We start from the raw sequence: 227664 nt of genomic DNA on the forward strand, positions 1-227664 counted from the left end.
TTTCCTATCCCGTTATTTACTGTTGGCATCAGATCTTCGCTTTCGCTCGATCTGATTTCCGTTCTGAATATTTCTCTTAGAAATTTTCAGGGTCGTTGTCTATTGTTCAGTTATCAAGGTTCTTTTTGTTTTTGCTGTCTCTCGCGAGTCAGCTTGTCTATAATAGCATTTTGTTTTCATGTTGTCAAGAACTTTTTTCAAGTTTTTTGACTTCATTTTTTCAAAAAAAGACAAACGCTATTATAAACGGAGAAGGAGGGATTTGAACCCTCGCGCCGCTATTAACGACCTACTCCCTTTCCAGGGGAGCCCCTTCGGCCAGCTTGGGTACTTCTCCAAATTGCCCTTTCATAAATCCCAGACTTTCATCTGTTCAATATGAAGCGGAGAGGGTGGGATTCGAACCCACGCGCCCTTTCGGACAAACGGTTTTCAAGACCGCCTCGTTATGACCACTTCGATACCTCTCCACGATAGTTTGTTTTCATGCCGCTTTCTCAGCGACATTGGTTATTTTATCACACGGGAATTCCTGAGTCAATACAAAATTTTAAGTTTTTTGGTTTTTCCTGTCAAAGCTCCGGGAAACACCTTCTTACAAAGACTTTTGCGATCTCCAGGTCTTCCGGAGTTGTGATCTTTATGTTTTCAAAGCTTCCTTCTGTCATATGGACAGGGATGTGCAGTTCGTTTTCCACTGCCATGGCATCGTCTGTGGCCTGTATCGTATCGCGGGACATCATCCTGGCATATGCTTCTGTAATAATAGAAGCATCAAAGACCTGGGGGGTCTGGATAATCCACACAAACTTCCGATCAGGCGTTTCCCTGGAAAAGGCCTTCTCATCCACAAGTTTGACTGTATCTTTGCTGGGGACCCCCACCACACAGGCGCTGTGCGCCTCAACATCGTTGTAAGCCCTCTGGATGATCTCCTCTGTCAAAAATGGTCTGGCGCTGTCATGGATAAAAATGTACCGCTCTTCCAGACCACCTTCAGCCTGGACTTCCTTCAGGCCTTCCCAGACAGAATGATACCGTTCTCTGCCCCCCTCTACAATGCAGGTCACCTTGGTAAAATGATATTTTTCCACAAATTCTTTTCTGACATACTCCACCTGACCGGCTCCAACCACCAGGATCACATCGTCGATCACTTCTGACTTTTCAAACGTATAGAGCGAGTAAAAGAGAACCGGACGGTTCTGGATCAGAAGATACTGCTTCTGTATCTTAGCTCCCATCCTGGTCCCCTGCCCTCCCGCCAACAGAATAGCGGTGCATCTTTTCTTTTCCGGTTTCTTACACATCTTCATTTTACCTCTCACCCAGCCTCAGATTGGGAACCGCGTTAAGATCCCACCCATGCCGGGTACCATTGATATACTCATAGTAAGCAGCCACGCCGATCATGGCCGCATTGTCTGTGCAGTAGATAGGAGAGGGATAATAGAATTTTATTCCTCTTTCTTCACACGCCTGGGCCATTGCCTGGCGAAGGGCGCTGTTAGCTGCCACGCCTCCGGCAATGGCAAATTTATCCACACCAAATTCTTCCACTGCATGCATGGCATTTCCCACAAGCACATCTGTCACTGCCTTCTGGAAAGAGGCAGCCACATCTGCCTGTCTGAAACTTTCCCCTTTCATCTTGCATCCATTAATATAGTTGAGAACTGCTGACTTCACACCGCTGAAGCTGAAATCATAGGGGGCGTCCTCCACGTGAGCCCTTGGGAACTGGACAGCATCCGGATTCCCTTCTTTTGCCACCTTATCAATCTTCGGTCCTCCCGGGTATCCAAGTCCAATAGCCCGGGCCACCTTGTCAAAGGCCTCCCCCGCCGCATCGTCTCTTGTCCTCCCAAGAATATCAAATTTTCCGTAATCTCTTACACGCACAAGATGGGTGTGGCCCCCGGAAACAACCAGGCAGAGAAAAGGCGGTTCCAATTCCCTGTGCTCAATAAAATTGGCCGCAATATGCCCCTCAATATGATGCACTCCCACCAGAGGTTTGCCGGCCGCATAGGCAATAGCCTTGGCTTCCGCCACTCCCACGAGAAGAGCACCTACAAGGCCGGGCCCGTAGGTTACACCTACTGCGTCTATGTCTTGCAGGGAGACACCGGCTTCTGCCAGCGCCTTCTCTATCACCTGATTGATCTTTTCAATGTGTTTCCTGGACGCGATCTCGGGCACGACACCGCCGTACAGTGTGTGGAGATCGATCTGAGAATAAATAATATTCGAAAGAATCTCCCTGCCGTTTCTGACAACAGCCGCCGCCGTCTCATCGCAGGAACTCTCTATCGCAAGAATAAGAATATCTTTCTTTTCGTTCATTTTGCCGCCTCTGCCTTCTTATTTATCATCTGAAAATACCAGTTCCATCGTTCTGCCGTCCCTGGCTGTCACCGTGTTGGGAAAGATCTCTCTCACATCTCCCAGAAACTCCTCCGGATGATTCAGAGATGGGCTGTAATGTGTCAACCACATCTCTTTCACCTCCGCCTCTCTTGCAAGACGGGCCGCCTCGTAGAACGTCATATGCTTGTACTCTTTGGCTTTTTTCTGTTTGTCTTTCTCTCCGTACATCCCCTCACAGATAAAGAGGTCTGCATGTCTGGCATTGTTTCTTATGGAGTCTGTGGGCCGGGTGTCGGTGCAATAGGTAACTTTCAATCCCTTTCTAGGAGGCCCAAGCACCATATCCGGTGTCAGCGTCCGCCCCTCATACTCCACCGTCTCGCCCTTCTGGAGCAATCCCCAGCAACGCTGAGGGATACCGGCAGCTTCTGCCCGGGCCACATCAAATTTTCCCGCCCGGTCCACTTCCAGGGTATACCCGTAGCAGAGAACATTGTGATTGACACGGAAAGCCTTCAGGCGGTACCCGTTCATCTCAAATGTCTGCTCCGGCTCCGTGATCTCCATAAACTGGATCTTAAAAGGAAGCTCGGGGGCAATGACGCGCAGAGCGTTTACCACACGCTCCAGGCCTTTGGGGCCGATCAGCGTGAGGGGCTCGGTTCTGTCTGCATTCCCCATAGTGAGCAAAAGTCCGGGAAGTCCGCTGATGTGATCTCCGTGATAATGCGTAAAACAGATCACGTCAATAGGCTTAAAGCTCCATCCCTTCTCCTTGATAGCGATCTGGGTGCCTTCCCCGCAGTCGATGAGAAGGCTGCTTCCATTATAGCGGACCATCAGAGCGGTCAGCCAGCGATAAGGGAGGGGCATCATCCCTCCCGTTCCAACTAAACATACGTCTAACATTCTATTCTCCTACTGGAATAACAAATGTGGCCACAAAGGCGTCGTAGCACTCTTCGCAGAGATCAAAAGAATCCACCTGGTTGTCTTTCTCCGAAAAATACCCCCACCTCTTCTCCACTGAGAGGAAGTCCGCTCTTGGCTCTCCCTTTTCTGTGGGGATTTCCTTTCCACATTTATTACAGATTATTTTTTTAACTTTTTTATGAGTCTCTTTTGTTTCTATCACTTCATACTGGCGCATACATTTCCTCCTAAATGGTATTTTGCAGGATTGTTCTTCTGTTACGCCTACATTATATATGGCTGAGCCGCCCTGTCATAGTGGGAACTGTTTCCTTCTCTTACAGCTATTTCCCCAGGTCCCGGCTCATCAGCACTCCATCCTCCACCGGATCGGTATAGTATCGTCTCCGAATGCCATCCTGTACAAAACCATAGTCTGTATAGAAGGAAATAGCAGGGACATTACTCTCCCGCACATCCAGGAGAAGGCGCGTGATGCCGCCTACCTCGCAGAGATTTTCCAGTTCCAGCAGAAGCCGGCCCCCTACCCCCTGCCTTCTCTTCTGAGGGATCACCGCGATCCGGGCGATCTCCCCGTCTTCCAGGGCATAGTACATGATCAGATAGCCGATCAACTGGCGGTCTTCATATGCCGCCAGAAGCAGCGTCTGCTTTTGTCTGTAGCTGTCCATCAAGGCCTGCTCGCTCCATGGATCCGGAAAGATCTCCGCCTCAAGCCTGGCCACAGCAGGGATATCCATCTCTTTCATTTTCCTGATCACAAGCATTTTCCTACTCCTTCTTCTCTCGCTGCGCCCGTTCCCGTTCAGCCTGAGACATGCGCAGATAGTCCGGCGCATGCTGTGCGGCCGTCTCTGTTCTTCCCTGTTTGAAATACTCTATCCCCAGCGCACCCACGGAAGCTGCCCGCTGTCTGTTCATGTGAGCCGGAGCGTATGTGTGGGGCACAGACAAGGCCTCATCCAGCACATCCCTGTATACCGGAACACCATCTCCCAGGAAGATCACTGCCTGTCCCAGCTCATTCAGCCTGTCTGCCAGCTCCACCACAGGTACGGCGCACTGATCCACAACTGTGGAAAATCCGCCCTGAAAAGAATAGACTCCTGTGTACACCTGCTTCCTCCTGGCATCCATGAGAGGGCAGACCATCTCTGACACGCCGTACAGATTATAGGCAAGTCCCTCCAGCGTGGGAATGTGGATCAGCGGAATGTCCAGAGCAAGTCCCAGTCCTTTCGCTGTGGCCGACCCGATCCGAAGCCCGGTGAAGGAGCCGGGACCAGCTGCCACCGCAATGGCATCCAGCGTTCCAAGGTCCAACTCGATCATCCCAGCTATCTCATCCACCATGGGAAGGAGGGTCTGGGAGTGCGTCTTCTTATAGTTGACTGTATATTCTGCTATTGTCTGATCTTCCTCCACGACTGCGGCTGAAGCCACAAGTCCGGAGCTGTCCAGTGCTAATATCCTCATCGGTCCATCTTCCTTATCTGTATGATTATTGATCACGGCCTTTTTCTTCCACAGTAATCCTGCGGAAATCAAATCCCCGGCCCGGGTCTTTTTCTATCTTTATTTCCACATAATGTTCCGGCAGGATCTCCTCTATCAGATCCGCCCACTCTATCAGGCTTACACCTTCTCCGTAAATACAATCCTCGTACCCGATCTCATCCATTTCCTCCACATCGCCGATCCGGTACACGTCAAAATGATAGAGAGGCATGCGGCCCTCCTCATAGATCTGCACGATAGTAAAGGTGGGACTGCTGACAGGTTCCTCTATGCCAAGCCCTTTTGCCAGGCCTTTTGTGAACACGGTCTTGCCCACTCCCAGATCTCCCACCAGAGTATAGACATCCCCCGGTCTGGCCTTCTCGCCGATCTGGAAGCCCAGATCAAAGGTATTCTTTTCACTGTTCGACTCAAACACCATCTGTTTTATCTCCTGTCCTGTCTTTTTCTGATGTGCACTCCCGCCGGCGGTATATGTGCCGAGATCATGTCCACTACTGCTTCGTACTCCTCTCCAAGCTGTGCGACAGGCAGTACCATAGCATGCTTTTTGTCATCATAGAGAATGAGTATATGCTTTCTCGAGACTGCTTTTCGCATATTCTCCCATGCCACTGTCTTTTCTTTGTCAGCAGCCACTGTCTGTATGCCTTTCTGATCAAAAATATATTCCACAGGTTTTATGAATTTCTTCTTCCCCTGAAGGGTAGATACTCTGTTTTTGATCACAGCCGGAAATCCGAGCAGAAGAAGCAGGGCAAAGACAGCAAAGATTACGGTCATAAGCCATTGCCCCCGCACTGCAAAAGCAACTGTCAGCCCCGCATTGAGCGCCCCCAGCACCAGCACAGCCACACCCGGAACTCCTGTGTAAATCTGATAGAGCATAAACTCTGATATAGCATCCGCATCAAGCGTGATACGGACCTTGATCTCCTTCTTTTCCTCTTTCATTTCCCTTCTCCTTTACACCTATGTGGAATATTATAGCATATCTTTTTTTCTTCGGCTACACATGATATACTTATTTAAAGACTGCCGCAGGCAAAAAAGCCAGGCGAAAAGGAGGAATTTTAAATTGAATTTTTCATTTTATCACAACAATATCAACGTATATGATCTGGAAAAATCTCTGGATTTTTACGAGAAAGCCCTGGGACTTACTGTAACCCGGGAGACAACAGCCGAGGACGGAAGCTTCAAGCTCGTCTACCTTGGAGACGGCGTCACCCCGCATCTTCTGGAGCTCACCTGGCTTCGGGATATGGACCGCCCCTACAATCTGGGCGACAACGAATTCCACCTGGCTTTCCACACAGATAACTTCGAAAAGGCACATGAACTGCACAAGGAAATGGGCTGCATCTGCTTCGAGAACGAGGCTATGGGCATCTACTTCATCTCTGATCCGGACGGATACTGGCTGGAGATCTGTCCATAGGTATTTCATGCGTCTATACATCACAAAGGTCCGGACCGCCCCAAAAGGCAGTCCGGACCTTTTTCTGTTTCCCTAATGGTTCATATGGAACACCGGGCTGATCTTCTTGTAGATAAGAAATACGATCAGCGACACCAGGACTCCCTTGAGAATGTTAAACGGAGCCACGGCAAAGGCAACAAATGTAAACAGATCTGTAATGCTTCCGTTAACAGCCGTTCCCATGGCTACCAGGCTGTCTATAGGGAGCTGGAAAGCCGCCGCATAAGTCGGAAGAAGCACGTACGCATTGAGCACACATCCCAGCAGAGTCATAAAGACTGTTCCTGCAGCCATGCCGATGATGGCTCCTTTTCTGGTACGTTTTCTGCGGTAAATGATCCCCGCCGGCACTACAAGGGCACATCCAATGAGGAAGTTGGCAACCTCCCCCACACCCGCTGTTGTGGTGCCATTGATAAAGAAGTTCAGAAGAATCTTGACAAGTTCAATGGCTGCGCCTGCCAGAGGTCCCATGGCAAAAGTTCCGATCATCACCGGCACCTCGCTGAAATCGATCTCGTAAAACGAAGGCGCAAAGGGCAGGGGGATCTCAAAAAGCATCAGGACCACCGCAATGGCCGCCAGCATACCTACCTGGACGATGGTGCGGATCTTTGTTCCCGCTTTTACATTTGTGTTGTTCATAACCTGTGTACTCATTTTCTTTCTCTCCTTTGATGAATAAGATATTGTGCAGGAAAGAAAATCTTCCTGGAATTATGCAACAAAAAAAGCTCCGATATAAATGATATCGGAGCCATGAAAATCAATCATCTCAATCCTATTGCATAGTTCTTCTCTCATCCAGACTTTACTGTCGGTTTTGGAATTTCACCAAATCAGCCGTTTACACAACTTCATGCTCTGCAGCGCACCTGTGTGCTCACGGGTCGCGGACTATACCGCCGGTTGGGACTTTCACCCGACCCCGAAGACTTTATTCCTTTTACAGAAAATACTATACCTCTTTCTCATACAGATTGCAAGCATCTAAAAAAGATTTACTGTTTTTTCTCTTATGCGGCGAATTCCGGATACAAAAAACCAGTGCATCTGCACTGGTCTCAAAATCGGGGTAACAGGATTCGAACCTGCGACCTCGCGGCCCCCAGCCGCGCGCTCTAACCAAACTGAGCCATACCCCGGTCACAGATAGTATTATACTCGAAGTCTGTCGCAAATTGCAAGTGTTTTTTTAATAAATCGTGAAATTCATAACATTTTTCTATTTTGCCATCTACTTCACCCTGAAATCTGCCTGCATTCTATAAATACTATTCCCTGTTTTCAGACAAATATGCTAAAATATCTATAAAATCTTATGCGAAAGGAGCCCCGGATTATGAAATTAATTGTAACAGGACCCAGGGGAAAAATGGGCAGGCTTATTACACAGGCCGCCGCAAAGCACTCTGACATCGAGCTGATCGCCGGAGTAGGGCCTTCAGGAAGGGATTATATCGGAAAGGATCTGGGCGATGTGGCCATGACAGGCCGGCAGCTGGGAGTGTCCGTAGTGGATAACCTGGAGTCCGTCATAGACAGCTGTGATGTGATCATTGACTTCTCCACAAAAGAAATGGGGATGCAGGTGCTTGAAAGCGCTGTCCGCCACAAAAAGGCACTTGTGTGCGGCACTACCGGATTTTCACCGGAGGAAATGGCAAAATTCAGGGAAGCCGCGTCTTCCATCCCCATGCTCTACGCAGCCAACACTTCCAAATTAGTAAACATTATGAATAAGCTGCTGGAGATCGTGACCACCGCAGTGGGAGATGAGGCAGATATTGAGATCCTGGAAATGCATGATCAGTGGAAAAAAGATGCCCCCAGCGGTACCTCCAAAGAGATGGGAGAGATCATGGCACATGCCATGGGAAAAGAGCTGGATGACATTGCAGTCTACGGGCGCCACGGCGCATCTCCCCGGGAAAAAGGGACTATTGGCTACCATTCTCTCAGAGCCGGAAACATTCCAAGCAGCCACACGGTGTATTTTGGTTTCATGGGAGAGCGCCTTGAGATCACCCATCACTCCTACAACTGGGAATGCTTTGCCAGAGGAGCCGTGGACTGCGGCGTATTTCTGGCAGATAAGGCTCCCGGCTGGTACACCATCCAGGATGTACTGCATCTGTCTTAACTTAAGCACCACGCCGTCTTTTCAGTCGGGAATATTGGAGAAAAAGGGGAGGACCGGAGGAGCAGAGAGAAGATTTCCCCAGTCTGCCTGCCGGAATCCCCCCGGATCCAGACGGCAAACTCTTATTTACGCCAGTCTCCAGTTCTGGCTTTCTGTCTGCAATTTCACCATGCGGGCGTAAAGACCGTTTTTCTCCTTCAATTCTTCTGGCGCGCCTTCCTCCGCCACAACACCTTCCGAGAGTACCACAATTTTGTCTGCGCCTGCCACCGTGCGCATCCTGTGAGCAATCACCAGTACAGTCTTATCTTCAATCAGTCTGGAAAGTGCTGTCTGAATCAATGTTTCATTTTCTACATCCAGTGAAGCGGTGGCCTCGTCCAAAAGAATAATCGGAGCATTTTTCAAAAAGGCCCGGGCAATGGAAATACGCTGCCGTTCCCCTCCGGAAAGCTCACAGCCGTTCTCCCCGATATTGGTATTCCACCCATCAGGCAGTTTTTCTGCAAATTCGTCCACATTGGCCAGTCTTGCCGCCGCCATCACCTGCTCGTCGGTAGCTTCCTTATTTCCAATCCGTATATTTTCCAAAATAGTATTGTCGAATAAAGTCACGTCTTGAAATACTATGGAAAACAGGGACAACAGTGTTTCCGGATCTGTTTTGGAAATATCCATACCTCCCACAGTAATTCTGCCCCGGCTCACATCCCAGAACCTTGCTGCCAGTCGGGAAACCGTCGTTTTCCCGCCGCCGGATGGCCCTACCAGAGCTGTAACCTCACCCTGCTTCGCAGTAAAAGAAACATCTTTCAGAACCGTTTCTCCAGTGTTATAGGCAAAGCTCACATGGTCAAAGACTATATCAAAACCTTTGTTGGAAAGCCGGGTATCTCCCTGCTGAATGGGATGATCAAGGATTTCATTCATACGGGCAATATTGGTACGTGTGCTGATTACCGCCGCCAGATTTTGAAGCGCGCCTTGCAACGGATCATAAAGCCGTGATACGACCAGTAAAAACAGGAAAAAAGTGATCACATCCAGACTGCCTTGAATCAACAGCACAGAACCAGCCAGCGCAACCGTGGCAATCCCTGTTTTCAATACTAATGATGCAGAAACCACAAAGGCGGCAAGTCCGAATTCGTTTAGGATAGAGCGGCGTTCCACTGCACGGATTTTCTTTCCCAGTCCCTTCATGTATTCCGCCTCGGCATTATTGGCTTTCAAGTCCCGCACTGTCTCGATACACTCCTGAATCCCATCAGCACAGGTAATCCTGACGTCCATGGCTTTTTGATTGAGTTTTTCCTGCACTTTCGCAGAAAAACCTACGATAGCAAAAGCCACGGGCGTGACCCAGAGCGCTGCCAGTGCCATGCGCCAGTCAAAAATGAACAGACTGATGGAAATGAGAATTGTGGAGATGATGGAGCCTGCCAATTCGGGAATGAAGTGAGAAAAACTCTGCTCCAGAAAAGTGCAGTCCGCCATAATTGTGCTGGTGAGATCAGCCAGATCCTTTTTACCAAAAAAGGACAGCGGGATCTTCCGCAGCTGTTCTGCCAGCGTAATACGCCGCACACCGCTCTCTGTATAAGTAGCAAAGTAGGTGGCATTATACTGAATGTAAGTGGTAAACAAAATCAAACCGATACACGCCACACATCCAATCACGTAAAATGCAATTTTTTCTCCGGGAACGCCGCCGTTTAGCAGATCCCTCACAAAATAGAACAGCAATCCCACCGGGAACATAAAGGAAAGATTCTGCATAACGCAGGCCAGACAGCCTTTTACCAGATCCTTTGCTCCCTGCTCGGAGAGCGCATATCGTTTTTGTAATCGTTTTATCATCTGGTTATACCTCCTTTGCAACCTTCCAATGAACGGAAGTCTGATAGTTCTGCCACATCCGGCTGAAGATACCATTCTGCGCCAGCAGATCACGGCTGGTGCCACTCTCGGCAATCCGCCCGTCACAAATCACATAGATTTTATCCGCACCCACTACAGTGGAGAGCCGGTGTGCAATCATAATAACCGTCTTTCCTTCAGAAAGCTTTGAAAAAGCAGCCTGTACCCGCGTTTCATTATCCGGATCAGCAAAAGCCGTTGCTTCATCTAAAATAATGATCGGCGCGTTTTTCAGCATGGTACGGGCGATGGCAATTCGTTGCTGCTCGCCGCCAGAGAGATAGACACCCCTTGTACCAATTACTGTGTCCACTCCTTGAGGCAGTTTTTCAAGAATATCATCACACTGAGCATTGTGAAGCGCAGCGAGGATTTCTTCCCGGGTTGCATCGCGTCTGCCCATACGTACATTTTCCAGAATGGAGGCTTTGATAAGACGGCTGTTCTGAAACACAAAGGAAACAGTGTCCATCAGTTCCTCTTTTCCAATCTCTTTCACATCGACTCCGCCAATCTTTATACTGCCGCTCTGCGGATCAAAGAAACGCGGGATCAGATTGGCAAGCGTAGTTTTACCGCCGCCGGATGGTCCGACAAAGGCTACGGTCTGCCCCTGGGGAATGGTAATGGAAACGCCTTTCAACACCTCTGTTTTTCCATCATAGCTGAAATGGATATCTCGCAGTTCCACGGAAGCATCTTCCGGGTGTCCGGGGTGCTCTGCTTCCTCTAATGGCTTCAGATTTAAAACGCTGTCGATTCTCTGTAACGCATCGTTTACAATCATGGCATTTTCGCTTTGGAACATAATGCGTGTCAGTGTGACAGAGATAACTGGCGTAATGATAATATAGAAAATCAAGTCCAGCAGGAATTCTGTCGTTACTCCGTTTTGTGTAAACAGCAGACCACCCGCGATCAGCATGGCAAAAACCCCGTTAATGGCTGCTGTATAAAGCATCATAGGCATTCGTAGCTGTTTAGTATAGGCGATCACCCATATTTTGTAACGCTCAATCGATTCCTTGAATTTTTTGAAGGAGAAAATTGTCTGGCCAAAGGTTTTAACTACCGGAATACCCCGGACATATTCCACCGCCTCGTTGGACATATCATCCAGCGCATTCTGGTACTCTTTCATTTTTTCCTGCATCTGCTGCCCGGTCATTGCCATCATAATCAAAAACCCCAGAACCACCGGGACAAGGCTCAGGAGACCGAGACGCCAGTCGAACACCAGCAGCAATACCAGAAGTCCACAGGGCGTCGCAGTCGCATTGGCCCGGTCGGGAAGCTGATGGGCAAGATAGGTTTCTGTAGCAGCGCTGGATTCATTGACAATTTTGCGTAGTTTACCACTGCCAAAGCTTTCTGCAAACCCAGGCGGCAGCTTGATAATATGTTCCATGGTCTGTAGCCGCAGGTTAGTGGCAATGCGAAATGCACCCTTATGGGAGCACATCAGTCCCGCTATGTAGATAAGCACGGAAATGACCGAAAACAGCACTGCCATCCAGCCATTATGAGTCAGATTCTGCGCCCGGCTGAAGTCCGGAGCGACCTCCAGCACGTCCCGGATCACTTTCCAGATATAATAAAAGGGTACCAGCGCAATGAAGGCACTAATGGCTGACAGTGCCCACGAAGCATAGATCAGGTATTTGTGGTTACCTGCGATTTGGAGCAGGCGAGACAGATTGGATTGCTTTTTCAAAAAAATCCCTCCTTTTTATTGATTTATGATACAGAGAACACATACTGTGTTCTTCTTATATCCGCATTGGTTAGTTATAGCTAACTATTGACCAAAAATTACAGGGCGTTACTGCCCCATAATTTTCATCCATCCGGCTGTATAAAAAGCGCGCATCTCCTTTACATAGTTTTCTGCGTCATCCAGCCGCATTTCATGAATTACCAGCTCAAAAAAAGTATGAAACATACCAGTGATCAGAATATGCTCTAATGCAGGGTCGATCTTAGGTGAAGGACGTCCAAGTTCCTCCAGAACCTTCTGATAGGAATGTGTTGCTTCCACTTCAATTTCCACCATTTCATCAATCAGACCGGAAAATTTTGTCCCTTCTGAACAGCAAAGGATAAGTTTACATTCTTCCAGATGTGCATAGGCATAGTGAAGCATCTCAAACATGCACATCCCGGAAATATCGCCCATAACTTCTGGCTGCTGTTCTTGTGGAAGCCCGGCAAATTCCTGCTGTGCCTTCCTGAAGCAGGTAAGAATATATTTGTAATGTTTACCTACCAGCGCTTCAAACAGTTCTGCTTTACTTTTGTAATACCCATAAAAGGCCCCGGTAGTCATGCCTACCGACTTGACAATGTTTCGCAGGGAAGCATCTTTATAACCTTTTTCCAAAAACTCTGCTTTTGCCGCCTGATGAATGCGTTCCAAAGTTGTCAAGTTTCCGTCTATTGTATTCGCCCTCCTTATAACGATGTTATATATCGCTGTTATATTGTAATCTATAAAAAAGACATTGTCAAGAAGAAAACTCTATGCAGATGGCCAAAACCATTGACATAGAGTTTTTTATTTCTTACCACAAATTACAAAGTCTCCGAATCAAGAATGATCGTGAAAGGTCCGTCATTCGTAAGACTTACCTTCATATCCGCCCCGAAACTTCCTTTCTGCACTACCGACACCGTCTCTTTACACTTCGCGATAATATACTCATACATCTCCTCCGCCATGTCAGGCGCCCCTGCCTCTATAAAGCTGGGTCGGTTTCCCTTTTTGCAGTTGGCGTACAAAGTAAACTGGGATATGAGCAGAAGGCTGCCTCCCACTGTATCCAGAGACAGGTTGGTCTTTCCATTCTCATCCTCAAAAATGCGCAGGCCGAGCATTTTCTTTACCATCTTATCCGCAATTTCCTTTGTGTCGCTGTCTGACACGCCGATCAGCACCATAAAACCTTTTCCAATCTCACCGATCGTCTGACCATCCACCTTCACATCCGCATTTGTGACTCTCTGTATAACAAAACGCATAATATTTCCTCCTTTTCGTTATCTTCTATCATCCACGAACAGGAGGAAAATGTCAATACAATCTTTATTTCTGTTCTTCCCGCTTCTTCCGTATATAAGACTCCACCTCATTTTTTTCTATCCCCAGCGAAACAGCAAGCTCTCCAAAAAGATTTTCCTGGGCAGCGTGAAGACAGCGCTCATCACCTGCGGTCACTTTTTTCCCCTGGGCCAGCCTCTTCTCCTTGCGGACATTAATTGTTTTGATCACCCGCACCCACTGTCTCGTGTCACAGGTTTTCAGCGCTCTTTTCAAAGTTTCTTCCCTCTGCCGCTCATTATCGATCTGGATCATATCCATCCCGTCAATCTCACCGATCAGCTGTTCTGCTTCATGCCGGGAGATCACATACCGCATAATGATCTTTTCACTGTCTGCCGGCACATAGATCACGCCTCCCTTTGAATACAGGGGGGACAGTGTATAGTAATCCTTCCCGGCAGACGCTTCCTCCAGGCGGATAGGACCTATACTTTCCACTCTGCACACACCGTGCTGTCCGCAGACAATATACGCTCCTGTCTCAAACATTCCCATTCTCCTTTCTTCCATATTAGAGAGTATTCCCCAAAATACCATTACATAAAAATCCGCCTATCCACAGATGTGGTAGACGGATTTTTATCTCTGTCTTTCTTTTATTTTATCAGACAAATCCATTTTAGGTAAGTCTTTTCCAGAAAATATTTTATTTTCGGCATTTTTGCGAGTGTTACAGAGCTGCCGTTTGTCTATTTTTACTCTGTTTTTCAGGAATCTGTGCCAGTACGATAGCCGCAAACATCAAGATGCAGCCAACTCCTTCTCTCACTGACAGCTGTTCTCCAAGGATCGCCCACCCGGCCAGGACAGAAATGCAGGACTCCAGGCTCAGGATCAGTGAAGCCACTGTAGGATTCATATTCTTCTGTCCGATGATCTGCAGTGTATAGGCCACACCGCAGGATAGAACACCCGCGTACAGAAGCGGCCCCCAGCTGCGCATGATCCCCTCCACCGTAGTGGTTTCAAAAGCCGCCATTGGAAACATGGACAGGATGCCAGCCACAAAGAACTGGATACAGGACATCTTCACCCCGTCTGTCCTGGGAGCAAAATAGTCAATGACCAGAATATGGACAGTAAACAGAAGCGCTCCTATGAATACGTAGATATCCCCTCTTCCCACACTGAAGGACTCTGTGATACAGAGAAAGTACAGTCCCGCAAGCGCAAGCGCCACCGCAAGCCATATCTTCCACCCTGTCTTCTTTCCCAAAAATATGCCAAACACCGGCACAAGGACAATGTAGAACGCTGTGATGAATCCTGCTTTTCCCGCCGTAGTGTACTGAATGCCGATCTGCTGCATACTGCTGGCAGCAAACAGTGCCAGTCCGCAGCAGATTCCTCCAGCCGCCAGTGTTTTCACGTCACCCTTCTCGTTGGAATTTTTATTAATCTTTCCCAGAATATAAATACAGGGGAGCAGGGCCACGCCGCCGATAAGAGAACGGATTCCGTTAAATCCGAAAGGTCCCAGATAGTCCATCCCCACACTCTGGGCGACAAAGGCAGTTCCCCATATAAACGCTGTCAGAAACAGCATAAATGCATTTTTTCTCCTCATATATTCTCCTTTAGTTCTTCCTTTATCAAAAATTTCCTTAACTACAACAACTCGTTCAGTATAGCATATTCATGATTTTTTTCAAATGGTGTATACTAAAGAAAATATGCGGGTGTACATGACAGATGGAAAGCAGGAGGATTTTATGCTGAAGTTCAGACGTTTTTTCTTGGCAAGCGGTATATTGATGCTGGCATCAGAGCTGTGGAAGCAGTACACGCTGACTTTCCTCCTTGGCGGTGGGAATTACAACTGGTGGTATTTTCCCTTTCAACTCTGCAGCATCCCCATGTACGTGTGTCTCCTTCTGCCCTGGGTCCGCAGCAGGTGCGTGCAGCAGGTGCTCACAGCTTTTCTGGTGGATTTCGGCATGCTGGGCGGCATCTTTGCCTTCTTTGACACAAGCGGCATGCACTACGACTATTTTCCTCTCACCGTCCACTCCTTTGCATGGCACATCCTGCTCATCATACTGGGACTGGCCGCAGCCCGCTCTGACCAGGCTGCTTCCAGCTGGAGTGACTACGCCGGAGCCGCCGCTCTGTATCTTACCTGCTGCCTTACAGCCACAGGTCTTAACCTGACCCTGGACCATCTGGGAACTATCAATATGTTCTATATCAACCCGGACTACCCTATGACCCAGAAAATATTCTCAGACATTGCCGCTGTCCTGGGGGATACTGCAGGCATCTTCATCTATATAGGTGCCACCTTGACGGGAGCCGCCATCTTTCACTTTCTCTGGCGTTTTTCTACTTCACGGGCACTTTGATCTTCACCACATAATCCTCCTCCCCGGCTCCCGCAAGATAGCTGAGCATGTCGTACACATAGCAGTCGCCGACAATGGCAAGATGTTCTTTTCTGGTAAATTCCATCAGCTTTTCCAGGCTGTCCCGCACAGAACCGTAGGGTCCTTTATGCATAATGACAACAAAATCCCCCTCCGGCTTCTCGTATAGATCTTCCTCCTTGAAGAACCCTTCCTCATATATACTTTCCGGTATTTTTGTAAACAGAAAGCTTTCCTTTTCTTCCTCCGCTTCCATCATTTCCTTTAAAATGATGGAGCCTACAGAAGCGTGGTTCCGGATGCCGTGGTTTTCACATTTTCGTATGTGCTCTCCCAACAGCCTGGCAGAAGCGTTGATACTGTCCCCCTCCGCGCAGGCAAAATCCGTTACCAGCAGATATTCTTTTTCACCATGCTCAATTCTGGGGACATCGTACCTGGCATCCAGGGCTTCTTCCGTCATCTGTATCATTTCTTCCATAAATACAGAAAGCTCTTCCAGTTCCTTTTGTTTCTCCCGGATCTGGCACTGCTTTTCCCGGAAAATTTCCAGAAAATAGCCTGTATCAAAATTCTGAAAGCATTTCCGTATATCTTCCAGGGAACTGCCTGTATATTTCATGGTCTGGATCAGGTCAAAATCATAAAACTGAACAGCCGTGTAATACCGGTAGCCATTTTCTCCCACATAAGCCGGTTTCAGAATGCCCGTCCTGTCATAGTGGAAGAGAGTCTCCTTTGTCGTACCGCACAATTTTGCAAACTGCCCTGTCGTAATATAAGGTTCTTTGTTCATCCTGCCTCTGTTCTCCTCATTTTCCCCTTGACTATTGTGTTACCCTATAGTTTACCATTCTCTACGAAGGAGAACAATACAAGTATGAATACAATCATTACAGACACTGACACAACACAAAATCATTCATCAGAACTCACGGAAACACCTGGCGGACACAACCGGATGTTTGAAGAAATGCCTCCCACCCGGCTCTTTTTCCGCTGTGCCATCCCCAATATGATCAGCATGGCCGTGGTTTCTCTCTATACCATAGCTGACGGGATCTTCGTGGGATATTACATCGGCGCCCAGGCCCTGGCCGCCATCAATCTGGTCATGCCCCTGATCATGATCAGCTTCGCCTTTTCAGATATGGTGGCGGTTGGCTCTTCTGTGCAGATTGCCATCTGGCTGGGCCGGAAGGATGAGAAAATGGCCAGCCGGATTTTTTCCACTGCCTGTCTTCTCATCCTGCTTTCCGCCCTTGTCATGGGAACGCTGGCCTACGCCTTCTCCTATCCCCTTGTGCAGCTTCTTGGTGCCACAGGGGAGGTAGCGGATCTGGCTGTTCGTTACATGCGGGTTTACGCTGTCTTCTCCGTACTGATCATGCACTTTTTTGCAGTGGATAATTACCTGCGCATCTGCGGACGGGTCCACTACAGCATGGCCATGAATGTAGGCATGTCCCTGGCAAACATCCTTCTGGACTGGCTCTTTATCGGCGCCTTTGGATGGGGCATCGAAGCCGCTGCCCTGGCCTCCTGCCTGAGCCTCATGTGCGGAAATATCATCTGCTTCCTTCCTTTTTTTGCAGGGAAAATGCCGCTTGGATTTACAAGGAAGTGGATCAGGCCACGGCTCATTGGAAACATCATCGCCAACGGAAGTTCGGAGTTTTTCAACAACATTTCCGGCTCTGTATGTATGATCATTTTCAACGCTGCCCTTCTGTCTGTGGGCGGATATATGGCAGTGGCGGCCTTCAGTATCATTATGTATGTGGACAGCGTGGTAAAGGCTTTGCTTTTTGGTATGGGCGATGCCCTTCAGCCCTCCATCAGCTACAACTACGGCGCAGGAAACCCGTCTCGGATCCGTGCCATCGAAGGGCGGGTTCTGGCGGCAGGACTGCTTCTTTCCCTGGCAGTGCTGCTCTTCATGCAAACCGGAGGGGAGGGACTTCTTTCCCTTTTTGCAAAAGGAGACAGTGAACTGATTGCCATGAGCGTACATGGGATGCGGCTGTTTTCCCTGTCTTACCTGTTTACCTGGTGCGCTATTTTATCCGGTTCCTTTTTTACTGCACTGAACCGCCCCGTCTTCTCCCTTGTAACGGCCGCCGGACAGACTCTGGTGTTTCCTGTTCTGTTCCTTTTCATCCTTCCCCGTTTTCTGGGACTGGACGGCATCTGGCTGTCCCCTGTGTGCGCGGGAGGGGTATCCTCCCTTGTCTGCCTTCTGTTCCAGGCCGACACAAATCGCCGTCTCCGGAAAAGCTTTCATAGCCGGAACGCCGCGTGACGACTTTTGTCATGCCGGATTTTTTGACCTTTTCCTCAAAAAGCGGTATAATACATTGCGTAACAGACAGGAATTCTATTCTGCCATATGCAATTATGTGATCCAAGGAGGTAAACAGTCATGAAAAAGAATAACAGAATATCACATACAGGTCAGGCACCCAGATCCATCGTTACGACAAAAGACACAACCAAGGCAATTGAAACAAGAGCCGGTGTCCTGCAGGATCCGCCAAAGAGCGCCGCAGAGCTGAAGACAGAAGTATACCTTCAGTATCTTGGAACAGAGTGCAGTACTGACGATATTATTGCAAAAGTAAAAAATATCTGGACAAAGGATATGGGCAAAAAGGCAGAGGATATGAAAAATATCCGCATTTACCTCAAACCGGAAGAGATGACAGCCTACTATGTGATCAACGAGGAAACCACTGGAAAGATCGCCCTGTAAAACTCCTGCATGAAAAAGACTCCCGACAAACATCTGAAAACGCAGACGTCTGCCGGGAGTTTTATACTTCCACCCCTGCCAGCCGAATCATCCGGTCATATGTAAAATGATTGAACACAGCAATCGTCCTCCCGACGCCAATCACAGCCAGCACCGTTCCCACGCCGATCCCCACCAGATGCCCGGCAAAGATAAGACTCACTGTGATTGTGACAGTGATGTTCACAAGGTCAAAGCAATTCTTTGTAAATCCCACACTTCTGTAGATACAATCCGCTATAGCCTGTACGATCCCGTCTCCCGGATTCGGGATAATACGCATATTCAGCGACATGGCAGCCCCGATCCCTGTCAGTATGACGGCAAGGACAAGAACCATCACACGCAGCGCCATCTGGCCGACCGTCACCTTTCCCTCTCCGCAAAGGTCCGGGATCACTGCCGAAAACACATTCAGAAATCTTGTAAACACAAGGCTCAGCGGTATCTGTAGTACATCCATGAGAAGTACAAGCCTGCTGTCTGTTTTGTTTGCATGGGCGAGTGCCTCCCCTTCCTTTCTGGCCGCTCTCCTGCTGCGGACCAGATGAAGTATCATCTCGATCAGAACAAAAATGCAGTACAGACCAAGCGTCACGTTGCCGAAGTTATGATCGAAAATGGTGGATACACTGTAGGCCACAGAGATGATGGGGGATACGCCAAGTCCGGTCTTGGTGTTCAGCGTAAGTCCCAGTGCCAGAACGAGAAGTCCCAGAAGGTAAAAGAATACACGGAACAGAATACTTCTGTTGTCTTTTTTCAAATAAATCCCTCCTACTTTTTGTTCCGGTATATTATTTTACGGATTCTGACAGGATCTGTCAAATTCTCTGCCGACCTCCTGCACCTCCACCTCGTACAGATCCTCAAAATCGATCTTCGTATCCACGATCTTCAGTATCCTTGCCGTTCCGTCTATACGGGACACCATCCCCGTCAGCTTCACATACTCCCCCTCCTGGAAATACACGGCCGTCACCATATCATTCCTCCGGATCTGTCTGAGGATCCGATCCAGCTCCTCCTGCCGTTCCGGACAGAGCTGGGCCTTTGGCACTGTGACCTTTTCTTTTTTCCTCAGCGCGTCCTCATATCCTTTCAGAGCGGCAAAAGGCATAAACTGCTTTGCTCTTTCCTGGCGGCTCATACCGCCTCTTCCATCTGTACATTTCACCCCGGTTTCCCCCTTTTCTACACGCCGCTTTTATGTCCTCCGATCTGGCAGTTTCTCTCCATGGTAGTGGCGCCCTCCTGCAGATCCATACCTCTTACAACTGCATTTTTCCCGTACTTTTCCTTGATCGCAAGCAGCGCTTTCTGCATCCTGTGCTCCCTGTCCAGCTCTGCCGGGTCCGTAAAGAGATCATACTGCCGCCAGGCTTCATCCACCACATGGTTAAAAGTGACGCTGATCCTGCGCACCGGCGTGTGGCGATCCACGATCCGGTCATAAAGACGCCCGGTACAGGCCATAAGCTGCCGGGAAGAGCTTGTCGTCAGTGTCATGTTCTCGGTCCCATGGGCGGATTTTTTCTCTATTCTCCTGCAGTATCCCACATGAAGGGTAACCGAGTCCGTGACCAGCCCCTTCTCCACCAGTTCCAGACTGAGAAGGTCTGCCATCTCTCTGGCCACCAGCCTCCCTTCCTCAAAACTGTAGTCCCTGGGCAGCACCTGTCCGTTGGAAACGGAACTGGATTTCGGCCTGTAGGTTTTGATATCTTCCATGGTCGTACTCTCTCTGCCCCAGGCATGGTCAATGAGCAGCTCCGCATCAACACCGAACATACGGTAGAGCATCCCTTCATCTGCATGGGCCACCTCCTCCATGGTGGTGAGACCACACTGGGACAGCCTCCTCTCAATCCCCTTTCCGATCCGCCAGAAATCTGTCAGAGGCCTGTGTCTCCAAAGCTGCATCCTGTAGCTTTCTTCATCCAGCTCCCCCACATGCCCTTCTGAATGCTTGGCTGTGATATCCATGGCAATCTTGGCCAGATAGAGATTGGTCCCCACCCCCACCGAGGCAGTAATCCCCGTCGTTTCATACACATCTTCCATGATCTTTACACCCAGTTCCTTACCGCTCATCTGATACATATCCAGATACCGTGTCACATCCATAAACACCTCGTCGATGCTGTAGACATGGATATCCTCCTTTGAAATGTACTTCAAATAAATGCCATATACCCGGGCAGACCAGTCGATGTAAAGCTGCATCCTCGGCGGCGCCATGATATATCTGATCCCTTTTGGGATCTCAAACACCCGGCATCTTCCGGGCACTCCCAGCGCTTTCATGGCAGGGGAAACAGCCAGGCAGATGGTCTGGTCCGTCCTTTCCGGATCTGCCACCACAAGATTTGCAGTCATGGGATCCAGGCCTCTCTCCCGGCATTCCACGGAAGCATAAAAAGATTTCAGATCGATACACACATATGTCTTTTGTCTTTCCGTCCGGACAGATCTTTCCATCATGGCTCTCCCTCCCTGGATTTCTATTCAATCGAACATTTGTTCTGTTTTGATTATAGCAGGGATGCCCAGGGTTTTCAACTGGTGATTTCTGACAAATGGTGATTTCTGACAAATTCCCACCCCAAAAATTCCCACCCGACACAAAAATCTGTACAGACACGTAAAAAGAGAGTGATGCTCCGTCTGTTACTTCTGCATCACTCCCTTGATCTGATCACGCTACTTTTTCTGATTTTTTGCCCGGGTCCACTCTGCCCAGCTATCCTCCTCGGTCTGCTCCATCTTTGTCTTAAGAAAATCATATATGTTCCCGACATGGTTCAGATCCTCTTCCAGGATATCTGCTATTTCCTCCGCCTCACAGCCTTTCAGCATTTTCCTTCGGATCATCCGGAACAGCTGATACTCCTGGCCTTCCGCGCGGCCTATCGCCTGGCCTTCTTCCATCCCCTCCTCCCGGGCCCGCCTCTGCTCGATGACCTTCTCTTCCCACTCCTGCATATATTTCACTCCAATCTCTTCGCTTGATTTAATCATGGCTATCCTGCACTGCAGCTCCCGGATCTTTCCGCTCCTGCAGGAACTGCTGACCTCCTCTGTGGTGTGCTCTATGTACCGGAGCAGTTCGATCAGCTCTTCCTTTTCTGCCTGGGGAGGATACTTAAGAAGAATATCCTTTCCAAGGATGATCTCCAGGATGGTCTGCATGATAACAGGATCTTCCATTGCCTCCGCAAACAGAAAGCGGTCCAGCAGATTCAGGTCTTTCAGTGCTTTGTGAAACGCCATTCGTATTCTCCTTTCATTATAAGCGGCAATGTACAAGTTGACAATAAAAACATGAAAAAGCAAAATTTTCCTGCCAGACCTGTACGTCAGAAAGTGATGTGAGGGGTATTGACACGTCGGAAGACACTCCTCGAAATAAAAAGATTTTATAAGATAGTGTAAGAAAGAATCCCCGTCCGGAGATTTTTACATAATGAAGTATATAAAGATTAACAGATGGATATAAAAATGTCAACCAGAAACAGATCGGGCAGGAGAAGATTCCTTCCCCTGCCCGGTACAGAATTTTCATTTTACTATTCCATTCTCAGTCTTTCCACCACACTGTGCTTCTCCAGGTTCCGGAAACACAGATAGGGGATCACTACTGCCAGGACAAGGATCAGCGGTGTGCATATGCCAAGGGGCAGCAATGTAAAATGGAAGGTGGCAAAGTCGTCCGCCGCCGTCACTGCCCGCACGCCGATGCCTACTGCCAGCGCACTGACCGCCCATGAGACAAGAAGGGTCAGCCCGGCGTAGTACAATCCCTCGTACACCAGCATCCGGCAGAGCTGCCGTTTCGTCATGCCTACGCTCTGGATCATGGCGAACTCCCTTCTGCGGGATACAATGGCCGTGATCATGGAGTTGGCAAAGTTCAGCACTCCTACCAGGGCGATGATAATACTGATGGCATTTCCCATGACAGCCGAGGACCTTGTCTCCTCCTGGTACTGCTGTGCCATGGACTGACGGGAGGTCACAGGAAGAGTCCTGTCCACGGAGGCTGTGTAGGTATCCAGCATCTCCTGCATGGCGTCCACCTGGCCATCTTCCACATTGGCGTAGAGTTTCCGCAGGGTGTTGTCCGGATACAGCTCTCTGAACGTACCGGACGGGATCACATACTGCAGGTCAATGCAGGTCAAGGCCTGCGTCCTCCCCGGCCTCCATAGCGCCGTCCACAATGGATGTGCCCGGCAGGACAACGGCCATCACCTGGTAGCTTTTTCCATCCAGCTCCACCGTATCGCCCACAGGGGAGGCAGGCAGGACATCCAGGCTTTCCGCCTCTTCCCTGGAGATGGCGGCGGACGTGACAGCCAGCACGTAATCTCCCGTGGCAAATGCCTCAGGATCAAATGTACCTGCCAGCACATTGTCCTCCTCCGTCATCTCATCAAGGGGAATACCGTCCAGGCCGAACATGGAAACTGTGGCTTTCTTCTCTGCCAGAGAGTTTCTGGCATCCTCTGCCCCCTGTTCATCGTAGCTCTCCCAGTCAGCCAGAACCTCCTCATTGTAGTAGGAAGCAAGGCCTGCGGCTGTCGGATCATCCATCTGCCAGACAAACTGGTGGGAGTAAGCATGTCCTGTGTCCTCCACGCCATCGGCGTTTTCTACCTGTCTCACCAGATCCTGCCCCAGCGTTGTACCCTGGGGATCGTAGTTTCCCGTATAGTCCTCACTGGAAGCGTCGGAGAGTTCAAAGTCGGCAATGGTCAGCCCGGAGAGGTATTTCTCCATGTCAAAAGACGCATTTTTCGCATAGAAACAGCTCAGAAGCACCAGTCCCAGGGACAGGGAGCAGATGACAAGAGCCGTCCGCCTTTTGTTCCTGCCCAGATTGGCCCAGGCCATCCCGCCAAGGGACGCACTGCCCCGCCTTTTTGTTGTCTTCTTCATCCTGTCCGGCGCATCGCTGGCCCGCAGGGCCTCAATGGGAGACACTTTTCCTGCAAGCCGGGCCGGGCGCAGGCAGGAGATGAGAACCGTGATCCAGGCAAACAGGGCCGAACCCACAAAAATCACCGGACTGGCAGATACCACGCTCTCCCCTTCCATCATGCCAAGCAGAACCGGAACCAGAAGGAACCCAAGTCCCCAGCCAAGAACCAGCCCCAGGGGGATGCCAATAAGGCAAAGGCGGTCTGCCTGTCCGTAGATCAGCTTCTTAAGCTGCTTTTTTGTCATGCCCAGTGTCTTCAGTTTTCCGTAGAACTGCACATCGGCAGTGACACTGATCTGGAAAATATTGTAGATGATCAGATACCCGGCCACAAAGACAAGGATCATCCCCAGATACATGGGAAGGCTTTCCGAGAAAGCGGAAGCGTTCATCTCCAGCGAGTAAGCCAGGTTCACACCGTACTCCAGGCCGGTCAGATCTGTGTCAGCCAGGATGCCGTCCATGGTTTCTTCAATATTTCTGTCACTGTAAAGATTGACCTGAGCCATGTGCGTGCCAAGGATCTGTCCCTCCGAAACCGGGCCGTCCACACCCCCGGTCATCTGGTCGACGAAAGACCGGGAGACCCAGGCCATGCTGGCATAACTGGACTCATTTCCCTCCCAGAAACCGCAGAGGGTAAAGGTGGAGGAAACCGTCTCCTGGCTGGTGAGATCCGGCCGCCATTCCAGTGTCACCTGCTGCCCCAGCTTGTGGGGAATGCCTAGGTAATCAAGAACAGTGGTATCCACTGCCAGCTCATCCGCCCCTTCCGGCATCCGCCCCGCAGAGGGCCAGGCAAAGGAGTGGGAGGCGTAAGCCTCATCCGCCCAGCGGATCTCTGTCTGGTGCCCTGCAAGATCACTGTTTTCCGCCACTCCCAGGACAATACTCTCGCCCGTCTCCTCCACATCCGGGTGGGCGTCGATAAGGGCCACTTCCTCGTCTGTAATGCTCTTAAAAGAGGCCTGGGCATCGTAGCCTGTCTGACGGAAGGTCATCTCGATCATGTTCCGGCTCATGCTCTGGGCCAGGGTAAAAAGGGTGGTGAACATGAGCGTTGTCATCAGAATAGCCAGCACAGCCACCATATTCCGGCCTTTATTTTTCTTAAACAGCCGGCTGTTCAGCGTTTTGATCGGTTTAAATATTTCTCTCACAGCAAAGCACCCCCTTTACTGTGACACGATGCGGCCGTCTTCTATACGGATCACACGGTCCGCCATGCTGGCAATCTCCGGGTTGTGGGTGATCATGACAATGGTCTGGTAGAACTTCTGGCTGGTCATCCGAAGAAGTCCGATCACATCGTCGCTTGTTCTTGTGTCCAGATTTCCGGTGGGTTCGTCCGCCAGCACAATGGCCGGGCGTGTAATGAGAGCCCTTGCAATGGCCGCCTGCTGCCTCTGTCCCCCGGACAGTTCCCCCAGGAGAGCCGAAAGTCTGTCTGAAAGCCCCAGTGTCTCCACCAGCTCCTCAAAAAAGGCCCGGTCCGGTTTATCATTTCCCATATCCAGGGGAAACAGAATATTTTCCTCCACCGTCAGCATGGGAATAAGATTAAAATTCTGATAGATAAATCCCACCTTGTTTCTCCGGTACACGGCGAGCTGCGGCTCTTTCAGCGTGTCGATCCTGGCCCCGCCTGGCTGTCAGCGAGCCGAAATCCAGACTTAAGAAACCGTCTGCCCACAGGTCTTTTGGGGACTGCTCTTTTCCCCCTGCATGGCGCAGAGCTGCCTCCACTCTTTTGAGAAGGATCTTCATACTGAAAGGCTTGGTCACATAGTCGTCTGCCCCCAGGTCAAATCCTGCCACCACATCCTCCTCCAGATCATTGGCCGTAAGAAAAATGACCGGCAGCTGTGGGCATTCTTCCTTCAGCTCCCGGCACAGATCCATTCCATTTCCGTCCGGCAGATTGACATCCAGCAGTACCAGGTCAAATTCTTCCGTCGCCACAAGCTGTCTGGCCTTCCCCGTATTGTAAGCTGCCACAGTCAGGTAGCCGTTCATATCCAGCTCAAAACAAAGGCCCGCACTCAGGGCCAGATCGTCTTCCACCACCATGATTTTTCCCGCACTCATCGTTCATTCATTCTCCTTGTCCTTATCATCCTGCCGCCGGCTCTTCAGACGCCGGCATTACCTTTATATTTCACCGGTCTCCAAAGGACAAGAGTCTCCTTTTTCCCTCTTGCAATCGCCTGTATATATTGTAAAATAGCTGTGAAGGCTTATTGCGGGGAGGATCATAGGATGCAAAGCACATGGGAAAAGCGCAGAAAGAGAGTTTTCGAGATCATAGAGGTAGGGACAGAGTACGACTATATCAGCCGCATCTATGACTTTTTTAATGCTTTCTGCATCATTCTTAATCTGATAGTCAGCATGGTCTACACATTTGAAGAGTACCGGACCGCTTACGGCAGTCTGCTGATGACCATAGAGCAGGCCACTGTGGCTCTTTTTATGGTGGATTATTTTCTCCGCATATGGACGGCAAAATATCTGTACCCGGGCAGCACTCAGCCCAGGGCTATTTTGAAATATATGACTTCCTTTACAGGCATTGTGGACCTTCTGTCCTTTCTGCCCCAGTATCTCCCCTTCTTTTTCCCGGCGGGAGCCATCGCCTTCCGCATGTTCCGGATCATACGGATCTTCCGCCTGTTCCGCATCAATGCCTACTACGACTCTCTGAATGTGATCACGGAAGTCATTGTGAGCAAAAAGCAACAGCTTTTTTCTTCCGTTTTCATCATCCTCATGCTGATGCTGGCCTCCAGCCTGTGCATGTACAGCCTGGAGCACGAGGCCCAGCCGGAAGTGTTCTCCAACGCTTTCTCGGGGATCTGGTGGGCTGCCTCCACCCTGCTCACTGTAGGCTACGGCGACATTTACCCCATCACTGTCCTTGGGAAAATGTTCGGCATCTTTATCGCCTTCCTGGGCGTGGGTATTGTGGCCATCCCCACCGGTATCATTTCCGCGGGATTCGTGGATCAGTATTCCCGCATCAAGAGGATGAGTGAGTACGGCCAGGAGGCGGACATCCATTTCATTCAGATCCATCTGACCGACCAGGACAAGTGGGCAGGAAAGACCATCTCCCAGCTCCACCTCCCTGCCCGGGTCATTGTGGCTGCCATCCAGCGGGATCACAAGATCATCGTCCCCCGGGGAAACATGGTGGTGAAAGCCGGGGACGCCATGGTATTGGGAGCTGAGTCCTTCCACAACAACAAGGGGGAGCGCATTCAGCTCAAGGAAATGGTGCTCCAGAAAAATCATCCCTGGATCGGTCAGCGCATCCAGGAGCTGGATATCTCCAGAAGATCCATCATCGTCCTTGTCAAGAGAAACGGCCGCACGCTGATCCCCAACGGCAACATGCTCCTTCGGGAACAGGATATGGTCATCTTCTACTCTCAGATCCACATGGCAGGGGCCACGGAGATAGATGTGTAAGCCTGCGGGAATTGATGGAATTTTCGTAAGAATTTTTTCAATTTCGGATTGACAAGACATGTAAGAATATGATATAAATATCAAGTGACCGATTTAGGTCAGAAAATGATGCAGGGGATTGGTCAAATGGTATGACAGGAGTCTCCAAAACTCTTAGCGGGAGTTCGATTCTCTCATCCCCTGTTATGAAAGAGCTGGAAATGCTTGAAAAATAAGCGTTTCCAGCTCTTTTGTTTTATTCGGAAAATCAAAGGGTATCAAACAGGGTATCAAAATATTAAATCACGAAAATGAAAGAGCCTTTTCGGGGTTGTATGCCAACCGACCGAAAGGGCTCTTTCCATTTCTTTGCTCTTACATCCGATACTCTGCAAGCGCCTCCGAAACGCTTCTAAAATCCATATTCCTCCCAGTTGTCCAGCACCTTCTGCTGCAGCTCTTCCGGATAGCCGCGGAAGGATGCTTCTACTGGTCTGCGCTCTTCAGGCCAGCTGTGGAACGGAGTCAGACAGTTGTAGATCACACGCGTGGAGACAGCGCTTTTCTTCTCCTCCGGACTCAGGTACGCTACCAGCGGGAATATATACTGTTCCGGAATCGTCACTCTCCTGTCCGGGTGATGCCGGGTGGCAATAGCCCATGTGAGCTGGCTGATATCGCTTGGATCAATGTCGTCGTCCACTACGATCACCTTTGGAATATAAGATCCCCCTTTTGAAGAAAATACAGCTCTTCCGATTTCAGATGCCAGCTTGTCGTCATCCTCGCAGGAACGGTTCCTGTCCACAGAGACGACAAACCAATGAGCCGCGGATTCCATGGGAATGAAACATTCTTTTATCGGGAATCCCTGCCTGCGCAGTACATTCTGGATACTGGCGGCAATGCTGATGCCCCAGTTGGTATGATTCTCCTCTGTAGGCACACCGGCCACGCAGAGAGGCATAATGGGATCATCCCGGTGTGTCATGGCTGTGACCTTAAAGCAGGGTACCTGCTGGCTTCTCCCTGACCACACATACCCGCCGTATTCGCCCATCGGTCCCTCCGGCACCTTTTCATCCAGTGACGCCAGCCCTTCGATGACAATCTCTGTAGATGCCGGCACAAGAAGATCATTTGTCTCACACTTCACCACATCCACCGGCTCTTTATACCAGCCGCCCATCATCTCTCCCTCACTTACACCGGAAGGCAGAGGATAGCCGGCGATCATGGCAATAGCCGGATCAACACCCAGGCAGAGAGCAAAGGGCATTTCCTTTCCTATCTCTTTCCACCGCGCATAGATTTTTCCAAAATCCTGGGTCGGGATCACAACGCCCGCGATCGTCCGGGGTCCGTCCAGCATAGCACGGGAGATGGCCCAGTTTACCCATTTCCCGTCCGGGGTGGCTGCGATAAAGATCCCATATGTATTGATATAGCGTCCCCCATCCCCATGGTGGATCCAGGGAACCGGAAGTTTTGTCAGATCGATCTCATCCCCAAACAGCTTATTTTCCTTGCATGGACCGCTCTCCACTTCCCTTGGCGGTATGGGCTTCACATCCGGGAGCCGCGACCACTCCGCCACCAGCCCCGGGGCACTCGTATCCACCGGAAGCCCCAGAGACAGAGCAACCCTCAAAAATGGATGGCTCCGGTCCGGGCTCAACCCTACCGGCGCCCCCAGCACCCGAAATCCCGGAGTACACCCTTTGATATTCTGGAAAAGAGGTGCCGGTGCCGGGAGATCATAGGCACGCCTTGTAATAGCACTCATCTCCAGGTTCCAGTCCACCTCCTTCTCAACAGTCACAATCTCACCACATTCTTTCAGTTTTTCCACATACTCTCGAAAACTTTTGATCATCATGTTTTCCCTCCTCGTGACATATCCTGTTCAGGTACCAATACCCTGATGATTTCGATTATAGTAAAGAAATTTTTCCATGTCAAACAGGCGGATCTCCTGTATTTTTATCAGCGGTCTCCCCGTCATACCCGCCCCTCTCCCCTCATATAATAGAGAGACAACTGCAAGATGAAGGATACCACCCTATGTTCCGCAAAATGAGATCTCTTCCTTTTCTCCGGGTCACTCTTATACTGGCCGCTGCCTTTCTCCTTGGACGCACAGCCGCCCAGGTGACCTCCTTTGTCACCGCATCCCACTCTGATCAGATCCATTCTTCAGCCGAGGGAAACTGGGGCCTTGGCTTCCAGGAGGAGGGCCAGCCTCCCGTGGGAAATGCCACTGTGGATGAACTGGCACAGTACAACGCCTTCTACCTGGGCGATACAGATCAGAAACGGATCTACCTGACCTTTGATGCAGGTTATGAGAATGGCAATACCGAGCCCATTCTGGACGCTCTGAAAAAGCATAAAGCTCCCGCTGCATTTTTTGTAGTGGGAAACTTCATCTCTGAGAACCCGGATCTGATCCGCCGGATGGTGGAAGAGGGACACACGGTAGCCAACCACACCTCCACTCACCCCGATATGTCCCGGATTTCCACCCTGGAAGCCTTCCGGGAAGAGCTGGAGGGTGTGGAAAATTGCTATAAGGAGATCACAGGAAAGGAGATGACAAAATTTTACCGTCCTCCCCAGGGGAAGTACAATGTGGAAAACCTGAAAATGGCAAAGGGACTTGGCTACCACACCTTCTTCTGGAGCCTCGCCTACGTAGACTGGTACCAGGACGATCAGCCCACAAAGGAAGAGGCCTTTGACAAACTGCTGGGCCGCATTCATCCGGGCGCTGTCGTCCTCCTCCACAGCACCTCCTCCACCAACGGAGAGATCATGGATGAACTTCTGGGGAAGTGGGAGGACATGGGATACTCTTTTGGGTCACTTGAAGAACTTGCAGCAGACACAAAACAAGAAAAATGACAGACAAAAGGCGGGCCTGCATCCAGGTGCCGTTCCCGGCACTTCTCTTCAGCAGGTCCGCCTCTCATCCCGTCTTTTATTTTCCGCCCGCCGATTTAAAGAATATCAATGTACTCTCCTGCCAGGGCCTTGTTCATGCTGCGCACGGCACAGAATTTACCGCACATGCTGCATGTGTCGCTGTGGTCATCCTCCGGGCTTCTGCTGTCCCGGATGGCTTTTGCAGTCTCCGGATCCAGTGCGCATTCAAACTGTGCATCCCAGTCCAGCTTCTGTCTTGCCTCCGCCATGCGGTCATCGATATCTCTTGCTCCCGGGATGCCCTTGGCAATGTCCGCCGCATGAGCTGCGATCTTGGAGGCAATGATCCCCTGCTTCACATCATCCACATTGGGCAGGGCCAGATGCTCTGCCGGTGTTACATAGCAGAGGAAAGCCGCTCCGCTCATAGCTGCTACAGCGCCGCCGATGGCTGCTGTGATATGATCGTACCCCGGTGCAATGTCTGTGACAAGAGGCCCCAGCACATAGAAAGGCGCTCCCATGCAGATACTCTTCTGCACCTCCATATTGGCCGCCACCTGGTCAAGCGGCACATGCCCCGGTCCTTCTACCATAACCTGTACATTGTGATCCCAGGCCCGTTTTGTCAGTTCGCCAAGGCGCACCAGCTCCTCGATCTGGCAGACATCTGTAGCGTCAGCCAGACAGCCGGGACGGCAGGCGTCTCCCAGGGAGATGGTCACGTCGTACTCCTCACAGATATCCAGGATCTCATCAAAGTACTCGTAAAACGGGTTCTCCTCCCCTGTCATGCTCATCCAGGCAAATACCAGGCTTCCTCCCCGGCTCACAATGTTCATTTTTCTCTTGTGTTTCCGGATCTGCTCAATGGTCTTGCGGGTAATACCGCAGTGAAGAGTCACAAAATCCACCCCGTCCTCTGCGTGCAGACGGATCACATCAACAAAATCCTTTGCCGTGAGAGTCGCCAGATCTCTCTGATAGTGGATCACACTGTCGTACACCGGCACAGTCCCGATCATAACCGGGCACTCGCTTGTCAGCTTCTGCCGGAAAGGCTGGGTATTGCCGTGACTGGAGAGATCCATGATGGCCTCCGCTCCCAGATTCACGGCGCTCATCACCTTCTGCATCTCGATATCATAGTCCTTGCAGTCCCTGGATACACCCAGGTTTACATTAATCTTTGTGCGAAGCATACTGCCCACTCCCTCCGGATCCAGGCAGGTGTGGCGTTTGTTGGCGCAGATCGCCACCTTTCCCTCTGCCACAAGCTGCATCAGCTTTTCCACCGGCATGTTTTCCTTCTCTGCCACCCTCTTGATCTGGGGTGTCACGATGCCCTTGCGGGCTGCATCCATCTGTGTTGTGTAAGTTTCCATTCGTCCTACCTCCATTTGCGTTTTTCCTTCTTTTTCTGACGCCGGCCATGGAAACAGCGGGGAGAAGAGGGATCCTTTCCCCTTCTCTCCATCCGGATGCCGACGCCTTCACCTCTGTATAACACGGTGATCATCATGGCTGTATTTCCTCCTTTTTTTGTACAACCAGATTTTTCTATAGCGACACAAAGTGGTGTCCCCAGTCTGCCGCTTTTTCAGAGGGCAAGCCCTCCGATCTGCATATTTACCCAGCTGCCCGCAGCTGGTTCATGACGCCGCCCTTCTCTAACACTGTGATCAGGATAAATGCCAGTATACTTCCTGCCACGGTGGACACGAGAAACGGGACAACGTACACAAAAAGTCCCGCAGGCTCCATCCCCATCAGTAGTTTGGCTGCAGGATAGGCGCAAAGTCCGCCCAGGATGCCTGTCCCAAGTGCCTCAGCCACACAGGTGGGCGCCAGCTTTTTCCAGCCTGCATAGACCAGTCCGCAGCAGAGGGCTCCCACCATACTGCCAGGAAAGGCCAGAAGACTTCCGATCCCCAGGATATTGCGCAGAAGACTTGCCGTAAAAGCGATTCCTACGCCCCATCCGGGTCCCAGCGTCACTGCGGCCAGAATGTTGACCATGTGCTGCACCGGAGCGCACTTGCTGCCCGCTATGGGAAAACTGATCAGACTCCCCACGACGGCCAGAGCTGTGAGAACTCCTGCAAGCACCAGTTTCTTCGTTGCTGTATTTTGTCTCATCAATACACAGCTCCTTTCTCTATTTGATCAGATGCACGGAACAAAAAAGAGATGCACGAGGGCATCTCCTATTAACACACGAATACACATCCCTACGTTGGCATTATCCAAATCAGGTTGCGGGTCGAGACGATAACAGCCTCCTCTCAGCCGGCTAACGGCCAGCTCCCCGTGACACGCTTATCCAATTGTATCTGATCCATAATCATTATAGACCTGAGGAAACCTATTTGCAAGGATTTTCGCCAAAGAGCCGGCCTGTTTTCATCCTTTTCCTATTCGTTTTCCAGACTGATCCTGGGCAGATTCCACCGGTAGTGTGAGGCAAGGCACCTGATCACCAGCACCAGCATCACCCCTGCAAACATGGCGGCCGTCATGCCGGTCACGCTGTAGAGCGCCGTACACGCCACGGCGCCTGCTATGGAGGCGCAGGCATAGATGTGGCGGACAAATATGTAGGGCGGAACGCCTGCCATAACATCTCTGAGAAGTCCGCCCCCCACACCGGTCACTGTCCCGGTGAAGATCAGAAGGAAGGCGTTATCCCCGTATCCCTGCTGGAGGCCTGCGTTTACCCCTACCACTGTAAAAATTCCCAGTCCCACAGCGTCCATCAGCATCATAGCCCCGTCATACAATTTTCCCAGCCTTTCGCTGGACAGGGACTGCCGGAAATACATCACCCCGAAGACAAGGCAGGAAACCAGGACAGCCACCGTCGCATAGACCGGATTTCGGAACACGTTGGGCGGTATGATCCCCACTACAATGTCCCGGACAGCCCCTCCGCCCACGGCGGTGATCACTCCCAGCACGCACACGCCAAATATATCCATGGATTTTTGAATCCCCACCAGTGCTCCGGAGACAGCAAAGGCCACTGTGCCAATGACCTCCAATATAAAAACAACATTATCTTGAACACTCATTTTCTTCTTCCTCTCACACGCATCATTGTCTGACAGGGCTGCCGCAAACCGGCTGCCTGCCATCTGTATAACCTGTATTTATTTTTTCTTCAGCGTCCTGATATGATGGCTGCCGTAGAGCACAAGGGACAAAAGCATCATAACCATGCAGATCCCGATCAGTACCTGTGACACCTGTGCCGGGATATTGTACCAGAACAGATGGAGAACCATCATGGCGTAGAGAAGCCAGGTGGTGACTTTCCCGTGCCAGTCTGCCCCGAATACGCTGCCCGTCTTCCGGATTACCAGAAGTCCGGTAATGCCCATGAATATTTCTTTTACAACCATGATCCCAAGGGGAAGCACCATGAGAGGAAATCTTGTCAGAAGACAGGCCAGCATGGCCGCCTGGGTCAGTTTGTCTGCCACTGGATCCAGCACCTTTCCCAGATCGCTTGTCATGTGGAACCGTCTCGCTATCAGACCATCCGCCGTATCCGTCACACCAGATATGATCAGCACGATCCCGGTCCATATATAGTTCTTCTCCACACAGTAAAGCCAGGCGAACACCGGGATCAGACAGAGCCGGAAAAAGGACAGGATGTTGGGAATGGTCAGTATTTTATGTTTTGAAGTTTCTTCTCGTATCATCTTGATGCTCCTTCTTTATTTTTTATGCGGATCATCCGGTTCCGGCCGGACGTATACAATAAAGTATATACCAACGCCCGCGGACAGACAAGGTGTTACGGGGCAAAAAAGACGTGCCGGGCAGAAGTGTCTTCCGCACAGCACGTCGAAGCTGCAGATATACGATTCTATACCACAGAAACCTAGTCGTGGATCTTGTAGTTGGCAAGCAGCATTTCCGCCACACCCGGCGCCTCCGGATCGTGGTGTCCCTTTCCCGTATCCAGGGCACGGATCTCTTCCATCTCGCTGTCCTCCAGCTCAAAATCAAAAATGTCTATATTGCCCGCAATCCGCTCCGGGTTGGTAGATTTCGGCAGGACGATCAGTCCCTCCTGTATTTCAGACCTGAGAATGATCTGCCCTGGGTTCTTTCCATATTTTTCTGCCAGTTTTACGATAACCGGATGACTAAGAAGAGCCCCATCACCGTGTCCTAACGGCTGGTACGCCTCGATCTTCACATCCGCCTCGTCCAGAAGCGCCCTGAGTTCTCTCTGCTGGAAGAAAGGATTGCACTCCACCTGGTTCACAGCCGGCATGGTGTCAAACTGAGGAACAAATTCCTTCCAGATCGTTGGAGTCATATTGCTGACGCCGATGGATTTTATCCTGCCTTCCTTCTTTGCCTCCTCCAGCGCTTTCCACGCGCCGGCCACATCGCCGTATGGCTGGTGCAGCAGATACAGATCCACATAGTCCAGACCAAGCTTTTCCAGGGATGTCTCCAGTCCTTTTCTGGCCGCCTCGTAACCGTAGTCCTGGAGCCAAAGCTTGCTTGTGATAAAGATCTCCTCCCGCGGGATCCCGCTGACTTTCACCGCTTTTCCTACGTCAGATTCGTTAAAATAAGCTGCTGCTGTATCGATATGGCGGTAACCTGCCTTCAGCGCCTGGGATACGGCCTCGTATGCAGGCCCGTCATTGGGCACAAGAAATACGCCAAATCCCACTGCCGGGATTTTATTACCATCGTTCAATGTGATCATTTCCATGACTCTTCCTCCTTTTAAACCTATGCATTACAGGAAACCACTTTTGTTTTCCCTGTTTACATTTTAGTACACAGTTTCAAAAAAGTACAATGCCAATGGAGTATTATAGTATAACTAATCTGCATACTCTTGCCGTTCAAAACGCCTCTTTGGCTTTTAATCCTGCAGGATTTCTGTGCTTTCTCCCTGCACAAATACGGCCTGGTCGTCCGTGAGCACTTTCAGCTCAAGCTCCTGTCCATATTTTCTGATTTACAATATACTTTCCATAATTTTGTCTATTCTGCCATATTGCCAGATTGCTTTATGTCAGTTATAATAAAAGCCACTCAACGGGAAAATCTTTTCCCTCATGTCATTGTCAAATGACATTCTTTTATTCAACCGGCGGTTTCCGCCTTTTGTTCCCTTTTATATGAGCTCTTAAAAGGTTGCAGCTTTCTGTTTTTATGTCTATAATGGAGGTGTAACATTTGAAATCAAACTTCATAAATACTGATGAATATCCCGAGGCAGACAGGCAGTACAAGGACCGGCTCTTCCGTTTTGTCTTTCAGAAACCGGAAGACCTTCTCTCCCTCTACAACGCCGTCAACGGCACAGACTACAAAGATCCCGATGCTCTGGAGATCAATACCCTGGGAAACGTCCTGTACCTGTCCATGAAAAATGACATTTCCTTCCTCGTCAGCGGCACCCTCAACCTGTACGAGCACCAGAGTACCTGCAATCCCAACATGCCCATGCGGGGACTCTTCTACTTCTCAAGGCTGTACGAGAAGTACATTGCCGTCCAGGACATCAACATCTACAGCAGCGCCGCCAAGACCTTCCCTTTCCCCAGACATGTTGTCTTCTACAACGGGACAGCGGAAGAACCGGACAGGAAAGTCCTGCGACTCAGCGATCTATACGAGATAGTCCCAGGGGACAGCCATCCCTCCTTGGAGTGTGAGACGCTGATGCTGAACATCAATTACGGACACAACAGGTCTCTCATGGAAAAATGCAGGAGACTGGAGGAGTACGCCATCTTCGTCCACACCGTCCGGGAGAATCTGGAAAGACAGATGACCCTTGACCAGGCAGTCACAGAGGCAGTGGACACCTGCATCCGGGACGGGGTTCTGAAGGATATTCTGACAGAGCAGAAATCGGAGGTGATCCAGATGGTTCTGGAGACGTTTGACCAGGAGAAATATGAAAAGGCTATGCACCAAGAGGGCTATGACGACGGTTATTCTGACGGCAAAAAGGACGGCTATTCCGATGGCAAAGCAGACATGTTTCTGGAGCTGATCCGCAAGAAACTGGCAAAAGGCAGCTCTCTGGAAAAGATTGCACGGGAACTGGAGACAGATCTGGAAACGGTACAGAAGCTGGCTGATCAGATATAAATATAAGCACAAGTCAAAAAGTCTTTCCATAGAAAACAGGAGGGCAGATCCTTCTCTGTCCTCCTGCCATTTTCACTTATGATATTTCTGCTTTTCTCTACCAGGCGTCAAACAGTGAGAGCTGGTTGCTCTCCGGCAGATCTCCGAAAAGTCCCAGATCGTTCATCAGATCAATAACTGTCTTGCTGACTTTGGTCCTCTGGCGGAAATCATCCCTGCTCAGGTAGGGTCCCTGCTCGGAAGCGGCCTCCACAGCCTCGGCAGCCTTGTCTCCCATTCCGTCGATACTGGAAAGGGGCGGCATCAGCTTACCGTCCACGATCTGGAACCTGGACGCCTTTGCCTTGTAGATATCAATGGGCACAAACTCGAAGCCCCGGGCGTACATTTCCTGGACGATCCTCATGTCTTTCAGTGTATCCTGCTCCTTCTTGCTGAGGGAGTCCTTGCGTCTTTCATAGTCCTTAATGTAGAAATTGAGCTGTTCCTTCCCCTGGCACATAAGCTCGTAGGAGAAGGCGTCCGCACGGATACCGAAGTAAGCCGCATAGTAGGCCAGCGGGTAGTTGATCTTGCAGTAGGCGATGCGGTAGGCCATCATAACGTAGGCTGCCGCGTGGGCCTTGGGGAACATGTACTTGATCTTCTCACAGGACCAGATGTACCAGTCCGGCACACCGTGCTCTGTCATATCTTTCTTAAAGTCCGGCCACTCTTTACATTTTCCCTTGGCCACAGCTCCTTTACGCACCCTCTCCATGATGGTAAAGGACTCCTCGCTGTCCATCCCCTTGTTGATAAGATAGGTCATAATATCGTCACGGGTACAGATGGCCGTGGAAATGGTGGCCTTTCCGCTTAAGATCAGTTCCTGGGCGTTGTTCAGCCACACGTCCGTCCCATGGGACAGACCAGAGATACGGATCAGGTCAGAGAGCGTCTTTGGCTTTGTATCCACCACCATCTGGATAACGAAATCTGTGCCAAACTCCGGAATACCCAGACATCCCACCGGACAGCCTCCGATGTCGGAAGGCTTGATGCCCAGAACTTCCGTACCCTGGAAAAGGCTCATAACGCCGGGATCATCCAGAGGGATCTTTGTTGCGTCAAACCGGTTGTCCGTCTCGTTGTATTCGTTATCCATGGCCGGGGAGCTGATATACTCCTCCAACGTCTTGATCATGGTAGGATCATCGTGTCCCAGGATATCCAGCTTCAGTAGGTTGTGGTCAATAGAATGGTAGTCAAAGTGGGTGGTCACGATATCCGTATGCATATCATTAGCCGGGTGCTGTACCGGAGTAAAAGAGTTGATATCCTCTCCCAGCGGCAGAACGATGATTCCACCAGGGTGCTGGCCGGTGCTCCTGCGGATACCGGTACATCCCTGTACGATCCTGTCAATCTCGCAGGTACGCTTTCTCTGTCCCCGCTCCTCAAAATAATTTTTCACAAATCCAAAGGCCGTCTTATCCGCCAGAGTACCAATGGTGCCGGCCCGATATGTCTGACCGTCACCAAAGATAACCTCTGTATACTTGTGCGCATTGCTCTGGTAGTCTCCAGAAAAGTTCAGGTCAATATCCGGCTCCTTGTTTCCCTTAAACCCAAGGAATGTCTCAAAGGGGATATCAAACCCGTCTTTTACAAGTTTTTCTCCGCACACCGGGCAATTCTTGTCCGGCATATCCATGCCGCAGCCTCCGGCGTATTTTCGCACTTCATCTGAGGTAAAATCGCTGTAATGACACTTGGGACAGTAGTAGTGGGGACTTAATGGATTGACCTCCGTGATCCCGGCCATGGTAGCCACAAAAGAGGACCCTACCGATCCACGGGATCCTACCAGATAGCCGTCCTCCACCGACTTCCATACCAGCTTCTGGGCAATGATGTACATAACGGCAAACCCGTTGGAGATAATGGAGTTCAGCTCCCTCTCAAGACGCTCCACCACCACTTCCGGCAGATCCTCGCCGTACATCTCATGGGCTTTGTTGTAACAGATATCCCTCAGCATCTGATCCGAGTTGGGAATCACAGGAGGGCATTTATCCGGCCGCACTGGCGAGATCTTCTCCACCCAGTCCGCGATCATGTTGGGATTATCGATGACCACTTCTTTTGCCTTAGCTGAACCCAGGTAGTCAAATTCTGCCAGCATCTCCTCTGTCGTCCGCAGGTAAAGGGGCGCCTGGTTGTCCGCATCCCCAAAGCCTTTTCCCGCCATGATGATCCGGCGGTAGACTTCATCCTCCGGATCCAGGAAATGGACGTCACAGGTGGCCACTACAGGCTTGTTGAACTTCTCCCCCAGCCGGATGATCTTTCGGTTGATCTCTTTTAAATCTTCCTCCGAATGGACATTGGATACTCTGTCACTGTCGATCATAAAGGCATTGTTTCCCAGGGGCTGGATCTCCAGATAGTCATAGTAATCCACAATACGGGCAATCCTCTCCTCGGACTTGTCATCCAGGATGGCCTGGTAAAGCTCGCCCGCCTCGCAGGCGCTCCCCAGGATCAGGCCTTCCCTGTATTTGGAAAATTCACTCTTGGGTATCCGGGGATGCCTTGCAAAGTAATCCAGGTGGGACTTAGAGATCAGTGTGTAAAGGTTTGTCCTTCCAATATCGTTCCTGGCCAGGATAATGGCGTGGTAAGAGGGCATCTTCCTTACAGAGTCCGCATTGTTCTTCACCCCGAACCGGTTCAGTTCCTTCAGTGTATGGATGTCCCGCTCTGCCAGCATCTCCACAAATTTCTCAAAGATCTCCGCCGTGGCTCCCGCATCATCCACTGCCCGGTGGTGATTTTCCAGGGAAATATTCAGAGCCTTTGCCACAATGTTCAGCTTAAACCTGGACAGGGTGGGCAGGAGAACTCTGGCCATGGCCACCGTGTCCACGGAAGTAAAATCCGGCTGGATATCCTGGTAGCGGCAGTTCTGCTCAATAAAGCTGACATCAAAGGATGCGTTGTGAGCCACCAGCACACCGTCCCCGATAAACTCCAGAAACTGCGGCAGCACTTCCTCGATGGGAGGGGCGTCCATGACCATGGCGTCGGTAATGCTGGTGAGCTGGGTGATCTTAAACGGAATCGGGATCTGCGGGTTCACAAAAGTGCTGAACTTATCTGTGATCTTTCCCTTCTCCACCTTCACGGCCCCGATCTCGATGATCTTGTCCTTGATGGGGCTGAAACCTGTGGTCTCCAGGTCAAAGACAATGAATGTGCCCATCAGATCCTGACCTTTTTCGTTGATGGCCACATCCGACAGGTCATCCACCAGGTAGGCCTCCACCCCGTAAATAACCTTAAAGGAATCGTCCTTGTCCAGTGTCTCTATGAAATGATTGGCGTCTGTAAACGCCTGCACCACGCCGTGATCCGTGATGGCGATGGCTTTGTGCCCCCAGTCGTGGGCGCGCTTCACAATGTCCTTCACCTCGGAGACGCCGTCCATATCGCTCATCTTCGTATGGCAGTGCAGTTCCACCCGCTTCTCCGGAGCCGTATCCTTTCTGGTCACGGTAAAGTCCGAGATCTTCCGGATGCCTGTGACAGAACCGATGGTCAGCTCCCCGTCGAACTTGTCGATCGTCGTGACGCCCTTGATCTTCAGGAACGCACCCATCTTAATATCCTGGAGCATATCCGGAAGCTGCTCGTTGCGGACAAACATTTTCACCATAATGGTGTCCGTAAAATCCGTCACCGCATACATGATGATGGTCTTTTCATTCCGGATCTCCCTGGTATCAAAGCTGATGACCTTGCCCCGGATGGTGATCTCTCCCATCTCGCTGACCACTTCTTTCAGCTCAATGGCCGCATCATCAAAATCACGCCCGTAAATGACATTGGGATCGTCTGATTTCCGGTAAGAAGAGAATTCTCTCTTCCGAAAACCGCCGTTTCCCTTTGAAAATCCATCCTTGAAGCCGCCTTTGGAGCCACTTTTCCCCGCCTGTCCTTCTTCCGGCTTTTTGGCGGGAGCAGATTTGTCCTCTTTCTTCCCTTCAGAGGCTGCGCCCTCTTTCTCCTCCTCCGCAGCTTTTTCCCGCAGAAGCCTTTCCTTGCGCAGAACCTGGTTTTTCTCTACAATGGCGTCTACTTCCTGCTGCAGCTTCAGGTCATTGTACTTCAGGCTGCTCTCCTTGGGCTTCTCATAGACCACACGCACTTCCAAAGGCACATGGAATCGGTCGTTGAACACAGAAGTAAGAAGCTGCACCACGGAGTCCTTCTTTCCCTGGGCGATCACCGTATCCTGAAGGGTCAGGCACATGATATTGCCGTCCTCAAAAGAATAACTGGAAGTCTGGAGCATATTCCGCTCAACCACACTTTTCTGTTCTGCTTCCAGGAGAATACTGTCGTAGTACTCCCGCATCAGATTTTCCGGCGTATACTGGGCAGACAGCTGATAGTCCTCCCTGACCTCGATGCGGATGGGAGCCCTGCCGAAAAGCTGCTCCTTGATCATCTTCTCCAGCTCATAGATCCGCCGTTTCTTGATCAGATGCCGGCTGAAAATATGCACACGTATAAAATCTCTTGCGGAGTTGGAGGCCACTTTTGTGACCTCCACCTCCGCAAGGAGCATCTTCATCTCTTCACTTACCTTTAAAGTTGGAAACACTTCAAAAAACAATTTACTCATTCCAGTGTTCAAGCTCCCATCTCAGTGTGTCCAGAAGTTCCTCTTCCTTTACTTTCTTGACGATCTCTCCCTTTTTGATAAGCAGGCCCTCGCCGATGCCGCCGGCAATTCCGATGTCAGCCTCCTTCGCCTCCCCGGGACCGTTAACCACGCAGCCCATGACGGCCACCTTGATGTCAAGGGGAATGTCCGCCACCATCTGCTCCACCTTATTTGCCAGGCCAATGAGATCGATCTTGGTCCGCCCGCAGGTGGGACAGGAGACTACCTCGATACCGCCTTTTCGCAGCCCCAGCGTCCGCAGGATCAGCTTGGCACTTTTGATCTCCTCCACCGGATCTCCCGTCAGAGATACGCGGATGGTATCTCCTATCCCCTGGTTCAGAATAAGGGCAAGGCCAATGGATGATTTGATATTTCCAGACATGAGCGTGCCCGACTCAGTGATTCCCACATGGAGAGGGTAAGGGCACTCTCTGGCGATCAGTTCATGGGCCTTCACGCACATCAATACATCAGACGATTTGATGCTGACCACCAGATTGTCATACCCCATCTCCTCGATCATATGTACCTTGTCCAGTGCGCTCTCCACGATCCCTTCTGCCGTGACACCTCCGTATTTTTCCACCAGATCTTTTTCCAGAGACCCGCTGTTGACACCTACACGGATAGGGATATTCTTCTCTTTCGCCTTCTCCACCACCATGCGGACCCGATCCTTAGAGCCGATATTCCCCGGATTGATGCGTATCTTGTCCGCCCCGTTCTCAATGGCCGCAATAGCCAGCCGGTAATCAAAATGGATATCCGCTACAAGTGGAATGTGAATACTCTTCTTAATCTCTCTCAGCGCCAGAGCCGCTTCTTCCGTAGGCACTGCGCAGCGAATGATCTCACACCCTGCCTTCTCCAGACGAAGGATCTGCGCTACGGTAGCTTCCACATCCTCGGTCTTTGTGTTGGTCATAGACTGGATGGCAATGGGATGTCCACCGCCGATCCACACATCGCCTATTCTGATCTGTTTTGTCTCATTTCTGGTCATATCCCTTCTCCTTCTGTATACATATAACTTTCCTATAAGGTCCAATGGAACAAAAAGAGTCCCTCTCCCTGGTCTTCGTCTCAGCTTTGGACCTTTAAAGAGGAACCCTGTTTTGTCTGTATCCTCAGCACCTACTGCCTGTCAAATATCATCTGCTCCCCGTACTCTCTCTCTGTGAGGGTCAGCTGTCCCTGGTCCACACTGTAGGAGAAAGTTGTGGTGAGGTTCGTCAGAGCACTGCGCAGGTTCTCTTCCGTGTACTGGCCTCCGGATTTATCCGCCTGATCAGCCAGCGCGCCTGGGATTTCCTTGAAAGTAACAATTTTTCCATCCCTGTCCAGGCTGTACTGCAGCTCCACTTCAACGGCCTGCTGTTCCACCACATCCGGCAGCGTGACTGTCACTCTTTCATTGTCTTTTATATCCAGTGTAAGCTCACTGCCCTCACTCATCCAGGCACCTTCCAGCGGATTGGAAGTGAACATGCGGACAAGGAAAAACACGGCAATGGCCACGATCACAACGGAGCTGACCGTGATCACGATCCTCCAAAGTTTACTTCTTTCAGCTTCATTATTTTTTGCAATCAGCATAAATATCGTCCTCTCATATGTCTCCTCCCCGGAGACTTTTTCCTTTTTTAAATTATAGGTGGTTTTAGCGGCAGTGTCAACGACATATCCTCCCGCGTCATTTTGCGCCGCTTCGCATCATTTACCGCAACATTTTGTTGAGTATCGACACTATTTCCCCGTCCACGGCTTTAAGCTGGTAAAATATGGTATCAATACAAAGGAGGAAGAGGCATGTCATTTCCACAGAGACTGAAAACACTTCGCGCGGAACACAATATGACGCAGCTCCAACTTGGCCAGCGCATGAACCTTTCCCGCAGTACGATCACAGGCTATGAAACGAAGCACCGTCAGCCTTCTCACGAGAAGCTGGCAGACATGGCCGAGATCTTCGGCGTCTCTGTAGACTATCTCATCGACGGGGACGAAACACTGACTCCGCTTTCCCGGACACAGCATGAGCGCATCATAGACGAGAAATTTTTCCGTCTCTACTCTCAGCTCTCCGTCACCTCAAAAGAACATGCCCTCGACTATCTTGAACTTCTAAAGCTCAGAGATGAAAAACAGGCGCAGGAACGGCCCTAGAGGAAAGTTCCTGACGCCTGTATTTATTTCACAAAACGCTCGTAAATATACCTGTTGGCCTCCAGCTCCTGGCTGTCGTCCAGTGCCTCCAGCTCGCTAAAGCCGTATTTCCGCTCCAGAGCCCTGGCAATGAGCCAGTCGCAGACCTGAGGATTTTTCGGAAGCAGCGGACCGTGGAGGTACGTGCCGATGACATTTTTGTACACCACTCCCTCGCAGCCGCTGTTCTCTTCATTTCCGTATCCGTGGAGCACTTTCCCAAAAGGCCTGTTCTGCCCTATAAAAGTCCTGCCGCCGTGATTTTCAAATCCCACTACCGGTGTCTCAAAAAGCTCGCTCTGAAGGACGATATTTCCGATGAGGCGTCCCTCTCCCTGTTCTGTGTACAGATCCACCAAATCCAGGCCTTCGATCAGGCCCTCCTCTGTCCGGTAATATTTTCCGAGAAGCTGGTAACCGCCGCACACGGCAATGACCACTCCGTTATCCTCTACATAGTTCTTAAAATCCTCCTGGATGTCTTTCAGCTTCTGGCAGACGATCATCTGCTCCCTGTCAGAGCCGCCGCCCAAAAGCACAATGTCCAGTTTTGAGAAATCAATCTGGTCGTTCAGCTCAAACTCAACCGTCTCGGCCTCGATCCCCCTCCAGATGCAGCGTTGCATCAGGCAGGCAATATTTCCCCGGTCTCCATACAGATTGAGAAGATCCGGATAGAGGTGGCCGATGGTGATCTTTCTTGTCTCTTTTCTCTCACTGCTCTCCATGCTCCGCATCCCTCCTTATTTCTGTTCCTCAAGTTTTTTCAGCACATTCCTTGTGCCAAAAAGAGCGGTATAGTTCACCAGGACATACAGATTGCCGCAACCGTTATCCACCCGCTCGCAGATCGCTTTCTCCACATCCGCCTCCAGCTGGGAGGGAATGTCCACATACTTGAGCCGGAGCCGCATATCCTGGCAACGGATGCCGCTGACTGTAATAGAGTTTACATTGGCCTCTTTAAATCTGTCAAAATCCACATCCCACAGCCAGGACACATCAATACCGTCCTGGGCGTTATCATTGATGACAATAATGATATCTTTCAGTGTATCGTCCTGCATGACTGCCGAGATATTTTGATTAAATCCTGCCGGATTCTTTGCCAGGTTCAGAGTGATCTCAGTCTCCTTAACCCGGAACCGCTCCATCCGCCCGTTCTCCGGGTTAAATGCTGCCAGCATGTCATTAAAGTGGGGCAGTTCCACCCCTGCCGCACGGGCTGCCGTGTAAGCCGCCAGAATATTGTACACATTGTAAAAGCCCCGGTAGTTGGCCGTGATCCTGCGTCCCTCCACCGTGAAGGCGAGGCGGTCTCCCACCTCAATATCTGAGGCATTGTACCGGATGTCCGGCCGCCTGAAATCACAGCTTGTACACTGGTAGACTCCCAACTGGCTGTAATGGTAAAAATCATAGTGGAGGGGCGCGCCGCATTTCTTACAGAAACGGCCCTCCCGGATCTCGTGGGCACTGCTGTCATCCGTCACTTTCTCATTTATCCCGTACGTAATGTATGGATTCCCCGCATCCATGGCCAGGAAAGCGCTGAGGGCGTCATCCCCGTTTACCACCACTTTCATATCCGGGGCACTCTGCATCACTTCTTTTAGAATATTCATCGTGATATCGATCTCACCATACCGGTCCAGCTGATCCCGGAACAGGTTGGTCAGGACCATGTAGTCTGGCTTGAAATAAGGAAAAACTCTTCTTGTGGACGCCTCATCGATCTCAATACAGGCACAGTCCGCATCCAGCCTGCCGGACCATCCGGCCGCCAGCACAAAAGCCGCCGCCACACCATTCAGCATGTTGGAGCCTGTATGGTTGCAGACTACCTTCTTTCCCTCTGCCTCCAGCGCAGCACAAAGCATATTGTTGGTCGTTGTCTTCCCGTTGGTCCCGCAGACGATAAAAATGTCTCCCCGCACCTGGGAAGCCAGCTCTCTCAGTATATCCGGGCAGATGCGAAGGGCAATCTTACCGGCCCAGGTAACGCCCTGCCTGTGGAAAATGTGTACGCTTGCCGCCTGAGCTGCTTTTGCCGCCCAGACTGCTGCCATTCTTCGTAACTTCATTGCTTTTTTCCTTTTAAAAAATATATTATATATGTACTTATACAAACAGACACAGTCCTGTGCCCGCCTTCATATACTGTATTATTTTACCTTCTGGCCTGTCACAAGTCAACCGCCATTCCCTGACTGCTTCTTTCCATTTGTCCTCTCTTTTCTCTCTTCCTGTTTTGTTATAATTTTCACAATTTTCCCTCTTTTTTTCTTAAATCTTTGTATCTTATTTATATTTACTATTGTATCCCCCCGTGTTATGATACAGACATAAACAGCTAGATATTTTTTTAACGATCAGGCGTCCCAGGTACGCACGCTTTCCGGCTGAACTGCCAGGAACATCCGGAAAGCAAATAAACCTTTTTTTCATACAATAGAATCCTTTAAAACGGAAAAACAGCTCCGGGCTTTTAGGCGCCAGGGGCTGTTTTTCTGTTCTCTGCTATCCTTCTATAAGACGCTAGGCCTTCTTTTCCATCATTCCCATAAGGATCTTCTCCGGCGTGATGGGAAGCTCCCTGTGCCATACGCCGGTGGCGTTGAAGATGGCGTGGGCAATAGCCGGAGAGGGGGTGTTGATGACCACCTCTCCAATGGACTTAGCTCCAAAGGGGCCGGTCTCTTCATAGCTGCTCTCAAATTCCACCCGCAGTTTTCCCACGTCCAGGCGGCTGGGGATCTTATACTGCATGAAGGAATTCTCCAGTATTCTTCCTTTTTTACTGTAAGTGATATCCTCATAGAGAGCCATGCCAATGCCCTGGGCCAGGCCGCCCTCTGTCTGGATCCTTGTAAGATTCGGATTCATGGGCGTACCGCAGTCCACCACGGCCATATAGTCCAAAAGCTCCACAGCTCCTGTCTCTTTGTCCACTTCCAGCTCTGCCATGCCCACCATAAGGGGCGGAGGCGATGTAGGAGAAGAGTGGGTCACTGTCACCTGTACCGGCTCCCGGTTTCCGCACATGGATTTTGTGGCAATATCCTTAAGAAGCACTTCCTTTGTCCCGTCAGCCCGGCGCACCCGGTCAGCGGCAAACTCTACTTCTGCTTCTTCGCACTCCATCATGCCGGCTGCAATGGCACAGATGTGGCCTTTCAGTTCTACAGCCGCCTTCTCCACAGCTTTTCCCGTCACGTACATGGTACTGGAGGCGTAAGATCCGGAGTCATAGGGAGAGGAATCTGTGTCCGCGCCGTAGACAATGATATTGTCCAGGTCACACTCCAGGCACTCTGCCGCCACCTGAGCCAGCGTGGTATCACATCCGGTTCCCATGTCCGCCGCTCCGATAGACAGGATATAAAATCCTTCGTCATTTAACTTCAGTGTGGCTGATCCTACATCCACACCGGAAATGCCGGAGCCCTGCATGGCCATAGCCACTCCCTTGGCACGGATCTTTCCATTTCCCATATCTCTGGCCAGTGGCTTCTCATCCCAGTGGAACATCTCTTTGGCCCTTGCCATACAGCGGTCCAGCGCGCAGGCTGTCATCTTTTCATTGTAATAAGCCATGGCTGTCTGGCCCTGGCGGACCATATTTTTCTCCCGGATCTCCACCGGATCCATATGCAGCTTGTCTGCCAGCTCGCTGACGATACTCTCCACTGCAAAGATACCCTGTGTGGCGCCGTAGCCCCTGTAGGCGCCGGCTGCCTGCACATTAGTATACACTACGTCATAATTGAAGCGGTAGGCCTCCATATTTCCATTGTAGAGAGGAATGGACTTGTGCCCGCTCAGACCCACGGTTGTGGGGCCGTGTTCTCCGTAAGCCCCGGTGTTGGATAAGGTGTACACGTCCAGCGCACGGATGGTTCCATCGTTCATGGCTCCCACCTTCACCCGGACCTCCATCTCATGACGGGGTGATCCTGCGATCTGGCTCTCCTGCCTTGTGTAGATCAGCTTGGCAGCCTTCCCCGTCTTCCATGTGACAAAGGCCGGAAAAACTTCTGTCACGCAGGACTGCTTTGCCCCAAATCCGCCGCCGATGCGGGGCTTGGTCACCCGCACTTTTGACTTGGGGATATCCAGCGCATTGGCCACGATCCTGCGGACGTGGAAGACGATCTGGGTGGAACTGATAATGTGCAGACGCCCGTAGAGATCCATGCAGGTGTAAGTCCGGAAAGTCTCCATCATGGCCTGGCTGTCCGGCTTTGTATGGTAGGTGTGCTCCAGCACAATGTCGCAGTCCTCCATGACAGCATCCACATCTCCCTTGCTGTCCTTTGCTGACGCGCACAGATTTCGCTGATTGTCAGCACCCACCGGGCAGAGTGCCTGCCAGTTCTCCTCCGGATGCACAAGGATCTTATTGTCTTTTGCCGTGTGCATATCCAGTACCGGCTCCAGCACTTCGTATTTCACTTTGATAAGCTTTAAAGCCTTGTCCACAGCCTTTTCATTTTCTCCCGCCACAATGGCCACAGCATCTCCCACAAACCGCAGTCTCTGGTCCAGGATCAGCCTGTCGTACGGGCTGGCCTCAGGATACGTCTGTCCAGCCATCGTAAAACGCCTGTCCGGCACATCTTTGTAGGTATAGATGGCCTCAATACCGGGCACCTTCATGGCAATGTCCGTATTGATCTCCTGCACGAGCGCATGGGCGTGAGGGCTGTGGAGCACCTTCACCACCAGACAGTCAGAAGGCGTGATATCATCCATGTACACCGGCTTTCCGGTGACAAGGGCCATGGCATCTTTCTTCCTCACAGATCGGTTCACATATCGATAATTACTTCCTGGTATCTGGTCCGGCATCAGATCTTCCCTCCTTCCGCCTGGCTTTTCTTATAGTTAATGTAGGCCCGGATCCCCCGCAGCTGCCCTTCATATCCGGAACAGCGGCACAGGTTTCCTGCCAGGTATTCTTTGATCTCCTCGTCAGTGGGATCTGGATTTTCCCGGAACATGGCAATTCCGTTCATCATCAGTCCCGGATTACAGAATCCGCACTGCTCTGCTCCCTCATCCGCGATATAGGCGCCAAAACCTTCCGCCTCCTCCTGGAGTCCTTCCAGTGTGATCACTCTGTGTCCGTCCGCCCTGGCTGCCAGAAGGCTGCAGGACAGGACCGGCTTATCATCCACAAACACCGTACACAGGCCGCAGTTGGAAGTATCGCATCCCCGCTTTACACTGTTACATCCCTGCTCCCGCAAAAAGTCAATGAGAAGCATGTCCGGGGCAATCTGGGCGGTTACTTTCTTTTCATTTAAAAGGATCTGTATCTGCATCAGTTTCTCCCCTCCTGCTCTTTTTCTTTTTTCTCTCCTTCTCCTGCGATCTGCAGAAGGGCTCTCTTCGCCAGCACGCCCGCAATGATCTTCCGGTACTGGGCGCTTCCTCTCAGGTTGCTGCTTGTCTCCACGGTCTCTGACACGTACGCGCCGAATTTCTCCGCGCTCTCCTCTGTGATCCCCTCTACCAGCAGCCCCTTCTCATCTCTGAGACAGACTGCCTTCATGGGCCTGGCCCCAACAACGCAGCGGATTTCCCTTTCAATCTCAGTCACACAGCAGGCCAGAACCGGGAAGTCCGTCTTTGTATTTCTCTGGGAGAGATAGGCTGCCCGCACAGGTCTCTTGGGCACGATCACGTATGTCAGGATATCATTGTCATAGGGAAGATATGCAAACTCTTCCACAGACAGTCTTCCTCTCTTGTAGAGTTCCACTTCCGCTCCTGCTGCCATCAGAAAGGTCAGCACATCGGAAAATCCATACCTGCCGAACACACTGCCTCCCACAGTAGCCATGTTCCGGAACTGGACGCCTACAATGTGGCGCACGCTCTCCCTGGCCGCCCCCTGTGTCAGGTCGTTCAGCCCCTTATGGAGCTCCATCTGGCGAAGCGTCACCATAGCGCCGATGCGGAACTCGCTCTCCGTCTCCTCAATAGTGTCCAGCCCCAGGCCGGACAGATCAATGGCTGTCCCTACGTTTCTCTTCTGCATCTTCAGCCAGAGCATGCCTCCCAGAACCACATTGCTCCTCTTCTGGTTCAGCTCGTATGCCTCCTCCAGGCTGGATGCCTTCACATACTGATTAATCGTAAGCACGTCTTCTCTCCTTTTCTCTTTGTTAAAATCTTTTGGATCATTTCCCCGATAAATCCCGTCACATATCTATAAAGCCGATATATTATAGCATATTTCTCCTCTGTTCGGAAGAGAAAAGCGCTCTTTTCCGGATTTTCCCGCTTTTTGATTTACAGATCTTCCGAAGAAGAAGGACGGAAAGAGATCTCCGTCAGAATCTCTCCCCGTCCTTCTCCAGGATATGCCACAGGAGCGCCTCGCAGCCCTCCTTTATATCATTGTAAGTCACATCAAAATTCCCGGTGTACCAGGGATCCGCGATATCTCTTGGCCGGTCCGAGAAATCCAGAAGCCGGTGCACCTTGTGATCCGGGTCCGAACCGATGATCCTATTCATATTCCGGATATTCCAGCTCTCCATACCGATCAGGTAATCGTAGTTCTCATAGTCTTTCTTTGTCATCTGCACAGCATACTTTCCTTTGGTGCTGATGCCAAACTCCCGCAGCTTCCGGGTTGTCCCCGGATGGACCGGGTTGCCGATCTCCTCCCGACTGGTGGCCGCCGAAGCGACGTGAAACCGGTCGCCCAGCCCCTGCTTTTGTACCATGTCGCGGAAGACGAACTCCGCCATGGGGGAACGGCAGATGTTGCCGTGGCAGACAAATAGTATTTTTATCATGTTCGCATTTCTCCTTATATGTTGGTTTTCCTCTGAAAAGTTGTAAAGTAGGTTGTAACACTTCCCCCATTTTACAACTTTTCAACTTACCTAGCTACATATCTTTTTGTATATCATCAAAGTCTACCTGCATATAAGTATTCAATGTCACATCGAGTTTTTTCTGCCAGCTTGCAGAGTTTCTCCTCCCACTGTAATTTGACACTTTGGAACCAACTTTTGACACTTTGAAAATTATTTTACTTAATATGGAATTCTAAAATAATCCAAATACGCTTTATATCGATCCTGTGCAGTCAGGCATGTATCTGTCAGATAGCCTTTTTCATTGTTCCATTCTTTCAATCCTCGATAATAGAATATTTTCATGCTATCTTCGATAATAAATGGGACAATATTATATTTCAGACATTCCTTGAACATAATCAGCCTGCCCACACGACCGTTACCGTCCTGAAACGGATGAATTCGCTCAAACTTTACGTGGAAGTCCAGAATATCTTCAAATGTCTTTTCTTCTTTTGCGTTATAAGCTGTCAGCAATGCTTTCATCTTACCGGCAACTTCTTCGGGTAGAACAGTATCCATCCCCCCTACTTCATTAGGCAATTTCTTATAATCCCCCACTGCAAACCAGTCTTTTCTGGAATCGCTGGTTCCGCTTTTCAAAGTCAGATGAAGCTCCTTAATAAACTTCTCAGTCAAAGCAGCTTTTGCATGATCAATGATCATATCAATGCATCGAAAATGATTTGACGTTTCAATCACATCATCTACGTTGATAACTTCATTTTCCACGCCAATGGTATTGGTTTCAAAAATATATCTGGTCTGATCATGGGTCAGACGACTTCCCTCAATATGGTTTGAGTTATACGTTAAATCAATTTGTGTTTTATGGTAAATACCGCCGGAATATTTACTTGCCTTTTGTTCCTGCAAGATATCCAGCAATGTGAGTGGTGGTTCTTTCTTTTTGTTGGAACGCTCTGGTTTTTCGGCATTCTCCGGAATATTCCAGGTCTTTCCGGTAAGAAAAGCCCCCTGCACACGCCCATGAGCACAATAGTTTCTCACACTGCGCTCCGATATATTCCATTTTTTTGCTATTTCAGTAACCGAACGGTATCGCATCTGCTTTCCTCCGTTATCAATCAAATAAAATACTACCTGCATCTATATTATAGTATATCATATTATCGGCAATAATTCCATCTGCCTTCTGTATTTCGCAATATGTTTTTGCCGTTTCCGGAAGTTTCAATTATCAAAACATATCATGGCTTGTTTTGCCAGCGTCCTATTATTCACCAATTTTCGATTATTAAAAATCACGCACACTTCATTCGTTTTTGTGTTCATATTTTATTAAGGTTATAGTGAATAGCTCTAATAAAAGTGGCGAAGTGCTTATCGTAACACTTCGCCGAAAGCCTAATCGGTTTGAGCATAATATGCTTGATTAGGTCTGCTTTAATATTTTATGCGCTTTAACTGAATTTAAACACTCAAATGTGATTTCCAATCTGTCGGCATATTCATTGCTGTAAAACTGAGCACACCACCATTATTCTGAAGCAGCTTATCCAATTCATTAACAAATAACATCCATTCTTCATCTGACGATCTCAGATATTTCATTGCCAGCAAAATCTGATATAACCCGTTATGTGCTGGTGCAGGTGTTACTTTATCAGCATTCAGAATTTCCGGTGTGGTATGTATTGTTCGATTATATATTCTAGAATTATGAGCACACATATTTCTCAACACAGAAACAGCTTGTACCCATGAAGAAAACATTTTCTTTGATGGAGTCACCAAATTTCCTTTTTTAGAGGTATACTGATAATTAGATGCCAAAATCGAATATGTACTGCCTGTCCCTGTTTTCAAATTTTTAATTATCTTTGATAATGTTCCAAAGGAAAGAACTTCCACAACTGCCCATACTGGCACCTCACCTTCATGATTATCAAAATTATGTTTGATGAACACATCGTTAGAACGTGCAATCTCTGATGCTATTGTGGACATATTCTGCCAGTACATTTTTTTCTCTTTAAAAATTGATGAATCCTGTAAGATTAAAGGATCTCCATGTATCAGTAATGCTTCTACTAATCGGACTCTCAATGCTATTTCAATTTTGGAAATCATTGAGAAAATCAGAGCCGATAATTCCTGATCAAATTGATACAATTTTAAAATATCTTCAAACTTTGTTCCCGGAAAATACTTCTTTGTAGCATTATCATATAAGTGGAACGAGTATCCACGCAAACGATAAAATCCAACTGATTTTAACGCCTTTTCTACGTCCTCACGAGAAGCAATTACCATTCCTGCATCAATATATGATTGTACCTGCTGTGCTATTGTTAATATTTGTTTTGGATATTGATACATAAAACACCCCATAAACAAAAAAGTCCCACCGGGTTGCGCATGAAAAAATCAGAGGCGTGGTGGGTTCTGTTACTATCAGTATACAACTTTTATTGCGGCTGTCAATATTCCTTTTCGAAAAAGAATACAAGCTCCCATTATTTTTTGCAGTACATACCCCATATTTCCTAATACGTCGTTCTTCTTCCAGCAGATCCAAATCTGGAATGTAGTAGTCTCCAACCAGAACATAATCAATCTCATTTTCTCTGATTCTATCCTTCCGCGGATTATCTCGGAATGCTATAGGCATCCAATTCTTTATTGAGCCCCTCCCGAAAATTTCAGTCAAAAACTGGCGGAAAATCACGGCTTCTGCACCGCCATTCCCCGCCGGCATATTTATTTACATGCATCTAAAATTCATACCTGAGCACAGCACAGTTTTCCACACCGAAAGCCGCGTACTCTGCATTGGTCATATCAAAGAAATACGACTGGACAACTCTGGCAATCCCGTTGTGGGCCACCAGGATATAGGTTTTCTCATCCGCCTCTTCCCGGATCTCATCCAGGAGATTGTAGACTCTCTGAGCCAGCTGCAGCATGGACTCACCGCTGCCATTGCGGCAGCAGAACTCTTCTTTTGCCTTCTTAAATTCTGCCCCATGACGGGAAGTGGACTCCCACTTTCCAAAGTTCTGCTCCTTCAGCCGAGGCTCCATCCTGGCCGGGATTCCGGTGATCTCCGAGATATGCCGGGCCGTCTCCGCCGCGCGGACAAGAGGCGAATACAAGATTTCATCTGCCCGGATTCCCTCTGCCACTATCTTTTTTCCGGTCTCAACAGCCTGCTGATGCCCCAGCTCCGTCAGCTCGATATCTGTGGCGCCGCAGATCTTGTCCTCCACGTTCCACACTGTCTGCCCATGCCGGACAAAATACACGCATCCCATACGACTCTATTTTACCTCCACCAGCTCAATCTGGAAATTCAGCTCTTTGCCTGCCATCTCATGGTTTGCGTCAAAAGTGATCGTTGTTTCTTCTTTTGCCGTCACCTTAACCGGAAAAGGCTGTCCGTACGGGTTGGTCAGGTACACCTGCTGCCCTACAACCAGGTCCTCGGAGCCCGGCATCTGTGCTATCTCAACAGTAAAGACAGCATTGGGATCCGGCATGCCGTAGGCCTCCTCCGGCATCAGGTGAACGTCCACTACCTGTCCCACTTCCATGTCAGCCACTGCCTGGTCAAATCCGCGGATCATCTGGCCTGCGCCGCAGACAAATTCCAGCGGTTCTCCGCGGTCATAGGATGAGTCAAACTGCGTTCCGTCATTGAAAGTACCCTTGTAGTGCGTGCGGCATGTCTTCCCCACATTGCGTCCGGTAATAGCTGGCCAAGAACCGCATCCGCCTCCACAGCTTTCTCCGCAGCCTCCGCCGCAGGAATGCCCTTCTTCATGGTCGCCGCAGCTGTGCTCCTCTCCGTGATGATGGTCACAGTTTGCTCCTGTGGAGACAAGCTCACCTTTTAAATAGGCTTCCACCACCTGATCTGTATTGCCTTCTGCGCCGGCGCACAGCTCCACGCCCGCCTCTTTCAGGGCTGCCTGCGCACCCTCGCCAATGCCTCCGCAGATCAGCACGTCTACAGACTGCTCTGCCAGAACGCCCGCCAGAGCGCCATGTCCTACGCCATTAGAGCTGATCACCTCGCTGGAGACCACTTTGCCGTCCTCTGTCTCGTATACTTTAAAAAACTCTGTCCTTCCAAAATGCTGAAATACATTTCCGTCATCGTAAGTTACTGCAATTTTCATTTTTCATCCCCATCTTTCTTCTTGATTTCACTGGTCGTGTATGTATTAGTATAGATTATCCGGAAAAAATCTTCAATACAGGCCGGCTTTTTCTACCGGATATTTCTCTGCACTTTTTACGGCAGTACTGCCGCCGGATGAAAATGCAGGTAATCTCCCGACACCAGCATGTACCGGACCCCCTGGAAATCTCCCCGGATACTGTCCCCGAAGCGGCTCTCCCCGTGACAGTGAGAGTACACAACCGCTGTTACACTGTACTCCTGTGCAATCTCTGTAAATGGCGAGGTTTGCTCCAGTATGTTGGTGGGCGGGTAATGCAGAAACATGATAAATTTCTTGTACCCGGCCTCTCGGGCCTGTGAAAAAGAACTTCGCAGGCGGGCCATCTCTCTTTCCACCAGTTTTCTTGCCTGCTCTTCCTTTTGTTCATCCCACCCCACAATTCGTCCCTGATGATCCAGGTAGAAGGGGCCCTCAAATGTATAGCCTTTTGTTCCCACCAGCGCGTAATCCTGATACACAGCAAAATTATTCTGGAGGAAAAACAGTTTCCCCCTGTATTCTTCATTCAGACGCTCTGTCTTTTTGGCGTCCCAGAACATATCATGGTTGCCCCGCAGGAGTATCTTACGGCCCGGGAACCTTTCAATAAACGCCAGATCCTCCCGGCAATCCGCCAGTTTTCTGCCCCAGGAATGATCGCCAGTGAGCACGAGTGTATCCTCCGGCTTCACGATCTGCCGGACATATTTCTCGATCTTTCGATCGTGATGTCTCCACACTTTCCCGAATTTATCCATTGATTTATCGCTTTGAAAGCTCAGATGCAGATCTCCCAATGCGTAAAGCGCCATGCAATCATGCCTCCTTTGCCTCTGCTTCCTGTCTCCTACAGGCCATTTCTGTAGACATCATTCATCACTGCCTGTGCCTGCTCCATCTCCTTCTTCTGCATGATCTGCTGCCTGTCGCTCAGGATAGCCAGCATCTCATCCACCAGATCCTCGATCCTGGGATTGCTGACCCGGTACAGATATGCCAGCATTCTGCCGGCAGTATAATCTGTGTTCATATGTTTATATGCGATTTCTGCGCAGAACTCTTTCGGATATCCCTTTTCCATCAGGATCCTGTACAGTTCTTTTGTTTTCTCTGACGCCATCGTCTCACACCTCCAGTTTTTCAAACCGGTATGTCTGTTTTACATCCGGATATTTTTCCCGGTCCACCCTGCTCATGAACATGCCATAAGGCCGGGCGCAGATCTTAAACGGTGCATACAGCGCCTGATAGATCACCAGACGCTCTCCGGTCTCCGTGTGCTGCGCAAAGGCCAGCACCTTATACAGATACTCGGAGGTCTCATCAGACACCCACTCTCTCTTGAAGTGGCGCACAATATCGCCCACCTGGATATCACGTTCTTCCCCTTTCTCCTCGGTCGGTTCCGGCTCTGTGTCCAGCTCCATATATTCATCCTTATCCAGAGAAACCGGGATCCCCGATTTCCCTATAATATGCACACCCCCGTACCAGGTACCGGAAATCTCAAAGATGTCGCCAATCTCATACTCTGCATTGTATGCATCATTCTTCCTGATCACTCTGATCCTTGCCATAGCATCCTCCCTTATGTAAAATTTCTTTATTCAGCTGCACGCTGCCCGCACGCAAATACCAGGATCCGCTCCCGCACATCTCCGCCCGGAAACAGGTCCCTGCAATCAATCTCGTCCAGGAAGTCCAGTTCATCCACTGTCATCAGATAGGACACATATTCATCTGACGGGTAGTAGAAAAACAGCAGGATTTCCCTTGGTGCCTCATACCAGGACTTCCGTATGCGGCCCATGACTTTGCGCAGGATTTCCAGTGAAAAAGGATTGAAAAAATAAATCCGATCCACTTTATCCGGCACGGCAAAATGCTCTGCATCTGCCAGTACAAACTCTGTCCTGTCCGACTGGACCGCCGTCTCCTGATTAGTCACAGCTTTTTCCAGCATCCTCCTGTCATACTCAACGCCAATGCTCCTGCACCTTGTCTGCCAGGACAGGAAAAAATCCGCCCTGCCTTTGCCGCACCCATAATCCAGCACGGTGTTCCCCTTTCGGATATAACCCGCATTTGCCAGCCTCTCCAGCACGGAGTAGGGAGTTGGCTCGTAAGGATACCGGTATTGGTCCGCCTGGGAGTCATCCCGCCCTGTTGTCCGGATATGTAAAAATCTGTCCCATTTGTCTTCTTCCATGCCCATACTCTACAACTCCTGGTAGACAACTTTCCCGTTTTTCATCTCTGACTTCATAAGAGACACGCTCTCTACAGTCATCTCCGCCCTGGGGAGATGGACCTGGTAAGGCTTTTTAGCAGAAACTTTCCGGATCAGGGTAATGTGCGGGACAAATTTGTCATTTTCAAAAGGTACGCCGTTCTCCCTGAGCGCATCCCGCAGCTCTTTTACATACGTCTTCAGCTTTTGGTTTCCTTTTACTCCCGCCCACAGGATATTTCCAAAATTCCCCTTTTCCGAAAGCGCCAGCCGGAAGCTGGGAAGGGGCACCTTACTGATGACTTCCTTCACTTTTCCCGGGTCATCATACTCCCCGATGAAAGCCAGGGTCATATGCAGGTTCCGGGCAGGGACATAATTCCCCTCCACCCCCCGCTTTTTGAGATCATGCATACAGGCAACAAGGGATTTCTGCATACCATCTGAGAGGCGGATAGCGATAAACAGTCTCATAAAATGCACTTCCTTTCTGTCTGTGTTTTTTCTATGGTGCAGCCACTTTGCCTCCCCAGCTCCCAGAAAGCCACTGCGCTGGCCGCCGCCACATTCAGGGAATCCACGCCATGACTCATGGGGATCTTGATGGTGTAATCGGAGGCTGCTATGGTCGCGTCCTGCAGCCCTTCACCTTCTGTCCCCAGGATGACCGCCAGCTTGTCTTCTGACCGCAGAGCAGGCGCGTCAATGTCCACGGACTCGTCATGGAGCGCCATAGAGGCCGTAGCAAATCCAAGGCTCTTCAGATAGGCCATGCCCTCCTCCGGCCATCTCCCCGCCTCTTCTTCACTGAGGAATGTCCAGGGGATCTGAAAGACGGTGCCCATACTGACCCGGATGGCTCTGCGGTAGAGCGGGTTGCTGCATCCGGGAGTAAGAAGGACTGCATCCATGTGGAGGGCAGCGGCTGAACGGATGATGGCGCCCACATTGGTGGGATTCATAACATTTTCCAGAACAGCGATGCGCTTTGCCTCCCGGCACAGCTCTTCCACTCGGGGCAGAGGTCTCCGGTGCATGGCACAGAGGAGGCCCCGGGTCAGCTTGTACCCGGTGAGCCGGGTCAGCACCTCGAAGGGAGCCGTGTACACCGGTATGCCCGAACACCTGTCGATCACTTCCGCTGCTTCACCCTTTATATTCCTGTCTTCCGTCAGAATGGACACAGGTTCATACCCTGCATCCAGTGCCCGCATAACTACTTTGGGGCTCTCTGCAATAAAGAGCCCTTCTTCCGGCTTGTCTTTATTCAAAAGCTGAGCCTCTGTCAGTCTGGCATAGACATCCAGCGCCTCTGCATTAAAATCTGTGATTTCTATCAAATTCCCCATATTTGTATATCTCCTTGCTGTCCTTGTTTTCACTTGCCTTTCTGAACGCTCTAAAAAAAGAACAAAATGGCTGCCTGGGACACCAAAAGTATCGGAATCACTCGGAACAAGGGCTTCCTTGTCTTGTGATGAAACAGATACATGCCTGCCAGCGCACCAGCCGAGCCGCCGATAAGAGCCAGTCCCAGCAAAGTCGCTTCCGAAATCCGGTATTTGTTCCTGACAGCTCTCCTTTTATCCACTCCAAATGCTACAAATGTAACAAAATTGACCAGGACGAGATAACAGACTGTCCAGTTAAAATCCTGCATAGTTTCTTCCCTTTCTGTATAAGCGAAAGGCCCGGAAATGCACGGACATTCCGGACCATTTTGTTTTTCTTATTTTGTTGGTCATCATCCCAGCAGGTCACGCACCATGGAGGCGTCAAATGTCACAGACTTTACATGATCCACTTCGATCTGATACAGCGCATTGGCGGCAATGTGCTCAGCAGCCTGCTCCAGATCACGGATCCCGCTGGTGTTTCTGTGCAGGTCAATGACAGCCTCCAGTCCGTCCGGTGTCAGGCTGCATTCACTTTTCTCCATTCCGATCCTGCGCAGGACTTTCGGGAGCGCGTACTCCGAGAAAATGACTTTCTTCTCCTCCGGAGTATAGTCCGGTATCTCAATAACGGCAAACCTGGACATGAGAGGTGCGCTGATCTGATCTTTCTCATTGGCAGTGGCAATAGGATACACGCCCACTGTCGGGATCATACACTCAATATAGTTATCCGTAAATCCCAGATTATCCAGCAGCGTCAAAAGTACATCTGCAGGATTTCCATTTCCCTTTCCTGCTGCCGCCTTATCCAGTTCGTTTATAATGAAGACCAGATTGGACTCGCCAGCCATGGAAAAGGCATCCATAATAATTCCCGGCTTTGCATTGGCATAGATCCTGGAACTTCCGGTGAGCTGCTCCGGATCGTTGATCGAACTCATATCCAAGGTCGTCCATGGCAGTTTTAAGATCCGCGCTACAGCGTAGGCGATCTGGGATTTTCCGGTTCCTGCGGGCCCGATCAGCAGAAGGCCGTAAGCTGGCAGTGTGTGGGTCCGGTTGATCTGGATAATCGTCTCAATGATCCGCTGTTTCACCTGCTCCATGCCGTAGAGCTCCTCGTCCAGGATCCGGCGGGCCTCCACGGGATCGATAGACTCAAAATAGTTTCCCTTCCACTGGATGTTCATCATAATAGAGAGCGCTCTCTGGGCGTGCCGCCGCTCCTCTGCAGACACTTCATTGGACCGCGCGACAGCCAGGTTTCTCCTGGCCCAGAGGCGGATATTATCCGGCAGTGTCCGGCCTGCGCAGTTCATAAAATCCGTAATGCTCTGGATGCTGGTCAGCTTCATGCTGTCACCTGCCTCCTCCTCGTCCTCTCCGGGTTCTTCTTCTGAGGGAGCGTCGCTGGAGAGCAGCCGCTCGATCATAAACTGCAGAAAACCATCTTCTGCTGAGAGTTTGGAGCCTCCCCCAAACGCGATCTCACGGATCTTGTACACCGCATAAGTGTCCTCCTTGATCACACCGGAGAGACGCACGTTAATATGATTTTCTCCCAGCCATTTCAGCAGGCTCACAAAGCGGGCATCGATCCGCAGGATGTCTGCGCTGACTGTGCCTTCCTCCGTCTTAAACTCAAAGGCGGTCTTTCTCACCGGGTTTGTAAAAGCCCCATTTGAGTGGTGCTTCAGCTGTCCGGCTCTGTTGTCCAGCACGAGCACGGGGTGATCCGGTCCTGCCTGAGAGTGACTGGAATAAAAAACTGTATAAGTACACTGGGGAGCTTTTGACTCCTCCGGCGTGTTATTAAAATCAAATACTGGCATAGTGTCCCCCTGTCTTTTCTGTTGATTTTCTTACAGTTTACCATATCGAACTGCAGAGCACAATCTGACATTGTCAATAAAAAGCATCTGTATTTTAGCTTTCTATTTTGCCGGCGCAGCGCCTTCCGAGATCCATTCCTGGACAAGGCTGACACTCTCTTTAAGCGCCCTTGCAATCTGTTCCACCGGCATCCCCATCTCAGCCAGAGAACATGCACTTTCGTGCTTCGCCTCCATTTTCCCCTCTATCCTTCCTTCTTCTCTTCCGCGCTGCTCAATTCTGTCTGTAATATCACACATAAGCTCCAATCCTCCTTCTTCACATTTCAGATATCTGACCCGCCTGGACAGATCGCCCTGGCTGTCATCCTCTGGATCTCCACGGCATACAGATTGCCTTCCAGATCCTCCGCAAACACATCAGGTCTGGCCCCTCTTGAGACAGCTCTGGAAATGCTGTACTGGGTCTTCACCTGGCACAGACAAAGCTTTTGTCTCCCTGTCAGTATCCTGAGCACATGCTGGCAGGCTGGTATGTCCTTCAATACCACAGAGGCAAAGACATCACTCAGGAGCGTAAAGCTCTGAATTTCCTGCAGATGCCTTTCACGGCCAGCGAGCCTGTTCTTTTCACTCTCTGCTGTGTAACTGGAAATAAAAGCATTGAGATTTCTTTTAGATCTTCTTAGAGATATCAGATACGGCGGAAAATGCCGGGAGAAAAGCTTCCAGAAATGTAATGCTTTATGTATCTACCCTAACACAAAACCGGAAAAGTTTCCATAACATTCCGGCATTTTTTACTGTCACTCCCTCTCAGAAGCCCCGACACTTCTGTTCCACAAGCCCCTCGGGGATTGACTTGCCCCTGTCGGTGTGCTATTCTTGGGTAAGTAAATCAAATACACGCAGGTGCCCTGTCCTCTTGCAATAACAAAAAGGCAGGGATAATAGGGAAACAGGTGAAAATCCTGTACGGTCCCGCCGCTGTAAGGAGGGAGTAGCCTTTATCAGCCACTGTGTCCGCGAATGCCAGGTACATGGGAAGGCAAAGGCTGTATAGATCTCCGAGTCAGAAGACCTGCCTGCTTGTAGGAACTGCCGTCTGTCACGGAGTATGATGTGAGGTATGGAAGCGAAAGACAGATTCCATGGATCTGCCTGTGTGTTTTTAGTGCCCCTGTCGTGATCCCGGCAGGGGCATTTATCTGATGCAGGCGTACAGCGCCATAGTATCACACCATACATTTGAAGGAGGATCCATATATTATGACTCGCACATCTATGACTCACCGGGAAAAGCTGCTGGTAGCTCTGTCCGGCATATTCGCCTTGTCCTTTGCGGCGGCGCCCCAGGCAAAGGCCATGCACATTATGGAGGGATATCTGCCGGGCGGTTTCTGCATCGCCTGGGGCCTCTTGTGTCTTCCCTTTTTACTGGCAGGCTTTTTCTCCATCCGAAAAACCATACAGGAAAACCGCAAGGCGCTGATCCTGCTGGCCATGTCCGGAGCTTTTATCTTCGTGATCTCCTCACTGAAGATTCCCTCTGTCACCGGAAGCTGCTCCCACATGACAGGAACCGGGCTGGGCGCTATCCTCTTCAGTCCCTCCTGCGTCAGCATACTGGGTATCATCGTCCTTCTGTTCCAGGCCATTCTGCTGGCCCACGGGGGACTGACCACTCTGGGTGCAAACACCTTCTCCATGGCCATCGCAGGCCCTTTTCTCGCCTGGGGACTGTACGCTCTTCTGAAGAGGCTGAAAGTCAACCGGAGAGTGTCCATTTTCCTGGCGGCAGCCCTCGGCGACCTCTTCACCTACTGTGTCACCAGTCTGCAGCTTGCCCTGGCCTACCCTTCTCAGGAGGGAGGGATCGCCGCCTCTGCCGTAAAATTCCTGGGCGTCTTTGCTCCCACCCAGCTCCCGCTGGCCATCATCGAGGGAATCCTCACCGTGGTCATTGTCATCGCACTGGAATCCTACGCAGAGCCGGAACTGAAACTGATCGGTTATTACAAGGAGGCAAAATAAGATGAAAAAAAGGCACATGAGCAAAAATACAAAAACTGTACTTATTCTCCTTGTCATCGCCGCTCTCATAGCCATCGTTCCTCTCTTTGCAAGAAAGGGAGCATCCTTTGGTGGATCTGACGACGCAGGCAGCGTCATGGTAGAAGAAGTCAGAGGGGAGGAATATGAGCCCTGGTTCACACCTGTCCTCGAAGATCTTCTGGGCGGAGAACTGCCGGGTGAGGTGGAAAGCCTGCTCTTCTGCATCCAGACCGGCATCGGCGTGGGGATCATCGCCTTCTTCATGGGACGCCTTGTAGAGCGAAAAAAATGGATGAACAAGTACAAAGAAGAGGAGCAGGATAAAAAGGAGAATACAGACTATGCTGGAGATTGATAAACTCTGCTATACATCCAGACTGCGATACGTAAATGCCGGGGAAAAGTGTTTCTTTTCCCTGGCTTCTGTCATACTCTGCATTGTCAGCCGTTCCATACCAGCCGCCCTTCTCCTCCTTCTGGCCTCCACATACCTGACAGTCCAAAGAGGAGGCATTTTTCTTGGCAGATGGCTGAAATATCTGACCCTGCCCCTGTTTTTTCTCCTCCTTAGCACAGGCGCCATCCTGATCAATATTTCCCAGGTTCCCCTGGATGCCTTCGCCCTGCCGGTGGGCTCACTCTATCTGACAGGGAGCCGGGAAGGTGTGTTTCAGGCCGTGCAGCTGATCCTGACTGCCCTGGCCTGTGTGTCCGCCCTTTTCTTCCTGTCTTTCAACACACCCATGACAGACATCCTGGCCGTGCTGGAGTCCTGCCGCCTGCCCCGCCTTCTCATCGAGCTTATGATGCTCACCTACCGGTTCATTTTCCTCCTTCTGGAAAACGCCTCCTCCATGCTTCTTTCCCAGAACGCCAGGCTTGGAAATAAAGATCTGCGCACAAGCCTTAAATCCCGTGGGCTCCTGGCCTCCATGCTCTTCATCCGCGCCATGAGGCAGGCCGGCTCTCTCTACGACGCCATGGAGTCCCGCTGCTACGACGGTCAGATCCGGGTACTGCGCGAACATCAGCCTCCCCGCCGGGGAGAGATCCTCTGTATCGCAGCCTTTGAACTGCTGCTCCTCCTTCTGGCCCTGCTGCCCTCCGCAGCCCCAGCCGGTTGGATCATGTAGAAAGGAAGTTTATGAGCGATTTTATTCTTGAAGCGAGACATGTATCTTACTCTTATGGAAGCGGGGAAGAGCCTTCCCTGAAAGACCTGTCCCTGTCCATCCGGCGGGGCAGCCGCACGGCAGTCATGGGGTCCAACGGCTCCGGGAAATCCACCTTCTTCCTATGCTGCAACGGCATCCTGCGTCCGGATGAGGGACAGATATACTATGACGGCCAGCCTGTCACTTACCGGAAGAAGGAACTGCTGGACCTGCGCAAAAAGGTGGGGATCGTATTCCAGAACCCGGACATGCAGCTCTTTTCTGCCAGCGTGTACCAGGAGATCTCCTTTGGCCCTCTCAATCTGGGACTTTCTGAGACGGAAGCCAAAAGAGAGGTGGAGGAGGTCATCCAGAAGTTGGGCATCGCCCCCTTCCGCCATCGTCCCGCCCACGCCCTGAGCGGAGGACAGAAAAAGCAGGTGGCCCTGGCGGACATCCTGGTCATGCACCCGGAGCTTCTCATCCTTGACGAGCCCTTTGCCGCCCTGGACCCAAGCCACGTCCGAATCATCCGGGATATGATCCAGTCCCTGGGCGAGGACCGGTCCATGACAGTCGTCACCGCCACCCACGACACGGGCTTCGCCCTCTCTTGGGCCGACGAAGTCATCCTCTTCAGGGAGGGACAGGTGCTGGCCCAGGGGACGCCCGCCCGAATTCTGACAGATAGGGAACTGCTGTCTAAGACCAGCCTGGAGGTACCCGCCGTCATACAGGTCTTCGAAAACCTGCAGGCCGCAGGGATTCTTTCGAAGGGTCTGCCCTCCCCGAAAAGTTTTGAACAGCTTAACATGTATATAAAAAGAACTGCACATAAGGAGAATACACATGGAACATAAAGGACTTCTTGTAGTCAGCTTCGGCACCAGCTACCCGGAGACAAGAAAAAAGAATATCGAACATCTGGAAACACTGCTTGCGGAGGCATTTCCGGACCGCACCTTCTACCGCGCCTACACAAGCGGCATGATCCGCAAGAAACTGTGGGAGCGGGACCAGATCCTGATCCCCAGCGTAAAGGAAGCTGCCCAGGCAGCGCTGGAAGATGGGATCACAGACCTTCTTGTCCAGCCCACACACATCATGAACGGCATTGAAAACGACCAGATGAAGGAGGATATCTTAAGTCTGGAGAGCCATTTTGATAAGATCTCTTTCGGCGATCCTCTCATTTCCAGCACAGAGGATCAATTTGCAGTCATTGAGGCTCTAATGGAAGAGCTGCCCTGCCTCTCAGACCAGGAGGCCCTCGTCTTTATGGGCCACGGCAGCACGCACCACGCCAACACTCTCTACGCCGCCCTGGACTACGCTTTCAAGCAGGCAGGCTACCCGGGCGTATATGTGGGCACTGTGGAGGCTTACCCGGATGTGCAGGCTGTGCTGGCGCAGCTGAGAGAAAAGGACATCCGCCGGGTCTACCTGACGCCTTTCATGCTGGTGGCAGGCGACCATGCCAGCAACGACCTGGCAGGTGAGGAGACGGACTCCTGGAACAGTCTTTTCAGGGCAGAGGGGTACGAGACTTCCTGCATTTTAAAAGGCCTGGGCGAGTATGACGGCATCTGTGATCTCTATGTCCGCCACGCCCGCCAGGCCCTTCTTTGATGTCAAACCTGTTGGCAAAACTATCTTTGCTCTATTTCTTTTTTATTCCACGCCATCCCGTGCCATGTACAGGATGGCATTGCAGATAGCGGCGGCAATATTGCTGCCGCCTTTTCTTCCCCTTGCCACAATGGATGGCACGTCTTTTTCCAGGAGCATCTCTTTTGCAGCCACCACATTGACAAACCCAACCGGCACGCCGATCACCAGGGCCGGATCGATCTTTCCCTGATCCAGCAGGGCGCAGATCTCCACCAGGGCTGTGGGGGCATTGCCTACTGCCAGGATGAGGGGCCGGTCTGTCTCTTCTGCCAGAGCTGCCGCCTTTTTCATGCTGGCCACAGCCCGGGTCGTCCCCTCTTCTTTGGCAGCCTTTGCCACGTCCGGGTCCGCCATGAAGCAGACCGCCTCCCCGCCAAAGGAGGCGAGGACCTTCTTGTTGACCCCTGCTTTTCCCATGTTGGTGTCTGTAACGATGAGAGCGCCGGACCGGACCGCCTCCAGGGCTCTCCTCACAGCTCCGGGTGAGAAGACAAGGGTATCCGCATAGTCAAAATCCGCACTGGTGTGGATACACCTCTTTATGACAGGCTCCTCCAGAGGATCAAAAGACCTCTCTCCCAGCTCCTGGCTGATGATCTCAAAGCTTCTCTTTTCTATATTTTCCGGCAGCACCTGCTCCAGTTTCTCTGTCATAGTTTTCCCGTCTCCTTCCCTCTGTGTGCACTCTACAGCCCCTCCCCGATGATGCGGTACACCGCCTCCATATCCAGGGAGGCCCGAAGTCCCTCCGCCAGCAGGCGGTACTGGTCCTCCTTGTATGTTTTAAAATCCATTCCTTCTCCCAGGTCCTCCAGGGCAATGCCCTTTGCCGCAGCCAGTTTCTCCAGGATAGCGCCGGAGATCTCCCGGCTGTCAAAGATCCCGTGGATGTACGTTCCGGCCGCATGTCCCCGGCATATGCCCAGGATACGGTCCTCCTTCCGGGCCAGGATCTGCACATACCCCCGGTCTGTGTCAACTTCCGTGTCGCCCATGTGGATCTCATACCCCTCGTATGTCCGGCCGGACAGGGCTGCCCAGGGCCCTGTCAGCTCTTCCATCCTGCCCTTGGCCTGCGTAGTCACTTTGGACCGCCCGAAAATCGTCCGCACCGGGAGCAGCCCCATGCCCCTCATAGAGCCGCCGGCTTCCACACCGTGGGGGTCTGCGATCTCCTCTCCCATCATCTGGTAGCCGCCGCAGATACCAAAGACAGGCACCCCTTTTTCTGCCAGCTTCAAGATGGAAGCCTCCAGCCCTGACATCCGCAGCCACCGCAGATCTTCCATCGTATTTTTGCTTCCAGGCAGAAGGATCAGATCCGGCTCCTTCAGCTGCCGCACGCCGGAGACGTAGCGGACCGAGACACCGGCGCGGCTCTCCAGCGGAGCCAGATCTGTGTAGTTGGAAATCTTGGGGAGCCGGATGACAGCAATGTCCAAAAGCCCGGGCTTTCCCTTTTCTCCGCCATCCCGCAGTCTCTCCGAGATGCTGTCCTCCTCCTCTATGTCCACCTGCATCATGGGCACCACGCCTACCACAGGGATGCGGGTCTTCTCCTCTAACATGGCAATACCCGGGTCCAGAATGGTCTTGTCTCCCCGGAATTTATTGATGATGAGCCCTTTGATCCGGGATCTCTCCTCCTCTTCTAAAAGGGCTGCTGTGCCGTAGAGCTGGGCAAAGACGCCCCCTCTGTCAATATCTCCCGCCAGCAGTACAGGCGCATCCAGCATCCGGGCCAGCCCCATGTTGACAATGTCGTTTTCCTTCAGATTGATCTCCGCCGGGCTGCCGGCTCCCTCCACCACGATGACATCGTACTGGTCCGCCAGCTTCCGGTAAGATTCCAGGATCACCGGGACAAGCTCCTTTTTGTAGGAAAAATACTCTCTGGCGCTCATATTGCCAAGCACCTTCCCGTTCACAATGACCTGGGAGCCTGTGTCCGTGGTAGGTTTCAAAAGGACCGGATTCATAAGGACAGAAGGCTCGGTCCCGGCCGCCTCTGCCTGAACCACCTGGGCCCTTCCCATCTCCAGCCCCTCCGCTGTGATGTAGGAATTGAGGGCCATGTTCTGGGATTTGAAGGGAGCTGCCCGCAGCCCGTCCTCCTTCAGGATCCGGCACAGCCCTGCCACAAGGAGGCTCTTTCCCGCCCCGGACATGGTCCCCTGTATCATGATCACTTTTGCCATCTGTCTGTCTCCTTCTCTTTCATGGTCTTCCCGAGGACTTCCAAAAGGACCTGGTTCTCCTTGCGCGTCCGCACACCGATCCGCCAGGTCCCTGCCCTAAGACCGGGGAAGCTTGCTCCGTCCCGTATATAGATCCCCTCCGCCAGACATGCTTCCTGGAGATCTTCCGGCCCTTCAAATAAAAGAAATGTGGTGTCGGAGGGCCACACATGAAATCCCAGCGCACTAAGCTTACAGGACAGACACTCCCGCTCTCGCAGGAGATACTCCCCTGACTTCCGGGCAAATTCCTCTTCCTTCAGTGCAGCGCACCCGGCCATCTGGGCCGGCCAGGACACGTTCCAGGGAGGCAGCATCTGCCGGACCTTCTCCGCCTTCTCCCTGCTGCCTGCCGCCAGCCAGCCCAGCCGCAGCCCCGGCATGGCATACATCTTCGTAAAGGCCCGCAGCACCAGAAGCTCCGGACAGTCCCGCTGCAGGGGCAGGGCAGAGGCCGCCTCCCCCTCCCGGGTCAGGTCCAGGAAACACTCGTCCACCACCAGCGTGATCTGCCTATCATGGCAGGCGCGGGCCAGCTCCTTCAAAATATCCGCGGGGACCAGCCTGCCGGTAGGATTGTTTGGATGGCACAGAAAGACCATCTCCAGTCCCGGTTCTTCCCACACCCTGCGGACCAGCTCCCGGGATACCAGCCAGTCATCCTCCTCTCTTAGAAAGAAGCGCTGCACCTGACATCCCCGGGCGGCAAGGGCCCGCTCATACTCCCCGAAGGAGGGGGCGCAGACAAGCGCTTTTTTCGGCTGCAGAGCCGCCGTGATCCCCCAGATCAGCTCCGCCGCCCCGCTGCCTGCCACGATCTGATCGAGCGGTATGAGGAAGGCGGAAGCGATTGCCTGCCGAAGCTTTCTCTGCTCTGGGTCCGGGTAGCGGAAAGACTCCTCCACCCCCCGGGCAGCCGCCTCCCTGACCGCCGCCGGCATGCCAAAGGGATTGACATTGACTGAGAAGTCGATCCGTATATCTTTGTCGTAAATATTTCCTCCGTGTTCTTCCATCGCATCCTACCTCAATCTTCTACAGTATCCAGATGACCGCCGCCTTCAAAGCTCCCAGCACGAGGAGCTGCAGGAGGGCAGTGACATATTCCAGGCGGCAGGCCCTGGCGATATCCTGTCTCTCTACAGGCCGGATGTCATCTCCGATAAAGGGCTTTTTAAAGAGCTTCCCAAAGTACCAGGCGTCCCCCGCCAGGCGCACGTTCAGGGCCCCGGCCATGACCGCCTCGGTGTGGGCCGCGTTGGGGCTCTTGTGCTTCTTCCGATCCCGCTTGAAGATCCGCCAGGCATTCTTCCCGTCGTACCCGGCAAGGAAAGCAGCGGCGATCATAAAATGAGCGCTCAGACGGGCGGGGATAAAGTTTGCCGCATCGTCCAGCCGGGCAGCGCAGGTGCCGAAATACTGGTATGTTTCATTCTTATATCCCACCATGGAGTCCATGGTGTTCACCGCCTTGTAGGCGATTCCTCCCAGGGGGCCTGCCAGGATCATATAGAAGAGCGGCGCTGTGACGCCGTCGGATGTGTTCTCCGCCACCGTCTCCACTGCCGCCTTTATGACCCCCTCTTCTGTCAGATCCCGGGTGTCCCTGCCCACGATCATGGAGACGGCCCGGCGGCCCGCCTCAAGCCCTTCTTGTTCCAGTGCCTCCTGGACTTTCATGCTCTCCACCCGCAGAGATTTTGCCGCCAGCATCTGCCAGCAGAATATGCAGGAGAGCAAAAAAGAAAGAAGGGGGTGAATAAAGGAAAGAAGAAGAAGGAGCAAAGCCGGCAGCCCCACCGAGATAAGAAGAGTCAGGATGACCAGAAGGCCACCCGCCCATCTCTCCCCTGTCTTACCCGACGGAAAAATCCGCCGGAGAATTCTCTCCAGCCTGCTGATGACCCAGCCCATCCCCTGTACCGGGTGCCAGAGCCCTCTTGGGTCCCCCAGGATAAAATCAAGTATAGATCCGATGATCAATGCCGCAAGTGACTGTACCATCCAGCTGTCCTTCCTTCCATTTCGTCTCGTCGATCTCCAGTATGTAGCCCTCTCCGTTCTCCACGTTCCAGCCATAGTAGCTGCTGCCCTCTATGACCTGAGAGAGGACTGCCATGATAACGCCCCCGTGGACGCAGCATACAATGGAGCGGTAGCCTCTCTGTCTGCTTGTCTCCACTGTTTCCCGCAGTGTCTCCAGACACCGGGCATTAAAAGCAGGGATGCTCTCCCCTCCGGGAAAGGTATCCGCCCCTTCCGTTCCGATAAAGGCATCGTAAGCCGGATCTCCCAGCAGCTCCTCATGGGTCTTCCCTTCCAGTATACCAAAATCACACTCCCGGAATCCTTCCGCCAGTTCCGGCCTGCATCCCCCAAAAATGGTCTCCGCCGTCTGGATGCAGCGCAGCATGGGGCTGGAGAAAACATGGTCCGGCCGGGGATAGGTCCGCCCTCTCAGCGCCTCTAACCCCTCCCGGGACACAGGCTCATCCGTCCTGCCCCCGATAAACTTATGTACTTTGTTTCCCTCTGTCTGTCCGTGACGGACCAGTATGATCTTCATCTTCTCTATCCTGTCACCGCCATGGCCAGCAGGATGGCCAGCTCACAGAGCTGGACAAAATAGCCTGCCAGATCCCCGGTGATCCCTCCGAATTGTTTTCTGCTCATGTGATAGTACCAGCCAAAGACTGCCGCCGCCGCTGCCGCTGTCACCCCGCCTCTCCAGCCGCCGAGGCACAAAAGAAGCGCGCCCTCCAGGGTAAGGAGAAGAGCAAGGAAAAGGACGGCCCGCCGCTTTCTGGCTTTTTCGGCAAACATTGTCACATAGGAACCGCTCTTCTTTGCCTTGGGGAAGCAGAGCACCGACAGACCGCTCAACGTCCGGCTCACCATGTATCCCAGGCAGACGCAGACAAGCCCCCTTCCCGGCTCCAGAGCACACCAGGCGCCAAAGGAGAGGACCAGATACAGACCGCACCCCATGACCGCAAAGGCGCCTGTGTGGCTGTCCTTTAAGATGTCCAGTTTTTTCTCCCTGTCTCCGCAGGAAGCCAGGGCATCCTTTGTGTCCATGTACCCGTCCATGTGGATGCCGCCGGAGATCCAAAGGGGCAGGGCCGTCAGGATGGCCGCCAGCAAAAAGGCGGACAGCCCAAGGACATGCCCTCCCTGGCAGCAGGCCCAGGCAAGCCCCCCCATGACCGTTCCCACAAAGGGAAAATAGCACATGACGTAATCCATGGAAGAATGCTCCCAGTCCGGCTGGGGCACCGGGATGCGGGAGTACATGCTGAAGGCAATGAGAAAGCTGTTGACCTGTTTCATCGGCTCTCCACCTCACTTAAGATCTCCCCGCCCTTGAGCACCAGGGGCAGGCCGAACTTCACTTCCACCACCACGTCCGCCTCCTTAGCCAGCATCTGGTTCACCCGGCCGGAGGCCTTTACATACCTGCGCATCTCCGGGTCCATGGGCACCTCCGAGAAGGCATCCTGGGCAATAACGATAAGGTCTTCCGCCTGTTCTTTCAGGTGCCGGATGCCCTCCATGATATAGGCCGGTATATCCTCCGCCTGTTTCGCCTCGGGGCTGTACATCTCATTGGCCAACAGGTTGGTCATGCACTCCAGAAGCACAAGCCGCTCCCCGGATATATCCAGGCTCTCCAGGGCCAGCCCCTGCTCCACAGTGCGGAAATTCTTTCCCTCCCGCATTTTCCTGTGATCCCGGATCCTCTGTTCCATCTCCGCGTCAATATCTGTCAGAGTAGCCAGGTAAACCTTCTCCCCCGGGCACAGCTTCACAGCCAGGTCTTCCGCATAGGCGGATTTTCCACTGCCGCTCCCTCCAAAAATCATGTACAGCATTTTTCTGTCTCCTCTCTCTTCCTATGCTTCTCCTCCCAGGGGCGTGTACGCCTCGATCTGGATGCCGTCAAAATCCGGCATCTTGCGGTAGACCTCCAGTGTCATGTCCAGAAGGGGCATCAGGGCCACAGCCCCGGTTCCTTCTCCCAGCTTCATGTGACATCCAATGAAGGCCTCCTTCCCCAGCTCCTTCAAGATCCGCTCCATGCCCGGCTCCCCGGACATGTGGGAGGGAAGGATATAATCCCTGACTCCCGGCGCGATCCGGCAGGCCAGGAGCGCTGCCGCCGCCGAGATAAATCCGTCCATCACCACCGGGAGATGCTCCATGGCTCCGCCCAGGAACACGCCTGCCAGACCTCCGATGTCAAATCCTCCCACCTTGGAGAGCACATCGATGGGGTCTGCCGGATCCGGCCGGTGCAGACTGATGGCCCGGCGGATCACTTCCCGCTTTCTTTGAAGTCCTGCATCGGACAGACCTGCTCCCCTTCCGGAGAGCCCTTCCGGGTCCTCCTGCAAAAGGGCAGCGGCCACTGCGCTGCTGGTGGTGGTGTTGCCGATTCCCATCTCGCCTGTCAGGAGGATCTGGTATCCCTCCCTCTTCAGTCTCTTTGCCGCCCGGATGCCGGCACAGATAGAGTTGATGGCTTCCTCCCTGGTCATGGCAGGCTCTTTTGCCATGTTTTTTGTTCCATATGCCACCTTATCTGTGTACACCATGGTGTCCGCTGCCACGCCAACGTCGACAGGGAACACATCCACCCCGACTGCCCGGCTCATCAAGCAGGCAGAGGTGAGTCCCCTGGCAAAATTGTCCGTGACCACGGCTGTGACGCTGCTGTCTGTCTGGGAGATACCCTCCTCCACCACGCCGTTGTCCGCGCACATGACGATGAGGCCTTTTTTGTCAATGGAGACATCCGCCGTTCCGGTGATGCCTGCCATCTGTATGACAGCGTCCTCCAGAGTTCCCAGGCCAAAGAGAGGCTTGGCGATGGAGAGCCATCTCTTCCGGCACTTTTCCCTGGCCGTCTCGTCGGGAGAGGGGATCTCGCTCTCTCCCGGTATTTTGATCTCACTGTCTCTTTCTTCCATATTCTTCCGCCTTTCTGACAAATCTCCCGGCCGCCTCCACGCAGGAGTAAAAATACAGATGTGGAAAACCGGCATAGAAGATGTCTGATGTATGTCCGCATGTCCAGACCCTGTCTGTGACCGGTTTTCTGGCCAGGAGGTCCTCCCCGTTGCCGTTCGTGTCCATATAGTGGAACTCATGACCCCGGATGCTCTCCTCCGGCTTTAGAAGATCCCCGCCGCCTTCCGGCGTCAGAGTGATGTAGCCAAACCTGGATAATTTCCCCGTATAATGGCTTCTCCCCTCCAGGACCCCGGCCATCTGATACGGTTTTCCCTTCCTGTCTTCCAGCTCTTCCAGAAGATAGAGAAAGCCCCCGCACTCCGCTATGCAGGGCATGCCTTCACCAAGCCTGTCCCGGATGGACCGCCGCATAGAGACATTGTCCTCCAGCTCGCCGCCGTGGAGCTCGGGGTAGCCGCCCCCCAGGAGAAGGGCGTCCGCCTCCTCAGGGATTCTGCTGTCTTTCATCGGGGAAAAGGGGATAAGGACAGCGCCCAGCTTTTCAAGAAGGCGCAGATTATCTTTGTAATAGAAGGTAAAGGCCGGATCCCGGGCCACTGCGATCACCGGCTGACCGGCAGAAACCCTCCCGGGAATCCACGCCTCCGCCGCCTCCATCTGGGGCACCTCCGCTCCGATCTTCTCCAGCAGGTCCAGATCCAGCGTCTCCAGGCAGGTCTGCCCCAGCCGCTCCATCTGCTCTTTCATGTCCCGGATCTCGCCGGGCATGACAAGCCCCAGATGCCGGCTTTCCATGTGGATTTCCTCCATCCTGGGCAGATAACCGCAGACAGCGATGCCTAGCTGTTCCTCTGTCATGGCCTTCAGGGCCGGGTAGCGCATGGGGGAGACTCTGTTGAAGATCACACCCCGGACACGCCTGTCCTCCATAAAATCTGCAAAGCCCTTGATCAGGGCCAGCACAGACACGCTGGACTTTGCCCCGTCCACCACAAGAATGACCGGCGCTTCCAGCGTCCGGGCCACATCCCAGGTGCTGGCCTGGGTGGTACATCCTCCCAGCCCGTCGTATAGTCCCATCACCCCCTCCACAATGGAGAGGTCCGCCTGAGCCGCATCCTCCAGGAAGAGCTGACGGGTCAGCTCCTGCCCGGCAAAGAAGGTGTCCAGATTCTTGGAGGGCGTCCCCAGAACCGTCTCATGGAACATGGGATCAATGTAGTCCGGGCCGCACTTGAAGGCCGCCGCCCGGCGCCCCGCCTTTTTCATGGCTGCCAGTATCCCGCAGGTCACCAGCGTCTTGCCGCTTCCGCTGGCGGGAGCCGCAATGACCAGTCTCGGCACGTTCCGTCTCATTCCGCTTCTTCTCCTTCAAATGTGATAATATAGACCGGATTCTGTCCCTCCATCATCTGGTAGGATCCCGCCTTCTTTCCTCTGGCCACCTGCACCTGCAGGATCTGGGCCGGATGTTCTGCAAATGCCTGCATGCAGGCCATGCACTCTGCCACTGTGTTGATCGTGATAGCTGAGATCACAACTCTGGCCCGGGGATTTTTCCCCCAGACTGTCTCCAGGATCTGGCGCAGATTCCCGCCGCTGCCGCCGATAAATGCCAGATCCGGCGCAGGCAGATCCCGCAGCGCCTCCGGCGCCTCCCCGTGGACGGGCCGGATGTTGGACACGTGAAAGCGGATCTTGTTTTTGTGGATCAGGGCAAGGCCCTCTGCATTTTTCTCCACAGCGTACACCATGCCATCTATGGCCTTTTTAGCCAGCTGGACAGACACGGATCCAGTGCCTGCCCCCACATCGTAGATAACTGCGTCCCTCGGAGGCGCCATCTTGGAAAGAATAACGCTGCGCACCTCACTCTTGGTCATGGGCACCTTTCCGCGGACAAAATCCTCGTCCTTCCCGTCGGAGGCTTCCGGATGCCGGGTGGCAGGCAGCTCGATGTAGACCACACTCAGCCCCTCCCACTGCATCTCCTTCCTGGCCAGCCTCTCGGCAGATCCCTGGATGATCCTCTCCTTGGGATAGGAGAGGCGGCTGCCTACACACACTCGGGCTTTTTTCCAGCCATACTTGCAGAGCCTGACCAGCACAGACTGGATCTCTTTCCCGGTGCTCACCAGCAGGAAGACGCGCCTGTACTCCCGCAGATAATCCAGATAATTGCAGCTTCTCCCATGGATACTCAGAAGGGGCACGCCTTCCATGCCCACACCGATGCGGGCCGCCATGCAGGAGACCGAGGAGATGCCTGGCAGCACCGTCACATCGTACTCCTTCAGCTCCTCTTTCAGCCCGGCAGCACCGCTGTAAAATCCTGTGTCCCCGGACAGGAGGATGGCGATCCTGCGGTATCTGGAATTCATCTGTATGAACTCGCGGATCTTCTCCGCCCGGTACTCCTCATAATGCTCCACCGGGATGTTCTCCGCCACTTTCAGCATCCGCTCCGCCCCGATCAGCACATCCGCACTCTCCATAGCCTCACGGGCCTCCCCGGTGAGACATTTCTCCCCGCCCGGCCCCACACCGATGAGGGTGATCTTCCTCGGATCCCTGAAACCATATTTCTCCGCAAGCATGAGAAAGACTTCCTTCAGGGGAAGCCCTCTCTCCTGGGGTCTGCCGATGACCACAGGAACGGCTCCGGCCTTTCTGGCCGCCTCCATCTTCTCCTGAAAACCGCCGATCTTACCGGAGTCCTTTGTCACCAGATAGCGCGCTTTCACGTGGGACAGAAGCTGCTCGTTCATGCCCTCCGAAAAAGGCCCCTGCATGGCAATGAGGTGCTTGCCCTCAAATCCTTTCTCCACCGCGTGCTCCACCGCCTCTTTTGTGGAGAGCACCCGCAGGAAACATCTTCTCCTGTAATCCGGGATCTGGGTGTAGGGGTCCAGCTCTTTGCTGCCTGTGGTGATCAGGATATTGCCCTTCTTGTCCGCCAGATAGGCAGCGGCCTCCCGGATATTCTTCACCCACACGGCATTCTCGCCGCCGGCGGCTCCTTCCCGCAGCACCCGCACACAGGGAATGTCCGCCTTCTCACACATAGTCCGGATGTTCTTGGACACCTCCATGGCAAATGGGTGGGTGGCGTCAATGACAAGCTCCGCCTGGCATCCTCTTGCCAGCTCGCCCATGCCTGCCACATCCAGCCGGCCGGCCAGGACATGGATATTTTCCCCATCCTCCACAAGTTCTTTGCCATACTCAGTGGCCGTACACACATACACCTCCGGCGCATGTCCCCGGAGGTATTCCGCGATCTTTCTCCCCTCAGTCGTACCTGCAAAAATTAAAATACTAGCCATTTTCATACCCTCTTGGTGTTATCATGTGTCCTTTGAGTTCTCTTGTCTGTGAGTTGCCGATGAACACTGTTGTAAACATATCCGTCCGGGCATCTTCCAGCTCCCTCAGGGTACAGATATGGTACGTCTCCCCCTCGCGGCCTATGTTGGCCGCATAACCGCAGACCGTATCGCCGCTCTGATACTCCTCTATGATCCGGCAGGCTTTTTTCAGGTAGTCCGCCCTCTTCCTGCTGGATGGATTGTAAAGGCAGATCACAAAATCCGCCTGGGCCGCACAGCGCAGCCGCTTCTCGATCTTCTCCCAGGGCGTCAGAAGATCACTCAGGCTGATGAGGACAAAGTCGTGGATCAGTGGCGCGCCCAGAAGGGCCGCCCCGGACAGAGCTGCCGTCACACCGGGGATCACTTCCACCTCCACCTGGGGGTAGTCCTTCCCCATGGAGAAGATCAGCCCCGCCATACCGTAGACTCCGGCATCTCCGCTGCACACCATGGCTGTGGTCTTTCCTGCAGACGCTGTCTCCAGAGCCAGCCGGCAGCGCTCCTCCTCCTTCGTCATGGGTGTCGTGAGAAATTCTTTATCTGGATAATAGTCTCTGATCAGGTCCACATACACGGTGTAGCCTGCGATTACATCACAGGAAGCAAGGGCCTTTGCCGCCCGCATTGTCATATCTTCATAGCTGCCCGGCCCCAGGCCGATCACATACAGTTTTGTCAAAATCCACACTCCAATCTTCCGCAGCCAGGGCAAGTGTCATGCCCTGCTCTGCCGTCTTTTCCAGCACGAGCCGTCCCCCGCCGCTGCCAAGGATGGCGGCTCTCTCGCACACATTTCCAACGCCCACAGTTTCCTTCACAAAGGCGGACTCGCTTGTGACCGTTCCCACCGCCGCAAGCTGGTCAGCTGTCCAGGTCTCAAATGGGATCTGCCAGGTTTCCGCCAGAGCCTTAAGACCCTCTTCCTCCGCCTTCCTGTCAATGCTGGCAAGGCGCTTCACCTGACCGGGATAAAAACCCAGCTCTGTCAGTTTCTGTCGAAGAAATGCCTCCAGCTGCCTGCGGGGAACGCCCCTTTTGCAGCCCACCCCGGCGGTCAGGTTCCGGGGCAAAAGGCAGAGGACTTGCTCCCCGGTCTCCCCCTTCTTTCTCTCCTCCACCGCAATGGACATCGGAAACAGTCCCAGCTGCTGCCGGCTCTCCACCTGTACCAGCTCCTCCGGCACCCCGCCAAGGACCGGGAATTCACTGTAGAATCCCACCTTCTCCCCCTTCAGGATGCGGGCGGAAATGTCTTTTGCCTTCGCCCGGTCTGTCAGCACAAGGCCGCATTTTTTTGCAAACACATCCACCGCGAAGCGGCCGTTTACATCTGTGGCTGTTGTGATCACAGCCTCCGCCCCTGTCGCCTCTGCCAGAAACAGGGCCAGATCATTGGCTCCCCCCACATGCCCGGAGAGGAGAGGGATGACAAACTTCCCCTTCTCATCCAGGACCAGCACAGCGGGGTCTGTAAACTTGTCCCGGATAAAAGGGGCACAGAGACGGACGGCAATGCCTGCTGCACCGACAAAAATGATCTCCTGCACCTGGCGCCAGTACTCCCCGAGGAAGTCGCCTCCTCTGGGCCGCTCCAGTCCAAAGACCGTGCGCCCGCTATCCTCAAGCAGGCTGCGGATCTCTTCCATCTTCTTTTTTCCCTGGTCTGTGTAGCTTACGAGAAGCGTTTTATTTTCCATCCTCTGCCTGCCCATTTCCTTTCCGGAATTCTGTGGTAAAAGCGGGATCATACAGGCAGGAGCGCTGGTACGCCTCTCCTGAGAGCACCTTACCCACAATGATGAGGGCGGTCTTTTTGATCCCCTCCCGCTCTGCCGTCTCCGCCAGATCCGACACCTGGCAAAGTACTTTTTTCTCATCCGGCCATGTGGCCTTGTACACAATGGCTGCCGGCGTGTCCGGCGGGTAGCCCCCCTCCACCAGCGCCTGGGACAGTTTCCCGAGAAGTCCTGTGCTCAAGAAGAGGACCATGGTAGACTGGTGGGCCGCAAAGGACTGGATCTTCTCCTTTTCCGGCACAGGCGTGCGCCCCTCCATGCGTGTGATAACCACGCTCTGTGAGATGCCCGGCAGGGTGTACTCCAGCCCCAGGGCGGCTGCCGCCCCGGAGAAAGCGCTGACGCCGGGGCACACCTGGTAGGGGATAGACAGCTCATCCAGCCGGTCCATCTGCTCCTTTATAGCCCCGTAGAGGCTGGGGTCTCCTGTGTGAAGTCTCACTACATCCTGTCCTGCCTCATGGCACGCCTCCATGACCCGTATCACTTCCTCCAGGGTCATCCGGGCGCTGTCGTAGATCCTGCATCCCTCAGGGCAGAAGGAAAGAAGCGCCGGGTTTACCAGAGATCCCGCATATATCACGGTCTGCGCGTGTTCAAGAAGTCTTTTTCCTTTTACTGTGATCAGGTCCGGATCGCCGGGACCGGCCCCCACAAAATGTACCATCTGCTATTCACCTGCCTCTTTTGCCACTATAATAGAATAATAACTCAGATCATCGGGAATTTCATCAAGGGAGTGGAAAATCCGCTCTCCCTCCATGCCGCATCTCTCCACAGCCCAGCCCTGTGCTCCCTGCAGGATCAGCTCATCCCGCACCTGGGCAGCCGCCTTGCCCGCCTTCATCAGAACCCTGGTGCCGGGAAGTGCCATGCCCTCTTCTGCCGGGTAGGAGGCAGGGATCACATGGAGCATCTGGGAATTTTCCACAAGGCCATCTCCCACTGCCGCAGCAACAGCGATGAAAGAGGGAATGCCGCTGATGATCTCTGCCTGGTATCCGGCCGCCTGCACTTTTCTGTGGACATAGAGGTACGTAGAATAGATGCAGGGATCCCCCAGGGTGAGAAAGGCTGCCTTCTTCCCTTTTTCCAGCTCCGCATTGATCCTGTCTACAGCCTCCTGATGGGCTCTCTGAAGTATATCCGGGTCCTTGGTCATGGGCATGTGGATCCCCACAGCCTCCTTTTCCGCCAGCTCCGGCACAGCTCCCGCCGCAATCTTCCAGGCCACTGTCTCCTTCGGCTCCCTGCCCGGCGCCAGGATCACGTCACTTGCACGTATGACGCGCACTGCCTGCAGTGTCATAAGTTCTGGGTCGCCGGGGCCCACCCCGACGCCGTACAAAATTCCTGCCATAACTGCTCCTCTCTATGTCTCTTTATCATTTCTCCCGGCCTCTGGCCAGAAGCTCCTCCCCGTACCGGGTCATACCCAGCACGCCGTACACATTGGAAAACAGGACGGCTCCCGTCTTCATATCCCTCTGCGCGCTGCTCTGGGCGCGGATATTCAGATGGGTGTGGATCTTCTCAAGGAGACAGTCCAGCACCTTCCTGCGCTCTTTCTCTGTCAGGATCTGAAGGGCATCCTCCGTGGTATTGCAGCAAAGCAGAGCCGCCGCTCTCTCCCCGGAGAGCCCGGCCCGGAGGGCTGACGATGCCAGAAGCTCCATCCGGCAGTCTCCCCACCGGGAGTGGGTGTTCATGATCCCTCCGGCGATCTTCACCAGCTTGCCTATATGTCCCACAAAGAGCAGCCCCTCTGCCCCATGCTCTGCGGCCAGATCTATGGTCTCACCGATATAGTTGCTGCACTTAACTGTATCCCGCGCCAGAATCCCCCACCTGTCCCGGAGAAAGTCCAGGCCGTAGTTGCCAGGCGCGGCGATGAGGCACCGCCTTCCTTCCGCCAGCTTCACTTTGATCTCCACCTCTATGGTGTCGATGAGGGCCTTCTCGCTCATAGGTTCCACAATGCCGCTGGTGCCCAGGACCGAGAGGCCGCCCACAATGCCGATCCTTGGATTAAACGTCCGCTGCGCCAGCTGCTCTCCGCCGGGGATCTCCACAAGGACCTGAAAGCCCCCTTCCCATCCTGCCGCCTCTTTCAGGCGGACCAGTTCTTTTTGGATCATCTGCCTTGGGACAGGGTTAATAGCCGCGCTGCCCACAGGCTGGGCAAGCCCCGGCTTTGTCACTCTCCCGACCCCCTGCCCGCCGTCGATCTCGATCCTGTCCTCTGAAAAAAAGGAGACCGTGGCGCAGACCGTGACGCCGTCTGTCACATCCGGGTCATCTCCGCTGTCCTTCTTCACCTTGCAGGTCACAGCCAGGGGACGTCCCTGGCTGTCTCTCTTCTCTATTTTGCCGGACTGTACCGGCAGGGTGAAGGGCTGTCCATTCGGCAGGTGGACCGTAACCGTCCAGTCTGCCCCTTCCCGGGGAAGGCTTCCGGCAAGAAGCGCCTGGGCCGCAGCCGCGGCCGCAGCCTGGGCGCAGGTCCCGGTGGTCCATCCTCTTCGGAGACCGGCTTTATTTTTCTCCATCCGGCTGCCTCTGTCCTTCTCCATCTTCTCTCTCCTTTGCCGCCATCTTCACGGCCAGATCCACCAGATCCCGGAGGGTGGCCCGGGCAGCTGTAAAAGTCTGCATTCCTGCCCGCTCTGCCTCCCCTGCGGTCATCTCACCGATACAAAGAGCCGTCACTTTTGACAGGTCCATGTCTCCGGCGCTCTTTACAAATCCCCGCACTGTGGAAGCGCTTGTAAACATAGCCCAGCAATTTTTGGAGGCAAACTCTCTGTCATACTCCACCCAGGGGAAGGACTCGTACTCTGTATCGTAGACAGGCAGGTCTGTCACCTGGGCTCCCGCCTCCTCCAGTCTTCTTACCAGTGTCTGATTGCCTATCCTGGCCCGGGGGATGAGCACTTTCTCCCCGGCTTTCACGCAGCCAGCCAGCGCTTCTCCCAGGTGATCGCCATCATACTGCTCCGGCACCAGGTCCGGGTAAAGTCCCCAATTTTCCAGCTCCCCGGCTGTCCCCTCGCCTATGACTGCAATCTTAAGATGAGCCAGGCTGCGCACATCCTGCCTCCTCTTTCTCAGTTCCTCTCGAAAAATCCGCACACCGGAGGGGCTGGTAAAGACGATCCAGGAAAAGGCTCCGATCCCGTCCAGCGCCCGGGACAGGCCTTCCCCGTCCTCCACCGGCGCAATGCGGATTGTGGGAAGCTCCAGCACCTCCGCCCCCTCCTCACGGAGCAGGGCGGCAAGGCGCAGACTGCGCTCCCTGGGTCTTGTCACCAGGATCTTTTTCCCCGCCAACGGACGATTTCCATACCAGTCCATGTCCTGAAAAGCAGCCACATGCCCCACCAGGATGATGGCCGGGGACTGCACCTGCTCCCGGACGGCTTTTTTGGCTATATCTCCCACTGTTCCGACGATCTTTCTCTGGGCAGAGGTAGTCCCTCTCTCCAGCACAGCGGCGGGCATATCCGGGGACATTCCCTCCTCCAGCAGCCCTGCCATGACATTTCCTATGGTGCTCACTCCCATAAGAAACACGATCGTGCCGCCCCCCTCAGCCAGGGACCGGTAGTGGATATCCGGCAGACTTCCATCCTTTTTGTGGGCTGTCACAATGTGCACGGAGGACGCCATATCCCGGTGTGTTACAGGAATCCCCAGATAGGAGGGCACCCCGATAGCAGAGGTGATGCCGGGCACGATCTCAAAGGGGATACCAGCCTTTTTCAAAGCCGCAGCCTCCTCGCCTCCTCGCCCAAACACAAGGGGATCCCCCCCCTTCAGACGGACCACCTTCTGCCCTTTCCGGGCTTCTCTCACCAGGATCTGGTTGATCTCCTCCTGGGGAATGGGGTGATGGCCGGACCGCTTGCCCACATCGATATACCGGGCATGTCTGCTGCCCCACATGAGGATGCCGTTTCCCACCAGCCTGTCGTACACGATCACTTCCGCCTCCTCAAGAAGGCGTTTCCCCTTTACTGTGATCAGCTCCACATCTGAGGGGCCGGCCCCCACAAGGTACACTTTTCCCGTCTTATCGCTTTTCTGTGTATCTGTCTCTAAGCTCATGTGCAAGCTCCCTTCCCATCCTCGCCCCCTGGGCCGGATCATTTTCTTCTATATAAAAGGTCTTTTCCCCGATACTGTATCCGCCGGATCCCTCGTCATAGTAGAGCCCCCGCAGGCGGCATGTATCCCCCTCCACCTGGGCAAAGGCAGCCACAGGCGAGGAACATCCCCCCTCCAGCTCCCGGACAAAAGCTCGCTCTGCCCCGGCCGCCAGGGCTGCCTCCCTATCGTTCACACAGGCTGTGACCTCTCTCATGGACGGACTTCCCTGTACAGCCATAATGCCCTGTCCTGCCGATGGAAGGATCTCCTCCACGCTGAAAAAACGGCTGATCCGCTCTTCCAGGCCCAGCCTGATCAGCCCGGCAGCTGCCAGGACCAGGGCGTCATACTCTCCCGCGTCCAGCTTTTCCAACCGGGTCAGTACATTACCGCGGATATTCCTGATCTCTGCTTCCGGGTACAGGGAGCCAAGCTGCAATTTTCTCCGGAGACTGGAGCAGCCGATGACGCTGTCCTTTTCCAGACGCTCCAGGCCTTTTCGCAGCACCAGCACGTCCCTCGGATCCTCCCTCCTGGTACAGGCCAGGACAGGGAAGTCCTCCGGCACCTCCATAGGCATATCCTTCAGACTGTGGACAGCCAGATCGATCCGCCCCTCCTGCAGAGCCAGATCCAGCTCCTTGATAAAAAGGCCTTTCCCCCCGATCTGATCCAGTGTCTTGTGAAGGATGCGGTCTCCTGTCGTCTTCATGGTGACCAGACTGACCTCTGCCTCCGGGTGATATTTTTCTAATTCTTCCATGACGATCTGCGCCTGCCGCACAGCCAGGCGGCTCTGTCTGCTTCCCACTGTGATCCTCATGCTCTGTCTCCTTTGTCCTTTTTTGTCTCCTCAGACCGGGCCAGGCACCTGCGGATCAGAGCCGCTGCTCTGGCTGTCTTCCCGTGGTCTGTCCCGTCCCCGGCGATACCCACCGCAAGGTCCTCCCCGGTCACCACGGCCGGAAAATAGAAGTCGCTCATCTTCCGATCCGAAGCGATATTCACCGGAATGTCCAGCTCCCGGCACCTCTCCCAGGCCATGCGGTCCGCCTCCGGGTCGTCTGCGGCGCAGACCACAAAGAGGTAGTTTTGCGTGATATCTGCCTTTTCAAGACATTTTCGGACCAGACGGACTTTTCCCGTCTCCAGAAATTCTTCCATCTCCTGCCTCTGTTCTTCAGACACCTCTCTTGCCACCACCGTGATGTCCGCTCCGAACAGAAGAAGGGTGCGGATCCGGCGTACCGCCACATACCCGGCTCCCACCACCAGTATAGATTTATCTTCTATATCAAGAAATACCGGAAAACGAAGTCCCATTGTTCCCTCCATCCAAAGCAAAATCTTCCCAATTAAACAAATGAGACTGCGCTTGACGCGCAATCTCCCGCACTCCTGGAACCTGCCATCCGGCGTTTTACCGGATATCAGGCATCACAAAGCAGGCCCGCCCCGGGCCATGCCATCACCATGGTGCGATCTTAAATCCTCACCGAAAGATCACGTTCCTGTATATACAGGTATCCTGGCTCGGAACTAAAACCTACTCCCCTGCCTTCCCACCCGGCAGCCGGCAAATCTTCTCCGCCGGCCCGGGCAGTGGCATATGTCGGGTTTCGTCATTCCTCACAGTAGAGTGAGCTGCTGCGGATTTTCACCGCATTCCCTGTCTTATCTGTAAATAACATTCTATATTCTATACTGTTTGGAGCTGTCCGTCAACCGCCTTTCCCGGCTCCCCCTCTCCCTGGCTCTCTCCTGGATATCAAACTCCTGGTCAAAGCACAAAGGAAAGCAAGATCCCCAGGGCCGCAAGCCCCAGCCCGGTCCATACAAAGACCCATCCCACAATAGAGCCTTTGACCGGAAGCTTTTCCACGTAGGCCCGCTGGGGCTTCTCCGGGTCATACCACACTGGGATGGATGATCCCAAAGGGTACAGCCTCTCGGCCATAGCCCTCAGATTCAGGGCAGCCCCGCCCCGGATATGGACCACATCGTTCTCGCTGATATAGCAGCTCTGATTCTCCCCTGTCAGATCCTTCGGAGAAATCCCGGTGCGCACTTCCACCACGCCCCGGAACCTGCGTTTTTTCTCATAGGAGACGCCGCCCACTGTGTAGGACGCCACAGGGCTCGGCGTTCCATTAACAAAACTGTATCGGACCACAGTACCTGTTGTCATAGCTGTGCAGCGGCTCTTTTTCCTGTTTTCCAGCGTAAGGATCAAAATCCCCGCCAGCATGAATGCCAGCCCAGGAGCCGCCAGTGTAAGAAACACCACCAGTCCCACGTTTACTCCCTTGTCCATCGGGCAGCCTCCTTTATCTTTCTTCTATGCCGTATATTTTCCGGCGATCTCAAGCAGTTTTTCTCTGTTTTCCTTCTCCCATGAAGCGTAGGAAAGTCCTGATGCCGCCACTTCTCTTCCCACTTCCACAAGGAAGGCAGGAATGTCGTCCTGCAGCATGGTCCCTGCACTCTGACCCAGGCGTTCCTCCCCCTGCCTGTCGCAGCCAAAGAAGCACACTTCAAAAGCCGGACAGGCTGTCTTATCGATCATCCTCACACCGCCCCGGAAGCCGATCTGCCCGATCTGATGCGTGCCGCAGGATGAGGGACATCCGGAAATGTGAACTCTCGGAAGGGCAGATGCCGGGAGGTCTGCCTCTCTAACCGCCTTTACTGCCGCCGCAAGAAGACTCTGGGAATCCCGCACGCCTGCCTGGCAGACCGCGGAGCCGATGCAGGCCACCGAGGACTCAAAAGGAGTCTGCGCCCCATCCTGGGTCGCTTCCAATACTTTTTCCGCCTCCGTACCGGTCAGATTGACAATATACAGTGTCTCATCCGGCGCAATGCGCAGCTCCACCTCTTCCATGTTTTCGATCACATTGTAGAGTCTGCCAAAGACAGCCGGGTCCGGACATCCTCCCAGTGGATGGTAGAGGACAGAATAGAGCCCCTCCTGCTTCTGCTCCAGGATGCGGCTGCCGGACACTCTTGTCCCATCCGCCTTTTTACGGATCTCCTCTGGCTCCACGCTGACAGTCAGGTCTTCCCCCGCTTCTGCCTGGGCCAGTTTCTCCAGGTAGGCCTGCTTGTAGCCTTCATCCCCCAGCTTGTCCCTCATAAAGCGGGTGCGCGCTTTTCCTCTCTGCTCATAGTTGCCGTGCTCCAGAAACACTTCCCTCATAGCCAGGATATAGTAGAGGATCCGGGACGGGTCCACGGCCTCTGCCATCAGCATGCCGATCTTAGGCTGGTTGCCCAACCCTCCTGCGCTGTACACATCAAACTTCCCGTCCGGCCTGGCTACAAATCCCAGGTCGCGGAATGTGGCGTGGGTCACATTGTCCGGGCTGTTGGAAAAGCAGACTTTCAGCTTTCTTGGCATCTTCTTCGCGTCCAGGAAGGACAGGAGAAATTCTTCCGCCTTCGTGGCATAGGGAAGCACGTCAAAACACTCCCCTCTCTGGGTTCCAGACAGAGGCGGAGCCATAACATTCCGCGGAAAATCTCCCCCTCCGCCCAGGGTAATGATCCCGTGCTCCATGGCTCCCTCCATGATGCCGCACACTGCGTCCGCGTCCAGGTCGTGGAGCTGGATGGTCTGGCAGGTGGTGAGATGCGCCTTCTTGACATGGTATTTCTCAATGCTCTGCGCAATATACAAAAGCTTGTCCTTTGTGAGCTGGCCACCCGCCATGCGCAGGCGGATCATACTGCATTTTCCTCCTCTCTGGGCATAGCTGCCGTACCTTCCCGAATATCCTTTATAATCGTTTTTTGTGATCTTACCCTCGTAAAAATCCTTCGTCTTCTGTCTGAACTCTTCCAGCTCTTCTTTCCCCAGTGCAGGTGTTTTTCTTTCCATTCTCCAAATCCTCCTTCTTTTTTATTCTTCTACTTCCACAACCAGATAAAATCCTTTCTGGGTATGCTCTATCTTTGCGATCTTTCCTTTTCTCGCCTTGATCCTGTCATTTGTCCTGTAGATGCCGGACATGGCCACCGACGGCTCTACAAGATAGGTATATCGGCCTGTGCTTGGACTTCTCTCGCTGATCTCCACTTCCTGTCCTTCCTCCACAAGTCCTTCTCTCTCCATTTTAAACCGTTCCTGCCTCATGGCTGTCTTCCTCTCTTTTTCATTCTCTGTTTCCTGATGCTTCCACTGTGCTTACATTTCTATTATACCCCCAGACGGTGCGAAAGTCATTGTAAACGGCAGGATAAATGTAAGAAATGAAAGCGCAATTTTAAAAGGGTGTCCGCGAACCGGTTACTGCCGCCATGGCAGCACCTGCGCAGACACCCTTATCTACAAAATTTATAAAGCAGATTTTTAAGATAATCCTATCTTTCTTCCGCAAACTCTGAGAATATTTCAGTCGCCGACTCCTCGTCATCTCCGCTGACCTGTAGAATAAACGGCACATCAAGCTCCAGAGTCATAAGACCGATAATGGACTTTCCGTCAATCCTGTCGTAGGGATTCTCCACATTCACCACATCAATATCTGATGTCATTTTCTGACATACAGAGCAGAAGCTCTTGATCTGCCCCGGTGTAGCAAATCTCACTTTCATTTCAAACATACTTTTGTACCTCCGACATTAAAAATGCTACTTTCGTAATATACACTATTTCGAATGATTTTGGTACAGTTTTTTGAAAGAATCCAGCAAATTTCCCACAAGCAATTTACATATGTTATTTAATGAACATAGCATCGCCAAAGGAGAAAAACCTGTATCTCTCCTTTACCGCCTCCTCGTAGGCGGCCAGCACATGCTCCCTCCCCGCCAGGGCAGAGACAAGCATCAGCAGAGTGGACTCAGGCAAGTGGAAATTGGTGATCAGGCAGTCCAGTATCTTGAACTTGTAGCCGGGGTAGATGAAAATATCCGTCCACCCGCTGCCTGCCCGCAGATATCCATTTTCATCCGCCGCGGACTCAATAGTCCTGCAGCTGGTGGTTCCCACACAGATGATCCGTCCGCCATTTGCTTTTGCCCGGTTGATCTTTGCGGCCTCGTTCTCCTCGATCTGGTAGAATTCCGAGTGCATGTGGTGCTCCAGAATATTGTCCACCTTCACCGGGCGGAAAGTACCAAGACCCACGTGAAGGGTAACACTGGCGATCTCCACTCCTTCCGCCTTGATCTCCTCCAGGAGCTGGGGCGTGAAATGAAGCCCCGCCGTGGGAGCTGCCGCCGATCCGCTGTGCTTTGCGTAGACAGTCTGGTAGCAGTCCTTGTCCTCCAGCTGGTGGGTAATGTAGGGCGGCAGAGGCATCTGTCCAAGCTGGTCCAGTATCTCCTCAAAAATCCCGTCGTAGGTGAATTTGACAAGGCGGTTCCCCTCATCCACCACATCCAGGACCTCCCCCACGAGAAGGCCGTCGCCAAAGCTGATCCTGGCACCCGGCTTTGCCTTTTTTCCCGGCTTCACAAGAGTCTCCCACACCTGATCGTCTTTTCTTTTCAGCAATAAAATTTCTATCTTTGCATCTGTCCCGATTTTGGAGCCGATCAGCCTTGCAGGAATAACCTTCGTGTCGTTGACCACAAGGCAGTCCCCGGGATGCAGATACTCTTTGATCTCCCGGAACACATGGTGGGAAGTCTCCCCGGTCTCCTTGTCCAGAACAAGGAGCCTGGAGCTGGCCCGGTCCTTTAGAGGATCCTGGGCAATGAGCTCCTGAGGCAGATCAAAACTGAAATCCTGTCGTCTCATTTCCATATATCTGTCGTTCCTTTCTCCACAGCATGATTCATAACATAGTAATACAGGGAGCCGGATAGGTCCCCCTGTATCTTATCACATCTGTCCTTTCTGTGACAGCTTTATTTACGAAGCTCGATGCCCATCTCTTCCAGGGCTCCAAGGATAGCATCCATGGCCTTGGACACATCCGCCTCCGCAAGCGTTCTGTCTTTTGCCCGGAACACAATGGAGTAGGCAACGGACTTAAATCCTTCTTTGATCTGCGCGCCCTCGTACAGGTCAAAGAGGGCATAGCTCTCCAGGTACTGTCCGCCTTTGTTCTCAATGACTTCCTCTACCTGTCCTACCATGATCTCCTTGGGCATCACCATGCTGATGTCCCTGGTCACAGCCGGGAACCTGGCAATTCCTTCGTATTTGCGGTCGAAGTTTGCGCGGGACACAACCTCCGGCATGTCAATAACAGCCACATAAGCTCTCTCGCCAATTCCGTAAGTATCCGCCACGTCCGGATGCACCTCGCCCAGATAGCCGATTACTGTGCCGTCGTAGATGATATTTGCCTGGCGTCCCGGATGCAGGAAGGATTTTCCTGCTTTCGGATCATAGCTCTCCTTCTTGGAGAGCCCAGCCTTCTCAAGGAACTCCTCCACAACGCCTTTCATGCTGAAGAAATCGCCCTCACCATACATACCGAGAGTGAACTGCATCCTCTCCTCAGGCAGTTCTGTAAGGGGCAGGGTCTTGGGAAGGTAAATATTTCCAAGCTCATAGAGTCTTACGTTTTTATTTCTGCGGTTGTAGTTTGTGGCCAAGGATGTGAGCATACCGTTTAAAGACGTGGTCCTCATGATGCTGTAATCCTCGCCAAGGGGATTCATAATGCTGATAGCCTTTCTCTCCGGTGCATCCGCAGGGAACAGAAGTCTGTCAAACACCTTCGGGCTCTCAAAAGAGTAAGTCATACCCTGGCTGAAGCCGCAGTACTCTGCCACGTTTCTCGCCACTTCCTCGATGCGCAGTTTGAAAGAGAGCTTTCCTGTAGTGGCCTCTCCTTTAGGAAGCGTGGTAGGGATATTGTCATAGCCGTAGAATCTTGCCACTTCCTCTGCCAGATCCGCAATACGGAACAGGTCGTGACGGAAGGTGGGCGCGATTACCTCATTTGTATCTTCATCGTACTCCAGATCGATCATGCGGAAGTAGGAAAGCATGTCTTCCCTGGAAATGTCTGTTCCAAGAATGGCATTGATCTCGTCCGCGTCAAAAGGCACGCGGACAGGCTCTTTTTTCTTCCCGTACACATCTACCATGCCGCCAACCACTTCTCCGGCGCCCAGCTCTTCCACCAGCTGGCAGGCGCGGTCAATGGCCGCCTGGGCATTGTTTGGATCAAGGCCCTTTTCAAACTTGCCGGAAGCGTCTGTGCGCAGGCCGACTTTCTTGCTGGATTTGCGGATGTTTGTACCGTCAAAGCAGGCAGCCTCGAAGAGCATAGTCTTCACATCGTCCGTGATCATGGAGTTCTCGCCTCCCATGATACCTGCAATGCCCACAGATTTCTCGCCGTCGCAGATCATCAGCACAGAAGAGTCCATCTGTCTTTCCTGGCCGTCCAGTGTGGTAAATTTCTCACCGTCCTCAGCCCGCTTTACGATGATCTCACGGCCTGCAATGGTGTCAAGATCGTAGGCGTGCATGGGCTGTCCGTACTCCTCCATCACATAGTTGGTGATATCCACCAGGTTGTTGATGGGACGGATGCCCACAGAGGCGAGCCTTCTCTGCATCCACTTGGGTGAAGGGCCGATCTTGATATTCTTCACAACTCTGGCACAGTATCTGGGGCACAGATCTGTGTCCTTCACTGTCACCTTGATATAGTCATTTACATCCTCGTCATTTCCTGTAGGTGTCACCTGCGGCGGGCAAAATGTCTTGCGGAATGTGGCAGCTGCCTCTCTGGCAATGCCGACAACACTGTAGCAGTCCACACGGTTTGATGTGATCTCGTACTCAAAGACTACATCGTCAAGTCCCAGCAGTTTCACCACATCTGCGCCGACTTCTGTGTCTTCGGGCAGGATGTAAATACCGTTCTCCGGGGCGTCCGGGTACATGTCCCGGCTGGAGCCCAGCTCCTCGATGGAGCACATCATTCCATTGCTCTCAATGCCTCTTAACTTGCCCTTCTTGATCTTGATGCCGCCTGCCACACGGCTTCCGGGCTCGTGGCCTCCCGCCACGCGGCCCCCTGCCAGAACTACCGGCACCTTGTCTCCCTCATGTACGTTGGGAGCTCCTGTCACGATCTGTATGGACTCTGTGCCAATATTTACCTGGCACACGATCAGCTTGTCCGCGTCCGGATGCTTCTCTATCTTGTCGATCTGGCCCACCACGATCTTGTCCAGATCTGCATCCATCTCCTCATAATTCTCCACTTTTGTCCCGGAAAGAGTCATGGCGTCTGTGTACTCCTGCGCAGTGACATCCAGATCCGGCACATATGCTTTTATCCATGATAATGATGTATTCATTGTATTCTCCTTTGACTATTTTTTAACAGGTAACGTAATACTTTTTAAAAGTATTACGTCCGGAATTCCACTAACTGGTGCGTTATTGTGTCTATTGTACTAGAATTGTTTCAGGAACCGGATATCGTTCTCGTACAGAAGACGCATATCATCGATCTCGTATTTCAAAAGAGCGATACGCTCCAGACCTACGCCGAAGGCAAAGCCTGTGTACTCCTCCGGGTCAATGCCGCACATCTCAAACACGTGGGGATGCACCATGCCGCAGCCAAGGATCTCGATCCAGCCGGAGCCCTTGCAGAAGCGGCAGCCTTTTCCGCCGCACTTGAAACAGGTCACGTCCATCTCCGCACTTGGCTCTGTGAAGGGGAAGTGGTGCGGACGGAATTTTGTCTTTGTCTCTGGACCGAACAGCTCCTTTGCAAACACTTCCAGCGTTCCCTTCAGGTCAGAGAAGGAGATCTTCTTATCCACTACCAGTCCCTCGATCTGATGGAAGGATGGGGAGTGGGTGGCATCTACCTCGTCGGAGCGGAACACACGTCCCGGTGAGATCATGCGAATGGGAAGCTTGCCCTCCTCCATGATACGGGCCTGTACAGGGGATGTCTGGGTACGCAGCACAATATCTTTGTTGATATAGAACGTATCCTGCTCATCCTTGGCGGGATGATCGGCAGGAATGTTCAGTTTCTCAAAGTTGTAGAGGTCATACTCAATCTCCGGGCCTTCCACCACCTCATAGCCCATTCCGATGAAAATGCGCTCCACTTCCTCCTGCGCAATGGTATTGGGATGGCTGTGCCCCACCATATTCTTCTTGGAAGGAAGAGTGACATCAATGACTTCCTGTTTCAGTCTCTCCTCCCGGATCTTTCTCTCCATGTTCTGCTTTGTCTCCTCCAGCAGCTTCTCAATGGCGGCCCTTGTCTCATTGACCATCTGGCCTACCTTGGGACGCTCCTCCGGAGCCACATCCTTCATGGCTTTCAGGACAGCGGTCAGCTCTCCTTTTTTGCCCAGAAACTTCACCCGCACTTCGTTGAGCTTTTCAGGCACATCGGAAGCTTCAATCTGGCGGATCGCTTCTTCTTTAATGCTTTGTAATTTCTCTTTCATCACTTTTCTCCTTTTCTTTATGAAATGTAATACAGGGACTTTCCTATAGAATAAAAAAAGTCTCCTCCCTGAAAAGGGACGAGACATACTAACCCGCGGTACCACCCTGCTTCCCACCGCACTTCCTGCGGCAGACTCTCAGACATGCGTAACGTGCATGAAACGTCACAACCTACTCGCCGGCCACGGGCCTGTTCAGATGTGCGGCTCGCGTGGGAAATTCGATCCTCATCTGAACCCGGGGAAACTTTCAGCCAGTGATCTCCCCTCTCTGCCGGAAAATGATTCTCTACTTACACGGTCAACGCCTTTACAATATTTCAATCGCTTTTTTCATTTTAACACAAGAAAATCGGATGTCAAGGTTTTCCCTGGATATCAGGAAAACATCTTGTCCGCCGTCAGCTTGTTCAGCTCTCCTCCCAGCAGGATACTGTACATACAACAGTACAGCCAAAGCATGATCAACACAATGGTTGTCAGACTCCCGTACATATCCGAAAATCCTCTGAAAATATCCACATACACGGAGAACACCCAGGAAATCACCATCCAGGCCACTGCCGTGAACACAGAGCCCGGGATCTGTCTGCGGAACGTGTCCTTCCGGTTGGGAAGGAACTTGTAGATCAGAAGGGAAAAGCCCATCATCACCACCGGCGTGATGACTGCCCGCCGCTCGATCAGCCAGTCCGCCACCGGCTTCAGAAATTTCACATGGCCCGTAATGAAAATATTCAGGGTATTTCCAAAGACAGACACCACCAGAAGCAGCAGGATCACGACAATGAACAGCACCGTGTAGATTGTGGAGCGGATCCGCAGAAAGACATAATTTCGCGTCTCGTGGCAGCCGTAAATACAGTTCAGTCCGCTTGTCATGGCCAGCACGCCCTTGCCCGCCGACCACAGAGCCACCAGCGCCGTCACAGGGATGATACCCATGGACTGGTTATAGACCTGATTGACGATGGAGACGATCAGAGAGTCCACGGATGATGGAAACACCTGCACCACCGCCGTCATCACATCCGCTTTTGTGACCGGCGTAAACTGCACCAGTGTGAGAAGCAACAGAATGATAGGGATCATACAGAGCATAAAAAAGTAGGCGGACTGGGCCGCGTAAGCCCCCACATGGTCTTTTCCCACTTCCTCAGATACGTCTATTGCTTTATGAAAAATCTTCTTGATCATATTCCTCCCCCGCTGTCATTTTGCAGGCAGGCAGCGGTTCTCCTGCCATTTTTATAGGGAAATCATACCATCTGCCCGAAAATTATGCAAGCTGGTTTCTCTATCCGATCTCCACGTCCTTATAGAACGTCTGCAGGATCTGCCTGTAATCCGCCCCCTGTTCTGCCATCTCGTTGGCACCATTCTGGCTCATGCCGATGCCGTGCCCGAACCCTCCGCCGCTGATGACAAAGGTATCGTCGCTCTTCTCAATGGTAAAAAATGCGCTGGGCAGAAGGGCGCTGCTCTGGGACGTGCTGCCGTCATTTTTCGTGATGGTGTAGCCGCTTCCCCCAAGGGCTGAGCGGATCTTGTTCTCTGTGTCCACCGTGACACTCCCGGCATCACCTGTAGCCACGATCTGCAGAGCCACATCCCCCGGTCCCCTTTTCGTCACTTCCACACTGGAAAGGGTTCCTACCTGTACACCCGTATTTGCACTTACAAGGGCAGACAGGGTCTGGACCGGCACCTGGGCCGTCCATCTGTACCAGGGCAGGTCCTTCTCATAATCCCCCTGTTCCCCGCAGACCTCCACGCTCTGCAGATATCCTCCTCCGCCGCCCGGATCCGTCCCCCAGGCCTCCAGGCTGGTTGTCTTTCCACAGGATGTTGAATAATAGTATGTGGTGGCGATCTCCCCTTTATACCTGACAACCTGTCCCTCTGTCTCAGCCACGGCCCGGGTACTGCTCTCCTGCCTCTGGCTGTTGTTGTACACCTGGAAATCCGTGCTGTCATTGACGTGTGCCTCATACTCCGGATAGCCGTAAGATGTCATCTGACGGAAAGCATAGCTCCTGGCGCACACAGCCTGGGCCTTCAGAGCCTCCAGCTCGTAGGAGGCCGGCATCTCGCTTGGCACCACGCCGCACAGATAGGTCTCCACAGGGAGTTTATTGATGACCACTATACCGCCTGAGACCGCCCTGAGTTCCAGCACCCCTGCATAGGAGGGCGTCCCGCAGCCTCTCTCAATACTCTCCAGCCGTATCTCCCCTCCTTCTTCCAGAGGCTCGATCCGTATGTTTCCATTCTGAAAACGGGTATCATCCGGAAGGATCTGATATGTATCCGCCTTATTCCACTCAATACTCTCTCCCTGGCAGCTCACCCTTAATCCTTCATCCGATGAAACCCGCACCTCCCCGTGAAGTTCCGATCCGTATCCTGTCGTCATAAGAAGAACACGGATGGTACTGCCGGATGTGGGCTCCGGCAGTGTCCCGTCGGGCAGTTCCAGCTCACTTTCCGTATCCGTCCCTCCAGGGCTGCCTCCGTCCCGGGACATCATATGCACAATTCCTGTAATCATAAGCAGCCAGATGAAAATGGCTGCCATATATCTCCCATAAATTCTTTTTGTTTTTCTCTTCCTTCTTTTTCTCAAACCCGTCTCTTCTTCCGCCTTTTTCTTAAATGTATGAAAAAAGACAGCTGCATATACGCAGCTGCCTTTCATCTTTTGTACATCCCCAAAATGCCGGTTCCTGTATTTTGACTCCTAGCCGCAGCCAGGTGGGTGTCCGCATCTGTTTTTCTGTCTTCCACTGCAAGTACGGAGGCCTGACATATTACAGAGATAATAAGATTCCCGTTTAAAGTTTTGTAGGTTCAAAATTACAGGAATTGTCGAGCATCCCAGGTTTCCTAAAGACATTATACTCTATTGTACCCATCTTTTCAACCATAATATACTTCCTGTATTTACCTGCTCTTTACACAGATTTTCCTTTTCTCTCCTCCGTCTGTAAAAAGGAGACCCAGATCACAAATTCTTCGTCTTCCCTGTAAGCCCCTATAGATCCTCCCATCTGCTCCGTCAGGGTGCGGGCAATGGAAAGTCCCAGGCCCGTGCTCTCTCTGCCGCTCTCCACTGTGTAAAACCGTTCAAACAGTTTTGCCGCCTCCACCTCGTCCAGACGTCCGGCATGGTTTGCAAAGGTCACCCGACCCTCCGGGTACAGAGTGATCCGAAGATCGCCGTCACTGTATTTCACAGCATTGCTGATAATATTTCCAAAGACACGGGAAAGTGTATCCCGGCTGGCAAGGACAACTACCTTCTCCTCCGGGATATGAATCTGCGGCGTAATCTTCTTCTCCACCAGAACGCCGTAAAACCCGGCAATGGATTCCGTCAGCACATCCCCCAGACAGACCGCCTCCCTCTCCTTTCTTTTGTCCGGAGAGACAATGACCGAATACTGGAACAGCTCCTCTGTCAGCCTTGTCATGGCCAGGATCCGGTCATCCATGATATCCAGATACTCCCGCACCCGGGGCGGTACTTCCTCCTTTTCCAGAAGCTGCATGTATCCGCTTAAGGCTGTGAGGGGCGTGCGCAGGTCGTGGGAAATATTGGTGACTGCCCTCTTCAGCTCTGCATCTCCCTCTTCATACTTAAGCCGGGTTCTCCTCAGTTTTTTCATCTGCCTGTCAAGATCCGCGGCCAGAGCCAGCATTTTCCCATCCCGGCTGCTGATATCAATGCCCACATTGGTGTCCTCCTCAAGGCGCAGGGCACACTGACGGCGGATCTCATCCGCCGCTTTTCTCATAAAATAAATCTTCAGTCCCATTCCCCCGCAGACAAGCAGGAGAAGGATACAGGCCACGCCTGGCAGATACATACGCTTTCCTCCGGTTCTTTCATCTGACAGCTCTTTCGAGCTCTGAAACTATGATAGCACAGGGCCGGTAAGTTTCCGGTTAAGGAAAAGGTAAAGAAACAGTTAACATTCCTCCTGTTCCTTATGCATCTTAAATCCGATCCCCCACACTGCCTCTATATAATCTCTGTCCGTATCTCTCTTTAATTTCCGTCTGAGATGACTGATATGGATCTTGAGAGACCCTTCCGTACAGTCCGGCGTGTCCATGCTGATGGCATCCAGAAGCCTGGCCTTTGTGATCACCTGGGATGGGTGCATCATAAGCTGCCTTAAAATGGCGAACTCAGTGGGCGTCAGATGCAGCTCCTCCTCCCCCGCCCACACGCGGTACGCTGCCGTGTCCACCTTAAGATCACGGAACACCAGCACCTGCCCGCCTTCCGCCCCGTCCTGTTTCTCAGCCCGCCGCAGGTGCACCGCGATCCTGGCCAGGAGCTCCCTTATATCAAAAGGCTTGGTCACATAGTCCACCGCACCTCCAAGGAGAAGATCCACCTTGTCTTCCACATCGGCCCTGGCGCTGACTACGATCACCGGTATCCCCTCGATCCTTTTCAGCACTTCCTCCCCTGCAAGCCCGGGCATCATCAGATCCAGCAGCACCAGATCCGGCCTGTTTTTTCAAAGAGAAGAAGGGCCTCTGTTCCCGAGTAAGCCCGCACCACCTGGTAGCCCTCACTCACAAGCGCCCTCTTCAGCATATCGCCTATATATTCATCGTCGTCAATCACTGCGATCAGACTCATCTCTTACGTCTCCTTTTCCGCAGATATTCCGGCCGGCGTCCGCACTTCGATCAGATTGCCGTCGGGATCATAGAACCGGAGCATTTTCTGTCCTCCCGGCAGCTCCCGCAGCCTGTCTGTGTACCGGATCACCTCTTCGTATACCCGCAGCTTTCCGGCAAAGCTCTCCAGGTCCGTCTCCTCAAAATAAAGCTCCGAGGCACTGCTGTAAGACGCCGCCTTCTCTCCCAGGCTGTCCTCCCACACCTTTCGGTCCTGGAGCACGAGCCCTTCCGTCAGCATCACATTCGCATCCCCGTCCAGTATCACATCCAGACCAAACAGGTCTTTATAAAACGTTTTAGCCCGCTTCGTGTCCTGCACTGTGATGAGTACATTTTTCAACCGCATATACAGCCTCCTTTTCGTTTTCTCATAGAAAGAGTATACTCCATGCGGTCCGCCGGGACAACCGTTTCCCTCTCTTTCCATTCAACCCTCCAACTGCTCACAGGTCCTCCATCCGCCTCACCAGCCTGCGGTTCAGGGCAAAGGCCCCCGCCACCAGGCACACGCCCAGCACGACGCTCCAGACAGGCATCCGCATGTCAAAGCGGACCCGCAGGATAAGGGAGATGGACAGGTACACGCCTCCCAGCACCTGGAGAAATTCCAGTATCTTCCTCTGGTATTCCTGAAGCTTCACTTTTCTCTTGTATTTTATGAACTTGCCCGCCCCGGAGATCCGTTCCAGGTCCTCCATATCGTCATCGGATATGAGCGCGTCCAGGCTCACCCCGAACTCCGTGGCAATCTTTTTCGCCGTGATCAGATCCGGGCATCTGGAGCCGTTCTCCCATCTGCACACAGTCTGCCTGGACACATACAGCTTATCCGCCATCTGCTGCTGGGTCATCCCTCTCTCCTCCCGGAGCTTTCTGATATTATCGCCTAATGCCATCATCTGTCATCTCCTCCTTGTGTCTTTCTGCCTTCACTATACAGCATTGTCAGTCCCATGGACAGCACCGCTCTGGTTTTTCCGTGTTTCCATTCCGGTAACAGGAAAGGACGGACCGCCGGCAGATGCACAAATTAAAAAACTCCCCGGCATAAACCGGGGAGTCATATTTACATTTCTGATTACTCTTCGATCTGAGGACCAGCTGCAACCAGTTCTTTTCCAAGCTCGTTGCTCTCGTATTTCTTGAAGTTTTTGACAAATCTCTGTGCCAGATCTTTTGCCTTTGCATCCCACTCAGAAGCGTCTGCATATGTGTCGCGGGGATCCAGGATAGCCGGATCAACGCCCGGAAGCTCTGTGGGAACTTCAAAGTTGAAGTACGGGATCTGCTTTGTCGGTGCTGTCAGAATAGAGCCGTCCAGGATCGCATCGATGATACCACGTGTATCTTTGATGGAGATACGTTTTCCTGTTCCGTTCCATCCTGTATTTACCAGGTAAGCCTTTGCTCCGCTGGCTTTCATTCTCTTAACAAGCTCCTCTGCATATTTTGTCGGATGCAGCTCAAGGAATGCCTGTCCGAAGCATGCGGAGAAGGTCGGTGTAGGCTCTGTGATACCGCGCTCTGTTCCTGCAAGTTTTGCTGTGAAACCGGACAGGAAGTAGTACTCTGTCTGCTCAGCTGTCAGGACAGATACCGGAGGAAGTACTCCGAAAGCGTCAGCGGACAGGAAGATTACGTTCTTTGCTGCCGGAGCTGCGGAAACCGGACGAACGATCTTCTCAATGTGATCGATTGGGTAGGACACACGTGTATTCTCTGTCACGCTCTTATCTGCAAAGTCGATCTTTCCGTCTGCATCCAGTGTCACGTTCTCAAGAAGAGCGTTTCTCTTGATGGCATTGTAGATATCCGGCTCGGAGTCTTTGTCCAGGTCGATAACTTTTGCGTAGCATCCGCCCTCGAAGTTGAACACGCCGTTGTCATCCCAGCCATGCTCGTCATCACCGATGAGAAGTCTCTTGGGATCTGTGGACAGTGTTGTCTTACCTGTTCCGGAAAGTCCGAAGAAGATAGCTGTGTTCTCGCCGTTCATATCTGTGTTTGCAGAGCAGTGCATGGAAGCGATGCCCTTCAGCGGCAGATAGTAGTTCATCATGGAGAACATACCTTTCTTCATCTCTCCGCCGTACCATGTATTTACAATTACCTGCTCGCGGCTTGTGATATTGAACATAACAGCTGTCTCTGATCCCAGTCCCAGCTCTTTGTAGTTCTCAACTTTTGCCTTGGAAGCATTGTAAACTACGAAATCCGGCTCAAAGTTCTCCAGCTCCTCTGCTGTGGGGCGGATGAACATATTTGTAACGAAGTGAGCCTGCCATGCCACTTCCATGATGAAACGGATTGCCATACGTGTATCTTTATTGGCACCGCAGAACGCGTCTACAACGAAAAGTCTCTTTCCTGAGAGCTCGTTCTTTGCAATCTCTTTCACTGCATCCCATGCTTCCTGTGTGGCAGGATGGTTGTCATTCTTGTACTCGTCTGAAGTCCACCATACAGTGTCCTTGGAGTTCTCGTCCATAACAATGTATTTGTCTTTAGGAGAACGGCCTGTGTAGATACCAGTCATAACATTGACTGCACCCAGCTCGCTGACCTGGCCTTTGTCAAAGCCTTCCAGGTTCGGGTTTGTCTCCTCTTCAAAAAGCATCTCAAAGGAAGGATTGTGAACAATTTCTGTTGTTCCGGTGATACCGTACTTAGTTAAATCGATATTTGCCATGTTACGCTCAACCTCTTTCTTTCTATAGTATATAGCTGCCTGTGATCCGGCAGCCCCGATATGCCAACATTATACAGGAAACGGTATAAAAAATCAACCACTAAATGTTAAGAGAGTAACAAAGACATGAATTTTTTTATTCCAAATCTTTTATTTTTTCGTTTTTTTTCGAAAAACAATGCCTGGTTTCAATAAAAATGCAGGATTTTTGTTTTAATCCTGCATTTTCACGCCCTTCAAAAGAAGTTTCTCCTCCTTTATCCGCGTCTTGTATTCTTCATTTTTCCCACAAATCCGCCATCTCTGTCCGTCCCGTGCCGCTCCCGTCGGATATTCACCCGGCCGCCTGGCAAAAAACTGCTGCACATTTTTGCGCATTTTCAGCAGGATAAAAGAAATGCTCCGCCCGCCAGAATAATGGCAGCCATCTCCCGGGAGGACTTTTTTGGCATCCGTGCTCTCTTTTTTATAACATCAGAACCTGCCAAATGTCAGACTTTTCAGAAGTATGTATTGTTGGCTTTCTTTGTCCGGACTGCAAACCACACAAGAGCCACCATGGCAAGCACGATCACTGCAAAAATCGGTATTGGTATAGCGACCGCATAGGTGTTGATAAACTCCATCACGCCGTAGGCAACAAGGAGAATGCCCACCAGAAGAAGCTGGGTGGAAGTCATCTTAATGTAGGCCTCCACGTCTTTGCATTTCTTTGGATCTTCATCTTTGGGGAGCATGATCCCCTTGGGGATCTGACGTTTTCTGATCATCAGCATGTACCCGTAAATACAGTAGATGCCTGCGCCTACCCCCACAATACCGAAAAAACTTCCCATACCGTTCATATCTGTCCGCCTTTCCCTTCTATTTCTGTCCGTCCTGGCCGCTGCAGGACGCCCCAGGATCCCGCCTTATCGCAGGCCAAGGATTTCCTCTACAGTCTCCTGCATCCTGTCTGCATCGCACTCGCGGCTGTGACGCACCTGGGCGTCCAGGATCTCCCGGATGGCCCCGGGCATCTCCACACCGGAGATCTGCTCCAGATCGGGAAGCAGTTCCAGCTCCTCTTTCTGGCCGTATTTCTTTTCATCGATTGCTGTGAGAACACTCTTCACAAATTTGTAGGGGCTTGCCGTGGAAGCCACCAGGCATTTTGTGGTGTCGCCGGTGTCTTTCTTGTACTGCTCGCACACGTGGGCCGCCACTGCTGTGTGGGTGTCCATGACATACCCTGCTTTTTCGTAAGTCTTTCTGATCATATCAGCCGTCTCCGCTTCTGTAGCGTATCCTGCCGCGAAATCAGAAAGCTGCTCCCTCATGGCATCGGTGATGGTGTATTTTCCTTCCGTCTGAAGCTGCCCCATGAGATCCGCATCCACTTCGCCGTCCCGGCCGCAGATCTGGTAGATCAGACGCTCCAGATTACTGGAGACAAGAATATCCATGGAGGGAGATGTGGTCAGCATGAACTCCCGGTTCTTATCGTAGGTTCCAGTCCGGAAGAAGTCAAAGAGCACCTTGTTCTCATTGGAGGCACAGATCAGTTTCCCTACAGGCAGCCCCATGTGCTTTGCGTAGCAGGCCGCCAGTATGTTGCCGAAATTGCCGGTGGGAACCGTGATATTGATCTTCTCTCCCTCCTGGATCTCCCCGTTCTCGAGAAGTTTGCCGTAGGCATACACATAGTACACGATCTGGGGTACCAGGCGTCCGATATTGATGGAATTTGCGGAGGAGAACTGATAGCCCTCTGCCGCCAGCTTCTCTGCCAGCTCCCTGTTTCCAAAAAGCTCCTTCACCCCGCTCTGGGCGTTGTCAAAGTTGCCGTGAATAGCCACCACGTCCACATTATTTCCCTTCTGGGTCACCATCTGCAGCTCCTGCACCCGGCTTACGCCTCCCTTGGGATAGAAGACGATGATCCGTGTGCCCTCCACATCTGCAAATCCGGCCATGGCCGCCTTTCCTGTGTCCCCGGAAGTGGCTGTAAGGATGACGATCTCCTTATCCACACCGTTTTTCTTTGCCGCCGTTGTCATGAGGTGGGGCAGAATGGACAGAGCCATATCCTTGAAAGCGATAGTCGCGCCGTGGAACAGCTCCAGGTAGTAGGTGTCGTCCACCCTGGAGATAGGGGCGATGTCCTCTGTGTCAAACTTGCTGTCATAGGCCCTGGCAATACAGCTCCTAAGCTCTTCCTCCGTGTAATCCGTAAGGAATTCCTTCATCACCACATAGGCCGTCTCCTGATAGGTCATGCCTTTCAGTTCCCCCAGAGACACCGGCAGCGCCGGGATCTTTTCCGGGACAAAAAGGCCTCCGTCCCCGGCCAGTCCCTGCAGAACCGCCTGGGAGGCTGTTGCCCTGATCTTCGGGTTTCTCGTGCTCATGTACTGTAAATTCATGTTCTTCACCTTTCTACCTCTTCCACTCTAAAGAAAAGGATTGCTTTATGCTTCTTTCCTGCTCCGGAGCAGGATAAACAGAACCGCGCTCACTGCCATCAGTATAGGATAGTAGAGATACGGGATGATATCGTAAGGCGTCAGCGCCGTCAGAGAGGCCGCCGAGAGAAGCTGCGCTCCGTAGGGGATCAGTCCCTGTCCGACGGAGGTAAATATATCCAGCAGGGAAGCAGACCTTCTGGGAGAGACGCAGTACTCCTCACTGATTTCTTTGGCAATGGGACCTGCCATAACAATGGCCACCGTGTTGTTGGCCGTGCAGGCATCCACCAGAAGGGCCAGCCCGGCAATGCCAAGCTCTGCCCCCTTCTCCCCCTTTATCCTCTTGTGAATCCACTGAAGGATAAACTGAATACCGCCGTACTCTTTTACAAGAGAGACAATGCAGGCCACGATGATGGAGATGACCGTGATGTCATACATGCCCATGACACCGCTGATCTCCTGCCCATTGATGGTGGTATTGCCGCCAATGGCCAGGAAAATCTGATTCCAGGCAAGGCTTCCTGTGGCGATACCTACGATCAGTGACAGGATCGTGCCGCCGATCAGCACCACGAAAACATTAATGCCTATGAGTGCCCCCACCAGAACCAGCACGTAGGGAACCACTCTCCAGATGTTGAAGGTAAGGTCCCCCATCTCTGCTGTGCCGCCGCCTCTTGTGATAAACAGGAAAACAATGATCGTAAGGATGGCCGCCGGGAGCACAATGAGAAAATTCTCCCGGAACTTGTCCTTCATCTCACACCCCTGGGTCTTCACTGCCGCGATGGTGGTGTCTGAGATCATGGACAGGTTATCTCCGAACATGGCGCCGCAGACTACCGCGCCAATGCAGACAGCCATGGCAAATCCCGTCTTCTCGCTGATCCCCACGGCGATAGGCGCCAGGGCCGCGATGGTCCCCATGGATGTACCCATGGACACGGAGATAAAACAGCCGATGACAAAAAGTCCTGCCACTGCCACACTGGGAGGCAGTATGGAGAGTCCCAGGTTAACCGTGCTCTCCACGCCCCCCGCCGCCGTTACGGCACCGGAAAATCCTCCTGCACACAGGAAGATCAGACTCATGGTAATAATGTTGTCGTCTCCCACGCCTTTCGCGATAATGTGGATCTTCTCATCAAAGCTGACTGACCGGTTCTGCAGAAAAGCCACACACAGGGCAATAAGAAATGCCACGATGGTAGGCATGGAATAAAAATCCCCCGTCACAATGCCCGAGCCAAGAAAGATTACAAGGAATACTACGATTGGCAAAAGGGCTGACGCTCTTCCTTTCTTTTCCATAACAATAATGATCCTTCTGTAAATTATTTATTATTATTTGTATAGTTCACAAGGCCTCCTGCCGCGATGAGCTTCTGCATGAATTCCGGGAAAGCCTGTCCCTGGAACTGGGTCCCTTTTGTCCGGTTGTAAATGGTACCGCTGTCAAAATCCACTTCCACCTCATCCCCTGCCTCGATGTTTTTCGCAGCCTCGGGGCATTCGATGATGGGAAGGCCGATGTTGATGGCGTTGCGGTAGAAGATCCGGGCAAATGTCTCTGCGATGACACAGCTTACGCCCGCCGTCTTAAGGCACAGGGGCGCATGCTCCCTGGAGGATCCGCATCCGAAGTTCTTGTTTGCCACGATCAGATCGCCGGGCTGCACCTTCTTCACGAAATCCGGGTCAATGTCCGCCATGGCGTGGCTTGCCAACTCCTGGGGATCAAAGGAATTCAGATATCTTGCCGGGATGATTACATCCGTGTCCACGTTGTCTCCGTATTTAAAAACTCTTCCTTTTGCCTGCATTACATTTCACCTGCTTTCTCTGGATTGGCAATGTAGCCCGCGATAGCGCTGGCCGCCGCAGTCTCCGGGGATGCCAGATAGATGAGGGAGTCCACATGTCCCATCCTTCCCACAAAGTTGCGGTTCGTTGTGGAGACGCATTTCTCTCCTGCTGCCAGGACACCCATGTGGCCGCCCATGCAGGGGCCGCAGCTCGGTGTGTTGAAGGAGCAGCCTGCGTCGATGAAAATGTCCACCAGCCCTTCTTTGATACACTCTTTATAGATCTTCTGTGTACCCGGGATTACCATGACGCGCACGTCCGGGTGAACCTTGTGTCCTTTCAAGATGGCGGCTGCCCTTCGCATATCCTCCATCCGTCCGTTTGTACAGGAACCGATGACCACCTGGTCGATCTTGATGGGCTCCATGGCCTCGATCTCATCGATGGTCTTTGCATTGCCCGGAAGATGCGGGAATGCCACTGTAGGACGGACGCTGGACAGGTCGATCTCCACCACTTCATCATAGACGGCATCCTCGTCCGCTGTGTAGATTTTGTACTCTTTATCAGAATGTTCTTTTATGTACGCTTCCGCCAGGGCATCCACCGGGAAAATACCGTTCTTGGCACCTGCCTCGATGGCCATGTTGGCCATGGTGAAACGGTCATCCATGGAGAGGTTTGCAATGCCGTCCCCTGTAAATTCCATGGATTTGTAGAGGGCTCCGTCCACGCCGATCTTTCCGATGATGTGGATGATGATGTCTTTTCCGCTGACGTACCTGGACGGTTTTCCTGTCAGCACGAATTTGATGGCGCCGGGCACCTTGAACCAGATCTGCCCTGTGGCCATGCCTGTCGCAATATCTGTTGTACCCATTCCAGTGGAAAATGCGCCCAGAGCTCCGTATGTGCAGGTGTGGGAGTCCGCGCCGATGATACACTCGCCTGCCACCACGATGCCTTTCTCCGGCAGGATGGCATGCTCAATGCCCATCTGGCCCACTTCATAATAATGTGTCAGCTCCTGCTCCTTTGCAAACTCCCGCAGGGACTTTGCATTCTCTGCGGATTTGATATCTTTATTGGGTGTGAAATGGTCCGGAACGAGAACCACTTTCTCCTTGTCATATACCTTATCCGCCATCTGCCGGAACACCGGGATCGCCATTGGCCCTGTGATATCATTTGCCATGACTACATCCAGGTCTGCCATAATGAGCTGGCCTGCTTCCACATGATCCAGCCCGGCATGGGCGGCAAGTATTTTCTGTGTCATTGTCATACCCATGATCGTATGCCTCCTTCTCTTCTTCGTATTAAAGTCCATTTTATCATGATAAAGTGCCAAGCGCAATAATCAATCCTTCAAGGGCAGCTCCACCCGGGCGGCAAATCCTCCCTTTGCGCTGTGCCCGATGTCCATCCTGCCGCCGTGGACCTGGGCGATCTGCCGGACAATGAGAAGCCCCAGGCCATGGCGCTGGCCGATGACATTTTCATCGCACATCATATAGTGGGGCGCGTTGTTCAGCTCTTCCAGCTTCTCCTCCGTGACGCCTGCCCCGTCGTCCTCTATGGTGACTGAGCAGGTCTTCTCCTGCTGCTCCACAGTCACGTAGATGGTGCATCCTTCCGGATTGTGATTCATGCTGTTCTGGATCAGATTGCCTGCCGCCCGGGAAAGAAGGGCAGCATCGGCGTACACAAAGCAGGCCGGCACGTCCTCCCTGGTCAGCCATTCCATAGGATATTTCCCCTCCGCGTCCATGTTGAGAAAATCCACCACCGTCTTTCGCATGAGCGATACCAGGCTGACGCTCTCCCTGTCCACAGGCTGCATATTGTACTCCAGCTTGGAGGCCAGGTTCAGATCGTTGATGAGGTTTTTCATCCTCTGGCTTTGGCTGCAGATCACCTGCGCCTTCTTTCTCTCTTCCCCGGACAGATGAGGGCTGTCCGCAAGCTGGGCCGCGTAGCCCATGACCATGGAAAGGGGGGTGCGGATATCGTGGGACACTCCGGCGATCCAGTTGGCCCGTGCCGTCTCTTTTTTCCGCAGATCCCGGTTCTTTGCCTGCAGGATCTCGGAGGTTTTGTTCACACTCTGGGCAATCTCGGAGAGAAGGCCTTTTTTTCTGATGTAGGCCGTCCGCCCCTTTGAAAGCTTTTCAATGCCGTCCACAATGGGTCCCACGGATTTCAGAAGTTTCATGTCCGTCACCAGATAAATAAGAATGACCACCCCGATATCTGCCAGGATAATGGCCACTGCAAGAGGAGGGAGGATCTCGATAAGCCCTCTGTCCCAGGACGGATACATGTGTTTCCAGAAGGATTCCTTCGGATAGCCCGCCACCACCACATCCCCGCCCCGGCTGGCCGGGAAGGTGGGATAGTCCTGCACATATCCTCTTGTGAGGGAGGCAATGTCCGAGGCACTGTAGGAGAGGGGGATCTCAGCCGGCAGATCTTCCGTGTGCCAGACCACCTGTCCAGTACCGCTCTGAATGAGCATGGCCCATGCCCCGGCCTTTTTAATGCTCTCCTGCACCTGAGGCGCGAGGGCATAGCCTCCCTCCGTCTCGGAGAGCCCTGCAGCCACCTCCTCCGCCATGGTATAGGGAGAACCGTTACCGGCATATTTCACGGTAAAAGAAAAAAGGATAATCAAATCCAGCACCGGCAGGAGCAGGCAAACGAGGAACATGCCCACCACCAGCCGGCGCAGGAGCTTCAGTGCGTTTTTCATCTATTTCCCCTCCACCATCAGTTTGTATCCCAGGCCCTTCACCGTGACGAGGGAAGCCGGGTGGGAGGGGTCTTTTTCAATCTTTTCCCGGATCCTTCGGATGTGGGCCATCAGCGAATTCTCATAGCCGTAGGGGTTGTCTCCCCAGGCCGCCTCGCAGAGGGCGTCGATGGTGACGATCCGCCCGGCATTTCTGTAGAGGGCTGACAAAAGCTCAAACTCCTTGGCTGTAAGGGAGATGTGTTCCCCCTCCTTCACTACCTCGGCCCGTCCAAAGTCGATCTGGCTACCGGCAAGACGGACAAGGGGATCTTCATTTTTGTAGCTTCTCTTTAAGATCACGCCCACCCGCAGGATCAGCTCCTTTGGCAGGAAGGGTTTTACCATGTAGTCGTCGGCTCCAAGGCCCAGTCCTTTAAATTTATCTTCATCCTCACCCCGGGCCGTGAGAAAGAGCACCGGGTAGTCTCCCATTTTCTTCAGCTTCTCAAACAGGACAAAGCCGTCCCCGTCGGGCAGCATCACATCCAGGATAGCCAGCTCCGGCCGGAAGGCGGCCGCCTCCTCCAGAGCTTCTTTTACAGTCCCGGCTGTCCGGATCTGCCGGTGGCCTTCCTCTTTTAATATAGAACAAACCATGTCAAGGAGCCCCTGCTCATCGTCCACCAGGAGGATCCTTTTCTCTTTCAGATATTCCACGTCCATTGTCTTCTGCTCCCTTTCCTGTGTTCTGCTGAAAGTATAGCACATTTTTCACCATTTCTCTCCCGCCGCTTTTCATTTGTAAGGTAAATGTAAGGCAGGGGAAATGTGCCTGTAAGGATGGCCCGGTACAATAAAACCAGCAAGAGAAAAAGGAGGCTCACAACATGAAAAACATCATTGAAACCCACGATCTGACAAAGACATACGGAGATTTCACAGCCGTCTACCGACTGAACCTTCATATAAGAAGAGGCACCGTATACGGCTTTCTGGGCCCCAACGGCGCCGGAAAGTCCACCACCATGAAAATGTTCCTGGGACTTACCCGCCCCACGGTGGGGGATTTTACCATAGACGGAAAGAAGTACCCCGGGGACCGGATGGAGATCCTTCGGCGGACCGGCTCTCTTATCGAGGAGCCCGCCTTCTACGGAAACTTGTCCGGGCGGGAAAACCTGGACATCATCCGCCGCATCCTGGGGCTTAAAAGCTCCGCCGTAGACGACGCCCTGGAGCTTACAGGCCTTTCCCAGTTCGGAGACCGGCCCGCAAAAAAATATTCCCTTGGCATGAAGCAGCGGCTGGGCCTTGCGGGAGCTCTCATCGGGCGGCCGCCTCTTCTCATCCTGGATGAGCCCACCAACGGACTGGACCCGGTTGGCATCCACGAGATCCGCTCTCTCATCCGGTCCCTGCCAGAGAAGCTGGGCTGCACCGTCCTTGTATCCTCCCACCTGCTGCCGGAGATCGAACTGATGGCAGACGACGTGGGGATCTTAAACCGGGGGCGGCTCCTCTTTGAGGGCAGCATGGAAAACCTGCGGGAGACGGCAGCCATGAAGGGGCTGCCCTCCGACAACCTGGAGGAGACCTTCCTGGCGCTGGTGGATGAGGACAACAGGAAACGGAGGCCTATGTGATGATGATCGGTATCGAACTGAAAAAACTGAAATCCACAGGATTTTTTACATCCTTTTTCGCCGGCGGCATACTGGCCGCCCTGGTCCCTGTGGCAAACACCGCTTTCCGGACAGAGCTTTTTACTTCCATGGAAGGGTCTCCCCTTTCCATTCTCCTGGATGCCAATCTGCAGATGATGACCATGCTGTTTCTGATCCTTATCATCTGCGGCGCCTGTCTCATGTACCACAGCGAGTACGCGGATCACGCCATGCGCCGGATGCTGGCCCTGCCCCTGCACCCGGAATCCCTTTTCTTTGGCAAGGCGCTGATCCTTGCGGCAGGACTCCTCTTTCTTCTGGTTCTCTCCAGCCTCTCTCTTACTTTCTGCACCCTGCACTGGTTTGAGATGCCGGAAGACTTTTTCCCGGAGCTTGCAAGAAACATGGGGTTCCTTCTGCTCCTTACACTGCCCACCCTGCTGTTTATGCTTCTGGCAGCCTCGGCCTGCCAGAACATGTGGGTGAGCCTTGGCATCGGCGTCATCTTCATGTCCATGGGGACTGTCCTGCCGGAGGGGCCTTTCCTTCTTACACTGTTTCCCTTTATCACACCTTTTAAGACATTTTATGCGGCCGGAGGCGACGCGGGGCTCTACGCGGTCTCATCCTGCGCGGAACTTCTGCTTCTTTCGCTGGCCGCCTGCCTGTTCATCCGCACAAGGAGGTATACACTATGAACCTGTTTTCACTGACACTGACAGAAATAAAGAAAACCCGGCACTCAAAGATCCTGGTCCTTCTTTTCATCCCTCTTGTGATCCTGTGGATCCCCAACATTGTCAACGCAGACATGAGCCTTTCCCCTGTCATGGAGGGCATCACACCGGAAAACAACTTTTTTATCCAGAGCTTCATGGGCTTTGCCTGGTTCATCTTTCCGGCCAGCATCATTGTGTGCACCGTCCTTCTCCAGCAGTCGGAGCGGACCAATAAAGGAATCTTAAAGATGCTGGCCCTACCGGTGCGCCCCGGTCTTCTTTGCCTGGCCAAGTTCCTGGTGCTCGTTCTCCTTTCTTTTATCCAGATAGCGGCCATGACCGGGCTTTACTTTCTCTGCGCCCGGATCGCCTCCGCCTACGTGGACTATGATCTGATGGTGCAGGCAGAGCAGGTCCTCAAGCTGTCCGGAACCCTTTTCCTGTTCTCCCTGCCCATGATGGCGCTGTACTGGATGATGGCTGTATGTCTCACCACACCAGTCTTTTCCATCGGCCTGGGACTTGGCACCATGGTGCCTTCAGTGCTTATGATCAACGCAAAGATCTGGTTTCTGTACCCGCCCTGCTATCCCTTCTACGTAGTCATGACAAACTATTTAAAATTGTCCACAGATCCGGGCCGCAAGTTAGACCTCATCCCCTGGATCCCTGCAGCCGCCGCCCTGTCCATCCTGTGCCTTCTCATCGCCTGCCTGGCATTCGGCCACGCAGAAAGAAAATAAAAACCAAGGCAAAAAATAACAAAAGGAGTGATCGATATGTATACACCAGAAACCAATCCCACAAAGGCAGCTCTCCTGACCGCCGTCTGCACAGTCATGGTCTTTGTCCCCTGGACCATCTTCCCTCTGCGCACCCAGCCCTGGGCGCTGGAGATCCCGGCAGCCGGCATAATCATAGCATGCTATGCAGTTTTTATGATATTCTCCGGAATTTTTACCATTATATGTTACTCAAAATTCCATGTACAGAACATACTGATGAAGATCTGTGTGGTCATCAACCTTCTCTACGCCATTTTCGGCGTGGCAGTTCTGGGGATGATGGCGGCGACAGCGGCGTGACACACATAAAGATACCCCCCTGCGGTCTTCTGTGTCCGCAGGGTGCATCTTTTTTAATTTCCTCCATTTTTCTATTGCCAGATTGCTTTATGTCAGTTATAATAAAAGCCACTCAACGGGAATATCTTTTTCCCTCATGTCATTTTCAAATGACATTCTTTTATTCAATCGGCGGTTTCCGCCTTTTGTTCCCTTTTATATGAGCTCTTAAAAGGTTGCAGCTTTCTGTTTTTATGTCTATAATGGACGTGTAACATTTGAAATCAAACTTCATAAATACTGATGAATATCCCGAGGCAGACAGGCAGTACAAGGACCGGCTCTTCCGTTTTGTCTTTCAGAAACCGGAAGACCTTCTCTCCCTCTACAACGCCGTCAACGGCACAGACTACAAAGATCCAGACGCTCTGGAGATCAATACCCTGGGAAACGTCCTGTACCTGTCCATGAAAAATGACATTTCCTTCCTCGTCAGCGGCACCCTCAACCTGTACGAGCACCAGAGTACCTGCAATCCCAACATGCCCATGCGGGGACTCTTCTACTTCTCAAGGCTGTACGAGAAGTACATTGCCGTCCAGGACATCAACATCTACAGCAGCGCCGCCAAGACCTTCCCTTTCCCCAGACATGTGGTCTTCTACAACGGGACAGCGGAAGAGCCGGACAGGAAAGTCCTGCGGCTCAGTGATCTATACGAGACAGTCCCAGGGGACAGCCATCCCTCCCTGGAGTGCGAGACGCTGATGCTGAACATCAATTACGGACACAACAGGTCTCTCATGGAAAAATGCAGGAGGCTGTGGACACCTGCATCCGGGACGGGGTTCTGAAGGATATTCTGACAGAGCAGAAATCGGAGGTGATCCAGATGGTTCTGGAGACGTTTGACCAGGAGAAATATGAAAAGGCCATGCACCAGGAGAGCTATGACGACGGGTATTCTGACGGCAAAAAGGACGGGTATTCTGACGGCAAAGCAGACTTGTTTCTGGAGCTGGTCCGCAAGAAACTGGCAAAAGGAAGGTCCCTGGAAGAGATCGCCCGGGAACTGGAGACAGACCTGGAAACAATACAGAAACTGACAGGTCAGATATAAGTACAAAGGCAGGCCAAAACTGCCATTGTGGGGGCGTCCTCACAACGGCAGTTTTTATCCCTGTCCCTTTCTGGCCGCCCTCCACAACTTCCACTTTTCTGCTCTACAACTTAGAATTTATCTATTCAAAACCGTTGTCCTCCGCCCTATTTAGTTTTGTGCTTGTTCAAAAGTATTTCACATATAATTACTGTCGCACAGAATACAAGAATTAAGTACCATAGATTTTCAAGGCAAAACCCATTATCTGACATCAAGCGGTATCCCCAGGAAGCGGGAAAAAAACGCCCTATGGCTTCAAGAAAATCAGGCAGCAAAGTAACAGGGAACATAATCCCCGAAAGCATAATCGAGGGTAAAAACACAAGCTGCGCTATCATTGTCAGCTTTGCCTGATTTTTTACAACCAATCCTAATATACTTCCAATACTCAGTGACACTACGATATATATGGCAAGCGCAAGAAAGAAAAATGGAAGCTGTACTGGCAAGGCCGCCTCAAACAGTATCGGGGCAAGCAGTAATATAATGGCACAGCTAATCATCAAATGCACAAATGCAGAAAGGAACATTGTAACAAGACCTAAATATAAAGGGACTCCATTTGCTTTATAAACCTTTTTTACATCACTTCCATATGTTTCAATCAATGATGGCGGCAACCCAATAAACGCTCCCATTGAAACGCTCATCACAATCATAGATTGTATCAGTGTGCTTCTCATTTCAGGCATAACAGAAGTAAAAATACCACCCATAAGCAGAAAGAAAATAAGAGGAACGATATAGCAGGTTACCAACAAAGATTTACTGCGTATATCCAATTTCCACTGTAATGTTACGCCATATAAAAAGCCGTTCATCCTGCTTCCCTCCTTGCCATTTCAATAAAATGCTGTTCCAGCGTGCCACGATCAACTTTAATATCTAATACATGGATTTTTTTCTGTTTTAATTCGCCCAGTAAGGAAATCAAAGTGTCTTCAATATTGTCCGTTTCAAAAGTGTTATCTCCCTGCTGCGTCTTGATATGGATAAAATATTTTCTTGCAACCTTATCGGTCAGTTCCGAAGCTGTACCGCAAAAGACAATATTTCCGTTATTCAAAATAGCAATGCGGTCACATAAGGTTTCCACTTCCGCCATATCGTGACTTGCCAGGACGATTGTTTTTCCGTGTGATTTGAGCTTTCGGATTTGTTCGTGGAGCGATAGTCTCCCCTCGACATCAAGTCCCGCAGTCGGCTCATCAAGAAAAATAACATCGGGATTGCCTATAAGCGCAAGGGCAAGATGTAACCGTCTTTTCTGCCCTGTGGATAATTGTATATACTGCTTCTTTTCCATTTCTTTGATACCAAGACCGTTAAGCATGACATCATCAATTTTTGTTTTATTCCATTTTGCAAACAGCTTTACAGCCTCTATTGGCTTGATATGGGCGGGCAAAGATGATGATTGCAGCTGAATACCCATTTTCCCGTTTACAGTAATCGCACCACTGTCATATTTTCTTAGACCTTCGATACATTCAAGCGTTGTCGTTTTTCCCGCTCCATTTACGCCGAGCAGAGCGAAAATTTCTCCTTTTTCAATTTGAAAATCAAGTCCTTTAAGAACCATATGACTGCCATAACTTTTCTTTAATTTACGAACTTGTATTGCGTCTTTCACGGTTTCACCTCCCCAAAAGGATTTGTTCCAAGTCTTGAGAAATAGACTTGCAAAGCTGGCTCTAAATAATCGTTAACGATTTTCTGCCTTTCTTCCCAGGCGTTTGTGGCAGTATCAATGTTACCGACTTCCACCAATTTCGGAAGCATACTCATATCGCCATTTGTAAACTCCATAATCAAGCCCCAATATTCTTTTACAACCTGTTGGCATTTTTCGCTTTCAGGCGGTACATTTTCTTTTTGAAGCTGTACAATTTCATCACTTAGGCGGTTAAATCTGTCCATAAAGTCTAAGCCGCTTTCCTTATCAAATTGACTGCGTATATGATCGAGCGTATCATCATCAAAACGCTTAATAAGATAATAAGAGTCATTCTTCATTTGTAGATTGACAATAATATCTGCATACTTCTTAAAGTTGACCGTCTGCATTTGTAAAACTTCTGCTTTTAGCTGTTCTATTGCTGACAATGAAGCCTGAAGCTGTTCTATTTTTTGGCGTATATCATCTGCCTGCTCTGTAAGAGCATTTGCAACATCAGCCGGTGTTTCCAAAGAAATCAACCGCTCTTTTATATCGTCCAAAGAAAAGCCCAGTGATTTCAAAGATATAATCTGATGAAGTGTAATCAAATCTTTATCGGTATAAAGTCTGCGTCCGCCTTTGCTTTCTGCCGATGGGGAAAGAAGTCCTTCTTTATCGTAGTATTGCAGAGTACGGACGGTGACTCCCATTTTCTTTGCCACTTCTCCAACTGTCATAAACCCTTGCGGAATTGCTCTGTATTTTGCCATAATTATTTACCTCCTGGCACCTATTATAAATCATTACGCGGCGTCACAAACAAGACCTTTTTGAAAAAATTTGAGGCGGCAAAGATTTTTCTCTGCCGCCTTTCTGTAATTATGCGAAGATAATATTCAAGTTTTATAGCAATTTGGATTACAAACTATAAGCCATTTATCTCAACAACTTCCAGTTTTTCGTTTTTCTTGATAACGCCAATGTTGTCTATTAGCGACACGACACTCTCATTAAAACAGTCTCATCTGCTCATACTCTACATATCTTTTCAGCTTCATAAGTAAAGATATTATTCATAATTTACTATAATCTTTTTGCAATGATCACAACGATATGCTGCTATTCGGTCTCCGAGCGTTCTTGCAACCATATCTGGATCCGTATTGAGACGCAAAGTTTCCTCACCATCTTTCCAGACCAATGCTGGTCCACTACCCACAGCATGTAGCTGGCCTTCACGCATTTTTCTATCACAATATGGACACTTCATTTATCACGCTCTCCTTTTCCCTGGATATTATTTCTGACGGTTCCCAGATAGTCCTCACCGTCCCGAATCATGGTCATCAGACGTTCCTGCTCGTCTTTCAGCATCTGCATCCCGGTTTCAGTGATAAGATAGGATTTTCTCCTTCCTGCTTCCGTTGTTTTTTTAATAATGTTATTTTCCTCAAACTTTGACAGCATGGCGTATAATGTCCCCGGGCCGACCTTGATCCTGCCATTTGATATCTGCCGGACGCGGTCCATGATATCAACACCACAGCATTCCTGGGTCAGCGCAAGAAGGATATAATACATAGGTTCCGTCAATGTCTGAAATTGTTCCCTGGCCATCTGATCCCCTCTCTTTCAGTTCGTATCTTTCAGAAGATTAAGCGTTTCCAGAGTCAGTTCTATCTGATCAGCAGCCGGAGGCGTATCCGCATAAAGAAACAGCAATGCATCTTCATAACGTGCACAGGTAGCAATACCATTCTTATTTCTGCGCACCTCCAACGCTTTCCACGGGCGAGGATCTGTCTCCTTTGTCCCCTTATAATACATAGTATCTGTCTCTGTTTCCCAGATTTTATGCAGAACCCATGCATATTCAGAGCGATAGACATTATAGGAAAGTTCATTTTCTTCCAACTCTTCATTCGGCCAGATCACGGTTCCCTGCAGCCGGCTTCCGAAGAATGATTTCTGATAGGAGTATTCCGCATGATCGGGCTCTCCTTTCATCTCACAATAATCCGCCTGGGTGAGTGGCAACCGTGCCAGTGCTTTGCGGTTTTCAGCAGGCCCGTTTTCTGTAAAGGCTACCGCAGTGACTACCATATTAGGTACCGTCTCGCCATTTTCCCAGCGTGACACGGCCTGGCGCGTGACAAAGATCTTCTCTGCAAGTTCATCTTGGGATAATCCTTTGTCCGTCCGCAGTTTAAAGAGCACATCTTTCGTTTCCATATATCTTCCACCTCCATACAAAGACTATAGCAGCTCCGTCTTCAGAAAGAAAGCAACCCGCTGTTGCCGGGAAGTTACAAACTCTATGTCTTCCAGATAAATGGAAACCTCTCCACATTCCGGACAAATGGCAACTTTAGGTTTTCCCATCCTGCCGCCGAACAATTTATTTTCGTCTGAAGACAAAATAATCCCATATCCTGTGCCCTCCACCTTTATAGCACAGTTTTCTTTCATCTCACTTCCACAGCGAATACATTTCCTCATTCTAAAGCACCTCCATATATCTGCTCCAATCTACAAAATACTGTTCAGCAGTATCCCAACAAAAATTGAACTTACTCCCACGATCACGAACATCGTTCCCACCACACACTGGATCAGCTGGCCGCTCTTTTTGATGTAAGAGGACTTCGGATTTTTCAAGTTGTAAATGACACTGCATTCATTTCCCTCAACGAAAATGCCATTTGAGGTCCACCCTGTGTTTTGCATATATCTTATTCCGCATACATCGTACTCAAATACAGCCCTTGTACTTCGTCCGTCTGTTTCAATCCTGGTAATCCTGCCTGTTGTCCGGCCTTTGTATTTTATAAATTTGATATATCTGGGAACAGAAACAATAAGTCCCACCACCAGAAATAAAGCTCCCATGATCCAGAATGCTATCATAGCTGTCTCCCGCATTTCTACTTAAGTTCAAAAAGAACCTTCTCATAATCCTTCACGTAGTATCTGATATTTTTTCTTCCTCTCTCAACAACCGTATGACCCTCTGCCTCCAGCTTTTCTTTCTGAGCAGCGATACCACCCGGGTATTTTGCGTTCAGCTCCCCGTTTGCCTTCAATGTTCTCCAGTAGGGCGTCTCATCCTCCGTCCGCTGATGACTTGCCCAGGCTGCAATAGATACAAAAATGCCTGCCGTGATCGGGTCTGTAAAATCAGCGCCATTCTCTTTTGCCAGATATTCTCTGATGGCGCCGACAATAATGACTTTTCCCCGGGGAACCTTTTTCATAATTTCATCGTAGGTGACCGGAGGAGCAAAAAACATCTTCTCCCCGCCATACTTTTTGATCGTAGCCTGGTCTGTGACGATCTGTATTTTGGGCATATCCGTGTCTTTGTGGAGCATTGCGTTAAAATCTTTCTTCTCTTCATTTGCCATGTCTCTCACCTCTTGCATTCATTATACAGAAGCATAATATCTCATACAATGAGACGGTTTAAAAAATTTCCCCTTTTTTATATCTGCTATTGAAGCGTAACATTTAAGCAGCGCAAATAACAAGAGAGCAGGAAAATCCTGCTCTCTTTCCAAACGATAATCCATTTTTCACAGCGACAGCAGGGTGACCAGATCATCTCTCGTCATACTCTGCCAAATATTTTTTCACATAGTCCACATCGGACGGGCAGTCCAGGTAGTCGCTGCCGTACTTCTGACGGGTCTCAGCACCTTTTCCTGTGACAAGGAAGAGGGTCTTGCCCTCAGAGCTTTCGATGGCAGCCTTGATCGCCTCTCCCCGGTCCTCGATCATCTCATATGGACAATTCTGCGCCTTTACATACTGGGCAATATCAGCAGATATGTCTGCCACCGGCTCATATCCCGGATCTTCCGCCACAAGATAGACTTTCTTTGCGTACTGTCCGGCCACAGTCCCAAGATCGCGGCGGCGGATCAAGGCCTTCTTTCCCGGGCAGCCAAAGATTGCGACAATATCGTAATCCGGATACTCCTCTTTCATAGAAGAGAACAGTTTTTCAAAGCTCAGTTTATTGTGGGCGTAGTCCACGATAGCAATCTTGCTTTTATCTCTGCTGGCATAGAGTTCCATGCGTCCGCTGGAACGGGCCCTCTCAAGACCGGAGTGGATATACTCCCGCGGGATGCCCAGCTTTGTGGCCGCCGCTATGACGCCCAGGGCGTTTTCCACATTGAAAAGTCCGGGCATGGTGAGTACAAACTCCTCGTCAAAATCTGCGCATTTCACAGAGAACAGCGTCTCGTGCCCGTCTTTTCGGATATTGTAGGCGTAGAAATCTGCCTCCGGGTTCTTCGTGCTGAAGGTAAAATACTCTTTCGCGTCTTTGGCGTATGTCAGGATACGCTCAATATGATCTGCGTCCAGGTTGACAAAAGCCCGGTCCGCCTTTGCAAACATCCGCATCTTGGATGTGAAATAGTCCTCAAAGTCTTCGTGTTCGATGGGGCTGATGTGGTCCTCCGAGATATTGAGGAAGATAGCCGCATCAAACCGCATATCGTCCACCCGGTGATATTTCAGCGCCTGGGATGAGACTTCCATCTCTGCGTACTCAATACCGCAGTCCAGCGCATTTCTCAGGTGCTGCTGCAGCTCCACTGCCTCCGGTGTGGTGATGTGGGACTCCACCAGGCTCTTTCCGTCATAGATGTCAATGGAAGAAATGACGGCGCTCTCTTTTTTCCCCAGAGCCTCCATGTAATCATCCACCACAGCCTTCATGTAGTAAGCGGAGGTAGATTTTCCTTTTGTACCGCCGATTCCTGTCACCACCAGATTCTCCCAGGGACGGTTGTAGAAGAAATTGGCCAGCACGGACATGGCCTCCCTTATGTCTTTCACAAGGATACAGGGCACCTGCTGCTCCAGGTCAAAGGTCTTCTCACTGATATAGCAGACAGCTCCCCGCTCCACTGCCTCCCGCAGATAGGTCATCTTGAAAGCCGCGCCCTTGCAGATGAACATGGTGTCAGCCCCTGCCTCTTTTGAGTTGTAAGTAAGGTTGCGGATCACATGGTCCTCTTCCCCCTCCACTCTGTTCTCCAGGAGCATACCCCTCTTTTCAAGCAGCTCCACATAATCCTTCACGGTATAATACTGCATCTTTCCCATTTAACTGATCTCCCTCAATGATTTTCTTATGTATGTTTTTACTGGTTTTATTGATATTCTGCCCCTGAGCGCAGGATGGCCTCCCGCACCAGCACATCCATGGCATCCAGACATATGGTGGGTATCTCGTGCTTGCCCTTGAACACAGAGAGCTCGGTACAGGCCAGGATCACTGCATCGCAGTTCTTTCTCATAAACTCACTCATAACCCGGTCAAATTTGGCCCGGTCTCCTCTCTTTCCGCTCTTAATGTCATCATAGATCAGGGACATCACATCTCTTTGCCGCTCCGGTGAAGGTTTTACCGGCGTCACGCCCAGCTTTCGGCATTCTTTGTGATAGATCCGGGAACCGATGGTCCCGTCTGTCCCCATAATGCCGATCCGCTTCACATCCGGGAGCTCTCTCACTGCATATGCCACACTCTCATGGATCATGTCAATGATAGGAATGGACACAGCCTTTTGGATCTGCTCATAATAATAGTGGGATGTATTGCAGGTGATGGCAATATTGGCTGCCCCCAGCTTTTCCAGTATCCTTGCATCCTCCTGCAGCATATGGATCAGCTTTTCGCTGTCCCCGCTCTTGATGGCCTCTGTCCGGTCCGGTATGTCCGCATGGCTGAGGATCACCATGTTGATGTGATCCTGGTCTTTCTGCGCCTTTGTGTGGGCGATAACATTCTCATAGAAGTAGCTGGTTGCCTCCGGCCCCATGCCTCCGATCACGCCAAGTATCTTTTTTTCTTTTCCTTCTCCCATTGGCTCTCCCTTATTATTCCTGACAGTTTACTGGTAATATTTGTTGAAATAGCCGTACTGTTTCCAGTGTGTTTTCAGCATCCTAAGGAAACGCATAGGCTTCAGATCGCCCCGCATGAAGACAGGATTGACCATTTTCCCCTCTTTCACAAGCTTCTTCATCTTCGCCACCATGGCCGGATCTTTCACATGCTTGTAGGCAACGCCCTTTGGTACGGTCATCCAGAGATGCTCCTCTGTGGCCTCCTCGTAGGGCAGTTCCCGGTTGTAGATGTAATCCTCCACAAAGTATTTTGCCACATTGAACCCGGAGCCTGTCACATAGTAGTTGCTGCGCCCCTGTCTTGTGTTGATCTCAAAGAAGCGGTAGGTACCGTCCCTCTTGTCATATTTGATATCAAAGTTGGAAAATCCCACATAGTGGAGATCCTCCAGAAGATTTTTCACTCTTCCCATGAGCTCCTGATTTGGCTCTGTGATGATGACCGCATGGTTGCCCAGGCCGTGGGGAGTGTGTTCCTCAAGAAGCACATGTCCCAGGCACATCATCTTCACCTTCCCGTTCCGGTCAGAGTAGGATGTGAGGACCCTCATGTACTCGTCATTTCCCGGGATCATGTCCTGGATGATCAGATCATCGTCATATCCCGCATCGTAGATCTGGGTAATGATCTCCTCCAGTTCCTTCCTGCTGCCCGGCTTGTAGATCTTGTTCTGTGTGGGGAACGGGTGCTCCCAGTAGGCGATGCTGTTGGACGGTTTCAGGATCACCGGATAAGGGAAATCGCAGGCAAAGTCAAGCCCCATCTCCTTCTTGTATACAATGGTCTTTGGATAATCCACGCCGTGCTTCTCGCAGAGCTGGTAAAACCGCTCCTTCTGCTGCAGGCTGTCCATCAGATCGAAGTCGATGTAGGGAGCAATGACATTGTCCGGCAGCTCGTTTTTATGACGGCTTGCCAGCGCCACATAGCTGTCCCCGCAGCCGATGAGCAGGATTTTCTTATCCTTATGCTCCCCGGCAAAACGACTGATCCTCTCCAGGAAATAGTCGTCCGTATCGATCTTCGGATTGCCCTCGTATATCGTGATCTGGCTGTTGAAGCTGGGGCCTGTCTGGTACTTGCCAAAGACGTACGATTTTACCTGATACTGCTGGTAAAATGCCCGAGCCACACTGTAAGTATTAATATCCCCGCCAAGCAGGACGGGAATGAATTCTCTTTCTTTAAATTCCATGATTTCTGCCCTTCTCTCCGTACAGATTTATACTAGCATATTATAACGCAGGAATACCCTGGCTTGTCAAGTAATGCGCCCCCTTTTGGGATCCCTTTTACAACTCTTCCAGCTCTTCCTTAAAGCCTTCTCCCACCACCTCATTGGACTCCATGATAATAGTAAAAGATTTGGGATCCACCTGTCTTGCCAGCCTTTTGATGGTGTACATTTCTTTATTGTTGCTGGCGCACATGACAATGTCCTTCTCCTGCCCTGTGTAACTGCCGGTTCCTTTGATGATGGTGGAGCCTCTGTCCAGGTATTCATCGATCTTGCCGGACACCTCTTTACCCTTGTCCGTAACGATCAGCGTCATTTTTCCTTCGTCTATACCGTACATGATGCGGTCCATCACAGTGGCCATGAGATACGTCACGATAAGACCGTAGATAAATCCGTCCACATCCTTGAACACGATCACGCTTCCCAGCAAAATAGTCATCATGTCCAGCACAAATGTGATCACGCCCAACGTCATGTGGGGCTTCACTTTCCTGATCGCCACACTGATAAAGTCCTGCCCTCCGGTGGATGAGCCTCTCATAAAGATCAGCGCGTATCCGACGCCTGTCAGCACGCCCATGCACAGAGCAGCCAGGAGTCTGTCTCCTTCATATACAGGAAGAAGAGGAGACACATAGTCCATCAGAAACGATGAGATGACCATGGATTTCACTGACTTCAGAAAAAACGTCCTTCCCAGAAATTTATAGCAGAAGATCGCCACCGGCACATTCAGTATAATGGTCCCCGCGCCCACCGGAATGCCAAGAAGGTGATACAAGATAATGGCCATGCCGGAAAATCCCGCCACCGGGAAATTGGCATACAGGGCAAAGTTATAAATTCCTATGGCAATGACCATACCTGCTACAATATCTATCAGTATGTCCATGCCTATCTCTTTCCAATTGATGCTTTTCATTTATTCTTTCTTCCTTTCCACTTCGATGACAGCTGCCCGTCGGATGCCCTCTCGTGCAAGAGCGGCGGCCTCTCTCCGGGCGTATCGCACAAAAAAGCAGCTGCAAACTATAGAATTATAATTCGCTGCTGCTCTTTTACTTATTCATTATATCGGTCTGTTCCTGGTCTGTCAATCGTTGGTGTCATCTTCCGCTTTTTTGAGAAAGCTGCCTCTCACCACCGCGTCCTCCCCGAACTTTTGGCGGATCTGATCCAGAGCCCGGGACAGTTTCTCCTGCTTCAGGGCATTTGCAGAGCTTCTCTTCTGCTCTCTGGCTTCTGCAGGCTTTTCTCCCGGCACGCTCCCCTTACCCGCTTTTGCTGTTCTCCTTGCCGTCTGCCCTGTCCCCGCCGGAGCCTGTGCATGAGGCAGGTCAAAGATGCTCATCTGCCAGGGCTCGTCCTCCCTCACCAGCTTGGAGGTGCGGATGCCAAGAAGACGTATGGGCCGCCCGTCCCACAGCTCATCAAAGAGCTCCATGGCAGCCTGGTAGATCCCTGTGTCGCTTGCCGTCTCTGCAAAGAGCTGCTTCTGGTGGGAGCTTGTCTCAAAGGTGGCATACTTGATCTCCACACTGACCATTCCTGCCTTCTGACCGGCTTTTCGCAGCCTTCCGCCCACGCTCTCGGCCAGTCCGAGAAGGATCTTGGCCGCCTCCTCCCGCTCTGTCACGTCCGCAGGCAAGGTGGTGGAGTTGCCGATGCCCTTCGCCTCTGTCTTCCAGGTGACCACGGGGGAGTCGTCGATGCCGTTGGCAAAATTCCACAGCATCCGTCCGTGGCTTTTCAGATGCAGCTCCAGTATCTTAGGGTCCGCCTGAGCCAATTCTCCGATGGTGCGGATGCCCAGCTTTTTCAGCGTCTCCACGCTGGAACCGCCGGCCATGTACAGTTCCCGTACAGGGAGGGGCCACATCTTCACCTTGATCTCTTCAGGGAAAAGCGTGTGGACCCTGTCCGGCTTCTCAAAGTCCGAGGCCATCTTGGCCAGCAGCTTATTGGAGGAGATGCCTATATTGACTGTAAATCCGAATTTCTCCCGCACCCTGTCCTTGATCTCAAAGGCCGCGGACACATAGGAGTGATACCTGTGGGCGATGCCGGTGAAATCCAGGTAGCACTCGTCCACGCTGACCTGCTCAATGTCCGGCGTATAGGTGTGCAGGAACTCCATCAGCCTTCTGCTGTACTCATGATACAGGGCATGGTCCGGCGGCTCCATGTGGATATCCGGACACTTCCGCAGGGCATTTGCCACCGGCTCTCCGGTGTGTATCCCGTACTTTTTTGCCGGGATAGATTTGGCCAGCACTACGCCGTGTCTGGATTTCCGGTCCCCGCCTATGATGGCGGGAATGGTCCTGATATCAAGCGTGGCGCCGCTTTTCAACTGCTCCACAGCAGTCCAGCTCAGGTACGCCGAATTGACATCGATATGGAATATGATGCGGGACATAGGCTTTCCTCCTCTCCCCCCCGGATCCGCGGATTTCTTCTTTCATTGTATCCAGCCCGCCGCAAATGTCAATAAATACACTGAAAAAGGGGCGACGCCTCTGTAAAGCGCCTCCCCTGTGTGTTTCATTTCTGGATATTGCGGACTACTATACAGCTGTCAGTCCCTCTTTTACCCTGGCCGTCAGTTTTCCATCCTGGTCATCTATGAGGATCGTGTCGCCGCTGCCCACATTGCCCTCAAGCATCAGCCTTGCGGCCGTTGTCTCCACATTTTTCTGCAGATACCGCTTCAGCGGTCTTGCGCCGTACATGGGCTCGTAGCCGCCCTCCACGATGCGGGCCTTGGCAGCCTCTGTCAGCTCAATGCCGACCTCCTTCTCTCTCAGCCTGCGGTTTACGTCCGCCACCAGCAGGTCGATGATGTGGTAAATGTTGTCCTTTGTCAGAGGCTTGAACATGATGATCTCGTCCAGACGGTTCAGGAACTCCGGACGGAAATGAGCCCGCAGGTCGTCCGTCACCGCCTTCTGGCTTGCCTCGCTGATGTTTCCGTTCTCGTCAATCCCTTCCAGCAGGTAGGCTGAACCGATATTGGATGTCATAATGAGAATGGTGTTCTTGAAGTCCACGGTCCGCCCCTGGGAGTCTGTGATACGGCCGTCATCCAGCACCTGGAGGAGCACGTTGAACACATCCGGGTGGGCCTTCTCCACCTCGTCAAAAAGGACCACGGAGTAGGGCTTTCTCCTGACCGCCTCTGTGAGCTGTCCGCCCTCATCATACCCCACATATCCCGGAGGAGCTCCGATGAGCCTGGACACGGAATATTTCTCCATATACTCACTCATATCGATGCGGACCATATTGTTCTCATCGTCAAACAGGCTCTGAGCCAGAGCCTTTGCCAGCTCTGTCTTACCCACGCCCGTGGGTCCAAGGAAGAGGAAGGAGCCGATAGGTCTTGTCGGGTCCTTGATCCCGGCCTTGGACCGGATGATGGCCTCTGTCACCAGCTCCACAGCCTCGTCCTGCCCTACCACACGCTTGTGCAGCTCGTCGGCCAAGTGCAGAGTCTTGCTCCTCTCACTCTCGTTCAGCTTTGCCACCGGAATGCCGGTCCACTTGGAGACGATCTTAGCGATCTCATCCTCTGTCACGCTCTCATGTACAAGGGAGAGATCCTCGTCTTTGACCTTCGCCTCCTCGGCCTCCAGCATCTTCTGAAGCTCCGGAAGCTTCCCGTACTGCAGCTCCGCCGCCTTCTCCAGATCGTAGGACTGCTGTGCCTTCTGGATGTCGCCCCGTATCTGCTCAATCTGCTCCCTCAGCTTCTGCACTCTCTCCACGCTGACCTTCTCGTTGTCCCACTGGGCTTTCCTTGTGGCAAACTCAGCCCGCAGCTCTGCCAGCTCCTGCTGCAGATGCGCCAGGCGGTCCTGGCTCAGCCGGTCATCCTCTTTTTTAAGGGCTGCCTCCTCGATCTCAAGCTGCATCACCTTCCTGCGGAGCTCATCCAGCTCTGCCGGCATGGAGTCAAGCTCTGTCTTGATCATGGCGCAGGCCTCATCCACCAGGTCAATGGCCTTGTCCGGCAGGAACCTGTCTGAGATGTATCTGTGGGAGAGGGTGGCTGCCGCCACAAGGGCGCCATCTGTGATCTTCACGCCGTGGAAGACCTCGTACCTCTCCTTCAGCCCGCGGAGGATGGAAATGGCGTCCTCCACTGTGGGCTCATCGACCATGACCGGCTGGAAACGTCTCTCAAGAGCCGCGTCCTTCTCTATATACTGTCTGTACTCATCCAGCGTAGTGGCTCCAATGCAATGGAGCTCTCCTCTGGCCAGCATGGGCTTCAGCATATTGCCGGCATCCATGGCGCCGTCTGTCTTTCCGGCTCCCACGATGGTGTGGAGCTCATCGATAAAGAGGATAATTTTACCGTCGCTGTTCTTGACCTCCTCAAGAACGGCTTTCAGACGCTCCTCAAATTCTCCTCTGTATTTCGCACCGGCCACCAGGGCGCCCATGTCCAGGGAGAAGATCGTCTTGTCCTTCAGAGTCTCCGGCACGTCGCCGCTCACGATCCTCTGGGCCAGTCCCTCCACGACGGCTGTCTTGCCGACGCCGGGCTCACCAATCAGAACCGGGTTGTTCTTTGTCTTCCTGGAAAGGATCCGGACTACATTGCGGATCTCGCTGTCACGCCCGATGACAGGGTCCAGCTTCTGATCCCTGGCACGGTCCACCAGGTCTGTTCCGTATTTGTTCAGGGTATCGTAGGTGGCCTCCGGATTGTCGCTTGTCACCTTCTGGTTGCCTCTCACTGTGGAGAGAGCCTGCAAAAAGCCCTCCCTGGAAATGCCCAGCTCACTGAAGAGCTGCTTTATCTCCCGGCTGGGATGCTTCAGAAGTGCCAGGAAGAGATGCTCCACAGAGACGTACTCATCTCCCATCTGCTTCATCTCGTCCTCGGCGCTTATGAGTGCCTTGTTCAGGTACTGTCCCACATAGGGCTGGCCGCCCTGCACCTTGGGCCGCTTTGCTATGGCCTGCTCCACCCGGTCCACGACCAGATTTTTATCCAGGCCCATTTTCTCCATCATCTTTAAGATCAGGCTGTCGTCCTGGGTCAGCAGGGCATAGAGAAGATGCTCCTGCTCGATTTCCTGGTTGCCATACTCCATTGCTGTCTTTTCGCAGTCCTGGACCGCCTGCAGGGATTTCTGTGTAAATTTATTTATATTCATAAAGGTCCCTCCTTGCCTTTCACTGAAAAGGTGCCCTCTCAGGCACCTGGTTTTCCTGTTCTATTAGGAATATAACACTTTTTGTCAGCACTGTCAACACTCGAGTGCTAATTTCCTGTTCAGCAACTTAGGATTTACTTAACAATATGTGCCGTGATAATTGTATAACTATATGAATTGATAGTGATTTTGATATTTTCAACTTCACAATACCAATTTTCTGCTCGACAACTTCCAAATCATCAATCTATTTAGCCTATTATAACACCCTGAATATTCCCCTGTCATTCTATTTCTCGCTCATACGGAATGGCCATACAGAAAGGGAGCGGAACATCATCTGTCCGCTCCCTTTCAAATATTTTTTCATCATCCTCTGGAGACCGTCCACATCTCCTTGATCTGACCGGAGATATCGCTGTAGTTCCAGGTCTTCTCCGTGTTGCTGATGCTGAAGGGGTCGTTGACCGTCACCTGGCCGTTCTCATAGCCGGTGAGCACGATGAAATGTCCCCCGTCCGTGAAATCCCCCGGCAGCATGCTGCAGATCACAGGGTGTCCTGCCTGCAGCTCGGCGGCGAGGATCCCCTCATCCATCATTCCCTCCTGGCAGGTCAGACCCCACTGGCGGGCCGCACTGTCCAGGAACGCCCAGTAGGTATTGTTCTCCTCGTCTATGAAACCGTTCTCCTCGCTGTATTTCGCAAGCCGGTAGGGGGTGGCTGTCGTGTCGCCGGTCAGTCCCACGATGACCATGGACATGCAGGTAGGACCGCAGCCGCTGGAGGCAATGGTGCTTGTGCCGTAGGAGCTGTACCCCCACCGCTCGTCCCACTGGAGAAAGTGGGGAATGGCCCCGTTCCCTGTAGATGTCTCCACCGTCTCCGGAATAGGCTTATCTTTATTCTCTGCATAGTCCCGCACAAAATCCAGCGTCTCCTCATTCTGGTCAATGAGGCCAATGATCTCCTCCGGACATCCCTCAGCTCTCGCCTGCTCCTTCACAGCAGCGATCTCCTGGGCTTTCTTCTCCTCCGGTGTGAGCTGCTGCTCCCTGGCCTCCTGCTCCTTCTGGCAATCTTCCTTCTTCTGCCGGGCTTCCTCCTGGATTCTCTGCTGATCGGCATAGTGCATGGCAAAGCCCCCCGCAATGCCGGCTGCCAGGATGAGGACAGCTGTCCCCAGTATCAGTCTCTTTGCTTTTCTTCTGTCTCTCTGTTCCTTCAGACCTCTGCTGCCATCCGCAGATTTTCGCTTTTTGTCTTTCCAAATATGTATCACGTCTATCTTCCTCTTCTGCTATGGTTATTTTCTGATGGACAAGGCCGCCAGCAGAGCGCCTGTGGCAATGCAAATATCCCCCAGATTAAAGGTCAGTCTGGAAAGTCTCTTCCATCTGCTCTTAAAAGCTAAATAGTCCACGACCTTTCCCCGCATGGTGCGGTCGTAAAGATTGCTGAACGCTCCTCCGGTGAGAAGCATCATCCCCGCTTTTTCCACTGTATGTCCCTTTTTTCTCATAAGAAATGCATCCCGCACAAGAAGGACAGCTCCCAGCAGAGCTGAGAGCTTCATCACAAACTGAGGATATTTTTCCAGCAAATTAAAAGCGGCGCCCCGGTTGTACACTTTCCGCAGGATCAGATGACCGCCGGCCATCTCCAGGTCCTGTCCCTCGGCCACATTGTCCAGGACATATTGCTTGATCCCAAGATCCAGAGCCGCGGCCGCCGCTGCAATGGTATAGAATATCATTTACAGTTCCTCTTTTATGCGCACGATCTGCTCCTCGTATTTCTCAATCTGCTCATCTCTCTTCTCGATGGCCTCGCACAGAGCGATCATGTCCATATCCTGTATCTCATTTTTGGTAAATTTTTCGTATACGGCTTTTCCGATATCCTCGAAATCTCTCTGATTGCCCCTCTTCAAAAAGCGGATCTCACTTTTCAACTTCTGGACTTCCATCGTGTCTCCCGCCTTTTTGCTCAGATCACTCGCCACATCTGCCACTTTTTTCCCAAATTCATCAAAAAAATCTGCCATAATTCATCTCTCCTTTGCCTCAGATCTGTCTTAAGCGGTCCAGCGTCCTGTACAGATCCAGCGTTCCGTATCCCCACTCCCTGTTGGGATACGCTTCCCCCGGTCTCTGCCGCGCTCCAAGGATCAGCAGGTTCTTGAGCTGAAGGGTGTCCGCCCCTCTGCTGCCTGTGTAGTACAGGATCCATTCCATCAGGAGCGCCGCAGCACCGGCCGTGATGGCCGCAGCCGCGCTGGAACCGGACCGGACAGCAAACCTGCCGCCTGGCAGCGCCCCCTTCACATCTACTCCCGGGGCTGCCAGATCCGGTTTTATCTTGTCAGTTCTAGTATATCCTCTGCCGGAATGAATATCAACACTATTCTCCCGCCCATTGTAGAAAGCCGCCGTGATAGCCGAACGCACTGCCGACGGGGAGGTAAGAGTGATGTCCGGATTGGAGCGCAGAAAGTAGACCTCCCCGTCCAGGAACTCCTGCACAGGCAGCCACATGTGAAAGGCGCCTCCCGCAAGCTGCACCGGCTCCACCAGGATCTTCCAGATGCCGGGAGCCGGCGCTCCAAAGCGGAAAAAGATGAGCTGGGAGTCATTTCTCTCCACCAGCAGGCGATAGTCCACAGTCACCAGAGTACCCTCAAAGACAAACCGGAACTGGGAGCTGCCTCCCTGGATAATGGGGATCCTGCCCCGCACCTCCCCGGAGGGGGAGACCAGGGACACAGTCAGGATGTTGGGTATGTCTGTCCACAGCTCTGCCACGAATCCCCGCACGTTTTCCCCAACCCGGATCTCCACCTCCTCCTGATCCTCCGCACTCTCCAGCATGCCATAAAAGTGGTGACGCATGGAGGCCTCATTGCCGGTCCCAACTACGATCCCTTTGTTGATACTGTTAGAATAGTATTCCAGCATCACCGCGAGAGGAGTGGTGCCATTGTGCCCACCCATAGAGCTCCCCAGGGCAATACACAGGATCAGAGGAAGCCCCCTCTTTGCTGCCAGTTCCGCCAGATACCGTATGCCCAGCATAATGTCATTTTCCTGGTAGCAGGGCGCATTTTCCGCTATATAGTAAAAATCCCGCAGATACTGTTTCGCCTCCTTCAGCTTGACAACACCGATCACCGCCTCGGGAGCTGCCCCCAGAAACTGGTTCTCCTCGTCCGCTCCCCCGGCAGCCAGGCTGGCCACATAGGTGCCGTGTCCATTCTCATCCCGGCTGGGCACTACCGAAAAAGGATCTTCCTCCCTTAGAGCCCTGTCGATAGCTTCCCTTGTGTATTCACTCCCGTAAAACAAACCTTCCGGCATCTCTCCGTCCTGGACAGTCTGGTCCCAGATCGCCTCCACCCGGGTACTCCCGTCCAGGTTTCGGAACACAGGATGCGTATAATCGATACCTGTGTCCACAAATCCGATCATCACATTCTCTCCCATCAGCTCTAAAGTGGGGTAGTTCTGTACCGGAGTGATACCCGCCTGCCCCATAGCCGCCATATCCAGGAGGGTGTAGCACTGCGGGATAGAACTGTACGTAAAACTACCGAAATTCAGAGGGTCCGCCAGCACCTGCTCCACGTAGATCACATCGTACCCGGCCTGGGTCTTCTGCCGGCAGAGCTGTTCCTCCGGCAGTGTAAACACGATCCTGCTTCCTTCTGACTGTATAATAAAATCCCTGTACTCTTCCGAGAGGATCCGCTGACGGCAGATCTGTCTGTCCGCCATATAGAAAACACCTCATATACTTTTGTATTCAGTATATGAGGTGAAAATCACTCTATGACGTTTTTAAATCCCAGGACCTTCCCGGCCTTCCTTCTGTCTTCCTAGCTCTCCAGCCGCAGGAGAGCCTGTCCCCGGAGGGTGATGACCGGCCCGCCGGTACCCTCTATGTAGCTCTCCGTGATGGTGACCTGACCGATGCTGTCATCTTTGGGGATCTCATACATGATATCCAGCATAAAGTCCTCAATAATGGCGCGCAGCGCCCTGGCCCCCGTATCCTTCTTCATGGCCTTTCTGGCGATGGCGCGCAGGGCGTCCTCGTCAAAGTCCAGCTTCACTTCATCCAGCGCCAGCAGCTTCTGATACTGCTTGAGGATGGCGTTCTTAGGCTCTTTCAGGATCTTGACAAGCATATCCTCATCCAGTCCCCGGAGGGTGCAGATAATGGGAAGACGTCCCAGGAACTCCGGTATCATTCCGAAATTTCGCAGGTCTTCTGTGGATACCTTGGACAAAAGGTCTTTGTCCTGATCATACTTATCCTTCAGGTCCGCGTTAAAACCGATGGAAGACTGTTTGGTCAGCCTCTCCTTGATGATGTTGTCCAGATCCGGGAATGCGCCGCCACAGATAAAGAGGATGTTCCTGGTGTTGACCGTGGTCAGAGGTACCATGGCGTTCTTGCTGTTGGCCCCTACCGGCACTTCCACTTCACTGCCCTCCAGAAGCTTGAGCATTCCCTGCTGTACAGACTCACCGCTCACATCCCGCTGGTTGGTATTCTTCTTCTTGGCGATCTTGTCGATCTCATCAATGAAGATGATGCCCTGTTCTGCCTTTTCCACATCGTTGTCTGCCGCCGCGAGAAGCTTGGACACAACGCTCTCAATGTCATCCCCGATGTAGCCGGCCTCGGTGAGGGAGGTGGCGTCTGTGATGGCCAGAGGCACATCCAGCAGCCGGGCCAGGGTCTTCACCATGTAGGTTTTTCCCGAACCGGTGGGCCCGATCATAAGAATGTTGGATTTCTCGATCTCTATATCATCCATCGTGTCTGTGGCCACCCGCTTGTAGTGGTTGTACACTGCCACGGAGATCACTTTCTTGGCATACTCCTGCCCCACTACATACTCGTCCAGTCTAGCCTTGATCTTGTGGGGAGCCGGAATATTTTTGATATCAATGAGAGGCGTCTTCTCCTCCCCCTCTTTTTTCTTCTTGACTTTCTGCTGGCGGGGAGCCGCGTTTTCCAGATCCGACATGTTAAAGATCTGGACACCCGGTATGTTCATCAGTTTGCTGTAGTCGATCTGACCGCTTGTCATGGCGTCAAAACTCTTCTGCATGCAGTCCGAACACACGGAAATATTGTTGGGGAGGTCGATGAGCTTTCCCGTCACACTCTCGGGCCTGTGGCAGATAAAGCAGAACTTCTCATAGCCGTCATCCTTCTTTGTATCTTCCACATGCACATCTTTGTCTTCTACTTTTTCTATTTCGTTTTCATTTCTGTTGTTCTCGTTCTCTGACATGATACATCCTTTCTATTACAATGCCCGGACATCCCCCTGCTCCAGCATCTGAAGAAACTGCTCTTCTGTCAGTATAGGTATGCCCAGTTCTTTTGCTTTCCTGTTCTTGGACGATGTGGAGGCGGCATCATTGTTGATCAGATAGCTGGTCTTTGAGGTGACAGAGCCTGTCACCTTGCCTCCCCTGCTCTCGATCAGGCTTTTGAGCTCGCTCCGGTTTGCAAAATGTTCCACGCTCCCGGTGATGACAAAGGTGGTCCCCTCCAGGTTCCTTTCTCCCTCATCTGAAGCCTCCTGCTCTACGTGCACTTCCCCCAGAAGTTCCCTGTACACCTTCCGGTGCTTCTCATCTCCAAAGTAGTCCACATAGGCTTTCGCGATCACGCCACCTACGCCGGAGACAGCGCTTAAGTCTTCCTCTGTCAGATCCGGCATCTCCTCCGGTGACACGCCCGTCTCCCGGCAGATCACCCTGGCATTAGCCACGCCGATGCCCGGGATGCCCAGGCTGTAGAGCAGGCGGGGAAGAGTAGTCGCTCTGGCCTTCTCCACGCTCTCCATCAGGTTCTGGTAAGATTTCTCCCCAAATCCCTCCATCTCCTGGATCTCTTCCTTATAACGGTCCAGGTGAAAAAGGTCATCATAGGTGCGGATAAACCCTCTGGCAATAAACTTTTCCAGCGTAGCTTCTGAGAGTCCTTCCATATTCATGGCATCCCGGCTGACGAACAGGGCATAGGCTTTGATCTGCTTCGCCTGACACTCCGGGTTGGTACAGTAGAGCGTCTTTGCACTGCCGTCCTGCCGGATCTCCGTCCTTCCCTGGCACACCGGACAGGCTTCCGGGATATCCCTCACGCCGCTGCCAGTGAGATTTCTGGCAATCTGGGGAATGATCATATTTGCCTTGTACACTTCGATCCGATCGCCGACGCCCAGCTTCAGCTCCTCCATGATGCTGATATTATGCACGCTGGCACGGCTCACTGTGGTACCCTCCAGCTCCACCGGATCGAAGATGGCCACCGGATTGATAAGGCCGGTCCTTGAGGGGCTCCACTCGATCTGCCGCAGGATGGTCTCCCGGGTCTCGTCCGCCCACTTGAATGCATAGGAATCCCTGGGGAATTTTGCTGTCCTCCCAAGAGATTCCCCGTACCTTATATCATCATATATTAGCACAAGACCATCTGAGGGAAAATCGTTTTGCGCTATTTTTTCTGAAAATTTAATAACTTCCGCCTCAATATCTGCCGGCGCCACCACATAGTGCTCCACCACGTCAAAGCCCTGGCCCTTCAGCCAGTCCAGCTGAAAAGCCCTGGAATTATGGAAATCCACTCCCTCCGCCCGGACAAGGGAAAAGGCGTAGAACTGCACATTCCTCTTTGCCGTGATCTCGCTGCTCCGCTGGCGCACAGAACCGCTGCACAGGTTCCGGGGATTTTTATACCGGGCATCCGCATCCGGTATCTCCTGGTTGATCCGCTCAAAGTCCCGGTAGCCGATGACAGCCTCCCCCCGGAGGATCAGCTCCCCTTCGTAGGGAATGCGCAGCGGGATATTCTTAAACACACGGGCATTGCCGGTGATCACTTCCCCCACTTCACCGTTCCCCCGGGTAACAGCCTTCGCCAGCTCCCCGTTCTGGTAGGTGAGGACGATGGTGAGCCCGTCCATCTTCCAGGACATGACCACATCATGCTCTCCGGCAAATGCCCGAAGGTCTTCCACATCCTTTGTCTTGTCAAGGGAGAGCATTGGGCTCTCATGCCTCTCTTTTGGCAGTTCACTGACCACCTCGTATCCCACATGGATGGTGGGGCTGCCTGCTAAGGTGACATGAAGCTCCTCCTCCAGCTGGACCAGCTCATCGTAGAGGGCATCATACTCGTAGTTGCTCATGATCTCCCGGGATTCCTGGTAGTAAGCCCGGCCGGCCTGGTTCAGAAGATCCACCAGCTCCTGCATCCTCTGCCTTTTCTGTGTTGTCTCCGCTTTTCTATTTTCTGTCCCGCTCATATTTTGCTTCTCCTGTCTGCTTTTTTCTGGTTTCTCCGGCCAGGGAGCGGAGCATCTCCAGCTCCTCCCCCTCCACTTTCCGGTATTCGCCGGGCTTCAGGTCGCCCAGCACAATATTCATGATCCGCACCCGCTTCAGCGTCCGCACTCTGCAGCCGCAGGCCTGGCACATTCTCCGGATCTGCCGGTTCAGGCCCTGGGTGAGGATGATGCGGAAGGTATACTTTCCTTCCCGCCGCACTGTGCAGGGCCTTGTCACGGCGTCCAGCCCTTTCTCCTCATCCACGATATGGACGCCAGCGCTCATCTTCTTTATAAAATCCTCCGTGATCTCCCGATCCACGGTGACCTTGTACTCTTTTTCATGGAGGTTTCTTCCCCGCATGATCTGGTTGATCAGATCCCCGTCATTGGTCATGAGCAGAAGTCCCTCCGAGTCCTTGTCCAGTCTTCCCGCGTAGGTGACGCGGACAGGGTAATCCAGGAAGCGGACAATGTTGTTCTTCGTCCGCCTGTCCTCTGTGCAGATGATACCCACAGGTTTGTAGACAGCCAGGACGACCTTCTCATCCTTTCCGCCAATGATCCGGCTGCCCACCTGGACCCTCTGGCCCGGCTGCACCTTCATGCCGCATGAGGCCCGCACGCCGTCCACCAGCACCTGTCCGCTCTCAATGAGGCGGTCCGCCTCCCTGCGGGAGCAGATGCCTGCCTCGCTTATATATTTATTAAGACGGATCCCTTCCATGTATCCTCCTGCCTTCCTGTCTTTTCTCTCGCGCTCTGCGCGCAGATATTACCACTACAATGTGGTCATTAGGTAATTATACCATGCTTTCCATCCCCGTGGAACACTCGGAAATCAAAAATCAGTGTTTGTAAAAAGGCAGAAAATATACTAAAATGGTTGTAATGCTATTCACACTCAGAAAGGATTATTTCTATGATCATCTTAACGCTGGACACGAAAAAATGTATGTCCTCCCTGCTTCTTTCGGAAGCATTTGACCACTTCTTTTTCATCGAGGGAGAGATCACAACCTTTGGAAAATTTACCATGGACGGCTATATGCAGAAAGACTTTTTCGAGGAGCCCCCGCAGCAGTCCCACGCCTTCTGGAAGGATATCAGGCCCTACTGCCTTTCTCTCATAAAAGGGAAGCGCACCCCTCTTGGCTTCCGGTTCATCTTCTCCCTGTCCGGCGACGACATTCCCGCCTTCCTTGAAGAACACAGGCTGGACTTCACGCCCCAGGAGATCCAGGGACTTTTCCTGAATTTCCGCTTCGACGGTTCCCGCCTCACCTGCACCACAGGGGGGTCTGTTTCAAAGTTCACACTGGACAAATCTCTTGAGCAGACCTGGGACAAATGGGCACAGGCCCTCTTTGCAGGACTTCAGATCCCCTTTGAATCAGAACTCTAAAAAGGACTGCGCCCCTCTGCGCAGTCCTTTTTCTATACCTTCATGTATGTAGGTCTTTAGCCTTTCAGTCTCTCTGTAAAATCAGCCATGGCCTCTGAGATCTTGATCTGCTGGGGACAGACTGCCTCGCAGCTCCTGCAGCCGATGCAGGCGGAAGGTCTCTTGTCCTCCGGGAGCGTCGACACCACCATGGGCGCGATAAATCCGCCGCCTGTGAAGCAGTGCTCGTTGTAGAGCTCCAGGATCCTCGGGATATCCAGCTCCTGGGGACAGTGGCTCACGCAGTAGTGGCAGGCTGTACACGGAAGGACGATCTTCTTCACCATGTCGTCGGCAATGCCAAGAAGGGTATCCATCTCCTCTTTATTCAGCGGCTTATCCTCCTCAAAGGTGGCGATATTCTCTATCAGCTGCTGTGCGTTTGACATACCGGACAGAGTCACCTTCACCTCAGGCATGCTCTGCAGGAACCGGAACGCCCACGCCGGGATGCTCTCCTCCGGGCGGAGCGCCTCCAGCTTCTTTGCGGCCTCCTCGTTTATCTTTGCGAGGGAACCGCCGCGCAGCGGCTCCATCACCCACACAGGGATGTCATACTCCTTCAGGAGCTCCATCTTGCCCTTTGCGTCCTGGAATGTCCAGTCCAGATAGTTGAGCTGGATCTGGCAGAATTCCATGTCTTTTCCGTACTTCTCAAGGAAACGCTTCATCACGTCGTAGTTTCCGTGGGCGGAAAATCCCAGATGGCGGATACGTCCGTTTTTCTTCTGCTCCATGAGATATTTGTGGATGCCGTGGGACTCATCCAGGTAAGCGTCTATGTTCATCTCGCACACATTGTGGAAAAGGTAGAAATCAAAATACTCTGTTTGGCACTTCTTCAGCTGCTCCTCAAAGATTTCCCCCACCTTGTCCATGTTGGAGAGGTCGTAGCCCGGGAATTTATCAGCCAGGTAAAAGCTCTCCCTTGGGTATTTGGAGAGAACGCGGCCCATCACCAGCTCGGAGGTGCCGTTGTGGTATCCCCAGGCAGTATCGTAATAGTTTACACCGTGGTCCATAGCATACTGCACCATATCGGCTGTGGCGGCCTCGTCTACCTTCGCGTCATCGCCGTCAATGACCGGCAGGCGCATGCAGCCCATGCCCAGGGCAGACAGCTTTAAATCTTTGTAATCTCTGTAGATCATCTTTGTCCACTCTCCTTCTCTTCATTTCAGTCATCCTGTATAAAAAGTATCAGGGAACTATATTTTATTATAATTCCCCGATACGAGAACCGCAAATACTTAAATAAAATACCCGGTCATACTTATTTTCTATACTTTTTATTTTGTCAGCAGCAGCATGATCTCGTTGCTCCTCTGTACAAAGGCTGTCATCTCCTCCGGTGTCAGAGGCTTGTGTGCCAGCATGGCCATGTCGTAGAGCTGTTTGCAGATGACAGGTGTGTTCTCATTGTCTCCGTGCTCTGCCACAAACTGTACAAGAGGATGGTTGGCGTTCAGCGTCAGTGTGATCTCGCTGCCAAACATGGATGCATCCATGCCTGCCATGCCGTACATTCTCATCATCTCCTGCATACGGCGGCTCTGCTCGGACAGGGTGATCATGGAAGCCACCTTGTCGTCTTTCAGTTTCTCCACTTTCACGTCCAGCTTGTCATTTTCCATGACTTTGCGGAATGTCTCCACAAGAGTGTCCGTTGTCTTCTGGAAAGCCTCTTTATCTTCTTCTTTCACTTCCTCTTTTGCACTGTCCGTAATGTCCGCGTCAATGCGCTGGAACTGCAGGTTCGGATTTCTCTGCTCAAGCTGTGTGATAAAAGGAGAGTCGATGTTGTGGTTCAGGATCACCGCATCCTGCCCCTGGTTTTTAAACATGTTAATGTACTGGCTCTGCTGCTGCTCGTCAGATACATAGTAGATGGTGGTCTTGGGCTCTTCCTTCTTCTCCTCGCCCTCCTTTGGCTCCTCTTTTTCCTCCTTGGGGTCGATGAGCTTACCGCCGTTTGCCTCCACACACTCTTTCAGCGTCATGTATTTGTGATCCAGGTTCTTGAAGAGGATGTAGTCCATCATCTTGTCGCAGAATTTCTCGTCCTTCAGGCAGCCGAACTTGATGAACGGGCTGATGTCATCCCAGTATTTCTCGTAGTTCTCCTTGTCAGTCTTGCACATGCCGCTCAGCTTGTCGGCAACCTTCTTGGAAATGTAGTCTGCGATCTTGTTAACAAATCCATCGTTCTGCAGCGCGCTTCTTGATACGTTCAGCGGCAGGTCCGGACAGTCGATGACTCCCTTTAACACCATCAGGAACTCCGGAATGACTTCCTTGATGTTGTCCGCGATGAACACCTGGTTGTTGTACAGCTTGATGGTTCCCTCGATGGAGTCGTACTCTGTGTTGATCTTGGGGAAGTACAGGATACCCTTCAGGTTGAACGGGTAATCCATATTCAGGTGGATCCAGAACAGAGGCTCCTTGTAGTCCAGGAATACCTTCCGGTAAAACTCTATATAATCTTCCTTTGTGCACTCATTTGGATGCTTTGTCCACAGAGGCTGGGTGTCGTTCACCGGAACAGGACGCTTGTTGATCTTCACCCTGTCTCTGGCAGGAGATACTTCCACCATCTCCTTCTCCCCGTTCTCGTTCTCCTTCTCCTCCATCTTTGCATCCTCGTGGATGTGCTCTACGACCACATCATCGTCCCGAAGGTCCGCCTCATCGATGGTCTCGTATTCCTGCTCGGCATTGGCCTTCTCAAGGAAGATCTCCACCGGCATGAAGGAGCAGTACTTCTCCAACACTTCACGCACTTTGTACTCGTTGGCAAACTGCAGGCTCTCCTCATTTAAGAACAGGGTGATCTCCGTCCCCACTTCCTGCCGGTCTCCGTCGGACATCTCATACTCTGTGCCGCCGTCGCTTGTCCAGTGCACAGGAGCTGCCCCCTCCTGGTAGGAAAGTGTGTCGATGTGTACTTCGTCCGCCACCATGAAAGCGGAGTAAAAGCCAAGACCGAAGTGACCGATCATGTCATCCTCTGTCGTCTTGTCCTTGTATTTCTCCAGGAACTCTGTGGCTCCGGAGAAAGCGATCTGGGTGATGTACTCCTCCACCTCGCCGGCTGTCATACCCACACCGTTGTCGATGAATTTCAGTGTCTTGTCCTCCGGGCTGACGATCACACGGATCCGGGCTTTGTAGTCATCCGGAAGCTGATACTCTCCCATCATGTCCAGCTTTTTCAGCTTGGTGATGGCGTCGCATCCGTTGGAGATCATCTCACGGACAAAGATATCGTGGTCTGAATAGACCCATTTCTTGATAATAGGAAAAATATTTTCGCTGCTGATAGACAGACTTCCTTTTTTTGCTGCCATTTATATCACTCCTTAAATCTCAATCTGTTTTGTGCGGGACCTGACCCGCACCCTCTGCATGTTATGATAATACCCGGGAGCGCAAATGTCAATATAAAATTAGCACTCATCGCAAATGAGTGCTAATAACTTTATAAAATCCATAAACCTTCTATAAACTTTGCTCTTCATGTCTACTCCACGCTCTTCAGAGACTCTACCATGTCTATCTTCTTCAGCTTGAAGTACATGACCCAGTTGACGAACATGGAAAAGCCGAGCGTGAACAGGAAGCTGTACAGATAGCTGGTAAGATCCAGCACCCTGCCGAACATGACGTCGTCCACCTCCACAGTGACAATGACAAACTGCAGCAGCACCCAGCCAAGGGCCATGCCCGCCACCGCGCCGATGAGGGTGAGCAGGACATTTTCCCTGTACACATAGGCAGCCACCTCCGTGTCGTAAAAGCCCAGCACCTTGATGGTTGCCAGCTCCCTCTTTCTCTCCGTGATGTTGATGGTGTTCAGGTTGTAGAGAACGATAAAGGCCAGCATGCCCGCCGAGATGATCAGCACCACAATGACCAGGTTCAGACTCTGCAGCATATCGTCAAGGCGGTCCTCTATACTGGAGGTATAGCTCACGTTCAGCACATTGCTGTCTCCAAGGAGCCGGCCGCCCACTGCCTCGATCTGGTCTGTCTGCCCCTCTTTCATCTTAAACAGCACGCCGTTGGAGGCGGCCTCTTTCCCGAACAGCTCCCTGTAGTAGTCCGGTGAGAGGTACAGGTAGTGTCCCATATAATTCTCGCAGATGGCGTCTATGGTCACTTCCTTCACACCCATGCCGTCGTCCTCCAGAGTGACTGTATCTCCCACCTCCACGCCAAGGTCGCTTGCCGCCTTCTCGGTCAGGATCACCTGCTCCTTCTCCAGGGAGTAGGTCTCCGGCTTTGTCCGGCTGTGGAAATCCAGGAAATCGCCTACGTTTTCCAGATTTTCAGGCACTGTCAGATAGATTTCCATGGAAGTATCTCCCGCTGTCACTTCCAGGTTCTGCATGCGCACCATCAGCTCCCCGCTGACTGCTGACTCATCCCTGACAAGGGCCGCTATCTCCTCCTTGTCCTCCCGGGAAATCCCCGCGTCAAAGTACACCGCCGCATCGTAGGTCTGGATGCTGTTGTACTGCAGCTCCGGTATGACAAAGATACAGTCCTTCAGTCCGAAGCCCACCACCATCAGGGCCATACAGCCTCCGATGCCAAACACAGTCATGAAGAAACGCTTCTTGTACCGCACCAGATTCCGGATAGAAGATTTCCAGGAAAAATTCAGATGCTTCCATATGATCTTCACCCGCTCCAGAAGGATGCGCTGCCCCTGCTTCGGTGCAGGCGGCCGCATGAGCTGGGCCGGCACGGAGGCAAGCTCCCTGTAGCAGGAGAAAATGGTCGCCGCCAGGGTGCACAGCACGGCGATCAGCGTGGCCTGCACGGCATAGCTCAGGTGATAGGGCACTAGGATGTCCGGTATGTGCTGATACATGATCTTGTATGCATAGATGATGATCCAGGGGAACACCTTCTCACCGAACAGGACGCCCAGCACGCTCCCTCCCAGGGTGGCTGTCAGGGCGTAGGCTATGTATTTCCCGGCAATGGAGAGCTTGTTGTATCCAAGGGCCTTCAGCGTGCCGATCTGTATCCTCTGCTCCTCCACCATCCTGGTCATGGCAGTCAGGCTGATGAGAGCCGCCACCAGGAAGAAGACCGCCGGGAACACCTGCCCGATAGCCCGCATCCGGTCCGCATTGTCCCCGTACCCGTCATACTCGGTGAGGGCGCTGCTGCGGTCCTGGACATACCACTGAGGATTTTCAATCTTGTCGATTTCCGCCTGGGCCTCCGCAATATCATTTTGCGCCTCCTCCAGCTGCCTCTCGCCGTCGGCGATCTGCGCCTCCCCGTCAGCGATCTCCTGAGCTGCCTGGGCAGCTCCCTGCTCGTATTCCGACCAGCCGGCGGCAATCTCCTGCTCTCCCGCCGCCAGGTCCGCCTTTCCGCTGGCAAGCTGGCTTTCCTGACTGTTTATGAGAGCCCACGCCGCGTCAATCTGGGCCTGTCCGGCGTCAATCTGCTGTTTGGAGTCCTCCAGTGTCTGACGGGCGGCGGCCAGCTGCGCCTTGCCGTCCTCGATCTGCTGCCCGTAGGCGAGGAGCTCCTGCTCTCCGGCCAGGAGGGTCTGCTCCCGGGCGAGGAGTTCCTGCATTTTCCCCTGCAGCCCGGCCACTGCCTCCTCCGCACTCTCGTAGGAAAAATCCTCTCCCTGTTCTGCGAGGGCGGCAAGGGCCTCTTGTTCCGCGGCCTCGGCGTATGTAATGCTCTGTGTCTTCTCAGTCTCCTGCGCTTGGAGCTTCTTGGCCTCCTCAGGCCAGTCCTCTAAAAACTGCTTCTGCTCCTCCGTTCTCTCGCTGTCTGAGATAGCGCTGTATTCCTCATACTTTTTATTTCCCTCTGTCAGAGCATTGTTTATTTCCGCAAGCTCCTCCCTAAGAGAAGAAAGATGATCCGCCAGCGTCTCCATCTCGGAAATGGACGTTGTCAACAGCTCCTTCCCCGCCGCAATTTCCTGTTTTCCCTGCTCTATGAGGGGCATCTGCTGGGCATACTGGGCAAGGTACTGCACCTCCGACGCGTCCAGCTGCGCCTGCTGCTGTTCCAGCTGGGCCATACCGCTCTCATACTGCTCCCTGCCGCTGTCCAGCGCCGCCTGCTGGGTGCTCAGCTCCTCCTTGCCCGCGGCAAGCTGGGCCTCCCCATCGGCGATCTGCTGCCGGGCCGCGTCCAATTGGGCCTGGGCGTCCTCCAGGGCCTGCCTGGCATCGGCAAGCTCCCGGGCAGCCTGGCTCCGCCCCTCCTCTAGCTCACTCCGGGCGTCAGCCAGCGTCTGGCTCTCCTCGTCCACTGTGGCCTGGGCATCGGCAAGCTCCCCCTCCGCCTCGTCCACGATCTCCTGCCGCCGGGCCTGGCACCTCTCATCCTCGATCTTCTCCAGGGCGTCCACGGCCGCGTCTGTCAGAGAGGTATATCCGTCCGTGTAGGCGATCTCCTGCTCCGCGTCCGTCACCCGCACGCAGATTTCTGAATAGACATCCATACAGAAAGAGTCCGGATCCACAGCGATAAAGCCGCTGACCTCACCGTTGCCTATGGTGCTGCTTCCCCTCCCGAAAGAAATATAGAGAGGGCTGTTCCCTATGCCGACGACCTCAAAGACATCCGTTGTCAGGCTGTCCTCCAGCGGGTCCTCATCTCCTGAAGACAGAGTGATGGTATCCCCCACTCCGTACCCGGATGCCAGGGCGAACTCCTCATCCATGAGGCACTCGCCCTCTTTCTCCGGAAGGCGGCCCTCGCTCACCTGGACATCATTAAAGTGTTCCTGCATGGCCATGACATGGACCACCTGCTCCGTGTCGCCTGTATTGCAAAGGGCGTCCATGCTGTAGGTACCCTCCGCCAGCTCGATGCCGTCCACATCCTCTATGGCCTCCACATCCTCCTCCGTCAGCCCCATGGTCCCCATGACCTTGATGTCCATGAGATGCTCTTTGTCAAAATAGGCATCCCCGGAGATGCGCATGGAAGGCTCCGAGGCGCGGATGCCCGCATAGAAGGCAACTCCAAGCGCCACTATGAGAAAAATGGAGATAAATCGTCCCCAGGATTTTCTGATTTCCATAAAGAAATCTTTGCGCAACATGTTTTTCTTCATACAACCCCTACCATTCTATCGTCTCGACCGGCACCGGATGCGGGTTGGTCTCTATGCTCTCCGCCCTGCCGTTCTTGATTCTTATGATCCTGTCTGCCATCGGCGCGATGGCGGAATTGTGCGTGATCAGGATCACTGTCATCCCCCTCTGACGGCAGGTATCCTGCAGGAGCTTCAGGATGGCTTTTCCCGTGTTGTAATCCAGCGCACCCGTAGGCTCGTCGCACAGGAGAAGCTTGGGATTTTTCGCCAGCGCCCGGGCGATGGCGACCCTCTGCTGCTCTCCTCCCGAGAGCTGGGCCGGGAAGTTGTCCAGCCTCTCGCCCAGGCCCACATGCTCCATGACCTCTCTCGCGTCCAGCGGATCCCTGCAGATCTGGAGAGCAAGCTCCACATTCTCCAGGGCTGTCAGGTTGGGGATCAGATTGTAGAACTGGAAGACAAATCCTATATCGTCCCTGCGGTATGCAGTCAGCTCCTTCCCTTTGTACTTCGTGATATCCTGCCCGTCTATCCACACTTCCCCGCTGGTGGCTGTGTCCATCCCCCCCAGGATATTCAGGACCGTCGTCTTTCCTGCGCCGCTGGGCCCTACCACCACGGCAAACTCCCCTTTTCTGATGTCAAATGTGATGCCGTTCGCCGCCGCGATGTCGATCTCACCCATGTGATAGATTTTTTTTACATCCCTCAGGGACACGAACTCTGACATATATGTATCCTCCTAACACAGACCGGTATGTCTCTGCTTATATAGTGCTATTATAACACCTGGAGGGACGGATGTACTATCTGAAAAGGGAAGTTTATAAGAATTTTATCTTCTTCAGGCAGGTCCGCATCTGCCTGCTGTATGAGCGGAGCAGTTTGTCGCTGTCTGTGTACTGTTTCATATTCATCCATCCTTTCTGCATTTACTGTTTTCCAAGCATCTTCTCCAGCTTTCTGATCTGTGCAGAGACCTTCTTCTCCATTTGTTTCAGCTCTGCAAGCAGCTTTTCCGCCTCCTCATAGTCCGCCGGGGGCACAGGGCTTTCCCGGTAGCGGCCAAAAGACAGATCGTACCCGTTGGCCGCCAGCTCTTCCCTGTCTACCAAAAACGACTTGCCGGACCTGTCACGGTCTTCTTCCTGCTCCCGGCAATGGAACTTCCTGATCACAGCCGGAATACCGTTCTCGCCGGCGGGGGTCCTTCTCCCATCCAGGCTCATCCCTACAGCCTCCAGCTCGCAGAACCAGACAAAGTCCGTTCTGTCACTGACGTCCCTGCACCTGGAAAAGACAAGCAGCGCGGTCCGGATCCCCGTGAAGGGCAAAAAGACGCCGGCCGGGAGGCCTATCACAGCCTCCAGCCTGTTTTCCTCCACGATCTCCTTTCGCAGCGCCCTGTGGGACCGGGAGGAGCCTGACAGCACATCCGGGCTCACGAGACAGGCGCACCTTCCTCCCGGCCGCAGCATCCGAAGAAAAAGCTCCGGGAAAAGAAGTTCGGTCCTCTTTGACCTGAACCCCTTCTGGAGGTCCGGGGAAACCATATCGTAATCTGTCATACCCCGAAAAGGCGGCACAGACAGGATCAGGCTGCAGCAGCTCCTGTCTGTATTCTGCTCTGAGAGGCTGTCCAGACAGGAAAGAGAGACAGCCGCAGTGCCGCATCTGTTTAGATACGCGTTTCCAACGCGGATCAGCACCGGATCCATATCATAGCCCCTCAGAATGTGAGCCGGCCTTTTCCCTTCCTTTTCACATTGTTCCGCAGCCGCCAGCAAAAGCTCCGGGATGCGGCAGGCGGGATCGCAGATGCTGTCTTCCGGCCCGGGCCGTATCAGACCAGTCATCAGCTGAACGACAGGCGCAGGGACCCGGGCGCAAAGACCGCTTCCTGCACAGAGCTTCTCAAGCAGATATTCAAAGCTCTCTTTGGTGAGTCCTTCCAGCTCGTCCAGCAGCCCCAAGATCCTGGCAAGCAGAGCGGGGCCGGCGATTTTGAAGACCGCCCCCCGCATACACGAGGGATCGCGGGACTCCAGAATGCCTTTCATAAACGGGAAGGCCCAGTCACGCACCGTCCGGTACTGTTCCTCCTCCGGAAACATCCGGAAGACACTCCACCGCAGATGAGCGCCGGGTACACGGCGCCCGCCCGCGCTTATCTCCTCCGGGAAGATGTCTCCGCACAAAGTCCCGTCAGCCTTTCTTTCCAGATCCCGGATCAGAAGCAGGCAGGCGATCTGGTCCAGCATTTCCATGCCTCTGCCCAGTCCGCTTCCCTCTAAAAGATGTATCAGGTCATCGAGTTCTTCCATCCTGGTTTTTTCGAGCATTTCTGTCACCTCTCTTCGTTCCATTTATACGATGTATAGCGTCCGCCGCTGATCTTCAGGATCTCGTTTTGTTCCTGGAGCTCCCTGAGGGCTCTCTGGATCGTGATCTGACTGATGTCCGGACATGCTTCCATCAGCTCGGACTTGGTGATGCTGCCGGGATGATTCCTGACAGCCTCACACACCCTCTCTTTTTTGGATACTCCACTGCAAAGAGGGGCTGTCCTCAGAGAGAACTCTCTGTATGTCTCCCGCAGCGCGCAGAGGAAGCCTGTCACCGCCCCATGCAGGCTTCCGGGCGATTCCGCCAGCCCCAGAAGGCCCTCTTCCAGGCATGTGTAGCTGATCACATTGTGTCCGGAACGATACAGCAGCAGCCGGGCGAGGAGGCAGAAAAGACGCCGGTTCCCTCTCCGAAAGGGGCGGGCGGCCAGAAAGTCAAAAAGGAATACGGAAGTCAGCAAAAGCGGCTCCGTCCCGCCCGCATTGAGCAAATCCTCATATATCCGGCAGTCCTCCTCTATATCCGACATCCTCCGGCTGTCCCGCGGCCCCTTTCCCTGTCTCGTGGCCAGCTTTTTCTGGAACTCTGTCAGCAGAGGAAGGCCCATCTGCAGATACCTGTAGTCATTGCGGATCATCTCAAGCGCATCCCTGTACCCCGCCGCCTCCTTCTCCCCTTCCGTCACAGGGATCGTCTTATTCTGAGCCAGCTTTTTCAGGCGCCCCCTGGATACCGCAGCCCCTGACAGCCTGCATGAGGCGTCTATGCTCCTGACTCTGGCATCTGCCTCCAGGTATACAAGGACATCCGCCCCCTCTTTTTCCAGGAACGATTGTCTGCCCCTGCACTCATAAATTTGGGCAAGCAGAAGCACGATGTCCTGGGTGAGCAGACTGCGGCACCTTTTTTCATAAGTATCCTTTTCCACCCTCTATCCCCCTTTCTATGTCCTGATTATATCATCAAATCTGCGGCACGGCATGCTCCCGCCCATTTTTAATTTAATCATTTTATCAGATTTGATTAAATTAAAACCCGTAAAAAAACAGGGGAGCTGAAGGGGCGGGAGCCCCTAGCCAATCCCCCCCGTTGAGCGCCCCCAGGACAAACACGGCGATGGTGAGAATACAGAATACATATTTGTAGAGAGGATAATACCATTTTCCGATGGGATGCTTCCTCCCCGTGGACACAGCTTCCTCCACCGCTCTCCTGCCCCATACCCAGGCGAACATGATTCCTGCAAGCCCGGCTCCCAGAGGGCAGATGTAGATGGACACAAAGTCCATCCACTGGGAGACGATCCCCTGGATACACAGGGAGACTGCCGCTCCCACCGCCGCAATGACAATGACAGCCTTTGCCCGTCCAAACTTCAGGTTGTCCTGGAGCGTGGCCACCGGCGCCTCATAGAGATTGACAAGGGAGGTAAGCCCGGCAAACAGGGCCGCCAGGAAAAAGATGAACATGACGATCTGTCCTCCGGGCATGGTGGAGAACAGGTGGGGCAGAGAGATGAACATCAGGCCCGGCCCGCTCTCGGAGAGCACAGCCCCCGTAGTGGCCATGGCGGGAATGATGACCAGGGCCGCCAGCATGGCCGCGCAGGTGTCGCAGATCGCCACCGTGATGGCGGAGCTCACCGTGTCCTCCTTGTCCGACAAGTAAGAGCCGTAAATGATGGTCCCGTTGCCCGCCAGAGACAGAGAGAAGAAGGACTGCCCCAGGGCAAACACATACAGCATGGGGTCCTTAAAGGCCTCCGGCCGGATGGTGAACATCCACCTGTAACCGTCCGCCGCCCCTGGCTGAAGAGCCACGTAGACTGCCAGACCGATAAAAAGCACATAAAAGACAGGAATCATAACCTTGTTGGCCTTCTCGATCCCGCTGCTGATCCCCGCCGCCATGATGACAAATGTGATCACCAGGACAATGATAAGCCACATGTTATTTCCAAAGGAACTGGCCATCTGTCCAAAGGACGCCGCAAATCCGTCTACACTGTCGGATTTCAGCACAGACCCGGTGATGCTCCCGGTCATATATTTGACGATCCAGCTCACCACCACAGAGTAGCCAATGGCAAGCGCCAGTGCCCCCAGCATGGGAATGGCACCTATGGCACGTCCGATGTTTCGTTTGCTCTCCCCTCTGGAAGCGCAGGCAGTGCCGAAGGCCTCCACAGGGCCAGACCGCACGGCCCTTCCAAAGCTCATCTCCCCCACAACTCCTGAAAAGCCAAGCAGCACATCAAAGATCAGGTACACCAGCAGAAAAGAACCCCCGTAAGTCGCCATGCGGTATGGGAAAAGCCAGATATTTCCCATACCCACCGCTGAGCCTACGCAGGCAAGGATAAACCCGGTCTTTGAATTCCACCACTCTCGCTTCTGTGATCCATTTGTATTCTTCATCATTTTCTCCTTCTCATTTTCCCGGCATCCGCTGCCTTTTTTCTGCACAAAAGAAGGCCGCCGTACCGAGTGGACATGCCGCCGGCGCAGCGCCTTCCTTAAATCTCTCTGTCTCATGATTCAATTCCGGACAAGGTCAGTACCTGTCGTAGTACCCCAGATAATCCTCCGACACGATGGTCTCACTGGGCACCAACTCCAGTTCCAGCTCCTCATCCGTGTTGGAAAACACCGCCCCCTGAGGCAGCACCACATTCCTATATATGCTCTCCGTCTCGGAGCTGTCAGTGAGCCACGGGTACAGTGTCTGAAGTTCATTCCCCTCCTGATCGCAGATGGTGATCTCCGGGGCCCCATAGCCAGAGACTGCCGAAAGATCGTACACACCCGCCGGGAAATCCTCCCCCACTGTCAGCGTCTGCCCACCGCTGATGCGGACGCTCTCTGTCAGAGGATTGGGCAGCCCGCCCGTCGTCTGTTCGGCCTGGGCATTGTCCGCCGACAGCGTCAGATAGCCATCGCCCGATATAGATACCACCGCCCCTGTATAGAGACGGATGTCATCCACACTGGTGACCTCGTCATCCACAGACTCATAGAGATAGATCCCGTTCTCCGCATCGTCCACAGACAGGGAGATATAGTTGTCCCCCTGGCCTTCCATCACATAAGTCCCCTCCGGTATATGTACACCGACCACGTAATCTCCCTGGGCAAACTGCTGGGAATAGCTCACCCCGTCGGCAGGGATCTCCCTGGTTACATAGGCATAGGGGTCATAATCATAGTCCTCATAACTCTCATAGTCTGTATAACTGTCATATTGACTCTCATCGATGTACTGGTCCACCAGCGGGAAAATGACCGACACCACGATCACCAGAATGATAATGACTGTAACGAGCTTACCCACCCTGGACCTTCTGTCCCGCTTTTCCCCCTCTATATAAGTATTGTAAGGCTGGGCCTTTTTCCGGCTCCTGCCGGATCTGGCCCTGCTGCCGGATGACTGTGCCAGCGCGCTCCGTTCCTTCTCTTTCTGCTCCCTCTCCTGCCTGGAGCGGTCTTTGCGTCTGCTGTCATACTCGGGCTGATGCACATGAGTCAGGGGCTGCCCGTCACAGCTGCTCCGGTTGACCCGGTAATGTTTCTCTGATTTGTTGTTGTCCAGACCGCACTCTGTACATACGTTTCCGCTGTCCAGCTTCCCTCCGCACAGGCTGCACCGCTCTTTAAAAAACATAATCCCGCCCTCCTTGTCCCCTCTGTCTGACAGAACTCTATCTTAACAAGAAGTATACCATACTGCGGGCTGTTTTTGCACCCTTGCCCGGTTAAAATTTTCTTCCTACAAGGTCATCCAGGCTCACCTCGAAAACATCCGCCATCCTGCAGAGTATAAAGATATCCGGAGTCCTTTTGCTGTGCTCATACGAAGAAAGGGATGTCCTGTCTACCCCTATCTTTGCCGCCAGCTGACGCTGTGTCATATTCTTTTCAAGCCGGAGCAGGCGTATGCGAGCTCCGACTCTGCACTCCTCCGTCCTCATCTTTACATGTTTTCCTCCAGGTTTTCTTTCATGTCACGGATCATGCGCCGGATGATCTTCAGCTGGGCGCCGTCAAGCTGTTCCAGCTCCTGTGATATCTCGCCGAGGTAAACGCTCCCGGAATCCTCCAGGCTGTCACACAGAAGGTGGTCTGTCGTTGTCCCCAGCGCATTTGCCGCCTTCACCACAAAATCCAGGCTCGCTTTTGTACTGCCATTTTCCACATGGCTGATGTGGGGAATGGAATACTCTATTTCATAAGACAGGTCCTGCTGGGACATATCTCTCATCTTCCGTATTTCTTTCAGCCTCTTCCCAAGCATTTTATAATCCATGATCTCTACCTCCGGCGCTTGTACATCCATTTTATTAGAAAGCGTTTTCTTTTAACATGCACCATAGAGATACTTATATGTATATACTTTAAAATGAAGTTAAAAAAAATTTCTCCACTGACTTTCCGCTTTTACATCACCGGAATTGCCAATGGAGAAATTTTCTCTCTTATATTTTCGAGCTGCCCTCCTGCAGCTTGCCGCATATGCGCAGCAGAGCCTGTGCGTCCTCTTCTCGCTTCTTATCTGACGCAGATCTTCTCCATCTTCTCTATCACATCCGCGCTGTCGAATTCATCTGCCATGACTACCAGGCTGTCCCCCGGAAAGAGCCTTGTGCTTCCCTTGGGGATCAGCTCCCTGTCTCCTCTTTTTACTGCCACGAGAAGACTGTCCCGGGGCCATTCCAAATCCCGCACCAGTTTCCCGGAAGCCGCTGATCCCTGGCTCACCACAAACTCCCGCAGGATCTTCTCTCCGCTCTCCTTCACCTGCTCCCCTCTTCTTTTCAGGAGTCCCGCGAGCAGGCTCTCGTATATGGGCTCTGATTTCAGCAGAGAGGCCACGATATAGGCACAGATGGAAACCACAGCCAGGGAAAAGAGCTGGCTCACTGTCCCCGTCATCTCAAAGATCAGGATGATCCCTGTCAGGGGGGCACGCACAATGGCTGTAAAATAGCCCGCCATAGCAAGAAGCACAAAGTTGTTCAGATAGATCATGTCAATGCCGAAAATCCAGTTCCCGGCCTGAGCAAAGATCCCGCCAATAAAGGCGCCGATGATGAGCAGCGGAAAGAAGATCCCTCCCGGAGCCCCCGATCCAAAGCTGACTGCCGAGAATAGGAAACGGCCAGTCACCAGAAACAGCATCGTGCCCGCAGCCATTCCTCCTGCTGTCAATTCTTCCACAAGGCTGTGCCCTGTCCCCAGGAGCTGAGGAGCTACAAGCCCCAGGACCCCCGCCAGCAAAAAGGGGATCAGGATCTTTCCCGCAGTGGACAGCCCCGGAATATGGTTGTACAGGGACTGGACTTTCAATGTGAACCAGTTGTAGAACACTCCGAGAAGTCCCAGCACACATCCCAGCAGGACGAGAAGCCCATAATACTCCGGAGGCAGTGTCTCTGTCAGTGTAAACTGAAAGACCGAGTCCGTCCCCAGCACGGCTGTACACAGAAAATCCGCCGTCAGGGACGCGGACATGACAGACAGCAGCACGGACACCGAAAAATTCTTGTGCACCTCCTCCAGGGAGAACATGACTCCCGCCAGGGGCGCGTGAAAGGCGGCTGCCAGCCCGGCGCTGGCCCCGCATGTCAAAAGATATCGCTCCTCCGTCTTTCCCCTGTCAAGATATCTGGAAGCGCCCTTTCCCACCATGGCTCCCAGCTGTATGGAAGGGCCTTCCCGCCCCAGGGCCAGCCCGCCCAGTATACAGAGAAAGCCTCCTACGAACTTGGCGGGGAGCACACGCCACCACGTCTGGTCGATCTTTCCGATCATCTCCCCCTCCAGCTGGGGAATACCGCTGCCGGATATGAGGGGCTCAAAGTCAACCAGCTTTGCCACCAGAAGAGCCAGCAGGACCAGCACTCCGAACCACAGAAGGATCCACAGGGGCTTTCCCGTTATAAAATCCTGGATCATTTGCAGCCATCGTCCGGCATTTTCCAGGAGCAGCCGGTAGAGCAGGACCACCAGGCCGGCAATGCCGCCCACAATGATACCCTCTCCGATCAGAATGACCTGAAAATGTTCCGCCCGCCGGATGGTCGCGGATATACCTTTTTTCTCTTCATCCATTGTCTCATTCCTCCGGGGATCATTTTATCATATCAGGGAGTGCTTTGCATTGCACTCACCTCAATTCTCAAACGGCCGATATCTCCTGCCAGGCGGGAAACCCGTAGGCGCTCCTGGCACTTTTCACCGCAGTCGTTATGGCCTCGCTCATGGCTTCCGCCGCCAATGTACCTACCAGATCCTGGTCAGCTGACACTTTTGTGCCATCCGCAGCTGCCACTGACACTGCGTAGATACTATCCCCGTCTGCCGAAGTGTGGACCGGCCTGATGGACCGGGCATAACCATCGTGAGCCATCCCCGCAATCTTACAGAGAGCGGGCTTCTGAAAATCCGCATTTGTCAGGATAATGCCTATGGTAGTATTGCCTGTAAATTTATTATCCACTACCCGGATATCCGCGCACATCAGCTCTTCTGTCAAACGGAAAGAATGCCTGTCCTCTGCCAACAGCCCCGCCAGTTTCTCTCCGCTTCTCCAGTCGTAAATGTCGCCCAGAGCATTGACCGCCACTACTGCCCCCACCTGCAGATCCCCGATCTGCATAGCATAGCTGCCGATACCGGATTTCATGCAGTACTCCATACCTGCAAATTTTCCCACCGTAGCTCCGCAGCCCGCACCATAATTCCCGTCTCTGTAATTTCCTTCTTCCGCCATCAGACACGCCTCGTACCCCATGTTCCTGTCCGGTCTGGCTGACGGATTCCCTACTGTAAGATCAAAAAGATCCGATTGACAAACAAGCGGGACCTTCGTCACACCCACGTCAAAACCAATCCCTTTTTCCTCCAGATACTGCATGACTCCATCGGCAGCGCCCAGCCCAAAGGCACTCCCGCCTGCAAGGACCACCGCATGAATCGCCTGGGCGGCAGCCAACGGCTTCAGAAGTTCCGACTCCCTGGAAGCCGGGCCCCCGCCCCTTACATCCAGTCCAGCCGCCATTCCCTGTTCTGCAATAAATACCGTGCACCCGGTGCCCCCTTCTGGGTCCTGCGCCTGCCCGATCTTAATTCCGCTGATATCTTTTATACGAATCTTACGTTTCATCTCTTTCCTTCCTGTCCGACCTACCTGTGCATAGAAAAGGACTCTTCATCATAATGTTTCAGGTTATCGTAGATTCCTCTGTCGTCTGCCTCCCGGATCAGCGCATCCCTGGACTTCTTTGCCATCATCTGGTCTTTGAAGGAGCTGGGTCCTCCCACGCAGCCACCCTCACAAGCCATACCCTCGACAAAATCCTCCGGCAGGCGCCCTACCTTCATAAGGAGCAGGGCCTTCTTGCACTCCGCAGATCCGTTTGCCTTACAGACTTTGATATCCACATCGCTGCCGGACTCTTTCAGGCTCTCCAGCACCGCTGCTGTGACACCGCCGGAATTTCCAAATCGCTTGCCAAACACAGAGGACTCCTGATAGGTATTCTCCAACGGTTCCAGCCGCACACCTTTCGCCCGCATCATGGCCCGTATCTCGCTGTATGTAAGCACATAGTCTGCATTTCCCTCGATCTTCTGGTCCACCACCTCTGATTTCTTGGCCAGACAGGGACCGATAAACACAGTCACGGCCTCCGGATCCTTCGCCTTGATCAGACGGGACACGCCGCACATGGGAGACACGGTAGTGGAGATGGCATCGCTCAGCTCCGGATAATGTTTGCGCACCATGTTGACAAATCCGGGACAGCAGGATGTCACCTTCTTCTTGCCCTCCTCATAGGCTTCCCGCCACTCCTGCGCCTCGCTCTTGGCTGTCAGATCTCCTCCCAGCCCCACTTCTACAAATCCGGTAAAGCCCAGCTCTTCCATGGCTTTCTTCCAGCTGGCCATCGTGATCTCCTGGCCGAACTGTCCCTCTGTGGCAGGGGCCAGCATGGCATAGACATGCTTCCCGGACCGGATGGCATCGATCACATCCACGATCCATGTCTTGGAGCCGATCGCCCCGAAGGGGCAGCTGTGGATACACTTTCCGCAGCGGATACACTTTTCCTCATCAATGACAGAGATGCCGTACTCGTCATAGGAGATGGCATCCACCGGACAGCTGAATTTGCACGGCCGCTTCAGATGGGCAATGGCATTGTAGGGGCAGGCCTCGGCGCACTTTCCACACTCCTTGCACTTGGAGGCATCGATGTGGGTGCGGTGGCGTCCCCTCTCGATGGCCCCGAATTTACAGGCATTCATACATGCCTTTCCCAGACAGTTCTGGCAGTTCTCCGTAACTGTGTAGCTGGAGATGGGGCAGTCCTCACAGGCGGAACTGATGACCTGGATCACATTTCCGTCATCCACCGGCCCCGGCGCCTTTCCCTCTGCCAGCCGCACTCTCTGCCGGATGATCTCCCTCTCCTTGTAAATGCAGCAGCGGAACTGCGCCGTCGGCCCGGGAATCAGGGTAAAGGGGATATCCTCCTTCCTCTCTTCCAGCTCCCCGGCAAATGCAAGCCTCGCCACTTCCTCCAGAACTGCATGTTTAATCTTGATCACATTAGCGTCTGCGTACTTCACTTTTTTCTCCTCCATAATTACTCATTCATTCTGCGTGTCAGATACCCGGATGCTGTATTTCTCTGCTTACAATCATATCATGTGAGCGTGTTTTTTTCCAGCAGCACCTCTACTCTCCCAGCACCGCATAGTCTTCAAACATGATGCGGAGGCGGTCTATCACTCTGGATGTATGGTAATGACCGCAGTACCATCTCTGATAATCCAGTTTTTCTTCAATCTTCTCCAGCCAGATCTCTGTGGACTTATCCACCATGGACTGATCGATAAAGGGAAGGTATTTATCCACAGGCTCATATTTCAGGGGCAATGTGTGGCTCAGGACATAGTCCACCTTCCACTCTGCCCTGTCCAGCTGCTCTTCCACATATTTTTTGATGCCGGGGGATGGCTGTTCATTATCATACCAGGCATATCCCTTCTTCTGCCGGTAAAATTTGTCCACACTGTAGGCGCCCCCGATGGCAATAGCCTTTTTGCCGTCAAAATCATAGATCTCCCCGTCTTTGGCAAACAGAAGCGACGGGTAGGCATCTTCCACATAGGCTACGGCGCCGCTCCAAAGTGTCTCCCTGTACGTCTTGATGGCAAAAGGCCTCTGCTCGTGATTCCCGTGTATACAGAAAAATGTGAGCGGCAGCTCTGCCAGATGCTCCTTGATCGCCGCTGCCTTATTCCCGAGAAAATAGTTGATGCCGGCATCCCCCAGGATAATCAGGATATCCTCCCGCGTAGTCCGCCTCTCCCTGCAAAAATCGTCAATACGGTCAAACACCGCATGTGTATCCCCTGTCAGATAGATCATAACTTTATACCCCCTTTGTTAAAATAAGTTCCAAAAATGCCTCACCGTACTGTTTGACTTTCTTCTCCCCCATTCCGTTCACATCCAGCAGCTCCTCCTGGGTCCGGGGCATCCTGACGCACAGATCCCGGAGCGTCTTGTCTGAGGCCACCATGTAGGGCGGGATCTTCCTCTTTCCCGCCAGTCTCATGCGCAGCTTACGCATCTCCTCAAAGAGCTCCTGCTGGCTCTCTGTCAGGTCTGCTGCCTGGGCAGGCCTTCTTCCTGAAGCACCGGCCTTCCGGCTTTTGCCTTTTCCCTCTTCTGCCTTCTCTTCCTTTTTATAGGAAATGATAAAGGATTCTGCCCCCTCCTCAAGCAGCTCCTCCGAGCGCTCTGTCAATTTCAGGAGCATATATTTATCTTTCGTCTGCCTCAGATAGCCCCGCTCCACCATGGCGCGGATCACATCCTGCATCCGGGCTTTCCCAAGTTTGCTCTGCTTCCCGTAGGACGGGCTCTTGTCCATGCTCCGGTCGCGTATCCTGCCCGTGTTCTCCCCAAGGAGCGTACCGGCGATCATGCTCTGCCCGAAGCGCTGTCCGCAGTCCCGCACACACCGAACCACGTCGGCGGCCGCCTCCGACACATCCATTTGCTCTATTTCAGCCAGACAGTTGCCGCAGCTGCCGCACCCGTCTTCCGCCTGCTCACCAAAATAGCGGAGGATATAGCTGCGCAGGCATCCTGTGGTAGTGCAGTACCCCTCCATTTTCCGCAGACGCTCCATGTCCTGCTCCCGGATCATCCGCCTCTCTTCTTCTGTGTAATCCTGCTCCACCTCCTTGCTCTCCAGAAGGAGCCTTCCGATCATAGTGTCCTGGGGAGAGTAAAAGAGGATACACTCCGCCGGCTCCCCGTCACGGCCGGCTCTTCCAGCCTCCTGATAATAGTGTTCCATACTCTGGGGCATATTATAATGCAACACAAAACGGACATTGGACTTGTCGATCCCCATTCCAAAGGCATTGGTGGCAATGATCACCCTGCCCCTGTCATATATGAAATCCTCCTGACTCGCCTTCCGCGCCTCAGGACTCATGCCTGCATGGTACCTGCTCACGGAAAATCCGGCATTCTCCAGATAAAGGTACAGCTCGTCCACCCCTTTTCTGGTGGCGCAGTACACAATTCCGCTCTGGCTGCTGTGCTCTGCCAGGTACCGGCGGATGCGCTCTTTCTTGCTGCCTCCTTTTTGCACCTCAAAATAGAGGTTGGGTCTGTCAAATCCCGTCACGGTCTCGTAGGGGCGGACAAGTCCCAGAGAGGACAGGATATCCTCCCTGACTTTTTCCGTGGCTGTGGCCGTGAAGGCGGAGACCACCGGCCGCACAGGAAGCTGCCGGATAAAGGAGCTGATCCGCACATAGCTGGGGCGGAAATCCTGGCCCCACTGGGAAATGCAGTGTGCCTCGTCCACTGTAATCATAGACAGGTGAGCATGGCAGGCAAAATCCAGAAACCGGGGCGTCTCTAAGCGCTCCGGAGCCACATAGATCAGCTTGTACCTACCCGCCTTTGCCAGTTCCAGCGCCCTCGCTGTCTGGGACTCCGTGAGGGAACTGTTGATGTAGGCCGCATGCACCCCCGCCTCATTGAGGGCTTTAACCTGATCCATCATCAGAGAGATAAGGGGCGAGACAATCACTGCTGTCCCCGGCATAAGGAGGGCCGGGATCTGATAGCACAGTGATTTGCCCGCCCCTGTGGGCATAACAGCCAGCACGTCCCGGCCGGAGAGGATCTGGTCTATGATCTCCTCCTGTCCGGGGCGAAAGGTATCGTATCCAAAATATGTTTTCAGTATCTGCTTTTTCTGCTCTTCTTCCAATCAGTCTTCCTCACTTTTCTCCATTTCATCCGCGTAGATCTGCCAGGTCCTGTCGTCGAAGAGAGCCCACTCGACAAGCTCCAGCTTCCCCGGATGCTCCCTGGCAAACTTCCTGGCAGTGCGCACTGCGATCCCGGCCGCCTCCTCCACAGGGAAATGATACACGCCTGTTGATATGGAAGGGAAGGCGATCCTGCGCACCCCCTTTTCCACAGCCAGCTCTAAGCAGGACCGGTAGCAAGAGGACAGCAGCTCTCTCTCATTATACCTTCCTCCCCGCCACACTGGACCGGGCGTGTGGATCACGTATTGGCACGGGAGCCTGTAGGCCCCGGTAATCCTGGCTTCTCCGGTCCGGCAGCCGTGGAGGGTCCGGCACTCCTCAAGGAGCCCCGGGCCTGCTGCCCGGTGAATGGCACCGTCCACTCCTCCGCCTCCTAAAAGACTTGTGTTAGCCGCATTGACAATGGCATCCACATCTGTAAGTTTTGTAATATCGCCGCGCACAGCTTTAAACACCGTCCCGCTCATGGCGCATCCCTCCCGTGCTCTCTTTTTTTGCCATTATAACACAAATAAGACACACTGCCCACTTCCGGGCCAAAAGCCGGGCGGTGGGAACAAAATAAAAAAAAGGGAAACATGCAAAAAGCGAAATTTCTCTTGATATACCATGAGAAATTTCGCTTCTTTATTGACTATTACTGCCCATCCCCGTATCTTTTGACAACTTTTTTCTGAATGCGCAAAAGAGCCTCTGCATCCTGCGGTCCCAGAAACTCCAGCAGCCTGGCCACATCCCCCAGAGCTCTCTCCCTTTTATCCTCGATCTCTTCCCTGCCTGCAGCTGTGACAGCCACGATCACCTGTCTGTTATCCTGACAGTCCGCCGTGCGGGTAACCCACCCTTTGATTTCCATATGCTTTAGCAGGGCAGCAATCCGGGCCGTGCTGACTTTCATCTCCCTGCTGAGAGCCTTCGGGAAAGCTGTTCCTCCATGGTCTGTCAGATAATTCAGCACAAAAAACTCTCCTTTTGTCAGCCTGGCAAGCTCTTCATTGGCCGCCACATGGGACCATTCAGACCGTATTTTCAAAAGTTCTTCCGCCATCTCTTTATAATCCATGGTTCCTCCCATTTGCAAATGCTACTCGTGCTAGTAAAATCATATGCCCCGGCATCCGGTTTGTCAATCATTATTCCCCGGGACACTGGGCATCACGTACCGCTGTTGAGGCAGGCTGTCCTAGACTGTGTAGACGCCCTGCGCCTTCAGCTGCCGGATACACTGTTTCCGCACAAACCAGAAGCACACTGCCTGCATGGCGATAGTGAAGATCCAGGATGCCGGGTAGGAGATAAACAGGAAATGCAGGGATCTGTGCTGCGGAAAGAATCCATAGATCCATACAATCCTTGTCCCTACCGTCCCAATGACAGACAGGATCATAGGCACGGCTGAGCGGCCCATTCCCCGCAGCGCCCCCGGGAAAAGATCCATGATACCGCACAGGAAATAGGGCACTGTGGTGATGGAGAGGATCTCCAGACCGCACTGGATCACCTCCGCCTCAGACGTATAGATCCTGAGGAGCTGAGATCCGAACACGTAGGCCCCCACTCCCAGCACAAGAGCCGCCCCGGCTGACAGAATCATACAGTCTGCCAGCACCCGGTCCATGCGCTTCTGTTTTCCCACACTGTAGTTCTGGCTTGTAAAACTCATACAGGCCTGGGTTACCGCATTCACCGACACGTACAGAAATCCCAAGATGTTGTTGGCCGCCGTGTACCCGGCCATGGCCGTGGAGCCAAAGGAGTTGACCGAGGACTGGAGCATGGCGTTGGAAAAATTGATCACCGTGCTCTGGATGCCCGCAGGGATCCCCACCTGGAAGATCCGTTTCACATAGACGCTCTTAATGGCAAGTTTTGAAAACTTGAGCTGATAGCTGCCCTCCGTCCGGTGAAGGCACCAGAGCACAAGAATGCAGGAGACCATCTGGGACGCCACCGTACCCACAGCCACACCGGCCACCCCCAGCGGGATCACGATGACAAGCAGCAGATCCAGCGCCACATTGGCCATGCCTGCCACACACAGGAACATCAGAGGCCTCTTTGTGTCCCCCACAGCCCGAAGAATGGCAGCGCCGTAATTGTAGAGCATAAAAAAGGGCATTCCCAGAAAATAGATCCGCATATACACAGCAGACTGCCCAATCACATCCCCGGGCGTGTCCATCAGCTCCAGGGCAAAGCGTGACAGCCCGAATCCCACAAACGCCATGACAATGCCGCTGATCAGCGCCAGTGCAATGGCTGTATGTACTGCCTCCGACATCTCTTTGTCCCGCCTGGCCGCATAGTACCGGGCTGCCAGGACGTTGGCTCCCAGGGAGATGCCGATGAAAAGGTTGGTAAAAATATTGATCAGCGCTGTCGTGGATCCCACTGCCGCCAGAGCCTGGCTTCCGCTGAATCTTCCCACCACGATAATGTCCACTGCGTTGAACATCAGCTGCAGGATACTGGTCAGCATCAGCGGGAGTGAGAAGGAGATCAGCTTGTCCATGATGGATCCGTTGCACATATCTATTTCATATTTATTCTTTTTCAAAGTACTTTCCCTCCGCTTCCTTTTCTGTACAGGCTATCTTACTGCGTTCTTCCTTTTTCGTCAATAGCTTCCATCACAGCCACTCACTGTATCTGCGGATATAGATTTTCTTGATCACTGTTGTCAGAATCATGTACGCCGCGATGATGCCCAGCAGCCACACAAAGTAAACGGCAGGCAGACCGGTCAGCCCAAGGGCCTCTCCTGCCGGGGTAAAAGGAAGCGCTGTGACAATCCCGATCCCGGCCAGGGACAGCAGCGTGACAGACATGGACGCCCGGCTCTGTATAAATGGAAGCTTTGCCGTGCGGATCATATGGATGACCAGCGTCTGGCTCCACATGGACTCCACAAACCATCCTGTCTGGAAAAGAGCAGCATACAGTGCCCGGGCGGCCGGATCCTGGAGCTGCGTGAACAGTTGCCCTCCTGTAAACATGGGGCAGATCACAAAGTACATCAGCACGAAAGTTGCGATATCAAACAGCGAGCTTACCGGCCCGATCCAGAGCATGAACCGGCTGATCCCGTATGCATCCCATTTTCGCGGTTTCTTCAGCCAGTCCCCGTCCACATGATCCCAGGAAATCGCCATGCAGGAAATATCATAGATAAGATTCAGCAGAATCAGATGGACAGACTCCATAGGAAGGAAAGGAAGGAATACACTGGCTGCCAGTATGGAAAAAATATTCCCGAAATTGGAGGAGGCCGTCATCTTGATATATTTGATCATATTCGCATACGTCTTTCTTCCTTCTGCAACTCCCTGCTCCAGTACCATCAGATCCTTTTCCAAAAGAACCACCGAGGAGGACTCCTTCGCAATGTCCACTGCCGTATCCACGGAAATTCCTACATCCGCCGCCTTCATGGCCGCCGCATCATTGATCCCGTCCCCCATATAGCCCACACAGTGGCCTCTTTCCCGGAGCACTCTGACAACGCGGGCTTTCTGCGAGGGCGACAGCCTGGCGAACACTGTGATCTGCTCTGCCTTTTCCCCCAGCTGGACATCTGTAAGCTGTTCTGTCTCCTCCCCCAGAAGGACCCTTTCTGCATCCAGGCCTACCTGCCGGCAGATGGACCGGGTAACCATTTCATTGTCTCCGGTGAGAACTTTTATGCCAACTCCATACTCTTTCAGTGTCCTGACTGCCTCTTTTGTGTCCGGTTTCGGCGGATCCAGAAATGCCAGAAATCCAATCAGAACCATATCTTTCTCATCCTCCACACAGAACTCTCCTTCCGGGGCAGGATCCGTTTTCTGGGCAATGGCAATGACCCTCATGCCTGTTTCATTAAGTTTATTACATCTGGAGAGAACCATCTTTCTCACCTCGTCTGTCAGCGGATGGACCTTCCCTTCGCATTCAGCATAGGCACAGCAGCCCAGCATCTCTTCCACCGCACCTTTGGTCACCATCTGCGTTTTCCCCTCTGTGTCCCTCACCACCACACTCATACGACGGCGCTGAAAATCAAAGGGGATCTCATCGGTCTTTGTATATCTGCGGATCAGTTCCTCCGCCCCCAGCTCTTTCTGCTTTTCGATCACAGCAATATCAATGAGGTTTTTCAGCCCTGTCTGGAAATAACTGTTCAGAAAGCCGTGCCGCAGCACCCTCTCATCTTCCTGACCGTCCACATTCAGGTGGCATTCCAGGACAACCCTGTCCATGGTCAGCGTCCCTGTTTTGTCGGTGCAGAGGATATCTGCCGCCCCGAGGTTCTGTATGGAATTCAGATTTTTGACAATGACTTTTTCCCTGCTCATAGCCAATGATCCCTTAGCCAGAGATGTGGTAACGATCATGGGCAGCATCTCCGGGGTCAGTCCCACAGCAACAGAAATGGTAAAAAGCATCGCCTGCATCCAGTTTCCTTTGGTAAACCCGTTGACAAAAAGCACCACCGGCACCATGACAAGCATAAACCGTATCAGCACCCAGGATACATCATTTACTCCCTTTTCAAATGTGGTTTTTACCGGCTTTTCGTCCATCGCCTCTGCCATAGTTCCCAGCATGGTACTGTTCCCTGCGGCAATAACCACCGCCCGGGCACTGCCGCTGATCACATTGCTCCCCATGAATACCAGGTTCTCCATGTCTGTCAGAGACACTGCTCTTCCCTTTGCCTTGCCTGTCTTTTCCACCGGCTCACTTTCACCTGTCAGGGCAGACTGGCTGACAAAAAGATCTTTTGCGTCCAGGACTCTCAGATCCGCCGGGATCATGTCCCCTGCTGACAGATATACGATGTCCCCTGCCACAACATCTTCCATGGGGATTTCTCTTCTTACTCCTTCCCTCTCAACGCAGGCTGTCGTGTGGATCATTCCGGCCAGCCGGTCAGCCACATTTCCGCTTCTTGTCTCCTGCACAAACCGCAGCACGCCGGAGATCAGTACCATGGCTGTAATAATGCTCACGGTCATATAGCTGCGCTCTCCGGGCGCTGCAAACACAATGTCCGTGAACGCCGAAATGCAGGCCAGGATCAAAAGGACAATGGTAAAGGGGTTAATAAAGGCTGCAAAGAGTCGTCCCGGAAGAGAATACTTCTTCCCGTATGTCAGTATGTTGGCGCCGTATTTTTCTCTGGATCTTTCCACTTCCTTTCTGCCAAGTCCACCCCGGTCAGTTCCATACTTTCTGAATATTTCCTGTTCCGGGCAGAGAGCCGCCTGGTACATCTGCCCCCTGTTTGTTTCCTTTTCTTTTTTTGCAGAAACCTCTCCTGCCAGCATCATTTTTCTAAAGATTTTCTTCATGACTGTGTACCTCCCAACTCTGTAGATTCTGTTCAGCATTGCTGGTAAGGGTACAGCGGCATTCTGTCGGAAGATTTCTGCCAGACCGGTCCGTTCCCGGCCGCTTTCTGACAATAAAAATCCACCGCCTGTAAGATTTCTCTCACAAAGCGGTGGAAAGCGCACACAAATATATGCTACAGCCAGGCACACCCATGCCTCCGTAACTTCACCCATACATTCCGCCGTTTTGTGATTCCGCTGTACTTCCTACTGTGATACATAAATGTGCCACCTGCCTTTCTTTCTCTGCACTCTTTCTTTATTCTTCCTCTCCGGGAGAATAAAAAACCCTGTATGTCCGACAGACATACAGGGAAATATACCTTTGTATATTCGTCTGAGCTTTAACTCTGCAGGGCGGTGAAACTGTATTATGATACACCTTGCTTTCGATGTACCCTGTTCAAACCCTCTCATAGTGTCTCCACTATTTCGCGGCAACAGTCCATATCCCTTGCAGTAGCCTTACCTACCGAACAGCATTAAAATAACACAGATTTTCGGCTCTGTCAACCTCTTAAAACCTCTTGATCTTCCTGGTTGTAGTCTTCTCAAACTCCTTATCCCGCACCACCAGGCTGTAAATTTTCTTCTGGGGAGCCGCCGTCTTATTGTATCCGTCAATGACCTCCTGAAGGGCCGCACGCACGTCCTTAACCTTTTTCTTCTTCACATAGTCCTGGTCCGGATAAATTTCCGCCTCGATAACTCCACCCTTTTCCCGGACAAGCACTTCACCTACAAGCCGGCTGGCGCTCAGCGCGTTCTCCAGCTCCTCCGGGGACACATTCTCGCCATTCTTCGTGATGATCAGGTTTTTCTTGCGGCCTGTCAGGTAGACAAAGCCCTCCTCGTCCACATAGCCCAGGTCGCCGGTCTTCAGCCACCCGTCCTCCAGTGTCTCCGCCGTCTCTTCCGGCATCTTGTAGTAGCCCTGCATGACGCTGCTTCCCTTCACCCAGAGCTCTCCGTCCACTGTCTTCGCCTCGCAGTTGGGCACAAGCTGTCCCACGGAGTCGCTTCGGATATTCCACCTCTGGGAGATGCTGATTACCGGGGAGCACTCTGTCATACCGTAGCCCTGCTGGATCACAATATCATATTTTTTAAACATTTCGATATATTTCGGATCCAGGTAGGCGCCGCCGCTGCAGATAGTGTGGAACTGCTTTCCGAACACCTGGTTCTTTACGATCTTCGCCGGCAAGAGGGAGGCCTCCTCCAGCTTCTTTGCCATGGTCTCGATCATCAGCGGCACCATCAGGATCATCTCCGGCTTAAAGAGCTTGATGTTTTTTGCCACCCGCATCAGAGAGTCGTTGATGCAGATCACCGCTCCCAGGGACACCCCTTTCAAAATATCCATGCTGAGACAGTAGGCGTGGTGGATGGGCAGCACGGTCATGATGACGATCCGCTCCGGAATCTTCATGTCCAGGCAGGTGGCGTTCTCCGCCACATTTCTGTGGGTCAGCATGACTCCCTTGCTTTTGCCGGTTGTTCCGGAAGTAAACATGATGGTGCACAGCTGATCCGGCCCAGGCATGTAGTCAAAGCTGCCCTTATGCTCTCCCAGCAGTTTCCAGAAAGCATATGTACGCTCTCCATGTTCCTCCTGCTGCATGGAAACGATCACCCGAAGCTGTGGGCAGCGCTCGCCTGCCAGAGCCGCCACGTCTTTTCTGGCCTCATCGTAGACAAGGACGGTGGAGTCGGACCGAACGATCAGGTCACACACATCCTCTGCCGGGAGATTCACATCCAGAGGCACAACCACGCTGCCGCTGTCCACTGTGCCAAAGTAGGTCACCAGCCACTCGTAGGAGGTCATCCCTATGACAGCGATATGGCTACCCTGCTCTCCCAGATCCCGCAGCGCACAGGAAAAGCTCTCGCTGTCCTTTTTAAGCTGGGTGTAGGTTTTAGATGCCACTTCATTTTTACTTACTTTATAACGGATCGCGTCCTCCGGGCCGTACTTTTCTTCCGTACTAACCAGGATCCCGCGGACTGTACTACAAAGCATATCTGATCTTCCATCCTTTCCCCGCTCGGTGTTAATTTCCGGCGGTCAGTTTTTCCAGATAATCTACTGCTTCCTGAACCGTGCGGATATCCGCCGCCTCCGTCTGCTCCACTTCTACATCGAACTCATCCTCGATCTCGCCCAGCATGCTCATGAAGTCAAAGGATGTAAAGCCCAGATCTTCCATGAAGCGGGACTCGGGATGGATATTCTCCGGCTCCACCTCTACATAGTTACAAATGATATCAACTAACTTCTCAAACATGGTCTTTCTCCTTTTTCTACACTAAACTAATTTGATGATCTCGCCGATGGTCAGGTCCGGGTTCTCCGCTCCCTTGAACATGATACGGCACAGATAGTAGTACAGGTACTCCAGCTCCTCCTTTGACACTGCCTTGATCTGGTGTTCAAAGTTGAAGTCCAGCCCGTTGTCCTCCGGACGGTGCATGACAGTCAGGTACATGCCCTGGGGACAGATGCCGTTGGGGTACCATTTCGTCTTGTACCGGATGTCTCCCAGCTGGTCCAGTCCCTTCTCCTTCAGGGTCAGCGGCTGGTAAGTCAGGGAGATGGGCTCGTAGCCCAGTCCCGCCTGGGGCTGGGGATAGGTCTTGGCCCGGTAGGCAAAGTAGGCTGTGGGGTCGTAATTCGCGTGGCGGAAGTACTCGTTCTGTTTGTCCCGGATGGCGTATACGCCGTCGATAAATTTCATGTCCTCCGGGAAAATGGTCCGGAAGGGGAAGGAGTGGATCCTGGTGCCGCCGGACTTCTTCTCCTTCAGGGTGGCCCTCCTTGCGATAGTGGTGGTCAGGGACACATCCTCAGATCCGTTCATTTTCTGGTAGTAGGTGCGAAGTCCCATGAGGAGCAGGCATGCCAGGGACACGTGGTATTTCTCGCAGAAATCCATCAGCCTCTTTGTGGGCTCTGCCTCCAGGTGGAAGATATCCAGGGCGGAGGTTGTGTCGTCGGTGACGCAGAAGGCGGACCGAAGCTCTGGATTTTTAAACCTCTCCCTCATGGACTCCAGCTTGGCCGTGCCGTGGAGGTCATTGTAGATGGGCTCGGACTTCTCGATCTCCTTCTGGAAATACTCGCTGTCTCTTTGCTGCGCCCTGCTGCCCGCCTCGTAGGCGAAATCCCTCTCGATCTGCTCAATGTAGGAGGCCATATCCTTAGGGTAGGGAACGCCCTCGTACTTGGCGCTGCAGTACAGCTCGATGATATCCTTCAGGAAGCAGATGAGGGACTGGGCGTCCACGATCATGTGGTTGCCAAGGAAGTACACGCCGTTAAATCCGTCCGGCATCCTGATCATGACGATCCTTGTCAGGGGAGAGTCAAACATCTTGAAGGGCACGGTGGTCCACTGCTGCATCTGGGCCTCCGCCTCCTCCACAGTCCCGCCGGAGAAATCCGCGAACTCGATATCCGTCTCCTCCGGGTCCGTCACATACTGATACCAGGTCCCCTCTTTATCCCTGGCAAAGCGGACGCGCATGGCCTCGCTCCTTGCGTAGGCCTCGTTGATGGACTTCTTCAGCTGTTCCCAGTCAAGCTCCACCTCGATGGTCAGGCTTGTCCCGATATTCAGCACCGCCATGCTGGGGCAGTGGGGCGCATAGTACATGTGGAATTTCTGGGCTACAGTCAGCGGATACACTTTGTGACCTTTTCTTGTTCTCATCATTTCATTATTCCTCCGATAAATACATCCAGGGCCTCCTCGTACGCCTTGGTATCTTTATAGTAGCTCTCTCCGTGGCCCGCACCCTTGACGATCAGCTTTGTCTTGGGCGACGCGCAGTTCTTATAGATTTCCTCGCACATCCAGCAGGGCACGAAGATATCCTCATCCCCGTGGATGAAGAGGAAGGGCACCTTTGCCTTTCTCACTTCCCTGGCCGCATTGCAGTCGTCCAGGCCGTAGCCCGCCTTTTTCCGGTTTACCCTGTCCGCGATCTGGATCATGGGAAACGCCGGCAGGTGGTACATGCTGTGGAGCACATGAGTAAATACGTCCCTGGCGGATGTGAAGGCGCAGTCGGACACGATACCCTTCACCTGCCGCGGAAGGTCCATGCCGCCCATCATGCAGACGGTAGCGCCTCCCATGGAGTTTCCGTGGAGCAGGATCTGGGCATCATCGCCGGTCTTTTCGATCATCCATCTGACCCATTCCAGTCCGTCCAGCCGGTCCATGGTGCCAAATCCGATGTAGGTGCCTTCGCTGTCGCCGTGGGCTCTCTCATCAATGAGGAGCATCCGGAAGCCGTGATTCAGATAGTAATAAGAAAGACTTCCATAGTCGTTCAGCCCCTTGCTGGTGTACCCGTGGAAACAGATGACAGCCTTTGTCCCCCCGTTCCCCGGAAAATATGTACCGTGCAGCTTCAGCCCGTCCTTGGACCGGATCCACACGTCCTCGTGGGGCTGCGCCATCATCCAGTCGCTGCGCTCATGCATGAAGGGAAAATGGCTCTCCCAGTCCACGCCGGACATCTTTATGGTGCGCTCCACCTTTGCGTTGTATCTCTTCATGGTCCTTCTGTAGAAGTAAGCTGTCCCGCCGGCTTCCGCCGCGGCCGCGGCCCCCAGGAGCAGGGCCGCCCCTTTCAGTAATCTGCCCATTCTTCTCACCTGCTTTTCTTCTTGCTGTTGATCAGATCCTTCAGTTTTATAGCTTTATCGATATTGCCTTCCACCTTCAGTTTTCCAAGCGTCACCGCAAGGATGGGGTCCGTCTTTCCGTCCGCGATCTTGAACAGCGTCTCCGCGGAGCAGGTAAACATGGCGTCCCTGTCAAAATACTCGTAGGGCTCCACATAGAGCTGCCCGTCCTTCACCTCCGCGTAAAAGATCCCTTCCGCCTCACCGGTGATGTTGAACTGGTATGCCAGATGCTCGTGGATATCGCTGACATCAGCATCCATCAGCATGCCCTTTACCTTTGAAAACATATCTGCGTAGGTCATAGCATCCTCCTTCTCGACCGTTTTCTCTCTTTTTCGACCAACGGTCATATCCTTTTCCCTGTTAGAGTAACATCTTTTCGGCCAGTGGTCAACTATCGTTACCCTCAAAATACAGCCCTGTTTTTTCTGTTTTTTGTGCGTTTTTACAGTTGGCCCGCACCCCCGTTCTGTGGTATATTGTATGTTGAATTCATGCAGGCGGGTACCAGCGGGAAGGACCGGAAGGAAAGGTGACACACATGCCAAATCAACTGAAATACAACAGGATCCTGGACGCTCTCCAGGAGCTTTTGAAAAATCAGAAAATGCAGACCATCTCTGTCAGCGACATCGCCCAGACCGCAGGCATCGGCAAGGGGAGCATCTACTACTATTTCCCCTCCAAGGACGCTATCCTGGACGCCCTTGTGGAGCGGAATTACGAGAAGCCTCTCCGGACCGCGAAGGACCTGGCAGACCAGACGGAAATCTCGCCCTTCACCAGGATGGCTATGATCTTCCAGGCCTGCCGCAGCTCCTCCTCCGAGTTCCTCAAGTCTGAGGAGCGGGCTGGCTCCGACACCCAGGAGAAGGTCTTCCTCCGCCAGAAGTACGTCAACCACATCATCACAGAGCTAAAGCCCGTCCTGGCGGAGATCATCCGGCAGGGTGTAGAGACAGGAGATATCCACTTCAGCGATCCCGACGGCCTGGCCGAGATCGTGCTGATCGTCCTGGCAGTCAAGTTCGACAACTCCCTTGTCCCCTCCTCAAAGGAGGACATCGAGCGGACCATCAACGCACTCATCCTGCTGCTGGAGAAGGGGACGGAAAATCCGGCGGGCTCGTTGAACTTTTTGAGGAGCCCTCTGTCATGAAAGTTTCCCCGGTTTAAAGAGACTTCTGTCACAGGAAAGAAGCCTCCATATTTTCCATGATGTGTCAATTTTCAGAAAGGAGCTGTCCTGTCATGTATTATAAAGAGTTTAGAGGAAACAAGATCTCCGCACTGGGTCTGGGAAGCCTGCGGCTCCCCACCGTGCCCGGAAACGCAGCCTCCATTGACCGCACAGGGGCAATGGAAGTGATCGACCAGGCCTTCATCGAAGGGATCAACTTTTTCGATACTGCCTTCACCTACCACAATACTGACTCCGAGAGATTTCTCGGCGAAGCACTGTCCCGCCATCCCCGCGACAGCTACTATCTGTCCTCCAAGTTTTATGTGGGAGCCCGGACTGATCTGGACCATGTCTTTGAGGAGCAGCTTGCGCGCTGCCGGACAGAGTATTTTGACTTTTACATGCTGCACAGCGTGCAGGAACAGTTTTTCGACGACTATATGGACCCGGAGCGGGATTATATAGGCTACCTGCTCAAACAGAAGGAAGCCGGCCGGATCCGCTATCTCGGCTTTTCTTCCCATGCGGCGCCGGATGGGCTGGAAAAATTCCTTCAGTGGCACCCCGGCTTTGACATGGCTTTGATCCAGCTCAATTACCTGGACTGGACAATGCTGGACGGCAGACGTCAGTACGAGATCCTGGCTGAACACAATATCCCGGTCTGGGTCATGGAGCCTCTGAAGGGCGGCCGCCTCGTACACTTAAGCCAGGAGGCGGAGGACATCCTGCATGCCGCCGCACCGGGACAGTCAATCCCCTCCTGGTCCTTCCGCTATCTGATGGGGCTGGACAATGTGCAGTGCGTCCTCAGCGGCATGTCCTCTCCCCAGGAGGTCCGTGCGAATGCAGAGGTATTCAGGGAGTCCAACGCACTCTCCGCAGCAGAACGTACAGCGCTGGAAAGGGCAGTAAATGCTTTCCGGGATTCCTTTGGCGTCCCCTGCTCCTCCTGCCGCTACTGCTGTCCCGTCTGCCCGGCGGATCTGGATATCCCGGCTCTGATCCAGGGCTACAATGAACTTACTGTCGGCGGGGAGCCGTGGAAGCTGTTCCAGCTGACTCAGATAAAGGGCCCGGAGGCCTGTCTCCAGTGCGGAGCTTGTGCGAAGAGGTGCCCCCAGAGGATCAACATTCCTGCTGTCATGAAAAAATATGCAGAGCTTCGCTGATCCGAGGAGTTTGACCGGTCTTTTTACTCTGTTTTCCGCAGCACGTTGTCATCGCAGAACAGAACACCCGAGTGCGCCGGAGTGATATATCATAAGCAGCATCCGAAAAGGGAGAGGCCGGAATTGGTCTCTCCTCTCTCATTTTTACTCACGGTATAATAGATTGGCATTCCCCAAAAGAGAAAAAGAAAAAAATTCAAAAAAGTGCTTGCATTTTTGGAAAAGCCTGCTATAATAATATTTGTTCGCTGAACAAAACGAACACAGAAGCTTAGTAATGCGGATTGGTGTAATGGCAGCACAGCAGACTCTGACTCTGTTAGTAGAGGTTCGAGTCCTCTATCCGTAGTTCCTTGGCAGGGGCACCGGAACTTCTGTAAAAGGAAGTTTCGGTCAATATCAACGGAGTGTGGCTCAGCTTGGTAGAGCGCTACGTTCGGGACGTAGAGGTCGCAGGTTCAAATCCTGTCACTCCGATTTTTTCATGCAAAAATATAGGTTTTCGGACACCAGACAGCCGATATTTAATCAAATGTTCGTGTTACCTGGTGTTACCTCACGGACATAAATATAAGGAGGAAATCTTGCGCGTATGCTCCTGTCCGAAAATATCTATTGCGCGATACATAAAGAAAAGATGGTATGAAGAAAAGGATCACTGCTCTTTCAAAAGCAATGATCCTTATTTTTTGTTCTTTGATCTTCCCGTCAGATAATCCAAAGATACATCATAATAGTCCGCCAGTTTGATAAAAACTTCAATCGGAATATTGATCTTTCCCAGTTCATACTTGGAGTATGTTGTCTGTTTTATATTCAGATAATCAGCAATTTCCTGCTGTGTCTTATCATTATCTTCCCGGAGATTACGAATGTTTTCAAATATCATGTCTCTCTACTTCCCTTAATTTTCTCCATTATAGAAAAGTCTCGACACGACTATCGAAAAATAGTCTTACTGCGACTATATTTATTTTTAAGGATAATATGAAAATCACAGACAGAGAAAAACGACAAACAGACCTGTTGTGGAAGGATGGTCGTAAAATGGAATGGACAAAAGAAAAATACGAACGATTTGAAAAATTTATACTGGGCGATGATATGGATTTTTACGAGGAGTACACGATCCATCTGACAGATGAGGAACAGGAAAAATTTTTTGTAGAAAATCCGGAGTTTATGTCAGAATACCCTATCAGCCGTGACATGATACATCTGTTAAGGGATCCGATGTACAGAGGATTGATGAGGAAGATCAAGAAATATGAAACGGGTGAAAGAGAAAAATATTGATTGCAGCCTTCATTTTGTGTCATCGCGATGGGCTTTTTTGAAGTTCAAGTGAGACAAACGATAGAAATATTGTCTTGATGAATTCAGGGTCCAGTTGGAGAATCTGATCAGCTGTTTGGATCATTGCGGGGATTTCAATCACAAGCCGGATATATGCAGGTATGGGAAGGCAGAGTTCCCAGCAAGAGTACTGCCACGTGAAATGCAAATGACAGATTTTCTGTTTTGGTATTACCGGGGTGGATCTTGCTCTGCTGAAAATTTAACCTGATATGAAATGCAAATGCCTTTTAAAATAATCCATAATTGTAAGACGGGAACAATGCGGAACTGGCTGTACATTGAGTCGGGATAAGCCTTCTGTCTGAATGTATCTGCTGCGATCGACTGCTGCCGGGAGCCAAAATGTTTTCCGTGTTTGAATGATCGCGTAATCTGAAAACATAAAGAAAACACCGAGGGTATGGGAAGCGGAATTCCCATCAAGAGCAAGACCACGAAGAATGCAAAAGACAGAAATTCTGCTTTTGTATTACGGGGTGGATCTTGCTCTTTAAAAATCCAATTTATAATCAAGCTGGAAGAAATGAGGTACATGTTAGTAGGAATTTGGCATGGATTTAGATTGAATATTTTGATATATAAAACTATAATGTAACCAACAAATTGGAATTTGAAAAGGAGATATACTGAATTGGATACTAAACGGTTAGCAAAATTTCTTATAATTACATTTGTTATTACAGGGATAGCCTGGTCTGGACTTGCTGTGTTAACAAGTTTAAATATTATCCCATTTTCGCATCCTTTAGGCACTATTTTACATATTATAGGAGGATTCGGACCGACAATAGCAACTTTCTTTGTCTTAGAAGAAAAAAACACGGTTAAATCTATATTACATTTTATTTTTGGCTACAGAAAGAAATCATTGATTTTTTTGTTTTTATTTTCTATTTTTGAAATACTGACAATAGGTTTATCGTCAAGGGAATTTAATTCCGCATTACCATGGTATTTGATGCCTTTAATCTTTCTTCAAGCAACATTTATATATGGCGGCGAAGAAGAATTAGGTTGGAGAGGTGTTATGCAGCCTTTATTAGAGGAAAAATTGAATTTCCCTATAGCCACAATCATTACGGGTGTTGTGTGGGGAATTTGGCATATTCCCCTTTGGTTTGTAAATGGCTCATCGCAACAAAATATGCCATTTCTCTTTTTCTTAGCGTTAGCTGTTATACTGAGCTTTTGGCTGGCGACAATTTACAAAAAAACGAAATGTGTTTTTGCTTGTAGTGTTTTTCATGGATTGACAAATACTCTTTTGTCTGTATTTATAATTAAAGTGAATGTTCTATTGGTAATAGGACTGATTGCTATGCTTGTATATTCAATATATTTATGGTATTGTGGAGAAGCAAAACAATAAATTCCAGTTTGTTAAGTAGACAAATCCTAAGTTGTTGAATTGTTGAATAGAATTTCCATGATTAATTAAAAGTATTTAAGTTTTTGATATTTTACAGAGCCGGGTGGCATAAATGCTGCCCGGCTCTTCGTATGCACGCATTTTACATTATAAAAATAAATCTGACCTCTTGTTAAATTCTTCCTATCCTTTGTGATAAACGAAGGGGAAAATATTCAGAAGTCAGCTGTAGGAATATATTTGTAAGAAGTCCAGTGAACTTTTCATAAAAATAAACTTTTTTGCAATTCCACGCTGTAAAATCGCTCTTTTTCCTTTCTATAGATGAAGGGGCGATCATTTCCCTTCAAAGACTATTGCAGAGCGAAAGGAAGGGATAGGAAATGAATGTGTATGAAGCAGTCAAAAACACAGTGACCACCAGGCAGGCGGCGGAATATTACGGGATCAAAGTGACAGGCAGGGGCATGGCACGCTGTCCGTTCCATCATGACCGGCATCCCAGCATGAAGCTGGATCGAAGATTTCATTGTTTCGGGTGTCAGGCAGACGGGGATGTGATTGATTTCGTGGCGGGATATTTTAGCCTGTCCGTTCGCGAAGCGGCCCTGAAACTGGCAGATGATTTCGGGATCCGGTATGAGAAGCAGCGGCCGCCGGATCGTGGAAAACGAAAAAAGAAGATGAAAGCAGCGTCATTGGAACAAAACTATAGAAAACTGGAAAGACGCTGCTTTTCCATACTTGGGCAGTATCGGGAACATCTTTTGTTTTGGAAAAAACAGTATGCACCGGGAGAACCGGAGGCGGACTGGGATCCCAGGTTTTGTGAAGCGCTGGATCGGATTCCCAGAGTGGAGTATCTGATGGATATTCTGTTGTACGCTCCTCTGGAAGAACGGGTGGAACTTCTGCTGTCCGCCGGAAAGGAGATCCTCGGGTATGCAGGAAGACTTCAAGAGCCTGAAACCGGAACAGCTGGAAGTTCTGAAACAGTTGCTGGGCGAGACAGATAATGTACAGCCTCCTGATGTTTCGGACTGGTTTGACGGGAAGCAGATTGATGAGATCGACTTCGGTGAGTACCTGCTACGGAAGAAAGAACGGAAATGTATCCACGGCAAACTTTATGATCTGGACGGAGAAATCAGTGATGAGGTGATCCGCAAAGAGATCCTGGATGAGATCCGGCCCTATCAGAAAACCAATGTGGCAAAGATGGTGGATCGGATTCTGGGTACGTTGAAGCTGATGTGCCAGTGTGAAATGCCACCGATAAAAGAAGACCGGGTTCATTTTTCCAATGGAACATATTATCTGGACGGAACTTTTACAGAAGAAAAAGAATGGACGATGAACCGCCTTCCGGTACGATATGATCCGGATGCGCCAAAACCGGAGAAGTGGCTGGCATTTCTGAATGATCTGCTGGAGAAAGAGGATATTCCGGTTTTACAGGAATTCATGGGTTATACGATGATCCCCAGCAACCGGGCCCAGAAGATGCTCCTGATCATCGGAAAAGGCGGTGAGGGGAAAAGCCGGATCGGACGGGTGCTGCGCGCGATCCTGGGCGATAATATGAACACTGGAAGTATCCAGAAGCTGGAGAATGACCGGTTCAACCGTGCCGATCAGGAAGGAAAACTATTATTCATGGACGATGATATGCGGATGGAAGCATTGCCATCCACCAACAATATCAAGAGCATTGTCACGATGGAAGATAAGATTGATCTGGAACGGAAGGGAAAACAGAGCGTGCAGGGCTATCTGTTCTCTCGGATCATCGGTTTTGGAAACGGATCATTGAAATCTCTCCATGACCAGTCCTATGGGTTCTATCGCAGGCAGATCCTACTGACGACAAAAGACCGGCCTGCCGATCGGAAGGATGACCGGTATCTGGGGGATAAGCTGATCCGGGAGACAGAAGGGATCGTACTGTGGTGTCTGGAAGGACTGCACAGACTGGTCCGGAACGGATTTGAATTCAGCATCAGCGACCGGGCAAGGAAGAACCTGGAAAATCTGATGGAAAATGAGAACAATATCATTTCATTCCTGAATTCTGCCGGATATGTGAGAAGGGAAGAAGGAACCTATGCCAGTTCCAGGCAGCTTTACGCTGCCTACCGGAAATGGTGCGAGGACAATCTGGAAAGACCCAGGGCAGAGAATACCTTCAAGAAGTATCTGAATGAGAACGCAGAAACACTGGGGCTGGTCTATGATAAAAATCTTCCTGGCAGAAATGGGAAGACCGTGCGCGGTTTCCGCGGGATCCATGTGGAAGTCCGTACAGAGTAACAGAAATGATCCAGGCGCTTCAGGCGGCTCAGGCGGGTAAAAATGACTTCTTTTTTTCTTATAATTTATTTCTATTTTAAGAATTGAAATAAACCGCCTAAACTGCCTAAGTCCTGAAAAACATAGAAAAACCGTAACTTTCAAACTGCCTGAAGGCTGCCTTGGAACTGCCTGAAGGCATACAGGCCCTGTCCTTGTTTGAAGGGAAACTGCGGAAGGAGGAAGTGACTGACCAATCGAGGAAAAAGAAGTGAATGATGTATTGCAGTACGCTCTTGAAAACGGTATGATTAATTTAGCATACGTGCAAGAGCAGATTGCTATGAATAAACGAAAGGAATTGATAGAAAAACACCCCTACAGCATCTGGCAGGGGAAAGACGGAAAATGGAGAACCTATCTTCCGGATGAAGAAAAAGAACGGAAAAAAGCTCTGAAGAAACGTAACACCAGAGAAGAAATCGAAGCCGTGGTCGTCTCTTACTGGAAAAATCAGATCCCGTCGTTACAGAAACACACCTTCCAGGAGGTATATTTCATGTGGCGAAAAGTACAGGATCAATTGGTAAGCGACAACACGGTGGCAAAATATGAAACGGATTATAGCCGCTTCTTTAAAGAAACAGATTTTGTGAAAAAAGATATCAAGCGGATCAGCAGCGATGATGTCAAAATCTTTATGGTTCAGACAATCAAGCGGCTGGATCTCACCAAAGAAACGAGCAGAAAGCTTTTCGGCTATATCACAAACACTGTTTTTTATGCCCGGAAAGAACTGGGGATTGGAAATAATCCGGTTGAATTCATCAAAGCAAAAGATTTCTATTCCTACTGCGCTGAGAAGTATAAACCACCAGAGAAAAAGATCATTGTAAAAGATGATATGAAACTTCTGCAGAAACAATTTGCAGAAGATCATGCGGCGAAACCAAATTATATACCTACATATGCGGTTGAATTCGCCAGTCTGACCGGTATGCGCGTCGGCGAGATTGCGGCATTGAGATGGGATGCCATTAAAGAAAATTACATCGTGGTTGATAAATCAGAAAAATCCAACCGGAGAAAAGACATCTTTTATATTGACAGCACGAAAAATAAAAAGATACGTTTCTTCCCAATGACGGCAGAAATCAAAAAGCTCCTGCATAAAATCTATATGATTGAAAAAGAATACGGATATTTATGTGAATGGGTTTTTGCCAATGAAAACGGGCGGATACACGCCAATCTGATATCATCTTGTATAAAAACGAAGTGCAGACAGGTCGGAATTGACGAGAAGGGAATTCATGCATTTAGAAAAACTCTCAATTCAAACATGCGCTGCAAAGGTGTTTCATCTACGGTTGCAGCATCCATTCTTGGACACAGCCGCATGGTGAATGAACAATATTACACCTTTGATGTGACAGATATTACAGAAAAGGCAAAGATCATTGAAATGATCAATGAGGAAACCTGTGCAATGTAAGTGTTACCTGATGTGTTACCTCACAGGCTCAATATGCCGGAAGCCCTGTAAAATCAAGGGATTCGGCGAGAAGCCGTGGGCGTAGAGGTCGCAGGTTCAAATCCTGTCACTCCGACTTATCCCTCGTTTTCACGGGGGATTTTCTTTTTTCTAAAATCAGAAAGCCGGTTGCTTTTTCAGTTTTGTGGATACAACCGCCGTACATCCGTTTTCAAAGGTATGCAGTGACAGGAAATCTGCATATCTTTTTATTGTACGATCAAGAAGACAGAATCATACTGTGGACAGCAGTTACTGAGCAAAAGATAAATGATCGAAAACATTTGAACATTCAGACGGAGGAAATCATGAAAAAAATAAAGCTCATTCCCTTAGTGGGTATGGAATTCAACGATGCAACCATTGCATTGGCTTCTTCACAAAAAGATGTGGAAAACCTGTTGGGAGAACCTTGTAGTACACGGGATCATTCTCTCTTCTATTTTAATAATGAATTGCGATTTGATCTTGGCGATGACGGAAAAATAGAATTCATTGAGTTTTTAGGAGGATGCGACGGAGAGCTGCAGCCCGTGATCTATGGTGTCTCTGCCTTCCAGAGCACGGCAGATACTTTGTACAATGTACTCAGCGAAGAAAATCAGGGGGAGATTGACGATAGCGAGGACGGATATTCTTATGGGTTTCTAAATATCAGCGTTGGAATATATCGCCCCTCTGTCCCCGAAGATGTGGAGGATATGATAGCGGAAGCCACTGCGGACGGAAAGCCGATGGATGAAGCCGAAATCGAAGACGAGATGAAAAAAGCAAACTATTGGGCCACTATCGGCATCGGCGTCAGGGACTATTACAGGCAGCCTCTATTTTGAGTGTCCACTTTTTTCTCAATTGTCAAAGCTGTGTCTCCCCGTATTGGCTGACCACTCCTCTATATTCCAGCAAAACCGATGCGAAAGTGTGTCCCTCCCGGTCACAATTCACACAATTCCCCACCACAAGTCAAGACCACCGGCTTAGCCGGTGGCTTGCTCTGCCCCTATAAGGGGCTATTACCTGCTTGCGCCCGGAAGGCGCACTGAAGGCCTGCCAACTGCACCACATCCACAGCCGCCCCTGAAGAGGCTTATTCAGTGCTTCCTTACTCCGGCGCAGCCCCAAAAGGGGCTTACTGGTTTGCTTTGATTTCCTACTACCACTCCAAGTGGTTTTTTTCTTGTTTCTCTTCACCGGCTCACCCGTAAACGGGTCGATGTACTCTACTAATGACATCTGATCATACTCTAAATCTTCTTTCAGTTGATTTTGAATATACGCCTTAATTGCAGCTGTGTTCTTTCCTACTGTATCTACATAATATCCACGGCACCAGAAATGTCTATTTCCATACTTGTATTTCAAATTCGCATGCTTTTCAAATATCATCAGCGAACTTTTTCCTTTTAAGTATCCTACTATTTCTGATACGGAATATTTTGGTGGACTCTTTACCAACATATGGATATGGTCACTACAACACTCAGCCTCAACAATTTCTATCCCTTTTCTTCTGCATAATGTTCCCAGTATTTGTCCCACATCTGCCTTTATATCTTTGTAGATTACCTGCCGGCGATATTTTGGTGCAAAAACAATGTGATACTTGCATTCCCATTTTGTATGGGCTAAACTATTTACGTCCATTCTTTGGACCTCCTGTGCTATTTTATTTGTGGTTTTGCAGACCCACTTTTATTCTAGCACAGGAGCTCATACTTATATCTAAAGATCTGCCCTCCCCCTGCATAGCAGGGGGTTTATTTTTACTGTGACACAAAGATAATCGGGGACGTGATCCTTTTTAAAAGGATCACGTCCCCGATTACGATTACATTTTCTTTATCCTATCAATGGCCGCCACTGTGTTCTCATAGGAGCCGAAGGCGGTCAGCCGGAAGTAGCCTTCTCCGCTGGGGCCAAAGCCTGAGCCCGGCGTACCCACAACACCGGCGTTCTCCAGCAGGTGGTCGAAGAACTGCCAGGATGTCATGCCGGCCGGTGTCTCCAGCCAGATGTACGGGGCGTTGACGCCTCCGGATACGTTGTAGCCCGCATCCTTCAGTCCCTGATAGATGACTTTTGCATTGTTCATGTAGTAAGCCACCTGCTCTTTCAGCTGTGCTTTTCCTGCCTCAGAGTAGACAGCCTCTCCGGCCTTCTGCACAATGTAGGGCGCGCCGTTGTACTTTGTGCCGTGGCGTCTTGCCCACAGAGAGTGGAGCATCACATCGCCGGACTTAATGTCTTTCGGGACAATGGTGGCTCCCAGGCGCACGCCTGTAAATCCTGCGTTCTTGGAGAAGCTGCGCAGCTCGATGGCACAGGTCCTTGCCCCCTCACACTCGTAGATAGTGTGTGGAACACCCTCCTCGGAAATATATGCCTCATAGGCCGCATCGTAGATGATGACAGCGCCCACCCTGTTGGCGTAGTCCACCCACTCCTGGAGCTGTGCCTTTGTGATGGTGGAGCCTGTGGGGTTGTTGGGGAAGCACAGATAAATAATGTCCGGTGTCTCCTTCGGAAGCTCCGGAGCAAAATTTGTCTCCTTTGTGCAGGGCATGTAGATCACATCGCTCCATGTCTCTGTCTTCGGGTCATAGGTGCCTGTGCGGCCCGCCATGACATTTGTGTCCACGTACACCGGGTACACAGGGTCACACACAGCGATCCTATTGTCCTTTGCAAAAATCTCCTGGATATTTCCGGAGTCACACTTTGCGCCGTCGGAGATAAATATCTCGTCCGCCTTAATGTCGCAGCCCCTGTCCTGGTAGTCATTTTTCGCCATGGCACTGCGCAGGAACTCGTAGCCAAGGTCCGGCGCATAGCCGTGAAAGGTCTCCGCGTGAGCCATCTCGTCAACCGCGCCGTGGAGCGCGTCGATGATGGCCGGAGCCAGCGGCTGGGTCACATCACCTATACCCAGGCGGATGATGGATTTCTCCGGATTCGCCTCCTGGTAAGCTGACACCTTCTTTCCGATGGTTGAAAAAAGGTAACTGCCGGGCAGTTTCAGATAATCTTCATTTACTTTGAACATCTCTTGTATTCTCCTTATCTTTTACTATCTTTTATACCTCGCCGTCAAACACATGGACAGCGGGCCCTGTCAGCAGAATCTCACCGGTTTCCTCCCTCCACTCCGCCAGCAGGTCTCCTCCTATTAATTTTACCGTAACCTGGCGGTCTGTCAAGTCATTTAATACACCAGCCACAAGAACCGCGCAGGCCCCGGTGCCGCAGGAAAGGGTCTCCCCGCTCCCCCTCTCCCACACCCGCACCCTGGCAGTCCGCCGGTCCTCCACCTGGGCGAACTCCACATTCACCCGCCTGGGAAAGCGGCCGTGGTACTCTATAGACGGCCCCAGCCGCTGCAGGTCGATCCCCCTCACATGGCCCGTGAAAATGACCGCATGAGGATTTCCCATGGAGACTGCCGTCATCGGATACTCCACACCGCCAACCCGCACGGGCTCATGTACCATGCAGGTGTGCTCCGAGATGGCGGGCACCTGGTCCGCCTCCAGGACAGGCTTCCCCATATTCACCTCCACCATGCGGATCTCGCCGCCTGCCCCGTCCCCCTCCCCCGGGAAAAGCCGAAGATGCCGGGTGCCGGATCCGGTCTGTATATCCAGCTCTCTCTTATCTGTGAGTCCCCTGTCGTACACATATTTTCCGAGACAGCGGATGCCGTTCCCGCACATCTCTCCCCGGGAACCGTCCGCATTGTACATCTCCATAGCAAAATCCGCTCTTCCGGAAGGGCGGATCAAGACGAGGCCGTCCGCACCCACGCCGAAATGCCGGTCGCTCAGGCGCCTGGCAAGGATATCCGGCTCGTTGACCACCTCCTCCAGACAGTTCACATAGATATAGTCATTCCCCGTGCCCTGCATTTTCGCAAACCTCATAGCACGCCTCTGCCTCCTGGCCTGTAGTCCTTCTTGTTTCATATATACGGCCGCAGCCACCTGTTTTAGAAGTGCGCCTTCCACGAAAAAAAACGGAAGCCCGCCGGGCCGTCCCGGGAAATCATCCCGGAGACAGCCTGGAGAGCTCCCGTCATTGGGAACCAGCCATATCCTCGCGCCAGTATTTATACCTTTGCCGTCAGCGTCTTTGCCGTCACACCGGGCTGCATGCCAAGCTTGCCAGAGAGCGCGCTGGCCACCTCTCCCGGCGCGTCCATCACCACACTGATGATAGACACATTTCTCTGGCGGTAGGGAATGCCCATCCTGCCCACGATGTACTGTCTGTACTCGTGGAGCAGGTCATTCACCGCCGCAGCGGCCTCCTCGTCCCTGACAATGATGCTGACCACCACTACTTTACTCTCCATCCTGCATCTCCTCCACGATCTGCTGCGCAAATGCGTCCAGCTCTGTCTCTCTGCCATTCTGAAGAGTTGACTTGATGGAAATCTTTGTGTCCAAAAGGGAGATATTCTTCATCTCCTCCAGCTTTGCTGTGATCAGTCGCCCGGAAGCAGCTGCCCAGGTACCATTTTCCATAAGGGCCACTGTCCGGTTCTGTACGGAAAGCGCCTTCATATCCTCCAGAAGGTCTGCCATCGGAGGATAGATACCTCCGTTGTACGTGGAGCATGCCAGCACCACGTGGCTGCACCGGAAGATCTCAGAGATAAGCTCTGACACATGTGTCCGGGACACATCGTACATTTTTATATCTTTTACGCCCTTTTCAGTCAGGCGGGCAGCCAGTGCGTCCGCCGCATTTTCCGTATTTCCGTAGATCGATCCGTACACGATCACAACAGCCTTGTTCTCCGGCTCATACCGGCTCCACTTGTCATACTTGTCAATGAACCATTCCAGATCCTTTCTCCACACCGGTCCGTGGAGAGGGCAGATCATCTGAATATCCAGAGTTGCCGCCTTCTTAAGAAGGGCCTGCACCTGGACACCATATTTCCCTACAATATTGGCGTAATATCTTCTGGCATCCGGCAGCCACTCCCGCTCAAAGTCCACCTCGTCGCTGAAGAGTTTTCCGTTCAGGGCGCCAAATGTACCGAAGGCGTCTGCCGCAAAAAGGATCTTGTCCTTCTCATCGTAGGTGACCATGACTTCCGGCCAGTGCACCATAGGAGCCATGAGAAAATGAAGAGTGTGGGATCCGGTCGTTAATGTGTCGCCCTCTTTCACAGCCATCATACGCTCCCCGGCGTCAAAAACGCTGACATCATAAAACTGGCCGATCATCTGGAGAGCCTTGACACTGCCCACCACCTTAGCCTGAGGATACGCCCTCATAATATCAACAATGGTGCCGCAGTGATCCGGCTCCATGTGCTGTACGATCAGGTAGTCGAGAGAACGTCCCTTCAGCGCGTAAGCCACATTTTCAAGAAACTGCTGTGACATGCCGCTGTCAACTGTATCCATCAGCACGGTCTTCTCATCCAGGATCACATAAGAATTGTAGGAGACTCCGCGGGGGATGGGGAACAGGTTCTCAAAAAGAGCCAGTCTTCTGTCATTGCAGCCTGCCCATACAACATCGTCCGTTACTTTTCTTGTAATCTGCATATACTAAACCTCCTGTTTATCTATCCGCTTTTTGCCTTCCTATTATAACATACTTATTCTTCCGTGTATGCTGAATTTTTTGCGGATTTTTCGCAACATGGCGGCAATTTATACAAAAAAGACAGGTCTTATGAAACCTGTCCTTTGTCTTCCTTCTCTTTCCCGAAAGTCAGCTCCATCCTGGTACCCTTTCCAAGACTGCTGTCCACATGGATCGTTGCATTGTGGAGAAGCGCTCCGTGTTTGACAATGGAAAGTCCAAGCCCGGTGCCGCCTGTTTCCTTGGAGTGGCTCTTATCCACTCTGTAAAAGCGCTCAAAGATCCGCTCCTGCTGATCCTCGGGTATGCCGATCCCGGTGTCCGTGACGATCACTTTCACGCCCTTCAGAGTCCTGCCCACCCAGACGTCTACCTTGCCGCCCAGCTTATTGTATTTGATGGCGTTCTCACAGATATTGTAGATCATCTCATTGAGAACCTGGCGGATTCCCACGACGCTGACAGGCTCCCCGGAGACCTCCACATGCACGCTGTGCTTCTCCGCCTTGTGGGCAAGCCTTGAACACACTTCCCGCGTAAGGGAATACAGATCCACCTCTTCTTTTTCCACTTCCACGCCGCCTTCATCCAGCTTGGAAAGCCGTATGATATCTTCGATGAGCACAATAAGGCGGCTGGCCTCATTGTAGATCCTCTCAGAAAATCCACGCACGTCCTCGGGTTTTACAAGCCCGTTCATCATGATCTCCGCGTATCCGGAAATGGACGTGAGAGGCGTCTTCAGCTCATGGGAGACATTGGCTGAAAACTCTTTTCTCATATTTGCGATTGCTTCTTTTTCCTTGTTCTGCTTATCCATACTTTCTAACAACGGTGTCAGTTCCTCATAAACATCATTTTCCAGCGGATGTTCCAGATCCAGTTTGTTGATAGGTTCTATCAGTTTTGATACCTGCCACTTTGAAAGCAGCCAGGCAAAAAGGATCATCAGCGCCGCAATCCCCGCCAGTACAGGAAGAATCTGCATAGCCGATCCGAGAGCACTGGCCATTGTCTTTGACACGCGCAGAACCGTTCCATCGGAAAGCTGTTTTGCATAGTAGAACATTTCCTGCTTTATTGTGTCAGACCTCCGGATATCCTGCCCTTCCCCGCTGCCAAATGCTTCCCTTACCTCAGGACGGTTTGCATGATTTTCCATTTCATCCTGCCCGTCTCCGGAGTCATAGAGAACTTTGCCGTCCCTGTCAATCCACGTCACCCTTGTACTTCTTCTCACTTCATCCATTTCATCCAGATAGCCCGTACCAGCTATCTCTATAGCTTTACAGATGTAATCCGCCTCCTGCTTCATCTCGTCTTCCATTGCGGCGACATTCTGCCGATAGACCACAAGAGTCAGAAGTGCAAATGTCACAAGCAGAGTCGTTGTAATGACCAGGGTCATGCTTCGCTGTATTTTCTGCCTCATAGTATCTCCTATTCACTCATACGGTAGCCGACTCCGCGGACAGTCTGGATCTGCTCTCCCGCATCTCCCAGCTTCTGTCTCAGAGTCCGGACATGGACATCCACCGTCCGTGTCTCCCCGTCAAAATCATACCCCCAGATATCTTCAAGGAGCTGGTCCCTTGTCAGAACAATATCCGGGTTTTTCATCATTCGCTTTAACAGCTCGAATTCTTTTAAAGTCAGCGTGACAACCCTGCCATCCGCCTGGACTTCATGTTTTTTCACATCCATGACAATATGCCCAAGTGCGATCTTGTCATCGATCTTTACGGAATTTTTGCTGCTTCTTCGCAGAACTGCCTTGATCCTTGAGATCAGCTCCATCATACCGAAAGGTTTCGTGACATAATCGTCAGCTCCCAGATCCAGTCCCATGACCTTGTCGTACTCCGTACCTTTTGCAGTCATCATGATCACAGGGATATCCTGCGTCTTCACCGATGCCTTAAGCTGTCTGAGAAGAGAAATACCATCCTCTCCGGGGAGCATGATATCAAGAAGAATAAGCTCTGGCGTCTCCAGCGCCAGAGCCTCAAGAAAACTGCTCCCATCCTCAAAGCCACGGGCCTTGAATCCTGTTGTCTCTAATGTATATATGACCAGTTCGCGGATGTTGTTGTCATCCTCTACACAAAAAATCATCAGTTTTCTCCCTTGTTACGCATTATGCCTCAACAGCCTGCGTTCCTTTGTGAACACCGGTGATGGAAAATTCCACCCACTCGGCGATATTGGTGGCATGATCGCCGATACGCTCCAGATACTTGGCGATCATGATCAGATCAACGCCCTGCTCTCCTCTGTTTCCCTCTGCGATCAGGTTGATGATACTTCTGCGGATATCGTCGAAAAGCCCGTCAATGTTATCGTCAGCTTCCATAACTTTTCTTGCAAGCTCAAGATCGCGCTCCACGTAGGCAGTCACGCTGTCATTTACCATCCTTGCCACACCTGCGGACATCTCCTCGATCTTCTTGACATCTCCCGCCTCGGACATGCCTGCGGATATAATGATCTCGGCAATGTCGGCTGTCTGGTCGCCGATACGCTCCATATCCGTGATCATCTTAAGAGCTGCGGAAATCTGGCGCAGATCCCTGGCCACCGGCTGCTGCTGAAGAAGAAGCTTCAGGCAGAGACGCTCAATATCCTTCTCCATCTGATCGATCTCCTCATCTGCGGCCATGACTTTCTTTGCCTGTTCCAGGTTTCCCTCCACAAGGGCCTTTGTCACCCGGTTGATGGCCAGTTCGCAGAGCTCTCCCATACGTGTCAGTTGTTCGTTGAGCAGCTCAAGCTGCATATCAAATTTATTACGCATATCCTAACCAAACCTCCCTGTGATATAATCTTCTGTTCTCTTGTCTGAGGGGATGGAGAACAGTTTCTCTGTATCATTGTACTCAACGACCTCACCCAGCAGGAAAAATGCTGTATTGTCAGACACACGCACGGCCTGCTGCATGTTGTGTGTGACCATGACAATAGTATAGTCCTTTTTCAGCTCCATCGCAAGGTCTTCGATCTTGGAGGTGGAGATGGGGTCCAGGGCGGATGTGGGCTCATCCATGAGGAGCACCTCAGGCTCCACAGCCAGGGCTCTGGCGATACACAGCCTCTGCTGCTGTCCGCCGGACATGCCAAGGGCGCTGGTCTTGAGACGGTCCTTGCACTCATCCCAGATTGCTGCGTTCCGCAGGGATTTCTCCACGATGTCATCCAGCTTTGACTTGGAGTGCACGCCGTGGGTCCTGGGACCGTAGGCGATGTTGTCGTAAATGCTCATGGGGAAGGGATTGGGCTTCTGGAACACCATTCCCACACGCTTTCTCAGCAGATTGACATCCATCCCTTTGAAGATGTTCTGTCCGTCCAGCTCGATGCTCCCTTCGATCCGGCAGCCCTCCACCAGGTCGTTCATGCGGTTGATAGATTTTAACAGGGTAGATTTCCCGCATCCGGAAGGTCCGATAAAAGCGGTAATCTTATTGGCTTCTATTTCAAGATTTACATTTTTCAGAGCCTTGAAGTCACTGTAGTACAAGTCAAGGTTCTTAATACTTATCTTCGACATTTCCTTTACCTTTCCTATGCTTTAGTCAGTTTTCTTGCGATCACGCTTGACAGCGCGTTGATGCCTACAACGAGGACGAGCAGGATGACTGCCGTCGCGTACGCCTGGTCCATGTAGAGACCTTCACTGGACAGATTGTACATGTGCACAGCCAGTGTACGTCCGGAACCGAACACGCTGGTGGGCACCTGTGCCACTGTACCGGCAGTGTAGATCAGAGCGGCTGTCTCGCCTACGATACGTCCGATGGCCAGGATGATACCTGCCAGGATACCGGGAATAGCAGACGGAAGCACGATGCGGAACACGGTCCGCAGCTTACCTGCCCCCAGCCCGAAGCTTCCCTCACGGTAGGAGTCCGGAACTGCCTTTAACGCCTCCTCCGTGGTCCTCATGATAAGCGGAAGGATCATGATGGACAGTGTAAACGCACCGGCCAGGAGTGAGAAGCCCCACCCCAGCGTGTTTACGAAGAAGAGCATACCAAACAGGCCGTACACGATGGAGGGAATACCGGAAAGTGTTTCTGTTGTAAGACGTATGACCTCCACGAACTTGTTGCCCTTGCCGGCATATTCCACAAGGAAGATAGCGGAAAAGATACCAAAGGGGATGGCAATGATCAGGGAGAGCAGCGTCATGATCACTGTGTTGATGAGGGCCGGCACTACCGACGCGTTCTCAGAGGAATATTCCAGCGAGAACAGGGACGGGGTGATGTGGGGCAGCCCGTTTACAAGGATGTATACGATCAGGAAGATCAGCACCGCAAAGGTAATGACCGCCGCGAGCATAACAAGAAGGAATACCACGAAGGAGCCCGGATGCTTCAGATAGGTATTGAACTTATCTTTTATTGTCATTTTGTTACTCATGGTCCGCCCCCCTCTTAAGTAATGCCACGCTGAAGTTGATGATCAGGATGAACACAAAGAGCACAACGCCTGTAGCGATCAGCGCTTCTCTGTGCAGCCCTGTAGCATAGCCCATCTCCAGGACGATGTTTCCTGTCAGGGTACGGATACCCTGGAGGATGCTGGCTGTCAGACGGGGCTGGTTGCCCACGATCATGATGACCGCCATGGTCTCGCCGATAGCCCGGCCGATGCCCAGGACAATGCCTGCGATCACACCTGATTTTGCCGCCGGGATGATGACCCGGAAGATACTTCTCTCCTTTGTCGCTCCCAGAGCGAGAGAGCCCTCATAGTAGTGGGCGGGCACCGCTCTCATGGCGCTCTCTGTTGTGCCGATGATGGTCGGGAGGATCATCATGCCGAGGATAAGGGAGGTAGTCAGGATGCTGTTTCCGTCTCCCGCACGGTCCACCAGTCCCAGGCTCTTTAATGTCCGTCCGAACTCGCGGATGAGCGGCACAACAACCACCAGGCCGAAGAAGCCGTACACAACGGACGGGATGCCTGCCAGCAGCTCCGTGGCAGCCTTCAGCGGTTTATAGATCTGCTTCGGACAGTACATAGCCATGAAGACAGAGGTGAGTATACCGATGGGCACACCGAAGATGATGGCCCCCGCTGTCACATAGAGACTTCCGATGATCATCGGGAAGATGCCGAACAGCTCATTGTTCGGGCGCCAGATATCACCCGTAATAAACTTTACAAATCCGATTTCACCAATTGCAGGGATACCATTTGCAAAAAGAAAGATACAAATGAGTGCTACCGCCAGCACCGAAGCGCAGGCGGCAACTAAGAACACTCCCTGCATGAATTTTTCAGTCCATGCTTTAGATTTCATTTTTTACTTTTTCCTCTTATCTTATAGTAGGATTACTCAGCAATCTCATCCCAGGAGAATACTTCGCCTGTGTAGATCTGTTTTACCTGGTCAGATGTCATCTCGTCTGTCGGGTTGTTGTTGTTTACGATGACTGCAATACCGTCTGTAGCGATCACGGTCGGTGTAAGCTCAGCAGCCTCATCCTCCTTCAGCTCTCTGGATGCCATACCGATGTCGTAGCTTCCCTCGATAGTGGATGTCATACCTGTTGTGGAGTCAGATGTCTGGAGCTCGATGTTAGCGTTGGGGTTCACTTCTTTGTAAGCCTCTACCAGCTTCTCCATCAGAGGAGATACAGAAGAGGAACCACCTACTACACAGTCGCCTGCCGGCGCTGTTCCTGCATATGCCTCAACGTCTGCCACCGGGATGTAACCCTCGTCAGATACAACCTGCTGTCCCTCTGTGCTCATGATGAAGCTCATGAAGTCTGCGGCAACCTCGTTTGTGCTGTCAGGCTTTACTGCTACATTAAAAGGTCTGGATACCTTGTAGGATCCGTTCTCGATGTTCTCTGCTGTGGCCTCTGCTCCGTCAATGGAGAGAGCCTTTACGCTGTCGTCCAGAGAGCCAAGAGAGATGTATCCGATCGCGTACTCGTTCTCAGCAACTGTTGTCATCATAACGGAGGTGTTGTTTGTGATCTGAGCGTCTGCTGTTGTCATGTCAACATCCTCGCCGTCTACCTCCTCAACAACGCCGAACAGCTCTGTGAAGGCGCCTCTTGTACCGGACCCGTCCTCACGGGATACGATGGTGATATCGTTGGAGGCATCCCACTCACTTGCTGTGTCTGTGCTGCCGCTGTCTGAGGATGTGTCATCAGATGAGCTGCCGCATCCTGCGAGCATGCCTGTCATCATTCCTGCTACTGCCAATACTGCCATAAACTTTTTCATTTTCATGGTTTTGATCTCCTTTTGTTTTCCTGCGAAATTTTGTTATGTATTTTCTTGACAGTAGCTATCTTATAAGAGCAATGTTAAATCTGAAATCACCCGAATGTTAAATCTACGTAAAATCCTGAAGACTTGTAGAAATCTTACTGCCAAAAAAATACCCTTCCCACATAGGGCACACCTGGTGTCCCCATATGGAAAGGATATCCATTTTTCTGCAAATTACACATTTTCATCTGTTTTAGATGCCCGGCATCCCCGACAGGTCAGAGTCTCTTCTCAAAGTTTCCATCCACCGCGCATCCCTCTGTAAATATCATGAAGGCATGGGGGTCGATACTGTGCACGATCTGCTTGATCTGCCCCATCTCATATTTGGATATCATGACAAACAGGATGTAGGAGGTCTTGTTTGTGTAGGCACCCTCCCCGTCCCAGTTGGTGACGCCCCGGCCGAGCTGTTCCATGATGGCCCGGGAAATGCCCGTCTTTTTTGTAAAGATCATAACGCTCATGTTAATATTCTGCACATGGACACGGTCAATGGCAATAGACAGGATGGTCGTGTAGATGAGCGAGTAGATGACGATCTCTATGTTGAACATGAACAGACAGATCGCGTAGACGAGCACGTTCATCATGATATTGACCCTGCCCACACTAAAGCCGGGGTATTTCTTTGTGCAGCACAGGCCGATGATGTCCTGTCCGCCGCCGGAGCTGCGCCCCCTGAGGATCAGGCCGGTACCGGTACCCGCCACGATGCCGCCGATGATGCAGGAGGTGAGGTAATCGTCTACCAGGGGGGCTGCCGGAATGGGCACGATGGTCAGGAACACACTCTGGATGCCTACGGTCACCAGCGTCTTCACCGCAAAGCCCTTCCCCAGGACCCGGTAGCCCATGTAAAAGAGGGGGATGTTCATGATAAAGTAGATGATACCAGACAGGTCCACCCCCGCCGGCACCGGTACGTGTATCACCTGGACAATGAAGGTCCGGATCAACTGGGCGATACCCATGAAGCCCCCGTTGTAGAGTCCCAGGGGCGTGATCAGCACGTTGACGCCGAAGGCGAACAGAAAACTGCCTCCCACCGCATACACCACCTGGATCACGGCCTCTCTTTTTTTTGCGTCTGTCATTTTCTCTCTCATTCCCTTTTTTCCTCCTGTATCTTCATACTCGTCCGCCGTGCGGTCATCCCCCCGCACGCTTCCTCCCGCTTTAGAAAAAGGACCTAAGCTTCTGCTTAAGTCCCTGACTGCTGTTCTTCCAGACACGCCTGTATCGCCTCGTTCAGCGACAGCATCTTCTCGTCCAGTGTGGAGACCATCTCCGCACATTCCCGGAGATCGCGGCTGATATATTCCGGCGCGTTTCCCTCGAATTTATAATAAATCTTGTGCTCAAGACTGGCCCAGAAATCCATCGCGATGGTCCGGATCTGGATCTCCACCTTCGTGTCCACCACGCTGTCCGAGAGGAAGATGGGGACGGACACCAGCATGTGGTAGCTCTTGTACCCGCTGGGCTTTGGATTTTTGATGTAGTCCTTGATGGAGAGCACCTTCAGGTCGCTCTGATTGCCGATCATCTCAGCCAGCTTGTAGATGTCTGACGTAAATGAGCAGATCAGGCGGACCCCCGCGATGTCATTGACATACTTTACCATATTCTCAATGGATGTCTCGTATCCGTACCTTTTCAGCTTCTTGACAATGCTCTCCGCTGTCTTGATCCTGGTCTTGATATGTTCGATGGGATTGTATTGATGGACATGCTGGAATTCATCATTGAGGATCTCCAGCTTTGTCCCTACCTCCTTCAGCGCTGAAGAATAGAGGAACATGATCGTCTTCCAGCTGTCTACATCCTCATAAATCTTAAGTGGTGTTTCCATAGCTGCTATCTGTACTCCTTACTATGCCGCAGGCTGTATGTATATCCTTTTTATCTCCTGCAGCAGACTGCTTACATAATAGTATATCACAATCCGGAAACAATGTCATAGACTTCAAACTTATTTAAGAAAGTAGTTATATTCGCTCCATACAGGGAGACGGCTTAAAATTCTATCCCCTCCCTGGCGCTCCTCCCCTCATCGTAGGGGTGCTTCACCTTCCGCATCTCTGTGGCGTAATTGGCCATCTGCATCAGCTCGTCCGACACGTGATGTCCTGTCATGACAACCTCCAGCCCCCTGGGCTTGTGCTGCAGGAAGTGGATCAGCTTCTCTTCGCTCAGGAGCCCCAGGTCCGCCGCACAGACTGCCTCGTCCAGGATCAGCACGTCAAAATTGATGCAGAATTTAGCGATCTCATCCAGTGCCTTTGTGTTGTAATGTCTGTATTCCGCCTTCTCTTCCCTGTTCATCTGGTTGTAGAACTTCACGTGGCGTTTTCCCGGCAGACAGGTCACATTGGGAATCTGCTCCAGGATCTTTCTCTCGTTTGAAGTATTATTTTTCATAAACTGGAAGACAAGGACCTTCAGCCCGCTGCCCGCCGCCCGGATTGCCTGGCCCATAGCCGCTGTCGTCTTCCCTTTTCCATCTCCGTAATAAATGTGTATCAGTCCGGTACCTTTCATTCCTATACCCCCTTGCTGCTTCATATGTATTCCCTTATCTTCTCTTCCAGACACTCTGTAAGCTATTTTAAAATCTATCGCCCCCGAAGTCAAGACACGATCTCCACCTGGCACATGCCCATGGTCTGAAGAGCCGCCTCGTGGCTGGCAGGTGTGACCCCCGCACAGCTCATCGATGATCTCCCAGACTCCCGTCCACAAAATCCCTCTGCATATCCACCACGATCAAAAGCTTTTTCATGTTTATCACACCTCTTTCCTATCTTTAATAGATACACTATCCCCGGGAAATTTGCAAGTGCCACAGCCGGATATTCCCGTTTTAGATTTTCTTCACATTTTTTAGAACTTAATAATCATATCTTCATTTTTTCTTTAGATGAGTGTCACAGATTGGACATATTTCCCCTATATACTAAAACCATCAGATAAATGAAGCTGACGGGGGTACACAGATATCGGTTCTTGGATTTCCGACAGCTTCGCCTAAAGACATTAAGTTATATTTAGATAGATTTACCTTTTTTCTCTTATTTCCTTTTTTCTGAGGCAGCCGGAAGCGGCTGCCTCTTCCTTTTGTCCCATCCCGGTGCTATAATGGTTAGACAAACACCTCAGAAAGGATGGCACACATGTTTCGTTTATGGGCAAAAGAATTTAAAGGGGGGCGGATGGTGAGAGATACGGTAGTCTGCGATGGCGGCGACGACACACGCACCCACAAGATCTTCCGGGCGCTGGATGAGATATGCTATGACTTTGACCTCAGCAAGCCCATCTGGCTGGACTCCACTGTCACTGAGTTCAAGAGACACAGCAAGACCCGGTTTTATCAGGATAATTTCGTGGACTCCATCGATTTTGACTATCTGGAGATCCAGGTAATAGAAGAAGACTGATCCCAAGAGGGACCAGTCTTCTTTTTAGTCTCACCCGTTCTGTATGGCCGCAAGAGGGCTCAGCCTCATGGCCCGCAGGGCGGGGATATATCCCGCGCCCATCCCCACCAGCATGGAAAATCCCACTGCCGCCAGGACCAGCCAGGGAGGAATGAAGGATATCCCTCCTCCCACACCCATGATGTTCTTTGTGGCTGTCAGGGCATTGATGACAGTGGACACCGCAAAGCTCAGCACGCAGCCCGCCGCGCCTCCCATCAGCCCGATGAAGGCCGCCTCCAGAAGAAACATCTGGCGGATATTTTTCAGGCTGCAGCCCAGCACCTTGATAACGCCGATCTCCTTTGTCCTCTCGTAGATGGACATCATCATGGTGTTGGCGATGCCGATAGCCGCCACCAGAAGAGAGACCGCGCCGATCCCTCCCAGCACTGCCTGGATGATCGCAAGCTGGCTTTTCATGCTCTTCATGAACTCAGCGTTTGTCTCCGCGTTGTATCCCATCTGGCGGATGGCCGCCGCCACGCTGTCCGCCTGGTGGATATCGTCCACCCGCACGAGAGCCTGGCTGTAGCAGAACTCCCTGTAGGGCTTTCCGGACTTTGTGACCGGCTGTCCCGGCAGGGCACGGCCTGCAAATTCCTTTTTCAGCGCCTGCTTCAGCGTGTCCAGGTCACAGTACACACTGGAGAAATGTTCGCCGTAATCCTCCTGACCGCCCGCTACCACTCCGCTTGCCTGCACCGCATATTTTCGCACAGACTTCCCGGTTCCCGTGGCAGCGCCGCTCTCCCCGGAGCTGCTCCCAGGAGCCGGCGATGCGGCTCCGGACGCAGTCTCACCGGAGAAGCCGGCCGGGGACATACCACCTTCCCGGCTCTGGCTGTAGCCGCTCTCGTCCAGGACGAGGAACAGGGTGTCATGTGCCAGATCTATATCCGGCAGCCGTGCGTATTCGTCATAGGTCCCGCCGCCCCTGCTGTCCGCAAAGGAGGAGAGGACACCGTTTCCGTAGACAAGCTCCAGCTTCCCCCTGCCGCTCTCCGGCAGGCGCCCGCCGGGGGCCAGCTTTATGTTCCTGCTCTCCAGCCCCTCCGGCGTCATGCCGGTGAGCTGGACTGTCGCCTCATATCCGCCCTTCAGCAGAACAGCTGACACGGTATAGACCGGCTGCACGCTTTTTACATGCTCAATCCCCGCGAGCTGGGACACAAGCTGGTCTGTCACCTGCTTACGCTCCTGTCCTTTCTTGCCGCCCGCGCTCCCCTCCGGGGAGCCCGGCCCGGCTTCCTTCCCGGTGACAGTGATCGTGTTCAGTCCCCCTGTCTCCTCGATCTGCCGGTACATCGCTTTCTGCATGCCCAGCCCGAGAGAGAACATGACCACAATAGAGGTGGTGCCGATGATGACTCCCAGCACTGTCAGGAAGGTCCGGAGCTTTCTCTTCAGCAGACTGCTGCTACTCATCCTCAGAAGGTCCATCCAGCTCATACAGCACCTCCTCTTCCGCTGCCCTCTTCTTTCTCTTCCATATCACTGCCGCCGTCGTTCCGGCTGCGGCTGCAAGGACCGCTGCCGCCACGGGCACGAAGGGGAAAGAGGGGGCCGGCTTCATATCCGCTTCCTCCCACTCTGTGGTCTCCACGGCCTCCGCGACCTCCAGCTGCAGCTCCTTTTCCGCTTTCGATATCTTGCCCGCCTCGTCCTCATAGGTTACAGTCATCTTTACCTTCTCCGGGCCCTTTGTCTTCTTCTCGCCCTCCAGCATGGCGTCTATGGCAGCGCTTGCCCCCGGCTCCACACTGCCCACAAAGAGCTCCTCCTTCTTGATGCCCTTCCCTTCAAACAATACCTTTACATTATAGAGCTTCACCCGCCCCATGTTGTAGAGGCTGCAGGATACGTTGGACTCCTCGCCGGGACTGATGACCGTCGGCGTCACCTCAAAATCACTGAACTCGAACCTCGCCTCCTGTCTGACCGGGATGGAAATGCTGGACTGGGCTTCGATCTGAGCTGCGTTCTGGTCCTCATATTTCATCGCAAGGTTTATGCTGTAGGGCTTCTGCACCAGGTCGGCCTTGGCGTTCAGCTGTATGGAAATATCCGCCGTTCCTCCTGCCCCGATCTGGTCCAGATAGAGGGAGCTGGCACCTGACGCAGGCAGGAAGGCCGGCGCCGTGGTCTGCTCATCCCGCCCTTCCGTGGGCGCTGCCAGCTCAAAGAGCAGATTGCTTACCCTGGAGGCTTTGGACGTGTTTTTCAGATGGATCGTCAGCTTAAAGTCAGTCCCAGCTTTTACCTCTCCCGGGTCTGTGTCAAATCCGGTGACGATCACCCGGGGCACCGTGCCTGACGAAGCCTGCCCGCCGCCTGTCACAGGGCCGTTCTCAAAGCTCCCTGCCAGGGCCGCCATGGAGCCGCCCTCTGTCTGTACCTCTCTGGCCGCCGTCCAGCCCGCAGGGCCGTCCTGAGCGCCGCCGGCTCCCTGCCAGGACTCCCCGGCGCCTCCCTGAGGCTTTGAACCGTCAGGCTCCTTCCCGCTCTCGTTTGCAGTAACATTTACGTAGAAGGAGCTGCTGCCGCCGATGTCCTCCCCACCGGACCCTGTGGCGGACACGTCGAAGACCACCCTATACCGCCCCGGAGCGGCATCCCCTCTGGCTGTAAATCCGAAGGAGGCCTGCCATGTCTCCCCCGGGGCCATGCTTTCTTTTCCCTCCTCATAGCTCTGGTAATCTGTCGCAAAGGGCCACTGTCCTTCCTCGCCCTCCAGCCTGGGCACTGCTTTTATGTTTTTCAGCTCATCCGGTCCGTTGTTCTTCACCTCCAGGACAAAGGTCTTTGTCTCTCCCTGCTCGTACGCGGGAACCCTGTTCTCCGGAACAGATACCTGTATCCTGGCGGCCGCAGCCCTGGACTCTCCCTGGGGCATCAGCGCCATCCCAAACACAACTGCTGCCACAGCTCCCGCTGTGATCCTCTTAAACCATTTCTTCATCTTCTGTACTCTCCTTTTTCTTTACTTCAATACTCACTATCTTCCCGTCAATGACTTTGATGATCCGATCCGCCCAGGACGCAAGCTGGGGGTCGTGGGTGACCATTACGAGGGTGCAGCCCTGCTCCTTTACCACCTTCTGCATCAGGGCCATGATCTCCCTGGACGTGCGGGAGTCCAGGTTTCCCGTAGGCTCGTCCGCAAAGATGATCTCCGGATCTGACACGAGAGCCCGGGCCACGCCCACTCTCTGCTGCTGTCCCCCCGACATCTGATTGGGGAAATGCTTTCTGTATTTTCCAAGCTTGACCCTCTCCAGCATCAGGCGGGCCTTCGCTGTCCTCTCGCTTCTCTTCACACCCCGGAAGTTCAGGGGAAGCGCCACATTTTCCTCCGCGTCCATGGAAGCGATGAGCTGGTAGGCCTGGAAGATAAAGCCCACCCGGCGCCTGCGGAAGCTGACAAGCTGCTCCTCGTTCATCCGCTCCAGATGGTGTCCGCTGATGACCACCTCCCCTTTTGTGGGCTTTTCAAGACCCGCCAGCATATTCAGGAGCGTGGACTTCCCCGACCCGGATGTACCTACAATGGCACAGAACTCGCCCTTTTTGATCTCAAAATCCACGCCGTCCAGGGCCCGCACCGTCTCCTCGCCCAGGTAGTACAGCTTGTACAGGTTTTTTACTTGTATCACGCTCTGCACGTTCAACCCTCCTTTTATCTTTGTTCGTCCTCCCATATCCCGGTCAGAGATGAGTGCACGACAAAGTGAGGGTATCATATAAATCCTAAGGCTTTGCTGGCAATTTATTTAAGATTTTATGAAGATAAATGAATATCATTTTCAATCATTTCTTCATCTTCGGCTCAAACACGAGGGAGGCCATGTATCCGAAGATGAGGGCGGCCGAGATGCCGGCGGCGCTGGCTTTGAAGCCTCCCAGGAAAATGCCGATAAATCCCTCCTCTTCTACCGCCTCCTTCACCCCGTTCCACAGAGTGTTCCCAAAGCCAAGCAGAGGGACAGAGGCCCCTCCCCCGGCGAACTCTGCGAAGGGCTGGTAGATCCCCAGGAATCCCAGCACCGCGCCGGTGCACACCAGAAGGACCATGACTCTCCCAGGCATGAGTTTTGTGCGGTCCAGCAGGATCTGAACGAGAGCGCAGATGGCGCCTCCCACCCAGAATGCATTGATATATTCCATCCTAATCTTCCTCCTTCCAGTCCGGGCACTGTTCCAGCACAATGCCGTGGGCGATTCCCGGGACGCTGGCTCCCTCGTTGTAGCTGACCGTGGACATGAGAGCCCCGGTGGGGACAAACAGAACCCGCCTCCACTCCCCGGAAATGATCTTGGGCAGGATGTAGGAGGCCAGGGTCACGGCCGCACAGCCGCAGCCGCTCCCTCCCGCGTGGGTGTCCTGGGTCTGCTGGTCAAAGATCAGTTTCCCGCAGTCCAGGTGAAGACCGCTGATGTCGATCCCCCGCTCCCGCATGAGGTCCAGCAGGATGCTCTGCCCCACATATCCCAGGTCCCCGGTAATGATCCGGTCGTACTCCTGCGCCTCCCGGCCAAAGTCTTCCAGGTTGCGGGCTATCGTGTCCGCCGCCGCAGGAGCCATGCAGGCTCCCATATTCTGGGAGTCCTTGAGTCCAAAATCCACAATCTTCCCCACCGTCACACCGGCGATCCGCACAGGTCCGGGCCGGCTGCTCACAAGAAAGGCCGCACTTCCTGTTACGGTCCATTGGGCTGAGAGGGGGCGCTGGCTGGCATAGCTTAAGGGAAACCGGAATTCTTTCTCCGCCGTCCCAAAATGGCTGGATGTGACCGCCAGCATGTACTCCCCATACCCGGCCGCGGCGCTCATGGAGGCCAGGGCCAGCGCCTCCCCGGAGGTGGAGCAGGCGCCAAACAGGCCGAACATGGGAATCTGAAGCTCCTCCGCTCCCATGGATGTAGCGATCCCCTGGCGGAGAAGATCTCCCCCGTACAGATAGCGCACCTGGTCCGGTCCCACATGGGCCTTTCCCAGGGCCAGCACACAGGCCTCCTTCTGGATGCGGCTCTCCGCCTCCTCCCAGGTCTTCTCCCCGAAGAGATCATCCTCCCCGGCCATGTCAAACAGATCTCCCAGCGGGCCCTCGCTCTCCTTTTTCCCCACCACGGAAGCGCTGCTTATAATGCAGGGCGCCTCGGTGAACGCAAGGCTCTGCGCTCCCATTGTCTTCTGGATCATCGGATCACCCCCATTTCTTTCGCGATCCACCACAAAAGTCCCAGAAGGGAGCTGGTAAAGATCCCGTACAGGATCACCGGGCCGGCAATGGTGAAGATCTTGCAGCCGATCCCCATGACCTGCCCTTCTTTCTTGTATTCAATGGCAGGCGCTGCCACAGAATTGGCAAATCCTGTGATGGGGACAAGGGCCCCCGCGCCGCCCCACTTGGCGATCCTGCCGTACAGATTGACTCCTGTCAAAAGAACGCTCAAAAAGATCAGCAGGATACAGCACCAGCTGGCACTTGTATCTTTGTCAAGTCCCATCTTCTCCGCATAATTTAAAATAAATTCCCCCAGGGTGCAGATGGCGCCCCCTGTAAGGAATGCCTTAACCATATTCAAAGGCAGACCGTGGACAGGTGTCTTTGTTTTCACGTAGTCCCGGTATGCCTGTACATCTTTTTCTGTTTTATTTCCCATGTCAATCTCCTCCTGCCTGTCTTTTCCCGCCGCTTCTCCCGGCAGAAACTAACTCCCCCACTGGTTCCAGAAGAACACAAACGCCCCCAGGCCTTTCCCGATAGCCATGCCCAGGATCGCCCAGGAGACGCACTTTGCCAGATTGATCCTTCGGATAAAGACCGGGAATACATTCAGCACCTCCGCCAGAGCCATAGCCCAGCATCCTGTAAAGATCCCGGCAAGCAGTCCAAAAACTGCCAGCAGCTGTCCTCCTCCTGGCAGCGGGATCTGGTAGATGAAGACCAGGTTCCCCACTGCGCCGCCCAGGGCCGCCGCATCCTCGTAGAGAAGGACATGATCCCCTGTGTGAGTCCTGTCCGCAAAATCAGCCAGGATTCCCAGCTCAATAATGAAGGAAAACAGTCCTCCCGCCACAATGATCCCGGCGCTAAGTCCCAGAATTCCCAGAACGATCTGCTGTATCCACATCTATCTCTTTCCCCTTTCTGGAATACGTCTCGATCAGCGCGTTTTGTATCTCAGCCTCATAGGTCCGCATCTGCACCTCGATAGGCGTGGGGTCCTCAGAAAAACGCTTCTTCCCGAAATGATTGAAAAAGATCAGTATGCCTGCCACAAGTCCGATACTGTAACTCAGCTCCAGGATCGTAAATCCCTGCTCTTTTGTCCCCGTGACCAGCTCATAGACCTGGCTGAAAAGCCTTGTGACATCCACATCATTGTTAAAAGCCATAATGGAGAAGGCTGCCCCCGCAAATGTCAGGACAGCCACCCCCGCCGTCTTCACATAGTGCAGTAACTTTCCTCCTGACCGGGGCTCCCTGTAGGTGACAATCACATCCGGACTTCCCAGGCTGACCACTTCAGCCTTTGGGAATTCCCCGTGTATGGCCTCCACTGCCCTAAGGACTGAGAGGGCTCTTCGCATGATCTTCTTGTTCCCGGCCGGACTCTCCCCATCCCGGAACCGGAAAAGGCGTATAGTCTTGATCTTCGCCTTCTGAAGGGCACCGGCGCACTCTATCTGAAATACATCCCCCACGGTCACAGACGGTTTGTCTACCTCTACGTTGCCGTCTGCCTTTATATAGACTGTATCTGTCCTGTCCGCCATAGTTTCTCTCCATCTGTACCCGGCAGGGCGTCTTCCGCCTCCACCAAAGTTCCTTCTGTCACACTCGTATTTTTCTTCATTTCCTGGAAATACCAGACAGCCCCCAGGATCACGGCCAGAGCCACCACACAGAGAAGGCATACCCTTATCTTTTTCCTTGCTTTCTCCATATCCATTCCTCCTTTGCTGCCGTCTCTGGAAATAGTATGGATATGCCCCCGGAAAAATATACGTCAGGGTATGCCTTTTTCAGATTTTTTCTCGCATTCTTCCCAGTATTTTTTTCTCCATCCTGGAGACCTGCACCTGGGAGATCCCCATCATCTTTCCCACCTCCGACTGAGTTTTGTCTGCAAAATACCGCAGATAGATAATCCTTCTCTCCAGGGGTTCCAGCTGCTCCAGAAGCTGGGAGAGGAGCATGTGGTCCAGAAGCTTCTCTTCTCTTTCCTCCCTTTCTTCCAGTTTGTCCAGGAGCTGGATCTCACGCCCGTCTTTCTGATAGATCGTCTTGTGGAGGGACTCTACCTCCGCTCCCGCCTCCATGGCAAGCACCAGCTCCTCTGTCTCCACCCCGGCCTCCCGGGCCACCTCCTCTACCGTTGGCTCCTTCCCTGTGCGCTCCCGCAATTTTTCCCTGCAGAGACTGGCTTTGTAGGCGGTCTCTTTCAGGGACCGGCTCACCTTGATCATGCCGTCATCCCGCAGGAACCGCTTGATCTCCCCGGATATCATGGGCACTGCGTAGGTGGAAAACTTCACGTCATAGGACAGGTCAAACTTGTCGATGGCTTTCAGAAGGCCGATGCTGCCGATCTGGAACAGATCCTCCACCTCCGCTCCCCTCCCCCGGAAGCGTTTTACAATGCACCATATCAGTCCTGTATTTTCCTCCACAATCTGTGCTTTCGCCTCTTCATCCCCTTCGTGAGACTTCTGTATCAAAGCGATTGTGTGGTCCATAGCTCCCTTCCTCTGCCGATCTCCTTTCTCATTTTCACTGTGGTGCCTTTCCCAGGCTCCGACTCCACTTCCAGCTCATCCATAAAAGCCTCCATAAAGGAAAATCCCATGCCGGACCGCTCCATCTCCGGCTTTGTGGTGAAGAGAGGCTCCATGGCTTTCTTCACATCCGGGATCCCCACGCCCTTGTCAGCCACTTCCAGAAACAGGCTCTTCCCTTGGATCCAGGCCCTGATATGTACTTTGTGGAGTGTGTTCTCATAGCCGTGTATGATGGCGTTGGTGACCGCCTCCGACACGGCTGTCTTCACATCCGACACCTCCTCCACCGTGGGGTTCAGCTGGGTCATAAAGGCTGCCACCGTCACTCTGGCAAAAGCCTCGTTGGACGAGTGGCTGTCAAAATAAAGTTCCATTTCATTTGTCACATCCCCTATACGCTCCATCTTATTTATCCTCCTCATAGATCTGCATAATCTTCATAACGCCGGACATGGTCAGGATCTTTCTCATCCTCTCATTCGTGTGGACCGCCCACACTTCGCCTCCCATCATATATACCTTTTTGTACCGTCCCATGATGACTCCTATGCCGGAGCTGTCCATAAAACCGGTGTCCGCAAAATCAAAAATAATATATCGGATGTGCTCTCTGTCGATGAGTCTGTCCGCCTCCCTCTTGATCTCTTCCGCATTGTGATGATCCACATCTTCCGGCAGAAAAATGGTGAGACAATTCTCCTGTACCTGATACTTCAATTGCAATTCCTCCATCCTTTTCTTTTTTCCGGCCCGTAGGAGGGCCTCTATCCTGCAGGAAGGCCCGGCCTTTCCTGTAGAAAAAAAGAGAAGGATATACTTTCTTCTGTATATCCTTCTCTTTTGTGTCTTTTTTATACGCTTGTCAGCCGCCGGGCACCCCTACTCGGAAGCGTCCTCCCCGGAGCTGTCGCCGCCTCCGGATGTATCAATATTGGGGTACTCCGTCTGTACCCTCTCTGTCCATGTGTTGGCATTCTCCGTATCACCGGAGGCAGAGTAGGACTGGGCCAGAAGCCACATGGCCTGTCCATCGTCGTAGCCTGCGTTCATCTGCATAACTGTGTTCAGGTTTGCAATGGCGTCCGCATAGTTGGCCACCTCAAAGTTCTGCTGGGCTGTGTAGTAGAGCGTCTCGCAGTATCTGCCGTAAATGTCCTCTGTCATCGTGTCAAACTGCTCTCTTCCGACTGCCCCGAGAGAATCCGGATTGACTTTCAAAAGCTCCTCCACCATAGCAGCGTCACTCATGTCCTCCGCCTGGTAGTGATCATACATGTTCAGGACGATCTCATAGCTGTCCTGGGTGGATGCCGCCGTCTGCTGGGCTGTCTCCGTGGCCTCGCTGTTGGCCCGATACTGTTCCAGCTCCGTCTGCAGCGCACTGATCTGGGCCTCCTGCTCCGCGATCTGGCTGCTGAACTCTTTCACCTGCCGGTTGGTCCTCTCTGCTGTTGAACTGTTCACAGCCGGCATGATCAGGAACCACATGACAGCCACGCCCACCACCAGACCGATCACAATGTTCACAATCGTCATAAGACCCGCATTTTCTTTTACACCTGCGGAAGCCGGCTGAATAATCGTCTCATTTCCGATATTGTAGGTGACTGTCTGGGGTTTTTCTTTTTTTCCCTCTTTGTCCGCCTGGCGGAGCGCCCTGTTCCTGCGCAGCTCGTTCATCTCATGCATGTACCGCAGGGTGATGTCGTTGGTCGTGTCCAGCCTGTGGGCCTCCTTCAGAGTGTGGCGCGCTTTCCCGTACTGCTGGGTATGCAGGTACAGCAGGGATAAAAGCTGGTAAGCCTTCAGAAAAGTGGGGTGATCCGCCACCACTTTTTTCAGCTGGATAATGGCCAGATCCTCCCCGTCCTGATAGCAGTAGGAGAGACTCTGGTTAAATTTGCGGATCGCCTGGTTTACTTTCTCAAGCTCCGTCGGATTTTCCTGCAGTTTCTTTATATAGTAATTGGCGATGTTCTCATGGGCCTGGAAATTCTTGCTGAGGATCCACTCCACAAGTGCCTCCCCGACTTCTCCCCGTCCATAATAGACAAGTCCCAGAAGGTTTCTCGCCGCGATGTTTTCTCTGTTATACTGAAGGCTTTTCTTCAGGGATGTGACCGCTCCGGACATGTCCCTGATCCTGGCCCTCTTAAGTCCGTCATTGTACCAGTAGTTGGACTGGTACACCAGTTTCTGTGTATACTCCATATGATCCCCGTATTCTTTCTACTTACTGTTGTTTGTCTGCTCGATCATCTCCCGCAGAATATCACTCATATCCGTCAGATCTTCCTGGTATACTGCGTCCTCTATGTCTTCCACTTCCACGCTGGGCTGGAATTTCTTCAGTTCTTCTTCGTAGTTCAGCATAAATCTATACCTCCTCTATGTGCAGGCAGCATTCTCTTCAAATAGTCTCCGCAGCTCTCCGATCAGATAAAGAGAGCCAAGGCAGCAGATACAGCGGTCATGCCGCCTTGCCAGCGCCTCCTGAAGGGCCTCTGCGGGCTCCCGGCACACCAGCACCTGACTGTCCGTATATCTGCGGAAGATCTCTCCCAGCTCCCTCGCAGGAACCTTTCTGCTGTCTTTGATTTCTGTGACAATATAAAGTCCGGTCTTCACCCTGCCGCACAGGATGGAGACCATCTTTTCATACTCCTTGTCCGACACAGCGGAAAAAAGGATCACCGGCCCCCTCTCCCCGAGCGCATCCAGCGTGTCTGCAAAAGCTTCCACAGCCCCCGGATTGTGGGCTCCGTCCAGGAAGATCCCCGGTCGTATTTCCTCCATCCGGCCCTTCCAGACAACGCGGGAGACCGCTTTTTTCCATCTTTCATAATCTACATATTCCTCCGGGAGCACCGTCTCCAGCGCCGCAAGAGCCAGGGACACATTCATCATCTGGTAAGTCCCGCATCCCCGAATCGTCCAGAGTTCATCTTTATCATACGCACTGCCCCTTGAAAATGCAATATGTTTCCTTGTAATTTCCCGGATTTCGAACGCATTTTTCCCAAGCTTTCTACAATCTGCGTGGAGGGCCTTTGCCCGCGCTTCTATGACTGCCGCAGCCCCCGGATCTGTCCCGTCAAAGATGACAGGAACTCCCTCCTTGATGATCCCGGCCTTCTCAGCTGCGATCTGCTCCACCGTATCCCCCAGATACGCCGTGTGATCCAGACTGATGGAAGTGATCACCGCGACGGCCGGGTGCTCCACTGCGTTGGTGGCATCCAGCCTGCCTCCCAGCCCTGTCTCCAGGATGATATACTCCACATCTGCCTGGGCAAAAGCCAGCATGGCCATTCCAAAAAGAAACTCAAAATAAGAAGGATGGGAGACGCCGTCCGCTGCCATCCCATCCACTGTCTCTTTCACCTGCTCAAACACGGCGAGAAATTCTGCATCATCTATCTGTTCCCGGTCCACCACGATCCGCTCATTTATGGATATCAGATGGGGGGACGTAAAAAATCCTGTCCGTCTCCCCATCTCCAGGAGCACCGCCTGCATGTAGGCACAGACGGACCCCTTCCCATTGGTTCCCGCCACATGGATGATCTTTCTGTCCATCCCCGGGTTTCCCATTCTTTTCAGAAAGTCACGTATATAGGCCAGGGAATGCTTCTCTGTAAATTTCGGTATCTCTTCTATATAAGCAACAGCCTCTTGATAAGTCATTTCTACTCTTCCTCTTCTCCGTTTGCCACAACCCAGGATACACCCTCCTGGTCTGCGCTTCCTGTTCCCGGCACTTTATTCAGCGTGCCATCCTGGTAAACATACTCACACGAAGTGCGGAAGATCGTATTGCTGGACCCCACCTGGCTGACAGTCACTACATCGCCGTTTTCCAGAGTGGTCTCCGGCAGCTCGATCCTTGTATTATTCAGGAAGGAACTCTTCTGCCGCTCGCCGTTCACGTAGACCCGGCTGTTCTTGGTAAAGTTCTCGCCATACAGACTGTAGCCTTCCTCCAGCTTTGGCACCAGATCCGTGATCTCCACATCCTTCACACCCATCTGCATATGTCCCTCGGTGATGGGCGGTTCGCCATCGTACACATACTGCTCTCCGTACATGATATCGTACTGCAGAAGCTCCAGGTCTGCCAGGTAATTCTTGGTCTGCCGGCGCTCCTGGTGATAGTTGAAGACTGCACCGGAGTGGATGTCCAGACGCTCCATCACATCTGCCATGATCTGGTAGGAAGGAATGTTCCTGTCCTCCTTTGCAAGGCCGATGTTGTCCCAGATCACATAGTTTGTATTGTAGAGATAGCGGCTCTTTAAGTCCTCCGCCTCCAGCCCCATGGTGGGAAGGTGGTCTCCATAGAACACGACCACTGTGGGCTCTCCTCTCTCCTCAATAGCAGCCACCAGGTCGCCTGCGAACTTGTCCATCTCATAGACCTGATTCACATAGTATTCCCATTTATTCTTGAGAGCCTCATCCTCGATGCCCTCTACCGTGATCTTCGGATTCTCGATGACCTGCTCCTCCGGATAATCTCCGTGTCCCTGGACGCTGACGCCGAACACAAAGTCCTGCTGCTGCGTGGTGTCCATGGCCTCCAGGATATGGTCGATGAGTATCTCATCCTTGGACCAGCCGTTTTCTGTAGTCTGGAGAATGTTCATAAACTCTTTGCTCGTAAATGAGTCAAAGCCCATCATATTGTACACTCTGGCACGGCTGTAGAAATTCCCTCCGTTGTTGTGGAGGGCGTGGGTCCCGTATCCAAGGGCGCCAAACGCCGTGGCAGCACTCTCCGTGGGCTGAAACTTCACGATCGTCTTGTAGGGGTACTCTCCAGGGCCAAAGTAGCGCATGTTCATACCAGTGAGCACCTCAAATTCTGTGTTGGCTGTCCCCGCCCCCACAGAAGGCACTTTAAAATAGCCAGACGAGTACTGCTCCGCCATGGCGTGAAGGTTGGGAGTGGCATCCTCAGAAGTTGTGAAAAACTCTGCCTCCTCCACATCAAAGTAGGATTCCAGCTGTATAAAGATCACATTGGGCAGCTCTTCTTCTGAGCGGCCTGTCTCATTCTTTGTGATCTCCCCGTTACTGCTGATCTGGTCCATCGTCTCCTGGCTGTAGCCGTTGGGCTCGTCGATACCTGTATTAAAGAGACTGGCCATAAAGCAGTAGGGAAGTCCATAATCCTCGTAGGCGAATGCTATATTTCCAAAATAATTGGAGACAACCCGCTTGTCCAGAGCCACCTGGGAGATGAATGTGTAGGCGCCGAAGCACACTACAACGCCCACAAGCGCCAGAATGCGGTGCATCTTCCCCTCAAACTGGCCGCCCCGCCTCCACATGGACACGCTCCACACGATGACAGCAGCCAGGCCCACGATCACCAGCACCAGCTCCAGCGGATCAAAGTAGTTGTTGATCAGGGCCAGTCCCTCTCCAGCCGCCTTCAGATCCTGGGCGTTAAAGGGGGTCACACGGACCATCAGCATGTAGCCGTTGGCCACGCCCAGAACCAGCCAGAGCACGCTGATGACGATGCGGGCGAAAACCCGCCTCCGCACCAGGTACACCACCGTGAAGGTCATAAAGATCATAAATGCATTGTACAGGAACACCAGCGGCGATCCCACCATATAATCCCAGGCCTCAAAGGGTGAATGCCTGGAGATGGCCTCTATGGCAAAATTGATCAGACATGCCAGCAGGGCATGAAACACCAGTGAAAAGCGGTTCATAAAAGCGTAGACCGGCTTCATTTTCTGGGCAAACGGCCCGTTACGGCGGGCCTCCAGGATCCTCTCCCGGCGCTCCTTCCTTGCCCGGTACCACGCCTTTATATCTTCTTTTTTCAAATGTCTGATTTTATAAAGGGCGCCCTTGATATCAGGCTTTTTCAAGTGAATTTTTTTCATTGTCATCCCTTTCCTTTTCCCTGTGGATCATCTGCTGACATTCTGACAGTTGTCGGTTCTCTTCTGTCTGCTCTTGCGGCACCTGCCGCCCCTCTAAGCCATCTTCTCTTTCAGTGAGGCAAGGCGGTCTTTTACCTGGGCCATCATCTGCTCATATTTTTCCAGCTTCTCCCTCTCCTCCTGCACTTTGGCGGCGGGAGCCTTGCTGACAAATTTCTCGTTGCCCAGCATGCCATTGGACCGCGCGATCTCTTTTGTGAGACGGGCCTCCTCTTTTGTGAGGCGCTCGATCTCCTGGTCAAAGTCGATCATATCTTCAAGCGGCAGGTAGGCTGTCGCATCCGGAACCACCACAGAGATGGCGTCCTCCGCAATGCCCGTCTTGTCCTGCTGCACGATAAAGTCTGACGCGTTGGCAAGCCTCAGCACTGCGTCTTTCAGCATCTGGAAACCGGTCAGCAGCTCCTGCTCCTGGCTCACCACGTAGATCTTGATCTTTCTGCCGGCAGGCACATTCATCTCCGCCCGGATGTTTCTCACGCCGCTGGCCAGGAGCTTCAAGTGCTCCACCACGTTCTCCGCATGTGGGAACTCCCACTCCTTTTTATACTGCGGCCAGTCGGACATCATCAGAGACTCCTCCTGGGGAATGAGCTTACTGTAGATCTCCTCTGTCACAAAGGGCATGAAGGGATGGAGCAGCTTCAGCGCGTTCTTCAGCACCTCTCTCAGTGTCCAGAGCGCCTTATCTGCAGACTCCGGATCCTCCTTGGCATTGTACATTCTCTGCTTTACAAACTCAATGTACCAGTCGCAGAACTCATCCCAGATAAAGTCGTACACCTTCTGGAGGGCAATGCCCAGCTCGAATTTGTCCATGTTCTCGGTCACTTCCCGGATCAGCTTATTGCACTTGGAGAGGATCCAGCGGTCCGCGGGAAGCAGCTTAAAGAGCTCCGGCTCTGTGATCTCCTTGTCCTCCATGTTCATGAGGATGAACCTGGAAGCGTTCCACACCTTGTTTGCGAAATTGCGGCTTGCCTCCACCCGCTCGTTGTAGAAGCGCATGTCGTTTCCGGGGGCATTTCCTGTCACCAGGGTCATACGCAGGGCGTCCGCGCCGTACTGGTCAATGATCTCCAGCGGGTCAATGCCGTTTCCTAAGGACTTGCTCATCTTGCGTCCCTGGGAGTCTCTCACAAGGCCGTGGATGAACACGGTGTGGAAGGGGCTCTTTCCTGTATGGGCATACCCGGAAAATACCATGCGGATCACCCAGAAGAAAATGATATCGTATCCTGTCACAAGTACATCTGTGGGATAGAAGTAGTCCAGGTCCTCGCTCTTTTCCGGCCATCCCAGCGTGGAAAAGGGCCACAGGGCAGAACTGAACCAGGTGTCCAGCGTATCCTCATCCTGTGTAAGATGGGTGCAGCCGCACTTCGGGCATTTCTCCGGCATTCCCCTGGATACTACTACCTCGCCGCACTCGTCGCAGTAGTAGGCCGGGATCCGGTGTCCCCACCAGATCTGACGGGAAATACACCAGTCACGGATATTTTCAAGCCAGTGCAGGTAGATCTTGTCAAACCGCTCCGGCACAAATTTCAGATCGCCGTTTTTCACAGCCTCGATGGCAGGCTTTGCCAGCTCATCCATCTTCACAAACCACTGCTGCTTGATGAGAGGCTCCACTGTGGTGTGGCAGCGGTCGTGGGTTCCTACGTTGTGAGAGTGGGGCTCTACCTTTACAAGGTATCCCTGCTCTTCCAGATCCTTCACCATGGCCTTCCTGGCCTCGTAGCGGTCCATACCGGCATATTTTCCACCGTACTGCTCATTGATGGTGGCGTCGTCGTTCATGATGTTGAGCTCAGGCAGGTTATGCCGTTTTCCCACCTCAAAGTCGTTGGGGTCGTGGGCCGGTGTGATCTTCACGGCACCGGTCCCAAATTCTTTGTCTACATAGTAGTCCGCCACAATGGGGATCTCCCGGTCTGTCAGCGGAAGCAGACATTTCTTTCCTACGATGTCTTTGTATCTCTCATCGTCCGGATGCACAGCGATGGCTGTATCTCCCAGCATGGTCTCCGGACGGGTAGTCGCGATCTCCAGATAGTCATCTGTCCCTACAATGGGGTACTTGATGTGCCAGAAATGTCCATCCTGCTCCTCGTGCTCCACTTCCGCGTCGGAGAGGGATGTCTTACATACCGGACACCAGTTGATGATCCTGGATCCTTTATAGATATAGCCTTTCTCATACAGGCTGATGAACACTTCCTCCACTGCCTTGGAACAGCCCTCGTCCATGGTGAACCGCTCTCTGTCCCAGTCACAGGAAACACCCAGCTTCTTGAGCTGTCCCTCGATGGTTCCCGCGTACTCTTCCTTCCACTGCCAGGTGCGCTCCAGGAATTTCTCCCGTCCCAGTTCCTTCTTGTCAATTCCTTCCTCTTTGAGCTGGTTTGTCACCTTCACCTCTGTGGAGATGGCAGCGTGGTCTGTTCCCGGGATCCACAGGGCATTGTATCCCTGCATCCTCTTATAGCGGATCAGGATATCCTGCAGTGTGTTGTCCAGGGCGTGGCCCATATGCAGCTTTCCTGTGATATTCGGGGGCGGCATGACAGTTGTAAAAGGTTTTCTGCTCCTGTCTACCTCAGCGTGGAAGTATTTGTTCTCACACCACTTGTCATACAGTTTCGGTTCAATCTCTTTTGGATTGTAGGTTTTCTCCAGATTCTGGCTCATGGTCTTCCTCCTCATAATCATTCTTCCTGCGGATACACAGTGTATGTAACTGACACAGCGAAGGGATCTGATGAATAAAAAATCACCCCTCACTGAAACGTAAAGGGCGAATAACTTGTCCGCGGTACCACCTTTATTTAATATGGAAGAAACGCCTCCATATATCTTCTCTTATTCTGTAACGTGAACGACTCCGGGATGACTTACCTGCTGTCTGCCATTCAGCCATCCGGCTCCAAAGCTACCTTCCGCAGTTCCTTCTCCAGGCCGCCTCTCAGCCCACGGACAGCCCTCTCTTTTGTGGAGCGGTAACACCTGCGTACTCCTCTTCTTCTCCGCCTTTTTCATAAACTATCCATAATGATAGCCAGACAGTGTGGTTTTGTCAAGGAATTCACTGAATTTTCATAAACTCTTAAGAACTGGGATGTGGGGACTACAGACAAAAAATCAGAGAAAAAAGAGTGGAACCACAAGAGAGGATATGATATACTTTTTAAATAAATTTTGATATATGTCGTTGTAATTTCATTCTATCATTTATCTGCTTTTGGCAGGTCCCCATTTAACAGTCAAACAGAATAATGTATTTACCCAGGGAGCCGTTGGGGTGCTATACCAGCCGCCAGATTTTGCAAAGGAGGCTGGTACTATGGTTACATACAGTGATCTTTTTACTTTTGTTATCATGCTGTGCGCTGTAATTACCCTTGTCATTACCTTTTACAGGCACAAAAAATAGTGCCCCTGTCCTGGTAAGATAAGGCACTATTTTAAGACTTTATTGTACCGGCGGCCAGGTGTGCACTGGCCAACGGCTCCCTTGTTAAGTACATTATACATTATGTCACGAAATACGTCAAATATTTTCGCTCAGTGGATGTTATTTTTTGACCCTTTTGTAACAGATAAAAATATCTTTGTCTAATAGTCTTTTTACCTCTTCTTGTTTCTTTTGAACTTCAGACTTAATAATTTCACTCATGGTACATTACTCCTCTGCGTATAAGTTAAAAATTTTGATATTCCATACATCTCATCTACATACTATTAACCCGTTTGCCCAAAATTTTCACGTTTTATCCACCGCAGATGTGGATAACTTATTTCAGTCCGGGGGATAAGTAACCTGTTTTTTCACACGATCACCGGAAAATCTTCTGATAAATATGCAGGTCCTCCTCCTTAAACACATCAATTACCACCCGCTCAAGCCTGGAGCCGGACAAATATCTGTCGATCGTCTCCACAGCGATCCGGGCTGCCAGCTTGCCTGGAAAATGAAATTCCCCTGTGGAGATGCAGCAGAAGGCCACCGATTTAAGCCCGCTCTTCTCCGCCAGCTTCAGGCAGCTCCTGTAGCAGGAGGCCAGCTCCTCCTTCTGCTTTTCCGTCACCTGCACGCCCACCACCGGGCCCACTGTGTGGATCACATGCCTGGCAGGCAGATTGTAGCCCCCTGTGATCTTTGCCTTTCCCACGGGCTCCTCGTGGCCCTGGGCTTCCATCAGCTGTGCGCACTCATTCCGCAGCTGGACCCCCGCTGCCGAGTGGATGGCATTGTCGATGCAGCCGTGGCAGGGGACAAAGCAGCCCAGCATCTGGGAGTTGGCCGCATTGACTATGGCGTCCACAGCCAGGGTGGTGATGTCTCCCCTCCAGAGCACGATTCGGTCGTCGTTTTTTATGGCCGTGCAGGGATACTGCTCCCGGATCACCGGCAGCGCCTCTCCATCTGTGACACCTTTTTCCTCCAGCTCCTCCCTGAGAAGCTCATCCTGCACCCGCAGGAACTCAGGGCTCACTCTTCCGGGCCACCGCACATTCATAAGGCTTCGCAGAAGCCTCCTCTTCTCCGTCTCATTCATCGGCTCCCGGATGACTTCATAGCCTGGATTTTCTTTTTTCAGCTCCCGGATCAGCCAGGATACTTTCTCAGAACGGGTCATTGTCTTCCTCCAACAGATCATTTTCACATAAAATCAAACAGCGACAGCTGGATGTCCCTGCTGGACTCCACTTCCCTGTCTGTGATTGTCTCATCTCCCTGCAGGTGTCCGATCAGAATGGGCGACTCCGGATCATGCTCACTCCTCCTGCTCTTTGCGCTGGCAAGGCTGGCCGTGGCATAGCAGTAGTGGCATCCGTGGACGCAGGTGTCGTACATGCCGATGTCAATGCTCTCGCAGCAGCCGCACTCCTTCCTCTGTCCCCTGTCCTTCTTCAGGTCCAGCTTGTATCCGATGATCTCCCTTATCTTCTCCCTGTCAACACAGGCAGCGTGGCGGATGCCGTACTGCTCCAGATCGATCTTCTCCGCGCAGGTGTACAGGGGCAGACCATACCTGGCGGCAATTTTGGAAAGCCCCTCCGCCAGCATGACCTTCTCCTCGTCCTCCGGCTCCCTGAATGGGCTGCCTCTGTAGGAGTCCACAAAGCTGAAAATGCACCGGGTCGTATAGGGATGCAGCCACTCGCACATCATGTCGAATTTCTCAAGGTGATAGTCAATGGTATATTTCTCCGTCAGGAGGATGGGATCAAAGCGGAAATCCACCCTGTTTTTCCCCAGCCGCTGGCTCAGAAGGATAAAGGTGGCAATGGACTCCTCCGTGGACGGCAGATGGGGTTCAATGTCCTTCTCATAGTCCGTGATCGTCATCTGAAAATAATACTGGTAGTCCAGCCTGTCGATCATCTTCAGATAGGGCAGCATGGGTTCCGGATTTTTCGTCCAGAACACAAAGCAGTCCACCACCTCAGGCGTAAGGCGGATACGGCTCACCTTTTTTCTGTTGTAGGGGTTGGGGACCAGGACTTCCTCTGCCAGCAGCCGGTTCATAAACCACTCCGGATACAGGGCAGGAATGTCGGTCCTCCTGCTTGCGCTGATGATCATAAGTCCTCCCTGGCACCGCGGGGCCCGATTTGTGCAGACTCATGCCGCCGTGAAATGCATGGTCTTTTGCCCCGCATCATACATCATAAATTATACCACATCCCGCTTTTGAATGACAGAAAAATCAGAGCACTCTCTGTAGCTTAAACTACAGACAATCCTCCTGCTTTCATGTATGATGGTCGTGAAGGATCCCAAGCCGTATCTGTCTTTGGGACCCGTTTTCATACGGTCTCGCTGGAGCAGAAATCCGCCAGCAGATCCGGCCGCAGCACCTGGATCTGCTTCCGTCCTGTGGAGATGATCCCCTCCTGGCGGAGCCTGGAAAGATGTCTGGAAAGGTTGACTCTGTTTACAGCAAGGACATCTGCAAGCTCCTCCTGGCTCAGATGGATCTGCCTGTCATCCGGTCCGCCTTTTTTATCTGAAAGAAGATAGAGAAGATTGCACAGCTTGAGGAGCGCACTGTTGTACTCCTGGTGCGCCGTCTCATAGAGAAGCAGATTCACATAAGACGCGTACCAGTCTATGACGGCATCCGTAAAAGAAAAGTTCTCTTGCATCATGCCGCGGAACTGTGCTCCAGTGAACTCCAGCGCTTCCACCTCTTCAAGAGCCTGGGTGACGATGGATCTTTCTATTTTAAACTGGTTGGCGTGATAGACCGGAAAGACTGTCCCCCTGCCGTGGAAAGACAAGATTTTCCTGCGCCCCTCCTCGTGGTGGATGCAGGTCATCGCAGTCCCGGACAAAATATAGTAAATAGGCGAAAACGGCTGTCCTGACGCCCACAGGCTGTCGCCTTTCTCAAAGGACACTCTTCTGTGTGGAGCAGCTTTAAAAACTTCCTCAAATCCGGAAAAATCATCCGTAAAAATATATGTAGGTGTCTGCATGACAATCCCCCTTTTCTGGGCAGCATTTTAGGATGATCTCATAATAATACATACAGGCGCCTGCCTGCAAGGTTTCCCATGTTTCTTCCAGGCGCCGCAGCACAAATAAGGAGGTAATGATTGATGATGAAACAGGTAAAGATTACTGTACTGAAAACAACTCTTGACAAGGAACTGGCTGAAGAATACGGAGTCGAAGGGCTGACCGCCTGTCACATGATGAAGGAGGGGCAGATCTTCTATGCGGACTACGCAAAGCCGGAAGGCATGTGCGATGAGGCCTGGAAAGCCATCTACCAGTATGTCTTCGCCCTGGCTCACGGAGCAGGGGAAGATCTCTTCTACTACGGAGACTGGATCAAAAAACCGGGCATCGCCATCGTCTCCTGCAACGACGGGCTGCGCCCTGTCATCTTCAAACTGGAGGCCACGGAAGAAGAATCAAAGATCAGCTACACGCCGGTCAGATAAACAGCAAGAAAACAGATATGGACATCTCCGCCGGATAGTGATACACTGCTCCACAGAAAGAGCGAAAAAGACTGCTTATATCAGGAGGCGTATATGATAATCGAAAACAATCCAAAAGAACTGGCCGCAATGAAGGAATTTCATAAAGGGAACCGTTCGGAAGGCCTGAAACTCCAGGAAGAATTTGCCGCTCAGTTCAGAGAGGAATACAAAGATAAGGACCACTGCCCCTGCAAAAAAGCGTGCCGCTATCACGGCAACTGCAAAGAGTGCGTAGCCATACACCGGGCCCACCAGGAGCATGTCCCCAACTGCATGAGACCCATGCTGAACAAAAAGCTCCGGCTCCTGTCCGAGCTCACCGAACACACGCTGGCCAATGAGATCGAGCCGCCAAAGGAGGTCCTGAGGAAAGACTTATGATCTACAGAGCATATACCTCAGAGGACCTTGCCGCCGTCGTCCGCCTGTTCCAGGATACGGTCCACACGGTCTGCGCCCGGGACTACACCTCCAAGCAGCTGGACGCGTGGTCTCCAAAAGAACTGGATATGAAAAAGTGGCAGGCCACACTTTCAGCCCACCACACCATTGTTGCAGAAAAAAGCGGTATCATTGTCGGATTTGGCGACATGGACGACACAGGCTACCTGGACCGCCTCTATGTACATAAAGATTTTCAGCGCCAGGGCATAGCCACTGCCATCTGCGACCGTCTGGAAGCTGCCCTCTCTCCGGAGCTTTCCCCCGTCCGGTTTACGACCCACGCTTCCATCACCGCAAAGCCTTTTTTTGAAAAAAGAGGATACCGCATTGTAAAAGAACAGACCGTGGAGCGCCGCGGTATCCAGCTGACGAACTACGCTATGGAGAAGCCGTGCCGGAAAGCTGAGTGATCAGCTCTTCCACCGTCTCCAGACTCTCCTCCAGATCTTCCGCGATCTCCTGTGCTGTCTTTCCCCTGGACAGCTTTTTCTTTATCTTCTCCCTCAGCACGGACTCTTTCCCGGCTTGATACCCTTCATCCTTCCCAGCCTGATATCCGTCATCCTTTCCAGCCTGATAGCCGTCCTCATAGGCTTCGCTCTTCACGGCCTTCTCATACTTCTCTTTGTCAAATGTCTCAAGTATCACCTGCACCACCTCCGCTTTCTGCTGGATCAGGATGTCCCTCAGAATTTCGTCCCGGATGCAGTCGTCTATCGTCTGCATGATTGCTTCCTCCAGCGGCTTTCCGGCCTTCAGATTTCTCCGCACCCTGTCCACAAAGATGGCGTACTCCTCCAGCCGCCGGCACTTCTCCAAAAGGGCTCTGTTGTGTCCGTAGTTGATATTCAGCATCACCGTGATACATTCCAGCGCAGGAGTTTTCCCTTCCCCGCTCCTCTCGAAAAGATCGGAGAGCCGGAGAATCGTCCGATCCGGCTGGTTTTCCGTCCCATTGTAGAACACAATATGCTGCGGAAAAGGAAACTTCTTGGAGCTGGAGCTGTAGATATTTATATTGTTCTGGGCAATAATCTTTCCGTACAGCCTGGCAAAATACAACACTCCCCTCATGGGCATATTGGGATTGTAGGTGCTCTGGTGCTCATATAAGTTCAGGGTGCCGCTGACAAGGAAAGAAATGTCATTTTTCATGGAAAGATAGAGCACATTTCCCAGCGTGTTGATCTCCAGCTCATCCGGATTCTCATACTGCGCGCCTGCCACGGCGTTGTAAAGGGACAGAAGATCAGCCTTATTATTGAACACAAGCCGAAAGAGCCGGTCTTTGTATTCCCGGTCAGCTGTGGGATATTCTGAGTCATCCACATTTACCATATTTACTTTTTTCGTCATGCACATAAAGATGTCACACCTCCATTATAGACATAAAAACAACGGACTGCAACCTTTTCACCTGTCTGCAGACTTCATAAAAAGGAATATCTGTAGCGGAAACCGCCCCGGACGAATGCCGGATGATCACAAATAAGAATGGCTGCCGGGCAGCCTCAGAGAAAAGATTTTCTCTGTAGATGGTTTACATTATACAAGAAACTAACAAGGGTATCAATAGGACATATTGTACAAATTTATGAAAACGAATTTAGGGAAATGATAGACACTGCAAAACAGAGATGATACACTATGAATAACAAAAGGAGGCGGTTCCAATGGCAGAAAACAAAGTATTTTCTTATCCTTTCGCAGACATCTATCCTCTGTATCTTCAGAAAGCACAGAAAAAAGGACGGACCAAGGAAGAGGTAGACACTGTCATCTGCTGGCTCACAGGATACGATGAGCCAGGACTTGCACGGCAGCTTGACTCGGGGGCGGACTTAAAGGCATTTTTTGAGAACGCACCCCGGATCAACCCCGCCTCTTCTCTCATCAAGGGGGTTGTCTGCGGTGTCCGTGTGGAGGAAATCCAGGATCCGCTCATGCAGAAGATCCGCTATATGGATAAACTCATTGACGAGCTGGCCAAAGGCAAGTCCCTGGAGAAAATCCTGCGCAGCTGATAAAAAAGCACGCCCTCTACATATCCGCCTTGGGCAGTTTCCGGTGCAACCGCAAAGTTGCGCCCGGGTTGATAGATGCAACTGCGCATACATGCTATGCTGTATCCATCAAAAGGAGGGATCCTATATGGAAATTTTATCTGCTTTATCTGTTGTTATTGCATTTTTTAATCTCATCTATGTCCTTGGGACCTTTGTGGGCGGCGTCTATCTCTTCATTTTGGTCGTGAAAGCCCTAAGGAAATACATCCGGTCCGGCAATGTCACCCCGGAGACGGCCAGGACAAGGAAATCCCTGGGCGAAGTGCTGAAGAAACACCGCACGGACAGTGGGATGACCCAGGAATTCGTGGCCCAGGCGCTGGGAATCAGCAGGCAGGCTGTCTCCAAATGGGAAAACGGCACCTCGGAACCCACCACCACCAATCTCATTGCCCTGGCAAAGCTGTTTGGAGTGGCGCCGGAGGACCTGCTGCAGGAGGTACAGAAATGAACCAGAGCATGGAAAAATATCTTGCTGTCAAAAAGAGATTTGAGGAACAGGAAGACAGAGAAAACGCTGTCAAAATGTCCAGGTACATGAGGGAACTGTTCCCCTTCTACGGTCTTCCCACCCCGAAGCGCAGAGCGCTGTACAGAGATTTTCTCAGACAGGAAAAGAAAGCCGGAAGGATCGACTGGACTTTCCTCGACCAGTGCTACGCAGACGGGCACCGGGAATTCCAGTATCTGGCGGGAGACTATCTGAGGACTATGCAGGACCTGCTCACTTATGAGGATATCCCTAAGATAAGGACCTACATCAAGGCAAAGCAGTGGTGGGACACCATTGACCTCTTTGACCAGGTCGTCGGCCTCATTGGCCTTCAGGACAGCCGGGTGGATGACCTGATGCTGGAGTGGTCTCTGGATGAGGACTTCTGGCTGCGCAGGATCGCCATCGACCATCAGCTTGGCAGGAAAGAGAAGACCAACACAGAGCTGCTGGAGAAAATCCTCGTCAACAATCTGGGAAGCCGGGAGTTTTTCATCAACAAGGCCATCGGCTGGAGCCTGCGGGATTACTCAAAGACTGATCCCGAGTGGGTGCGGGACTTTATCCGCACCTATGGGGAAAAGATGGACAAGCTGAGTGTCCGGGAGGGGTCAAAATACCTCTGATATACCTCTGAAATATAAAATGCAACCCCAGGTTGCGCTATTGCAAGCCAGGGTTGGTGGCCTGCTCAGGGCATTTCCGCTATGATACAGGCATACCACAACGGCCCGCCGCACATGGAAGCGGCCGGATCTGACAGCATATCACACATAAAAGGAGGCACCCCTATGAGCTTTGGAGAAAATCTTCGCACAGTAAGAAAAGAAAGAAATATTTCCCAGGAGGAGCTGGCTGAGCAGCTGCATGTCAGCAGGCAGGCCATCTCCCGATGGGAGCAGGGGGTTTCACTTAGTTAAAGATACCACATCAATCCCACGCTGACTTTTGCTCAACCGATACAGCCGGAGGGCTGGATAACAAGAAAAGGCGGTATGCGCCCCGTGGAGGGGTAGCGTACCGCCTTTTCTTGTGGGGGTTTCCAAAGGGGGCAACGCCCCCATTTGGCACACGACTTTGCGAAGCAAAGTGTAGTGTGTTATACGCTCTGTCGGCGTTGCCGTGAAAATGCCGTTGCCGCCGGGGAGGGCAAGGGCATTTGAAGCGGCAGGAAAACAGTGCTGTGCTTGTGTGGCGTGGAGCCGCAAGCGCAGGTCTGTTTTCGACAGCAGACAGGGCGTATATGAACGCCCCGTTCTTCGTCCTACGCTCTGACTTGTGGACAAAGTGTCCCGAAGTTGTGGCCACACTCTCGGAAAAATAGCAGGACAGCGGGCAACCGTCAAGACTGAAATGAACGGGTTTACACCCGGCCTTGACCGCCGCCCGCCGTTCCGCTGAATGGATGGACAAGGCGGCCAATCCCTCAAAGTGCTTGGCCGCACTCTTTCCAATTTTGAAGTGCTTCTTTTCTCGAAATTGAAATGGGCGGGAAGCCATTTTAGGGCTTTCCCGCCTTGATTACCCTTTAGCAAAGACGGGCGGGGCTGTCAACGGCGGCGCACTTGTGCGCCGTTCATCTTGACCGTTGACTGGCTCGGCTGGCTTTGCTATTTCACGAATAATAAAAGAATTACATCTTAATTTTTTTACAAACTACGCAGAGCCAGCCTTTTTTATTTTTGTGTATTTTTATGTCTGTAAAACCAGCGTCCTCTAAAGATTTTTTAACTTGTTCAGAATTGTATATTTTCATTCCTTGTATCATTTTAGTCCACTTTTCTTCTTTGGGATTTTCTCCATTTGACTCGTTGCAAATCATAAAAGTTCCAGTATTTTTTAAAACTCTATATATTTGCTTAAAAGCGCCACTAATATCAGGCCAAAAATATATTGTTTCAAATGCAGTAATCACATCAAAAGTTTCATTTCCAAACGGAAGTTCCATTACATTACCTTGTAAGATTTTGCAACGCTTATTTGATATTTCTGCTTTGTTGATTTTTTGAGATTTTTCCACACTGATTTCTGAGTAATCAATACCCGTCACTTTGCCGTGAGGACTTTTTTCTAACAGTTTTTTAACATTGGCACCACCGCCACACCCAATATCCAGACATATATTATTCTCAGCAATTTCTATATGTGTAAAGCCCCATTCAGCCATAGATGAATGTCCTGAATTCATCATATTAACCATAATTTTCCCGCCAATTCCTTTTGGCTTGCAAGTATTTTGAAAAAAAGACATACACAATGCTCCTTTCGGCGTTAGTTGTAGCTAATTTAGATTATATCTCACTTCCTTTTTGGCGGCAATATGAAAATTTCATTTTCGGTTTCTGCACTTTTTATGCTTACTTTCTTGTCTGCTCCATCATCTTCTTCGCCAGCTTTTGAAACAGGTCGGCGGCTTCCTCGTCCATCGGCGCAAGCTGTCCGATCTGTCCGGCAACCATCGCCGTTACATCGTCAATGGAAAGCGGTTTTTGTTTCTGCTCCGCCAGTGCGTCCCGCATGGCTTGGAACATAGCGGCGGTCACAGCTTCCCCCGGCTGTTCCCCGTTGTCAATATCTTTCTTAATGACTTGGAGCGTGGGGAAAGTGCCAGCAAGACAGGCCGGAAGCATATCCCCACCCGGCTTTTCAAACAGGCGGTTTCCCTCTCCAAACAGGCCAGAGCCATTGAAGCCGCCCTTGACGGCATTAACCCGCTGAACGCCGGAAAGAAAAAAGAGGAAGCCCTCTCCATGCTGAAAAAGTGGTTTCCGCAGATGGAGAATTTCTCCGGGCAGTTGAAAAAGTACAAGGTCACAATCAATGACCTGTTGGCGGAGAATGAGAAGCTGGAAGCAAGGGCAAAGGCCAGTGAAAAAGGCAAGATGAAAGATACGATGGAACGGGCAAAGCTGAAAAGCGAACTGGACAATTTACAGCGGCTGGTTGACCGTATCCCGCCGGAAGTGCTGGCGGAACTGAAACGGCAGCGACGGCACACGGTAAAGGAAAGGTGATAGATATAAGCAGAAATTTTCGCCGCCCCTGTGCGGCATTGTACCTTGAAAACTGAATATGGAGGACACTGGATGGCAAAAAGCGAAAGCGTTATTTTTACACCCCGGACAGGGCAGGTCATACAAACAGAGAACGACACGCAGTATTTTGTATGTGGGAACAACCGTATAAAAATCTCCGAACACTTCGCCGCAGGCGGGAAGCCCCTCGGTGATCTGATTGTAGATGTGGTGCGGCATACCGCAGAAAAAGCCGCTTCAACCTGATAGCCCATCATTGATAACACGCCCACGCTTATGATATAATTGCCATAGAGCAAAAGTATTGTAAGCGTGGGTTGTTTCTTTAGAAGGAGGATTTTTAACGGTGAAACAACCTTACAATACTACGATTTACAACACGGCGCTTTATATGAGATTGAGCCGGGACGATGAACTGCAAGGAGAAAGCGGGAGTATTCAGACACAACGCATGATGCTCCGGCAATATGCCGCCGAGCATGGCCTGAATGTCATAGATGAATATATCGACGATGGATGGTCTGGAACGAACTTTGACAGGCCGGATTTTCAGAGAATGATTGATGACATTGAGGACGGGAAAATCAACTGCGTTGTTACAAAGGATTTATCCCGCTTAGGCAGAAACTACATTCTGACCGGCCAGTACACGGAAATCTACTTTCCCAGCAGAGGCGTCCGCTATATTGCTGTCAATGACAATGTGGACACCATCAACGGAGAGAATGAGCTTGCCCCATTCCTCAACATTCTGAATGAAATGCACGCCCGCCAGACCAGCAAAAAGGTAAAAGCGGCCATGCGGACACGGTTTGCAAATGGCGCACACTATGGAGCCTATGCCCCGCTGGGCTATGTCAAAGACCCGGATAAGAAAGGTCATCTTTTGGTTGACCCGGAAACAAGGTGGATTATCGAAAAGATTTTTGACCTTGCCGTTCATGGCCGGGGAGCCGCCAGCATTACACGGATTTTGGTCGAAGAAAAAGTACCTACTCCCGGCTGGCTGAATTTCCAGAGATACGGCACTTTCGCAAATATCTATGCCGGAGCGCCGGAGGAAAAAGCCTATGCGTGGACGATAGCGCAGGTAAAAAGTATTCTGAAAGAGGAAACCTATATCGGACACAGCGTCCACAATAAGCAGACCAACATTTCATTCAAAAACAAGAAGAAAGTACGCAAGCCAAAAGAGGAATGGTATCGTGTGGAGAACACCCACGAAGCGATTATTTCCGAAGATGTGTTCCGTCAAGTACAGGAGCAGATTTGCAACAGGCGCAGACGGCAGAAGAACGGCACAACGCAGATATTTTGCGGGCTGGTAAAATGTGCGGACTGCGGTTGGTCGCTGGCCTATGGTGTGAACAGTCAGAACAAAAATCCCTATGCCCACTACCATTGTAGCAAGTACGGGCAAGGATTGCACCAGTGTTCCATGCACTATATCCGTTATGATGTGCTTTACGCCTATGTCCTTTCCCGTCTGCAATACTGGTCTGTGCTGGCACAGCAGGACGGGGACAAACTTCTGAAACGGCTACTTAACGCCAGCGACAAGGAACGCAATACTGCAAGGAAGCGGCAGACAGCCGAACTGAAAAAGGCGGAAAAACGCAAAGCAGAAGTAGACACCCTGTTTGCAAAAATGTATGAGGACTGGTCTGCCGGACGCATTACAGAATACAATTTCAATATGCTGTCCGAAAAGTATCAGGGCGAACAGCGAGAATTGGACGCAAAAATTGAACGGCTTCACGAAGCGATGGAGGCCGCCGCCCAGACAGCGGTTGACGCTGAAAAGTGGATAGGTCTGATGAAACAGTATGTCAATCCCACAGAATTGACGGCTGAACTTCTGAATACGCTGATTGAAAAAATCCTTATCCATGAAGCGGTCAAAAGTGAGGACGGAAGCCGGGAACAGGAGGTAGAAATCTTCTACCGCTTTATCGGCAAAATCGAATGACACATCTTGAGATACCCAACAATATCTTTAACTAAGGGAAACTGGAAACGGATACCCGGAGATGGAGAAAATGATCACCCTCTCCCGGATATTGAAGGTCTCCCTGGACTATCTGGTCTCAGACCAGTCAGACAGCCAGGAGCAGGCAGGCCCTGCTTCCGAGAGCCCGTCACCGGCCTCTCCCGCTCCCGCCCCCGCGGCAGTGTCCACAGGCAAGATCATGATCCGCAGCCACGACGGCAAACAGCTGGTCAACTGCTATAAGGTGATGTCCATGCGCGTATCCAGCCACCCGGACGCGCCTCATTTTGCCCTCTTCGGAGTGGACAGCTCCTCCTTCTGGGGCGAGAACAGGACCATGCTCGGCTGGTATGCCCACGAGGCGGATGTCCAGAAGGAGACCGCGGCTATCTCACAGGCCATGCTGGATGGAAAAACGTCCTATGAGCTGCAGTATGCCGCCAAAGTAAAGGAAAGTTTTCTGCGGGTCAGCCTCGTCAGAGAGGAGGACACCGCACCAGAGAAAGGAAGGGACACAGACATATGATCATCAAGCTTTGCATTGACAGCGCCCCTGCGCAGCCCCTGGAAGAGGGCATGCAGGTTGTAGAGGCGCCGGATAAGATTTCCAAAAAAAACGGCAAAGCTCACCGGGGAGGCGCTTCGGGAAATGCTTTTTGACGTGGAGTGGCACTGCAGCGACACAGGCCTGGCCGCAGACGGGTTTCAGGTCCTGCTGCCTTCCCCGACGAGGAAACCCGGACATTTTATGGGAAATCCCTGCGCAAGATGGGGATACCCTTTATTTCAGAATAAATTTTCAGATTAAAGGAGGAACCACTATGCTGGAAATCGGAACAAAGGCACCGGCATTTTCTCTGCCGGACCAGAACGGAGACATGCACACACTGGAGGAATACAGGGGAAAGAAGGTCATCCTCTATTTTTATCCCAAAGACAACACTCCCGGCTGCACCAAACAGGCCTGCGGCTTCGGGGACCTCTATCCCCAGTTTGCCGAGAAGGGCGCTGTCGTCCTTGGCGTCAGCAAGGACAGCGTGGCCTCCCACAAGAAATTTGAGGAAAAGTACGGCCTTCCCTTCACCCTGCTCTCCGATCCGGAGCTCACCTGCATCCAGGCCTACGATGTGTGGAAGGAGAAAAATATGTACGGGAAAAAGACCATGGGCGTGGTGCGCACCACCTACCTGATCGATGAGGAGGGCACCATTGTCAAAGCCTTCGGGAAGGTGAAGGCAGCCGACAACCCGGCCCAGATGCTGGCAGAGCTGTAGTCTGCCCCGGCCCGGAAAGGAGGGCAGAAGGATGAAAAAATACAGGAAAGAGCTTGTACTTGCTCTGATACAGGCTGTCATGTTTTATCTGTTTCCCCTGACCGCCGGCCCCACTGATATGATGGGACTGGTGGTCGTCCTGCTGTTCTCCACTTTTCTCCTCTCTCTTCTTCTGGGCGCTCTGTCCCGGGCCCCTTTCAAATATGCCTATCCGCTCCTCGTATGCGCCCTGTTCCTTCCCACAGTTCCCATCCACTACAATGCCACCGCCCTTCCACATGTCCTCTGGTATCTGGCGGACGGATACCTGGGGCTTGGAGTGGGGTGTCTCTTCAGGGCTGTCATTTATACTATCAGTATGAAAAATCATTGACACCTTACGCTCTGCCCGCTATACTATATACATACCAAACGAATGTATGTAGGAGGATGCCATGGCGAGAAACAAGTACCCGGAAGTCACTGTAGAGAAGATACTGGATGTATCACAGCGGCTCTTTCTGGAAAAAGGATATGACCATACGACGATCCAGGACATTGTAGACGAGCTGGGGGGTTTAAGCAAGGGTGCCATCTACCACCACTTCAAGTCAAAGGAAGATATCCTGAATGCCCTGGGAGACAGGCTCTTTTTCAAAAATAATCCCTTTGAGGAGGTAAAGAAGCGGACGGATCTGAATGGCCTGGAAAAGATGAAGCTGGCCATCCTGCTGAACCAGTCCAACGAAGAGCAGGCCAGCTTTTCCGCCCATGCTGTCCCACTCCTTAAAAATCCCCGGATCCTGGCAGGGATGCTGGAGACAAACCGCCGCACCTTATGCCCCCGCTGGCTGGAACTCATCGAGGAAGGCTGCCGTGACGGTTCCATCCAGACAGACTATCCCAAGGAGCTGTCCGAGCTAATGGTCCTTCTGGATGTCTGGCTGATCCCATCCGTCTTTCCCGGCAGTGCCGAGGAGATATTCCGCAGGTACCAGTGCAGCTGTGAAGTGCTTGCCAGGATGGGGCTTCCCATCTATGATAAAAAGGCGGCTGACCTGATCAAAAATCACCCTGCTCTGCAGCAGGACGTATAAGATTGCCTTTCATAGGCAATTTTATATTAAACTTATACATACCTTCGTTCGGTATTAAAATTTGAACATGGAAATACAAAACACAACTCAAAGAAGGAGGTCCTCCATGGAAAAAACAGATGTATCGATTTTCGTATCCTCACTGAAAAAGAGCTATAAAGACAAAGAGATTCTGAAAGATGTCACCTTTTCAGTTCCCACAGGGACCATCTACGCTCTCCTTGGCTCCAATGGCGCCGGAAAAACCACTACAATCCGCATATTGACCACTCAGATCCGCCCCGATGGAGGGACTGCCCATATCCAGGGATTTGATGTAGCAAAAGAGCCAGAGAAGGTCCACCGGGTCATCAGTCTGACCGGACAGTTCTCCGCCCTGGACGAGAGCCTGACTGGAATGGAGAACCTTCTCATCATGGGTCGTCTGCACCACCTGTCAGCCCCCGAAAAATCAGCGGTCCGGCTTCTGGAATATTTTGATCTCTCCGCCTCCTCATCCAGAAGAGTCTCCAGCTGGTCGGGAGGAATGAAGCGTAAGCTGGACATCGCTATGAGTCTTGTAGGCAGTCCCAGTGTCCTTTTCTTAGATGAGCCCACCACCGGCCTGGATCCCCAGAGTCGCCTGGCTATGTGGCAGATTGTCCGCAGACTCCGGGACGGCGGCATGACTGTCCTCCTCACCACCCAGTACCTGGAGGAGGCGGAGCAGCTGGCTGACCAGATCGGCATCTTGCACAGAGGAAGGATCCTGGCACAGGGAACCCCCTCCCAGCTGAAATCTCTCCTGCCCCAAGGAGCCGTGCGTTTTACCTTCCGTGACCAGGAGGATCTGCGATGTGCGGCCTTTCTTCTTGGAAAATGGCAGACCAGCTCCCATCCGGCGGAATGCGCTCTGACCGTATTTACAGACGGAAGGGCAGATACTCTGAGAGAACTCTTTCGCCATCTTCGGGAGGGACACATTTCTGTCCGGAAATTCTCAGAGCTTTCCCCCTCACTGGAAGATGTATTTTTAACCATGATCAAGGAGGAAAAATCGTATGGAAAAAACAAAGCGAAACTATAGGGACACCCTCACTATCGCCTGGCGCTGTCTGCTCCTGTCCTGCAGAAACCCGGAAACTTTTCTCACCAGCATCCTACTCCCCGCTCTCATGATGCTGCTCTTTGTCTCTCTCTTCGGCAGCCTGATCCATGTAGGCGGCACATCCTACACAGCCTACATCGTCCCCGGCGTTCTCATCCAGTGTGCGGCTCAGGGGTCCTCCACCACTGCCATCATGATAAACCAGGATATCACCAGTGGGATCATGAGCAGATTTGCCACCCTTCCCATCCGCCGGAGAACTCTCCTATCCGGCCATGTACTGGAGGCGTACGGACGGAGCCTTGTGACATCTGCTGTCGTCCTCCTCATCGCACTGCTAATGGGCTTTCGCCCTGCCCTCAGCCTGCCGGGCCTGGGGATTTCATTCCTCCTTTTGTCAGGCATGATCCTGGCGCTGTCCTGGCTTTCTGCCACTGTGGGCATTCTGTCAAAAAGCGCCCAGGGCGCCAGTTCTCTCTCCTCTCTGGCCATCATCCTGCCCTATCTGAGTTCCGGTTTTGTCCCTGCCGAACATCTGCCGCCCCTGCTGCGGACCTTTGCCCGGTATCAGCCCATGACCCCTGTCATCGACTCCATGAGAGCCGCCCTGGCAGGTGCCCCTACAGATGCCGGTACTCTCGCTGCCGCCTTGATCTGGTGCGCTTTTCTCACCGTCGTCTTTTACCCGGTCTCTGTGTTAGCTATGCAAAAAAGACTGAGCAGGTAAAAAGAAAAGACCAGATATGCAGCTTCCCCACTCTGCGTATCTGGTCTTTTTTCCTAACCGAAATTTTTCTGGATCAACCGGCAGTATTCCTGGAATACCGATTCTTTCTGAAAGTCCTTGGCAAGGGCATCCCGGATGCCCTTGTAGTACCAGCCGATCATCTTCTTATCTTTCATGCGGAAGCGGTTCCAGAGCTCCTCCCCCACCTTGGGATAGTCCCTGTCAATGTCCCGCATGTTGGACAATTTGTCTGCCAGTCCGATCATCTGCACCTCCCTGGGGGCGCTCCCGATGGACTGGATCGTTGCGCTTTTCCTCTCCAGCCAGGTTTTGGATTTGTCTTCGCTCTCTCCCGCCACCATAGCTGCCACCCTGGGACTAAACTCCAGCGCCAGCACTTCCCGGGTCACTCCCTGGCAGTCCTCAATGGTGTCGTGGAGCACCGCAGCGCTGATCACCTCCTCATCCCGGGTCATGGTGGACACAATGTCCTTGACCTCTATGGGATGGACGATATAGGGGCGCCTTGTCCCCTTTCGGAACTGTCCTTCGTGAGCCTTCGTCGCAAATTCAACTGCCCTGTCGATCATATTCATACCTCTTTTTCATCCTCTGCTTCCATCGCTAATGATAATTGTCTCCGAATTCTCCTCTCCCTGCAAAAATAACTTGTCTAAATTATGCATACATCATAGCATCAGTGGACAGAAATAGCAACTCTATTGTTTGATTTGATACATCCTTTCCGCCATATTCTTCCCCTGCTTTCCCTTTCTGTACTCTCCGGCGCTCATATGGTAATGCTGTCGGAATTTCCGGCAAAAATAGCCGGCGCTTGCAAAGCCCGTGTCCGATGCGATAACAGAAACCGGCTTCTGGGTTGTCAGGAGCTCCGCCGCCGCACGGGACAGCCGGTAACCTATAAGGTACGCTACCGGGGATGTATGAATGCCTGACTGAAAAATATGCAGGGCGCCACTTTTGCTCAGAGAGGCCGCCCCCGCGATCTCCTCCAGTGTTATTTCCTCCATATAGTGGTCGTGGATAAACTGTATCATGGTCTGCAGCTGCGCCTGCTTATGGTTCAGCCGGCGCAGCTTCGGCAGACCGGATGCCTGCGCCATATTTTTCTCCAGCAGATCCCATATCTCCAGAAGCATCCTGACAGTAGAAAGCTCGTTTCTTCCTCCTTCCTCCTGAAGCGCAAAAATCTGTCCCAAAATCTGGAGGATCTGTCTTTGCCATACAATATGAGGTTCAAGGATCTGGTATGGAGCAGAGAGTACTATGACCGGTCTGACGTACTTCTGATAAATAAGGGACTCTTCCGGTGCAAGGAGTGACGGTGCGAAAACAATGTTGGGTGCATATACGCTCTGATATGCCTCGAACCGATGCAGGATACCGCTGTTGATAAACACGCCGCATCCCTGAGGCAGATTGATCTTATCTTCTCCGACACAGCAGACCGCATTTCCACTGGCTGCCACAAGAAACTCCAGCTCGTTATGCCAGTGCCAGCCGATCCTATGAAAATCAAATCTCCATATATCTTCCGGATAGTACGCAAACGGATAATCGCTTTTCCCGTGCGATACCGCTTCCCGGAGCGTTTCATCCGTGATCGTCCTGCAGACTCCCACCGTCCTCACCTCATATCAAACGAATTTAATTTTGTGATATTATACCATATTTTAGTGATTTTATTCAATGTCTTCCCGTTTTTTATGTGATATAATCCCATCTGAAGCAAGGAGGAACAAACATGTCAAACAAATATACAAAAACAATAGCAGCCTGTTTTACAGGATATATCGTACAGGCTGTCGTCAACAACTTTGCGCCGCTGCTATTTTTACTTTTTCAGAACATCTACCATATCCCGCTTTCACAGATCACGCTGCTCGTGACCTTTAACTTCGGGATACAGCTTCTGACCGATCTTCTCTCCGTTTCTTTTGTGGACAGGATCGGCTACAGAGTCTCTATGATCGCAGCCCATATTTTGTCAGCTGCAGGTCTGATCCTCCTCACTGTCCTGCCTGAAATCCTGCCTGCTCCATTTGCCGGCATATTGATTTCTGTCATGATCTACGCAGTCGGAGGCGGACTCCTCGAAGTATTGGTCAGCCCTGTTGTAGAAGCCTGCCCCACGAAGCACAAGGAGAAGGCCATGAGCATGCTCCACTCATTTTACTGCTGGGGCTATGCGGGGGTTGTGCTTGTATCGACACTGTTTTTCCAGATTGCAGGCACAGAAAACTGGAAGCTGCTGGCACTGACCTGGGCGATCCTCCCCATCTGCAATGCCTTTGCGTTTGCCAGGGTTCCTATAGCTCCGTTGCAAGAAGGCGGTGAAGACTGCATGAAAACAGGAGACCTGTTCAGAAACAGGCTGTTCTGGGTCCTGCTTGTCATGATGGTATGCGCCGGGGCAAGCGAACAGGCGGTGAGCCAGTGGGCGTCTGTATTTGCCGAGAAGGGTCTGGGGATTTCCAAAACAGCGGGAGACCTGGCAGGGCCCATGGCATTTGCCGTCCTGATGGGACTGTCACGGCTGTTTTACGGAAAATACGGTCATCTCATCCACCTGGAACGCTTCATGGTCTATAGCGGGGCTCTGTGCGTTCTGTCTTATCTTGGGATTTCGCTCATGCCATTCCCTCTTCTCAGTCTGGCCTCCTGCGCCGTCTGCGGTCTGTCCGTCGGCATCATGTGGCCAGGTACTTTCAGCAAGGCTTCTGCCGCTCTCCCAAAAGGCGGAACGGCCCTGTTTGCCTTACTGGCCCTTGGCGGAGATGTAGGCTGCTCAGCAGGTCCCACCCTGGTAGGCCTGGTATCCGGAGCAATGGATGACAATCTGAAAGCGGGCGTTCTGGCAGGTGTCATTTTCCCGCTCCTTCTGCTGACGGGAATCGCACTCGCCAAAAAACCAAAGGAGGGCTGCTGCAATGAGAGGGAAGCTGTCTGTTGAAAAAACTGAAGAAGGACATACTTTTATCGTATTTTCTGTGGATAATACAGAAACGGTAAACAAATTGACCGTGGACATGCTGGACACCGGGCTGGATATCCTGTATGAACCCAAAGTCACAGACAAAGGATATGAGAGCTGTTTTATATGCACTGAAGAAACGGCAATAAAAATACGCGCCCGGACAGCCGGCTGGACACCAGACCGGACTCTGTTGTAAAATGGAGCAAAAGGGAAAAAGGAGAATGTTCATGTCCGCAAAACCGTCTGCAAAATACGCACTTATCACAGGAGCCTCCAGGGGCATTGGCCGGGCCTGCGCCCTTCGATTTGCCCGGGAGGGGTGGCACGTCTTTCTCAACTGCCGCTCATCCCTGGATGAGCTGGAGGAGGTCCAGGAAGAAATCCAGAAGCATCTTCCCGGAGACTGTACCCTGGTTCCGGGAGACGTGGGCAGCCCGGCGGATGTCCGGCAGATATTTGAGAAAATTTATCAGATCTGTCCCTGCCTGGACGTGCTTGTCAACAATGCAGGCATCGCCCATATGGGACTGCTCACTGACATGACAGACACCGAGTGGCAAAGACTTCTTGACACCAATCTGTCCTCCGTCTTCTACTGCTGCCGCAGCGCCATCCCGCCTATGGTGACCCGGAAACAGGGAAGGATTATCAGCATCTCCTCTATGTGGGGAACCGTGGGGGCATCCTGCGAGGCCGCCTACTCGGCCGCCAAGTCCGGCATCCACGGACTGACCAGGGCGCTGGCCAAAGAGCTGGCTCCAAGCGGCATCCAGGTCAACGCCATCGCCTGCGGCGTCATCGACACAGCCATGAACGGCTGGCTTTCTCCCGAAGAGAATCAGGAGCTGAAAGAGGAGATTCCCACCGGCCGTTTTGGAACGCCGGAGGAAGTGGCGGATCTCGTGTGGCAGATCTCCCATGCTCCCCACTATATGACCGGACAGATCATAGGAATAGACGGAGGGTATATCTGATCTGCCTCAGATCAGATATACCCTCCATTTACGTCTGTGCTTCTTATTTTACAAGCCTCTGGATCTTCTTGCTCTCGTCTGTCCCGGCTTTTTCAAGCAGCTCAAAGAGCAGGGCCTCGTATGTCGTGAGGATGGCTCCCTCCTGCTGTGCTCTTATGAAAGCTGTTTCGCAGTCTGCCCTTCTGCGGCTGGAGACACAGTCTGTCACAAGAACAGGCACATAGCCTGCCTCCTTCAGATCGATCAATGTCTGCAGCACACAGATGTGGGCTTCCACACCGCACAGGATGATATATTTTTTCTCCTGTATCTGCGGACAGCTTCTGATCACATCTTCAAAGGCACTAAAGCGGATTTTTTCTACGAACTCTTCTGTCCCCGCAGCCCGGGTCAGTTCTTTCACTGTACTTCCCAGTCCCTTTGTGTACTGCTGGGTAAGCACCATGGGAATGCCCAATGTGCGCAGCCCCGCCAGCAGGATAGAAGAATTCTCAGTGAGAGCTTCCTTTCTGTCCATGGCAGGCATCAGTTTCTCCTGGTAATCAATGACAATGGCTGCCGTGTGTTCTCTTTCGATCCTCATAAATGCGCCCTCCCCTTTCTTTTATCCTGTTATTTGAGATCCAGCTCCACCGGACAGTGGTCAGATCCCATCACATCTGTCAGTATTTTCGCATCCTCCAGCCTGTCCTCCAGGCATTTGGACACACAGAAATAGTCAATACGCCACCCTGCATTCTTCTCTCTGGCTTTAAACCGGTAGGACCACCAGGAGTAGATCCCCTCCTTTTCGGGGTAGAAATAGCGGAAGGTATCAATAAATCCAGCCTCCAGAAGTTCGGTAAACTTCTGCCTCTCCTCATCTGTAAATCCCGCATTCTTCCTGTTTGTCTTCGGATTTTTCAGATCGATCTCCCTGTGGGCCACGTTCAGGTCCCCGCAGAAGATCACAGGCTTCTTTTCCTCCAGCTTTTTCAGATATGCCAGGAAATCTGTCTCCCACTGCATCCTGTAGGGAAGCCTTGCCAGTTCATTCTGGGAGTTGGGGGTGTACACGGTGACAAAATAAAACTTCGGGTACTCCAGGGTAATGACCCTGCCCTCCTGATCATGCTCCTCCATGCCGATGCCGTAGGATACAGACAACGGCTCTTCCTTCGTAAACACAGCCGTGCCGGAGTATCCTTTCTTCACAGCATAGTTCCAGTACTGATGATAACCCGGGGTCTCCAGGTCGATCTGTCCCTCCTGCAGCTTTGTCTCCTGGACACAGAAGATGTCCGCATCCGCCTCTTTAAAAAAGTCTGCAAAGCCTTTCTGGACACAGGCCCGCAGGCCGTTCACATTCCAGGAAATCAATTTCATAGTCTAGTTTCTCCTTGTTATCTATTTGCCATCTAATAATATACTTTTCTCAAAAACAGGCCTCTGGCCGGAGCGAGAAATCCCGCCAGGCTGCGGTCCTCCGCCGCTATGACCACCGGGAGCTTGCTGGCATCCCTCCGTCCTGTCCCGATCTCGATCAGCGTCCCTGTCAGGATACGCACCATATGGTAGAGAAAACCGGAACCATAGTAGGTGATCCTCACTTTCTCCCCGGAGCGCACGATCTTGATATTGTAGATCCTGCGGACTGTATCGTTTGTTTCTTTGTTGTCCGTAAAGCTGGCAAAATTCTTGACGCCGATGAGATATTTCACAGCATCCCGCATGGCTTCTATGTCCAGTTTCTCCGGATAATGGTAGCAGTAGCGCCTGGAAAACACATCCGGCTTTTCCCTGCAGTCTATATAGTATTCGTATTTCTTTCCCTTGGCGCTTTTTCTCGCATGGAAGTTATTCTTTACAAGCTCCACCTTGAGAACGCGGATATCTTCCGGAAGATAGCGGTTCAGAGCAGCTTTCAGCTCATCCGGCTCATAGAGGCCGGACAGCTTTACGCTGGCCACCTGCCCTCTTGCGTGAACACCGCTGTCTGTCCTTCCCGAGCCGTCCACCTGTACCCGGTAGCCAACGATCCTCCCCAGGCTCCACTCCATAATGTACTGTATCGTATTGTCCGTCGTCGCCTGCCGCTGCCATCCCTGGTAGCGGCTGCCGTCATAGGCAATGGTCAATTTATAGTTTCTCATATGCACACACCCGATCTATCTGTAAATCTGAAAAAATTTTGTATATCAAAAAAGAAGAAGCTGTATATGCTTCCTCTTTTATCATAGCACTTTCCTATAGGATGCGCAATTTATTTCTGGAGCTATCAGATGATATTTTCTCCTCTGTATTCTTCCCTGCGCACCGCGTAGAGGATGCACCGGGACACCACGTCCACGATCAGAAAACCGAGGGCAATCGCCAGGCAGGTCTCCAGCAACACGCTGGTCTCCTGGCTGGCCATAGCGCTGTCGCCGCTGACCCAGCCGTACATCATATAGTACAGATTAGGTCCGGGAATCAGGGGAAAGGCTGAGGCTGTCAGGAAAATGGTGGCCGGCGCCTTGTTGACCCTTGCCATAATAAAGGCAAATGCCGCCACAAACACGGCTCCCGCCATGGTTGCCCCAAAATTGCTGGGCCATATCTCATACACCAGACAGTAGATCGCCCATGTAAAGAAAGCTCCGATCCCGGAAAATATGACCTGCTTCCCCTGAATCTTAAACCACAGGGCAAATCCCACACAGGCCACTGTACAGGAGATAAGCTGAATGGGTACACTGTGGTTCAGGGTAAATCCATCGTAGGCTCCCTCCCCCAGCAGCTTCATGGCAATGGCGATCCCAAAAGCAATGCCCGCCGCCCCCAGAATAGAGTTCATGATATTGATCAGACCGGAGAGGAAGTCTCTCTGGAGGATCTCCCTGATCCCGTTGGTGGTACTCAGGGCACTGATCAGCAGCATGACGATCCCGATCATGATCCGGTCCGGGTGCGTCCCGATCCCAAGGGAATCCATGCCGATGATCACTGTCTCTGAGAGGAAAGCCAGGATCAAATTGTAGATCAGAAGATTGTCCTCCCGCTTTCCCAGCCAGTTCCCCACAAACACGATCATAAACGATACGAGCACAGCCACAAAGGCGTCTGTCATGCCGCAGCCAAAAAAGACGGCAAATCCGGTGCCGCCCATGATCCCGGCAAGGTAGGTGAGCCAGAGGGGCTGCTCTTTGCGATTCATGACCTCCACATATCTCCTGTGCAGCTCATCCGCGTCCGGCGTGTGGGCGCACACATACCTGGCCAGATTGTTCATATAGTCCAGACGGTCATAGTTGATGCCAGTGGACTCAATATGCCGAATCTGTGTAAGGATCTCTCCCTCCGGCGTCTCCACTGTAATCTGGATATTGCTGGGAATGACAAACACGTCATAGCGCTTGAAGCCGTAGCTTTTACACATCCGGTACATGGTGTCGTCCAGCCTGAAATTTTCCGCTCCG

General features: G+C 52.1%; 229 protein-coding genes, 6 tRNA genes, 1 other RNA gene, 4 pseudogenes, 5 riboswitches and 1 other annotated feature (1 of these 246 only partly in view). Of the genes and pseudogenes, 52 read left to right on the forward strand and 188 right to left on the reverse strand.

Annotation, left to right across the window (positions count from 1 at the left end; translation table 11 throughout):
• Positions 1 to 247 precede the first annotated feature (247 nt).
• From INF30_RS03055 to INF30_RS03100, 10 genes are all read right to left on the reverse strand, one after another.
• Positions 248 to 337 (reverse strand) — tRNA-Ser (locus INF30_RS03055).
• Between the two features lie 47 nt (positions 338 to 384).
• Positions 385 to 470 (reverse strand) — tRNA-Ser (locus INF30_RS03060).
• A 102-nt stretch (positions 471 to 572) separates the two neighbouring features.
• Positions 573 to 1316, reverse strand: a complete 744-nt coding sequence (gene ispD / locus INF30_RS03065) for a 2-C-methyl-D-erythritol 4-phosphate cytidylyltransferase (protein WP_330601218.1) — start codon at positions 1314 to 1316, stop codon at positions 573 to 575.
• Between the two features lies 1 nt (position 1317).
• Positions 1318 to 2346 (reverse strand): tRNA (adenosine(37)-N6)-threonylcarbamoyltransferase complex transferase subunit TsaD, encoded by a 1029-nt coding sequence (tsaD, locus tag INF30_RS03070; protein ID WP_076778503.1) that lies wholly within the window; start codon positions 2344 to 2346, stop codon positions 1318 to 1320.
• Between the two features lie 18 nt (positions 2347 to 2364).
• Positions 2365 to 3279: a ribonuclease Z gene (locus tag INF30_RS03075; protein ID WP_226394190.1), complete on the reverse strand. Its 915-nt coding sequence runs from the start codon at positions 3277 to 3279 to the stop codon at positions 2365 to 2367.
• 1 nt (position 3280) lies between these two features.
• A complete protein-coding gene (locus INF30_RS03080; protein WP_226394191.1) occupies positions 3281 to 3520 on the reverse strand; it encodes a hypothetical protein in 240 nt (79 codons plus the stop codon).
• A gap of 106 nt (positions 3521 to 3626) precedes the next feature.
• On the reverse strand, positions 3627 to 4070 hold the full coding sequence (rimI, locus tag INF30_RS03085; protein ID WP_226394192.1) for a ribosomal protein S18-alanine N-acetyltransferase: 444 nt from the start codon (positions 4068 to 4070) through the stop codon (positions 3627 to 3629).
• Between the two features lie 4 nt (positions 4071 to 4074).
• On the reverse strand, positions 4075 to 4779 hold the full coding sequence (gene tsaB, locus INF30_RS03090) for a tRNA (adenosine(37)-N6)-threonylcarbamoyltransferase complex dimerization subunit type 1 TsaB (RefSeq protein WP_226394193.1): 705 nt from the start codon (positions 4777 to 4779) through the stop codon (positions 4075 to 4077).
• Between the two features lie 25 nt (positions 4780 to 4804).
• The gene (tsaE, locus tag INF30_RS03095; RefSeq protein ID WP_226394194.1) at positions 4805 to 5242 is read right to left on the reverse strand and encodes a tRNA (adenosine(37)-N6)-threonylcarbamoyltransferase complex ATPase subunit type 1 TsaE; all 438 of its coding nucleotides are present in this window, start codon (positions 5240 to 5242) and stop codon (positions 4805 to 4807) included.
• A 5-nt stretch (positions 5243 to 5247) separates the two neighbouring features.
• Positions 5248 to 5775: a YcxB family protein gene (locus INF30_RS03100; RefSeq protein WP_226394195.1), complete on the reverse strand. Its 528-nt coding sequence runs from the start codon at positions 5773 to 5775 to the stop codon at positions 5248 to 5250.
• 124 nt (positions 5776 to 5899) lie between these two features.
• Here INF30_RS03100 and INF30_RS03105 point away from each other — a divergent pair, with 124 nt between their 5' ends.
• A complete protein-coding gene (locus tag INF30_RS03105) occupies positions 5900 to 6262 on the forward strand; it encodes a VOC family protein (protein ID WP_226394196.1) in 363 nt (120 codons plus the stop codon).
• Between the two features lie 72 nt (positions 6263 to 6334).
• Here the strand turns inward: INF30_RS03105 and INF30_RS03110 are convergent, their stop codons facing one another.
• Positions 6335 to 6964: an ECF transporter S component gene (locus tag INF30_RS03110; protein WP_226394197.1), complete on the reverse strand. Its 630-nt coding sequence runs from the start codon at positions 6962 to 6964 to the stop codon at positions 6335 to 6337.
• A gap of 128 nt (positions 6965 to 7092) precedes the next feature.
• Positions 7093 to 7244: riboswitch (FMN riboswitch) on the reverse strand.
• A 130-nt stretch (positions 7245 to 7374) separates the two neighbouring features.
• Positions 7375 to 7449: transfer RNA gene (locus INF30_RS03115), tRNA-Pro, on the reverse strand.
• 197 nt (positions 7450 to 7646) lie between these two features.
• Here INF30_RS03115 and dapB point away from each other — a divergent pair.
• On the forward strand, positions 7647 to 8447 hold the full coding sequence (gene dapB, locus INF30_RS03120; protein ID WP_226394198.1) for a 4-hydroxy-tetrahydrodipicolinate reductase: 801 nt from the start codon (positions 7647 to 7649) through the stop codon (positions 8445 to 8447).
• Between the two features lie 126 nt (positions 8448 to 8573).
• On the opposite strand, the gene INF30_RS03125 is transcribed toward dapB, so the two are convergent.
• The 6 genes from INF30_RS03125 to INF30_RS03150 all read right to left on the reverse strand — a co-directional run bounded on the left by INF30_RS03125 (position 8574) and on the right by INF30_RS03150 (position 15034).
• A complete protein-coding gene (locus tag INF30_RS03125) occupies positions 8574 to 10307 on the reverse strand; it encodes an ABC transporter ATP-binding protein (RefSeq protein ID WP_226394199.1) in 1734 nt (577 codons plus the stop codon).
• A gap of 4 nt (positions 10308 to 10311) precedes the next feature.
• Entirely contained in the window at positions 10312 to 12081 is a 1770-nt protein-coding gene (locus INF30_RS03130) for an ABC transporter ATP-binding protein (RefSeq protein WP_226394200.1), read from the reverse strand.
• 108 nt (positions 12082 to 12189) lie between these two features.
• Positions 12190 to 12804 carry a TetR/AcrR family transcriptional regulator gene (locus tag INF30_RS03135; protein ID WP_226394479.1) on the reverse strand — a complete coding sequence of 205 codons (615 nt, stop codon included), beginning with the start codon at positions 12802 to 12804 and terminating at the stop codon, positions 12190 to 12192.
• 134 nt (positions 12805 to 12938) lie between these two features.
• Positions 12939 to 13385 carry a D-aminoacyl-tRNA deacylase gene (gene dtd, locus INF30_RS03140; RefSeq protein WP_226394201.1) on the reverse strand — a complete coding sequence of 149 codons (447 nt, stop codon included), beginning with the start codon at positions 13383 to 13385 and terminating at the stop codon, positions 12939 to 12941.
• Positions 13386 to 13449: 64 nt separating this feature from the next.
• A complete protein-coding gene (locus tag INF30_RS03145) occupies positions 13450 to 13956 on the reverse strand; it encodes a CarD family transcriptional regulator (RefSeq protein ID WP_076778530.1) in 507 nt (168 codons plus the stop codon).
• Between the two features lie 181 nt (positions 13957 to 14137).
• A complete protein-coding gene (locus INF30_RS03150; protein WP_076778532.1) occupies positions 14138 to 15034 on the reverse strand; it encodes a DMT family transporter in 897 nt (298 codons plus the stop codon).
• A gap of 145 nt (positions 15035 to 15179) precedes the next feature.
• Here INF30_RS03150 and INF30_RS03155 point away from each other — a divergent pair, with 145 nt between their 5' ends.
• Positions 15180 to 15809, forward strand: a complete 630-nt coding sequence (locus INF30_RS03155; RefSeq protein WP_226394202.1) for a TMEM164 family acyltransferase — start codon at positions 15180 to 15182, stop codon at positions 15807 to 15809.
• On the opposite strand, the gene INF30_RS03160 is transcribed toward INF30_RS03155, so the two are convergent.
• Positions 15790 to 16626 (reverse strand): MerR family transcriptional regulator, encoded by an 837-nt coding sequence (locus INF30_RS03160; RefSeq protein WP_226394203.1) that lies wholly within the window; start codon positions 16624 to 16626, stop codon positions 15790 to 15792. The genes INF30_RS03155 and INF30_RS03160 overlap by 20 nt on opposite strands.
• Before the next feature lie 84 nt (positions 16627 to 16710).
• Here INF30_RS03160 and INF30_RS03165 point away from each other — a divergent pair, with 84 nt between their 5' ends.
• Together INF30_RS03165 and INF30_RS03170 are read left to right on the forward strand one after the other, a co-directional pair.
• A complete protein-coding gene (locus INF30_RS03165; RefSeq protein ID WP_226394204.1) occupies positions 16711 to 18132 on the forward strand; it encodes an MATE family efflux transporter in 1422 nt (473 codons plus the stop codon).
• 120 nt (positions 18133 to 18252) lie between these two features.
• Positions 18253 to 18582, forward strand: coding sequence for a DUF6465 family protein (locus INF30_RS03170; RefSeq protein WP_076778545.1), 330 nt, complete (start codon positions 18253 to 18255; stop codon positions 18580 to 18582).
• A gap of 61 nt (positions 18583 to 18643) precedes the next feature.
• On the opposite strand, the gene INF30_RS03175 is transcribed toward INF30_RS03170, so the two are convergent.
• From INF30_RS03175 to INF30_RS03210, 8 genes are all read right to left on the reverse strand, one after another.
• Positions 18644 to 19387, reverse strand: coding sequence for a DUF6198 family protein (locus INF30_RS03175; protein WP_226394205.1), 744 nt, complete (start codon positions 19385 to 19387; stop codon positions 18644 to 18646).
• A gap of 36 nt (positions 19388 to 19423) precedes the next feature.
• Entirely contained in the window at positions 19424 to 19798 is a 375-nt protein-coding gene (locus tag INF30_RS03180) for a YolD-like family protein (protein WP_311135992.1), read from the reverse strand.
• Between the two features lie 17 nt (positions 19799 to 19815).
• Positions 19816 to 21105 carry a Y-family DNA polymerase gene (locus INF30_RS03185; RefSeq protein ID WP_226394206.1) on the reverse strand — a complete coding sequence of 430 codons (1290 nt, stop codon included), beginning with the start codon at positions 21103 to 21105 and terminating at the stop codon, positions 19816 to 19818.
• Positions 21106 to 21324: 219 nt separating this feature from the next.
• Positions 21325 to 21894: a hypothetical protein gene (locus tag INF30_RS03190; RefSeq protein WP_226394207.1), complete on the reverse strand. Its 570-nt coding sequence runs from the start codon at positions 21892 to 21894 to the stop codon at positions 21325 to 21327.
• A 296-nt stretch (positions 21895 to 22190) separates the two neighbouring features.
• Positions 22191 to 22805 (reverse strand): ABC transporter permease, encoded by a 615-nt coding sequence (locus INF30_RS03195; protein WP_226394208.1) that lies wholly within the window; start codon positions 22803 to 22805, stop codon positions 22191 to 22193.
• On the reverse strand, positions 22792 to 24765 hold the full coding sequence (locus tag INF30_RS14700; protein WP_226394209.1) for an ABC transporter permease: 1974 nt from the start codon (positions 24763 to 24765) through the stop codon (positions 22792 to 22794). The genes INF30_RS03195 and INF30_RS14700 overlap by 14 nt, the downstream gene beginning before the upstream one ends.
• Before the next feature lie 15 nt (positions 24766 to 24780).
• Positions 24781 to 25191, reverse strand: coding sequence for an ATP-binding cassette domain-containing protein (locus tag INF30_RS03205; RefSeq protein ID WP_330601220.1), 411 nt, complete (start codon positions 25189 to 25191; stop codon positions 24781 to 24783).
• Positions 25166 to 25693, reverse strand: coding sequence for a response regulator transcription factor (locus INF30_RS03210; protein WP_226394210.1), 528 nt, complete (start codon positions 25691 to 25693; stop codon positions 25166 to 25168). Before INF30_RS03210 ends, INF30_RS03205 begins: the two co-directional genes overlap by 26 nt.
• A 171-nt stretch (positions 25694 to 25864) precedes the next feature.
• Between INF30_RS03210 and INF30_RS03215 the strand changes: the two genes are divergently transcribed.
• On the forward strand, positions 25865 to 27076 hold the full coding sequence (locus INF30_RS03215) for an ion transporter (RefSeq protein WP_076778553.1): 1212 nt from the start codon (positions 25865 to 25867) through the stop codon (positions 27074 to 27076).
• Between the two features lie 112 nt (positions 27077 to 27188).
• Positions 27189 to 27259: transfer RNA gene (locus INF30_RS03220), tRNA-Trp, on the forward strand.
• A 208-nt stretch (positions 27260 to 27467) separates the two neighbouring features.
• Here the strand turns inward: INF30_RS03220 and INF30_RS03225 are convergent.
• Positions 27468 to 28934: a UbiD family decarboxylase gene (locus INF30_RS03225; protein WP_226394211.1), complete on the reverse strand. Its 1467-nt coding sequence runs from the start codon at positions 28932 to 28934 to the stop codon at positions 27468 to 27470.
• Between the two features lie 185 nt (positions 28935 to 29119).
• On the opposite strand from INF30_RS03225, the gene INF30_RS03230 reads away from it, so the two are divergent.
• Positions 29120 to 29959, forward strand: coding sequence for a polysaccharide deacetylase family protein (locus INF30_RS03230; RefSeq protein WP_226394212.1), 840 nt, complete (start codon positions 29120 to 29122; stop codon positions 29957 to 29959).
• 95 nt (positions 29960 to 30054) lie between these two features.
• On the opposite strand, the gene thiC is transcribed toward INF30_RS03230, so the two are convergent.
• From thiC to INF30_RS03255, 5 genes are all read right to left on the reverse strand, one after another.
• On the reverse strand, positions 30055 to 31365 hold the full coding sequence (gene thiC, locus INF30_RS03235) for a phosphomethylpyrimidine synthase ThiC (protein ID WP_226394213.1): 1311 nt from the start codon (positions 31363 to 31365) through the stop codon (positions 30055 to 30057).
• Between the two features lie 244 nt (positions 31366 to 31609).
• Positions 31610 to 32119 carry an energy coupling factor transporter S component ThiW gene (gene thiW / locus INF30_RS03240; protein WP_076778559.1) on the reverse strand — a complete coding sequence of 170 codons (510 nt, stop codon included), beginning with the start codon at positions 32117 to 32119 and terminating at the stop codon, positions 31610 to 31612.
• Positions 32120 to 32191: 72 nt separating this feature from the next.
• Positions 32192 to 32301: riboswitch (TPP riboswitch) on the reverse strand.
• Between the two features lie 93 nt (positions 32302 to 32394).
• The gene (locus INF30_RS03245; RefSeq protein ID WP_226394214.1) at positions 32395 to 33051 is read right to left on the reverse strand and encodes a trimeric intracellular cation channel family protein; all 657 of its coding nucleotides are present in this window, start codon (positions 33049 to 33051) and stop codon (positions 32395 to 32397) included.
• A gap of 78 nt (positions 33052 to 33129) precedes the next feature.
• Positions 33130 to 33687, reverse strand: coding sequence for a CDP-alcohol phosphatidyltransferase family protein (locus INF30_RS03250; RefSeq protein ID WP_226394215.1), 558 nt, complete (start codon positions 33685 to 33687; stop codon positions 33130 to 33132).
• A 182-nt stretch (positions 33688 to 33869) separates the two neighbouring features.
• Positions 33870 to 34721 (reverse strand): aldo/keto reductase, encoded by an 852-nt coding sequence (locus INF30_RS03255; RefSeq protein WP_226394216.1) that lies wholly within the window; start codon positions 34719 to 34721, stop codon positions 33870 to 33872.
• A gap of 473 nt (positions 34722 to 35194) precedes the next feature.
• Between INF30_RS03255 and INF30_RS03260 the strand changes: the two genes are divergently transcribed.
• Positions 35195 to 36118 carry an RpnC/YadD family protein gene (locus tag INF30_RS03260; protein ID WP_226394217.1) on the forward strand — a complete coding sequence of 308 codons (924 nt, stop codon included), beginning with the start codon at positions 35195 to 35197 and terminating at the stop codon, positions 36116 to 36118.
• Positions 36119 to 36215: 97 nt separating this feature from the next.
• Here the strand turns inward: INF30_RS03260 and INF30_RS03265 are convergent, their stop codons facing one another.
• The 3 genes from INF30_RS03265 to INF30_RS03275 form a co-directional block, all read right to left on the reverse strand.
• A complete protein-coding gene (locus tag INF30_RS03265; protein WP_226394218.1) occupies positions 36216 to 40790 on the reverse strand; it encodes a PolC-type DNA polymerase III in 4575 nt (1524 codons plus the stop codon).
• Positions 40783 to 41838: a flavodoxin-dependent (E)-4-hydroxy-3-methylbut-2-enyl-diphosphate synthase gene (gene ispG, locus INF30_RS03270; protein WP_226394219.1), complete on the reverse strand. Its 1056-nt coding sequence runs from the start codon at positions 41836 to 41838 to the stop codon at positions 40783 to 40785. Before ispG ends, INF30_RS03265 begins: the two co-directional genes overlap by 8 nt.
• 131 nt (positions 41839 to 41969) lie before the next feature.
• Positions 41970 to 42431 carry a hypothetical protein gene (locus INF30_RS03275; RefSeq protein WP_076778572.1) on the reverse strand — a complete coding sequence of 154 codons (462 nt, stop codon included), beginning with the start codon at positions 42429 to 42431 and terminating at the stop codon, positions 41970 to 41972.
• 213 nt (positions 42432 to 42644) lie between these two features.
• Between INF30_RS03275 and INF30_RS03280 the strand changes: the two genes are divergently transcribed.
• Positions 42645 to 43001, forward strand: coding sequence for a helix-turn-helix domain-containing protein (locus tag INF30_RS03280; RefSeq protein WP_076778574.1), 357 nt, complete (start codon positions 42645 to 42647; stop codon positions 42999 to 43001).
• Positions 43002 to 43024: 23 nt separating this feature from the next.
• Here the strand turns inward: INF30_RS03280 and INF30_RS03285 are convergent, their stop codons facing one another.
• The 20 genes from INF30_RS03285 to INF30_RS03385 all read right to left on the reverse strand — a co-directional run bounded on the left by INF30_RS03285 (position 43025) and on the right by INF30_RS03385 (position 60118).
• Positions 43025 to 43768, reverse strand: a complete 744-nt coding sequence (locus tag INF30_RS03285) for a type 1 glutamine amidotransferase (RefSeq protein WP_226394220.1) — start codon at positions 43766 to 43768, stop codon at positions 43025 to 43027.
• 15 nt (positions 43769 to 43783) lie between these two features.
• Positions 43784 to 45124 (reverse strand): MurT ligase domain-containing protein, encoded by a 1341-nt coding sequence (locus tag INF30_RS03290; RefSeq protein WP_226394221.1) that lies wholly within the window; start codon positions 45122 to 45124, stop codon positions 43784 to 43786.
• Positions 45125 to 45578: 454 nt separating this feature from the next.
• A complete protein-coding gene (locus INF30_RS03295; RefSeq protein WP_226394222.1) occupies positions 45579 to 47891 on the reverse strand; it encodes a xanthine dehydrogenase family protein molybdopterin-binding subunit in 2313 nt (770 codons plus the stop codon).
• The gene (locus tag INF30_RS03300) at positions 47891 to 48367 is read right to left on the reverse strand and encodes a (2Fe-2S)-binding protein (RefSeq protein ID WP_226394223.1); all 477 of its coding nucleotides are present in this window, start codon (positions 48365 to 48367) and stop codon (positions 47891 to 47893) included. The genes INF30_RS03295 and INF30_RS03300 overlap by 1 nt, the downstream gene beginning before the upstream one ends.
• The gene (locus INF30_RS03305) at positions 48367 to 49191 is read right to left on the reverse strand and encodes an FAD binding domain-containing protein (protein ID WP_226394224.1); all 825 of its coding nucleotides are present in this window, start codon (positions 49189 to 49191) and stop codon (positions 48367 to 48369) included. The genes INF30_RS03300 and INF30_RS03305 overlap by 1 nt, the downstream gene beginning before the upstream one ends.
• Positions 49192 to 49381: 190 nt before the next feature.
• Positions 49382 to 49852 carry a low molecular weight protein-tyrosine-phosphatase gene (locus INF30_RS03310; protein WP_226394225.1) on the reverse strand — a complete coding sequence of 157 codons (471 nt, stop codon included), beginning with the start codon at positions 49850 to 49852 and terminating at the stop codon, positions 49382 to 49384.
• Positions 49853 to 50095: 243 nt separating this feature from the next.
• Positions 50096 to 50986: a Fic family protein gene (locus tag INF30_RS03315; RefSeq protein ID WP_226394481.1), complete on the reverse strand. Its 891-nt coding sequence runs from the start codon at positions 50984 to 50986 to the stop codon at positions 50096 to 50098.
• 366 nt (positions 50987 to 51352) lie between these two features.
• Positions 51353 to 52261 carry an Abi family protein gene (locus tag INF30_RS03320; protein ID WP_226394226.1) on the reverse strand — a complete coding sequence of 303 codons (909 nt, stop codon included), beginning with the start codon at positions 52259 to 52261 and terminating at the stop codon, positions 51353 to 51355.
• Positions 52262 to 52656: 395 nt separating this feature from the next.
• Positions 52657 to 53196 (reverse strand): histidine phosphatase family protein, encoded by a 540-nt coding sequence (locus INF30_RS03330; RefSeq protein WP_076778591.1) that lies wholly within the window; start codon positions 53194 to 53196, stop codon positions 52657 to 52659.
• 6 nt (positions 53197 to 53202) lie between these two features.
• A complete protein-coding gene (locus INF30_RS03335; protein ID WP_076778593.1) occupies positions 53203 to 54063 on the reverse strand; it encodes an FKBP-type peptidyl-prolyl cis-trans isomerase in 861 nt (286 codons plus the stop codon).
• A 116-nt stretch (positions 54064 to 54179) separates the two neighbouring features.
• Entirely contained in the window at positions 54180 to 54920 is a 741-nt protein-coding gene (locus INF30_RS03340; RefSeq protein ID WP_226394227.1) for a metallophosphoesterase, read from the reverse strand.
• A gap of 35 nt (positions 54921 to 54955) precedes the next feature.
• Complete coding sequence (locus INF30_RS03345) at positions 54956 to 55228, reverse strand: hypothetical protein (RefSeq protein ID WP_076778598.1); 273 nt, start codon at positions 55226 to 55228, stop codon at positions 54956 to 54958.
• A gap of 4 nt (positions 55229 to 55232) precedes the next feature.
• Positions 55233 to 55685 (reverse strand): DUF1653 domain-containing protein, encoded by a 453-nt coding sequence (locus tag INF30_RS03350; protein WP_076778600.1) that lies wholly within the window; start codon positions 55683 to 55685, stop codon positions 55233 to 55235.
• A 26-nt stretch (positions 55686 to 55711) separates the two neighbouring features.
• A complete protein-coding gene (locus INF30_RS03355) occupies positions 55712 to 56323 on the reverse strand; it encodes a class I SAM-dependent methyltransferase (protein ID WP_226394228.1) in 612 nt (203 codons plus the stop codon).
• A gap of 3 nt (positions 56324 to 56326) precedes the next feature.
• Positions 56327 to 56812, reverse strand: coding sequence for an RNA 2',3'-cyclic phosphodiesterase (thpR, locus tag INF30_RS03360; RefSeq protein WP_226394229.1), 486 nt, complete (start codon positions 56810 to 56812; stop codon positions 56327 to 56329).
• Positions 56809 to 57687: a TrmH family RNA methyltransferase gene (locus tag INF30_RS03365; RefSeq protein WP_226394230.1), complete on the reverse strand. Its 879-nt coding sequence runs from the start codon at positions 57685 to 57687 to the stop codon at positions 56809 to 56811. The genes thpR and INF30_RS03365 overlap by 4 nt, the downstream gene beginning before the upstream one ends.
• A gap of 50 nt (positions 57688 to 57737) precedes the next feature.
• Entirely contained in the window at positions 57738 to 57998 is a 261-nt protein-coding gene (locus INF30_RS03370; protein WP_226394231.1) for a DUF1294 domain-containing protein, read from the reverse strand.
• A gap of 84 nt (positions 57999 to 58082) precedes the next feature.
• Positions 58083 to 59567, reverse strand: a complete 1485-nt coding sequence (locus INF30_RS03375) for an AAA family ATPase (protein ID WP_226394232.1) — start codon at positions 59565 to 59567, stop codon at positions 58083 to 58085.
• 102 nt (positions 59568 to 59669) lie between these two features.
• Entirely contained in the window at positions 59670 to 59867 is a 198-nt protein-coding gene (locus INF30_RS03380; protein ID WP_226394233.1) for a hypothetical protein, read from the reverse strand.
• A gap of 26 nt (positions 59868 to 59893) precedes the next feature.
• Complete coding sequence (locus tag INF30_RS03385) at positions 59894 to 60118, reverse strand: hypothetical protein (RefSeq protein ID WP_226394234.1); 225 nt, start codon at positions 60116 to 60118, stop codon at positions 59894 to 59896.
• A gap of 342 nt (positions 60119 to 60460) precedes the next feature.
• Positions 60461 to 60670: riboswitch (cobalamin riboswitch) on the forward strand.
• A 181-nt stretch (positions 60671 to 60851) separates the two neighbouring features.
• Between INF30_RS03385 and INF30_RS03390 the strand changes: the two genes are divergently transcribed.
• Genes INF30_RS03390 through INF30_RS03410 form a run of 5 tightly spaced genes read left to right on the forward strand, consistent with a single transcriptional unit; the run spans position 60852 to position 64405 of the window.
• Positions 60852 to 61601 (forward strand): energy-coupling factor ABC transporter permease, encoded by a 750-nt coding sequence (locus INF30_RS03390; protein WP_226394482.1) that lies wholly within the window; start codon positions 60852 to 60854, stop codon positions 61599 to 61601.
• A gap of 16 nt (positions 61602 to 61617) precedes the next feature.
• A complete protein-coding gene (locus tag INF30_RS03395) occupies positions 61618 to 61977 on the forward strand; it encodes an energy-coupling factor ABC transporter substrate-binding protein (RefSeq protein WP_226394483.1) in 360 nt (119 codons plus the stop codon).
• Positions 61964 to 62755 (forward strand): cobalt ECF transporter T component CbiQ, encoded by a 792-nt coding sequence (cbiQ, locus tag INF30_RS03400; RefSeq protein WP_226394235.1) that lies wholly within the window; start codon positions 61964 to 61966, stop codon positions 62753 to 62755. The genes INF30_RS03395 and cbiQ overlap by 14 nt, the downstream gene beginning before the upstream one ends.
• A gap of 11 nt (positions 62756 to 62766) precedes the next feature.
• Entirely contained in the window at positions 62767 to 63636 is an 870-nt protein-coding gene (locus tag INF30_RS03405; protein ID WP_226394236.1) for an energy-coupling factor ABC transporter ATP-binding protein, read from the forward strand.
• Positions 63626 to 64405, forward strand: coding sequence for a sirohydrochlorin cobaltochelatase (locus INF30_RS03410; protein ID WP_226394237.1), 780 nt, complete (start codon positions 63626 to 63628; stop codon positions 64403 to 64405). The genes INF30_RS03405 and INF30_RS03410 overlap by 11 nt, the downstream gene beginning before the upstream one ends.
• 42 nt (positions 64406 to 64447) lie before the next feature.
• Here the strand turns inward: INF30_RS03410 and INF30_RS03415 are convergent, their stop codons facing one another.
• From INF30_RS03415 to INF30_RS03610, 40 genes and pseudogenes are all read right to left on the reverse strand, one after another.
• On the reverse strand, positions 64448 to 65101 hold the full coding sequence (locus tag INF30_RS03415) for a precorrin-8X methylmutase (RefSeq protein ID WP_076776382.1): 654 nt from the start codon (positions 65099 to 65101) through the stop codon (positions 64448 to 64450).
• Between the two features lie 32 nt (positions 65102 to 65133).
• Positions 65134 to 66645, reverse strand: coding sequence for a cobyric acid synthase (locus INF30_RS03420; protein WP_226394238.1), 1512 nt, complete (start codon positions 66643 to 66645; stop codon positions 65134 to 65136).
• The gene (locus INF30_RS03425) at positions 66633 to 67700 is read right to left on the reverse strand and encodes a pyridoxal phosphate-dependent aminotransferase (protein WP_226394239.1); all 1068 of its coding nucleotides are present in this window, start codon (positions 67698 to 67700) and stop codon (positions 66633 to 66635) included. The genes INF30_RS03420 and INF30_RS03425 overlap by 13 nt, the downstream gene beginning before the upstream one ends.
• A 19-nt stretch (positions 67701 to 67719) precedes the next feature.
• Positions 67720 to 68688 (reverse strand): adenosylcobinamide-phosphate synthase CbiB, encoded by a 969-nt coding sequence (cbiB, locus tag INF30_RS03430; RefSeq protein WP_226394240.1) that lies wholly within the window; start codon positions 68686 to 68688, stop codon positions 67720 to 67722.
• Entirely contained in the window at positions 68645 to 69250 is a 606-nt protein-coding gene (locus INF30_RS03435; protein WP_226394241.1) for a histidine phosphatase family protein, read from the reverse strand. The genes cbiB and INF30_RS03435 overlap by 44 nt, the downstream gene beginning before the upstream one ends.
• A 5-nt stretch (positions 69251 to 69255) precedes the next feature.
• A complete protein-coding gene (locus tag INF30_RS03440; protein ID WP_226394242.1) occupies positions 69256 to 70014 on the reverse strand; it encodes an adenosylcobinamide-GDP ribazoletransferase in 759 nt (252 codons plus the stop codon).
• Positions 70011 to 70556, reverse strand: coding sequence for a bifunctional adenosylcobinamide kinase/adenosylcobinamide-phosphate guanylyltransferase (locus INF30_RS03445; RefSeq protein WP_226394243.1), 546 nt, complete (start codon positions 70554 to 70556; stop codon positions 70011 to 70013). Before INF30_RS03445 ends, INF30_RS03440 begins: the two co-directional genes overlap by 4 nt.
• A gap of 21 nt (positions 70557 to 70577) precedes the next feature.
• Positions 70578 to 71654, reverse strand: a complete 1077-nt coding sequence (gene cobT / locus INF30_RS03450; protein WP_226394244.1) for a nicotinate-nucleotide--dimethylbenzimidazole phosphoribosyltransferase — start codon at positions 71652 to 71654, stop codon at positions 70578 to 70580.
• A complete protein-coding gene (locus INF30_RS03455) occupies positions 71635 to 73014 on the reverse strand; it encodes a cobyrinate a,c-diamide synthase (protein WP_226394245.1) in 1380 nt (459 codons plus the stop codon). Before INF30_RS03455 ends, cobT begins: the two co-directional genes overlap by 20 nt.
• Positions 73011 to 74984 (reverse strand): precorrin-6A reductase, encoded by a 1974-nt coding sequence (gene cobK / locus INF30_RS03460; protein WP_226394246.1) that lies wholly within the window; start codon positions 74982 to 74984, stop codon positions 73011 to 73013. Before cobK ends, INF30_RS03455 begins: the two co-directional genes overlap by 4 nt.
• On the reverse strand, positions 74977 to 75660 hold the full coding sequence (gene cobJ / locus INF30_RS03465; protein WP_408639747.1) for a precorrin-3B C(17)-methyltransferase: 684 nt from the start codon (positions 75658 to 75660) through the stop codon (positions 74977 to 74979). The genes cobK and cobJ overlap by 8 nt, the downstream gene beginning before the upstream one ends.
• A 4-nt stretch (positions 75661 to 75664) precedes the next feature.
• Positions 75665 to 76726 carry a cobalt-precorrin 5A hydrolase gene (locus INF30_RS03470; RefSeq protein WP_226394248.1) on the reverse strand — a complete coding sequence of 354 codons (1062 nt, stop codon included), beginning with the start codon at positions 76724 to 76726 and terminating at the stop codon, positions 75665 to 75667.
• Positions 76716 to 77492 carry a precorrin-4 C(11)-methyltransferase gene (gene cobM, locus INF30_RS03475; protein WP_076776361.1) on the reverse strand — a complete coding sequence of 259 codons (777 nt, stop codon included), beginning with the start codon at positions 77490 to 77492 and terminating at the stop codon, positions 76716 to 76718. The genes INF30_RS03470 and cobM overlap by 11 nt, the downstream gene beginning before the upstream one ends.
• Before the next feature lie 3 nt (positions 77493 to 77495).
• Complete coding sequence (cobI, locus tag INF30_RS03480) at positions 77496 to 78185, reverse strand: precorrin-2 C(20)-methyltransferase (RefSeq protein ID WP_226394249.1); 690 nt, start codon at positions 78183 to 78185, stop codon at positions 77496 to 77498.
• 25 nt (positions 78186 to 78210) lie between these two features.
• A complete protein-coding gene (gene cbiD / locus INF30_RS03485; protein WP_226394250.1) occupies positions 78211 to 79398 on the reverse strand; it encodes a cobalt-precorrin-5B (C(1))-methyltransferase CbiD in 1188 nt (395 codons plus the stop codon).
• Positions 79361 to 80932, reverse strand: coding sequence for a uroporphyrinogen-III C-methyltransferase (gene cobA / locus INF30_RS03490; protein ID WP_226394251.1), 1572 nt, complete (start codon positions 80930 to 80932; stop codon positions 79361 to 79363). Before cobA ends, cbiD begins: the two co-directional genes overlap by 38 nt.
• Positions 80898 to 81797 (reverse strand): hydroxymethylbilane synthase, encoded by a 900-nt coding sequence (gene hemC, locus INF30_RS03495; protein ID WP_226394252.1) that lies wholly within the window; start codon positions 81795 to 81797, stop codon positions 80898 to 80900. Before hemC ends, cobA begins: the two co-directional genes overlap by 35 nt.
• Entirely contained in the window at positions 81794 to 82297 is a 504-nt protein-coding gene (locus tag INF30_RS03500; protein WP_226394253.1) for a precorrin-2 dehydrogenase/sirohydrochlorin ferrochelatase family protein, read from the reverse strand. The genes hemC and INF30_RS03500 overlap by 4 nt, the downstream gene beginning before the upstream one ends.
• A 181-nt stretch (positions 82298 to 82478) precedes the next feature.
• Positions 82479 to 82684: riboswitch (cobalamin riboswitch) on the reverse strand.
• 70 nt (positions 82685 to 82754) lie between these two features.
• Positions 82755 to 83288, reverse strand: coding sequence for a DUF3592 domain-containing protein (locus tag INF30_RS03505; RefSeq protein ID WP_226394254.1), 534 nt, complete (start codon positions 83286 to 83288; stop codon positions 82755 to 82757).
• Between the two features lie 24 nt (positions 83289 to 83312).
• Positions 83313 to 84854, reverse strand: coding sequence for a nitrite/sulfite reductase (locus INF30_RS03510; protein WP_226394255.1), 1542 nt, complete (start codon positions 84852 to 84854; stop codon positions 83313 to 83315).
• A gap of 21 nt (positions 84855 to 84875) precedes the next feature.
• Positions 84876 to 85109, reverse strand: a complete 234-nt coding sequence (locus INF30_RS03515) for a hypothetical protein (protein ID WP_076776349.1) — start codon at positions 85107 to 85109, stop codon at positions 84876 to 84878.
• A gap of 227 nt (positions 85110 to 85336) precedes the next feature.
• Positions 85337 to 85579: an HPr family phosphocarrier protein gene (locus INF30_RS03520; protein ID WP_226394256.1), complete on the reverse strand. Its 243-nt coding sequence runs from the start codon at positions 85577 to 85579 to the stop codon at positions 85337 to 85339.
• Positions 85580 to 85694: 115 nt separating this feature from the next.
• Entirely contained in the window at positions 85695 to 86720 is a 1026-nt protein-coding gene (gene queA / locus INF30_RS03525) for a tRNA preQ1(34) S-adenosylmethionine ribosyltransferase-isomerase QueA (protein ID WP_226394484.1), read from the reverse strand.
• 110 nt (positions 86721 to 86830) lie between these two features.
• Positions 86831 to 89251, reverse strand: a complete 2421-nt coding sequence (pheT, locus tag INF30_RS03530; protein ID WP_226394257.1) for a phenylalanine--tRNA ligase subunit beta — start codon at positions 89249 to 89251, stop codon at positions 86831 to 86833.
• A 99-nt stretch (positions 89252 to 89350) separates the two neighbouring features.
• On the reverse strand, positions 89351 to 90370 hold the full coding sequence (gene pheS, locus INF30_RS03535; protein ID WP_076776344.1) for a phenylalanine--tRNA ligase subunit alpha: 1020 nt from the start codon (positions 90368 to 90370) through the stop codon (positions 89351 to 89353).
• A 378-nt stretch (positions 90371 to 90748) separates the two neighbouring features.
• Positions 90749 to 91567, reverse strand: coding sequence for a YihY/virulence factor BrkB family protein (locus INF30_RS03540; RefSeq protein ID WP_226394258.1), 819 nt, complete (start codon positions 91565 to 91567; stop codon positions 90749 to 90751).
• 100 nt (positions 91568 to 91667) lie between these two features.
• Positions 91668 to 92948 carry a SpoIID/LytB domain-containing protein gene (locus tag INF30_RS03545; protein WP_226394259.1) on the reverse strand — a complete coding sequence of 427 codons (1281 nt, stop codon included), beginning with the start codon at positions 92946 to 92948 and terminating at the stop codon, positions 91668 to 91670.
• Positions 92949 to 93074: 126 nt separating this feature from the next.
• A non-coding RNA gene (ssrS, locus tag INF30_RS03550) (6S RNA) lies at positions 93075 to 93257 on the reverse strand.
• A 67-nt stretch (positions 93258 to 93324) separates the two neighbouring features.
• A complete protein-coding gene (locus tag INF30_RS03555) occupies positions 93325 to 94239 on the reverse strand; it encodes a sensor histidine kinase (RefSeq protein ID WP_226394260.1) in 915 nt (304 codons plus the stop codon).
• A gap of 102 nt (positions 94240 to 94341) precedes the next feature.
• Positions 94342 to 95027: pseudogene (locus tag INF30_RS03560) on the reverse strand (response regulator transcription factor).
• A 3-nt stretch (positions 95028 to 95030) separates the two neighbouring features.
• Complete coding sequence (locus tag INF30_RS03565; protein ID WP_226394261.1) at positions 95031 to 95417, reverse strand: VOC family protein; 387 nt, start codon at positions 95415 to 95417, stop codon at positions 95031 to 95033.
• A 97-nt stretch (positions 95418 to 95514) separates the two neighbouring features.
• A complete protein-coding gene (locus INF30_RS03570; protein ID WP_226394262.1) occupies positions 95515 to 95970 on the reverse strand; it encodes a helix-turn-helix transcriptional regulator in 456 nt (151 codons plus the stop codon).
• Positions 95971 to 96149: 179 nt separating this feature from the next.
• The gene (pckA, locus tag INF30_RS03575; RefSeq protein ID WP_226394263.1) at positions 96150 to 97760 is read right to left on the reverse strand and encodes a phosphoenolpyruvate carboxykinase (ATP); all 1611 of its coding nucleotides are present in this window, start codon (positions 97758 to 97760) and stop codon (positions 96150 to 96152) included.
• 500 nt (positions 97761 to 98260) lie between these two features.
• Positions 98261 to 98605 carry a hypothetical protein gene (locus INF30_RS03580; protein WP_226394264.1) on the reverse strand — a complete coding sequence of 115 codons (345 nt, stop codon included), beginning with the start codon at positions 98603 to 98605 and terminating at the stop codon, positions 98261 to 98263.
• Between the two features lie 66 nt (positions 98606 to 98671).
• Positions 98672 to 100165 (reverse strand): threonine synthase, encoded by a 1494-nt coding sequence (thrC, locus tag INF30_RS03585; protein WP_226394265.1) that lies wholly within the window; start codon positions 100163 to 100165, stop codon positions 98672 to 98674.
• Between the two features lie 45 nt (positions 100166 to 100210).
• On the reverse strand, positions 100211 to 101521 hold the full coding sequence (locus tag INF30_RS03590; RefSeq protein ID WP_226394266.1) for a Na+/H+ antiporter NhaC family protein: 1311 nt from the start codon (positions 101519 to 101521) through the stop codon (positions 100211 to 100213).
• 23 nt (positions 101522 to 101544) lie between these two features.
• Positions 101545 to 102033, reverse strand: coding sequence for a 3-isopropylmalate dehydratase small subunit (gene leuD / locus INF30_RS03595; RefSeq protein WP_226394267.1), 489 nt, complete (start codon positions 102031 to 102033; stop codon positions 101545 to 101547).
• On the reverse strand, positions 102033 to 103307 hold the full coding sequence (gene leuC, locus INF30_RS03600; protein ID WP_076776329.1) for a 3-isopropylmalate dehydratase large subunit: 1275 nt from the start codon (positions 103305 to 103307) through the stop codon (positions 102033 to 102035). The genes leuD and leuC overlap by 1 nt, the downstream gene beginning before the upstream one ends.
• Before the next feature lie 69 nt (positions 103308 to 103376).
• Positions 103377 to 104768 (reverse strand): sensor histidine kinase, encoded by a 1392-nt coding sequence (locus tag INF30_RS03605; RefSeq protein ID WP_226394268.1) that lies wholly within the window; start codon positions 104766 to 104768, stop codon positions 103377 to 103379.
• On the reverse strand, positions 104769 to 105473 hold the full coding sequence (locus tag INF30_RS03610) for a response regulator transcription factor (protein ID WP_226394269.1): 705 nt from the start codon (positions 105471 to 105473) through the stop codon (positions 104769 to 104771).
• Positions 105474 to 105637: 164 nt separating this feature from the next.
• On the opposite strand from INF30_RS03610, the gene INF30_RS03615 reads away from it, so the two are divergent.
• The 6 genes from INF30_RS03615 to INF30_RS03640 all read left to right on the forward strand — a co-directional run bounded on the left by INF30_RS03615 (position 105638) and on the right by INF30_RS03640 (position 109317).
• Positions 105638 to 106393 (forward strand): ABC transporter ATP-binding protein, encoded by a 756-nt coding sequence (locus INF30_RS03615; RefSeq protein ID WP_076776325.1) that lies wholly within the window; start codon positions 105638 to 105640, stop codon positions 106391 to 106393.
• A complete protein-coding gene (locus tag INF30_RS03620; protein ID WP_226394270.1) occupies positions 106393 to 107112 on the forward strand; it encodes an ABC transporter permease in 720 nt (239 codons plus the stop codon). Before INF30_RS03615 ends, INF30_RS03620 begins: the two co-directional genes overlap by 1 nt.
• Entirely contained in the window at positions 107109 to 107876 is a 768-nt protein-coding gene (locus INF30_RS03625) for an ABC transporter permease (protein ID WP_226394271.1), read from the forward strand. Before INF30_RS03620 ends, INF30_RS03625 begins: the two co-directional genes overlap by 4 nt.
• Before the next feature lie 36 nt (positions 107877 to 107912).
• A complete protein-coding gene (locus tag INF30_RS03630) occupies positions 107913 to 108218 on the forward strand; it encodes a hypothetical protein (protein ID WP_226394272.1) in 306 nt (101 codons plus the stop codon).
• A 257-nt stretch (positions 108219 to 108475) separates the two neighbouring features.
• Positions 108476 to 109051, forward strand: coding sequence for an RpnC/YadD family protein (locus INF30_RS03635; protein ID WP_226394273.1), 576 nt, complete (start codon positions 108476 to 108478; stop codon positions 109049 to 109051).
• The gene (locus tag INF30_RS03640; RefSeq protein WP_226394274.1) at positions 109021 to 109317 is read left to right on the forward strand and encodes a hypothetical protein; all 297 of its coding nucleotides are present in this window, start codon (positions 109021 to 109023) and stop codon (positions 109315 to 109317) included. The genes INF30_RS03635 and INF30_RS03640 overlap by 31 nt, the downstream gene beginning before the upstream one ends.
• Positions 109318 to 109463: 146 nt before the next feature.
• Here the strand turns inward: INF30_RS03640 and INF30_RS03645 are convergent, their stop codons facing one another.
• The 23 genes and pseudogenes from INF30_RS03645 to INF30_RS03755 all read right to left on the reverse strand — a co-directional run bounded on the left by INF30_RS03645 (position 109464) and on the right by INF30_RS03755 (position 131427).
• The gene (locus INF30_RS03645) at positions 109464 to 110180 is read right to left on the reverse strand and encodes an ABC transporter permease (protein WP_226394275.1); all 717 of its coding nucleotides are present in this window, start codon (positions 110178 to 110180) and stop codon (positions 109464 to 109466) included.
• On the reverse strand, positions 110177 to 110992 hold the full coding sequence (locus tag INF30_RS03650) for an ABC transporter ATP-binding protein (RefSeq protein WP_226394276.1): 816 nt from the start codon (positions 110990 to 110992) through the stop codon (positions 110177 to 110179). The genes INF30_RS03645 and INF30_RS03650 overlap by 4 nt, the downstream gene beginning before the upstream one ends.
• Positions 110989 to 111789 (reverse strand): MerR family transcriptional regulator, encoded by an 801-nt coding sequence (locus tag INF30_RS03655; protein WP_083582458.1) that lies wholly within the window; start codon positions 111787 to 111789, stop codon positions 110989 to 110991. Before INF30_RS03655 ends, INF30_RS03650 begins: the two co-directional genes overlap by 4 nt.
• 299 nt (positions 111790 to 112088) lie before the next feature.
• Positions 112089 to 112289: a PF20097 family protein gene (locus INF30_RS14890; protein WP_226394277.1), complete on the reverse strand. Its 201-nt coding sequence runs from the start codon at positions 112287 to 112289 to the stop codon at positions 112089 to 112091.
• Positions 112286 to 112636, reverse strand: a complete 351-nt coding sequence (locus tag INF30_RS03665; RefSeq protein ID WP_226394278.1) for a PadR family transcriptional regulator — start codon at positions 112634 to 112636, stop codon at positions 112286 to 112288. The genes INF30_RS14890 and INF30_RS03665 overlap by 4 nt, the downstream gene beginning before the upstream one ends.
• A gap of 15 nt (positions 112637 to 112651) precedes the next feature.
• Positions 112652 to 113251: a helix-turn-helix transcriptional regulator gene (locus INF30_RS03670; RefSeq protein ID WP_226394279.1), complete on the reverse strand. Its 600-nt coding sequence runs from the start codon at positions 113249 to 113251 to the stop codon at positions 112652 to 112654.
• A gap of 24 nt (positions 113252 to 113275) precedes the next feature.
• The gene (locus INF30_RS03675; protein WP_226394280.1) at positions 113276 to 113488 is read right to left on the reverse strand and encodes a nucleic acid-binding protein; all 213 of its coding nucleotides are present in this window, start codon (positions 113486 to 113488) and stop codon (positions 113276 to 113278) included.
• Positions 113489 to 113548: 60 nt separating this feature from the next.
• Positions 113549 to 113926 (reverse strand): DUF3592 domain-containing protein, encoded by a 378-nt coding sequence (locus INF30_RS03680; RefSeq protein ID WP_226394281.1) that lies wholly within the window; start codon positions 113924 to 113926, stop codon positions 113549 to 113551.
• A 17-nt stretch (positions 113927 to 113943) separates the two neighbouring features.
• The gene (locus tag INF30_RS03685) at positions 113944 to 114423 is read right to left on the reverse strand and encodes an MGMT family protein (protein ID WP_226394282.1); all 480 of its coding nucleotides are present in this window, start codon (positions 114421 to 114423) and stop codon (positions 113944 to 113946) included.
• A 193-nt stretch (positions 114424 to 114616) separates the two neighbouring features.
• Complete coding sequence (locus INF30_RS03690) at positions 114617 to 116137, reverse strand: Mur ligase family protein (protein ID WP_226394283.1); 1521 nt, start codon at positions 116135 to 116137, stop codon at positions 114617 to 114619.
• 47 nt (positions 116138 to 116184) lie between these two features.
• A complete protein-coding gene (cuyB, locus tag INF30_RS03695) occupies positions 116185 to 116901 on the reverse strand; it encodes a cysteate racemase (RefSeq protein ID WP_226394284.1) in 717 nt (238 codons plus the stop codon).
• A gap of 27 nt (positions 116902 to 116928) precedes the next feature.
• Positions 116929 to 118140 carry a carboxylate--amine ligase gene (locus INF30_RS03700; protein WP_226394285.1) on the reverse strand — a complete coding sequence of 404 codons (1212 nt, stop codon included), beginning with the start codon at positions 118138 to 118140 and terminating at the stop codon, positions 116929 to 116931.
• Positions 118141 to 118237: 97 nt separating this feature from the next.
• Positions 118238 to 119107, reverse strand: a complete 870-nt coding sequence (locus INF30_RS03705; RefSeq protein WP_226394286.1) for a YitT family protein — start codon at positions 119105 to 119107, stop codon at positions 118238 to 118240.
• Positions 119108 to 119278: 171 nt separating this feature from the next.
• Positions 119279 to 120604, reverse strand: a complete 1326-nt coding sequence (locus tag INF30_RS03710; protein ID WP_226394287.1) for a DNA polymerase Y family protein — start codon at positions 120602 to 120604, stop codon at positions 119279 to 119281.
• Positions 120605 to 120752: 148 nt separating this feature from the next.
• The gene (gene clpB / locus INF30_RS03715) at positions 120753 to 123353 is read right to left on the reverse strand and encodes an ATP-dependent chaperone ClpB (RefSeq protein ID WP_226394288.1); all 2601 of its coding nucleotides are present in this window, start codon (positions 123351 to 123353) and stop codon (positions 120753 to 120755) included.
• A 134-nt stretch (positions 123354 to 123487) separates the two neighbouring features.
• A pseudogene (locus INF30_RS03720) lies at positions 123488 to 123580 on the reverse strand (DUF3781 domain-containing protein); the annotation flags it as partial.
• A 142-nt stretch (positions 123581 to 123722) separates the two neighbouring features.
• On the reverse strand, positions 123723 to 124634 hold the full coding sequence (locus tag INF30_RS03725) for a C39 family peptidase (protein WP_226394289.1): 912 nt from the start codon (positions 124632 to 124634) through the stop codon (positions 123723 to 123725).
• A gap of 24 nt (positions 124635 to 124658) precedes the next feature.
• Positions 124659 to 125108: a signal peptidase II gene (locus INF30_RS03730; RefSeq protein ID WP_226394290.1), complete on the reverse strand. Its 450-nt coding sequence runs from the start codon at positions 125106 to 125108 to the stop codon at positions 124659 to 124661.
• On the reverse strand, positions 125109 to 125399 hold the full coding sequence (locus INF30_RS03735) for a hypothetical protein (RefSeq protein WP_076776265.1): 291 nt from the start codon (positions 125397 to 125399) through the stop codon (positions 125109 to 125111).
• A 19-nt stretch (positions 125400 to 125418) separates the two neighbouring features.
• Positions 125419 to 127125, reverse strand: coding sequence for a S8 family peptidase (locus INF30_RS03740; RefSeq protein ID WP_226394291.1), 1707 nt, complete (start codon positions 127123 to 127125; stop codon positions 125419 to 125421).
• A gap of 101 nt (positions 127126 to 127226) precedes the next feature.
• The gene (gene clpX, locus INF30_RS03745; protein ID WP_226394292.1) at positions 127227 to 128657 is read right to left on the reverse strand and encodes an ATP-dependent Clp protease ATP-binding subunit ClpX; all 1431 of its coding nucleotides are present in this window, start codon (positions 128655 to 128657) and stop codon (positions 127227 to 127229) included.
• 15 nt (positions 128658 to 128672) lie between these two features.
• Positions 128673 to 130679 (reverse strand): NAD-dependent DNA ligase LigA, encoded by a 2007-nt coding sequence (ligA, locus tag INF30_RS03750; RefSeq protein WP_264176847.1) that lies wholly within the window; start codon positions 130677 to 130679, stop codon positions 128673 to 128675.
• Positions 130660 to 131427, reverse strand: a complete 768-nt coding sequence (locus tag INF30_RS03755; protein WP_076776258.1) for a pseudouridine synthase — start codon at positions 131425 to 131427, stop codon at positions 130660 to 130662. Before INF30_RS03755 ends, ligA begins: the two co-directional genes overlap by 20 nt.
• Positions 131428 to 131622: 195 nt before the next feature.
• On the opposite strand from INF30_RS03755, the gene INF30_RS03760 reads away from it, so the two are divergent.
• Entirely contained in the window at positions 131623 to 132105 is a 483-nt protein-coding gene (locus tag INF30_RS03760; RefSeq protein ID WP_226394293.1) for a DUF5721 family protein, read from the forward strand.
• A gap of 56 nt (positions 132106 to 132161) precedes the next feature.
• On the opposite strand, the gene INF30_RS03765 is transcribed toward INF30_RS03760, so the two are convergent.
• The 24 genes from INF30_RS03765 to INF30_RS03880 form a co-directional block, all read right to left on the reverse strand.
• A complete protein-coding gene (locus INF30_RS03765) occupies positions 132162 to 133295 on the reverse strand; it encodes an aldo/keto reductase (protein ID WP_226394294.1) in 1134 nt (377 codons plus the stop codon).
• Positions 133296 to 133433: 138 nt separating this feature from the next.
• Entirely contained in the window at positions 133434 to 135494 is a 2061-nt protein-coding gene (gene htpG / locus INF30_RS03770) for a molecular chaperone HtpG (RefSeq protein WP_226394295.1), read from the reverse strand.
• 173 nt (positions 135495 to 135667) lie between these two features.
• A complete protein-coding gene (locus INF30_RS03775) occupies positions 135668 to 139219 on the reverse strand; it encodes an ABC transporter permease (protein WP_311135995.1) in 3552 nt (1183 codons plus the stop codon).
• A gap of 40 nt (positions 139220 to 139259) precedes the next feature.
• On the reverse strand, positions 139260 to 139964 hold the full coding sequence (locus INF30_RS03780; RefSeq protein WP_076776251.1) for an ABC transporter ATP-binding protein: 705 nt from the start codon (positions 139962 to 139964) through the stop codon (positions 139260 to 139262).
• A 202-nt stretch (positions 139965 to 140166) separates the two neighbouring features.
• The gene (locus INF30_RS03785) at positions 140167 to 141576 is read right to left on the reverse strand and encodes an N-6 DNA methylase (protein WP_226394297.1); all 1410 of its coding nucleotides are present in this window, start codon (positions 141574 to 141576) and stop codon (positions 140167 to 140169) included.
• A gap of 5 nt (positions 141577 to 141581) precedes the next feature.
• Entirely contained in the window at positions 141582 to 142508 is a 927-nt protein-coding gene (locus tag INF30_RS03790) for a Fic family protein (protein ID WP_226394298.1), read from the reverse strand.
• A 100-nt stretch (positions 142509 to 142608) separates the two neighbouring features.
• Positions 142609 to 143997, reverse strand: coding sequence for a sodium-dependent transporter (locus INF30_RS03795; RefSeq protein WP_226394486.1), 1389 nt, complete (start codon positions 143995 to 143997; stop codon positions 142609 to 142611).
• Positions 143998 to 144133: 136 nt separating this feature from the next.
• Entirely contained in the window at positions 144134 to 145240 is a 1107-nt protein-coding gene (locus tag INF30_RS03800) for a DUF4402 domain-containing protein (RefSeq protein WP_226394299.1), read from the reverse strand.
• Between the two features lie 91 nt (positions 145241 to 145331).
• Complete coding sequence (locus tag INF30_RS03805) at positions 145332 to 145547, reverse strand: helix-turn-helix domain-containing protein (protein ID WP_076776241.1); 216 nt, start codon at positions 145545 to 145547, stop codon at positions 145332 to 145334.
• 2 nt (positions 145548 to 145549) lie between these two features.
• Positions 145550 to 145882 (reverse strand): helix-turn-helix domain-containing protein, encoded by a 333-nt coding sequence (locus INF30_RS03810; protein WP_157888381.1) that lies wholly within the window; start codon positions 145880 to 145882, stop codon positions 145550 to 145552.
• A 242-nt stretch (positions 145883 to 146124) separates the two neighbouring features.
• Positions 146125 to 147687, reverse strand: coding sequence for a ClC family H(+)/Cl(-) exchange transporter (locus tag INF30_RS03815; protein WP_076776238.1), 1563 nt, complete (start codon positions 147685 to 147687; stop codon positions 146125 to 146127).
• A gap of 67 nt (positions 147688 to 147754) precedes the next feature.
• Entirely contained in the window at positions 147755 to 148741 is a 987-nt protein-coding gene (locus tag INF30_RS03820) for a P1 family peptidase (RefSeq protein ID WP_226394300.1), read from the reverse strand.
• 20 nt (positions 148742 to 148761) lie between these two features.
• Positions 148762 to 150225, reverse strand: coding sequence for a 4Fe-4S dicluster domain-containing protein (locus tag INF30_RS03825; RefSeq protein ID WP_076776235.1), 1464 nt, complete (start codon positions 150223 to 150225; stop codon positions 148762 to 148764).
• A gap of 94 nt (positions 150226 to 150319) precedes the next feature.
• Positions 150320 to 151015, reverse strand: a complete 696-nt coding sequence (locus INF30_RS03830) for a metallophosphoesterase (protein WP_076776233.1) — start codon at positions 151013 to 151015, stop codon at positions 150320 to 150322.
• A 4-nt stretch (positions 151016 to 151019) separates the two neighbouring features.
• Complete coding sequence (recQ, locus tag INF30_RS03835; protein ID WP_226394301.1) at positions 151020 to 152885, reverse strand: DNA helicase RecQ; 1866 nt, start codon at positions 152883 to 152885, stop codon at positions 151020 to 151022.
• Positions 152886 to 153416 carry an O-acetyl-ADP-ribose deacetylase gene (locus INF30_RS03840; protein WP_076776229.1) on the reverse strand — a complete coding sequence of 177 codons (531 nt, stop codon included), beginning with the start codon at positions 153414 to 153416 and terminating at the stop codon, positions 152886 to 152888.
• A 170-nt stretch (positions 153417 to 153586) separates the two neighbouring features.
• Positions 153587 to 154012 (reverse strand): MarR family winged helix-turn-helix transcriptional regulator, encoded by a 426-nt coding sequence (locus INF30_RS03845; RefSeq protein WP_076776227.1) that lies wholly within the window; start codon positions 154010 to 154012, stop codon positions 153587 to 153589.
• Positions 154013 to 154132: 120 nt separating this feature from the next.
• Complete coding sequence (locus tag INF30_RS03850; RefSeq protein WP_226394487.1) at positions 154133 to 155479, reverse strand: MATE family efflux transporter; 1347 nt, start codon at positions 155477 to 155479, stop codon at positions 154133 to 154135.
• 100 nt (positions 155480 to 155579) lie between these two features.
• A complete protein-coding gene (mgtA, locus tag INF30_RS03855) occupies positions 155580 to 158282 on the reverse strand; it encodes a magnesium-translocating P-type ATPase (protein ID WP_330601233.1) in 2703 nt (900 codons plus the stop codon).
• A gap of 363 nt (positions 158283 to 158645) precedes the next feature.
• Positions 158646 to 158808: riboswitch (M-box (ykoK) riboswitch) on the reverse strand.
• Positions 158809 to 158841: 33 nt separating this feature from the next.
• Positions 158842 to 160350: an AMP-binding protein gene (locus INF30_RS03860; protein ID WP_226394302.1), complete on the reverse strand. Its 1509-nt coding sequence runs from the start codon at positions 160348 to 160350 to the stop codon at positions 158842 to 158844.
• A gap of 31 nt (positions 160351 to 160381) precedes the next feature.
• Positions 160382 to 160615 carry an acyl carrier protein gene (locus INF30_RS03865; RefSeq protein WP_076776223.1) on the reverse strand — a complete coding sequence of 78 codons (234 nt, stop codon included), beginning with the start codon at positions 160613 to 160615 and terminating at the stop codon, positions 160382 to 160384.
• Between the two features lie 21 nt (positions 160616 to 160636).
• Positions 160637 to 162040, reverse strand: a complete 1404-nt coding sequence (locus tag INF30_RS03870) for a condensation domain-containing protein (RefSeq protein WP_226394489.1) — start codon at positions 162038 to 162040, stop codon at positions 160637 to 160639.
• On the reverse strand, positions 162040 to 162984 hold the full coding sequence (locus INF30_RS03875; RefSeq protein ID WP_076776221.1) for an alpha/beta hydrolase: 945 nt from the start codon (positions 162982 to 162984) through the stop codon (positions 162040 to 162042). Before INF30_RS03875 ends, INF30_RS03870 begins: the two co-directional genes overlap by 1 nt.
• 5 nt (positions 162985 to 162989) lie before the next feature.
• Complete coding sequence (locus tag INF30_RS03880; RefSeq protein ID WP_076776219.1) at positions 162990 to 163328, reverse strand: SCP2 sterol-binding domain-containing protein; 339 nt, start codon at positions 163326 to 163328, stop codon at positions 162990 to 162992.
• A 239-nt stretch (positions 163329 to 163567) separates the two neighbouring features.
• Here INF30_RS03880 and INF30_RS03885 point away from each other — a divergent pair, with 239 nt between their 5' ends.
• The 4 genes from INF30_RS03885 to INF30_RS03900 all read left to right on the forward strand — a co-directional run bounded on the left by INF30_RS03885 (position 163568) and on the right by INF30_RS03900 (position 165858).
• Positions 163568 to 164185: a TetR/AcrR family transcriptional regulator gene (locus tag INF30_RS03885; RefSeq protein ID WP_076776217.1), complete on the forward strand. Its 618-nt coding sequence runs from the start codon at positions 163568 to 163570 to the stop codon at positions 164183 to 164185.
• Positions 164186 to 164277: 92 nt separating this feature from the next.
• The gene (locus tag INF30_RS03890) at positions 164278 to 165381 is read left to right on the forward strand and encodes an aldo/keto reductase (RefSeq protein WP_076776215.1); all 1104 of its coding nucleotides are present in this window, start codon (positions 164278 to 164280) and stop codon (positions 165379 to 165381) included.
• A 278-nt stretch (positions 165382 to 165659) separates the two neighbouring features.
• Positions 165660 to 165730, forward strand: a tRNA-Gln gene (locus INF30_RS03895).
• 54 nt (positions 165731 to 165784) lie between these two features.
• Positions 165785 to 165858: transfer RNA gene (locus tag INF30_RS03900), tRNA-Pro, on the forward strand.
• 205 nt (positions 165859 to 166063) lie between these two features.
• On the opposite strand, the gene INF30_RS03905 is transcribed toward INF30_RS03900, so the two are convergent.
• On the reverse strand, positions 166064 to 166270 hold the full coding sequence (locus tag INF30_RS03905; RefSeq protein WP_226394303.1) for a helix-turn-helix domain-containing protein: 207 nt from the start codon (positions 166268 to 166270) through the stop codon (positions 166064 to 166066).
• Positions 166271 to 166368: 98 nt separating this feature from the next.
• Here INF30_RS03905 and INF30_RS03910 point away from each other — a divergent pair, with 98 nt between their 5' ends.
• From INF30_RS03910 to INF30_RS03935, 6 genes are all read left to right on the forward strand, one after another.
• The gene (locus INF30_RS03910) at positions 166369 to 166677 is read left to right on the forward strand and encodes a hypothetical protein (RefSeq protein ID WP_226394304.1); all 309 of its coding nucleotides are present in this window, start codon (positions 166369 to 166371) and stop codon (positions 166675 to 166677) included.
• Between the two features lie 694 nt (positions 166678 to 167371).
• Entirely contained in the window at positions 167372 to 168109 is a 738-nt protein-coding gene (locus tag INF30_RS03915) for a CPBP family intramembrane glutamic endopeptidase (RefSeq protein WP_074087771.1), read from the forward strand.
• Positions 168110 to 168492: 383 nt separating this feature from the next.
• A complete protein-coding gene (locus tag INF30_RS03920) occupies positions 168493 to 169125 on the forward strand; it encodes a CHC2 zinc finger domain-containing protein (protein ID WP_226394305.1) in 633 nt (210 codons plus the stop codon).
• Positions 169052 to 170419, forward strand: a complete 1368-nt coding sequence (locus INF30_RS03925; RefSeq protein ID WP_226394306.1) for a DNA primase family protein — start codon at positions 169052 to 169054, stop codon at positions 170417 to 170419. The genes INF30_RS03920 and INF30_RS03925 overlap by 74 nt, the downstream gene beginning before the upstream one ends.
• A gap of 250 nt (positions 170420 to 170669) precedes the next feature.
• Entirely contained in the window at positions 170670 to 171893 is a 1224-nt protein-coding gene (locus tag INF30_RS14705) for a tyrosine-type recombinase/integrase (RefSeq protein ID WP_226394307.1), read from the forward strand.
• 347 nt (positions 171894 to 172240) lie between these two features.
• Entirely contained in the window at positions 172241 to 172765 is a 525-nt protein-coding gene (locus INF30_RS03935) for a hypothetical protein (RefSeq protein WP_157888380.1), read from the forward strand.
• A gap of 343 nt (positions 172766 to 173108) precedes the next feature.
• On the opposite strand, the pseudogene tnpA reads toward INF30_RS03935, so the two are convergent.
• The 15 genes and pseudogenes from tnpA to INF30_RS04010 form a co-directional block, all read right to left on the reverse strand.
• Positions 173109 to 173576 (reverse strand): annotated as a pseudogene (gene tnpA / locus INF30_RS03940) (IS200/IS605 family transposase); the annotation flags it as partial.
• A 184-nt stretch (positions 173577 to 173760) separates the two neighbouring features.
• Positions 173761 to 174975: an LL-diaminopimelate aminotransferase gene (locus INF30_RS03945; protein ID WP_076776210.1), complete on the reverse strand. Its 1215-nt coding sequence runs from the start codon at positions 174973 to 174975 to the stop codon at positions 173761 to 173763.
• 31 nt (positions 174976 to 175006) lie between these two features.
• Entirely contained in the window at positions 175007 to 175849 is an 843-nt protein-coding gene (gene dapF, locus INF30_RS03950; RefSeq protein WP_076776208.1) for a diaminopimelate epimerase, read from the reverse strand.
• 185 nt (positions 175850 to 176034) lie between these two features.
• A complete protein-coding gene (locus INF30_RS03955) occupies positions 176035 to 176280 on the reverse strand; it encodes a TM1266 family iron-only hydrogenase system putative regulator (RefSeq protein WP_087175344.1) in 246 nt (81 codons plus the stop codon).
• A complete protein-coding gene (locus tag INF30_RS03960; RefSeq protein ID WP_226394308.1) occupies positions 176270 to 177490 on the reverse strand; it encodes an FprA family A-type flavoprotein in 1221 nt (406 codons plus the stop codon). The genes INF30_RS03955 and INF30_RS03960 overlap by 11 nt, the downstream gene beginning before the upstream one ends.
• Before the next feature lie 128 nt (positions 177491 to 177618).
• On the reverse strand, positions 177619 to 178962 hold the full coding sequence (locus INF30_RS03965) for a sensor histidine kinase (RefSeq protein WP_076776202.1): 1344 nt from the start codon (positions 178960 to 178962) through the stop codon (positions 177619 to 177621).
• An 8-nt stretch (positions 178963 to 178970) separates the two neighbouring features.
• On the reverse strand, positions 178971 to 179645 hold the full coding sequence (locus INF30_RS03970; protein WP_076776200.1) for a winged helix-turn-helix domain-containing protein: 675 nt from the start codon (positions 179643 to 179645) through the stop codon (positions 178971 to 178973).
• Between the two features lie 22 nt (positions 179646 to 179667).
• Positions 179668 to 180324, reverse strand: a complete 657-nt coding sequence (gene phoU / locus INF30_RS03975; RefSeq protein WP_226394309.1) for a phosphate signaling complex protein PhoU — start codon at positions 180322 to 180324, stop codon at positions 179668 to 179670.
• A gap of 3 nt (positions 180325 to 180327) precedes the next feature.
• Positions 180328 to 181077: a phosphate ABC transporter ATP-binding protein PstB gene (gene pstB, locus INF30_RS03980; RefSeq protein WP_226394310.1), complete on the reverse strand. Its 750-nt coding sequence runs from the start codon at positions 181075 to 181077 to the stop codon at positions 180328 to 180330.
• Positions 181078 to 181091: 14 nt separating this feature from the next.
• The gene (gene pstA, locus INF30_RS03985; RefSeq protein WP_033125695.1) at positions 181092 to 181952 is read right to left on the reverse strand and encodes a phosphate ABC transporter permease PstA; all 861 of its coding nucleotides are present in this window, start codon (positions 181950 to 181952) and stop codon (positions 181092 to 181094) included.
• A complete protein-coding gene (gene pstC / locus INF30_RS03990; protein ID WP_076776194.1) occupies positions 181945 to 182838 on the reverse strand; it encodes a phosphate ABC transporter permease subunit PstC in 894 nt (297 codons plus the stop codon). The genes pstA and pstC overlap by 8 nt, the downstream gene beginning before the upstream one ends.
• Before the next feature lie 32 nt (positions 182839 to 182870).
• Positions 182871 to 183785, reverse strand: coding sequence for a substrate-binding domain-containing protein (locus INF30_RS03995; protein ID WP_076776192.1), 915 nt, complete (start codon positions 183783 to 183785; stop codon positions 182871 to 182873).
• A gap of 260 nt (positions 183786 to 184045) precedes the next feature.
• Positions 184046 to 185062, reverse strand: coding sequence for a YitT family protein (locus INF30_RS04000; protein ID WP_330601235.1), 1017 nt, complete (start codon positions 185060 to 185062; stop codon positions 184046 to 184048).
• On the reverse strand, positions 185032 to 185682 hold the full coding sequence (locus INF30_RS04005) for a GTP pyrophosphokinase (protein WP_076776190.1): 651 nt from the start codon (positions 185680 to 185682) through the stop codon (positions 185032 to 185034). The genes INF30_RS04000 and INF30_RS04005 overlap by 31 nt, the downstream gene beginning before the upstream one ends.
• Before the next feature lie 164 nt (positions 185683 to 185846).
• Positions 185847 to 186371: a cob(I)yrinic acid a,c-diamide adenosyltransferase gene (locus INF30_RS04010; RefSeq protein ID WP_076776188.1), complete on the reverse strand. Its 525-nt coding sequence runs from the start codon at positions 186369 to 186371 to the stop codon at positions 185847 to 185849.
• 632 nt (positions 186372 to 187003) lie between these two features.
• On the opposite strand from INF30_RS04010, the gene INF30_RS04015 reads away from it, so the two are divergent.
• Positions 187004 to 187270: a hypothetical protein gene (locus tag INF30_RS04015; RefSeq protein WP_087174284.1), complete on the forward strand. Its 267-nt coding sequence runs from the start codon at positions 187004 to 187006 to the stop codon at positions 187268 to 187270.
• A gap of 30 nt (positions 187271 to 187300) precedes the next feature.
• Here the strand turns inward: INF30_RS04015 and INF30_RS04020 are convergent, their stop codons facing one another.
• The 20 genes from INF30_RS04020 to INF30_RS04115 all read right to left on the reverse strand — a co-directional run bounded on the left by INF30_RS04020 (position 187301) and on the right by INF30_RS04115 (position 207550).
• Positions 187301 to 188761 carry an ABC transporter permease gene (locus INF30_RS04020; RefSeq protein ID WP_226394311.1) on the reverse strand — a complete coding sequence of 487 codons (1461 nt, stop codon included), beginning with the start codon at positions 188759 to 188761 and terminating at the stop codon, positions 187301 to 187303.
• On the reverse strand, positions 188730 to 190271 hold the full coding sequence (locus tag INF30_RS04025) for a COG1361 S-layer family protein (RefSeq protein WP_226394312.1): 1542 nt from the start codon (positions 190269 to 190271) through the stop codon (positions 188730 to 188732). Before INF30_RS04025 ends, INF30_RS04020 begins: the two co-directional genes overlap by 32 nt.
• Positions 190255 to 190974, reverse strand: a complete 720-nt coding sequence (locus INF30_RS04030) for an ABC transporter ATP-binding protein (protein ID WP_087174281.1) — start codon at positions 190972 to 190974, stop codon at positions 190255 to 190257. Before INF30_RS04030 ends, INF30_RS04025 begins: the two co-directional genes overlap by 17 nt.
• Positions 190975 to 191119: 145 nt before the next feature.
• Positions 191120 to 191476: a stage V sporulation protein AE gene (spoVAE, locus tag INF30_RS04035; RefSeq protein ID WP_226394313.1), complete on the reverse strand. Its 357-nt coding sequence runs from the start codon at positions 191474 to 191476 to the stop codon at positions 191120 to 191122.
• 1 nt (position 191477) lies between these two features.
• Positions 191478 to 192512, reverse strand: a complete 1035-nt coding sequence (locus INF30_RS04040) for a stage V sporulation protein AD (protein ID WP_226394314.1) — start codon at positions 192510 to 192512, stop codon at positions 191478 to 191480.
• A complete protein-coding gene (locus INF30_RS04045; RefSeq protein WP_076776178.1) occupies positions 192509 to 192976 on the reverse strand; it encodes a SpoVA/SpoVAEb family sporulation membrane protein in 468 nt (155 codons plus the stop codon). Before INF30_RS04045 ends, INF30_RS04040 begins: the two co-directional genes overlap by 4 nt.
• A gap of 48 nt (positions 192977 to 193024) precedes the next feature.
• Entirely contained in the window at positions 193025 to 193447 is a 423-nt protein-coding gene (locus INF30_RS04050) for a stage V sporulation protein AB (RefSeq protein WP_226394315.1), read from the reverse strand.
• Positions 193407 to 194093 (reverse strand): stage V sporulation protein AA, encoded by a 687-nt coding sequence (locus INF30_RS04055; protein WP_226394316.1) that lies wholly within the window; start codon positions 194091 to 194093, stop codon positions 193407 to 193409. The genes INF30_RS04050 and INF30_RS04055 overlap by 41 nt, the downstream gene beginning before the upstream one ends.
• Positions 194063 to 194263 (reverse strand): hypothetical protein, encoded by a 201-nt coding sequence (locus INF30_RS04060; RefSeq protein WP_076776171.1) that lies wholly within the window; start codon positions 194261 to 194263, stop codon positions 194063 to 194065. The genes INF30_RS04055 and INF30_RS04060 overlap by 31 nt, the downstream gene beginning before the upstream one ends.
• 79 nt (positions 194264 to 194342) lie before the next feature.
• Positions 194343 to 195056 carry an RNA polymerase sporulation sigma factor SigF gene (gene sigF, locus INF30_RS04065; RefSeq protein WP_076776168.1) on the reverse strand — a complete coding sequence of 238 codons (714 nt, stop codon included), beginning with the start codon at positions 195054 to 195056 and terminating at the stop codon, positions 194343 to 194345.
• Positions 195035 to 195502 carry an anti-sigma F factor gene (spoIIAB, locus tag INF30_RS04070; RefSeq protein ID WP_076776165.1) on the reverse strand — a complete coding sequence of 156 codons (468 nt, stop codon included), beginning with the start codon at positions 195500 to 195502 and terminating at the stop codon, positions 195035 to 195037. Before spoIIAB ends, sigF begins: the two co-directional genes overlap by 22 nt.
• Before the next feature lies 1 nt (position 195503).
• Positions 195504 to 195815, reverse strand: coding sequence for an STAS domain-containing protein (locus tag INF30_RS04075; protein ID WP_076776163.1), 312 nt, complete (start codon positions 195813 to 195815; stop codon positions 195504 to 195506).
• 162 nt (positions 195816 to 195977) lie between these two features.
• Positions 195978 to 197309: a tetratricopeptide repeat protein gene (locus INF30_RS04080; RefSeq protein ID WP_076776161.1), complete on the reverse strand. Its 1332-nt coding sequence runs from the start codon at positions 197307 to 197309 to the stop codon at positions 195978 to 195980.
• Between the two features lie 18 nt (positions 197310 to 197327).
• On the reverse strand, positions 197328 to 197471 hold the full coding sequence (locus tag INF30_RS04085) for a hypothetical protein (RefSeq protein WP_164488608.1): 144 nt from the start codon (positions 197469 to 197471) through the stop codon (positions 197328 to 197330).
• 15 nt (positions 197472 to 197486) lie between these two features.
• Entirely contained in the window at positions 197487 to 198785 is a 1299-nt protein-coding gene (locus tag INF30_RS04090) for a bifunctional folylpolyglutamate synthase/dihydrofolate synthase (protein ID WP_076776158.1), read from the reverse strand.
• Between the two features lie 2 nt (positions 198786 to 198787).
• Positions 198788 to 201001: an LTA synthase family protein gene (locus INF30_RS04095; RefSeq protein ID WP_076776156.1), complete on the reverse strand. Its 2214-nt coding sequence runs from the start codon at positions 200999 to 201001 to the stop codon at positions 198788 to 198790.
• Between the two features lie 93 nt (positions 201002 to 201094).
• Positions 201095 to 203755, reverse strand: a complete 2661-nt coding sequence (locus INF30_RS04100) for a valine--tRNA ligase (RefSeq protein ID WP_226394317.1) — start codon at positions 203753 to 203755, stop codon at positions 201095 to 201097.
• A gap of 99 nt (positions 203756 to 203854) precedes the next feature.
• Positions 203855 to 204100 (reverse strand) — a binding site (T-box leader).
• An 800-nt stretch (positions 204101 to 204900) separates the two neighbouring features.
• Entirely contained in the window at positions 204901 to 205704 is an 804-nt protein-coding gene (locus tag INF30_RS04105; RefSeq protein WP_191384927.1) for a protein-ADP-ribose hydrolase, read from the reverse strand.
• A 23-nt stretch (positions 205705 to 205727) separates the two neighbouring features.
• Positions 205728 to 206654, reverse strand: a complete 927-nt coding sequence (locus INF30_RS04110; RefSeq protein ID WP_226394318.1) for a DUF1848 domain-containing protein — start codon at positions 206652 to 206654, stop codon at positions 205728 to 205730.
• A 224-nt stretch (positions 206655 to 206878) separates the two neighbouring features.
• Positions 206879 to 207550, reverse strand: a complete 672-nt coding sequence (locus INF30_RS04115; RefSeq protein ID WP_226394319.1) for a Crp/Fnr family transcriptional regulator — start codon at positions 207548 to 207550, stop codon at positions 206879 to 206881.
• A 126-nt stretch (positions 207551 to 207676) separates the two neighbouring features.
• Here INF30_RS04115 and INF30_RS04120 point away from each other — a divergent pair, with 126 nt between their 5' ends.
• From INF30_RS04120 to INF30_RS04130, 3 genes are all read left to right on the forward strand, one after another.
• The gene (locus INF30_RS04120; RefSeq protein WP_226394490.1) at positions 207677 to 208021 is read left to right on the forward strand and encodes a TIGR04076 family protein; all 345 of its coding nucleotides are present in this window, start codon (positions 207677 to 207679) and stop codon (positions 208019 to 208021) included.
• A gap of 93 nt (positions 208022 to 208114) precedes the next feature.
• Complete coding sequence (locus INF30_RS04125) at positions 208115 to 208444, forward strand: LPS biosynthesis protein (RefSeq protein WP_226394320.1); 330 nt, start codon at positions 208115 to 208117, stop codon at positions 208442 to 208444.
• A complete protein-coding gene (locus INF30_RS04130) occupies positions 208441 to 208917 on the forward strand; it encodes a GNAT family N-acetyltransferase (RefSeq protein WP_226394321.1) in 477 nt (158 codons plus the stop codon). Before INF30_RS04125 ends, INF30_RS04130 begins: the two co-directional genes overlap by 4 nt.
• On the opposite strand, the gene INF30_RS04135 is transcribed toward INF30_RS04130, so the two are convergent.
• Complete coding sequence (locus INF30_RS04135) at positions 208886 to 209869, reverse strand: FliH/SctL family protein (RefSeq protein WP_197682232.1); 984 nt, start codon at positions 209867 to 209869, stop codon at positions 208886 to 208888. The genes INF30_RS04130 and INF30_RS04135 overlap by 32 nt on opposite strands.
• Positions 209870 to 210180: 311 nt before the next feature.
• Here INF30_RS04135 and INF30_RS04140 point away from each other — a divergent pair, with 311 nt between their 5' ends.
• The 4 genes from INF30_RS04140 (at position 210181) to INF30_RS04155 (ending at position 211986) form a co-directional block, all read left to right on the forward strand.
• Entirely contained in the window at positions 210181 to 210531 is a 351-nt protein-coding gene (locus INF30_RS04140; protein ID WP_226394322.1) for a DUF2200 domain-containing protein, read from the forward strand.
• Positions 210532 to 210658: 127 nt separating this feature from the next.
• Positions 210659 to 211024, forward strand: a complete 366-nt coding sequence (locus INF30_RS04145; RefSeq protein ID WP_226394323.1) for a helix-turn-helix domain-containing protein — start codon at positions 210659 to 210661, stop codon at positions 211022 to 211024.
• Complete coding sequence (locus tag INF30_RS04150; RefSeq protein ID WP_226394324.1) at positions 211021 to 211692, forward strand: DNA alkylation repair protein; 672 nt, start codon at positions 211021 to 211023, stop codon at positions 211690 to 211692. Before INF30_RS04145 ends, INF30_RS04150 begins: the two co-directional genes overlap by 4 nt.
• Before the next feature lie 165 nt (positions 211693 to 211857).
• Positions 211858 to 211986 carry a helix-turn-helix transcriptional regulator gene (locus INF30_RS04155; RefSeq protein ID WP_226394325.1) on the forward strand — a complete coding sequence of 43 codons (129 nt, stop codon included), beginning with the start codon at positions 211858 to 211860 and terminating at the stop codon, positions 211984 to 211986.
• Between the two features lie 713 nt (positions 211987 to 212699).
• On the opposite strand, the gene INF30_RS04160 is transcribed toward INF30_RS04155, so the two are convergent.
• Positions 212700 to 213317, reverse strand: a complete 618-nt coding sequence (locus tag INF30_RS04160; protein WP_226394326.1) for a class I SAM-dependent methyltransferase — start codon at positions 213315 to 213317, stop codon at positions 212700 to 212702.
• A 106-nt stretch (positions 213318 to 213423) separates the two neighbouring features.
• Complete coding sequence (locus tag INF30_RS04165; protein WP_456298482.1) at positions 213424 to 213597, reverse strand: hypothetical protein; 174 nt, start codon at positions 213595 to 213597, stop codon at positions 213424 to 213426.
• Between the two features lie 54 nt (positions 213598 to 213651).
• On the opposite strand from INF30_RS04165, the pseudogene INF30_RS04170 reads away from it, so the two are divergent.
• The 10 genes and pseudogenes from INF30_RS04170 to INF30_RS04215 all read left to right on the forward strand — a co-directional run.
• Positions 213652 to 214080 (forward strand): annotated as a pseudogene (locus INF30_RS04170) (MobV family relaxase); the annotation flags it as partial.
• A 72-nt stretch (positions 214081 to 214152) separates the two neighbouring features.
• Positions 214153 to 214347, forward strand: coding sequence for a hypothetical protein (locus tag INF30_RS04175; RefSeq protein WP_226394327.1), 195 nt, complete (start codon positions 214153 to 214155; stop codon positions 214345 to 214347).
• Between the two features lie 145 nt (positions 214348 to 214492).
• On the forward strand, positions 214493 to 216070 hold the full coding sequence (locus INF30_RS04180; protein WP_264176856.1) for a recombinase family protein: 1578 nt from the start codon (positions 214493 to 214495) through the stop codon (positions 216068 to 216070).
• 61 nt (positions 216071 to 216131) lie between these two features.
• On the forward strand, positions 216132 to 216617 hold the full coding sequence (locus INF30_RS04185) for a transcriptional regulator (RefSeq protein WP_226394329.1): 486 nt from the start codon (positions 216132 to 216134) through the stop codon (positions 216615 to 216617).
• On the forward strand, positions 216614 to 216751 hold the full coding sequence (locus INF30_RS04190) for a hypothetical protein (protein WP_157888378.1): 138 nt from the start codon (positions 216614 to 216616) through the stop codon (positions 216749 to 216751). The genes INF30_RS04185 and INF30_RS04190 overlap by 4 nt, the downstream gene beginning before the upstream one ends.
• Before the next feature lie 161 nt (positions 216752 to 216912).
• Positions 216913 to 217365, forward strand: a complete 453-nt coding sequence (gene bcp, locus INF30_RS04195) for a thioredoxin-dependent thiol peroxidase (protein ID WP_087174262.1) — start codon at positions 216913 to 216915, stop codon at positions 217363 to 217365.
• 31 nt (positions 217366 to 217396) lie between these two features.
• Positions 217397 to 217738 carry a hypothetical protein gene (locus INF30_RS04200; protein ID WP_226394330.1) on the forward strand — a complete coding sequence of 114 codons (342 nt, stop codon included), beginning with the start codon at positions 217397 to 217399 and terminating at the stop codon, positions 217736 to 217738.
• Positions 217739 to 217799: 61 nt separating this feature from the next.
• Positions 217800 to 218441 carry a TetR/AcrR family transcriptional regulator gene (locus tag INF30_RS04205; protein WP_226394331.1) on the forward strand — a complete coding sequence of 214 codons (642 nt, stop codon included), beginning with the start codon at positions 217800 to 217802 and terminating at the stop codon, positions 218439 to 218441.
• 106 nt (positions 218442 to 218547) lie between these two features.
• Positions 218548 to 219507, forward strand: a complete 960-nt coding sequence (locus INF30_RS04210; RefSeq protein ID WP_226394332.1) for an ATP-binding cassette domain-containing protein — start codon at positions 218548 to 218550, stop codon at positions 219505 to 219507.
• Positions 219482 to 220255 carry an ABC transporter permease gene (locus INF30_RS04215; RefSeq protein ID WP_226394333.1) on the forward strand — a complete coding sequence of 258 codons (774 nt, stop codon included), beginning with the start codon at positions 219482 to 219484 and terminating at the stop codon, positions 220253 to 220255. The genes INF30_RS04210 and INF30_RS04215 overlap by 26 nt, the downstream gene beginning before the upstream one ends.
• 53 nt (positions 220256 to 220308) lie before the next feature.
• Here INF30_RS04215 and INF30_RS04220 read toward each other — a convergent pair whose 3' ends face one another.
• Both INF30_RS04220 and INF30_RS14710 read right to left on the reverse strand, forming a co-directional pair.
• Positions 220309 to 220845: an HD domain-containing protein gene (locus INF30_RS04220; protein WP_226394491.1), complete on the reverse strand. Its 537-nt coding sequence runs from the start codon at positions 220843 to 220845 to the stop codon at positions 220309 to 220311.
• Positions 220846 to 220974: 129 nt separating this feature from the next.
• Positions 220975 to 221898, reverse strand: a complete 924-nt coding sequence (locus INF30_RS14710; RefSeq protein WP_226394334.1) for an AraC family transcriptional regulator — start codon at positions 221896 to 221898, stop codon at positions 220975 to 220977.
• Positions 221899 to 222020: 122 nt separating this feature from the next.
• On the opposite strand from INF30_RS14710, the gene INF30_RS04230 reads away from it, so the two are divergent.
• On the forward strand, positions 222021 to 223229 hold the full coding sequence (locus INF30_RS04230) for an MFS transporter (RefSeq protein WP_226394335.1): 1209 nt from the start codon (positions 222021 to 222023) through the stop codon (positions 223227 to 223229).
• Between the two features lie 251 nt (positions 223230 to 223480).
• Positions 223481 to 224227: an elongation factor P 5-aminopentanone reductase gene (ymfI, locus tag INF30_RS04235; RefSeq protein ID WP_226394336.1), complete on the forward strand. Its 747-nt coding sequence runs from the start codon at positions 223481 to 223483 to the stop codon at positions 224225 to 224227.
• 43 nt (positions 224228 to 224270) lie between these two features.
• Here ymfI and INF30_RS04240 read toward each other — a convergent pair whose 3' ends face one another.
• The 4 genes from INF30_RS04240 to INF30_RS04255 all read right to left on the reverse strand — a co-directional run.
• Positions 224271 to 224810: an isochorismatase family protein gene (locus tag INF30_RS04240; protein WP_076776035.1), complete on the reverse strand. Its 540-nt coding sequence runs from the start codon at positions 224808 to 224810 to the stop codon at positions 224271 to 224273.
• 29 nt (positions 224811 to 224839) lie between these two features.
• Positions 224840 to 225592, reverse strand: a complete 753-nt coding sequence (xth, locus tag INF30_RS04245) for an exodeoxyribonuclease III (protein WP_226394337.1) — start codon at positions 225590 to 225592, stop codon at positions 224840 to 224842.
• 32 nt (positions 225593 to 225624) lie between these two features.
• Positions 225625 to 226359, reverse strand: a complete 735-nt coding sequence (truA, locus tag INF30_RS04250) for a tRNA pseudouridine(38-40) synthase TruA (RefSeq protein WP_226394338.1) — start codon at positions 226357 to 226359, stop codon at positions 225625 to 225627.
• A gap of 125 nt (positions 226360 to 226484) precedes the next feature.
• On the reverse strand, positions 226485 to 227664 hold the 3' portion of the coding sequence (locus INF30_RS04255) for a threonine/serine exporter family protein (RefSeq protein ID WP_226394339.1). Its footprint extends 59 nt past the window's final position; 1180 of the gene's 1239 nt are visible here — the last part of the coding sequence; its start codon lies beyond the right edge, outside the window; the stop codon is at positions 226485 to 226487.

The organism is Claveliimonas monacensis, from assembly GCF_014982975.1.
Lineage (GTDB): Bacteria > Bacillota > Clostridia > Lachnospirales > Lachnospiraceae > Claveliimonas > Claveliimonas monacensis.

What these genes read in the sequence shown, in the direction of transcription:
- cobM (WP_076776361.1), bottom strand. Translation starts at nt 77,492, where the DNA reads ATGGTACATTTTGTGGGGGCCGGTCCCGGCGATCCGGACCTGATCACA.
- INF30_RS03315 (WP_226394481.1), bottom strand. Translation starts at nt 50,986, where the DNA reads ATGCGATACCGTTCGGTTACTGAAATAGCAAAAAAATGGAATATATCG.
- INF30_RS03880 (WP_076776219.1), bottom strand. Translation starts at nt 163,328, where the DNA reads ATGACCTACGCAGATATGTTTTCAAAGGTAAAGGGCATGCTGATGGAT.
- INF30_RS03935 (WP_157888380.1), top strand. Translation starts at nt 172,241, where the DNA reads ATGAAAAAAATAAAGCTCATTCCCTTAGTGGGTATGGAATTCAACGAT.
- dapB (WP_226394198.1), top strand. Translation starts at nt 7,647, where the DNA reads ATGAAATTAATTGTAACAGGACCCAGGGGAAAAATGGGCAGGCTTATT.
- INF30_RS03845 (WP_076776227.1), bottom strand. Translation starts at nt 154,012, where the DNA reads ATGGATTATAAAGAGATGGCGGAAGAACTTTTGAAAATACGGTCTGAA.
- INF30_RS04085 (WP_164488608.1), bottom strand. Translation starts at nt 197,471, where the DNA reads ATGCTGAACTACGAAGAAGAACTGAAGAAATTCCAGCCCAGCGTGGAA.
- INF30_RS03505 (WP_226394254.1), bottom strand. Translation starts at nt 83,288, where the DNA reads ATGGACAAGGGAGTAAACGTGGGACTGGTGGTGTTTCTTACACTGGCG.
- INF30_RS04210 (WP_226394332.1), top strand. Translation starts at nt 218,548, where the DNA reads ATGGAAAAAACAGATGTATCGATTTTCGTATCCTCACTGAAAAAGAGC.
- tsaD (WP_076778503.1), bottom strand. Translation starts at nt 2,346, where the DNA reads ATGAACGAAAAGAAAGATATTCTTATTCTTGCGATAGAGAGTTCCTGC.
- INF30_RS04180 (WP_264176856.1), top strand. Translation starts at nt 214,493, where the DNA reads ATGAGATTGAGCCGGGACGATGAACTGCAAGGAGAAAGCGGGAGTATT.
- INF30_RS03785 (WP_226394297.1), bottom strand. Translation starts at nt 141,576, where the DNA reads ATGCTCGAAAAAACCAGGATGGAAGAACTCGATGACCTGATACATCTT.
- INF30_RS04205 (WP_226394331.1), top strand. Translation starts at nt 217,800, where the DNA reads ATGGCGAGAAACAAGTACCCGGAAGTCACTGTAGAGAAGATACTGGAT.
- INF30_RS03925 (WP_226394306.1), top strand. Translation starts at nt 169,052, where the DNA reads ATGCAGGAAGACTTCAAGAGCCTGAAACCGGAACAGCTGGAAGTTCTG.
- INF30_RS03815 (WP_076776238.1), bottom strand. Translation starts at nt 147,687, where the DNA reads ATGGATGAAGAGAAAAAAGGTATATCCGCGACCATCCGGCGGGCGGAA.
- INF30_RS03445 (WP_226394243.1), bottom strand. Translation starts at nt 70,556, where the DNA reads ATGCTGTACATGATTTTTGGAGGGAGCGGCAGTGGAAAATCCGCCTAT.
- INF30_RS03645 (WP_226394275.1), bottom strand. Translation starts at nt 110,180, where the DNA reads ATGAACGGCTTTTTATATGGCGTAACATTACAGTGGAAATTGGATATA.
- INF30_RS03145 (WP_076778530.1), bottom strand. Translation starts at nt 13,956, where the DNA reads ATGTTTGAGACAGGAGCGTATATTGTCTGCGGACAGCACGGTGTGTGC.
- INF30_RS03335 (WP_076778593.1), bottom strand. Translation starts at nt 54,063, where the DNA reads ATGAAAATTGCAGTAACTTACGATGACGGAAATGTATTTCAGCATTTT.
- INF30_RS03390 (WP_226394482.1), top strand. Translation starts at nt 60,852, where the DNA reads ATGACTCACCGGGAAAAGCTGCTGGTAGCTCTGTCCGGCATATTCGCC.
- INF30_RS04130 (WP_226394321.1), top strand. Translation starts at nt 208,441, where the DNA reads ATGATCTACAGAGCATATACCTCAGAGGACCTTGCCGCCGTCGTCCGC.
- INF30_RS03570 (WP_226394262.1), bottom strand. Translation starts at nt 95,970, where the DNA reads ATGATGGCATTAGGCGATAATATCAGAAAGCTCCGGGAGGAGAGAGGG.
- INF30_RS03245 (WP_226394214.1), bottom strand. Translation starts at nt 33,051, where the DNA reads ATGAGTGTTCAAGATAATGTTGTTTTTATATTGGAGGTCATTGGCACA.
- INF30_RS03885 (WP_076776217.1), top strand. Translation starts at nt 163,568, where the DNA reads ATGCCAAATCAACTGAAATACAACAGGATCCTGGACGCTCTCCAGGAG.
- INF30_RS03290 (WP_226394221.1), bottom strand. Translation starts at nt 45,124, where the DNA reads ATGAAGTTACGAAGAATGGCAGCAGTCTGGGCGGCAAAAGCAGCTCAG.
- INF30_RS04045 (WP_076776178.1), bottom strand. Translation starts at nt 192,976, where the DNA reads ATGGGAAATAAAACAGAAAAAGATGTACAGGCATACCGGGACTACGTG.
- INF30_RS03825 (WP_076776235.1), bottom strand. Translation starts at nt 150,225, where the DNA reads ATGGAGGAGAAAAAAGTGAAGTACGCAGACGCTAATGTGATCAAGATT.
- INF30_RS03455 (WP_226394245.1), bottom strand. Translation starts at nt 73,014, where the DNA reads ATGAGACGGAACGTGCCGAGACTGGTCATTGCGGCTCCCGCCAGCGGA.
- INF30_RS03425 (WP_226394239.1), bottom strand. Translation starts at nt 67,700, where the DNA reads ATGGAAGAACACGGAGGAAATATTTACGACAAAGATATACGGATCGAC.
- INF30_RS03655 (WP_083582458.1), bottom strand. Translation starts at nt 111,789, where the DNA reads ATGGCAAAATACAGAGCAATTCCGCAAGGGTTTATGACAGTTGGAGAA.
- INF30_RS03870 (WP_226394489.1), bottom strand. Translation starts at nt 162,040, where the DNA reads ATGAGAACAAGAAAAGGTCACAAAGTGTATCCGCTGACTGTAGCCCAG.
- clpB (WP_226394288.1), bottom strand. Translation starts at nt 123,353, where the DNA reads ATGAATATAAATAAATTTACACAGAAATCCCTGCAGGCGGTCCAGGAC.
- INF30_RS03170 (WP_076778545.1), top strand. Translation starts at nt 18,253, where the DNA reads ATGAAAAAGAATAACAGAATATCACATACAGGTCAGGCACCCAGATCC.
- INF30_RS03780 (WP_076776251.1), bottom strand. Translation starts at nt 139,964, where the DNA reads ATGTCAGAGTTCGTGTCCCTGAGGGATGTAAAAAAAATCTATCACATG.
- INF30_RS03960 (WP_226394308.1), bottom strand. Translation starts at nt 177,490, where the DNA reads ATGCAGATTACAAGAAAAGTAACGGACGATGTTGTATGGGCAGGCTGC.
- INF30_RS03690 (WP_226394283.1), bottom strand. Translation starts at nt 116,137, where the DNA reads ATGGGAAAGATGCAGTATTATACCGTGAAGGATTATGTGGAGCTGCTT.
- INF30_RS03420 (WP_226394238.1), bottom strand. Translation starts at nt 66,645, where the DNA reads ATGGCAAAAGTGATCATGATACAGGGGACCATGTCCGGGGCGGGAAAG.
- INF30_RS03590 (WP_226394266.1), bottom strand. Translation starts at nt 101,521, where the DNA reads ATGGAAAAGAAAGGAAGAGCGTCAGCCCTTTTGCCAATCGTAGTATTC.
- thrC (WP_226394265.1), bottom strand. Translation starts at nt 100,165, where the DNA reads ATGAATTTACAGTACATGAGCACGAGAAACCCGAAGATCAGGGCAACA.
- ymfI (WP_226394336.1), top strand. Translation starts at nt 223,481, where the DNA reads ATGTCCGCAAAACCGTCTGCAAAATACGCACTTATCACAGGAGCCTCC.
- INF30_RS03705 (WP_226394286.1), bottom strand. Translation starts at nt 119,107, where the DNA reads ATGAAAAGCATCAATTGGAAAGAGATAGGCATGGACATACTGATAGAT.
- INF30_RS03125 (WP_226394199.1), bottom strand. Translation starts at nt 10,307, where the DNA reads ATGATAAAACGATTACAAAAACGATATGCGCTCTCCGAGCAGGGAGCA.
- INF30_RS03965 (WP_076776202.1), bottom strand. Translation starts at nt 178,962, where the DNA reads ATGAGGCAGAAAATACAGCGAAGCATGACCCTGGTCATTACAACGACT.
- INF30_RS03995 (WP_076776192.1), bottom strand. Translation starts at nt 183,785, where the DNA reads ATGAAAATGAAAAAGTTTATGGCAGTATTGGCAGTAGCAGGAATGATG.
- INF30_RS03760 (WP_226394293.1), top strand. Translation starts at nt 131,623, where the DNA reads ATGATCATCTTAACGCTGGACACGAAAAAATGTATGTCCTCCCTGCTT.
- INF30_RS03740 (WP_226394291.1), bottom strand. Translation starts at nt 127,125, where the DNA reads ATGGCGGACAGACAGATCTGCCGTCAGCGGATCCTCTCGGAAGAGTAC.
- hemC (WP_226394252.1), bottom strand. Translation starts at nt 81,797, where the DNA reads ATGAGGATCACAGTGGGAAGCAGACAGAGCCGCCTGGCTGTGCGGCAG.
- INF30_RS04190 (WP_157888378.1), top strand. Translation starts at nt 216,614, where the DNA reads ATGATCATCAAGCTTTGCATTGACAGCGCCCCTGCGCAGCCCCTGGAA.
- INF30_RS03735 (WP_076776265.1), bottom strand. Translation starts at nt 125,399, where the DNA reads ATGGCAGATTTTTTTGATGAATTTGGGAAAAAAGTGGCAGATGTGGCG.
- INF30_RS03700 (WP_226394285.1), bottom strand. Translation starts at nt 118,140, where the DNA reads ATGGAATTTAAAGAAAGAGAATTCATTCCCGTCCTGCTTGGCGGGGAT.
- INF30_RS03890 (WP_076776215.1), top strand. Translation starts at nt 164,278, where the DNA reads ATGTATTATAAAGAGTTTAGAGGAAACAAGATCTCCGCACTGGGTCTG.
- INF30_RS03285 (WP_226394220.1), bottom strand. Translation starts at nt 43,768, where the DNA reads ATGGAGAGCAGTGAGAGAAAAGAGACAAGAAAGATCACCATCGGCCAC.
- leuC (WP_076776329.1), bottom strand. Translation starts at nt 103,307, where the DNA reads ATGGGTATGACAATGACACAGAAAATACTTGCCGCCCATGCCGGGCTG.
- INF30_RS03580 (WP_226394264.1), bottom strand. Translation starts at nt 98,605, where the DNA reads ATGAACGGTATGGGAAGTTTTTTCGGTATTGTGGGGGTAGGCGCAGGC.
- INF30_RS04215 (WP_226394333.1), top strand. Translation starts at nt 219,482, where the DNA reads ATGGAAAAAACAAAGCGAAACTATAGGGACACCCTCACTATCGCCTGG.
- INF30_RS03730 (WP_226394290.1), bottom strand. Translation starts at nt 125,108, where the DNA reads ATGATATTCTATACCATTGCAGCGGCGGCCGCGGCTCTGGATCTTGGG.
- INF30_RS03435 (WP_226394241.1), bottom strand. Translation starts at nt 69,250, where the DNA reads ATGAAGATCATACTGGTCCGTCACGGACAGACAGAGGGAAACAAAGTA.
- INF30_RS04185 (WP_226394329.1), top strand. Translation starts at nt 216,132, where the DNA reads ATGGAGAAAATGATCACCCTCTCCCGGATATTGAAGGTCTCCCTGGAC.
- cuyB (WP_226394284.1), bottom strand. Translation starts at nt 116,901, where the DNA reads ATGGGAGAAGGAAAAGAAAAAAAGATACTTGGCGTGATCGGAGGCATG.
- INF30_RS03470 (WP_226394248.1), bottom strand. Translation starts at nt 76,726, where the DNA reads ATGGAAAATAAAACGCTTCTCGTAAGCTACACAGACCAGGGAAAAAAG.
- INF30_RS03210 (WP_226394210.1), bottom strand. Translation starts at nt 25,693, where the DNA reads ATGAGTGCGGGAAAAATCATGGTGGTGGAAGACGATCTGGCCCTGAGT.
- clpX (WP_226394292.1), bottom strand. Translation starts at nt 128,657, where the DNA reads ATGTCAGAGAACGAGAACAACAGAAATGAAAACGAAATAGAAAAAGTA.
- thiC (WP_226394213.1), bottom strand. Translation starts at nt 31,365, where the DNA reads ATGGAAACTTACACAACACAGATGGATGCAGCCCGCAAGGGCATCGTG.
- sigF (WP_076776168.1), bottom strand. Translation starts at nt 195,056, where the DNA reads ATGGACCACACAATCGCTTTGATACAGAAGTCTCACGAAGGGGATGAA.
- INF30_RS03805 (WP_076776241.1), bottom strand. Translation starts at nt 145,547, where the DNA reads ATGAGGACGGAGGAGTGCAGAGTCGGAGCTCGCATACGCCTGCTCCGG.
- INF30_RS03765 (WP_226394294.1), bottom strand. Translation starts at nt 133,295, where the DNA reads ATGATCTACAGAGATTACAAAGATTTAAAGCTGTCTGCCCTGGGCATG.
- INF30_RS03215 (WP_076778553.1), top strand. Translation starts at nt 25,865, where the DNA reads ATGCAAAGCACATGGGAAAAGCGCAGAAAGAGAGTTTTCGAGATCATA.
- INF30_RS04160 (WP_226394326.1), bottom strand. Translation starts at nt 213,317, where the DNA reads ATGTCTTTTTTTCAAAATACTTGCAAGCCAAAAGGAATTGGCGGGAAA.
- INF30_RS04100 (WP_226394317.1), bottom strand. Translation starts at nt 203,755, where the DNA reads ATGAGCCAGAATCTGGAGAAAACCTACAATCCAAAAGAGATTGAACCG.
- INF30_RS03605 (WP_226394268.1), bottom strand. Translation starts at nt 104,768, where the DNA reads ATGAAAAACGCACTGAAGCTCCTGCGCCGGCTGGTGGTGGGCATGTTC.
- INF30_RS03375 (WP_226394232.1), bottom strand. Translation starts at nt 59,567, where the DNA reads ATGCCAGTATTTGATTTTAATAACACGCCGGAGGAGTCAAAAGCTCCC.
- INF30_RS03355 (WP_226394228.1), bottom strand. Translation starts at nt 56,323, where the DNA reads ATGGGCATGGAAGAAGACAAATGGGACAGATTTTTACATATCCGGACA.
- INF30_RS04010 (WP_076776188.1), bottom strand. Translation starts at nt 186,371, where the DNA reads ATGAAAGGTACCGGACTGATACACATTTATTACGGAGATGGAAAAGGG.
- INF30_RS03795 (WP_226394486.1), bottom strand. Translation starts at nt 143,997, where the DNA reads ATGAAGAATACAAATGGATCACAGAAGCGAGAGTGGTGGAATTCAAAG.
- INF30_RS04020 (WP_226394311.1), bottom strand. Translation starts at nt 188,761, where the DNA reads ATGAGCTGGATGGACCTTCTGAGGATGAGTAGCAGCAGTCTGCTGAAG.
- INF30_RS04140 (WP_226394322.1), top strand. Translation starts at nt 210,181, where the DNA reads ATGGCAGAAAACAAAGTATTTTCTTATCCTTTCGCAGACATCTATCCT.
- INF30_RS03185 (WP_226394206.1), bottom strand. Translation starts at nt 21,105, where the DNA reads ATGATGGAAAGATCTGTCCGGACGGAAAGACAAAAGACATATGTGTGT.
- INF30_RS03300 (WP_226394223.1), bottom strand. Translation starts at nt 48,367, where the DNA reads ATGCAGATACAGATCCTTTTAAATGAAAAGAAAGTAACCGCCCAGATT.
- phoU (WP_226394309.1), bottom strand. Translation starts at nt 180,324, where the DNA reads ATGCGTAATAAATTTGATATGCAGCTTGAGCTGCTCAACGAACAACTG.
- INF30_RS03075 (WP_226394190.1), bottom strand. Translation starts at nt 3,279, where the DNA reads ATGTTAGACGTATGTTTAGTTGGAACGGGAGGGATGATGCCCCTCCCT.
- INF30_RS04165 (WP_456298482.1), bottom strand. Translation starts at nt 213,597, where the DNA reads ATGTTCCAAGCCATGCGGGACGCACTGGCGGAGCAGAAACAAAAACCG.
- INF30_RS03500 (WP_226394253.1), bottom strand. Translation starts at nt 82,297, where the DNA reads ATGGGACTTCGTTTTCCGGTATTTCTTGATATAGAAGATAAATCTATA.
- INF30_RS03320 (WP_226394226.1), bottom strand. Translation starts at nt 52,261, where the DNA reads ATGTATCAATATCCAAAACAAATATTAACAATAGCACAGCAGGTACAA.
- INF30_RS03610 (WP_226394269.1), bottom strand. Translation starts at nt 105,473, where the DNA reads ATGGACGTGGAATATCTGAAAGAGAAAAGGATCCTCCTGGTGGACGAT.
- INF30_RS03555 (WP_226394260.1), bottom strand. Translation starts at nt 94,239, where the DNA reads ATGTATCTGCCAGGCGTGGCCTGTATCCTTCTCCTGCTTGTCTGCGGG.
- INF30_RS04230 (WP_226394335.1), top strand. Translation starts at nt 222,021, where the DNA reads ATGTCAAACAAATATACAAAAACAATAGCAGCCTGTTTTACAGGATAT.
- INF30_RS03970 (WP_076776200.1), bottom strand. Translation starts at nt 179,645, where the DNA reads ATGATTTTTTGTGTAGAGGATGACAACAACATCCGCGAACTGGTCATA.
- cobA (WP_226394251.1), bottom strand. Translation starts at nt 80,932, where the DNA reads ATGAGCTTAGAGACAGATACACAGAAAAGCGATAAGACGGGAAAAGTG.
- INF30_RS03310 (WP_226394225.1), bottom strand. Translation starts at nt 49,852, where the DNA reads ATGATAAAAATACTATTTGTCTGCCACGGCAACATCTGCCGTTCCCCC.
- truA (WP_226394338.1), bottom strand. Translation starts at nt 226,359, where the DNA reads ATGAGAAACTATAAATTGACCATTGCCTATGACGGCAGCCGCTACCAG.
- pstB (WP_226394310.1), bottom strand. Translation starts at nt 181,077, where the DNA reads ATGTCGAAGATAAGTATTAAGAACCTTGACTTGTACTACAGTGACTTC.
- INF30_RS03625 (WP_226394271.1), top strand. Translation starts at nt 107,109, where the DNA reads ATGAACCTGTTTTCACTGACACTGACAGAAATAAAGAAAACCCGGCAC.
- INF30_RS04060 (WP_076776171.1), bottom strand. Translation starts at nt 194,263, where the DNA reads ATGGAGAAAGCAAGGAAAAAGATAAGGGTATGCCTTCTCTGTGTGGTG.
- INF30_RS04150 (WP_226394324.1), top strand. Translation starts at nt 211,021, where the DNA reads ATGAACCAGAGCATGGAAAAATATCTTGCTGTCAAAAAGAGATTTGAG.
- INF30_RS03350 (WP_076778600.1), bottom strand. Translation starts at nt 55,685, where the DNA reads ATGGCAAGGATCAGAGTGATCAGGAAGAATGATGCATACAATGCAGAG.
- INF30_RS03155 (WP_226394202.1), top strand. Translation starts at nt 15,180, where the DNA reads ATGCTGAAGTTCAGACGTTTTTTCTTGGCAAGCGGTATATTGATGCTG.
- cobI (WP_226394249.1), bottom strand. Translation starts at nt 78,185, where the DNA reads ATGGCAGGAATTTTGTACGGCGTCGGGGTGGGCCCCGGCGACCCAGAA.
- cbiQ (WP_226394235.1), top strand. Translation starts at nt 61,964, where the DNA reads ATGCTGGAGATTGATAAACTCTGCTATACATCCAGACTGCGATACGTA.
- ispG (WP_226394219.1), bottom strand. Translation starts at nt 41,838, where the DNA reads ATGACCAGAAATGAGACAAAACAGATCAGAATAGGCGATGTGTGGATC.
- INF30_RS04080 (WP_076776161.1), bottom strand. Translation starts at nt 197,309, where the DNA reads ATGGAGTATACACAGAAACTGGTGTACCAGTCCAACTACTGGTACAAT.
- INF30_RS03665 (WP_226394278.1), bottom strand. Translation starts at nt 112,636, where the DNA reads ATGGCCAGGGAACAATTTCAGACATTGACGGAACCTATGTATTATATC.
- INF30_RS14890 (WP_226394277.1), bottom strand. Translation starts at nt 112,289, where the DNA reads ATGAAGTGTCCATATTGTGATAGAAAAATGCGTGAAGGCCAGCTACAT.
- INF30_RS03710 (WP_226394287.1), bottom strand. Translation starts at nt 120,604, where the DNA reads ATGTCCCGCATCATATTCCATATCGATGTCAATTCGGCGTACCTGAGC.
- INF30_RS03080 (WP_226394191.1), bottom strand. Translation starts at nt 3,520, where the DNA reads ATGCGCCAGTATGAAGTGATAGAAACAAAAGAGACTCATAAAAAAGTT.
- INF30_RS03875 (WP_076776221.1), bottom strand. Translation starts at nt 162,984, where the DNA reads ATGGGCAGATTACTGAAAGGGGCGGCCCTGCTCCTGGGGGCCGCGGCC.
- INF30_RS03540 (WP_226394258.1), bottom strand. Translation starts at nt 91,567, where the DNA reads ATGATCAAGAAGATTTTTCATAAAGCAATAGACGTATCTGAGGAAGTG.
- INF30_RS04040 (WP_226394314.1), bottom strand. Translation starts at nt 192,512, where the DNA reads ATGATCCAGAAGACAATGGGAGCGCAGAGCCTTGCGTTCACCGAGGCG.
- INF30_RS04115 (WP_226394319.1), bottom strand. Translation starts at nt 207,550, where the DNA reads ATGCAGACACCTACATATATTTTTACGGATGATTTTTCCGGATTTGAG.
- INF30_RS03830 (WP_076776233.1), bottom strand. Translation starts at nt 151,015, where the DNA reads ATGATCTATCTGACAGGGGATACACATGCGGTGTTTGACCGTATTGAC.
- INF30_RS03920 (WP_226394305.1), top strand. Translation starts at nt 168,493, where the DNA reads ATGAATGTGTATGAAGCAGTCAAAAACACAGTGACCACCAGGCAGGCG.
- INF30_RS03415 (WP_076776382.1), bottom strand. Translation starts at nt 65,101, where the DNA reads ATGACAGAGAAACTGGAGCAGGTGCTGCCGGAAAATATAGAAAAGAGA.
- INF30_RS04120 (WP_226394490.1), top strand. Translation starts at nt 207,677, where the DNA reads ATGAAACAGGTAAAGATTACTGTACTGAAAACAACTCTTGACAAGGAA.
- INF30_RS04200 (WP_226394330.1), top strand. Translation starts at nt 217,397, where the DNA reads ATGAAAAAATACAGGAAAGAGCTTGTACTTGCTCTGATACAGGCTGTC.
- INF30_RS03150 (WP_076778532.1), bottom strand. Translation starts at nt 15,034, where the DNA reads ATGAGGAGAAAAAATGCATTTATGCTGTTTCTGACAGCGTTTATATGG.
- INF30_RS03865 (WP_076776223.1), bottom strand. Translation starts at nt 160,615, where the DNA reads ATGTTTGAGAAGTTAGTTGATATCATTTGTAACTATGTAGAGGTGGAG.
- INF30_RS03840 (WP_076776229.1), bottom strand. Translation starts at nt 153,416, where the DNA reads ATGAGCGGGACGGTGTTTAAAGCTGTGCGCGGCGATATTACAAAACTT.
- INF30_RS04025 (WP_226394312.1), bottom strand. Translation starts at nt 190,271, where the DNA reads ATGAAGAAATGGTTTAAGAGGATCACAGCGGGAGCTGTGGCAGCAGTT.
- mgtA (WP_330601233.1), bottom strand. Translation starts at nt 158,282, where the DNA reads ATGAAGAAAATCTTTAGAAAAATGATGCTGGCAGGAGAGGTTTCTGCA.
- INF30_RS04090 (WP_076776158.1), bottom strand. Translation starts at nt 198,785, where the DNA reads ATGACTTATCAAGAGGCTGTTGCTTATATAGAAGAGATACCGAAATTT.
- INF30_RS03380 (WP_226394233.1), bottom strand. Translation starts at nt 59,867, where the DNA reads ATGTGTGATATTACAGACAGAATTGAGCAGCGCGGAAGAGAAGAAGGA.
- INF30_RS03100 (WP_226394195.1), bottom strand. Translation starts at nt 5,775, where the DNA reads ATGAAAGAGGAAAAGAAGGAGATCAAGGTCCGTATCACGCTTGATGCG.
- cobK (WP_226394246.1), bottom strand. Translation starts at nt 74,984, where the DNA reads ATGGCTAGTATTTTAATTTTTGCAGGTACGACTGAGGGGAGAAAGATC.
- pheS (WP_076776344.1), bottom strand. Translation starts at nt 90,370, where the DNA reads ATGAAAGAGAAATTACAAAGCATTAAAGAAGAAGCGATCCGCCAGATT.
- dtd (WP_226394201.1), bottom strand. Translation starts at nt 13,385, where the DNA reads ATGCGTTTTGTTATACAGAGAGTCACAAATGCGGATGTGAAGGTGGAT.
- INF30_RS03265 (WP_226394218.1), bottom strand. Translation starts at nt 40,790, where the DNA reads ATGAGTAAATTGTTTTTTGAAGTGTTTCCAACTTTAAAGGTAAGTGAA.
- INF30_RS03630 (WP_226394272.1), top strand. Translation starts at nt 107,913, where the DNA reads ATGTATACACCAGAAACCAATCCCACAAAGGCAGCTCTCCTGACCGCC.
- INF30_RS04095 (WP_076776156.1), bottom strand. Translation starts at nt 201,001, where the DNA reads ATGAAAAAAATTCACTTGAAAAAGCCTGATATCAAGGGCGCCCTTTAT.
- pstA (WP_033125695.1), bottom strand. Translation starts at nt 181,952, where the DNA reads ATGAGTAACAAAATGACAATAAAAGATAAGTTCAATACCTATCTGAAG.
- rimI (WP_226394192.1), bottom strand. Translation starts at nt 4,070, where the DNA reads ATGCTTGTGATCAGGAAAATGAAAGAGATGGATATCCCTGCTGTGGCC.
- INF30_RS03510 (WP_226394255.1), bottom strand. Translation starts at nt 84,854, where the DNA reads ATGGAAAGAAAAACACCTGCACTGGGGAAAGAAGAGCTGGAAGAGTTC.
- dapF (WP_076776208.1), bottom strand. Translation starts at nt 175,849, where the DNA reads ATGAGGTTTGCGAAAATGCAGGGCACGGGGAATGACTATATCTATGTG.
- INF30_RS04240 (WP_076776035.1), bottom strand. Translation starts at nt 224,810, where the DNA reads ATGAGGATCGAAAGAGAACACACGGCAGCCATTGTCATTGATTACCAG.
- INF30_RS03280 (WP_076778574.1), top strand. Translation starts at nt 42,645, where the DNA reads ATGTCATTTCCACAGAGACTGAAAACACTTCGCGCGGAACACAATATG.
- ligA (WP_264176847.1), bottom strand. Translation starts at nt 130,679, where the DNA reads ATGAGCGGGACAGAAAATAGAAAAGCGGAGACAACACAGAAAAGGCAG.
- INF30_RS03160 (WP_226394203.1), bottom strand. Translation starts at nt 16,626, where the DNA reads ATGAACAAAGAACCTTATATTACGACAGGGCAGTTTGCAAAATTGTGC.
- xth (WP_226394337.1), bottom strand. Translation starts at nt 225,592, where the DNA reads ATGAAATTGATTTCCTGGAATGTGAACGGCCTGCGGGCCTGTGTCCAG.
- INF30_RS04155 (WP_226394325.1), top strand. Translation starts at nt 211,858, where the DNA reads ATGAGCTTTGGAGAAAATCTTCGCACAGTAAGAAAAGAAAGAAATATT.
- INF30_RS03850 (WP_226394487.1), bottom strand. Translation starts at nt 155,479, where the DNA reads ATGTGCAACGGATCCATCATGGACAAGCTGATCTCCTTCTCACTCCCG.
- INF30_RS03410 (WP_226394237.1), top strand. Translation starts at nt 63,626, where the DNA reads ATGGAACATAAAGGACTTCTTGTAGTCAGCTTCGGCACCAGCTACCCG.
- INF30_RS04105 (WP_191384927.1), bottom strand. Translation starts at nt 205,704, where the DNA reads ATGACCCGTTCTGAGAAAGTATCCTGGCTGATCCGGGAGCTGAAAAAA.
- INF30_RS03670 (WP_226394279.1), bottom strand. Translation starts at nt 113,251, where the DNA reads ATGGAAACGAAAGATGTGCTCTTTAAACTGCGGACGGACAAAGGATTA.
- INF30_RS03395 (WP_226394483.1), top strand. Translation starts at nt 61,618, where the DNA reads ATGAGCAAAAATACAAAAACTGTACTTATTCTCCTTGTCATCGCCGCT.
- INF30_RS03165 (WP_226394204.1), top strand. Translation starts at nt 16,711, where the DNA reads ATGAATACAATCATTACAGACACTGACACAACACAAAATCATTCATCA.
- INF30_RS03800 (WP_226394299.1), bottom strand. Translation starts at nt 145,240, where the DNA reads ATGTTTTTTAAAGAGCGGTGCAGCCTGTGCGGAGGGAAGCTGGACAGC.
- pckA (WP_226394263.1), bottom strand. Translation starts at nt 97,760, where the DNA reads ATGGCAAATATCGATTTAACTAAGTACGGTATCACCGGAACAACAGAA.
- INF30_RS03820 (WP_226394300.1), bottom strand. Translation starts at nt 148,741, where the DNA reads ATGAAACGTAAGATTCGTATAAAAGATATCAGCGGAATTAAGATCGGG.
- INF30_RS03775 (WP_311135995.1), bottom strand. Translation starts at nt 139,219, where the DNA reads ATGGAAATCAGAAAATCCTGGGGACGATTTATCTCCATTTTTCTCATA.
- INF30_RS03295 (WP_226394222.1), bottom strand. Translation starts at nt 47,891, where the DNA reads ATGCCGGACCAGATACCAGGAAGTAATTATCGATATGTGAACCGATCT.
- INF30_RS03905 (WP_226394303.1), bottom strand. Translation starts at nt 166,270, where the DNA reads ATGATATTTGAAAACATTCGTAATCTCCGGGAAGATAATGATAAGACA.
- INF30_RS04050 (WP_226394315.1), bottom strand. Translation starts at nt 193,447, where the DNA reads ATGTGGATACAGCAGATCGTTCTGGGAATTCTGGGACTTAGCGCCGGG.
- INF30_RS03340 (WP_226394227.1), bottom strand. Translation starts at nt 54,920, where the DNA reads ATGGCGCTTTACGCATTGGGAGATCTGCATCTGAGCTTTCAAAGCGAT.
- INF30_RS03255 (WP_226394216.1), bottom strand. Translation starts at nt 34,721, where the DNA reads ATGGAAATGATCACATTGAACGATGGTAATAAAATCCCGGCAGTGGGA.
- spoIIAB (WP_076776165.1), bottom strand. Translation starts at nt 195,502, where the DNA reads ATGGAGCGTATAGGGGATGTGACAAATGAAATGGAACTTTATTTTGAC.
- INF30_RS03945 (WP_076776210.1), bottom strand. Translation starts at nt 174,975, where the DNA reads ATGTTCAAAGTAAATGAAGATTATCTGAAACTGCCCGGCAGTTACCTT.
- ispD (WP_330601218.1), bottom strand. Translation starts at nt 1,316, where the DNA reads ATGAAGATGTGTAAGAAACCGGAAAAGAAAAGATGCACCGCTATTCTG.
- bcp (WP_087174262.1), top strand. Translation starts at nt 216,913, where the DNA reads ATGCTGGAAATCGGAACAAAGGCACCGGCATTTTCTCTGCCGGACCAG.
- thpR (WP_226394229.1), bottom strand. Translation starts at nt 56,812, where the DNA reads ATGAGACTGTTTATCGCTATCCGCCTCTCAGATGGTATGCAGAAATCC.
- leuD (WP_226394267.1), bottom strand. Translation starts at nt 102,033, where the DNA reads ATGCAGGCAAAAGGAAGAGTTTTTAAATACGGAGACAACGTGGACACG.
- INF30_RS03615 (WP_076776325.1), top strand. Translation starts at nt 105,638, where the DNA reads ATGAAAAACATCATTGAAACCCACGATCTGACAAAGACATACGGAGAT.
- INF30_RS03190 (WP_226394207.1), bottom strand. Translation starts at nt 21,894, where the DNA reads ATGGCGTTTCACAAAGCACTGAAAGACCTGAATCTGCTGGACCGCTTT.
- INF30_RS04110 (WP_226394318.1), bottom strand. Translation starts at nt 206,654, where the DNA reads ATGATCATCAGCGCAAGCAGGAGGACCGACATTCCTGCCCTGTATCCG.
- INF30_RS04135 (WP_197682232.1), bottom strand. Translation starts at nt 209,869, where the DNA reads ATGTGCATGACGAAAAAAGTAAATATGGTAAATGTGGATGACTCAGAA.
- tsaE (WP_226394194.1), bottom strand. Translation starts at nt 5,242, where the DNA reads ATGGTGTTTGAGTCGAACAGTGAAAAGAATACCTTTGATCTGGGCTTC.
- INF30_RS03370 (WP_226394231.1), bottom strand. Translation starts at nt 57,998, where the DNA reads ATGCAGGATTTTAACTGGACAGTCTGTTATCTCGTCCTGGTCAATTTT.
- INF30_RS03440 (WP_226394242.1), bottom strand. Translation starts at nt 70,014, where the DNA reads ATGAAACAGGTCAACAGCTTTCTCATTGCCTTCAGCATGTACTCCCGC.
- tsaB (WP_226394193.1), bottom strand. Translation starts at nt 4,779, where the DNA reads ATGAGGATATTAGCACTGGACAGCTCCGGACTTGTGGCTTCAGCCGCA.
- pheT (WP_226394257.1), bottom strand. Translation starts at nt 89,251, where the DNA reads ATGAATACATCATTATCATGGATAAAAGCATATGTGCCGGATCTGGAT.
- cobT (WP_226394244.1), bottom strand. Translation starts at nt 71,654, where the DNA reads ATGGAAGAAAGAGACAGTGAGATCAAAATACCGGGAGAGAGCGAGATC.
- INF30_RS03685 (WP_226394282.1), bottom strand. Translation starts at nt 114,423, where the DNA reads ATGGCAAATGAAGAGAAGAAAGATTTTAACGCAATGCTCCACAAAGAC.
- INF30_RS03365 (WP_226394230.1), bottom strand. Translation starts at nt 57,687, where the DNA reads ATGGGGAATTTGATAGAAATCACAGATTTTAATGCAGAGGCGCTGGAT.
- INF30_RS03230 (WP_226394212.1), top strand. Translation starts at nt 29,120, where the DNA reads ATGTTCCGCAAAATGAGATCTCTTCCTTTTCTCCGGGTCACTCTTATA.
- INF30_RS03810 (WP_157888381.1), bottom strand. Translation starts at nt 145,882, where the DNA reads ATGGATTATAAAATGCTTGGGAAGAGGCTGAAAGAAATACGGAAGATG.
- INF30_RS03345 (WP_076778598.1), bottom strand. Translation starts at nt 55,228, where the DNA reads ATGGCGTCAGAGAAAACAAAAGAACTGTACAGGATCCTGATGGAAAAG.
- INF30_RS03860 (WP_226394302.1), bottom strand. Translation starts at nt 160,350, where the DNA reads ATGCTTTGTAGTACAGTCCGCGGGATCCTGGTTAGTACGGAAGAAAAG.
- INF30_RS03955 (WP_087175344.1), bottom strand. Translation starts at nt 176,280, where the DNA reads ATGGAGAGTAAAGTAGTGGTGGTCAGCATCATTGTCAGGGACGAGGAG.
- INF30_RS03250 (WP_226394215.1), bottom strand. Translation starts at nt 33,687, where the DNA reads ATGATACGAGAAGAAACTTCAAAACATAAAATACTGACCATTCCCAAC.
- INF30_RS03110 (WP_226394197.1), bottom strand. Translation starts at nt 6,964, where the DNA reads ATGAGTACACAGGTTATGAACAACACAAATGTAAAAGCGGGAACAAAG.
- INF30_RS04175 (WP_226394327.1), top strand. Translation starts at nt 214,153, where the DNA reads ATGGCAAAAAGCGAAAGCGTTATTTTTACACCCCGGACAGGGCAGGTC.
- INF30_RS03565 (WP_226394261.1), bottom strand. Translation starts at nt 95,417, where the DNA reads ATGCGGTTGAAAAATGTACTCATCACAGTGCAGGACACGAAGCGGGCT.
- INF30_RS04220 (WP_226394491.1), bottom strand. Translation starts at nt 220,845, where the DNA reads ATGATCGACAGGGCAGTTGAATTTGCGACGAAGGCTCACGAAGGACAG.
- INF30_RS03515 (WP_076776349.1), bottom strand. Translation starts at nt 85,109, where the DNA reads ATGAGGCAGGAACGGTTTAAAATGGAGAGAGAAGGACTTGTGGAGGAA.
- INF30_RS04005 (WP_076776190.1), bottom strand. Translation starts at nt 185,682, where the DNA reads ATGGAAACACCACTTAAGATTTATGAGGATGTAGACAGCTGGAAGACG.
- INF30_RS03330 (WP_076778591.1), bottom strand. Translation starts at nt 53,196, where the DNA reads ATGGGATGCGTGTATTTTGTCCGGCATGGGCAGACAGTGTGGAACGTG.
- INF30_RS04015 (WP_087174284.1), top strand. Translation starts at nt 187,004, where the DNA reads ATGTTTCGTTTATGGGCAAAAGAATTTAAAGGGGGGCGGATGGTGAGA.
- INF30_RS03755 (WP_076776258.1), bottom strand. Translation starts at nt 131,427, where the DNA reads ATGGAAGGGATCCGTCTTAATAAATATATAAGCGAGGCAGGCATCTGC.
- INF30_RS04145 (WP_226394323.1), top strand. Translation starts at nt 210,659, where the DNA reads ATGGAAATTTTATCTGCTTTATCTGTTGTTATTGCATTTTTTAATCTC.
- INF30_RS04125 (WP_226394320.1), top strand. Translation starts at nt 208,115, where the DNA reads ATGATAATCGAAAACAATCCAAAAGAACTGGCCGCAATGAAGGAATTT.
- thiW (WP_076778559.1), bottom strand. Translation starts at nt 32,119, where the DNA reads ATGAGACAAAATACAGCAACGAAGAAACTGGTGCTTGCAGGAGTTCTC.
- INF30_RS04055 (WP_226394316.1), bottom strand. Translation starts at nt 194,093, where the DNA reads ATGGCGGACAGGACAGATACAGTCTATATAAAGGCAGACGGCAACGTA.
- INF30_RS03910 (WP_226394304.1), top strand. Translation starts at nt 166,369, where the DNA reads ATGAAAATCACAGACAGAGAAAAACGACAAACAGACCTGTTGTGGAAG.
- htpG (WP_226394295.1), bottom strand. Translation starts at nt 135,494, where the DNA reads ATGGCAGCAAAAAAAGGAAGTCTGTCTATCAGCAGCGAAAATATTTTT.
- INF30_RS03675 (WP_226394280.1), bottom strand. Translation starts at nt 113,488, where the DNA reads ATGAAAGAAAACTGTGCTATAAAGGTGGAGGGCACAGGATATGGGATT.
- INF30_RS03680 (WP_226394281.1), bottom strand. Translation starts at nt 113,926, where the DNA reads ATGATAGCATTCTGGATCATGGGAGCTTTATTTCTGGTGGTGGGACTT.
- INF30_RS03275 (WP_076778572.1), bottom strand. Translation starts at nt 42,431, where the DNA reads ATGCTGATTGCAAAAAATAATGAAGCTGAAAGAAGTAAACTTTGGAGG.
- INF30_RS03225 (WP_226394211.1), bottom strand. Translation starts at nt 28,934, where the DNA reads ATGATGATCAAAAGTTTTCGAGAGTATGTGGAAAAACTGAAAGAATGT.
- cbiD (WP_226394250.1), bottom strand. Translation starts at nt 79,398, where the DNA reads ATGGAGAAGGACAGAGGCAGCCGGATGGAGAAAAATAAAGCCGGTCTC.
- cobJ (WP_408639747.1), bottom strand. Translation starts at nt 75,660, where the DNA reads ATGACAATGCGGGCGGCAAAGGCCCTTGCTTCCTGTGATGTAATCGCA.
- INF30_RS03405 (WP_226394236.1), top strand. Translation starts at nt 62,767, where the DNA reads ATGAGCGATTTTATTCTTGAAGCGAGACATGTATCTTACTCTTATGGA.
- spoVAE (WP_226394313.1), bottom strand. Translation starts at nt 191,476, where the DNA reads ATGGAATATATCAATGCATTCTGGGTGGGAGGCGCCATCTGCGCTCTC.
- queA (WP_226394484.1), bottom strand. Translation starts at nt 86,720, where the DNA reads ATGAGACGACAGGATTTCAGTTTTGATCTGCCTCAGGAGCTCATTGCC.
- cbiB (WP_226394240.1), bottom strand. Translation starts at nt 68,688, where the DNA reads ATGGTACAGTCACTTGCGGCATTGATCATCGGATCTATACTTGATTTT.
- pstC (WP_076776194.1), bottom strand. Translation starts at nt 182,838, where the DNA reads ATGAAATCTAAAGCATGGACTGAAAAATTCATGCAGGGAGTGTTCTTA.
- INF30_RS03545 (WP_226394259.1), bottom strand. Translation starts at nt 92,948, where the DNA reads ATGGCAGCCATTTTCATCTGGCTGCTTATGATTACAGGAATTGTGCAT.
- INF30_RS03520 (WP_226394256.1), bottom strand. Translation starts at nt 85,579, where the DNA reads ATGTTTGAAATGAAAGTGAGATTTGCTACACCGGGGCAGATCAAGAGC.
- INF30_RS03620 (WP_226394270.1), top strand. Translation starts at nt 106,393, where the DNA reads ATGATGATCGGTATCGAACTGAAAAAACTGAAATCCACAGGATTTTTT.